Origin of the sequence: Rhizobium sp. BT-226 (assembly GCF_025847085.2) — a bacterium.
Lineage (GTDB): Bacteria > Pseudomonadota > Alphaproteobacteria > Rhizobiales > Rhizobiaceae > Rhizobium > Rhizobium sophorae.
Genome location: NZ_JAOYTI010000007.1, coordinates 55,666 through 279,499 on the forward strand (window position 1 = coordinate 55,666; position 223,834 = coordinate 279,499).

Genomic DNA, 223,834 nt, shown 5'->3' on the forward strand with positions numbered 1-223,834 from the left:
GGCCCGCTCTTTTGAGGGTTGCCGGCGGGTGTCGCGGCTTTGCAACTAAAGGTCTTCCGAACCGTGAGGCTCGGGGGCACGCCGCTCGCTTGAGCATCGGCGCTCATTCTTCGCTGGAAGTGAGCCACGCGCGAGCAAGGCAGGTGAAGGCAAAGTCCCCACCGCTCTAACCTTGAATGTAAGGAAAAATTCCATTACTTTTGTATTGGTATGAGATAGGAGATTTTTCCATGCCTTCCCTTGCCGTCACAATGAAAGGGCAAATCACGCTGAGACGGGATTTGCTGACCCACCTTGGGGTCAAACCCGGGGAGCGGATCGAATTCGACAAGCTCCCCGGAGGCGAACTGCGGGTCAAGGCTGCTCGTCCAACGGGGACGATCGACGATTTTATCGGTCGGCATGCCGGCAAGACGAAGAAGCCGTTGACCATCGAAGAGATGAACGAAATCGCAGCTTCGGGCTGGGCCGGCGAGGAATGAAAGTCACAGTCGATACCAACATTCTTGCTCGGGCAGTCCTGCAGGATGATGCCGAGCAGGGAAGGGCAGCGGCAAAGCTCCTCAGGCAAGCATCGCTGATCGCGGTTTCCCTGCCGAGCTTATGTGAACTGGTCTGGATATTGCGTCGAGGAGCCAGGCTGTCAAAGGAAGATGTTTCACAGACGATCCACGACCTGCTCAACGCGGGCAATGTGGCGATGAACCGCCCTGCGGTCGAAGCAGGACTGGCCATGCTGGAGGCGGGCGGGGATTTCGCGGATGGTGTGATTGCCCATGAAGGAGCATGGCTTGGCGGCGAGAGCTTCGTATCTTTCGACAGGCAGGCGGTGGAACTGCTAATCCGCCAAGGCCAATCCGCGCATCTTCTCGCCTGAAATTCCGCCGGCTCATGAGCGAGACGGCGCGGACGTTAGCTTCAGAACCGATGTTCCGCTCCTTCGACCGGATTTGCCCAGACCGTCATTCCGGGCGCATACGGCGTCTCGCCTTCGGCGCGCACCACCATCTCGCCGAGTTCGGGAACATCGAGGTAGAGGATCGCGTCGGCGCCAAGCCGCTCGAGATGCCGGATCCTGCCCTGCCACTGTCCGGCGCCTTCCGAAAGCCTGATATGTTCCGGGCGGATGCCGTAGGTCGTGCAGTTCAATCGCCGTGCGGTCTCTCCGCCATAGAGGTTCATCTTCGGGCTGCCGATGAAGCCGGCGACGAATGGTGTTGCGGGATTGCGGTAGAGTTCCATCGGGCTGCCGATCTGTTCCACCACCCCGCCATTCAGGACGACGATCTTGTCCGCCATCGTCATGGCTTCGACCTGGTCGTGGGTGACATAGATCATCGTCGATTTCAGGCGGGCGTGCAGATCTGATATCTCGAGGCGCATCTGGGCTCTGAGCGAAGCGTCGAGATTGGAGAGCGGCTCGTCGAACAGGAAGACCTTGGGATCGCGGATGATCGCCCGGCCGATGGCAACGCGCTGCCTCTGGCCACCGGAGAGTGCTTTCGGCTTTCTCTCCAGCAGCTGGGTGAGCTGCAGCGTTTCCGCTGTCGCCGCCACCTTAGCGGCGATTTCCGCCTTCGGGCGGCGGGCGAGCGAAAGGCCGAAGCCGATGTTCTCGGCGACGGTCATGTGCGGATAGAGCGCATAGCTCTGGAACACCATGGCAATGCCGCGCTCGGAGGGCTCGGCATAGGTCACATCCTTGCCGCCGATGGTCAGCGTGCCCGAGGTCGTTTCTTCCAGGCCGGCGATGATGCGCAGCAGCGTCGACTTTCCGCATCCGGACGGGCCAACGAAAACGACGAACTCGCCGGAGACAACCTCCAGATCGATCCCTTTGATGACTTCGAGGGCGCCAAAGCTCTTGCGAACCTGTTTGAGAGTGAGCTCAGCCATTTTGCTACCCCTTTACGCCGCCAGCCGTCATGCCCGCGACAATCTGCCGGTTGAAGAAGATGAAGACGATCAGCGGCGGGATCGTCACGAGGAGGATGTTCATGAAGAGGAGATTGTATTGGCTCGAATACATGCTCTGGAAATTATAGAGCGTCAGCTGCACGGTCACGTTCTCCCGGCCAGGAAGGTAATAGAGCGGATTGGTGAAGTCGTTGAAGATCGCGATCGACTGCACGACGATATTGGTCACGGTCACCGGTTTCAGAAGCGGCAGGATCACCCGGAAGAAGATCTGCCGGGGCTTGGCGCCGTCGATCAGCGCTGCCTCATCGAGATCGCGCGGTATGGTCGAGATGAACGACCTATAGAGCAATATCGAAAAGGAGAGATTATAGGCGACCTGGATCAGGATCATCCCGGTCATGGTCTTGAAGAGCCCGATCTCCTGCAAGAGGCCGATGGTGGGCACGACGGCCGGCGGCATCATCAGGCCCATGAAAAGCGCAATGGAGGCCACCCTGTTCCAGATGGTCTTGCGGCGCTGCATGACATATCCGACCATCGCCGACAGCAGTATGAGGATCGTGACAGAGATGACGGTGATCACGGTGGAGTTGAAATAGGCGAGCACGAGCTGATAGTCGCGCGCCTTGAAGACGGCCACCAGATTATCCCAGAGCAGCCAATGCTCGGGCAATTCGAAATCCAGGCGAGACGCTTCGGATTTCGATTTGACTGCCTGGAGAGCGACGAAAACGAACGGCATCACGAAGATGACGGCCGCCACTGCAAGCGCTATCGCGCCCGTCACATAAGGGCGGCTGCTTCTCATTCTTCGACCCCGCGCCGGTTGAACCAAAGGGTGAATGGCAGGATGATCACGGCGATCAGCGCAAACAGGATGACGTTGCCGGCCGTCGACAGGCCGTAGAAACCGGCCTGGTACTGTTTGTAGATGACCGATGCGATCACATCGGAGGAGAAACCAGGCCCGCCGCGGGTCATTGCCCATATCAGGTCGAATGACCGAAGCCCGCCGATCAGCGACAACGTCACGACGATGACGGTGGCGGGACGCACGAGCGGCAGGGTGATCCGGAAAAATTGCTGAAGGCGCGTGGCGCCGTCAATTCTCGACGCCTCATAATAATCGGGGCTGATGGCGGCAAGGCCGGCGATGAAGATCAGCGTAGCGAGCCCGACACCCTTCCAGACATCGACCAGGGCCACTGAAAAAAGCGCCAGTGCCGGATTGGTCAGCCATCCAGGTCCCGGAATGCCGAGCGTCTCGAGCGCGACGTTGATGATGCCCTTCGTGGGATGCATCATCACGGCGAAGGTGATGCCGATGCCGATTGTCGACACCAGGACGGGGAAGAAGACCAGCGTTCGCAGGAAACCACGGGCAAAAATATTACTGGTCAGAAGCACGGCCAGCAACAGCCCGCAGACCGTCTTCAGGCCGGATGTCGTCACAGCGTAGATCAGCGTGTTGACGAGCCCCTGGATCAGGAACGGTTCCGAAAAGAACTGCTGGAAGTTCTCAAGCCCGATGAATTCGGCGGTCGACAGATCCCAGCGCGTCAGGCTGAACCAGAGAGATGAAATCGTCGGAACCAGAAACAGCACGCCGTAGATGATTGCGGCCGGAATGAAAAACCACAGTGGGTAGGGCGATTTTCGCGAGCGGGGGGGTGTCTCGATCATGACTACCTCTTCGATCGGGTGGAACCTCGCTCCTTCGGGAGCGAGGTTGCCCGCAATTCAAAGTGTTACAGCCTCCTTTGCGCGTCTGAAAGGACGCGCGGCGCTGTAGCCCGAAGGATCGCTACCAGTTCGGCAGGCCGAGCTGCTTGGCCTGCTTGCGCACGTCGTCGTCATAGAGCTTTGCCGCGTCGGCCGGCTGGCGAATGCCGGAGCCGACTTCGACGGTAATCTGCTCGAGGGACGGTCCCTTGATCGGCGAAACGAATTCCAGTGCCGGTGTCGTCATGCCTTTGGTTTCGAAATAGGGGAGCATGTCCTTGACCACAGGCGGCACGTCGGCCGGCAGGTCGCAGCCATCGACGAGCGAAGGTCCCTGAACGGTGTTGATTTCCATCATGATCTTGCAGCCCTCGACGCTTCCGGCAAAATCCACGAATTTCTTCGCTTCTTCGATATGCGCGCTGGCGGCGGGAATATAGAGGGCCGGCGGCATCCAGACGGTCAGGCCGTTGGTTGCGGCGTCGTCGCTCGGCTGGGCGAAGAAGCCGACATCGCTAAGGCTTTCGGGATAATTCTGCTTGAGCACGCCGACTGCAAAGGTCAGCATCGGATAATGCGCTGCCTCGCCCGTCGAAACCATTCTCAGGCCATCATCATAACTTGCCGCGCCGAAGTCCTCATTCATCAGACCGGCGTCGTGAACATCCTTCAGCCGTTCGAAGCCTTTCATGGCCGCAGGCGTCTCGGCATATTTCGCCTTGTTGGCGGTGTAGTCGGCGGCGAAGTTCGGCACGGCGGCATGCAGGTTGTAATAGTCAGCCAGAACGAACAGCTGCGAGGTCCAGGTATCGCGGTAGGTCTGCACCACTGCGACCTTGCCCGATGCCTTAACCTTTTCGTTGTTCGCCATGAAGTCCGCCCATGTCTTCGGGACGGTGAGGCCGAGGTCCTGGTAGATTTTCCTATTATAGAGGATTCCGCCCGCCATCGCCGTGCCGAAGGGAACGCCGTAGAGTTTGTCGTCGGCGCGGACGACTGACTTGAAACCGTCGTCCACCTTCGCTTGCGACGAGAGGCCACTCAGATCGACAAGCGTCTGTGTCGGCTTCAGCGCCTGCAGCAGCGAACCGGAATTATAGAGGAACACATCGGGCATTTCACCGGTCGCCAGGCGCGTCTTGACGATGTTGTCGCCTTCGCCGCCACCGGGCCGCTGCTCGATTTCGATCGTTACGTCAGGCGCCTTGGCCTGGTAGCCAGCAACCAGCGCTTCGGCGGCCGCGACTGTGTCCGGGCTGTTGTCGATTAGCAAAGACAGCGTGGTGTCTGCATGCGACGGGCCAGCCGCGACCAATGCCAAAAGCGCGGAGGCGCCCGCAAGAACGAGTTTAATCCGATGTGTCATGACGTTCCTCCTCTGAACGATGTGACGTGTATGCTCCTCAAGAATTGGGTAGGGAAAAGACGAGCCGGTGCGTCCCCGAGGGAAGAATGGCTTCCTCGACGACAGGCTCTCCGTTGAGCGACGGGTTTTGATGCCGTTTTCCGGGCCGGAACCGGCCGATGCAGCCCTCCGGAAGCGTCAGCACGTAGGTGACCTCGTTGCCGGCGCAATGCCAGCCGGCCTCGATGCGTCCCTGGCTGATATCGTGATAAGCCGAAACCGGCGAAAGGGATGGAATCGGCGCGGGATCGACGATCACCTCGATAAATCCCGGCGCGCTCGGGCTTGGCGAAATTCCGGCGACGCTTTCGAACAGCCACTGGCAGACGGCGCCATAGGCATAGTGGTTGTAGCTGTTCATGTCGGGTTCGTAGATGGTGCCGTCGGGCGCCATGGAATCCCAGCGCTCCCAGATCGTCGTCGCTCCCTTCGAGACCTGATAGAGCCAGCCCGGTACATCCTCCTGTAGGAAGACCTTTTCGGCCAGATCGTCCATCCCTAGTTTCGTCAGCGCCGGCAGCAGGGCAGGCGTGCCGATGAAGCCGGTGCCGATTTTGTAGTCGGCATCGATGATCACCTGTCGGAAATGCTGCTGTGCGGCTTGCCTATGCTCGGCCGGTATCAACTCGTGCAGGAAGGCCAGCGCATAGGACGTCTGGTCGTTGTGTGCGAGCCGTCCCGATGGCGTGATGAACTCGTTGGTGAATGCCAGCCGGATTTCGTTGGCGCGCTGTTTCATTCGCTCTTCAAGCGCATGCTCGCCTAGCGTGGCTGCGATCCTTGCCAGAAGGTCGGTCGAGATGAAATGGTAGAGTGTGGCCGCGCAGTCGTCGGCGATCGTCGGGCGAGGCTTCCGGTTGTCGCCGACCGGCTGCAGCCAGTCGCCGAAGGTAAAGCCGCGGTCGCCCCAGCGCGACGGTGGGCGCACCAGCGGACCATCCGAGATCGACCAGACGAAATCGACCCAGCGCACCATCGAATCCAGACATTCCGCCAGGACAGCCCGATCGCCGTAATGGGTGTAGAGAACCCAGGGGATGACGACGATCGCATCGCCCCAGCCGGTCGAGCCGGCATAGCCCGGGAAATTGGCCGGATGCAGACGTGTCGGATCCGGTGAAAAATGCGAGACGGCGCCGTCCTCGCGCTGGTCGGCCATCACGTCGCGCAGATATTTCCTGAGGAAGGATTGGCTGTCGCTCAGCCAGCAGGCGGTTGCGGCAAACACCTGGGCGTCGCCCGTCCAGCCCAAGCGCTCGTCGCGCTGCGGGCAATCGGTCGGCACTTCGACGAAATTGGCGCGCTGCGACCAGATGGTATTCTCGACGAGGCGATTGACCAGCGCATTGCCCGAGGTGAAACCGCCGGCCGGCTCGGGCACCGACGAAATCGGGACGGATGCGATCGCCAGGATCTTCGCGTCGCCCTTGACCGTCACCCTGGCATAGCGGAAGCCGTGGAAGGTGAAATGCGGCGCGTAAGTCTCCTCACCGTCGCCGCGCAGCGTGTAGACTGTATGTGCGGCGGCCGTGCGATAGTTGCGATTGTCGAAGTGACGATCAGGGCCGAGAACTTCCGAATGCTCTACCCGCACTTCGGCGCCGGCAATGCCGCGGACCGTGTATCTGATATAGCCGCCAGCATTTTGGCCGAAATCGTAGACCGTCCTGCCGTCATCGTCGGTCCAGCTTTCCACAGGGGCGAGTGGCCGCAACTCGCGCACCGCAGCAGTTTCATGCGCGACGAGCAATTCCCTGTCGAACGGCAATCTCTCGGTGCCGTGGGTTTCGACGCGGTTTTCCTGCCGGGCATCGTAGACTTCGCCGAAATAGATCCCCGACTTCAGGATCGGCAGAAGACCGCTTCGCCATGTGGTGTCGGTCGAAAGAATGGTGCCATCAGGTCCGATCAGATCGGCGATAGCGCCGATTCTGTCGCCCCAGCAGTTCGGGATCGCTTTAGCGCCCCACATCAATGGCGACCGATACCACCCGTCGGCAAGCCAGATCTCGATCCGGTTCTGGCCCGGCTTGAGCAGATTCGAGACATCATATCGCTGATAGGCAAGGCGATCGTCGTAGTTCGTCCAGCCTGGGGTCAACAGGTCGTCGCCGACGCGAATGCCGTTGATGAAGCAGCGATAGAGGCCAAGGGCGGAGATGAAGAGTTCGACCGGAAGCCCCGCGCCATCATGATCGAAGGTGCTGGAGACGAAGCTTGCGACCGTTCCCTGGCCGCCGTCCGACAGCGGCGCGATCATATCCCCGGACCAGGCGCGCGAAACGAGATTGCCGCTGACGGCTGCCGGCTGAAAGTTCATAAAGTCCTCCCGACAATTTGTAGAACGTTCTCCATATAACGTTCTACATTTTCTTCGGAAGCGCAATAGAAATTTCGTTGCCAGTCTGCCATGGTGGTTCCGCGGGCGCTGTTGACGACTCGCAGCCGCAAGCCAGAGATTTCATGCCCATCGAAGACAAGCAAAAGCCGCAACGAAACGATCGCGTGACGATCCGGACCGTGGCAACCCATGCAGGCGTATCGGTCGCAGCGGTTTCCAAGGTGATGCGCAACGCCTACGGCGTCAGTGACGCGTTGCGCGCAAGGGTGACGGATGCCATCGAGGTGCTCGCATATCGCCCATCGCGGGCAGCCAGGGGGCTGCGCGGTCGAAGCTTCACCATCGGCGTGCTCCTGATCGACATTCGCAATCCCTTCCTTCCTGAGGTGATTGCCGGCGTGAACGGGGTGCTGGCGCCCTCGCATTATCAGGCGATGATCGGCGTCAGCGATGCGCGCGTGCAACTGGAGACGTCGTTGATCGAGTCGATGATCGACTACAAGATGGACGGCCTGATCCTCGTTGCGCCGCGCTTGCCCTCGGAGATCCTCGCAAAGTTCGCAGTCCAGATACCGATCGTCGCGGTCGGTTACCACGATGCCGGCGCGACGGCCTTCGACACCGTCAACACCGACGATCAGCGCGGCGCGGAGATCGCCGTGGAAGCGCTTCTTGCCTGCGGCTATCGCGACATCGAGATGCTCAGCCTTGGCGAGCGCGAGGGACACGCGGTCTCAGTCGTCCGCCAGCGTGAAATCGGGTTTCGCCGGGCGATGCAACGCAGCGGGCTCGGCTCGTCTGCAGTGATCGGAAAAATTCCGATAGCCTCGCCAAAGCGGGAAGAGGCGATACGAAAATTCCTATCGAGGAAGGACAGGCCGCACGCCGTGTTCTGCTGGAGCGATCTCGACGCGATCATCCTTCTGAGCCTGGCCATGGAGATGGGTGTGCGCGTGCCCGAAGACCTCGCCGTCATCGGATACGACAACTCGTCGACCGCGGCACTTGGCCTCGTCAATCTCGCAAGCATCGATCAGTCGGGCAGGGAGCTCGGCCAGGTCGCCACCAGGGCCCTGATTTCCAGAATAGAAGGCCGCACCAGCGCCGAGCATATTCTCCAGATACCGTCGCTGGTCAGCCGCAACAGCCTGATCCGTTCCGGCAATGCCACGGACAAATAATAGCGACGGCGCCGCCTTGTCTCTGTTCTTGCCGTCGTTTTCAGTCGGATCGAAAGGGGCTGCCGCAGGATTGCCGCACGACCAGGCGGCACGGCAATCTGGTGATGCCGGTGGGGACCGGCTCGTCCTTGGAGAGGCTGAGGATTGCCAGGCCGGCGCGATGGCCCAGTTCCTTCAACTCCATGTCGATGGTGGTCAGCGGCGGGCGCGTTTGACGTGCGACGACCTCCCAATTGTCGAAGCCGACCACGGCGACATCCGTGGGAATCTCCACATTAAGGTCGCGTAGCGCATCGATGACGCCACGGGCGATCTCGTCGCTGCCGCAGAAGATGGCGTCGGGTTTTGCGCCGGGCCGGGCAAACACCGTCTGAACGGCCTCGTGACCCCATTCCTCCGACCAGTCGCCGAACATCGCTTCGGCCCCGTCGCCGCAGGCGTCGAGATAGGATTGGGCACGGATGCGAGCGGCCAGATAATCCCGCGGCCCGGTGATGTGGAGGATCCGCGAGCGACCGAGCTCTTTCAGGTGATCGACGGCGAGGCGGGCGCCCTGTTCGTCATCCGGAAAGAAGGTGACGCTGTCAGCCGGCCCCTCCGCAAAGACGTAGACGACGGGTATCGGCAGGCGGGACAGCTGGACCGGCGGCGTGAGGTCGAGGCGCGTCGCGGTGAATATGATGCCGTCGACCTGCCGGTCGAGAAGCGCCTCCAGGTGCAGCTGGGCGAGCCTTGGATCATTGTTCGTGGCGCAGAGGAAGACGGACACGCCGTGATCGACCAGCACCTCCGATACCCCGGCCGCCATCGGCAGCGTCAGTCGCCCATAGGTATCGTTCGTCAGCATGCCGATCGCATGGCTTCGCTTGCTTAGCAACCCACGAGCGAGTGCATTGGGTCGAAATCCGATCTCCTCCGCCACGCGCCGAACCCGCTCGCGCGTCTCGGCGTTCGTCCGACCCGTGCCGTTCAGTGCGTTTGACGCCGTCGAAATGCTGACGCCCGCAGCCTTTGCCACGTCATAAATCGTCCGTCTCCGATCACCCGTATTCTTCAAGATCTGCCTCGTGTTCGATCCCTGATAAAAGCTTTTAGCAGAAAAAAATGAGCTGTTAAAAGGTTTTATCAATCGGACATCAGATTTATGCACACAGACTGTCGACATCAAAAAATTTCTGATCTAACGTTCATTTCGTCCGATGGCCTTGGGCCTGAACGAGAAAAAGGGGAACAAGCATGCTTCGACTGAAAACGACGATCACCGCTCTTGCACTGCTGGCAAGCTCTTCTCTCGCCGGCGCCGAAGAAATCACCCTATGGGTGCGCACGTCGTCCGGCGCCGTCCTTCAGGGATTGGCCGACAAATACAACGCCTCGCACTCCGACAAGGTCAACGTCACCCAGATCACGGCGGAGCAGATGGTGCCGAAGCTGGGTGCGGCGATTGCCGGCAGCGCGGCTCCTGACGGTGCCGTGCTCGACCTGATCTATCTCCCGACCTTTGCTGCCGCGGACGGTCTCGAGGATATCTCCGACTTCGTGAAGGGCCTGCCTTATTCCGCGGCCATGAGCCCGTCCCACATCCGCCTTGCCACCTATGACGGCAAGATCTACGGCGTGCCGGCCCTGCCGGATGCCTCGATCATTGCTTATAACACCGATCTGTTCACCAAGGCCGGCCTTGATCCGAACAAGGCGCCGGCATCGATGGAGGAGATTGCCGCCGACGCCAAGAAGATCGCCGCGCTCGGCAACGAGACCTATGGCTTCTATTTCGTCGCCAATTCGGGGAGCTGGCTGATCTACGACTTCCTGCCGCATCTCTGGGCCGCCAATGCCGATGTGCTGAGCGATGACGGCCGCAGCGCCACGGTCGACACGCCGGCGCTGAGGGAGACCATCGCTGCCTATCGCGATATGTGGAAGACCGGTGCGATCCATCCGACATCGCGTTCCGGCAACGGCAACAATGCCGTCGAAGCCTTCGCCTCGGGCAAGGTCGGTATCCTGATGACCGGCTCTTACATCGTCAATCTGCTGACCAGCAAATATCCCGACGTGAAATTCGCCGTCGCACCGATCCCCGGGCCTAAGGGCGGTGAATCGAGCTTTGCCGGCGGCGATACGCTTTCCCTGATCAAGGGCATCAGCGAAGAGAAGAAGAAAGTCGCGCTCGACTTCGTCAATTTTTACATGCAGCCCGAGCAGCAGGTCTACATCACCCAGGAATCGGGGATGCCGTCGCGTACCGACCTCGCAGCGGAAGCCTATGCGAAGTTCGATCCGCGCAATCTCGTCGCCTACAATATCCTCGCCAAGGCGCGCACGCCCTACACATTTTCGTCCGACGAACTCTTCGTCAGCCGCACCGGACCCTTCCTCAATCTGATCCAGGGCACGATCTTCGGCGACGACGTCGACGCAACGATCGCCAAGACGCAGGCCGACTTCACCCGTATCCTCGAACGCACCAATCCGAACTAAGCCGACGCGTTTCGGCAGGGTATCCGCGGATGCCCTGCCGTCTCTTTCACATCTCGACTTTCAAACGGAAGGAGGAGTTGCGGTGATATCCTCGACACTTCGCAGCAGGAGGCGCGCGGTCGCGGCCGGAGAACCGGAGCCAAAGGGTTGGCTTGGCCTTGCCTTCATCCTGCCGGGCTTGCTGTTCATCGTCGTGCTTTTCCTCGTGCCGCTTGTCATGACGGTCTGGATGAGTTTCTACAACTGGCCGCTTCTTGGCCGGACCAAATTCATCGGCCTCGCCAACTATGCCGAGCTGATCGGCGATACCCAGCTCTGGCATTCCCTGGGTTTCACGCTGCTCTATACGGTGCTCGTCACGGCTGCGATCTTCCTGGTGGCCTTTCCTCTGGCGCTGCTCGTCGACCGGCCGCTGCGCATCGCCGGCTTTTTCCGCACGATCTATTTCATGCCGGTCGTCATCGGCTTCGGGGCGGCCTCGACATTGTGGATGTGGCTGCTCAATCCCGATAGCGGCGTCTTTGCGCAGTTGCTGCGCGGAGCAGGCATCATCGACAGCGCCCCGAGGCCGCTCGAAAGTTTCTGGCCGGCACTCGGCGTCGTCATTCTGATGGTCGTCTGGAAAACAGCGGGCTTCACGATGATCATCCTTCTGACCGGCCTGCAGAGCATATCCAACGACGTCATCGAAGCGGCCAGGATCGACGGAGCCAGCGTCTGGAGCCGGTTTCGGCGCATCACGCTGCCCTTGATGAGGAACTCGGTCGTGCTGGCGCTCGTCCTCAACGTCACCTCGTCGATGCTGGCCTTCGACCAGTTCTTCATCATTACCCAGGGCGGCCCTGAGAACAGCACGATCTCCGCGGTCTTCTCGATCTATCTCGCCTCGTTCTCATCCTACCGTCTCGGTTATGGCTCGGCGATCTCCTTTGCCCTGCTCGTCGTCCTGGTGGCGATCAGCGCGATCCAGTTCGTCCTGCTGCGCCAGCGGCCGGAGGAGGGTTGATGGAACGGCTCAACCACAATCTCGCAGCCAAGCCGGCGAGCGAGCGGCTCGGTTATCTCGCCTTCGTTCTGACGGCATGCGTCTTTGCCGTCTTCTTCGTGATGCCGATCGTCTGGTCCTTCGCCAATTCCTTCAAGCCCGCGGCCGCAGCACTTGCCGACCCGGCAGCGCTTTTCTCGAAAGCCTTCTCGCTTGAAAATTACCGCCGCCTCGAACATGTCGGTGCAGGCTGGTACGTCTATGCCGGCAATTCGGTGCTGATCGCCGCCGGAACGGTGATCCTGACGGTGCTCGTCTCGGTGCCGGCGGGATACGGATTTTCGAAATTCCGTTTTCCCGGTCAGTCGCTGCTCTTCGTGCTGATCATGGCGACGATGATGATCCCGTTCCAGTCGATCCTGACGCCGCTTTTCCTGATCCTGAAGGTCTTCCGGCTGCAGAACAGCCTTTTCGGACTGGTGCTGATCTACGTGACCTTCCAGCTTCCTTTTTCCGTTTTCATGATGCGCAACGCCTTCGATGCGGTGCCGAAGGCGCTGATCGAAGCGGCCCGGATAGACGGTGCATCGCAGGCGACGATCCTGCGCCGGATCATGCTGCCGATCGCGCTTCCCGGTGTCGCCACCGTTGCGATGTTCGCCTTCCTGAATTCCTGGAACGAGTTCCTCGCTGCCCTCATTTTCCTGTCCGACCAGAACAAGTTCACGCTGCCGATCATGCTGGTGAATGTTTCGTCGGGCATCTACGGCATCATCGACTGGGGTGCGCTGCAGGCCGGCATAGCCGTGACCATGGTCCCCTGCATCCTGCTTTTCCTTCTCTTGCAACGATATTACGTGCGCGGCCTGACGGCCGGCGCCGTGAAGTGACAGCGCTCGTTCCGCACAGGAGTCCTCATGACCAGCTCACCTCGTTTTCAACCGGCACGCGCTGCGGGACGGCGGCGATACAGGCCCGCCGATCATTCCAGTGTCGTATTCCATGGCGGTTTCTGGCAGAGCTGGACGGAGACGGTCCGCAACGTCACCATCCCGACGCAGCACAAGCGGTTGGAAGAGGAGGGCTTCCTCGAGGTGCTCGATTTTGACAAGCCGGCCGGGCCGCTGGTGCGCCCAATCCAGCCGAGCGGACTGTCGATGCAGCATTTCTTCGATTCCGATTTCGGCAAATGGATCGAGGCCGCAAGTTACACGCTGAAGGCTCACCCGAATGCGGCGCTCGAAACGAAGATCGATGCTATCGTCGAAAAGCTCGAAAAAGGGCAGATGGCGGATGGCTACCTCAACAGCTGGTTCATTCGCCGCGAGCCGGACAGGCGCTGGACCAATCTGCGCGACCTGCACGAGATGTATTCGATGGGTCACTTGCTGGAAGGGGCCGTGGCCTATTACGAGGCGACGGGAAAGCGTCGGTTCCTCGATGTGATGGTCCGCGCCGTCGACCATATCATCGCCACCTTCGGCGCGGAGCCCGGAAAGCTCAGAGGTTACGACGCCCATGAGGAAATCGAGCTGGCGCTGGTCAAGCTCTATCGCGTGACGCGCGATCCGCGGCACCTGAAGCTTGCGACCTACTTCGTCGACGAACGTGGCCGGATGCCCTCATATTACGACGAAGAGGCCCGCAAACGCGGCGAGAGCCCTGATGATTACGTCTACAAGACGTATGCCTATAGCCAGGCTCATATGCCGGTGCGCGACCAGCACCAGGTCGTCGGCCATGCGGTCCGCGCCATGTACCTGTTTTCTGCGATGGCGGATCTCTCCCATGAAAACGACGATCCGACATTGAAGGAAGCCTGCGACCGGCTTTTCGACAATCTGGTCAGCCGCCAGCTCTACGTGACCGGCGGCCTTGGCCCGTCGGCATCCAATGAAGGGTTCACCCGGGAATTCGACCTGCCGAACGAGACGGCCTATGCCGAGACATGCGCAGCCGTCGCGCTCGGCTTCTGGAGCCATCGCATGGCGCAGGTCGATCTCGACAGCAAGTTCACCGACAGGCTGGAAACGGTGCTCTACAACGGCGCGCTTTCCGGCATCTCGCGCGACGGCGAGCATTATTTCTATGAGAACGTCCTTGAAAGCCACGGGCAGCACCGCCGGTGGAAATGGCACTACTGCCCCTGCTGCCCGACCAACATTGCCCGTTTCATCACGTCACTCGGCCAATATTTCTATTCGACTGATGATCATGAGCTCGCTGTTCATCTCTACGGCACCAATTCGGCTGAGCTGACAGTCGGCAAGAATTTCGTGCGCCTGATCCAGGAGACGCAATATCCCTGGGACGGCGACATCAGCCTGCGGTTCGCCGTCGAGCGGCCAAGCCGGTTTCAGCTTCGTCTTCGCATCCCCGGATGGTGCAGGCAGGCGCAGATCTCGGTTAACGGCGTTGCCGTCGATCTCGATCAATGCGTGACGAAGGGTTATGCGGCAATATCAAGGGAATGGCGCAATGGCGACGAGGTCCGCATCGGCTTCTCGATGCCCGTCGAGCGCATCTACGCGCATCCTGCCGTCTCCGAAGACGGTGGACGCGTCGCGCTGCGGCGCGGGCCTGTCGTCTATTGCATCGAGGAGACGGACCTCGGCGGCGAGCCGCAGCGGCTCCGCCTGCCGGCATCTGAGGAAATTTCCGCACGCTACGATGCCGTGCTTCTCGGCGGAGCGACCGTCCTCGAAGGCTCTGCGCTCGAAGCCGATATATCCGATTGGCAGAATGCGCTCTATCGCACCGCGCCTCCCTCGCTGAAGGAGCGGCCCTTCACGGCGATCCCCTATCACCTCTGGGCCAATCGCGAGCCCGGAGCGATGGCGATCTGGTTGCAGGAGGTCTAGGAGAAAACCATGGCACGGCTGGAACTCAAAAGCATCGTCAAATCCTATGGCATCTACGAGGCCGTGCGCGGCATCAGCCTTGACATCGAAGACAATGAATTCGTCGTTTTCGTGGGCCCGTCGGGATGCGGAAAATCGACGACATTGCGCATGATCGCGGGTCTCGAACACATCACCGGCGGTGAGATCGTGATCGGCGATCAGGTCGTCAACCGGCTTGGCCCGGGCAAACGCGATATCGCCATGGTCTTTCAGAACTATGCGCTCTATCCACACATGACGGTGCGGGAGAATATTTCGTTCTGCCTGGAGCAGCAGAAGCTTGCCAAGAGCGAGATTGACGCGCGTATCATCAGGGCGGCGGAAACCCTGCATATCAGCGAGCTGCTCGGCCGGCGTCCGGGCCAGCTTTCGGGCGGCCAGCGCCAGCGCGTCGCGATGGGACGCGCCATCGTGCGGAACCCGAAAGTCTTTCTCTTCGACGAGCCGCTGTCCAACCTTGATGCCAAGCTTCGCGTGCAGATGCGCACGGAGATCAAGCGGTTGCACCAGCTGTTGCCGACGACCACCGTCTACGTCACGCACGACCAGGTTGAGGCGATGACCATGGCGGATCGTGTCGTGGTGATGAATGGTGGCATCATCGAACAGGCGGGGCCGCCACAGGCACTCTATCATCGGCCCGTCAGCCAGTTCGTCGCCGGCTTCATCGGCTCACCGTCGATGAATTTCCTGTCCGCGACGCTGCTATCACGAGAGAAGGGTCTCGTCGTCAAGCTGACCGACGGCAGCGAGCTTCCAGTGCCGGAGATGCGCGCCGGCGACTATGCCAGCCACGCCGGTAAATCAGTGGTGTTCGGGATCAGGCCGGAATCGATCACCGACCGCCAGACCCGCCCTGGTTATGCCAACATCGAAGCGAAGATCGATCTTGTGGAACCACTCGGACCGGAGACCATGGTCTATTTCGGCATCGGCGAGGCAAGCCTTTGCGCCTGCATCGATCCAGAGAGCGGGCCGAGGCCGTTGTCGACGATGCCGCTCTCGTTCAACATGAACCAGATGCATCTGTTCGATCCGGCGAGCGGCCGGTCGCTGGCCCTTGCCTGAAGAGCAAACACGGAAAGGCCGGCAACCGCGGGGTCGCCGGCCTCGTTGATCAGGCAGCCTGGCGGATCTTCGAGGGACGCGTGGCAGCGGCCTTCTCGACCATCGCGGTGACTTCGGCGCGGCGGGCGCCCGAAAGCGGCAGGCGCGGCATGCGAACGCGTTCGGAGCCGCGGCCCATGATCTGCTCGGCGAGCTTGATCGACTGGACGAGGTCGTGCTCGGCATCGAGGTGCAGAAGCGGCATGAACCAGCGATAGATCTTGCGGGCCTCTTCCCAGTCACCGCGTTCGGCGGCGGCGACGAGCTGCACGGATTCCTGCGGGAAGGCGCTGGTCAGGCCGGAGACCCAGCCCTTGGCGCCGAGCATCAGGCCTTCAAGCGCTACGTCGTCGAGACCCGCGAAGATATCGAAACGATCGCCGAATTCATTGATGAGATCGGTGAAGCGGCGTGGATCCGGCGCACTTTCCTTGACCGCCTTGATGTTCGGCACGTCGGCAAGCACCTTCAGCACATCGGCGCCGATATTGACGCGGTAGGCCGGTGGATTGTTGTAGAGCATGATCGGCAGTGAGGTCGCTTCGGCGACGGTGCGGAAATGTGCAATCAGCTCTTCGGGCTTCGGCACATAAACCATGGCCGGCAGCAGCATCAGCCCGTCGGCGCCGAGCTTTTCGGCGTCGCGAGCATAGGCGACGGCACGGCGCGTGTCGAATTCGGAAACGCCGGTGACCACGGGAACGCGGCCGTTGACGACCTCGACGGCCGCTTTCAGGATCGTGCGCTTCTCCTCGGGGTCCAGCGAATTGTTTTCGCCGCATGTGCCCATGACGATCAGTCCGTTGACCCCGTCGCTCACAAGCGCGTCCTGGACACGCTGGGTCGAGGGCAAGTCAACGGAAAGATCTTCGTTGAACTGCGTCGTTACGGCGGGAAATACGCCCTTCCATCCTGTAGTCATCGATCGAGCCTCGTTGAAACTGGTTGCCTTATATACAAACTGTCGACAAGATTCAATGATGAGATCTTACAAATTTGAACCCCGAAGACCGACATTGCGAGAATCGGCCGAAACGAAATACAAGGCTCTAACGAAAGAGGGGCAGACGGATGCGGAACGACGCGGAAAATGTGCGGGTGCGCGGCTCTGGCACGCAGAGCGTCTATGTGACGCTCAGGCAGGAAATCCTTTCGATGGCGCTGGAACCCGGCAGTCCGCTCGACGAAGTGCGGCTGTCGGAGCGTTTCCGGATGTCGCGGACTCCCATTCGTGAGGCGCTGTTGCGGCTCGCCGCCGACGGGCTCGTCACGACGCTGCCGAACAGGAACACGATCGTCGCGACGATCGATTTCGCAAGCCTGCCCACCTATTTCGAAGCGCTGACGCTGATGTACCGGGTGACGACCCGCGGCGCGGCGCAACGGCGAAACGGCGAGATCATGAAGACCGTCCGCCGGCATCAGAAGGACTTCGCCGAAGCCGTTGCGGCGCGCGATGCCTATGCGATGATCGAGGCTAACCGCGAATTTCACGTCGCGATTGCCGAACTTGCCGGCAATTCCTATTACACGGCCTTCTTCGCCAGGCTGCTCGACGAAGGCCGCCGCATCCTGCGCCTTTACTACTCGACATTCGACGACCGCCTGCCGCGCCAGTATGTCGACGAACATGAGGAGATCATCGCCGCGATTGAGGCCGGTGACGTCGAGCGGGCGGACCGCCTGGCGATCGCCCATGCCGGGCAGATCGTTCGCCAGATCCAGGAATATATCGCCCGCGATCTGGACCGGCCGGTAGCGATCAGCATGTCCTGATGCGACGAGAGCAATGAACCATTCGAGCCTCAGGAGGCGAGGGGGCCGCCCTGTTCCCTGACCAAGGTCATCAGCCTGCGCAGGACAGCCGCCGATTGGCGAACACCGTCGTGCTCGAATTCGTTGGTCACCCATGCCTGCACGTTGGCGACGTGGCGCGCTGTTTCGAGTGAAAGCCCGGCATCCACATACATGTCGTCATGATAGATGACGGCGGCGACCGGCACCTCGTTTGCAGCGAGACGTGCCGGGGCATAGAGCGGCAGGTACCGCTCATGCGTGGCCAGCGCCTCGACACCCGCCCTGAAGGCCCTGAGCGAGCGAATTTCTTCGAACATCCAGGGATACATCATCTCCCCCGTCAACAACAGCGGCCGCCGGTCGCCGGCAAAGGCTGGATGCTCGGCGCGGATGCGTTCGGCCGCCCAGGCAGTCGGCGTCCCGGCCTGGCCATAGATGCTTTCCTGCAGAACGGCGAAGAGCGGATTGTCGTCATAGGAGGTCAGGGACATCACCGACGCGAGGAAGCGATCGGAGAGACGGTCTTCATTGGGACCGGAGAAAGCCTCATCGATCAACCAGTGGATGTTCTCGTAGCCCGGCGCCATACCGAAATCGATGCCGATAGTCTGAAAGCGGCGAACGGAGAGGCGATCGCCATCGGGCAACCGCACCTCATTGGTCTCGATATAGTCGGCAATCCGGCCGATGCGCTCGGCATCCCCGGGGTAGCGGCGGTAATAGGCGGTGTTCTTTTCGGTGACGCGCGGGTAGGTGCGCCGATAGACATCATCGGCCGTCGCCCCAAGGCCGGCAAGGCCGCCGGTGACATAACAGGCGGAAAGTCCCTCCGGCGCCTTCGAGAGATAGGTAAGGGTCAGGAAGCCGCCATAGCTCTGGCCGAGCGTCTGCCAGCGCCCGCCGCCGAAGACGGTTTTCCGCAGATGTTCGCAATCGGCAACGATGCTGTCGGCGCGAAAGAGGGTGAGATAGTCGGCTGCGGCCCTGCCGTCCGCAAAACGCTCCATCGTCGCACTTTCGATCCGGCTGCTGCGCCCGGTGCCGCGCTGGTCGATCAGGATAACGCGGTGCGTCTTCAGGGCTTCGGCAAGCCATGGCGGCCCGCCGTTGCTCGGCCGCGGCGATTTTCCGCCAGGACCGCCTTGAAGGAAAGCCAGCAACGGCAGTGTTTCGCGACGGCGGGCGGGATCGCACACTTCACGTGCGAAAATCCGGATCGTCTCCCCCTCCGGCTTGGACCAATCAAGGGGAACGTCGACCATGTGATCGCGTATCAGGATGCCCGGTATGGTGTATTCCACTGCCATCGCCATAACCTCATTTTTCATGTCGACATATTGCCTACAGCGGCATTAGTGTCGGTTCAAGATCCTGGCTGCAAGGCCAGGGCTTCATCGATCCGGAAGCGCAGGAAAAGCAGGAAAACAACATGTCATGGCAGCACCCCGTACCCCGCATCACTGAGGACGAACGGCAGACCCGCCTCGCCAGGCTTCGGCAAGTGATCGACGCCGAAGGGCTGGTCGGCCTGCTTCTTGGGCCGACCGAAAGCCTGCGTTACTTCACCGGGCTCGTCTGGCATCAGAGCGAAAGGTTCCTCGGCGCGCTCGTCACGCCCACGACCATTTCCTATATCGTTCCGGGGTTCGAGCGCAGCCGTGTCGAAACGCTGCCGCATCTGCCGGGCGAAATCCTGGCCTGGGAAGAGGAGGAGAGCAGCGCCGCTCTCATCGCCCGCCTTGTTGCCCAGGGCGGCAGACTTGGCCTCGACGATGGTTTGCCGCTTTTCTTCTATCATGCATTGGCAGCGGAGATGGGCGTGGCAAGGTTTGCCGATGGCGGGCGGCTGATCCGCGACCTGCGTCGGATCAAATCGGCCGCGGAGATTGCCCTCATTCAGTATGCGATGGACCTGACGCTTGACGTCCACAGGCAAGTGCACGGGCTTTTGAAGCCGGGTATCAAATCATCCGAGGTGGTCAATTTCATTGACCGGCAGCATCGCCAGGCCGGGGCCGATGCCGGCTCGACATTCTGCATCGTCTCCTTCGGCGCCGCGACCTCGCTTCCGCATGGCGCCGACGGCGATCAGGTCCTTGGTCGCGACGACGTCATTCTCATCGATACCGGCTGCCGGATCGACGGTTATCATTCCGATATCACCAGGACCTATATGTTGGAGGGCGGCGAAAGCGCGTTCGAACGGGCCTGGTGGATCGAGCGCGAGGCACAGCAGGCCGTCTTCGACGTAGCCCGGATCGGCGCCGCCTGCGCGAGTCTCGACGATGCGGCCCGCAAGGTGCTTGCCAAACACTCCCTCGGCCCCGACTATCGCCTGCCAGGTTTGCCGCATCGCGCCGGTCATGGCCTCGGGCTCGAGATCCACGAGGAACCCTACATCGTTCGCCGCAACGACACGCCGCTTGCCGCCGGCATGTGTTTTTCCAACGAACCGATGATCGTCTTCCCCGGGAAATTCGGGATCCGGCTCGAAGATCATATGTACATGACCGCCGAGGGACCATGCTGGCTGACCAATCCGGCGGCGGGACCGACCGAGCCATTCTCCTGAGCAGGCCCGATCTCCTGCCCGCTCAGACAGCGTCGGTTTTCAACTACTGTCAGGCTGGACGAGCATGAGGAGATCATCGCCGCGATCAAGGCGCCGAGCAGGCCGACCGGCTGACGAACGCTCACGCCGCGCAGATCGTCCGACAGATACAGGAATATATTGCCCGCGATCTCGACCTGGCCGCTGGCGATCAGCATAGCCTGAAGCGACCGGATTGAAGAGGCGGAGGCTGCCCCGGCCCGCACATTGGCCAGGGTAGCCGGTAATTCGGTCCGTAAAGTATTACCTCGCAAACGTTACTTGCTTTCTGACGTGGTAAAAGGTTGACTATGGTTAACCCTATAGTCTCGAGGATAGGATGATGGATTTGTTCAGAAAGGAGGGGAATGACCGCGCTCAACTGCAGAAAATGACACTGACTGGCAGATATAGAAATATAGCGGCGATGCTTTCGATAGCAGTGGTTGCCCTGTCTATATTCTTGATATCGATTGGTGCTTTAATTGAATTTTTTCAACCTGAGTTTTTGTCAAACGTCATTCTCGATGACGTCCCTTTGCGCTACATCGCCTGGTTCATGATTACCTTCGGGATCACTATCGCCGTCATCAACGTGGTTTTGGCGGCAAGGCGGGAGATCGAGCAGGAGACGGCCGAAAGCATGCTTCCCTCGGACGCAGCCGAGATCAAAAGGCAGGCTTTGCGTGACCTTCGAATACATCGAAATGGCTATGCGCGCTCCTCCAAGGTCAATCAATATCTCTGGAATTTTCTCACATTGGGGATCATCGTTTTGAGCGGTCTCTCATCGTTGTTTTCCGCCTATGGCCCGGTTGTCCCCAATTGGCTGCCAATGGCCGCTTCCGCGCTCGTGGCACTTTTCGGCGTGATAATGGTTCAATTTCGCGTCAGGGATGTCTGGCAATTGAGAGAGCAGGGAAGGATTGAAGCGGAGATGCTCGTCGCCGATGCTCACCTCATCGAGACAACAGACAATCTTGCAACACTCAAACAGGCAGCCGCCCTCAGAAAGCGCGCCCATGCGCTCGAGATGAAACAACTCAACCAGCTCTTCGTGGAGACCACCGAAGCCAATCCTTGAGCCACTGTCGGTGTATGGCGGGGCCGACGGAGCCGTTTATCTGAGCGCACATATGCCCGCTCAGGCAATCTATCTCAACTGCGCAATCATCCGCCGCCCTTTAATCCTGAACGCCGGAGGTGCTTCCCGCCTTGAGCTTAACTTCGATGACCGGGACCACGATCTGAGGCCGGCGCACCGGTAGGACGAATGTCATTTGATCTTCACCGACGGGGAACTGAGTGTTCGCCCACAAGGTATTGGAGGACGGGCGTAGCCAGGTGACCTCGCTGCCATCATGCAGGAACTGCGCGTATACGACTTTTCCTGCCAGCGCATCGAAATGCAGATGGCGATAGGGCCAGTTGAAGAGGTGGATATAGAGGCGATCGCCATTCTGGGTCAGGCGGCAGTCGGCCGGCGCGGCGAAGTCGGACTGGGTGCAGCCGACGATGCTGCGCTCGTGCAGTGTCATCCACTCCTCGTAAGCGGCAAGGGCTGCAATCGCGCGGTGGTCGAGCGTGCCGCGCGCCGTCGGCCCGACATTCATCAGCAGATTGCCGCCCATGGCAACGGTGCCGACCAGCATCTGCACCAGTTGTTCCGTGCTCTTCCAGGTGTCCTCGTCGCGGTGATAGCCCCAGGAACCGCTGAGCGTATGGCACGCTTCCCAGACGACTCGCCTGCCATCGCGGAGCGGCCGGGCGCGCGGCATATATTGCTCCGGCGTGACGATGTCGGGCTGCAGGCCGGCGAGATCGAGCCGGTTGTTGATGATGATATCGGGGGCGAGTTCACGCACCAGGCGCACGAGTTTCTCGCTTTCCCAATCCTGATGGCCCTTTCCGACCAGCTCCCCAAGCTTCCATTGCGGATAGCTGAAATCGAACCACATGATGTCGATCTGGCCGAAGTCTGTTAGCAACTCGCGGACCTGCTCACGCATGAAGGCGGCGTAACGCTGCATGTCCCGGCCTTCGTTGATTTTCAGCGCATCGGGATGATTGCGCTGCGGGTGGCGCGGATCGACCGTGAAGTCCGGATGATGCCAGTCGATCAGTGAATAGTAGAATCCTATCCTCAGGCCCTCGGCGCGGAAGGCGTCGACGAATGGGCCTAGCAGATCCCGCCCATAAGGCGTGTTGGTCACCTTGAAGTCGGTGGCCTTGGTATCCCAGAGGCAGAAGCCTTCATGGTGTTTGGTCGTCAGCACGACATATTTCATGCCGGCAGCCTTTGCGCGTCTGGCCCATTCACTGGGGTCGTAGAGATCGGGATCGAAATGATCGAAATATTTCTGGTAGTCGGCGTCGTTCAGTTCTTCGCGGCTCTTGACCCATTCATGGCGTGCCGGCAACGCATAAAGCCCCCAGTGCACGAACATGCCGAAGCGGTCGTGGACGAACCAGGCCTTCTTCTCCTCAGGCAGGGCCAGTGACTGCAGATTGTTGATATCCATCGGACATTCCTCCTGTTGATGGGGGAGTTCAGGTTGTTTCGCGGATAATGAGCTCGGGCACGATGACGATGCCGTGCTGGCGGTTTCTGATGGCGATGCGGCTGAGCAGCAGACGCACGGCTTCCTCACCCATTTCCCGCTTCTGCACCCGCAAGGTGGTGAGTGCCGGAGACAGCAGTTCGGCAGTCGGAATGTCGTCGAAACCGATCAGGGCGATTTGCCCGGGGATCGAAACGCCGGCAGCCCGGCAGGCCTTCATGGCGCCGATCGCATTGAGGTCGTTGTAGCAGACGAGGGCATCGATGCCGGGTGTCTCCGCCAGCAATTGCGCCGCCGCCGTCTGGCCGCCCGCTGCGGTCGGATCGCAATAAACGATGCCCTGTGCCTTGAGCCCGTGGACCGCCAGGGTCTTGCGAAAGCCGACAAGACGGCCCTTGCCACCAAACGAACTGCGCGGCCCGGCGATGATCGCTATACTGCGGCGCCCGCGCTCGACCAGATGGTCGATGGCACGCGACGCTCCCGTTTCGTAATCGGTGACAATCGTCCCGGCGACCTCGTTGGGCGCCTCGCGATTGATGAGCACCACGGCACGGTGGGGCGCAAGCGCCTTATGCAGTGCGGCATCGGGCAGCCGCGGGCTGCAGACGATGATCCCGTCGACCCGGTGCCGCAGCAGCGTCTCGATGAGCTCTTCCTCCCGCTTGCTGTTTTCGACGACATTGGACAGAAGCAGGTTGTAGCCGGCAGCGCTCGCGGCATCCTCGGCTCCCCTGATGACTTCGGGAAAGAACGGATTGGTGATGTCGGGAACGAGAAGGCCGATGGCCTTCGATCGATCGGACCGCAATCCGCGCGCAAAGGGATTGGGCCGGTAATTGAGTTCGCTCGCCGCCAAAATAATCCGCTGACTGGTCTCCGCGCTGGCTCCGCCGCGATCATTGAGCACGCGCGATACCGTCATCGGCGACACCCCAGCAGCACGGGCGACATCGGCGATGGTTATTTTGGATTCTGGCTCTTTGGGGCGGCTCAACTGGATCGTCTCATCAAAAATGGGCAGGAATTTACGATAACGATAACTAACACAATTTCCGGGAAAGCCAAGGCTGATATGGGCAAGGATACGGCGTCGAGAATCTCTTTGACAAGGCTGAACGGTAACGATAACGTTAGCAAAAGAGGAGAGTACGTTAACGATAACCTAGAGCGGGATATTGGGAGGAAAGAATGCAACACGTCAGAATCTTAAGACGGCAGGTTGTTTCGACTGTTGCCGCGGCGATCCTCATGGGCGCCGGCTGGGCCGGTGCCGCATTCGGCTTTGAGGAGTCGCCGGAACTGAAGGCGCTCGTCGACGCCGGTAAGCTGCCGCCGGTCGAAAAGCGGCTGCCCAAGGAGCCGCTGGTACTCACTCCGCTTGAATCGGTCGGTAGCTATGGCGGCACCTGGCGTACGGCCACCTTTGGTGGTGGCGATAGTGAGATCGAGCGTTCGATAGGTTATACAAGACTGGTCCGCTGGAATCCGGAATGGACCGAGGTGATCCCCGATCTCGCCAAGAGCGTCGAGGTCAATGCCGATGCCACCGAATATACGTTCACTTTGCGGGAAGGCACACGCTGGTCGGACGGCGAGCCCTTTACCGCGGACGATCTTGTATGGTGGAACGAGAACGTGCTGCGCAACACCAAGATCACGCCTGCCGCACCCAGCTGGCTGACCGCGGGCGGAGAGACCGTCAAGGTCGAAAAGCTCGCCGACGACAAGGTCGTCTTCAAGTTTGCCGCGCCGAACGGCCTGTTCCTGATGAACATGGCCACCGTGCGCGGCTCCGATATTCTGGCAGCCGCACCGGCGCATTACCTCAAGCAATTCCATAAGGATTTCAATCCCGACGGTATCGACGTCCTGGTGAAGGCAGCCGGCGCAACCGACTGGGTTCAGCTCTTCAACAACAAGATCGGCTTTCCCGGCCGCTGGCGCGATCTCGGCCGTCCAACGCTCGATGCCTGGGTGTTGACCGCGCCTTATAACGGCACCACCCAGGTCGTTGGAGAACGCAATCCATACTATGCCAAGGTGGATACCGCAGGAAACCAGCTGCCTTACTTCGATCGGATCACCATCGATGTGATGCAGGATACCCAGGCGATTATCCTGAAGGCGATCAGCGGCGAAATCGACATGCAGAACCGCTTCATCGAGACGACGGACGCCCGTACGGTGATCGTGCAGAACCAGCAGAAGGGCGGCTACGGCCTGTTCATCGCCCGGCCGGCATGGTCGAACGCCCTGCTGATCACGCTCAACCAGACCCATAAGAATCCGGCGCTGCGCGCTGTCTTCTCCAACAAGGATTTCCGCATCGGCCTCAGCTACGCCATCAACCGCGAAGAGCTCAACCAGCTGATCTATGCCGGACAAGCCAAGCCTTATCAGGCAGCGCCGCGTGAAGGCACTGCGCTCTACGACGAGAAGATGGCGACGCAGTATCTGGAGTATAATGTCGATCTCGCCAATCAGTATCTCGACAAGGCCGGTCTCACCAAACATGACGCCGAAGGTTATCGTCTCGGTCAGGACGGCAAGCGGATCACCTTTGCGATCGACGCCTTGACCGGAAGCCCGATCCAGGTGGACGCCCTTGAGATGATCCAGCGCTACTGGCGGGCTGTCGGCATCGACATGCAGCCCCGCCCGGCTGAACGTTCGCTGATTTTCTCCCGCCTGCAGAACAATGAGAATGACGGCCTTGGATGGGTTGGCGGCGGTGGCTACGACTTCCTCGGCCTACTCGATCCCAAATGGTATTTCCCGCACGAATACGAGTCGAGCTTCGCGACGGCCTGGGGCCTCTATTACCAGAATCCCAAGGATCCGAACGCGCAAGAACCGAGCCCCGCTGCCAAGAAGCAGATGGATCTCTACCGGCAGGTGAAGGAAGCGCCGACGCTCGAAAAGCAGTTGGCCGCGATGAGGGAACTGCTGGCGATCACTCGCGACGAATTCTACGTCATCGGCACCAACCTGGAGCCGGACCGCGTCGGAATCGTCAAGACCAATATGCGCAATGTCCCGAAAGTCATTCCCAGCACATCGTTCTACATGACGCCGGGACCGGCAAAGCCCGAGACCTTCTACTACCAGCGATAATGGAACGCGACCGACAGGAATGGCGCCCGCGGGCGCCATTCCATCGACACCAGCCCAGTCCCAATCATCCAATCCGATCGGCGATCGCCGATTGAAGGAGCTTGACCATGGCCGGCTTCATCATCAGACGTCTGCTTTATATGATCCCGATGATGTTTGCGATTTCCGTCGTGACCTTCATCATCATCCAGCTGCCGCCCGGCGACTTCCTGACCGCGCTGACCGCGCGTCTTGCCTCCCAGAACGAAACGATCGATCCCAGCGTCATCGCCGGGCTGCGTGAACGTTATGGGCTCGATCAGCCCTGGGCGGTGCAATACTGGAAATGGATCAGCGGCATCCTAATGCGCGGCGATTTCGGCCAGTCCCTCGATTGGAACAAGCCGGTCAGCGAGCTGATCTGGGCCCGCATGGGCCTGACGATGGTGGTCTCGGTCACCACGCTGCTCTTCGTATGGGCGGTGGCCTTTCCGATCGGCATCTATTCGGCCGTGCGGCAATATTCGGTGGGAGATTACTTCGCCACCTTCTTTGGCTTTCTCGGCCTTGCCATCCCGAACTTCCTGCTGGCGCTGGTGCTGATGTATGTTTCGGCACAGTATTTCGGCCAAAGTACCGGCGGGCTGTTTTCGCCTGCCTATATCAACGCCGTCTGGAGCTGGGCCAAGCTCGGCGATCTCATGTCGCATATGTGGATACCGGTCGTCGTGCTGGGCACGGGTGCCACCGCGGCGCTGATCCGGATCATGCGCGCCAACCTCCTCGACGAGCTCAACAAGCCTTATGTCGACATGGCCCGCGCCCGGGGTTTAAGCGAAATCCGGCTGCTGTTGAAATATCCGGTGCGGGTGGCGCTCAACCCGTTCATCTCGACCGTCGGCTGGGTGCTGCCGCACCTCGTCTCCGGCTCGGTGGTGGTCTCCATCGTTCTCAGCCTGCCGATCACCGGGCCACTGCTGCTCAACGCCCTCTTTGCCCAGGACATGTATCTGGCCGGCACGTTCATCCTGCTGATGAGCATGCTGACGCTGATCGGCACGCTGATTTCGGATCTGCTGCTCGCCTGGCTCGATCCACGCATTCGCAACGGCTGAAGGACGAGACCAATGACCGATCAAGCCATCGCGCTATCACCTGAACTGATCCAGAATCCCGACGCGGTCGCCGGGCAGTGGAAACTCATCTGGCGGCGCTTCCGTCGCCATCGGCTGGCGCTGGCGGCAGGCGTCGTCATCTTTTTGATCTACCTGGTCGCCCTGTTTGCCGAGGTTCTCGCCCCGGTTTCATCGCAGACCTACGATTCCCGCTACACCTATGCGCCGCCCCAGCAGATCAGGTTCGCCGGCTACGACGCGGCCGGGCAGTTTCATCCGCTCTACGTCAACGGTTATTCGATGAAGGTTGATCCGATCGCGCTCAGCCGCAATTACGTGCCCGATCCGGCCGTCGTCATCCCCCTCGGCTTCTTCGTCAAGGGCGAACCCTATCGGCTTTGGGGTCTGTTCGATCTGGACCGGCACCTGATCGGCCCGATCGAGATGGGCAAACCATTCTACCTGTTCGGCGCCGACCGGCTCGGTCGCGACGTCTTCAGCCGGACGGTCCACGGCACGCGCGTTTCGATGTCCGTCGGACTGATCGGGGTGGCAATCAGCCTCATCCTCGGCATCATCCTGGGCGGCATCTCGGGGCTCTACGGCGGCTGGGTGGACGATGTGATCCAGCGTTCCATCGAACTCATCAACTCTATCCCGACCATTCCGCTGTGGATGGGCCTTGCGGCTGCCGTTCCGATCAGCGCCGATCCGATCCTGGTCTATCTCTGGATCACCATCATCCTGTCGCTGATCGGCTGGACCGACCTGGCGCGGGTGGTGCGCGGGCGCTTCCTGTCGCTCAAGACGGAAGACTTCGTCATCGCCGCCCGTCTCGACGGCTGTTCGCAGATGCGCATCATCTGGCGGCACATGGTGCCGTCCTTCATGAGCCACATCATCGCCTCGGTGACGCTCGCCATCCCGACGATGATCCTCGCAGAAACCGCGCTCTCCTTCCTCGGCATCGGCCTGCGCCCGCCGGTGGTGAGCTGGGGCGTGCTGCTTCAGGAGGCGCAGAACATTCTCGCCGTCACGAGCGCCCCCTGGCTGTTTCTTCCCGGCCTCGCGGTGATCGTCACCGTGCTCGCCCTCAATTTCCTCGGTGATGGATTACGCGATGCTGCAGATCCCTATGAATACTGACTCCCATTTCGCCGCCGGCGGGCGCAGCGCCGATCGCGACGCGCTGATCGAGGTCGACGACCTCAGAACCCATTTCTTCGGCGGTGCGGGCACGGTGCGGGCGGTTGACGGCGTCTCCTTTAGCATCCCGCGCGGCAAGACGGTCTGCGTCGTCGGCGAATCCGGTTCGGGCAAGAGCATTACCGGCCGCTCGATTCTCAACCAGGTTCCGCGGGGCGGCCGCATCGTCTCGGGTGCGATCCGCTATAGGCCCGATCCGGCGGCACCCGCCATCGATCTGGCGAGGCTCGATCCGCGCGGCCGCGACATGCGAGCGATCCGCGGCGCCCAGATCGGCCTGATCAGCCAGGAGCCGATGGCCGCCCTTTCGCCCGTCCATACGATCGGCAACCAGATGGTGGAGGTGATCCGCCTGCATCTGAAGATGGGAAAGAGGGAGGCGCGCGAACACGCGATCGAGACCCTGGCTCTGGTCGGCATTCCCCGGCCGGCCGAACGCATGGAAAGTTACGCCTTCCAGTTTTCCGGCGGCATGCGCCAGCGCGTCTGCATCGCGCTCGCGCTCGCCTGTCGCCCGAAGCTCTTGATCGCCGACGAGCCGACCACGGCGCTCGATGTGACCACCCAGGCCAATATCCTCGATCTGCTGGCCTCGCTGCAGGCCGAATTCGGGCTCTCGGTCCTGTTCGTGACCCATGATCTCGGTGTGGTGGCCGAAATCGCCGACGAGGTCGTCGTCATGTATGTCGGCCGGGTCGTGGAGGCGGGCGATGTCGACACGATCTTCCACGCACCTGTTCATCCCTACACCAAGGCGCTGCTGCAATCGGTGCCGCGCATGCATGGGCAACCGACCGAACGGCTTGCCATCATCGACGGCATGGTGCCCTCGCGTTTCAACCGGCCCCAGGGCTGCAGCTTTCATCCCCGATGCAAAGAGGCGAGGGGGGGCCTGTGCGACCAAAAGGATCCGCAGCCCGTCGCCATCGGCGACGGGCATGTCGCCAGCTGTCTGCTTTACGAAGGAAGACAATGATGGCCGATCCCATAACCCAACCAAGCCCGCTGCTCGAGCTGACCGATCTCAGGATGCATTTCCCCATTCGCAAGGGCGCATTCCGGCGTGTGGTCGGACACGTCAAGGCGGTCGACGGCGTTTCGCTTCGTGTCGAGGATGGCGAAACACTCGGCATTGTCGGGGAATCCGGTTGCGGCAAGTCCACGCTTGCCCGCACGGTCCTGCGCATCTACCAGCCGACGAGTGGCGAAGTCCGCTATCGCAATCGCAGCGGCGGCACGGTCGATCTCGCGGCTTTGTCGGGGTCTGCCCTCGACGAAATCCATCGCGACCTGCGCATCGTGTTTCAGGATCCGCAATCCTCGCTCAATCCGCGCCTTCCGGTGATCGACATCATCGGCGAGGTGCTGAGCGTCAACGGCATCGCCAAGGGCCGGGAGCTCGAGCACCGGGTCGCCGAGCTGATGCAGAGCGTCGGCCTGCGGCCCGAATACATGCACCGCTATCCCCATGCTTTCTCCGGCGGTGAACGCCAGCGCATCGGCATCGCCCGGGCGCTGGCGTCCAATCCGCGGCTGGTGATCGCCGATGAGGCCGTCTCGGCGCTCGATGTCAGCGTGCAGGCACAAACCATCAACCTCCTGCAGGATCTGCAGGAGCAGTTCGGCCTGACCTATCTCTTCGTCGCCCACGATCTCTCGGTCGTCCGGCACATCTCGGACAATATCGCCGTCATGTATGTCGGCCGGGTCGTCGAAAAGGCGCCGACGGAGCAGATCTTCTCACGCCCGCTTCACCCCTATACCGAAGCGCTGCTCTCGGCTGTGCCGATCGCCGATCCGCGGATGCGCCGCCACGGCCAGCGCATCCGGCTGGCGGGTGAAGTCGCCGATCCCGCTCATCCGCCTCCCGGCTGCGCATTTCATCCGCGCTGCCGCTACGCCACCGAGCTTTGCAAGCAGGAGGTGCCGGGCTTACGCAGCGTCACGGCCGAGGGGCACGCAGTGGCCTGCCATCATGCCGAATCCTTGTCGCTTAATCCCTTCGCCGACCGTACCGTTCCGGAGTTCAATTGATGCCCGAATTCATTCCACGCTCCGAGCAGCGTCCTATTGTGGATACCTCCTCCACGACGCTCGATCTCATCTACTTCGATCTCGTCACGCTCGCCTCCAACGAGCAGGACATCCGGCGGCTGCCCGCGCACGAAAGCCTCTACGTCGTGCTGTCGGGTCAGGTGGATATCGAGGTGGATGGTATCCTGTTCGAAGCTGTGGGCCGGCGAGCCGATATCTGGGAAGGCGATGCGGATTCGGTTTACGTGCCGGTCGGCGCCAATGTCCGGATATCGGCTCACGGCGGACCTGCGGAAGTCGCGATCGCGGGCGGTCTCTGCGACACGCGCTACGCCCCGTTCCGAGTGACGCCCGATGAGGTTGACGCGGTCAATGTCGGCTCGTCTGACACCCACAGCCAGCGACGGATCGTCCACCTGCTCGGCCAACGGCAGAACGGACGCTGCGGCAACCTGCTGGTGAGCGAACTCTATGCCGGCGAAGGCTGCTGGTCCGGCTATCCCCCTCACAAACACGATACCGAAGACGGCGATGTCGAGACCCGGCATGAAGAACTCTATCACTACCGCTTCCAGCCCGAGACCGGCTTCGGCAGCCAGATCACCTATGACGAAGACGGTCCGGTGAAGATCCTCATGACCCGCAACGGTGATACTGTCCTGGTCGATCGGGGTTACCACCCGACGGTCACCTCGCCGGGGCACCGGGGCTATATCTTTACCATTCTCGTCGGCAAGCATCGTCGGGGGCTGATCCAGCGCTTCGATCCCGCCCATCAGCATCTGACCAAAACCATCCCCGGCATCGATGCGATGCGCGACAAGTTCAAATAATCCGGCTCCTGGCCTCGTGCGCCGGCATTGCGGCGCACTGCCAAACGTCCGCCCAAGGAGAGACGACCCATGCGTGACCGTACGCGAATAAACGTCGATGCCAGTGAAGCGGTGCGCCCGTTCAACCGCTTCTGGCGGGGCACCGGCTTTTCACCCGCCGAGCTTCTGCTCGAGCCCGAGATGCGGCAGATGCTTGCCTATATTGGCGGCCTGCCGAATGAAGGCATCCGGTTCCTGCGCGTGCATTATCTCTACAACCTGCTGAGCGCGAAGGGCGAGGCCGGCTACGACTGGTCGCTGCTCGACCGCGCGCTCGACGTGATGATCGAACACCGCCTGAAGCCGTTCTTCGAGCTGATGGGCAACCCGTCGGGCCTGTTCACCGATTATGAGGACATGGATCAGGTCAGGCGCTGGCGGGATCTTGTGACGGCAACAGTCGACCGTTATGGCGCGCGCTACGGCATGGACGAATTGCGCACATGGTATTTCGAAACGACGAATGAGGCCGACTCGGGCTGGTGGACCTACGGGATCAAGGGTTACACCAACTACTACGACGCCTGCGTCGCGGGGCTCGATGCCATCGATCCAAGCCTGCCGATGGGCGGGCCTGGCACCGCCCGCACGCTGTCGCCGATCTTTCGCGCCCTCATGGCCCATTGCGACAGCGGCATGAGCTGCCTGACCGGCGATGGCCCGCCGCGGATCGACTACATTTCGATCCACGAAAAGGGCGTCAACGGCAGCAAGGAAGATCTGACCCCGAAAACCAACGGTATCGTCGACCGCACGCTTCTCGTCGTCGACTACCTCAAGGAGCATCACCCGCGCCTTGCGGGCCTGCCCATCATCAATGATGAATGCGATCCGCAGCTTGGGTGGAGCGATCACCATAGCTGGCATGGCAAAGCCTATTACGCCGGCATCATCGCCCGCATCATCGAACAGCACGACCGGCGCATCATCGCCCCGAAAGCGGCGAATTTCACTTTCCTCAGCAATGACCACGCCTTTATCGGCGGCTGGAGCCAGCGCACGATTTTTGCCTATTTCGGTTCGCGCAATTTCACCAAGGCACAATGGGAGCACAAGACCAATCTGGATATGCTGGTGACGGATGTCGACAGGGCGCCGCCCTTCGACATCATCAAGAAGCCCGGCCTGACATCGATGGAACTGCTGGCAACGCTCGGCGATACGGTTTGCAAGGTGACGGCCGAACCGCCGCTTGCGCCCGACCAGGATGGCCTGGCGATCCTGCCGACGCGGCTGCCGGGCGGCGGTGTTTCCATCAGCCTCATCCATAGCGTCGATGCCATCAACCGTTCGGGCCGGACTGCCGTCCGTCTCGAGGTGGGCGGCTTGGTTCCCGGCCGCCACGCGCTTTGCCTGCTGCGCATCGACGAGGAATTCACCAATCCGATGGAGGTTTGGGAGGCCCAGCGCGACGAAAGCAACCCGCGTGGGCTCTTCGAGCCGGTCGGCGCACCGCCCGCACCGACCGAAGCGCAGTTTGCCGAACTGCGCCGGGCGCAGGAGCCGGCCCTGCTGCATCCGATCAGCATCGTCGACTGCGACGACGGCCGGATCAGCGTCGACCTCGATGTGCCATTGCCGTCGCTGACGCAGGTGCTTGTCGTTCCCGATATCGGTGCGCCCCCGGCAGTACCGACCGGCCTCGTCGTCGAACGCTATCTCGGTCTCGGCGGCCGGGAAGAACGCATGCTGTTCTGGGCTGCCGGCGATATCAGACCTGCCATCTTCTACGATGTCCTAGCCAGCGCCGACGGCAAGGCCTTTGAAAAAGTCAGCACGGCGCCGCTGATCTCGACGGCATTCCTGCACATGTCGCCGCCACAGGGCGTGCGTTATGCGGTGTGCGCCCGCGATGCATTCGGCCGCCGCAGCGAGTTTTGTATCGCCCGCTCATGAACAGCGCCTTTCTCTCTGGGATCTGATCCATGGATATCGCCTATTTCACCAAGACCCTGGAGGACCTGCCGCTCGCGAGGGCGGCCGAGATCACTGCGGGCTTGGGGTTCGACTGCGCCGATCTTCTCGTCCGCGACGGCCACGCCGTTTCCCCTGACAGGCCGGAGGAGATCGTCAATGCGGTAAAGCTCTTTGCCGCGGCGGGCCTGCGCACCCCGATGGCGACCATCGATTCCACACAGCCCGACGATGCCACATCCCGGCTTCTCGGCTATTGCGGCGAGGCTGGCATCGGGCAGGTCCGGCTTGGCTTCTGGCGCTACGACCCGTCGCGGCGCTGGCAGGTTCAGCTCGACGAGGCGCGGCGTGATCTCGACGGCTTCGAGCGCCTGGCCGAACGTTTCGCCGTCACGCTGACCATCCAGCTTCACGGCGGGACCCTGCACAGCTCCGGCGCGCTGGCGGTGCAATTGCTGGCCGGGCGCGATCCCACCAAGATCGGCGCCTATGCCGATCCGGCCAATCAGATCATTCGCGAGGGAAGCGAGGACTGGCGTTTGACCCTCGATATCCTCGATCCGTGGTTCTGCTGCATTGGCGTCAAGAACAGCGGTTGGTTCCCCGGCGCCTACGGATCCCACGGCCAACGCGCTTGGCATTCGGACTGGTACGGGCTCGATGAAGGCATGGTGCCCTGGAACGAAATCGTCTCGCATCTGGTGGCCACCGGCTTTGCCGGCGTGCTGTCGATGCATTCCCAATACCGGGTTCCCCGGGAACAGGCGCTCGACAAGGTCCGCGCTGATCTTGCCCATTTCCGGCGCCTGGTCGCCGCAGCGAAAGAGTAGAACCATGAATGAACAGGCTCCCGTTATCGCCGTACTGCTGACCGAAAAGACCCGCCGGATGATGCTGGACGACGCGGCGATTGCCCAGTTGAACGCCCTTGGCGAGGTGCGTTGGCCGACCGCCGCCACGATCGACGCCACCGATGTCGACCGCCTGCTGCAGGGCGCTGTCGCGTGCCTCACCGGATGGGGCACGCCGCCCTTCGATCCCGCCGCGCGCCAGCGCCATCCGCAACTCGCCCTTGTCGCCCATTCGGCAGGCAGCGTCCGCACACTGGTCCCGGCGCGTCTGTTCGACGATGGCCTTCGCGTCACCCATGCCGCCTCGAAAATTGCCACCTCGGTTGCCGAATTCGTCGTCGCCGAAGCGCTGCTCGCCATGCGCGGCATTCACTGGCTGCATCATCACTTGCGCAATGGTGGCGAATGGCTCGACGTCCGCGCCGCCGTGCCGCAGAAATTGCTGGGCGCCAGAACGGTCGGCATCGTCGGCGCCGGATATGTCGGCCGGGCGGTCATGCGCCTGCTCGTGCCGTTCGGCTGCCGCGTGCTGGTCGTCGATCCCTTCCTTGACGACAGCGAGGCCGCAGCCCTCGGCGTTTTCAGAGCCGGGCTAAACGATGTGCTGGCTCAGGCAGATGTGGTCTCTCTGCATGCGCCTGTCCTGCCCGAAACGCGCCGCATGATCGGCGCCCGCGAACTGGCGCTGCTGCGCCCCGGCACGCTGTTCATCAACACGGCGCGCGCGGAGCTGGTCGATGAGGCCGCACTGCTTGCCGAAATCCGCTCCGGCCGCATCGAAGCGGCTCTTGATGTCTTCGACAACGAGCCGCTGCGTCAGGACAGTCCCTTTCGCGACCCTGCACTGGCCAATGTCACGATTTCACCGCATGCCGCCGGTCACACTGAAGAGGCGCATCTCGCCCAAGGCCAGGCCATGGTGGACGAGATCGGCCGGCTGCTTCGCCGCGAACCGCTCCATCACGAAGTGTCCCGCGCCATGCTCGACCGCATGGCATGATCATGAAAACAAACATTGGAGGTTCCGTGACGGCGCCGCGCATCAGAATGATCGAGATCGACGGCTTCGAGCGCGATATCAAGCTGCGCCTGCCATTCCGCTTTGGCGCGGCAACTCTTGAAAAGGCACCGCAAGCCTTTCTCAGGGTCCGTATCGAGGATGAAGAGGGGCGAACCGCCATTGGCGCGGCCGCCGAGATGATGGTGCCGAAATGGTTCGACAAAAATCCGGCGCTGACGCCGGCGCAAAATGTCGATCAGTTGCGCACCTCGATCCGCACCGCTGCGGCTGCTTCGCTCGAATCCTCGGCGCTAACGACATTGTTTGCGGCCGCCCGCCTGAACGAGATGGAGACAGTGCGGCGCCTGCCTGGAAATCAGCTGGCCGCCGGGTTCGGCCCGTCGCTCATCGCCCGCGCCGCGCTCGATGCCTATTGCCGCCTTGCCGGCATTTCCTTCTTCGACGCGGTGCGTCAGAACCGGATCGGCATCGGCGGCCCCATGCTGCCCGGCGATATCGATGCGGACGCCGCCTCAGCGATGCTTGCCAGCCTTCGCCCGGCCGGCGCGATCTCGGCCCGGCATACGATCGGGCTTGTCGACCCGATCACCGAGGGCGATATCGTCCATCCCGTCGGTGACGGCCTGCCGGAAAGCCTCGAGGCGGTGATTGCCCGCTATGGCAACCGCTGGTTCAAGATCAAGCTTTCGGGCGCGATCGATGCCGATATCGACCGCCTGACGCGGATCGCCGCCGTGCTGGACCGCATGCCCGACTATCGGGTGACGGTCGATGGCAACGAACAGTTTGGCGGCGCCGAACAGCTCGCCGCCTTGCTGGCGCAAATCGAGGCGACGCCCCGGCTCGCCCGGCTGCGTTCGGCGATTGCCTTTGTCGAACAGCCGTTCTCGCGCGTGATCACCATGGAAACGCCGCTGGGGGATCTGGCGGCGCAATTGCCCTTCCTGATCGATGAGAGCGACGACGGCGACGGCGCCTTTGCCGGCGCCAAGCGGCTTGGTTATACCGGCGTCTCCTCGAAAACCTGCAAGGGCATCTACCGTTCGCTCATGAAGGCGATCCGTATCAGAACCGGAACCGTGCCGGGACTGTTCCTCTCGGGCGAGGATCTGACCTGCCAGGCGGGGCTTGCCGTGCAGCAGGATCTGGCGCTGGTCTCCCTGCTCGGCCTCTCCCATGTCGAGCGCAACGGCCATCATTATGTGGCCGGCATGCAGGGAGCACCGCAGGCGGAGAAGGCGCGCTTTGCCGCGGCCCATCCCGATCTCTACGAGCAGGGTGCCAAGGGACCGCTGCTGTCGATCCGCGACGGCCGGATCGCCATCACGTCGCTCGGGGCAGTCGGCTACGCGAGCGGCGCCTTGCCCGATTTCGAAGCCATGACGCCATTGTCATGACGCTCGGCAATGTTCGGCATGAGACAGGGCGTGCTGCCCTGTTGAACTGTTCGATCTGTCCGGCAAACACGCCCTGATCACCCGGAGCATCGATCACCCCGTTCCTCCAATTGAAATGTCTTCCAGTAGAGCATGACGCTCTATTCGAACGGTTTCTGCGCGAGATTGGATCCCGGGACTTAAGAAAGCAGCAATTGAGATATTCTTTGAATCAAGCTTCAGCAACCACCGCCAAATCTCGGCAAATATGACTTTCCGCTCCGCGAAGCGGCAACGCAGAATATTTCGATGTGCCTTGGACATACGACACTCCGGATTGAACTGAGGTCGAACTCTAATAGCTGTGTGGAGGTTAAGCGCGGTTAAGGAAGTGTAAAGTTCGGTAAAGGTTCATTCTGCGACGCGGGCGAGGTAGGCTGTTGGCAGAGAAGATGCAGGACGCGCAGGCGGCGCGAGGCCGCCTGCGGGGGAATACGTCCCGCGGTCTCGTTCCGGGGGAGGGAATTCGACCGAAGAGGTTGTCATGAAAGTCGCCAGCGTCGCCCGTATCGGGCGCGGCCATCTTGCGAATAACGTGCCAAAAGCAGTCATCTCTGACCTTGCCCTCGCTTCGAAAGCCCGGGCTTGAAGGTGATCGCCGCGCGATCATTGGATGCCTGCGGTTCCGAGTCGGCGGTATTAGGCCCGGTCGGGCGCACGAGGCGCTTGATTGCCTCGTTGAGGTCGTCGACGAAGGTGAAGATGACAGGGATGACGATGAGGCTGAGCAACGTCGACATCATCACCCCGCCGATCACCACGATCGCCATCGGCTGGCGGAAGCTGGAATCGCCGCCTGTCAGGCTCAGAGCGACCGGAAGCATGCCGAATGCCATGGCGATGGTGGTCATGATGATGGGTCGCGCGCGCTTGTGGCAGGCATCTACAAGGGCGTCGAACCGCGACATGCCCTGGCGACGCGACATGATCGCGTATTCGATGAGAAGGATGGAGTTCTTCGTCACCACGCCCATGAGCATGAGCAGCCCGATGACGGCGGACATCGAGAAGCTGGTTCCGGTCACCACCAGCGGCACCAGCGCACCGCCGAGCGAGAGCGGCAGAGCCATCAAAAGGGTGAGTGGCTGCAGGAAGTCGTGGAAGAGTAGGACGAGGACTGCGTAGATGCAGAACACACCGATCGCCATTGCAAGGCCAAAACTCTGGAACAACTCCGAACTGCGCTGAAGTTCGCCCTGTTCGACGAGGGTGACACCTGGCGGCAGACGCTGGAGTGCCGGCAGAGCCTGCGCCTCGCGGTTGACGTCGCCCAGGATGCGGCCGTTGAGCTCGACGGAAAGGGTGACATTGCGCATCCGGTCGATGCGGTCGATCTCCGACGGGCTGCCGCCGATCCGGATATCGGCGATCGATCCGAGATCGACATTGCCGTTCGTTCCTGACACGCGCATGTTCTTGATGTCGTCGAGCTTCGTGCGCGTCTCGGGGCTGAAGCGGACGACGATCGGAACCTGGCGCTGCGGAAGGTTGAGCTTCGGCAGGTCGGCGGAATATTCGCCATTCGTCGCCACGCGCACGGCCTCGGCGATGGCGCTCGAGGTCACCCCGAGCGCTGCTGCGCGGGCGAAGTCGGGCGTAATCTGAATCTCCGGCGCCTGCCTGGCCGCGGTCGATGTCACCGCGCCGATGCCCTGCAGCGTGCGGAGCTGTTCTTCGAGCGCCGTGCTTGCGCCGTCAAGCGCGTCGGCATCGTCACTGGCAAGGGTGATCTCCAGCTTCGTGCCGTTGCCGCCGCCGCCGACCGCGACCCGCACGCCGGGAAGGACCGAGAGCGCCTGCCGGATGTCGTTTTCGATTTCCGACTGTTTGCGATCACGCTCGCCGATGGGCGGCAGCACAGCGACGATCGTGGCGGATCCGACGCTGCTCGTGGTGCTGGAGTCGGGGCCGCCGCCCGAGGATGCGGAACCGACCGCGGAAAAGACATGCGTCACGTCCTGGAGCTTGCCGACGATATCGGCGGCTTGCTTGGTCGCGGCGTCCGTCTGCTCGATGGTGGCGCCCGGCTGCATGGTCAGCGTGATCTGGGCCCGTGCGTCGTCGGAAGCGGGTAGGAAGCCGGATTTGAGGAGCGGGATGGTGGCAAGCGAAAGCGCGACGACGACGGCGGTCAGGGCCACCGTGGTCTTCCTGTGGTTCATCGCGGCCTTCACGATTGCCATATAGGCGCGCATGATGCGGCCGTCCTTTTCCTCGGTCGGATGGGCCTTCATGAAATAGGCGGCCATCATGGGCGTCAGCAGCCGTGCGACGACGAGCGAGACGAGGACCGCCACCGCGGCGGTGATGCCGAACTGGCGGAATATAAGTCCCGGTATGCCGCTCATGAAGGCTGTCGGCAGGAAGACCGCGACCAACGTGAAGGTGGTGGCGATGACGGCGAGCCCGATCTCGTTGGCCGCCTCCAGAGCGGCGTCGATCGGCCGCTTGCCCATCTGCAGGTGGCGGGCGATGTTCTCGACTTCGACGATGGCGTCGTCGACGAGGATGCCGACGACGAGCGACAGCGCAAGCAGGGTGACGATGTTCAGGCTGAAGCCGGCCAGGTACATGACGAGGAAGGTCGGTATAACCGACAATGGCAGCGCTACGGCCGACAGGATCGTCGCACGCCAGTCCCGAAGGAAGAGCCAGACGACGACAATCGCCAGGATCGCTCCTTCGTACAGCATGTGCATCGAGCCGTCGTAATTGTCGAGGATCGGCCCGATGGTGCTGTAGGCTTCCTCGATCTGGACGTTGGAATGCTTGGCTGTGAACTCTTTCATTGCCGTGTCGACATCGGTCGAGACACCGCTGTCGGAAAACCCATTCGAGCGCTTGATCTCGACGGCGATCACCGGTTTGCCGTCGAGATAGGCCATCGAGGATCGCTCGGCGAAGCTGTCGGTGACGGATGCGACGTCATCGAGGCGAACCTGCTGTCCGTTTGCCAGGGGAATTCGCAATTCCTTCAGGGCATCGACCGAGGCCACGGCGCCGAGCGTGCGTAATGTCTGCCGGGTGCCGCCGATTTCTCCGAGGCCGCCCGACGTATCGGCCTGAACCGATTTCAACTGCGCCGACACAGTGGTCGCCGTGACGCCGAAGGCGGCCATCGTCGTCGGATCGAGATCGACGTGAACCTCGCGGTCGACGCCGCCGATGCGGTTGACCTGCCCGACACCCGGCACCGACAGCAGCGCCTTGGTCAGATCATTGTCGATGAACCAGGAGAGTTCGGTTTCATTGAGGGTGGCAGACTGGACGGCATAGGTGACCAGCGCCGAATTCTGCACGGTAACCTTGGTGACGCTCGGCGTCTGCATCTGCGCCGGCAGATCGGCCTTGGCGCTGTCCACGGCATTGCGGACTTCGTTCAAGGCGGTTTCGCTGTCCTTCTCCAGTTTGAAGGAGACGCTGATCGACACCGTGCCGTCGGTGATCGTCGTGGTGATGTGATCGAGATAGCTCAGCGAGGCAAGATTGTCCTCGATCGTGCGGGCGACCTCCGTCTCCAGCTGCGAAGGTGCTGCGCCGTCGAGCGTCGCGGTCACTTTGATGGTCGGGAGGTCCATATCGGGGAAATTCTGGATCGGCAGGTGTTTGAAAGCCAGCAAACCGCCGACGGCAAGCATCGCAAAGAGCAGGATCGCCGGGACGGGATTGCGGATCGAAAATGCGGAAAAGTTCATCAGCCTTCTCCCGCAATCTTCACGAGATCGTTGTCCGACAGAAATGCTCCGCCCGAGGTCACCACCCGCGCCGACTTATCGATGCCCGAGACGATTTCGACTTCGCCGTCGTTGCGGCGGCCGGTCTCCACCCGCACCCGTCTTACCCGCTTGTCCTCGCCGGCCGCAAAGACGTAGTTGATCCCGTCGCGGAACACGATCGCCGTCTCCGGAACCGTCAGCGCCGGCGTGGTCCTGAGTTCGATCGTGCCGGTCACGTAAAGGCCGGTGCGCGGGTGAACGTCCTGGGGAAGCGCGACATAGACGATCGCCCGGCTCGTATTGGTGTCGACCGACGGTCCGACGAGCCTCACCTTGCCCTGAACGGGACGTCCGTCCGGCCCGTCGATGTCGACGCTCAATCCCTCCGAGATGCGTGAGAGGTAACGAGCCGAAACCTCGGCCTGCCATTCGACCCGCTGCTGGCGGACCAGGCGAAACAGTTCGGTGCCCGACGAGACGACCGCGCCGAGTTCGGCCGATCGCGAGGTTATCAGGCCGTCGTCGACGGCCGTGACGGTTGTCTGGTCGAGCTTGATCTTCTGGCTGTCGAGCGCCGCCTCTTCAGACGCAAGACTTGCCGTCGCCGTCTGTTCGTCAGCGAGATATTCGACGATCTTTTCATCCGAGAGGGCGCCCGAAGAGCGTAGCTGCCGAGCCCGATCCGCATTGGCCTTCGCCTTTGTCAGGTTTGCCTGAGCGGTGACGACGGCCGCCTCCTGCTTGCGAAGGTCGGCCTGCACGCTGTCCTGCGACAGCCGCACGAGGATCTGCCCCTTCTTAACCACGGAGCCGACGTCGGCCAGGATTTCGGTTACGCGCAGACCGCTCGTCTCGGAAGCGATGATGGCTTCCTGCCAGGGTTTCAGCCAGCCGCTTGCGGGAACGGTTTCCGGCCAGTCTCGCTCAGCCGGGGTCACCAGCGACACGGTAAGGGCGGGTGCGGCGGATTGATCCGCCATGGCATTGCGCAGGGGAAGCAGGAGCGCTGCCGCAACAAGAGCGACAGCGAGTATTCTGGGCGGTTTTCTCAACGATGCACTCCTTGTGGGCAAAGGCATGGGGGCCCTTTCCCGATGCGTGCCAACTCGACGCAGGATTGCGGCTCATGATGAGGCAACCCGATCCTGGCCCGCGTGATGTCATGGAATGATAAGTAACGGGGTGAACGTTAAGTGCGGTCAAGTTAGTGTTAAGTTAGGTAAAACTCGGTCGCGCGACTGCGTTTGTGCTGTATGGCTGCCTGGGATTAATGACGGACGAAGTGAATGAACAAGGTTCTCCTCATCGACGACGATGCCGAGCTGACGACGCTACTGCAGGAATATCTGGTCGAAGAAGGATATGAGGTCGTCACCGATACGGACGGTCGCGCCGCGATTGCCGCTGCTGCCGGCAATACGGTCGATATTATCGTGCTCGACATCATGATGCCCCGGATGAACGGGATCGAGGTTCTGCAGAGGATCAGGAAGCTCAGCCAGGTCCCGGTCCTGATGCTGACCGCAAGGGGCGATGACGTCGACAGGATATCGGGACTCAATCTCGGCGCCGACGACTATGTGCCGAAGCCATGCTCGCCGGGCGAACTTGCGGCGAGGTTGCGCGCCATCCTCCGTCGGGCAGGTCAGCCTGCGGCCGGCGCGACGACCGACACAATAAGGGCGGGAAAACTCGTGATTCATCCGAGCAGCAGGATCGCCGAATGGCGCGGCGAAACCTTGGAACTGACGGGCACGGAATTCAGCCTGCTCGAGGTCCTCGCTCGCAGTGCCGGCCAGCTCGTATCGAAGCAGGACATTTCGAAGCGGGCCTTCGGCAAGCCGCTGACCCCGTTCGATCGGCGTATCGACGTCCATATCAGCAGCGTTCGTCAGAAGCTCGGACTGAGGGAGGATGGACAATCCTGGATCCAGTCCGTTCGCGGTCAGGGCTATCAACTTCTCGTGGACTGACCATGCCTCGGCTTTTCTGGAAATTCTTCACGACGATCTGGCTGACGATGGCGGCGACAGTCGGCGTGATCTTCCTGCTCGTCAATTTTCTCCAGGGGGTTCCTTTTGCGCGCGAACTGGAGGAAGAGCGGCGAGCGATCACCCTGAATCTCACCGCAAACGTGCTCGCAAGAGATGGCGAAGATGCCGCCACGTATTTCATCAGCACAAGCGAAGAGACGTTGCCGCCTGGTCTGACGATTTCCAAAACTGCGAAAGCCGATGCCTGCGCGGTTCCAAAGACCGTCGATACAAGATCCGTCCTGAAGGACGGGATTTGCTATCAGATTTCCCTGCCGGTTCGGGCCACTTCCACCTTCGACAACCTTGGTCCATTCATACCTTGGCTCGCGATCCTGATTTCGAGCACGATATCGGCAGGCGCACTTGCCCGGTACCTCATTCGTCCCGTCGTGCATCTGCGCGATGGCTTGAGCGCGCTCGCCCATGGCCGCTTCGACTTCCGTATCGGGGACAAAATGGCCGGCCGAAAGGACGAGGTCACCGCGCTTGCGCACGACTTCGATTCCAGCGCCGCGCGGCTTCAGGAGCTTCAGGATGCGCAGCAACGGCTGTTCCACGACGTGTCCCATGAACTGCGTTCGCCCTTGTCCCGTCTGCAGGCCGCCGTCGGCGTCCTTCGGCAGAGCCCTGCCAAACTCGGTGCCATGCTGGACCGGATGGACCGGGAGGTCGAACGGCTCGATGCGCTGGTCGGCGAAGTTCTGACGCTTGCCAGGCTGACTGCTGGATCCGGCCTGTCGCTGAAAACGCACACTCTTGATGTCATCGAGCTGTTGAACGAAATCCTCGGCGATGCGGCATTCGAAGCCCAGGCGCGGGACGTCTCGATCACAACCAGTGTCGATGGCGTCTTCCGCGCCGAAGTCGAAGGCGAACTCATCTACAGGGCGCTCGAAAACGTCGTCCGCAACGCCGTCAAGTACACGGCCGAGCATTCGCGCATATCAGTGGCTTGCGAGGCGACGACCGACCGCCTCAAAATCTGCGTGACGGATCAGGGGCCGGGCGTCAGGCGGGACGAACTCGAACGGATCTTCCAGCCGTTCTCGCGCGGGAACGAGGCGGTGCCGAGAGGCGGATACGGCCTGGGTCTCGCCATCACCCGGCAGGCCATCGAGCGCCATGGCGGACGCGTGCATGCGTCATTGCCTGACGCCGGAGGCCTGGCGATCACCCTGGAGCTTCCGAGGCGGCCGACGCCCTATGGTTCGGCTGACGATCAGGCATCCCGGGATTTTACCTAACTTTACAGTTTCTTTACCGCCATTAACGCTGGCCTCGCTAAGCCTGAATCTCCGATCCCGGTTCAGAAAGCTTGCCAGTGAGTCCGTCGCTCCGCACCAGAATATCATCCCTCCGCTACGCCACATCCGCCCTTGCGCTCCTGCTCACGGGCTGCGTCAGTGGCCCGGATCACACTCCCCCGCAGATGCCGCTGCCTGTCAAATTTGAGGAGGGCGGTAACAAGAGCAACGGCGATGTCGTGACGGCGCGGTGGTGGACGGCCTATCGCGACAAGCGGCTCGACGGCCTGGTGGCCCATGGCCTCGACCAGAACCTCGATGTGCTGCAGGCGCTCGAGAGCATCAACTCGGCTGCCGCCAATGTCACGGTTGCCGGCGCCGGCGGTCTGCCGAACCTCAGTGTCGACGCATCGCACACGGTATCCGGCGAGAAGGGGCCGCTCCGCACGACGGTCGGCACCACCAACACGACAGCCGGCGGGGCCAGCCTTTCCTGGCTGCTCGACGTCTTCGGCCAGTACCGTCGCTCGAAGGAGAGTGCGATTGCCTCGCTGGGGGCCGCCTATGCGACGGCCGACAATGCAAAGCTCACCTTCCTGAAAGACCTGGTCGAGAGCTATATCGACGCCCGCTATTACCAGGAGCGCATCGCGCTTTCGCAGGCGAGCTTGAAATCCCGCCAGCAGACTTACGAACTCACGCAGCTGCAGCTCAAGGCAGGTGCGGCCTCCCGCCTCGACGTCGTTCAGGCCGAGGGCCTGGTACAGTCGACAAAATCCGACATTCCCGGCCTCGAACAGAGCTTCACCGAATCGGCCCATCACATTGCCACTCTGCTCGGGATGCCGGCGGCCTCGCTGATGGGCGAAATGCAGAAAAGCGCCGGCCAGCCGGTTTTCCGCGGCGACATTCGGGCCGGCATCCCGGCCGATCTCATCCGCAACCGTCCCGATATCCGCAAGGCCGAACGCGAGCTGGCGGCGGCCGTCGCCGATATCGGCGCCGCCGAAGCCCAGCTCTACCCGTCGATCTCGCTCTCCGGTTCGATTTCGCCGAGCTGGGTCAAATCATCGGGTGCCAGCGGCGGAACCCTGACCAGTTGGTCTTTCGGACCGACGCTCAACCTGCCGATCTTCGATGGCGGCAAATTGCGGGCGAATGTCGATATCGAAAAATTCGATGCCAGGACCCAGTATCTCGCCTGGAAAGCGGCGGTGCTGAACGGGGTCGAAGAGGTGGAAAACGCGCTGTCGGCCGTTCGCCGCGACACGCAGACGCTCGAACCGTTGCGCAGACAGGTGCAGACGGCGCAGGAGTCGCTCGCGCTTTCGACCACGAGCTACAAGGATGGCGCCTCGTCATTGCTCGATGTCCTGGACGCGCAGCGGTCGGTCTCCGATGCCCAGGCAAGCCTTGCAGCCACCGTGCAACAGGTTGCCAAGGACTATGTGGATCTCTACGTCGCCATTGGTGCCGGCTACCTCACCCGAGAGAACGCCGCCTCCAAGCAAACCGCAAAGGCGGGCTAATTGGCGGCGCATTTGCTCTATCGCCCGGCCACATCGAGAATGCGGGTCGCAAGCTTGAGATGCGGCAAATCCAGCATGCGCCCGTCAAGCTGGACGACGCCTGCGTCCGGCCTGGCGGCGAAGGCGGCGGCGACTTTCTCGGCCCAGGCGATCTCGGACGGATCCGGGGTGAAGGCGTGATTGATCACTTCGACCTGGCTTGGATGGATGGCCATCATGCCGGAAAAGCCGTCGCGCCGGGCGCGGCCGACATAGGCCCTGAGACCGCCCAGATCGCGGAAATCGGGATAGACGGTGTCGATGGCCGGAACGGCGGCGGCATGGGCTGCGAATAGCGTGAGCGAACGGGCAAGCTCGTAAGGCGGCGTATAACGGCCATCCGTTCGCCGCGCGGTCGCAGCCCCCATCGCGGCCGGCAGATCCTCAGCCCCCCAGGTCAGGCCGCAGAGGCTGGTCGCGACATCCCGGTAGCTGCCGATCTCGAAGATCGCGGATGGCGTCTCGGTCGCGATCGGCAGGATGGGGATAGCAGATGGAAGAGAGCCTGCGAGTTTCAGCACGGAAGCGGCCCCTTCGGCCTTCGGCAACATGAGCGCGAAAGGATGAAGGCCGCTCAAAGCGGCAAGGTCGTCTTCGAATTCTTGCGAGGCGAGGGGATTGATTCGGATCAGGAGAGGGGTCTCGCCGGCATGATGCAGGACGAACTCGTGCACGCTCTCGCGTGCTCTCGGTTTGTTTCCCGGCGCAACTGAATCCTCCAGGTCGAGAATGACGGCATCGGCGCCTGAGGCGAGCGCTTTTTCGAAACGCCCCGGCCGGTCACCGGGCGCAAAGAGCAGCGAGCGCAGCCTCATGACGGTTTCACCTTGAGCATTGCCGTGCGCAGGCATTGGCAGACGATCTCGCCGCGCTGGTTCAGGGTGATATGCCGGAAGGTGACGATGCCGGCATCGGGGCGGGAGTTCGAGCGACGCAGCTCCATCACCTCGGTTTCCACCCGCAGCGTATCACCGATGAAGACCGGCTTCGGCATCGTCACCTTGTCATAGCCGAGATTGGCGATGAGCGTGCCGAGCGTGGTGTCGCCGACCGAAAGGCCAACGGTGAGCGCGAAGGTGAAGGTGCCGTTGACGACGATCCGGCCGAATTCGGTGCCGGCAGCATAGTCGGCATCGAGATGCAGCGGCTGCGGATTATGGGAGAGCGTCGTGAACAGCAGATTGTCGGTCTCTGTGACCGTGCGGCGGATCTCGTGGGCGATGCGGTCGCTGACCGTCCATTCGTCGAAATAGCGGCCGGCCATCAATCCTGCTCCTTCACAATGCTGACGACCAGCTGGTTTTCCGAGACCCTGATCCCCGAGGAAACCTGCAGTTTTTCAACAATCCCGTCGAAGGGCGCACGCAGAGAATGTTCCATTTTCATCGCTTCGACCGTCAGCAGGCGGTCCCCCTTGGCGACACGATCTCCGTCGGCGACATCCACCGAAATGACGAGGCCGGGCATGGGCGAAAGGATCGCGCCATCGCCGGCACCCTGACTTGCTTCGACTTCACTTGCGACGGGCAGGCTGATCGGCCAGGCGTTGCCGGCGTCGAAAAGCACCGTGGTTTCACCGATCGTGACGGTATTTGCCTCAAGCTCCGGACGTGATTGCCCCCAATGGAGGTGATCGCCGATACGGATGCGCACCCTCTTGTCATCCTTGCCTGCGATGCGGAACCCGGTCAGCGCGGTCCAGGGATCACCATCGGTGTTCCTTAAAAGCGCCGTGGCCGCGGTGTGGATTGCGGTGTCGCTCGGCTCCGTCGCCACAAGCCTGTCGTCATGGCGGTCGAGAAAGCCGGTGTCGATCCGAGCTGCGCAAAAATCTGGATCGACGGCGATGCGGGAAAGAAGGCCGGCATTGGATTTGACCGGCCAGACCTCGATACCGGCGCAGGCGGCTGCGAGCTTCGAAAGTGCCGCCTCGCGGTTCGGCCCATGGGCGATGATCTTGGCAATCATCGGGTCATAGAAGGCGGTGATTTCATCGCCTTGTTCGACGCCGCTATCGACGCGGATTGTGTCTGGCAGGCGCAGATGTTCGAGCCGGCCTGTCGAGGGCAGATAGCCGGCGGCAGGATTTTCGGCATAGAGCCGGGCTTCGAAGGCCCAGCCGTTCATGGCGATCTCGTCCTGCATTTTCGGCAAAGGTTCGCCGCAAGCGACCTTCAGCTGCCAGAGCACCAGATCCTCGCCAGTAATTGCCTCGGTGACCGGGTGTTCCACCTGCAGCCGCGTATTCATCTCCATGAACCAGATGCGATCTTCGCGAAGGCCCTCGGAGGCATCGGCGATGAATTCGATGGTGCCGGCGCCGACATAATTCACCGCTCTTGCGGCTTTCACCGCCGCATCGCAGATCGTCGCACGGGTAGCGGCATCGAGGCCGGGGGCAGGGGCCTCCTCGATGACCTTCTGGTGACGGCGCTGCAGCGAACAATCGCGCTCGAAGAGATGAACGCAATTTCCAAGCTTGTCGGCGAAAACCTGCACCTCGATATGGCGCGGATTGGCGATATAACGTTCGATCAGTACGCGGTCGTCGCCGAAGGCGGCGGCCGCTTCGCGACGGCAGGAGGCGAGAAGTTCGGCGAAATCCTGCGGGCGCTCGACGCGGCGCATGCCCTTGCCGCCGCCGCCGGCAACGGCCTTGATGAGTACGGGATAACCGATGGTCTCGGCTTCCGCCGCCAACCTCTCTTGGCTCTGGTCCGGCCCGAGATAACCGGGGGTCACAGGCACCCCGGCCGCCTGCATCAATTCCTTGGCGGCATCCTTGAGGCCCATCGCCCGGATGGCAGCCGGGGGCGCTCCGACCCAGAGGATGCCGGCCTTTTCCACCGCTTCGGCAAACCCGGCATTTTCCGAAAGGAAACCATAGCCGGGATGGATCGCGGCAGCGCCGGTTTTCCGGGCGGCCTCCAGGATGCGTTCCTGCGAGAGATAGCTTTCGCGGGCCGGCGAGGGACCGATGGTAATCGCCTCGTCCGCCTCGCTTACGAAGGGTAGGCCGGCATCGGCCTCGGAATAGACGGCGATGGTGCGGATGCCGAGTATCTTGGCGGTGCGGATGATGCGGCGGGCGATTTCGCCCCTATTGGCAATGAGAAGACTTTCCATCATCGGCGCCTCACATCCTGAACAGGCCGAAGCGCGGCCCCTTCGGGATCGGCGCGTTCAGGCAGGCGGAAAAGGCAAGGCCCAGCACATCCCGCGTCTGGCGCGGATCGATGATGCCGTCATCCCAGAGGCGGGCGGTGGCATAATAGGGGTTGCCCTCGGCCTCGTAGCCCGAACGGATCGGCGCCTTGAAGGCTTCCTCCTCTTCAATAGGCCAATTCTCCCCACGCGCTTCCATGGAGTCTCGGCGGATGGTGGCAAGCACGGAGGCCGCCTGTTCGCCGCCCATCACGCTGATGCGGCTGTTCGGCCAGGTGAAGAGGAAGCGCGGGCGATAGGCGCGGCCGCACATGCCGTAATTGCCGGCGCCGAAGCTGCCGCCGATGATGACGCTGACCTTCGGCACGGTGGCGGTCGCAACCGCCGTCACCAGCTTTGCCCCATCCTTGGCGATGCCGCCGGCCTCATAGCGGCCGCCGACCATGAAGCCGGAGATATTCTGCAGGAAAAGCAAAGGCACGCGGCGCTGGCAGGCGAGCTCGATGAAATGCGCCCCCTTCAGCGCGCTTTCGGAAAACAACACGCCGTTATTGGCGATGACGGCGACGGGCATGCCCCAGATGCGGGCGAAGCCGCAGACCAGCGTGGTGCCGTAGAGCGGCTTGAACTCATGCAGTTCGGAACCATCGACGATCCGGCCGATGACCTCGCGCACATCATAGGGCGAGCGCACATCCTCCGGAATGAGGCCGCAGAGATCCTGGGGATCGAGTTTCGGCGGTCGTGGCGGCTGGAGGTCGATATCGACTGATTTCACGCTGTTGAGGGTGGCTGCGATATCGCGGACGAGCAGCAGTGCATGTTCGTCGTTTTCGGCGACATGATCAACGACGCCGGAGCGGCGGCCATGGGTCTCGGCGCCGCCGAGTTCTTCGGCCGAAATGATCTCGCCGGTCGCGGCCTTCACCAGCGGCGGGCCGGCCAGGAAGATCGTGCCCTGATTGCGCACGATCACCGTTTCGTCGGACATGGCGGGCACATAGGCGCCGCCGGCAGTGCAGCTTCCCATGACGCAGGCGATCTGTGGGATTCCCTCGGCCGACATCTGCGCCTGGTTGTAAAAGATCGCGCCGAAATGGTCGCGGTCGGGAAAGACTTCGGCCTGATGCGGAAGATTGGCGCCGCCGCTATCGACCAGATAGAGGCAGGGCAGCCGGTTCTGCAGGGCGATCTCCTGCGCCCGCAGATGTTTCTTCACCGTCATCGGGAAATAGGCGCCGCCCTTCACCGTCGCATCATTGGCGACGATCATCACCTCGCGGCCGGACACACGGCCGATGCCGGCGATGATGCCGGCGCCGGGCGCCTCGTCATCATACATGCCGTTGGCCGCCAGCGTCCCGATCTCCAGGAACGGGCTGCCGGCATCGAGCAAAAGCTGGATGCGGTCGCGCGGCAGCAGCTTGCCCTTGCCGGTATGGCGCTCGCGCGCTGCCTGCGATCCACCTTCGCGCGCTTTCGCCGAGCGGTCATGGAGCTCGCCGATAAGCGCCTTGTTCTTGCTGGCATTGGCCTTGAAGCTGTCGCTGTCGCGGGCGATCGCAGTCGAAATCACCGTCATGACGCAATGAGCTCCCGGCCGATCAGGTAGCGGCGGATCTCGTTGGTGCCGGCGCCGATATCGTAGAGCTTGGCGTCGCGCAAGTAGCGTTCGACCGGCCATTCCTTGGTATAGCCGGCGCCGCCGAGCGCCTGGATCGCTTCCAGCGAGACCTTTACGGCATTTTCGCTGGCAAAGAGGATCGCAGCAGCTGCATCCGTGCGCGTCGCGCGGCCGGCATCGCAGGCCCGGGCGACGGAATAGACATAGGCACGCGCCGAATTCAGCGCGACATACATATCGGCGATCTTGCCCTGCATCAGCTGGAAATCGCCGATCGCTTTGCCGAATTGTTTGCGATCGCGCACATAGGGCAGCACGACGTCGAGGCAGGCCTGCATGATGCCGAGCGGTCCGGCGGCAAGCACGGCGCGCTCGTAATCGAGGCCGGACATCAGGATCTTCACGCCTTCTCCCTCCCGGCCCATCAGCGCCTCGGCCGGCACAGCACAATCCTCGAAGACCAGTTCGGCCGTGTCGCTGCCGCGCATGCCGAGCTTGGAGAGCTTCTTGGAGACGCTGAAACCGGGCAGGCCCTTTTCGATGATGAAGGTGGAAATGCCTTTCGGGCCGGCTGCGGGATCGGTCTTGGCATAGACAACAAGCACGTCGGCATGCGGCGCGTTGGTGATCCAGAACTTGGTGCCGTTCAGAATATAGCGGTCGCCCTTTTTCTCGGCACGCAACCGCATGGAGACGACATCGGAACCGGCGCCGACCTCCGACATGGCAAGCGAACCGACATGTTCGCCGGAGATCAGCTTCGGCAGATAGCGGCGCTTTTGTTCCGGCGAGGCCCAGCGGCGGATCTGGTTGACGCAGAGATTGGAATGGGCGCCGTAACTGAGCCCCACGGAGGCCGAGGCGCGTGAGACTTCCTCCATGGCGACGACATGATCGAGATAGCCGAGACCGGCGCCGCCGAATTCTTCTTCGACGGTGATCCCATGCAGGCCGAGCGCACCCATCTCGGGCCAGAGCCGGCGTGGAAACGTGTTGCTTTCGTCGATCTCCGCGGCCAGCGGAGCAATATGATCGGCGGCAAACCGCGCCGTCGTTTCACGGATCGCGTCCGCGGTTTCGCCGAGCGAAAAATCAAACATGGCACTCCTCCCGCTAAAATATGTAGCGCGGGTTGCGGCGGGGTCAAAGTGCCCTTGAATGATACGGCCGAAGAGCCTTGCGAATTCTTGTCGAGCCTGTCCAGTCGGTTGCTCGCGCACCCGGAACTGAGGCCCTCCCGGCTGCATGTCTGCTGCCGCCCCATGACATCGCCGGCCAGGCCGGCCAAGCGGCCCGTGAAGCTGGAAGATCTTCCGCGCCAGTCCGCGAGCAGACCCGAGAAGATCCCCCACCTTCCGCGCCACGCCACTTGACAGTCCCGCCCGCCGCCGTGCGCTTTGGTGTAGTTGTCAGTGGGTAATCCGAGTCCGAAAGATGCCCGGCTGATAAGGCTTACCGTTGCAAGTCAGCCACGGGCGGACTGCCGAACATGCTCTTGTACTCCCGACTGAATTGCGACGGGCTAACGTAGCCGACCTCATAAGCAACACGCGACACGTTGGCGGAACCGGAGGCGAGGAGCTTTCGAGCTTCCAAAAGACGGATATGGCGTTGAAAAGCAAGCGGGCTGAATCCCGTCACACCCTTGAAGTGTCGATGAAACGAAGTGACACTCATTCCCGCGGACGCTGCCAAATCGGGGATATTGACGGGCTCGTTGTGGTTGGAAGCAAGCCAATCGGCCGCCGCCTTGAGTTGCTGGAACCGCTCGTTTCGCTGACCGATCTGACGTAGCGTATCTCCCATCGTACTCTGGAAAAGGCGGTAGTAGAGTTCAGTCTCATAGTGCGGCGCAAGCATGCCGATATCGTCCGGAGAGTTCAAAAGCCCAACAAGCCGAGCCAGTGGCTCGCCGACCAGGCCGTTCAGTTCTCCCGCCGCTACCGCGCAGGTCCAGCGGTCGTCGCGTTTGGGCATATTGAGCATGACGCGCGTAAGCATAGTCGTATCAAGATGAAGGCTGATCGCGACGTAAGGCAGATCGGGCGTGGCGTCGGTGAACTGATGGATAAAGGGCAGACCAAAGGATGATGCCGCGCACATGCCAGCCGACAGTTCGAAGCGATTGGCGCCCATGATTAATACCTTTGTCCCACGCAGGACTGCGTAAAACATGGGTTCGAACACGGCTGGCGTCGGTAAAGTCGGGACCGTACTCGTCCAGACCGTCAGACGTGGGACAGGTGTCGCAATCCCGACAGTTCCCGTACGGCCGGCAACAACAGGAGCGACGTCGTCCAGCAGGCGACCTGTCACGTTCTCGGAGATGTTCATTCACGACGATATGACAAATTTGGAAGGATCAGGCAAGCATGAGGTGGGATCGGAGATGTTGATTTTCTCGTGACCGCTTATCTAAAGGCCGGAGGGGAGCGGAAATGACGACCTTCCCGGGCCCGAAAGTGGGCCTCCGAAACATGAAGCAAAAGGATGTAAAATGGCTGATCTTATGGGGAAGCGCGCTCTTGTTACCGGAGGGTCTCGGGGGATCGGCGCCGCGATCGCGCTGGTGTTGGCCGAGAAGGGCGCAGACGTGGCAATTACATACAACAAGTCGCCGGAGCGAGCGGACGGCGTCGTGTCTTCGATCGAAAAGCTGGGGCGCCGTGCGCTGGCCGTGCAGGCCGACAGTGCCGATCCGGACGCTGCCAAGCGGGCCGTGACTGAGACTGTCGAAAAGCTCGGTGGCCTCGACATTTTGGTGAATAGTGCGGCCATCGGACTGGCCGGACCAATCGCCGACCTCGATCTGACGCAATTTCAGGCCCTCATGGATATCAACGTGCGCGCGCCTGTCGCTTTTTCAAAAGCGGCTATTCCGCACTTTTCCAAGGGCGGGCGTATCATCTCGATCGGATCCGCTCTCGGCGACCGCGTTCCTTTTCCGGGTGTGACAGCCTACGCGATGTCGAAATCGGCATTGCACTCGTTCACACGCGGCCTGTCGCGAGAACTTGGGCCACAAGGCATTACGGTCAACCTGATCTCGCCCGGATCGACCGATACCGAGGCAAATCCGGCAGACGGCGCGACCGCTGATTTCCAACGGAGCCTGTCATCAATCGGGCGCTTTGCGGACCCCCGCGAAATCGCGGGTGTTGTTGCATTTCTGGCAAGCCCCGGCGCAAATATGATCACCGGTACAACCGTTACCGTAGACGGAGGCGCAAATGCTTAAGTCAGGCCGCGACTCAATTCGCTGACCACTTGATGGGGTGCAAGCCCTGGCAACAGAACCTGCCGCCTCGGGGTCAGTCAATGTAGCCTGGTTGTTTCCCGCTTTCGCTCCGCGCGTCCGGTCGGACCGCGCGGAGCGATTTCAGCTTTCACGCGACCATTCTGCGGGGGGCTGACCCGCTGATCGAGATCATCCCTGCGGATCTGGACGACGAACGCGGACGATCTCCGATAATTTAACTTCTGCGGGCGCCCAGCCGAGATGGATGACGTCTGCTGCGGCATCTGTGAAGATTGCCTTTGTGTGTTAGCGAACGGTCTCCTCACGCCACGACCGCCGGTACCATTCTATCCACACAGTCTCGCTTGCTGGGGCGTGCGACTGCCGGCCAGGGAATGCGGGTGCGCAAGCTCGGCGGCAACCGGGCTCCTATCCGCCTGGGTCTGCGCCCGCCTCGGCGGGTGGACCGGCTACTACGGCAAGCCAGGCCCGATCGTCATGCTCGACGGCTGGCAACAGTTCCAGGCCGCCAAGCGCGGCGTATCCCTCCTCCTCAACGCTTTCGATGATGTGTGAATCTGATAGCCCCGCTGGGAAAAGAGGGAGCAAGCTTGGCCTACCTAGCGTCGCCCAGCGACCCTGCTTCCTCCCGGCGAAAGGCTTCGGGGCTCTTGCCCATCCATTTCCGGAAGGCCCGGAAGAAGGCGCTCGGCTCGGAATAGCCGAGCTGCACGGCAATCTCGCCGATGGTCTTCGGCGTGTTCAGCAGCAGTTCGACGGCGAGGTCGCGACGGATGTCATCCTTGATGGCGGCATAGCTTTGTCCCTCGTCGCGCAGGCGGTGGCGTAGCGTGGAGGGCGGCATGCGCATATCGGCGGCGAGCTCGGCGAAGCTCCGCCACATGGCAGGTGTTGCCTGGCTCAAGCGCCGGCGCACAGTGGCGGCGACGCCGGCATCATAGCGATAGCGCACCAGAATATTGGCGGGCGCGCCGCGCAGGAACTGTTTGAGCGCCTGTTCGCTGCGTGTAATCGGCAGGTCGAGCAGGGCACTGTCAAAGCCGAGCCGGCTGATGGTTTGCGAGAAACGCACCGGCGCACCGAAGAAAAGCCGGTAGTCGGCCCCTTGTTTGGGCTCGGCGCAACGGAAATCGACGAGCCGGATCGGAATGCGCCGGCCGACCAGCCAGCAGGTGATGCCGTGCAGGATGATCCAATAGGTGCGATAAGCGAAGGCTGAACGCGGGCCGCCGGCATCCGTGAGCTCGACCTCGGCCAGACCGTCGCGGATGACGAGCCGTCCCCGGGGATCGTCGAGCACGACATCGAGGAAGCGTAGCGCCCGGCGGAGCGCATGACCCAGTGTCGGCGCATGCAGCACAGAGTGGCACAGCAGCGTGAAGCTGCCGCTGCGCATCGGCCGTGCGCCCATACCGAAGAATTCATCGTCGAGCTCGGCGGCGATCGCCAGCCAGAGCGCGCCATAGGTCTCTGCCGAAACCGGCTGATCGACGGGGGATGCCAGACCGACGCGGGAAAGGATCGGCGCCGAAGGCTTGCCGAGCCGCCGCAGGCTGTCGAGTGCCTCCTCCACGAAGCCCGGCGCGATCATGCGTCGCTCGATCTCGGCCATTCTATCCTCGCTATGGCAAAACTGGCTGAAATAATGGGGCAGTTCTGTCATCGCTTGCAATAGGTGGAGCGAATAGAATCGTATCCGTCGGTTGCGCTTGGAGGGGGTGCGGTCGACAGGAGGAAGAGATTCATGCTGATCCGTGGAGCAAGTTTCATCGTGACCGGCGGCGGCTCCGGCTTGGGTGCGGCAACAGTGCGCGCGCTTGTAGAAGCCGGCGGGCGCGTCACGATCGCCGATCTCAATACGCAAGCGGGCGAAGAAATCGCCCGGGAATTCGGACGCGATGCCTGCTTCGTCAAGGCCGATGTGACCGATGCCGAGCAGGGGGCGGCGGTGGTTGCCGCTGCTGTCGAAGCCTTCGGCGGCTTGCGCGGATTGGTGAATTGCGCGGGCGTGGCGCCGGCCGAAAAGGTGATCGGCCGCGACGGGCCGCACCGGCTGGAGAGTTTTGACCGTACGGTGAGCATCAATCTCATCGGCACATTCAACATGATCCGGCTTGCCGCCGCCGCAATCCAGAAGACCGAGCCGGATGCGGAAGGCGAACGCGGCGTCATCGTCAATACGGCCTCGGTTGCCGCCTTCGATGGCCAGATCGGTCAGGCAGCCTATGCCGCCTCCAAGGGCGGGGTGGCGGCGATGACCTTGCCGATCGCCCGCGAGCTTGCCCGTCACGGCATTCGCGTCGTCGCGATCGCGCCCGGCATTTTCGAGACACCGATGATGGCTGATATGCCGGCCGAGGTTCAGGCAGCACTCGGCAAGAGCGTGCCCTTTCCACCGCGGCTCGGTCGGCCGGCGGAATTTGCCGGGCTGGTACGCCATATCTTCGAAAACAACATGCTGAACGGCGAGGTCATCCGCCTCGACGGCGCATTGCGGATGGGCGCGCGCTGAGCGCTTCGCCCGAAGGAGGAAAGATGGTTTTGCAGGATCCCATCGTGATCGTTGGTGCGGCGCGCACCCCGATCGGCAGCTTTCAGGGAGAGCTGAAGGAGGCGACAGCGCCGGAGCTGGGAGCAACGGCGATCCGCGCGGCACTGCAGCGGAGCCGCGTCGAAGCCGAGGCGATCGAGGAGGTCGTCTTCGGCTGCGTGCTGCCGGCGGGACAGGGGCAGGCGCCGGCGCGCCAGGCGGCGATCCATGCCGGCCTGCCCTTCGCCACCGCGGCAAGCACCGTCAACAAGATGTGCGGCTCAGGCATGAAGGCCGTCATGATGGCGCATGACCTGATCGCCGCCGGCAGCGCCTCGGTGGCGGTTGCAGGTGGCATGGAAAGCATGACCAATGCGCCCTATCTCCTTGACAAGGCCCGTGGCGGCTACAGGCTCGGCCATGGGCGTGTCGTGGATCACATGTTCCTCGACGGGTTGGAGGATGCTTATGACAAGGGGCGCTTGATGGGCAGCTTCGCGGAGGATTGCGCCGAGGCCTATCAGTTCACGCGCGAGGCGCAGGATGCCTACGCCATCGCCTCGCTGACGCGGGCGCAGAAGGCGATTGCTGAGGGCTGTTTCGAAAGCGAGATCGTGCCGGTCACGGTGAAATCCGGCAAGACCGAGGAGGTGGCGAGCCGCGACGAACAGCCCGGAAAGGCGAAGCTCGACAAGATCCCGACGCTGAAGCCCGCCTTCCGCGACGGTGGTACGGTGACCGCCGCCAATTCCAGCTCGATCTCCGATGGTGCGGCAGCCCTGGTGCTGATGCGCCGCACCGAGGCGGAGCATCGCGGCCTGAAGCCGCTTGCCACCATCCTTGGCCATGCCACGCATTCACAGGCGCCCAATCTTTTCGCCACTGCACCGATCGGTGCGCTGCAGAAACTGTCCGATCGCACCGGCTTATCGTTGTCGGAGGTCGATCTGTTCGAAATCAACGAGGCTTTCGCCGTTGTCGCCATGGCGGCGATGCGCGATCTCAACCTGCCGCATGAAAAAGTGAACGTGCATGGCGGCGCCTGCGCGCTCGGCCATCCGATCGGCGCCTCGGGAGCCCGGATCCTGGTGACGTTGCTTGCAGCACTGGAGCGACACGGTCTGAAGCGCGGCATGGCCGCGCTCTGCATCGGCGGCGGCGAGGCGACCGCCGTTGCCATCGAACGGCAATAGGAGAGGGGAGAACAGATGATCCTTTCCGACCTCCAGCAGCAGATCTCAGATCTCGCCCGCGATTTTGCCCGCGACCGGCTGGCGCCGGGGGCAGCCAAACGCGACCGGGAGCATCTCTTCCCGCGCGAGGAATTGAAGGAAATGGGTGAACTCGGGCTGCTCGGCATGCTGGTGCCGGAAGCCTATGGCGGCTCGGATACCGGTGTTGTCGCTTATGCTGCCGCACTGGAGGAGATTGCCGCCGGCGACGGACCCTGTTCGACGATTATGAGCGTACACAGTTCCGTCGGCTGCGTGCCGATCCTGAAATTCGGCACCGAGGAGCAGCGGCAGCGCTTCCTGCCGAAACTTGCGAGCGGCGAATGGATTGGCGGCTTTGCGCTGACCGAGCCGCAGGCCGGATCCGATGCCTCGAACCTGAAGACCCGGGCGCGGCGTGACGGTGACCACTATGTGCTCGACGGCTCCAAGCAATTCATCACCTCGGGAAAAAACGGCGATGTCATCATCGTCTTTGCCGTCACCGATCCGGACGCTGGCAAGAAAGGCATTACCGCCTTCATCGTTCCGACGAATACGCCGGGCTATGAAGTGATCCGCGTCGAGGAAAAGCTCGGACTGCATTCCACCGATACCTGTCAGATCGCCTTCAACAACATGCGCATCCCGGCCGAGCTGAGGCTCGGTGCGGAAGGCGAAGGTTACCGCATCGCCCTCGCCAATCTCGAGGGCGGGCGGATCGGCATAGCGGCGCAGGCGGTCGGCATGGCGCGGGCGGCATTCGAGGCGGCGCGCGACTACGCCCGCGAGCGTACGGCCTTCGGCAAGCCGATTTTTGAACATCAGGCCGTTGCCTTCCGCCTTGCCGATATGGCGGTGCGGATCGAGGCGGCGCGGCAGCTCGTCTTTCACGCCGCCTCGCTCAGAGAGGCCGGGCTGCCCTGCCTGTCGGAAGCCTCGATGGCGAAGCTCTTTGCCTCCGAGATGGCCGAGCGCGTCTGCTCCGACGCGATCCAGGTCCATGGAGGTTATGGCTACATGGCCGACTATCCGGTCGAGCGCATCTACCGCGACGTGCGCATCTGCCAGATCTATGAAGGAACGAGCGACGTGCAGCGCATGGTGATTGCCCGCAATCTATAAGAACCACATCCGGCCCTGCTTCCGGAGGAGAGGAGCAAGGCCGGCAAAGGGAGGAAAGAAAAGATATGGTGGATTCCGCTCGTTTGAGCCTGCATGTCCCCGAACCCGCCGTTCGCCCCGGCGGTCAGCCTGATTTTTCCAATGTCAAGATTGCCAAGGCCGGCTCGGTGCCGCGGCCGGAGGTGGATGTCGCATCCGAAGATATCCGTGATCTCGCCTATTCGATCATCCGCGTTTTGAACCGCGACGGCGAGGCGGTCGGCCCCTGGGCAGGCTCGCTTTCCGATGAGGAATTGCTGACCGGGCTTCGCAACATGATGAAGCTGCGGGCCTTCGACGCCCGCATGCTGATGGCGCAGCGGCAGGGCAAGACCTCCTTCTACATGCAGCATCTCGGCGAGGAAGCCGTCAGTTGCGCCTTTCGCAAGGCGCTCGAGAAGGGAGACATGAATTTCCCGACCTATCGCCAGGCGGGCCTTTTGATTGCCGACGACTATCCGATGGTCGAGATGATGAACCAGATCTACTCGAACGAGAGTGATCCCTTACGCGGCCGGCAATTGCCGATCATGTATTCCTCGAAGGAGCATGGCTTCTTCACCATCTCGGGCAATCTCGCCACCCAATATGTGCAGGCCGTCGGCTGGGCGATGGCCTCGGCGATCAAGAACGACAGCCGCATTGCCGCGGCCTGGATCGGCGACGGATCGACGGCGGAATCGGATTTCCACTCGGCGCTCGTTTTCGCCTCGACCTATAAGGCGCCCGTGATCCTCAACATCGTCAACAATCAGTGGGCGATCTCGACCTTCCAGGGCATTGCCCGGGGCGGCTCCGGCACTTTCGCGGCGCGGGGCCTCGGCTTCGGCATTCCGGCGCTGCGTGTCGACGGAAACGACTACCTCGCCGTCCATGCCGTCGCCCGCTGGGCGGCCGAGCGCGCGCGGCGCAATCTCGGGCCGACGCTGATCGAATATGTGACCTATCGCGTCGGCGCGCATTCGACCTCCGACGATCCGAGCGCCTATCGGCCCAAGACGGAATCGGAGGCCTGGCCGCTCGGCGATCCCGTGCTGCGGCTGAAGAAACATCTGATCGTCAAGGGCGCTTGGTCGGAGGAGCGGCATGTGCAGGCCGAAGCCGAAATCATGGACGAGGTGATCGAGGCGCAGCGCCAGGCAGAGGCTCATGGCACGCTGCATGCCGGCGGCAGGCCTTCGGTGCGCGACATTTTCGAGGGCGTCTATGCCGAGATGCCGCCGCATATCCGCCGCCAACGGCAGCAGGCGGGGTACTGACATGGCCAGGATGACGATGATCGAGGCCGTGCGCAGCGCCATGGACGTCTCGATGGCGAAGGACGACAATGTTGTCGTTTTCGGTGAGGATGTCGGCTATTTCGGCGGCGTCTTTCGCAGCACACAGGGCCTGCAGGCAAAATACGGCAGAACGCGCTGCTTCGATACGCCAATCAGCGAATCCGGCATCGTCGGCACGGCGATCGGCATGGCGGCCTATGGGCTGAAGCCCTGCGTCGAAATCCAGTTCGCCGATTACATGTATCCGGCCTATGACCAGCTGACGCAGGAGGCGGCGCGCATCCGCTACCGTTCCAACGGCGATTTCACCTGCCCGATCGTCGTGCGCATGCCGACCGGCGGCGGTATCTTCGGCGGCCAGACGCACAGCCAGAGCCCGGAGGCGCTTTTTACCCATGTCTGCGGGCTGAAGGTGATCGTGCCTTCCAATCCCTATGATGCCAAAGGCCTGCTGATCGCGGCGATCGAGGATCCCGACCCGGTCATGTTCCTGGAGCCGAAGCGCCTCTATAATGGCCCCTTCGACGGCCATCACGAGCGGCCAGTGACGCCCTGGTCGAAACACGACCTCGGAGAGGTGCCGGACGGCCACTACACGATCCCGATCGGCAAGGCCGAAGTGCGGCGCGCGGGATCGGCAGTGACGGTCGTTGCCTATGGCACCATGGTGCATGTGGCGCTTGCCGCGGCCGAGGATGCCGGGATTGATGCCGAGGTGATCGATTTGAGAAGTCTGCTGCCACTCGATCTCGATGCCATCGTCAAATCGGTGTCCAAGACCGGCCGCTGCGTCGTCGTGCATGAGGCGACCCTGACATCCGGCTTCGGCGCCGAGGTCACAGCACTGGTGCAGGAACATTGCTTCTATCATCTCGAAGCGCCGGTCGTGCGTGTCGCCGGCTGGGACACGCCCTATCCGCATGCGCAGGAGTGGGATTATTTCCCCGGTCCCGGCCGTGTCGGGCGGGCGCTTGCCGAAGTCGTGGAGGCCTGAGCCATGGGCGAATTCATCGTCAAGATGCCCGATGTCGGGGAGGGGGTCGCCGAGGCCGAGATCGTGGAATGGCTCGTGAAGACGGGAGATCCCGTCCGCGAGGACATGGTGATCGCCGCCGTCATGACCGACAAGGCCACCGTCGAAATTCCGTCGCCCGTCCATGGCACCGTCATTTGGCTTGCCGGCGAGGTCGGAGACCGCATCGCGGTCAAGGCCCCGCTGGTGCGGATCGAGACCGCGGGAGATGTCGGCGAGACGCAGCCTGTGGTGATTGGGCAGGCGCCGATTGCCGAAACCCCCAGGGCCGAAATTGTAAAACCTGCCCCGGCAGCAACTCCTGCGCCGGTACCAGTGCCGGCGGCTGTATCGGCGGAAAAGCCGCTTGCCGCTCCCTCGGTGCGGCTCTTCGCCAGGGAAAGCGGTGTCGATCTCAGGCAGGTGCAGGGGACAGGACCGGCCGGGCGTATCCTGCGCGAGGATATCGAGCAATTCCTGACCCCTGGAGCCGCTCCCGCTGCGGTGAAGAACGGTTTTGCCAGGAAGACGGCGACCGAGGAGATCAAGCTGACCGGCCTGCGCCGCCGCATCGCCGAGAAGATGGTGCTTTCCACCTCGCGCATCCCTCACATCACTTATGTGGAGGAGGTAGATATGACTGCACTCGAGGAGCTGCGCGCCACGATGAACGGCGATCGCAGGCCTGATCATCCGAAGCTGACGGTTCTGCCCTTCCTGATGCGGGCGCTGGTCAAGGCGATTTCCGAGCAGCCTGACGTCAACGCCACTTTCGACGACGATGCCGGCATCATCACGCGCTACGGTGCCGTGCATATCGGCATCGCCACGCAGACGCCGGCCGGCCTGACCGTGCCGGTGTTACGGCATGCGGAAGCCCGCGGCATCTGGGATTGCGCCGCGGAGATGAACCGGCTGGCGGATGCGGCGCGATCCGGGACGGCGACGCGCGATGAGCTTTCCGGCTCGACTATCACCATCAGTTCGCTCGGCGCGCTCGGCGGCATCGTCTCGACACCCATCATCAACCGTCCCGAGGTGGCGATCATCGGCGTCAACAAGATCGCCACGCGACCGGTCTGGGACGGCGCGCAGTTCGTGCCGCGCAAGATGATGAACCTCTCCTCCAGTTTCGATCATCGCATCATCGACGGCTGGGATGCGGCAAACTTTGTGCAGCGCATCCGCACGCTGCTCGAAACGCCGGCGCTCATTTTCATCGAAGGTTGATCCATGAAAGAGATTGTCTGCAAGCTCCTCGTCATCGGCGCCGGCCCGGGCGGTTATGTCTGCGCCATCCGCGCCGGACAGCTCGGCATCGATACCGTCATCGTCGAGGCCGGCAAACCGGGTGGCACCTGCCTGACGGTCGGCTGCATTCCCTCCAAGGCGCTGATCCACGCGGCGGAGGAATTCGACGCGACGCAAAAGATGCTTGCCGGCAAAAACCCGATGGGCATCCGCGTCGAAGGCGCCTCGATCGATCTCGGCAGAACGATTGCCTGGAAGGACGGGATCGTCGGCCGGCTGACCAGCGGGGTCTCGGGGCTGCTGCAGAAGGCGCGCGTCAAGATCGTCCACGGCCGGGCGCGCTTCCGCGACGGCAAGACGGTGGAGGTGGAGACCGAAACCGGCCAGCAGATCATCCGCGCCGAGACCGTGGTGATCGCCACCGGTTCCGATCCGGTGGAGCTTGCCAACCTGCCCTTCGGCGGTCGCGTCATTTCCTCGACGGAGGCGCTGTCGCTGACGGAGCTGCCGAACAAACTCGTCGTGGTCGGCGGCGGTTATATCGGGCTGGAGCTCGGGACGGCCTTTGCCAAGATGGGATCGGATGTGACGGTCGTCGAGGCGACGCCGCAGGTGCTGCCGCAATATGATGCCGAACTCGTGCGGCCCGTCATGCGCAAGCTGACCGAAGGCGGTATCCGGGTGTTGACCGGTGCCAAGGCGATCGGCCTTGCCGACGATGGCGAGGCATTGATCGTCGAAACGCCGGATGGCCGGCAGCAGAGCCTGCCGGCGGACCGCATCCTCGTCACCGTTGGCCGCCGCCTGAGAACCGCAGGATCGGGTCTCGAAGAGCTCGATCTCGATCGTGCCGGCCCTTATCTGAGGATCGACGACCGTTGCCGCACCTCGATGCGCGGCATCTATGCGATCGGCGACGTCACCGGCGAGCCGATGCTTGCCCATCGGGCCATGGCGCAAGGGGAGATGGTGGCGGAGATCATCGCCGGAAAGAAGCGCGCCTGGGACAAAAGATGCATTCCCGCCATCTGCTTTACCGATCCGGAGATCGTCAGCGCCGGCCTGTCGCCGGCCGACGCGAAGGCGCAAGGCTATGAAATCCGCACCGGCCAGTTTCCGTTCAGCGCCAACGGACGGGCGATGACGATGCTGTCCGAAGAGGGTTTCGTGCGCGTTGTGGCCCGCGCCGACACCAACCTCGTGCTCGGCCTGCAGGCGGTGGGCGCCGGGGTCTCCGAGCTCTCGGCGGCCTTTGCGCTGGCCATCGAGATGGGTGCACGTCTCGAAGATATCGCCGGCACTATCCACGCGCACCCGACCCGCAGCGAAGCGGTGATGGAGGCGGCGCTGAAAGCTTTGGGAAGTGCTCTGCATATCTGAGATCAAGTCCGGATCGGACATCGCGGTTCGATCCGCCTGATCACTTGCATACCGGATCGCTCGCCGGGCATGTTGCCGATCACTGGTTTCGCTCAACTGTTGTTCGGTCGGGCTCTCAAGTATATCGCCATTCAGCGTTCCGCTTCAGTATTTCCAGATGTTCGGAGCACACTTTCATGACCAGCTCGAGCAGCAAGGCGGTCCGGTCTCCCAGCCAAACAAGCGCTTCATCGGCAGGGCGGTCTGCAGTTGGTTTCAAGAGGAACATCCAACCCTGATGTCATTGCACCAACGGAAGGTCAATCGTTGGTGCCGGGCCTCTACTCTGCCCAGCGTCGGTTGAGCGCCTGGCAAGTGTAGCCAGCCAACCCGCCGATTGATGTCGCAACGGTGAGGTGGAGGAAAGACACGGCTGTCATGTCGAATTCGGCCGCAAACCATGTCACCATACCAAGGAACCAAGCGAGCATATTGCCGGTGACGTGCTGCGTTCGCAATCCGACGATCAAAAGGGCGACCAGGAAGACGACCAGCGGCAGGGCCAGATGTCCCAGCGAAGGAATAAGCATCCCGGTCAGAACTCCCGATACGGCGCCGATGGCAAGACCTAGCCACAGGCACAGCATGGCGGCAAGGCTGTTGGTCAGCGTGGTCGGTCGAGTGAACCACGCGATAAAACCGGCGAACATGACCCAGACTTCCAACGCGAGTGCCGCGCTAAGCCACGCGGCGAAGGCCGCGACGACGGAAGCGATGACGGTCCAAAGAATGAATTTTCCACGCGTCTGACGGTGAACAGCGGTGGGCTGATTTTGAACATTGCTCATGCTGACATTCCTTCTTTTCTGTCTTATGAAGAAGTGGGAGAAAGTTCGCTCGCTCGCTCGCGCATGTGCAATGAGCGCCATGACTTCGCCTGCCAATCCCCGACCTCCGATCTTTAGCTATTGCGATGACGCTCCTTGAACGGCGCCACGGCCTAACGCCCATTAAGGAGCGCAAAGCGCTGCGCGTAGTCGCCATCCCGTTCGGCAAAGCGCTCTCCTCTGACACGATCGACAAGGATTTCTCCGCCAGGCGGATTGGGATCGGCAAGGAGTTGCATCACTTCGGTGATGTAGGCGGCAAGCGGCATGGCGTGGGGATCGCTCAGCTGATGCGGGCCGCTTAGTTCCGTCTGAACATAAGGCGGGGCCAGTTCGAGTACCTCGATCGACGAGCCGCGAAGTTGGACGCGCAGCGATTGCAGCCAGGAATGCAGGAACGCCTTGCTGGCGCAGTAGGTCGGGAAGTTGTTGCGCGGCACGAAGGCAAGGCCGGATGTCGTGGTGATGATCGCGGAATTCGGTTTCGTCTTGAGTGCCGGCAGTAAAGCCGCCGTCATGTGCAGCACACCCATGACGTTGGTCTCGACGATGTCGCGTGCGACGGAGAGATCGGGCTCGGCCGTCAGGCTCTCGGGCCACGAGATGCCTGCATTGTTCACGAGGACATTCAGTTCCGGGACCTTATCGCGGATGCGACCAGTGAAGGCGTCGATCGCGGCCGGGTCCTGCACGTCGAGTTGAAAGGCGAGCATTCCAGGATTGGCCGCCATGATTTCATCGAGGCGGCCTTGGCGACGGCCGGCGATCAGGACCTGGTTGCCGAGCCTGTGAAAGGCTTCGGCAAGTCCCCGGCCGATGCCGCTGGTGCCGCCGATGATGAGGATGGTATTGCCTGTCATCTGCATAATGTCGTTTTCCTTGAAGGTCAGTCGCGGAGTGCCGGTCGCAGGACGTCTTCGCACCATTGGCGGAAGCTGGTCGGGGTGGTGTTCTCGGGCGTTCTTTCGATGCCGAGGTCGAGACCCTGGTTCTTCGCATCGGCCATGTCGGTCATCCCCTGCGCCATCGCTTCGGAGAAGCCGAACTGCAGGAAGCGAGCCTTGTAGGCTTCGAAAGAAATTCGTTGGTACCGGACCGGATTGTCCAGAACGTCCGATATGATCGCCGCCATGTCGTTGAAGGAGATGTTCTCTGGCCCAAGAACCGCGACTTCTTCCTGGCCGCTCCAGCTGGCGTCCAGCAGCAAGCGGCTCGCCACGGCGGCGATGTCGCGGGTGGCGCAACTTGGCAATTTCAAATCACCGGAAATCGGCGAGAAGAACACGCCCTGGTTCTTGATCGACGCGGCCTGCATGAGAAGATTGTCCATGAAGGACGGCATGGTCAGTGCCCGAAAGTCGATGCCGGTGCTGGCGATCAGGTCGTCCATCGCGAGCGAGCCCGTGACATAGCCGGCAGCGCCGGCGAGCGGCGTGGTCCGGCCAAGTGCAGTGATGCCGACGACGCGTTTTACCCCCTTGGCCTTCAGGGCGGCCGCGGCCGAACGTGAGAAATCCACATAGGCGGCATTGACGCTTTGCGCTTTCGAATCCGCGGGCGCCAGCCAGAACACGGCCTCTGCATCTTCGAATGCGCGCTTCACGATACCATCGTCCGCATGAGAGCCCTGGACAACCTCGACCGTGTCACGGATGGCGGCTGGCAACTTGCTAGGATCGCGCACGATAAGGCGGACCGAAGCGGCGTGCTCGAGCAGGTTTTCGACGACCTGGTGGCCGATATCTCCCGTGGGGGCAGTGACGACGATCATGATATGCTCCTTGGTGGCTGCGCGAGGGACGATGTGGCTTTATTGCCAAGCCTCATCTCGTCTCGAAACCCATGCCTAGATACGTAAGGTATTGTTAGCGGACGCTCCATGCTCTATAGTCGCTACTATCGTCGCGATCGTCCGGAAATGTCATGGACCCCCTCTCTGAGTTCCTCAGCCTGCTGAAGCCCACGAGTACAATCTCGTCTGGCTTCGAAGCCACGGGAGACTGGTCGATCCAGTTCGGCGACCAGCAACGCCAGATCAAATGCTACGTGATCCTGTCCGGTGGCTGCTGGTTGGCCGTTGACGGTATTGGCGAGGTGGTGCGCCTCGAAGCAGGCGACTGCTTCGTCCTGCCGCGTGGCCTGCCTTTTCGGCTCGCGAGCGATCTGGACCTGCCGTCGGTCACGGCCTCAACAATCTTTCCGCCCGCCCGTGCCGGCGGTATGGTGACCGTCAATGGAGGCGGCAGTTTTTCCCTTGTGGGTGCGCGTTTTGCGGTCGGCGGCAATCATGCCGACATGCTGCTGGAAATGCTGCCGCCCATTGTCCATCTTCGCCAGGAAGCGGAGCGGGAGGCCTTGCGATGGGCGATCGAACGCATGATGCAGGAGGTCCGTTCGCATCTGCCAGGCGGCTACCTCATGGCGCAATATCTCGCGCATATGATGCTGCTTCAGGCGCTTCGCATTCATCTGGCCAAAGATCATCAGGGCACAGGATGGTTCTACGCTTTGGCTGACAAGCATTTGAGCAGCGCAATTCGAGCCATACACGCCGAGCCTGCAAAAAACTGGACATTGGCGGAACTCGGTGAGACCGCCGGCATGTCAAGATCGGTGTTTGCGGAGCGCTTCAAGGCCGCCGTCGGCGAAACACCGATCGAATATTTATCCCGATGGCGTATGCTGCTTGCCTGCGACCGCCTCGAGAAGGGCGACGATCCGATTTCGATTGTCGCGCCGGCGTTGGGCTACCAGTCCGAGAGCGCCTTCAGCAAGGCGTTCAAGCGCGTCGTTGGATGCTCGCCGCGCCAGTATCGCGGACAGGGAAACCTTTCTTCTGAAACGCGACCGGCAGACTGAACGGCTCGGCCCGTTCGTGACGCCCTTAGGACGTTTGTCGAACCCTTCCCCGGCCCTTTCATTGAGACGGCAGTGGGCCGACACGTCGCCGGATGGTGCTTCGAGATATGCTTCAAAGCAACCATCACAAGCATTATGACGGCCTCGGCGCTGACGAGCGCGGCAAATAGACCGAATCCGATTTCCGAACCGGACCAACCTTTGAGATGCAAGGTATAGCCGGCACCCGCCAGAACACTGACCCAGACCAACGCGCCGAGCGCCGTTGCAAGCAAAAATGACCTCAGCTCCTGAGGGCTGATGGCAGCTTTTATCAGTTCACCTATGGGCTGCGTTGCCCGATCCACGAACAGGTGCTGGACCGTGTCGGTCTCGTCTCTCAAAGCATCGGATGGGTGTTCAACAACTTTCCCCCGGCTCAGGTTTTCCGCCTTACCCGTCGCTGAATGAGATCCGCTAGTTGCCGTTTTCGAAGCCCGCGGGGCGTCGCACCGGAGCGTTCTCTGGTCAATGCGTTTCACCTCAAGGAGAATATCTTGCAACATCTGATCTCCAATCCTTTCGTCGGCGTTTGGGCGCCTCGCGCGCTGTCAGTTCTAAGATTCATCGCCGGACTGATCTTCTTCCCGCATGGAACCCAGAAGCTCCTGAATTTTCCACCACGCGAGGGCGGGGCGGTTGAGTTCCTCTCGTTCATGGGGTTCGCAGGGACGTTGGAGGTAGTTGGCGGAGCCCTGATCATGCTTGGGCTGATTACCCGCCCGACGGCTTTTATCCTCTCCGGCATGATGGCCGTGGCTTATTTCATGTTCCACTTTCTTCGCAGTTTCTATCCGACACTCAATGGTGGCGATGCAGCCATCCTCTTCTGTTTCCTGTTTCTCTATATCAGCGTCGCTGGCGGAGGCTCATGGGCTCTTGACACATTTCGCACGAGAAAAGCCCGCTCAACGCATTGAATATCGAGTTTCTCCTCGCTGGCACAGCCGGCCGTAGGTCCGATTCCCATCAAGGTGACGTATTTGGCTCTTATAAGAACAGCACTTATAATCTTCAGTCGGGTCGAGGTGTCGTGACGCCCGCATGGCGATGTTTGGCGGCAGAAGAGCAGAAGCGACGAGACCGTGCAATTGTTCTGCGGCGGGGCTTAGGGGCCGCGGGACTGTGCGTAGACAGGGCGATAAAGCTGAAGTATGGCGGACGCAGGAGTCTTATGAGCCGCGAAGGAAAGACATGACAGACCTGAACCAAGCGTTGCCCAACCGGAAAATTCGTATCCGGAAGACGGGGGTTTGGCCGGGGGTATTGTTCTATCTAGGGGGCTGATGCTGCTGGCGGTGGCGGGTTCATCGGGGTGTGGCAGGCGCCGGGCATGGTCAATGACTGGCTGGTGGCGAGCGATCCGGTGGCGGTGCCCGACGCGACGATCACAGATGGGGAATGCCATGCGCGGCGGCTGGTGTTCGTCGATTGCTCGGCCCATATCATCCATGAAATCAAGGGCAAGAGCGTGGAGCACGATATCGAATTGATGTTCGTGGATTTCAACACGGGCGATTATGAGGTCGACGTGGTGCGTTCGGCATCGCAGCCCACGTGATTGCTATGATGCGCTTTCGTAGAGGCCAGGATATCAGCAAAGAGTTGCACCACCTTGGAAAGCTTCGAAACCTGCCGGTGAACCGCACCCACAGCAATTTCCCTTCCCCTATCCTCCCAACCATCAGAAAATTTTCTCATGACCAATCCTATCAGTGTCTATTCGATGCCCGGAACGTGTTTTTTTGATCTGGCTCCTGCTTCGGGCGGCGAGCCCTATCGCATATTCCTTTCCATTCCGGCGGAGAAACCGCCGGCGGGTGGATGGCCGCTTCTCGTCATGACCGACGGTAACGCCACGTTCCCCTTCGCGGTTGCCAGCTTGGTCACGCAGGCACCTTACCCCACGGGAACGAATGTCGGTTGGGGGGTGATCGCGGCGATCGGCTACCCCTCCGACGAGCCCTATGATCCGCTCCGCCGGTCTTGGGACCTCGGGCCTCCGCCGGTCAAATCCTATCCGCCGTTCGTCGAGGGCGGTCCCCCGGTTGTCATCGGAGGGACCGGTAAGCTGCTGGGTTTCATCGAGAACGAGCTTATACCGCGGATTGCAGAGATGGTGATCCTGGATCCGATGCGCCGATCGCTTTTCGGACATTCCTTCGGCGGCCTCTTTACTCTCTATGCGCTGTTCGAGCGTCCAGGTCTGTTTGCCAATTGGATTGCGGCCAGCCCAACCATCTATTGGGAGAACAGCGAAATCCTCAAGAATGAAGCGCAACGTCAAGAGGCACCGGGGAATGCACCTTTCCTGCATTTGTCCGCCGGAGAATACGAAGGCGATGCTCTGGCACCCTTCCAGTACCGGAACGAGGATGCCACTGCACGTCTGGAGAAGAGGAAGATGGAGCGGACCGTCCTCCTGGCGCAGGAAATGGCGGAGCGATTAAACGGCACTGCCGACGGATTGCGCTCCGAATTCGCGCTTTATGCCGGTGAGACCCACATGTCCGTTCTTGCGGCGGCCGTGAATCGCGCGGTTAGCATCGCGTTCGCCGTCCAGAGTTTGACCGACATGTGACGCTCTCCGACGTTAATGGTCCGGCCGGCCGTGCTCCCCACCCGTATTGGCCCACCTCGGAGCAAGAGGCAGGGCCAACCTGCCGGCGAATGAGACAACGCCATAGTGAGATCGTTGATGGTGTTGCATGGACGAACCCTCAGCTGACACCGCGCTTCCGCATCATCAGCATCAAGAACGGCGCTCCGATGAGTGCGGAAACAAGACCGGCCGGGATCTGGTAGGGCGATACGATCGTGCGGCCGACGAAATCAGCCGCAACCATAAGCCCCCCTCCGATCAGAGCGGCACCAACCATTTGCGGCAGCGCGCGCGCCAATCCCGCCTCGCGCGCAAGGTGAGGTCCCATGAGGCCGATGAATGACAACGGGCCAACCGTGAGCGTCGCGGCAGCCGTCAACAATCCTGCGAGGCCAAAGAGCGCAAATCGCGATTTTGCCAAGGGTATGCCGACCGCCGCCGAAGGCGATGGCCCAAGAGGTAGGATGTCAAGCCAGCGGCGAGCGGCGAGAGAGACGGCAATCAGCACGGCGCCGAGCGCCACCTCCATTGCGGCGGTCGACCCCTCGATAAGATAGGTGGACCCGCTCATCCACCGCATCAGCAGAACTGCTCTCGGATCTCCCGTCGAGCTCAACACGCCGACGACAGCATCGACCATCGCGCTTAAGGCAATGCCCGCCAGCAGGACTCGTTCAGGCGCGAACGCCGATCGCCGGGAACTGGCGAAGATGACAAAAAGAACGCTGATCGCACCGGCCACGGCAAATGCAAATTGTCCGGAAAATCCTGGAGCGACGGCAAACAGGGCAATAGCAACACCGAAGGTCGCACCGGCACTGATTCCCAGAACTTCGGGACTTGCCATTTCGTTTCCGGTCAGTCGCTGAAGGATCGAGCCCGCGACCGCAAGCATGGCGCCCGATGTCAGGGCGGCGAGGATTTTAGGTATCCTGATAGCAAGGACATCGTACGAAAATTCGCCGGACGTAAAAGCCCAGCCGCCATTGACGTCGCGTCCGAGAAAAGCGCTGACCATCAACAGGACGAGCAGGCCGGCGGCCGCGATGATGACCGGCCGAGTTCCATCCCATCGACGTGGCCGTCTGAACGCCGGCGATTGCTGTAGTCTATGACGGAGCTTCAGCCGCGGCAGGAGCGCGAGAAGCAGCGGCGAACCGAAGATGGCTGTTACCGCCCCCGTCGGCAAAAAATCACCAAGTCCGCCGGCGACGAGTTGCAGGATGGAGTCGGCGAAAAGCAGCAGTCCGGCGCCGATCAGGGGAGACCAGAGAATGAGCTGCGCGGGACGCCGTGCTCCGGACAATCGCGCAATCGTCGGCGCGACCAGTCCAATGAAACCAATCACCCCAACGGCGCTCGTGACAAATCCAGCAAGCGCGACGGCAAGGGCGACGACAACGAAACGCAGGCGGACCAATCTGACGCCGAGTGCCGTGGAACTGCTCTCGCCAAGATCGAGCAGCGAAAGCGGTCTCATCACGAAAGCGCAGCCGATGGCGATGACGGCTAACTTCCAAAGAAGCGACAGGGGAATGACCCAGCTTTGCTGTGCCAGCGAGCCGGCGCCCCAGATGAACAGGCTCGAGAGGTAGCGCTGGTTCAAATAGGTCAGGATGGCGGCGAGGCCGCCGCACCAAAGACTGAGAACCAGCCCCGACAGAACAAGCGAATAAGGCGAAAAACCGCGGCGCGCGCCCAGGCTGACGACGATCACAGCAGCGGTCGTACTGCCGATCAGAGCGACAAGATCGCGGCCGGCGCCAAGCAGGTCGGGGAGAAACAGCGATGTTACCACCAGCGCCAGGTTTGCTCCGGCCGATATGCCAAGGGTGGTAGGATCGGCGAGCGGGTTTCGCAAAACTTGCTGAAACAGCGCACCGGACAAGGCAAGCGCGGCTCCGGCAATCAGCGCCGTCGCAAGACGGGGGAGCGTCGAATAGGTGAACACCATTCGCGTGACATCGTAATCCGGTCGAGCCATTTCTGACATCGCAGGAGCGGCAAGAAACCACGATGCCACGCCTCCACCGCACATCAGGAGGAGGAAGACAATTGCTGGCCCGATATTGTTGCGGCGGGAAACCATCAAGCCTCCTTTTCCAGAAGATCCGTCAAAAGACCCGCAAAGCGCATGGCCTCGTTCACCATGCCAAACATCAGGGCTGACGGCAGAATCGACAGATGGCCTGGACGCGCAAACGAAAGCCTGTTCCACAGCGGGCTCTGAGTGAGTTTCGGAAGAACGTCCGGAGGAATGGGGTCAAAGGCGATCAGACGCGCGTCCGGATCGGTGACTTTGGAGAGGTCTTCAATCCCGATCGTTTCAAAGCCCCAATAATTCGACTCTCTCGTCCAGGCGTTCCGGACACCGATGCGCTCGAGCACATTGTGGAACAGTCCGGGACTCGAGTAGATGCGGGCATGGCGGGCATCCATGAAATTCACCAGCGCGACCGGCGGCAGGTTCTTGCCCACAAGGCGACTGCGGCATTGCTCGAAGAAGACATCGGCGCGCGCAAGGAACTGCTCTGCTTCATTCTCACGGCCAAGCTCAACAGCCAATTTCCGCGTCGCCGCGATGGCAGCGGGAAGAATAGATCCAATGCCCGGCGTAAAGACTTCCAGCCGAACGACTCTCGCCACCGACTGCAGCTTGGGCAACAGCTCATCCAGGTAGGGTGTGGTCAGGATAACGTCAGGCTTCAGCGTGACGAGAATTTCAAAATTGACCTCGAACGCACTGCCGATATCGACGACGGATTTCGGCATCGGCGGCTCGACAACCCATCTGTCCCAATCGGCGAGGTCCGAAATCCCGACCGGAGGCAATCCGAGGGATAAAAGAGTGGACGCAAGCCCGTAGTCGAGACTGACGATCCTTAGGCCCATCGACTGTCCAAACAGCGGAGCTGGAATGGCCGAGACCGCCGCGAACTGCAAAAAGGAGCGCCGCGAAACCTCCATTGAACGCAGAGCCTCAGCAAACATAGGCGAGCGGATAGGGCAGGTTGGGCGCGGAGATCACATCCATGTCGATCCCATAGATCTCTTGCAGCGTGTCCGGCGCGAGAATCGCGCTCGGTGTTCCGCTGGCAACCACGCGACCGCGTTTCAATGCATGGATCCGATCGCAGAAGCGAGCGGCCATGTTGATGTCGTGGAGAACGATGACGACACTCCTTCCACCTTCATGCGCCAAGCGTCGCACAAGTGAGAGCACCTCGACCTGATGCGCAACGTCGAGTGCCGCAGTCGGTTCGTCGAGCAACAGGCAGCGAGCATCCTGAGCGATCAGCATCGCAATCCAGGCTCGCTGCCGCTCACCGCCCGATAGTGTTCCCATGATACGGTCGGCGAACGTCTCGATATGCGTGGCGCGAAGGGCTTCCTCGACTTTCTCTTCATCGCTCTTGGTGAACCGGCCGAGCGCTCCGTGCCAGGGATAACGACCGCATCCCACAAGCTCGCGGACCGTCATTTCCGATCCGGTCGTGATATCCTGGGGCAGATATGCGACCGAACGCGCAAAGGCGCGGTCGCTATACATCCTCAGATCCTGGTTCCCGTAAGAGATCGATCCAGTGCTCGGCGCAAGCTGGCGAGCTAACATTTTGAGAAGACTTGATTTTCCGGAGCCGTTGTGGCCGACCAGCGCGACAACTTCTCCTGCCGGAAATTTAAGACTGACGTCGCAGAGAATTTCGTTCCGCTCTATCAGAAGACCTAAATTTTCGGCGACAAAAGTTTCAGCCGTGCGAGGCGGATCTTGCATCGGGAGTATAGCCACGTGACATCCTTTAACCGGGTGATAGGTCGGTACTAAAGATGAGAGCGGCAATCAACTATTTTCGTTGGTCCTCCGCCTAAGTCCTCGTCATCCTCTTGCAAGCGGACAACCTTTCGGCCAACGACGCTGGCTTCTGTGCCACCCTGCGTTAAAAACGATTGAGGAAATGAGGAAGCAAGAATCCTCTCCGGCGTGCATCTTTTCTGAAGAAATTTCGTAATTATCATTATTTATCAGTATGTTGCAAGATTTTTCGCGAGGCGTCTGCAAGAGGGTATGCAACTCCAGATGGCGCAATGTGGCATAAGCTGAATTATGGAACTACGCTGGAGTGTTAGGCTCATGTCGATCGCGCGACGTCACTTACGGCCATTTGTAAATGAATTTCGCCGATTGCTTAGCTCAACCCCACTGCCGCATCCGGGCGGTCCTCGTCGGGAGCCGACACGCCGGCGAACAAGAGCTTCATCGACCGCTTCAGGACCTTCGTCAACGCTTGGCCGCCCGATCCATTCAGACGGATCAACCCTGAAACGCTGATCACACCACCGGACGCTTACTGAATAGGCCAGACTCCGATCAATCCTGTAGGAATTTGCCGAAGGGCTGGCGAGCTTGCATCCTTCAACGAAGGAGCTCTTACCCTGTGAAAGGTAACAGCTAGTAGCCGGTCATCTCAAGATATCCGACGCCTGACGTAGAGCCCGTGAAGTTGATCGGCCCCTCCCAATAAGGCGTCGAGGTCGCCATCCAGGACTGGTCGTTCAACGGTTTGGTCGTGATATCGAGCGACTTACCCGGCACACGTATACGCCACTCTACCGGCATTTGGCGGCCATCGACGGTTGCGTTCCGAGCTGGCTGCAGCTGGATGTCGTCTTTCGACAGAGGTGTCGTTCGCCCGTCCGCGGATATCCAGTTCGCGGAGATGAACCCGTCCTTGTCGTCACGAAGGCGGAAAGCCATCAGTTTCTCGCCGGAATTCAGGTGCAGTGAGAACCAGTCCCAGCCCGTCTGATTGGACGCAAGCGGCTGCGACGACCACTCCCGGTCCAGCCAAGCTTTGCCGGTGACCTTAACCGGCGATCCGGACGTCGTGATCGTCCCCGCCACCTCATAGAAAGGCTGCGAGTAGTAGTAGCTCGCCTGTCCGTTCGCCGATTTTACCGAAAAGCCTTTGTCACCTTGGAGAACGAGTGGCCCATCGGCCTTGAGGTCTAAGGTATAGCTGAAGTCCGGCCCGCCGGCGAAGGCTGAAAGGTTGCCAAAGGAGTCCGAGTCGCTTTGCTCGCTGTCCTCCATCCGCCAGTCGTCTATCCACGCGCGAAATGGCGTTGCCTGAACGCCCGCCTGCCCGACGCCTCCCCGGCCCAAGCGCTCCGCTACATAGTGATGGCCCCGGGTGGTGATCGCTGCATGCCCGATCCAGACTTGCGGATCTGCGAAACCTGTCTTGTTTCCCGGAGCCAGCGCGGAGCGAAACAGCGTCCACTGCGCCCCATATTGTTTGCCATCATCACCGTTGAGATTGGCGGTCACATACCACCACTCAATGCGGTAATCAGGATGAGCGCCATGGTCGGCGGGGAAAGAAAGACCATTGCCACGCTCCGGGATCGCAAAACCTTGCGCATCCGATCCCAATCCGGCGAAGCCTTGTGCGAACGCCTGACCGCTTACGCAAATCATGGCGGTCCCCATCAGGAGGGACGCCAACTTTCTAACGTTCATTGGCGAAAATCCTCATCAGGTCCGCAGGATTAATCGAGGCCAGACGCCGAACCGGCACCAGCACCGACAGCGATGCCGCTATGAAGGCGATTGCTCCCAACCAAAGCCAATCCATCGGAAACACCGTCATTGGCAATCGCCAACCGAAGGCCTCCACGTTCACAATCGCAAGCAAGACCCACGCCAGGGCAAGACCGACCGGGACGGCCGCCACAAATGTTATGAACCAGAGCGCAAGTGTCCGGGCAACTTCATAAAGCGCCAGATCCCGTCGCCGTACACCCATGGCCCACACCGGCGCGAGTTGAGGAAGCCGAATACCAGACAGTGTCAGAAGACTTGAGAACATGGCAAATCCTGCCACAGCAAGAGTGAGGACGTTTAACGCGCCCGTCACCTTGAATGTCTGGTCGAAGATCGCTCTCGATTGTCGCTTGAGCGAAGCCTGGTCAACGATCGCGGTATCCGACAGACCAAACTCCTCGACCAACTGGCGCTTGAGATCCTGAGCTCGCTCGGGAGCCACTCGGACGCCGTAGCGGAGTTTCGGGACATCGGGGTAATGATCGACCAGGGTATTGATCCCGACGATCACTTGCCCGTTCGGGTTCCCATAGTCAGAGTACACGCCGGCCACGGTTACACTCCAACCTCCAGGCATGACCAATGGCTGGCCGATCTTACTTGCGCCGCGACGCCACATCTGTTCGTTGACGAGAGCGCCCTGACCGGCAGCGATCTTATCCCAAACGTCATTGTCGGACGCGATCAGGGGCCAGTGCTCTCGGTAAGTTGGATCGTCCGCGACACCAAAGATCTGGATTTGTTCGCCACGTACCTCGCCATCCACGGTCCAGATAGGCAGGACTGCCGTCGAGCGTTGCGGAAGCCAAGCACGGAGCCGTGCCGCTTCCTCCTCATCCTTCGCCGTCACGTAAAGCTCGGCGGCCAGCCGTTGATCCAGCCAGCCGATGAACGTCAACCGGAAACTGGATACCATCGTACCGACGCCGATGTTCGCCGACAATGCCAGTAGCAGAGCCATCAAAGCCAGCGACAGGCCGGGAAGCTGCATGCGGGTGTCTGCCCAGAACCACTCCATGAGGGCGCTCCGCGCCGTTCGCTGCGCTGCGGTCAGGATGACCGCAAGAAGTCCGGGCAGCATCAGTGCTGTTCCCAGAAGTAGGCAGCCAAGAACCGCAAAGCCCGCTACCAGCCCGGACGCAGTAATCGCCAGCATAGCCCCCAGGATCAGCAGAAGCGCCCCGCCTCCCCCCTGATAGGCAAGGGATCCGGCGGATTGTCTCGCCCACGCTCGCGGCTGGGCGGCAGCCAAAACCGGCAGCTTCCAAACCCGCCACAGGCTCTGAGCTGACGAGACAGCGGTTCCTCCGAGAGCAATTGCCAGTCCAGCCAACCACCATTCCGGCCGAATGGATAGCGAGCCTGACACATTCGCGCCGTAGAGGCCCCTGAGGGTCGCGGCGACACCCGGCATCAGAAGCCACGCGATGACGTAGCCGAGTATGACCCCGATCAACCCCGACATTAGCGCCAGCATCGAAAGCTCGATCAGGAGCATCGTGGTCAATGCTCGAAGGGAGACACCAAGCGATCGAAGTGTACGAAAAGTGCCTCGACGCTGCTCGAAGCTCAGGCCCGTGGCCGAATACACGATGAAGAGCCCGACGATGAACGAAAGGAAGCCGAAGGCGGTCAAGTTGAGGTGAAAGCTGTCTGTGAGGCGTGCGACGTCTGGTTGTTCCGCCGATTCGCGCATCGTCAATCTCGCCTGATCGATTGCTTCGGGGGTGATCTTTTGATCGGCTGCGACCACCAGTCGGTCGATCTTCCCGTGCTTCTCGAGCAATCGATCGGCGACCGCTATATCGACGAAGGCGGCGCCGTCGGGAACGTTGCCATTGATTTTGATGCTCATGTTCGTGGCGCCACGAAGCCGCTCGGCAGTGGCGCTCGACACGAGCAACTGTCCGCTGGCTGAAAAGAAGCCGGATAGATCTGAACCGCTGGCGATCGTCGCATTCTGGGTGTCCCTTGGCATCGTCAGAGGCTCGATGCCGACCAAACGGATCCTTATGCTTCCGAAGCGGTAGCTGCCCTCAATCACGGGCGAAACATTCAGGCCCGCTCGACGCAGGCTGCCATAGACCTCAGTCGCTATGCCGTCACCATCCTTGGCGACGATCTGCCGGAGGTCGCCTTGCTCCAGAACCGATGCCGCCCGGGCATAGCTCGCTCTCGCCTCGGCGTTGATTGCCTGAACGCCGGACCAGAGCGCTGTCGCAAGCGCAACCCCCGTGACCAGCGTCAGAAGCTGGAGAGGTCTCCGACGCCAGTGTGACAGCAGGGCTGCGAATGCAACGAAGTTCATTCGGCGATCTTCCCACCGCGAAGGACCACCGTTCGGTCCAGACGAACTGCGAGCCTGGTGGAGTGAGTGACGAGAAGCAGAGCCGATCCCACTGTCCGGGCGAGATTGAGCATCAGATCGAGGACGGCATCGCCGGTTTGCTCATCCAGGTTGCCCGTCGGCTCGTCCGCAAGGATGAGAGGAGGTCGAGCAGCCAAGGTCCGCCCGATTGCAACGCGCTGCTGTTGCCCTCCGGAAAGCTGCTCGGGATATCGGGCGGTGTGTTCGCGCAGCCCCAGTTCTTCGATCAACTGCCTTTCCCAAGCGTGATCGTACCGGTCTGCAAGCTTGGCGTGAAATGAAATGTTGGCTGCGACGCTCAGGGATGGGATGAGGTTAAACTGTTGAAAAACCAGGCCGACCTTCGTTCTCCGGTATCGGGCCCGATCGGTTTCTGCAGATTGCGCGAGATCGCTGCCATCCATCACGACCGAGCCGCTGTCTGCACGGTCGAGCCCGCCTGCCAGATGCAGCAATGTGCTTTTGCCGCTGCCGGACTCTCCGGTGAGCGCAACAGTTTCGCCCGCGGCGACTTCCAGATCGACGCCCTTCAGGATTTCGATCGGGCCATCGGCAGTGGCATAGGATTTTCTGACACCTGCGAGGGTGAGGATCATGTCGGTCTCTCGAGCACGGAGTTTGCAGAATGCAAAGACCTCGGGTGACCTAAGAACTTTCGAGAGGGATCGCAAGATCCGCGCGACAGCACAAAAACAGGAGATCCCTTGTCATTGCTGGATCACTAGCCACTACAAGCGGTCAAGTTCAGCCTGAAACGTGGACCTTGCGAGAACCGAACTACCGCTCAACGCGGGCTGCCGCCTCGTATGTCCTGGCGTTCGAGGGTGCCGCCGGACAATATGACTGCCGCTACTCCAACGCATGATGTCGCTCGTGCGGGCCGGCTGCAATCGTGATCGGATCATCCCTCGCCCAGTGCCTGCGAGCCAACAGCATGATGGAGGCGGACAGCAGATCCGACAATCGGCACTTTCCATCGGGCCGGCAAGAGTGCGGGGGCGAGCTCGTATCAACGGCCTCACGACTCACGGATGCCTTGCCTCATCGCGGCAATGTCAGCGAGCACCGAAAGAGCGAGGGAGGTCGAGTCGCGCGCCGGGCCGAACAGCCCGATCGGTGCCTTGATCCGATCGATGTCGGTCCTGGCAAAACCAGATCTCGTCAGCAATTCGACACGCTTGCTGTGCGTTTTCATGCTGCCCAGGGCACCGATGTAGAATGCCGGCGAGCTGAGCGCCAGTCCGAGAAGCGGCGCTTCAGCCTCGAGATCATGATGCAAAAGTACCACGGCCGTGAAGGCGTCGATCATTTTCGCGACATAGTGGGTGCCGTTCTCGATCCGGATCACATCGTAGCCCAGGATATTTGCACAGCGGGCCGTGGCCCGCGCCTCGAGCGAACGACCCGAGATCAGGATGCGGGTTCGCGGAAGGAATACCGACAGAAACTCGTCTTCAAACCAACCAGATTGAACAGGCGGATCCACTGCCGCGAGAGACTGATGGGACGGCACATAACGAAGGCCAACCGGCTGCCTCCGTTCCAGGCGTTCGAGGACAAGCCGGAGCGCCGAAATGTCGCGCAAGACATGGATTGCAACGGTGATGCCGCCGCCGCACGGCAGGGCTATGTCGAAGAAGGGAGAGCCTTGGCCGAACATCATAGTCCGATCCCGGCCCTCGGCAATCGCAAGGAGTGCGTCGAAAGCAACCGCAGCCTCCACGCAGCCGCCGGAGACATAGCCGCAGTAGCTGCCGTCAACAGCGACCGCAACCAACGAACCCAGAGAACGAGCTGCCCCTCCTCGAATGTCGACGAGTGTTGCGATCGCGACCTCTCCTCGATCGAAGCACTCAACGGCAAAGCGCAAAATCTCTGACGGATCGTCCGACATCCTCGCTTGGACAGGTGCAGGAAGCGGAGTGATGGCTACCATCTCGTTCATATCAGATCCTCTCGAGGTCCGGAGCAACGGCAGGTTTTCTTCGTCGTGAAGGGGGCATCGGCAACCGTGGGGTCAGGCTGCCGATGCGGGGGATCCCGGTCCTTGGTTGTGGGGGATGAAGGAACCGGTCCGACCGAAATCTAGCGCGAACTTGTCTGATGGATTTGTCAGTGATCGCGCACTTTGTATCAATCTGTCGCACTTCCGCGGAGGGCGCGCTCGCCCGTGGAGAATCTCAGCGGACCGTCGATGACATAAATCAAGCGCCACCTCGCCCGCAAAAGTCAGTTAGACGGACCTGCCTGCTGCACGGGTGGTGCCTTCGAAGCCACGTCGTCGAGGCTCCATGGTCCTGGGCCGGCGGCGGCGATGTAGAGGAGGAGGAAGCAGAACAACATCGCGGTCTCGCCTCCATTGAGGGCGGGAAAGAAGCCCTGTGAAGCGTGTCCAATAAAATAAGCAAAGGCCATCTGGCCGGAGAGCAGGAAAGCGACTTGGCGAGAAAACAGACCAATCACCAGAAGCACACCACCGATGACTTCAAGAAAGCCGGCCGCCAGAAACAGCGCATTCAGCGGATATTCGAACGGTGCCGGCCAACCGAACAATTTCATCATTCCATGCGTGAAGAATGATGTCGCGGCGATGATGCGCAAAACGCTGAGCAGCTGCGGTGCCGCGCCGTGGAGATATGCCATCTGCATGTTCGTGACCCTCATCTGGCGAAGCGTATTCAAGAAAGTCGATGAGTGCGGCTTCGCGGTCGCCGCTCGCCGACGGTCGATATGCACTCCTATTCGGCGGGAGCGCTTACTCCCGCATCCGCGTAAGGCTTGGGATGCGGTCCGCGGCTGAACAATCGCCGGGTCACGATGAAGAGCATGGGGATGAAGAATATGCCGAGAACTGTCGCCGATATCATGCCGCCCATGACCCCTATACCGATCGAGTTTTGGGCACCGGAACCCGCGCCGTCGGCGATGGCGAGCGGGAGGACGCCAAGGATGAAAGCGAAGGATGTCATCAGGATCGGCCGCAACCGCTGGCGCGCGGCCTCAAGCGTCGCCTCCACCAATCCCTTCCCGCCGGCTTCCTCGGTAATGGCAAATTCCACGATCAGGATGGCGTTCTTCGCTGCAAGACCGATCGTCGTCAAAAGCCCGACCTTGAAATAGACGTCATTGGACTGTCCGAAAGTGCTTGCCGCAACCAGTGCCCCGAAGACTCCGACGGGAATGGCAAGCATGACGGAGAACGGCACCGTCCAGCTCTCGTAGAGCGCCGCAAGCGCCAGGAAGACGACCACGACGGAAATGGCGTAGAGGTATGCGGCCTGATTGCCGGAAAGCCGTTCCTGAGCCGAAAGGCTCGTCCATTGGTGCGAAAAACCCGCAGGCAGCTCTCCCACCATACGTTCGACCTCCGCCATCGCCTGACCGGAGCTTACTCCGGCCGCGGCCGCGCCCTGAACCTGCACCGCCGACACGCCATTGTATCGCTCGAGCCGTGGCGAGCCATAATCCCACCGTCCCGTCGAGAAGACCGAAATCGGCACCATCTCCCCGCGATCGTTGCGGACATGCCAGCGGTCGAAATCGGCAGGCTGCATGCGAAAAGACGCATCTGACTGGACATAGACACGTTTGACCCGCCCGCGGTCGACGAAGTCGTTCACATAGCTGCCTCCCCAAGCCGTCGACAGCGTCGCATCGATATCCGAAAGCGTAATGCCGAGCGCGCTCGCCCGCCCGCGATCGATCGAAACGGAATATTGCGGCGTATCCTCCTGGCCGTTCGGCCTGGTGCCCGACAACCTCTCATTCGCCGCAGCTGTCCTGAGAAATTGGTTACGAGCCGCCATCAGCGCCTCATGCCCGGCGCTACCGGTGTCACGCAGGAAGAAATCGAAGCCGCTATTGTTTCCGAAGCCCGGCAGGGCGGGTGGCGACAAGGCAATGACACGCGCATCGTGAATGGCGCTGAACGCTGCCATCGCACGTCCGGCAATCGCCTGCGCAGAGGCTTCGGGTGCCGAGCGCTGATCGAAATCCTTCAAAGCGACGAACACTGTCGCAACATTTTGCCCTTGGCCACCGAAGCTGAAGCCGGTAGCGCCGAATACGCCGTCGACGTAGCTTGCCTCGCTGGTCAGGTAGTATTCGAGCACCTGGTCCAGCACCCGCCGCGTCCGGTCAGCCGTCGCTCCCGGCGGAAGCTGGATCGAGGTCATCAGTCTGCCCTGGTCCTCCTCCGGCAGAAAAGCGGTCGGCAACCTCGCGAAAAGCAGGACGGTCGCGCCCGATAGCGCCGCAAACAGGACGAGCGCCACGCCGATCCGGCGGACGATCGAAAGCGTGGCGCGCTGGTAAAGTGCGGTGAACCTCCGGAAGCCGGCATTGAACCAGCGAAACGGCGCGGCCTTTTCGGATCCGGGCGGTCTGAGGATCGTGGCGCAAAGCGCCGGCGTGAAAACCAGGGCCACCAGAACGGAGAGCACCATTGCCGAGACGATAGTGATCGAGAACTGCCGGTAGATGATTCCAACAGAGCCAGAGAAGAAGGCCATGGGGATGAAAACCGCCGACAGCACGGTCGTGATACCGATCAGGGCGCCGCTGATTTCACCCATGGACTTCAAGGTCGCCTCGCGCGGCCCGAGCCCCTCTTCTTCCATGACCCGCTCGACATTCTCGACGACGACGATCGCGTCATCAACGAGAAGGCCGATCGCAAGAACGATGCCGAACATGGTGAGTGTGTTGATCGAGTATCCGAACACAGCCATGACGGCAAAGGTCCCCAACAGCACCACAGGTACCGCAAGCGTCGGGATGATCGTCGCGCGCAGGTTCTGCAGGAAAACGAACATGACGATGAAGACGAGGATGACAGCCTCGATCAATGTCACCACGACGCTCTCGATCGACAGGCGCACGAAAGGAGACGTGTCGAGGGGATATTTGACCTCTACGCCTGGAGGGAAGCTACCTCTGTAGCTTTCGATCTCGGCGCGCACCGCCTCCGCAGCTTCAAGCGCATTTGCGCCGGCCGCCAGGCGGAAGCCGACGCCTGCGGAGGGATGACCGCTATAGGTTCCGCTCGTGGTATAACTCTCGGAGCCAAGTTCGACCTCAGCAACGTCATTCAATGTCACGACCGAGCCATCGGAAGCGCGCGCGAGGATGATTGCCTCGAACTGCTCCTTGCTCTGGAGACGGCTTCCCGCAGTCACGGTGGCATTGAGCTGTTGGCCCCGCCGCTGCGGCAGAGCCCCGAATTGACCGGCGGACACCTGCGTGTTTTGCGCTCTGATCGCTTGCGTCACATCAGTGACCATAAGCCCATGCTGGGCGAGCCGGTCGGGGTCAAGCCAGATGCGCATGGCATAGCGGGAGGAGCCAAGCAGTTGCACCTCGCCAATGCCTGGTACGCGCCGCAACGAGTCCATGAGGGAGCTGTCGACAAAGTCGGCGATATCCGTTCCGGACAGACTGTCGTCCTCAGACAGGAAGGAGGCGATCAGGAAGAAACTGGACGTCGACTTCGATACCGTCAGCCCCGTGTCCTGGACCGCACTCGGCAAACGTGCCTGGACGAGCTGGAGATTGTTCTGGACCTGCATCTGTGCCACATCGGGATCGGCGGCGCTCGTAAAGGTCAATGTGATCGACGCCTCGCCGGTGGAGGACGAGTTCGAGGACACATAGTCCAGATTTTCGATGCCCGTCATGCCCTGCTCGATCACCTTAGTCACCGAGTCCTCGACGGTCTTCGCGTCGGCGCCCGGATAATTGGCGGTGATGCGAACCGACGTGGGAGCAATCTGCGGATACTGCGATATGGACAAGGTGGTGATTGCGATCGCGCCTGTCATCATGACGGCGATTGCAAGCACCCATGCGAAGATCGGGCGGCTGATGAAGAAACGCGACATGGCGCCGCCTCACCGCGTTACGGCGTCAGGCAACCGCACGGAAACCTCTGCGGGTTTTCCTGCAGATGGCCGATCCGCCTCGGCGACGGCAACGAACTCCCCCGTCTCGTTATCGACGGTCACTGCGGTGACTTGGACCTCTTCGCCGATCGCCGCCCTCTGGAGGCCCTCGACGACGACACGATCACCCTCCCCGACGCCAGCGGTCACCAACCAATTGTTGCCGATACCGCGCTCGACGGCCAGAACACGTTCCTCGACCTTCCCGTCGGCGCTGATGAAACGCGCCGTGGCCTCTCCGCGGCTATTGCGCGAGACCGCGCGCTGCGGAATGAGCACGCCATCTTCGACATAGCCGTCTTCAACGAGTGCCCGCACATACATCCCGGGCAGGAGCGCGCCTTCCGGATTGGGGAAGACGGCGCGCATCAGAACCATGCCGGTCGTTTGCGATACGGCACCGTTGCGGAACTGCAACTTTCCGGGATGGCCGTATTTGCTGCCGTCCTCGAGCCGGAGTTCGACGGTCACCGAGCCTTCCTGTGCCTTGATATCCTGCGACGCGAGCGCCTTGTTAAGCGCGAGCAGGCTGGCGCTCGAGCGCACAAGGTCGACATTGATGATGTCCGTCTGGCGGATCGTCGTCATTGGCGACGCCTGATCTTCGGTAACCAGCGCACCCTCGGTGACATTTGAAGCGTCCACACGCCCGCTGATCGGGGCGCGGACCTTGGCATATTCGAGTTCGATGCGGGCGGTTTCAAGAGCTGCCCTGGCAGCGGCGACGTCCGCCTCGGCCTGCAGCATCTGTGTTCGTGCCTCATCGAAATCCTGGCGGCTGACGACACTGCTCGCACTCAGGCTCTCATAGCGCTGCGAGCGCGCTCGGGCGCTCGGAAGGGCACTTTCGGCCCGCTGCACAGCAGCCTCGGCATTGCGGTAGGAGGCCTCAAACGGCATGGGGTCAAGTTCGTAAAGGACGTCTCCGGCTTTTACCAAGCCGCCCTCATCGAAACTTTGCCTGAGTATGATGCCGGACACGCGAGGGCGGACCTCCGAAACCATTTGTGCACCGGTACGGCCCGCCAATTCTGTCGTCAGTGTCACTGCCTGGCGATGCAAGGTCTGCGCGCTGACTTCAGGTTTCGAACGAGCTGGCCGCTCCTGTGCCACCACGTCAGCGTTGCAACTTGAAAGCAAGGCTGGGAGGCAAAAAATCATGGCAACATAGACGGTCGAAAAGCATTTGGCTGGCATCGTCGAACACCTTTGCGCGGCTATGAACGGTCTTCACGCGAGGTGGGCGTCCTTGCGCCCACCAGGATCGCGATCGGCGGGAAAGTAAGTCGGCTCTGTCGCACGGGTGTGCCGAAGGCGAGCAAAACTGTAACCAGTTGTATCAACCACCATCAATTACCCGCCAGGCTGATGACGGCCGTCAGTGAGATGAGGGAGGCAAACAGAATGATGTCGGCCAACACTCCTCTGGCGATCGCTGAAATGCTGTGTTGTTCAAGCCTGTAGCTGTTGTTCTGATCTGCCATGACCTTTCCTTTCCATATTGATCGCGCGTCGGTCGACTGGCCCGTGGTCCCATCGGGGGGCTGGAAGCGCAGGGCGGCCAGCCGACGATCGCCGAAGCGACGATTGAAAGACGCGCGTCTGGTTCGCGCCTTGTGCTTGATGAGGGGAAGGTTAGTTCGGCCTTGTCGCAGAGCTTTGCCGAAGACGAGTCAAAATGTAATCAAGTGTCGCGGCATAAGCGGTGAGGCTGCGACACCGCTACAAGCACGTCTTTCGAGGTGCACTTTCGATCGCTATGCATGAGCCTGAGGATAAGACTTTGCGCGCAACGGCGCCGGGGTTAATGTTGCGTCCGCGGCTTTGACGGCTTCTCGGCCAGGTTCGGCGCACGGAGCCCGATCGACCCGCGCAGGGATTTCCAATCACGCCCCTTCGGGACCGCTGGCGGTTCCACCCGGCCGTCGCGTGGCAAGGAAAGAACGGCTTGCATGCCGCCGCCGCCTGTTACGAAGGAAATGTCACCGCCATGCTGCCTTGCTGCAGCACGCGCAATCGACAGTCCAAGTCCAATCCCGCCGGTGTCGCGGTTGCGCGAAGCCTCGAGCCGGAAAAACGGCGTGAACACCTTTTCCTTCATAAGGTCGGGAATGCCTGGACCGCGGTCCTCGACGACGATGTCGATGGTCGCAGCCGTGTGCCGGATGAAGACCCGCGCCTCTCCGCCATAGCGTACGGCATTTTCTATGAGATTTCTCACAGCGCGCCTGAGACCATCCGACCGGCAGCGATAGGTCAACTTCGCGCCTTCGACGAAATTGACGGGCTTGCCCAGATCGGACTGGTCGTCGCAGATGCTTCCAACCAGCGCTTCCAGATCGATGTCGCGCGTTTCCTCTTCCGTCGATTCGCCACGCGCAAAAGAAATGGCGGCCTCGGTCATGCCCTGAAGTTCATCGATCGTCGACAGCATTTTTCGCTGGATCTCCTGATCCTGCACGAATTCGGTCCTCAGTCTCAAGGTCGTCAGGGGCGTTCGCAGATCGTGACCGATCGCGGCCAGCATCTTTGTTCTGTCTTCAAGGAAACGGTGCAGCCGACCTTGCATCTTGTTGAAGGCTTCGGCAGTGCGCCGGACCTCTTCCGGTCCTTCTTCCGAAAGCGGCGGCAGGTTTTCTCCCCGCCCCAAGGCTTCGGCCGAGGTCGCAAGATGCCGCAACGGCCTTGATATGCGGCTGGCGAAGAACACGCCGAGCAAAGCCAGGATGAGTGCCGTCAGGCTGAGCGAGGCGAGCGACGTGGAGGTCCACCAGCCTCCGGTCTGTCGCATATAGAATGCGGCGTTCAGCCACGTCCTATCGTCGACCTTGATGACAAGGCCATAGCCCCGCGAGCCGTCGAAATAGACATATTTGATCGGCTGCGGGAGCGCCCAGAGGCTCTGCATTGGAACGCGCCACCCCTCCCCGCCGTTTGACGCTGCGACCCTCTTCGCATCTGGGATCTGCGTCTTGGCTGAACCGTCTTGAAAGATCCTGACGAGGTCCACGAAGTTTTCCAGAGGTCGGGAAAACTCGGCTGCAGCCGTCAGGCGCCATGTGGCAGGGTCCTCCGCTTCACGATCCGTCACCCAGAAACGCGAATCCCTCGTCTCGCTCGCCAGCAGGGCCTGCTTTTGATATTCGGCAGGAATAGTTTCTACAAGACGCGTCATCGTGCGTGCCCGACTAAGAAACTCGCTCTTGGCTGCAGCGTCGAGCGCTTTGGAATGCTCCTTCCAGGAAATCAGAAACGTCAGCGCCTGGGAAATGATCAAGGCCGCAAGGGTAAAGGCAATGAGTTGCGTCGCGAGGCTTCTGTTCCAGACGTGGTTCATTCGAATGCTACCTCAGCGGCCAGGCTGTAGCCGCCACCCCAATGCGTTTTGATGATCGATGGGCATTTGGGATTCTCTTCGATTTTCTTGCGCAGCCGGCTCACCTGATTGTCGATGCTGCGATCGAAGATGTCCGCCGTCCTGCCGACTGTCAGATCAAGCAGCTGCTCGCGGCTCAGGATCAGGCCAGGCCTTTCGATGAAGACTTTCAGCAGGCGGAATTCGGCAGTGCTTAACGGAATACCGACGCCATCGTCGCCAGATATTTCCTGACGCCCCATGTTCACGCGCCAATTGCCGATGCGCACCGTCCTTTGCTGTTGCGTCATGCGCTGCTGTGTCAGCGGGTTAGTGGCACGCCGAAGGACGGCTCTGATGCGGGCGAGAAGCTCCCGTGGATTGAAGGGTTTCACGACGTAGTCGTCGGCGCCAAGTTCCAGTCCGATGATACGATCGGTATCTTCGACCAATGCGGTCAGGAAAATGATCGGAATGTCAGTCGCGGCCCGCACCTGGCGGCACACGCTCAACCCATCCTCGCCCGGCATCATGACGTCGAGAATGATCAGGTCCACCACCTGGCGCTCGCGCTCGAGCAGGCGTCGAAGGGCCGCGCCGCTTTCGGCGACGCTCACTCTATATCCTTGCTGCTCCAGATACTGTCGAACCAGATCCCGGATATCGCCGTGATCGTCGACGACCACGACGTGCGACGTGTTCTGCATTTGCATAACCTCTGAGGCTATTGTTGCAGAAGAGTTCTGTTCGCGCATCGAAAAAAATGTAACAAAGTTTCACAGCAAGTTCGGCCACACCCATTTTCCCACACGACTTGGGAGGGCCTCTTATAGTCGCCTTGAGATCGAGCCTCCCCTCTTTTGCTTGCCCAGATTATGATGGGGCCAAGGAAGCCGCCATTGGCGATTGGCGCGAGAGCTTTACATAGGGATACCGCATAACGCGACGCGACGATCTGGCAATCAGGATTTCGAGATGTTGGACCTCGAATATTGATGGTGCAATCATCTTCAATCCTGAAGAGGTTTGCCATGGGACAAATTCTACGTGGGAGCGCCACAACGACAGTGGCGATCCGTCGAGCAATACAGAACTGCCATTTGAACTCGCATGACGCGGTGCTTGGCGGCGAAGTCCTTCAAAGGACATCTTCGATGCGGATCGGCAGCTTGCGGACGCGTTTGCCCGTTGCATGGTAGATCGCATTGGCGATCGCAGGAGCGGTGCCAAGCATGACGAGTTCGCCCATGCCCTTGACGCCGACCGAATTGACCATCGTGTCCGGTTTGTCGATGAAGCCAACGTCGATGTCACCGATGTCGGCGTTAACCGCCATGAGGTAGTCGGCCAAATCAGCGTTGAGGTAGCCGGCAAACCGCGGATCGACGTCTGTCTCCTCGCGGAGCGCCGTGCTAAAACCCCAGACAACGCCGCCATACATCTGTCCACGAGCGGTCACCGGACTGACGACCCGGCCGACGTCGGCAATGCTGACCACCCGCGGCATGCGGATGCGGCCCGTTCTGGGTTCGATATGAATTTCGACGAACTGGGCAATGTAACTCATTGATGTAAAGCCCGGGTATTCAGGGCCGGCACCTGCGCGACCCCCGGTTCGAAAGGCTTCAAGAGCGGAGGCGTCCTGCCCGGGCGCGACCTCCGAAACCACCACTTCGATCTGGGGACGTTTCAGGCGCGCCAGTTGCTCATGCAAATTGCCCGCCGGCGGGTTCGGACCTGCAAGCTCATCGAAGCGGGCGCGCAACGCCCTGACAGCCTTCGCCGTGACAGGGATGATGCTGGCCGTGCCGCGCTCGCCAACGGTCATCATCTGCGGACCGACAGTCGTATCCCCAAGCAAAATCTCTAGACGATCGGGGTTGATGTCGAGTCCTTGGAGGATCGTGTTTGCGACCGCAGTCCGGATACCCTGGCCCATTTCATGCCCGGACGAAATCACCCGTGTCGTGCCGTCCGCACGTACCCGCAATGTCGTCTCGGCAGCTGACCCCGACGCCCCGAAGATCCCGCATGCGACCCCGTATCCGACCATCGTGCCGTCGTCTAGTCGCATCGATCCCGGTTCAGGTGTTCGCCGGCTCCAGCCGAAGCGCCTTGCACCTTCCAGCAGGCAGTCATTCAAGAAATGCGGCGACAGCGACTGACCAGCGATAATGTCGTTCTTTGCTTCATGCTCGAGACGAAGTTGAACCGGATCTTTGCCGAGCTTGTAAGCCATCTCGTCGATCAGGCTCTCCAGCGCAAACCCGGCAGGGAACGGATGCGTCCCGCGGGTGTGTCGCGGCATCTGGCGGTCGATATGGATATCGCCTGCCGTCGCTCGAAAATTCTCGATGGCATAAAGACGCGCGATATCCTCATGGTAACCGCTTGAGCGGAATCCGCCGTCAGGGATATTTTCTTGCACCACATCATAGAGGATGGCGTCCAATCGCCCCTGCGCGTCGGCGGCGAGACGGATATTGTGAACACTGCGCGGCCGGTAATTGGCGATATGGAACAGCTGCCCACGCGGTGTGACCAGCTTAACCGGCCGCCCCGTCAACCTGGCAGCCTGGGCAACCAACGCGGTTTGAAGCTTGGGAGGAGATTTCTGCCCGAACCCGCCTCCGACATGTTCGGATTTGACCGCAACCTGGTCTGGAGCAAGTCCTAAGGCTTTAACGAGTGCGCCCTTGGCCGCCTCAATATTCTGGCAGCCCTCATGGACCGTCAGTCGCCCGTTAGACCATTCTGCGACGGTCCCGAACAATTCCATGGCGTTATGGTGCTGGGTTGGCGTCTCGAAAGTGCCCTCGACAATGACGCCCGCATTTTGAAACGCTTTGTCGACGTCGCCTGTACTGAACCCCTCTGCCGGGACGCGTTGTGCACCAGGACTGGTCATCACGGGCAGAAATGGCGCCGCTTCGTAGTCAGCTGACACGGCTTCGGCACCTTCGATCGCGGCCTCGATCGTCTCAGCGACAACCAACGCGATTGGCTGCCCACGAAACGATATTTGTGGACGAAGTGAGGGGAAATCGCCGATGGACAGGACATGAACGACACCGGGGATTTTGGTCGCCGCGGTGACGTCAACTTTTGTGACTTTGCCTTTCGCAATGGTGGCAGGGACCAGCATCGCATGCAGCATGCCGGGCAGCCTCATGTCGGCTGCGTACGTCGTGCGGCCCTGTACCTTATCCCTGGCGTCGACGCGGGCGATTTCTGAGAAGGTTTGTGACGGCATCACGCTCTCCTTTCTGCGGCAATCATCAAGGCATCGGCAACAACCCGGGCTCCCAGGTCGGACTTGAAGGCGTTGTGCTGGCCCGGGCGCGCATCCTTGAATGCGGCCCGACCAGCTTCAAGGGCGAGCTCGGGCGTTAATTGCTTGCCACGCAACGTCTCTTCGGCACTCTGCGCTCGCCATGGGATCGTTGCGACTCCACCAAGTGCAATGCGGGCCGTTCGGACATCGGCTCCTTCCATTTCGACTACGACTGCGGCGGATGCCACCGCGAACGCAAAACTCTCCCGGTCGCGAATCTTGTGATAAGTCGAGGAACGGCTTGGCGCTTTCGGGACGGTAATGGCCGTGATCAATTCGGCTGGGGCTATATTGAATTCGAGATGGGGCGTATCGCCGGGCAGCCGGTAGAAGTCCGAAATGGGCACGGTGCGCGTTCCTGTGGGTCCATGAATTTCGACCGATGCACCCAGGGCCGTCAACGCCACAGGCCAGTCGCCCGGTGAGACCGCGATGCAAGCGTCACTCACGCCAAGGATCGCATGGCCTCGGTCCAACCCGCCGATTGCCGCGCAACCGGAACCGGGCACACGTTTGTTGCAGGGGTACACGCCGACTGTAGACAGCGACCCGGCGCCGTTGCGGAAATAGGGACAGCGGGTTCGCTGAAGCAGGTTGCCGCCAACTGTGGCCATATTGCGCAGCTGCTGCGAGGCTGCTTTCAGCAAGCTCTCAGACAGGATGGGATATCCTTCCTGCACTGCCGGCGCGTAAGCAACGTCGCTCATCAGCGCCAAGGCACCGAACCGCAGTACGTCGCCGTCGGTGTCGATCGTATCGAGGCCCATGATGCCGGTAACGTCGATAAGATGCGCTGGCCGCTCCACGCCGAGCTTCATCAGATCATAGAGCGTTGTGCCGCCGGCGATGTAGCGCGCGTCCAGGCCGACCGCAGCAAAGGCTTCGACGGCTGCTTCGAGGCTGTCCGCCCGGGTGTAATCGATAGCTCGCATCTTCAGCCCTCCTTCGAATTGGCTGCCACATCTTCGATGGCAGCGACAATCCCGGCATACGCGCCGCAGCGACAGATGTTTCCACTCATAAATTGGCGGATCGAGGCTTTGTCCGTTGCATGACCATGTCGAACGCATGCGACGGCGGACATGATCTGGCCCGGCGTGCAGTATCCGCACTGCAATGCGTCGTGATCGATGAAGGCGGTCTGCATCGGATGAAGTGTATCGCCGTCGGCCAGCCCTTCGATGGTGGTCACCTGACGCCCCGCCACTTTCGCCGCAAGCGTCAGACAGGACACTACGGTTCGGCCGTCGAGGTGCACCGTGCATGCACCGCACTGGCCATGATCGCAGCCTTTTTTTGTTCCTGAGAAGCCAAGGCGCTCGCGCAGCAGGTCAAGAAGCGATGCGCGTGAGTCAATATCGAGAGCGACGGTCTGTCCATTCACTGTCGTCGAAACGAAGAGTGTCGTGCCCGTTTCATTCGGAACGGAAATCTCCTGGGCGGCAGCGGATTGCAGTGGAAGCATCGTAGCGACTGCAACACCGGCACCGGTGCCAAGGACCGCTCGACGCGTCACACAAACGCCTTGAGAATCTGCGGGACTTTGCTCTGCCATTTGTGCTCTCCTCCTGGACTTTCAAACCAATGTCTGGACGCGGCGGTTACTCGCCAGGAATAGCTCATCGCTGTCGCACAACTGTGCCGCGGCATGGGGAATTTGTCGCAAACTGTCGCAAATTCGCGCGGGCAGCAGAGCGAGACTCCGCGGGCGTAAGGAGATATCTGCAGTCGAGAAGCTTACTTGAATCGCCGGGTCGGCGGCGGCCCATTTCCTCGCCTTGACGATAACTTCTTCCGCAAGTTCAATCAGGCGCTATGGTGTGGCAAGGCAAGGTCGAACATCTTATGACAGAAAAAGATACAAACCACCTTCTGGAGCGGATGGCGATTGTCGGTGATCTGGAGGCGGCCTCCTTCGTTCCCTGGATCCGGCGCCACGCTGCCAAGCTTGGGCTCTCGCACACCATTTCTCATACGAGTCCCATGCGGATCGAACTTGAGGTTGCTGGGCCGGAAGAGCTGATCGACATGATGGAGATGGGATGCTCTCTCGGGCCTATCGACGTATGGGTCGAGAGGATAGAACGCACAGCGCTCAGCGCGAAAAGACCGAGTGCCGGGCTGTAGGATATTTCCTCCGTGCATATTATTTACTCAATGTTGCCAATGCGAAATAATTATGCAAACCTGATGGGGTTGCGGCCGAATTGCCTCGACGCCGACGCGGGACTCGATCGGCAAGCATTTGGTTTTGTTTGGGAATTCTAGTCATGCCTTCCGATACGACGGGCTTTTGGACGCCAGTCGCCCTTTCCCGGGATTTGCCGGCCGGAACCGTCATGCCGGCTTGGACGGCGGCCGGATCGATTGCCCTGTGGCGCAGCGCTTCGGGGCGTATATCGGCATCGTCGGATCGCTGTCCGCATCGCGGCATGCGCCTGTCTCACGGCTTCGTGCGCGGCGAGGCGCTCTCCTGCATCTATCACGGCTGGAGCTATGGCCAGGCCGGAAATTGTCTGCGCATTCCCGCCCATCCGGGGCTGACGCCACCGGAAACCATCCGCGTCGCCACCCATGACGTCGAGGAAGCGGACAGTGTGATCTGGGTGGCCGTGGGCACGCCCGTATCGAAGCCGCCGAGGCTCGAGGGCCTCATTCCCCTGCGCTCCCTGACGGCGTTCGCCGGCATCGCCGCAATCGAGGCGGCGGCCGGCAGCAAGGCGAGCCCTGATGGTCTTGTCGAGATCGGGGCACCCACCGGGAGCATCTGTCTGCTATTATCCGCCCAAGAAGACGGACAGACGCTGATCCATGTACTGCTGAAGGGTGATACCGGCCTTGCCGCGGGCATCGACGCTTCACGGGTCGCCGAAAGCCTGCGGCGCCGGGCTGAGGGTCTTCAGAAAAAGGAGATCGCGCAATGACCATGCAGGCGATGATCGACGAATGGTATCCGGTCGGGCTTTTCAGCCAGCTCGACAGCGCCGGCCGTAAAACGGCGCTGATGGGCGAGCCGATCGACGTGGCGCGCGATGCCGATGGCAATGCGCAGGTGTCGGGCGTGGATGGGCGTGTTCTGCCGGTGCGCGTCCGTTACGGTCATGTCTGGTCGTCCCTCGGCCAGCCGCAGAAGGAGCTTTTCCCCATTCCCGAGGCCGATCAGCCAGGCCGCCGCTTCGTCGATGTCGGCGTGGTGCGGGTGCGCTGCTCGCCTCTGCGTGCCGTCGAGAACTTCCTCGACATCGCCCATTTCCCCTTTGTCCACACCGACATTCTCGGCGCAGAGCCGCATACCGAGGTCCAGAATTACAAGGTCGAGATCCGCGAGGAAGAAGACGAGGTCTGGGCGACGCAGGTGAAATTCTACCAGCCGCAGGCCGCCAAGTCGGCAAGTGGCGGGATCACGACGGAATACATGTACCGCGTGCCGGCGCCCACCTGCTCCGTGCTTTACAAGACCTGCCCGCCGTGCCCGAGCGAATGGGATGTCATCACGCTCTTCGTGCAGCCGCTGGCCGAGGACCTCTGCGACGTCTGGCCGTGGATGGCGCTCTTCGACGACGAGACCGCGATGACCGACCTCATTCATTTCCAGCAGACGATCTTCCTGCAGGACCGTTCGATCCTCGAAAACCAGATCCCGCGGCTGCTGCCGCTCGACCCCGGCATGGAAATTCCGACGCGGGCCGATCTGACATCGATCGCTTACCGGCGCTGGCTGAAGCGTCACAACTATACCTACGGCGCACAGCTGGTGGCGCAATGAAGCTCTACGACTATATTCTCTCGCCCAGTTGCTACAAGGTGCGCCTGATGGCGGCGCTGACCGGCGTGAAGCTTGACTTGCGACCGGTGGATTTCCATCCGGGCGGCGAGCATCGCGGCCCGGAGCTGCTTGCGCTCAACCCGGCAGGCTCCATTCCGATACTGGAGGATGGCGACCTGATCCTGACCGAGTCGTCGGCGATCCTTGTCTATCTCGCCGCCAAGGCAGCACCCGAATGGCTCGGCAGCGGTAAGGCCGAGGAAGCGGCGCGGGTGCAGCAATGGCTGTCGTTCTCCGGCCGGCTGACGGCAAGCCTCGGGGCAGCACGGCTCCATGAAATGCTGCTCCGGCCGGGCGATATCGATGCACTGCAGGCCCAGGGCATCGCCGCCCTTCGCGAGCTTGAAGCCGGGCTTGTCGAGCAGGGCCTTCGCGGCATACGTTTCCTCGCCGCCGACCGGCCGACAATTGCCGACATCGCCTGCTTTCCCTATGTCGCGCTGGCGCCTGATGGCGGCGTCACGCTGGATGCCTATCCTGCGATCCGGCTCTGGTCCCGCGCGCTACGCGCCCTCGACAAGTTTATCGAGATGCCAGGCATTCACCGGCTGCACGAATTGAAGCCCGAACCCCAGATCGAGCCGGGTGAGGCGTGAGATGGCCGGCTATCTCCTGAAGAACTGCGCAGCCGTGATTGTCGACGAGGGCAAGGGGCCGGTCGCCCATCGCAATGTCGATCTCCTGACCAACGGTCCGGCAATCGTGGCGATCGGCGAAAATCTGCGGGCGGACGCATTGCCTGCCGGCACGGCCGTTCAGGATGCTGCCGGCTGGTTCGTCTATCCGGGCCTCGTCAACACCCATCATCACTTCTTCCAGTGCTTCGTGCGCAACCGCGCCGATCTCGACTGGACGAAGCTCTTGGTGATCGAGTGGCTGGACCGCATCTACCCGATCTTTTCGCAGCTCAACGAGGAATGCTTTTACCACGCCTCCGTCACGGCGATGGCCGAGATGATCAAGCACGGCTGCACCACGGCCTTGGATCACCAATATAATTTCCCCCGGCACGCCGGAAAGCGGTTGATCGACCGCCAGTTCGAAGCAGCCGATCTGCTCGGCATGCGCTTCCATGCCGGCCGCGGTGGCAATACTCTGCCAAAGTCGGAAGGCTCGACCATTCCCGACGAGATGCTGGAAACGACCGACGAATTTATCGCCGACTGCGCCCGGCTGATCGACGCCTATCACGATACCAGCCCCTTCAGCATGCGCCAGGTTGTGGTTGCGCCCTGCCAGCCGGTCAATTGCTACCGCGAGACCTTTGTCGAATCCGTGGCACTGGCGCGCGATCGCGGCGTCATGATGCATACCCATGTCGGCGAAGGCGAAAGCCTGGTCATTCAGGCTCGCCATGGCATGCGCACGGTCGATTATCTGGAAGAACTCGGCTTTGCCGGGCCTGACACCTTCTATGCCCATTGCTGGGAGCTGACCCACGACGAACTCAGGAAGATGGCGGCCAGCGGCACTGGTGTCGCGCATTGCCCGGAACCGGTCTATCTGGTCGGCGCTGAGGTCACCGACACTCCCGCCATGGCAGCCTTCGGCCTGCGCGTCGGCCTCGGCTGCGACGGGGCTGCCTCCAACGACAATTCCAACCTGATGCACTGCCTGCACTCCGCCTACATGCTGCAATGCCTCGTCTCCTCCAGCCGTGCCCATCCCGTGCCGCTGCCGGTCGATTTCCTCGGCTACGGCACCACCGGGGGTGCCAGCCTGCTCGGCCGGCACGATATCGGCCGGCTTGCGCCCGGCATGGCCGCCGACCTGTTTGCGATCGACACTCGGCGCATGGATTATGTCGGCACGCGCCACGATCCGCTGAGCCTGATTGCCCGCGTCGGCATCGGCATGGCGACGGATATGACCATGATCAATGGCCGCATCGTCTGGCAGAAGGGCGAATTTCCTGGGCTCGACGAAGCCAAGCTGTCAGCTGACGCCGAGGCCGCACTATCCACCGTGGAATTTTAAAAATACCAAAAGAGGGAACTGAGACCATGACCAAACTGACCCGCAGAAATCTCATGACGGCCGCTGCCGCCACCGGCCTTGCCGGTGTGCTCGGCAGCCGCCTTGCTTTTGCCGCCGACGAGCCCCTCGGCATTACGCTGGTAATCCCCTCGCCCGTCGGCGACGTTGGCTGGGGGCACGCACTTGCCGCCGGCCTCGAGCCGATCAAGGCCGCTTACGGCGACAAGGTGAAGGTCACCGTGCTCGAGAATATCGCCGAAGGCCCGGACGCCGACCGCATCATGAACAAGACCGTCGCCGACGGAAACAAGTTCCTGGTCGCCGGCTCTTTCGGCTATCAGAACGGCGCCTTGCAGATCGCCCGTCGCGATCCGAGCGTGACCGTTCTGCACGCCTCCGGCTTCCAGGTCGCTCCGAACTTTTCGCCTTTCGCCGCCAAATATTTCCAGGGCACCTACCTGCTCGGCATGGCTGCGGCAGCACTTTCCAAGAGCGGCAAACTCGGCTCTGTCTCCGCCTTTGCCATCCCCGAGCTCATTACCTCGATCAACGCCTTTACGCTCGGCGCCCAGGCCGTCAAGCCCGATATCGAGGTCTCGGTGGTCTGGGTGAACTCATGGTTCGACCCGGCCAAGGAGCAGGAAGCCGCCAAGGCGCTGATTGCGCAGAAGTGCGACGTGATCTTCTCCAACGCCCAGGACACGCCTTCCGTCATCTCGGCCTGCGAGGAAGCCGGCGTCTATGCCTTCAACCTCAATTCTTCGATGAAGAAATATGCGCCGAAGACCTATCTTGGCTGCGTCGCGACGGATTGGTCACCGTTCTTCAAGGCTTCGGTCGATGCCCATCTCGCCGGTACGTTCAAGGGCGCCAATGCCTTCCTCGGCGTTGCCGACAAGGTCGTCGAGGTGGTCGACTGGAATCCTGATATTCCGGCGGACGTGATGACCAAGATCAAGGAGATCGAGGCAAAGATCGCCGATGGCAGCTTCTCGCCCTTCACCGGGCCGATCGCCAAGGCTGACGGCAGCGAAGCTGTCGCATCGGGTGCGACCATGGCCGACCCCGAGATCATCGCCATGAACTGGCACGTCAAGGGCGTGTCCACGCCGCTGCCGAAATAAGTCATGACCACCCCGCTCCTGTCGCTGCGCGGCATTTCGAAGAGCTACGGCCAGATCCATGCCAATCAGGCCATCGATCTGGACGTGGCGCCGCAATCGATTCATGCGATCCTCGGGGAAAACGGGGCGGGAAAATCGACGCTGATGAAACTGATCTACGGCGTCGAGCAACCGGACGACGGAGAGGTCATCTGGGAAGGAAACCCTTTGCGCCTCGCCTCCCCCGCCGAGGCGAGGCGCCACGGCATCGGCATGGTCTTCCAGCATTTCTCGCTGTTCGAGACCCTGACCGTCCTGGAAAATATTCGGCTGGTCGTGCCGGGCCGCAAGGCTGAGCTCAAGGAACGTATTCGGACGCTTGGACGGGAATTCGGCCTCGAAGTCGACCCGCTTGCCCATGTGCATGCGCTGTCCGTCGGCGAACGGCAACGGGTGGAGATCATCCGAAGCCTGATGACCAACCCGAAACTGCTGATCCTCGACGAGCCCACCTCCGTCCTGCCACCGCAACTGGTGGAGAGGCTCTTCGACACGCTGCGACGACTGCGTGACGGCGGCGTTTCCATCCTTTTGATCTCCCACAAGCTCGAAGAAATCCGCGCTATCTGCGACCGGGCGACGATCCTGCGCGGCGGACGCGTGACCGGGGATGTCGACCCGCGTGAACATGATGCCCATGACCTCGCCCGCATGATGATCGGCCATGACATGCCGGCGCCGATGTCGGCGCTGCCACTGTCTGGAGGGGAAAAGCGGCTGGAGATCATCGGATTGGACTATCAGCCCGACGATCCCTTCGCGGTGCCGCTCTCCGGCATCAGCCTCGAAGTTCGTGCCGGCGAAATCCTCGGGATAGCCGGTATTTCGGGCAACGGCCAAAGCGAGCTTGCTGCGCTGATTTCAGGTGAGACGGTACTGGCACGCGACCAACGCGACCGGATCTACATGATGGGAATGGATGTCGGCAGGCTCGATGCCGCCGCGCGGCGGACGCTCGGATTTGCCTTCGTTCCGGAAGACCGGCTCGGACGCGGCGCCGTGCCCGAAATGTCGCTCGTTCTCAACAGCCTGCTGACGGCCCATCCGCTCAAGCTTTTGCGCCACGGTCTCGTCGACAGGGCGCGGGCGTTGGCGTTCACCGATGATTGTATCCGTCAGTATGATGTTCGCACGCCCGGCCCGGATGCCGAAGCCGGCACTCTATCGGGCGGCAATCTGCAGAAGTTCATCGTTGGCCGCGAAATCATGCTGTCTCCCAAATTGCTTTTCCTGGCGCAGCCGACCTGGGGTGTGGATATCGGCGCCGCATCCGCCATCCGCAGCCGTCTGGTCGCATTGCGCAATCAGGGCATGGCGATCCTCGTCATTTCCGAGGAGCTCGAAGAACTGTTCGAACTCTGCGATTCCATCCAGGTGCTGCATCACGGCCGGCTCAGCCCGCCGCTCGCAACGCGGGACACGAAACCCGAGGAGATCGGCCGATACATGATCGGGGCACAGGCCTCGCCTGAGAAAGTCCAGTAATGCGTGCTTGGTCCCTTGCTTTCGTTCCCACTCTGGTCCGCCGGGAGCGCGCCTCGCTTACCGCGGCCCTGTGCGCGCCTGTCATAGCGCTGGGGGGCGCGATCGCACTTAATCTCGGCCTCTACATCTTGATGGGCCGCGACCCTGTCGCGGTTGTCTATGCGATGCTTTTCGAGCCCTTCCTTTCCTGGGCGTCATTTTCGGAAGTGCTCCTCAAGGCAGGACCGCTCCTTCTGATCGCGCAGGGGCTGGCGATCGGCTTTCGTGCCAAGGTCTTCAACATCGGCGCCGAAGGCCAGTTCATTCTTGGCGCGATCTTCGCCTCTGCCATTCCGGTCTGGTTTCCGCAAGCGACGGGCCAGTGGATCTGGCCGGCAATGCTGCTGCTCGGCGCCATCGGCGGCGCTCTCTGGGCTTCTCTCACCGCCTTCTGGCGCGTGCGCCTCAACGCCAACGAGATCCTCGTTTCGCTGATGCTGAGCCTCGTTGCGGCGCAGTTGCTGAACTATCTGCTGCTCGGCCCATGGAAGGATCCGAATGGCTTCAACTTCCCCCAGTCGGTGATGTTTCAGTATGATGCGATGGTGCCAACCCTGATTGCCGGTACCCGCGTCAATGTCTCGTTCCTCATCACGCTTGCTTTGTCGGTTGCGGCCTGGATCTTCATGCAGAGAAGCTTCATCGGTTACAAGCTGCAGGTCGGCGGTCTGGCGCCGCGGGCTGCCGGCTATGCCGGCTTCAAGGAAGGTTGGGCGATCTGGCTTTCTCTGCTGATCGGCGGTTTTGCCGCCGGTCTTGCCGGAGCCGCCGAAGTCGCTGGGCCGCTCGGTCAGCTGCAGCGTTCGGTCGCGAGCGGCTATGGCTATGCGGCCATCATCGTCGCCTATCTCGGCGGCCTGCATCCGATCGGCATCGTGATCTCGGCGCTGGTCATGGCGGTCATCTATATCGGTGGCGACAATGCCATGGTCTCGGCTAACCTGCCGATCGCCGCCGTCCGTGTCTTCCAGGGCAGTCTGCTACTCGCCTACCTCATCGCCGTCACCTTCGTGCGCTATCGCCTTGAATGGCGCCGCGCCGCCCATCGGAGCCCGTCATGAACGCGATCGAGTTCATTCTTGCCGGCATGCTTGCGGCTGCGACCCCGTTTCTTCTCGCAGCCCTCGGCGAACTGGTGGCCGAGCGCGCCGGTGTCCTCAACCTCGGGGTCGAGGGATTGATGGCTTTCGGTGCCGTGCTCGCCTTCATTATCGTCTACCAAGGCGGCGGGCATCTCCTGGGCTTCGTCGCCGCGGGGCTCGGCAGCGCTGCTCTTTCCCTGCTCTTCGCCTTCGTCACGTTGGGATTCCGGGCAAACCAGGTGGCGGCGGGCCTTGCCATCGGCATTCTCGGCCAGGGCCTCTCCGCGCTTTTCGGCAAGACCTATGAAAGCCTCACGGTCAGAGGACTTCCGAAGCTTGCCCTTCCCGGGCTTTCGGACCTGCCGGTTATCGGCCGCCTTTTCGTCCAGGACATCGTCGTGTGGATTTCGCTTGCCGCGACCCTCGCTCTCTGGGCCATATTTGCCTACAGCAAGCTTGGTCTTGTCGTCCGCGCCGTCGGCGAGAATCCCAAGGCCGCTCACGCCATCGGCTATTCGGTGATATCGGTCCGCGTCCTCGCCATCGCCTTCGGCGGTGCGATGGCCGGCTTCGCCGGCGCTTATGCATCGGTAGTCTATACACCACTCTGGGCCGACGGGATGATCGCTGGGCGCGGTTGGATCGCGATTGCCCTCGTCGTCTTCGGGACCTGGCTCACCGGCCGTATCTTCCTCGGCGCCTGCCTCTTCGGCGCGGTCTCGCTAATGGGGCTTGCGGCCCAGGCAACCGGGCTGGACGTTCCCTCGCAACTGCTCTCAAGCCTGCCATATCTCGTCACCATCATCGTGCTCGGCATCATCTCCGCTGACCGCCGCCTGCTGAAACTGAACGGCGTCGCTTCGCTCGGCGAACCATTCGAGCGATAATCTCGGCTTTGCGCTGCCAGCGCGGCGACCGAGCGGCGCGCGTGCGCTGCACAAATAATTGCTCTCGCGACTGCGACCATAGCAGCAATCGCACAAAAGGTTGGCACAAAGCAAGGATGCCCAAAGTATAGGCAGCTATAGAATCTTCGCATTTCTCCTTTTGCTTCATACCGTTACCATCTCCTCTCGAAATTGGCACGCTGCTTGCAGGTTCTGAGAAGCATCGGTCAATGGCGACCGGCGCAGATAGGCGCGGCATAAGCGCCTACAATAGACACCGACGTCGCAAGGTCTTTGCTCCGGGATTCTCCCATCCCCTGGACGCAATTTCCGGCGGCGTTTTTTTGTGTCCAAATTCAGCCAGCAGAGGGAACCTGCGCATGACAAAGAATTTGCAGACTGGGATTTCGACAACCGGCATTACCCGCCGCAGCATGCTCAAGACGACGGCAGCGGCTGCCCTCATCGGCGCCGTCAAGGCTGCCTTTCCGTCCGGCGCCTTCGCAGCCGGAGCCGGCCCTGAGGTAAAAGGTGCCAAGCTGGGCTTTATCGCTCTCACCGATTCCGCACCGTTGATCATCGCCAAGGAAAAGGGCTTTTTCGACAAGCATGGCCTTCCAGAAACGGATGTGGCCAAACAGGCATCCTGGGGTGCGACCCGCGACAATCTGGTGCTGGGCGGTGCAGCAAACGGCATCGACGGTGCCCATATCCTCTCGCCGCTCCCCTATCTCATGCATACTGGCAAGGTGACGCAGAACAATAAGCCGGTGCCGATGGCGATCCTCGCCCGGCTCAACCTCGACAGCCAGGGCATTTCCGTCGCCAAGGAATATGCCGACACCGGCGTGCAGCTGGATTCCTCCAAGCTGAAGGCGGCATTCGAGAAAAAGAAGGCCGAGGGCAAGGAGATCAAGGCCGCCATGACCTTCCCGGGCGGCACCCATGACCTCTGGATCCGCTACTGGCTCGCCGCCGGCGGCATCGATCCGAACAAGGACGTTTCGACCATCGTCGTGCCGCCGCCGCAGATGGTTGCCAACATGAAGGTCGGCAACATGGACGTCTTCTGTGTGGGCGAACCGTGGAATGAGCAGCTCGTCAACCAGGGCATCGGCTTTACCGCAGCCACAACCGGCGAGCTCTGGAAGGGTCATCCTGAAAAAGCGCTCGGGCTGCGCGCCGAATGGATCGAAAAGAATCCCAATGCTGCCAAGGCCCTGCTGATGGCTGTCATGGAGGCTCAGCAGTGGTGTGAAAGCATGGACAACAAGGCGGAGATGGCTGACATTCTCGGCAAGCGCCAATGGTTCAACGTTCCGACGAAGGACGTGCTCGGCCGCCTCAAGGGCGACATCAATTATGGCAACGGCCGCGAGGTCAAGGCCACCGACCTCTATATGAAGTTCTGGAAAGACGGCGCCTCCTACCCGTTCAAGAGCCACGATACCTGGTTCATGACGGAGAACATCCGCTGGGGAAATCTGCCGGCGAGCACCGACATCAAGGCACTGGTCAACCAGGTAAACCGCGAAGACGTCTGGCGTGAAGCCGCCAAGGATCTCGGCGTCGCGGCAGCCGATATTCCCGCATCGTCTTCTCGCGGCAAGGAGACTTTCTTCGACGGCAAGGTCTTCGACCCCGAAAATCCTTCCGCTTATCTCGACAGCCTTTCGATCAAGGCTGTCTCGTGACCCGCTCCGGCGCGCAACGGCGCGCCGGCCTTTCATTCACGTGAGGAGCGCGTTGATGTCCGCCCTGGCAAATAAAGAAAATCCCTCCACGGCCGCCGCTGCCAAGCCGGCGGCAAAGGTTCTGCCGTTTTCCGGCAAGCACGGATCGCGGATCGATTTTCGTCGAGCGGCACTGGCCGCACTTCGCAACGTCGTTCCGCCGATCGTCGTGCTGGCACTTATCCTGCTCGTCTGGCAGGTGCTCTGTTCATCGGCGGATGCGTCTTTGCCCTCGCCGCATCGGGTCTGGCAGGATAGCTATGACCTGATCGCCTATCCGTTTTTCAACTACGGCTCCCAGGATATCGGACTCGGCTGGCGCGTGCTCGTTTCGCTGCAGCGCGTTCTCTATGGCTTCGGACTTGCTGCGGTCGCTGGCGTCATCATCGGTGCGATCATCGGCCAGTCGGTCTGGGCGATGCGGGGCCTCGATCCGATCTTTCAGGTGCTGCGTACGGTTCCGCCGCTCGCCTGGTTGCCGCTGTCGCTCGCAGCCTTCCAGGATTCCAACCCCTCGGCAATCTTCGTGATCTTCATCACCTCGATCTGGCCGGTGATCATCAACACCGCCGTCGGCGTCCGCAATATCCCGCAGGACTACCGCAATGTCGCCGAGGTGCTGCGCCTCAACCAGTTCGAGTTTTTCTGGAAGATCATGCTGCCTTCGGCAGCGCCTTACATCTTCACAGGCCTCAGGATCGGGGTCGGCCTCTCCTGGCTCGCCATAGTCGCGGCCGAAATGCTGACGGGCGGCGTCGGCATCGGCTTCTTCATCTGGGACGCGTGGAACTCCTCGCGCCTTTCGGACATCATCGTCGCGCTCGTCTATATCGGCATCGTCGGCTTCGCTCTCGACAAGCTGGTGGCAGCACTCGGCAAACTCATCACCCGCGGCGCCATGGCCAACTGAGGAGCGCACCTATGAACGCCTATCTGAAGCTTGATCATATCGACAAACATTTCGATCGCGGCGGCGTGCGCGCCGAGGTGCTGAAGGACATTAACCTGACGATTTCCAAGGGCGAATTCGTCTCGATCATCGGCCATTCCGGCTGTGGCAAGTCCACCCTGCTCAACCTTATTGCCGGCCTGACGCCCGTTTCGGCAGGCGCCGTGCTCCTGGAAAACCGCGAAGTCAATGGACCCGGTCCGGAGCGCGCCGTCGTCTTCCAGAACCACTCGCTGCTGCCCTGGCTAACGGTCTACGAGAACGTCAATCTCGCCGTCTCCAAACTCTTCAACCGAACGAAGACCAAGGCCGAGCGGCATGAGTGGGTCATGGCCAACCTCGACCTCGTGCAGATGGCGCATGCGAGAGATAAGCGGCCTTCGGAAATTTCAGGCGGCATGAAACAGCGCGTCGGCATTGCCCGCGCGCTTGCAATGGAACCGAAGATCCTGCTGCTCGACGAACCCTTTGGCGCGCTCGATGCGCTGACCCGCGCCCATCTTCAGGATGCGGTGATGGAAATCCATGCACGGCTTGGCAATACGATGGTGATGATCACGCATGATGTCGATGAAGCGGTGCTGCTGTCCGATCGCATCGTGATGATGACCAACGGCCCGGCAGCCCGCATCGGCGAAGTGCTCGATGTGACGATGCCCCGTCCCCGCAATCGCATCGAACTCGCCTCCGACCGGACATATCTCAAATGCCGTGAAGCCGTGCTGAAGTTCCTCTATGAACGCCACCGCTTCATCGAAGCCGCAGAGTAGACACTGCCAAGCAAAGACCGACCGAAAAGTGGTGGCATTGACGTGACGCCGAGGTGAACGGCGATCCGATAAAAACGGCAAGCCCGGCGAGAAACGTCGCCGGGCGAGCGCGGGCTGCCCCAGCGCTCTATCCAACGACCCTCAAAAACTCTTCGGTGTCCATGAGCTCGAGCTGCACGGAAAACCGATCGTGCAGAAGTTCCAGTGACGCGTCATGCGTATCATCGGCGCCGCTGCAAACGGCGTCCTTGAGCACGATGACACGATAGGCGAGATCGATCGCGCCGAGCGTCGTTGCCAGCACGCAGACATCCGTTTCACCGCCTGATATAACCAGCGTATCGACCCGCTCCGACTGAAGGATCGGATGCAGGCGGCCGTCGATCCAAGGGGAATAGGTGCGTTTGTCGAAGTGCCTTGCCGGCGGAACCAGCGATGCCAGCGATGGGGCGAGATCGATGAAGCCGCGCGGAAGATGTTCGCCCGTCATCATCCACCATTTATGGTAATAATCCCGCCATTTCCCCGGCATGTCGTCCGCACGCTCGGGCGGCAGAAAGCGGGTAAAGATCGTTCGCGACGGATGTCGCCCGGCCAGTTCTTCGATCTGGGGAGAGATCCGTACCATCCAGGGAACGTGCCATGGCGTGTCTTCGGCAAACATCCGCTGCATGTCGACGCAAAGGTGCCGCCATTCGCCCACCTCGCCCATCATATCCTCCACTCGGTCTTTGGGCGTCAACCGCCGCGTGAGGCGAAAGTTCCTGGCGGAAGATCGAAAGCCTCTCAGGCGACGGCGCTTTCAGCTTTCCGGAAACTATCAAGGTCGCGAAGAGGAACCGGTTTGGAGAAGAAGTAACCTTGAAGGTCGGTGCAGCCGAGGGCGGCCAGAAAGTCGCGTTGGTATTCGGTTTCGACCCCTTCAGCCGTCGTCGAGATACCGAGGTTGCGGCTGAGCGCGACGATGGCGCCAATGATTGCCGCCCCGTTGGCTTTTGTGCCGAGCTGCGAGACGAACGAACGATCGATCTTGATGCGGTCGATATCGAAGCGGACCAGATGGCTGAGGCATGAAAAGCCGGTTCCGAAATCATCGAGCGAAACCTGAACACCCCGGCTGCGCAGCGACTTCAGCACCGTATAGACGTCCGTGTTGTCCTCGATGAGCGAGGACTCGGTGAGCTCGAGCTCGAGCCGGGACGGCTGCAGGCCGCTCTCCTCAAGCACGGCGAAGACTTCCTCGGCAAAATTCGGTCTCCTCAACTGGGCGGGAGACACGTTGACCGCAACAAATGTGCCTTCCGGCCATTTGCAGGCGGCTCTGCAGGCTTCGCGCAAGACCCAGAAACCGAGAGCGTCGATGAGACCGCCCTCCTCTGCGACAGGGATGAAGCTGGCAGGCGTCAATAGTCCGCGCTGACTGTGACGCCAACGCACGAGAGCCTCGGCGCCCGACGCCGAGTATCCTGCCTCAGCGCGATGTACCGTTTGGTAATAGACCTCGAGCGATCCGAAATCCGGCCTGTTTACAATCGGATCGGATTGCGGACCGTCAGCGGATGAGGCCGTACCTTTGGCCAGAACTTCCCGCAATTCGTTCTTGAGAATGTCGCGTGCGTTCCTGCCGCCGTCCATGGACGGTGAATAGAGACGCCACTGGCCCCTTCCCCCCATCTTTGCCTCGTACAGCGCGACGTCGGCGTAGCGCATGACGTCATCGGCATTCCGCCCGGCATCCGGCACGACGGTCACACCGATCGAGCCGCCGACCCGTGCAATGGCCTCGCCCCTCAAAAGCGGGAAGGGTTTGCCAAGTTCGGCAACGATCGCTTCGCATATTGCCGGCAAAACGTGGTCATGGTCTTTGATGTCCCGGAGAAGCAGGGCGAATTCGTCCCCTCCGAGCCGGGCAAGCGTGTCACCCGGACGAAGCAGGGAGCGGATCCGCTCCGCAGCCATCCTGATGAGTTCATCGCCGGCGGCATGGCCGAACGTGTCGTTCACCGCTTTGAAGCGGTCGAGGTCGAGAAGCGCTACCGCCGAGCGCTCGGTCGAATTCTGCGTCTCGGCCAGGCACTCGTCGAACCTCATCGCGAACAAAGCGCGGTTGGGAAGATCGGTCAGCACATCATGCAAGGCAAGCTGCCTTGCATGCAACTCGCTTCTCTTCAACTCGCCGAGACTGCTTCGCAGGCGCACCAGCAAGACCGAGAACAGGATCGCGATCACCAAGGCGGCAATTGAAAGTGCCGGCATCAATCGGCCGATCACCCTCGAACCTGGAAGATCGGGCCGCCATACGATGAAACCGATCGGTTCGCCGTTTGCCGTGGCGTCAATCTGGAACGCAACCTCATTTTCGTCGGCATCGGCCGTGCGCGCGAAGCGCGCCCCATTGAGGCCCTGTTCCCGGCTCAATTCGTCCAGCGCCGCGCCATCGATAAACCGCACGACGATCAGGAATTGCCGCATCGGCTGCTGCTGCCTCTCAGAGGCCTCGTTGATGGCGACGACGCCGACGATCGTCGGTCGACCTTCCAGCCGCATCAGATTGGCCAGCGCCCGGTTGGAACGGGCGGCACTCGCAAGGCGGCTTTCCATTGAGGACGGTGTTCGCTCGTTTGAAACCGTGCCGCGTCTCACCCCAAGCCGGGCATCCTGAAGGAGGGGCAAGAAGAGAGGCTTCATCCAGCGATAACGCTTTTCCGTTCGGGCATCGGCCAGCATGAGCAGTTGCGCCTTCTCGTCGACTACAAACGCCTGATCGTAGCCGAAGGCGGACATTGCGGTCTGGCTGATCGCACTACCGGCAGCCGCAGTCAGAACCGCATCGAGGCTGGAGGAGCCTCCGGTTGACCGGGCAGCCGGATAAACACGTGTGAGATAGCCGTTGCCGAACTGCCCGATAACATGCGCGACTTGATCGACCTGCTCCCGCAAGCGGGCATTCACAAGCTGGCGCTGTCGATCAAGGGCGGCAGCATCGCTCTCGGTTCCCGCCCACAGTGCCGACAGCACGACCAGTCCGATCGCTCCAAGCCCGCTGACGGCAATCAGAAACAGAATTCTCCCCGAAGCAATCCAGGACTGCTGAAACGCGTTGGAGCTGGAAGGAAGAACGATGTGCAAGCCTAGACCCCTGAACACCACGACACGGGCGCATTGGCCGAGGCTAACAAAGAAGCGTTCACGTAGAATTAAAAGCTGGGGCGCACTATGGGCGAGATCGATACGCCCCAAGGAGCTCGCGACGATGCGCATATCCATTCAGACTATCGTGCACGGCGCGCTGATGACGGGCGCGGTGGGTGTTTTTCTGGCGATCTCGCCACTCCAGGTGGCTGCGCAAGATCGCATGCCTATGAGAATTGCCGTCGAAGGTGCATTTCCGCCCTTCAACTATCTCGATGCGAATAACAAGCTTCAGGGCTTCGACATCGATATTGCCAATGCCCTTTGCGAGGTCGGTAAGTTCGAATGCCAGTTCATCATCGAGAAGTGGGACGACATCATCCCCAATCTCGTCGCCGGAAAATACGATTCGATCATCTCATCCATGTCGATGAGCCTTGAGCGGCGTCAAAAGGTTGCCTTCACTGAAAAATACTACAACAGTCCGTCGGTGTTCATCGCCCGGAAGGATTCCTCGATCACCGATGTCAGCCCGGCCGCCCTCAGCGATAAAATTCTTGGGGTGACATCGTCGACAGCGCAGGAATCCTATGCCAGCCATCTTTATCCGCAAATGAAAAAGACGGTGTTTCGGTCTTCGCCTGAATTGTACAAAGGCCTGGCGGATGGGAGCGTGGACATTATCCTCGAGGATAAACTCGCCATCTACGACTGGATTGCCAACACGAAAGCGGGAAGCTGCTGCGAATTCAAGGGGCCGGATCTGGTCGATATCACTCATTTTGGTGAAGGTGCCGGGATCGCACTGCGCCTCGATGACAAGGAGCGTCTTGCGCGCCTGAACGAAGCGTTGAAGAGCATCAAGGCGGACGGGACCTACGACATGATCAACGCAAAATATTTCCCGTTCAGCATTCAGTAGTTCGTCACTCAAATTGTCATGTGACAAATGCGAAATGGCCGGTTTTCCGCCGGCCATCCCTATCAGGTAAAGTTCCTCGGTCGTAATCGCTAGGCGGCTTTCGCCACCTCTCCGTGCGGATCGAGGACATATTTCGTCGCCGCTCCCTGGTCGAAGCTCTCGTATCCATTGGCGGCATCGTCGAGCGGGATGACCTTGGCGTTGACGATATCGGCAATTGGCAGCCGGTCGTGGAGGATCGCCTGCATGAGTTGGCGATTGTATTTGATCACCGGAGTCTGGCCGGTGTGGAAGGACTGTGCCTTGGCCCATCCGAGACCGAAACGAAGCGAAAGATTGCCGTGTTTGGCGGCGTTGTCGACGGCGCCCGGATCTTCGGTGACGTAGAGGCCGGGAATACCGATCGAACCTGCGGCGCGGGTAATCTCCATCATCTGATTGAGCACGATCGCCGGCTGCTCTCCACCCGAGTGGCCGCGTGCCTCGAAGCCGACCGCATCGATGGCGCTGTCCACCTCGTTGCTGCCGACGACCTGCGCGATCATGTCGCCAAGACGGTCGCTCTTCGACAGGTCGATCGGTTCGAAACCGACCTTTGCCGCATGCGCCAGACGGTCCTTGTTGAAATCGCCGATCATCACGACTGCTGCGCCGAGAATGCGGGCCGAAGCCGCAGCCGCAAGGCCGACCGGGCCGGCACCGGCGACATAGACGGTCGAGCCGACCCCGACGCCTGCACGCACCGCGCCATGGAAGCCGGTGGGCAAAATGTCGGAGAGCATGGTGAGATCGCGGATCTTCGCCATCGCCTTGTCCCGATCAGGGATTTTCAGCAGGTTGAAATCTGCGTAGGGAATGGTGACGTAGCGCGCCTGTCCGCCGATCCAGCCGCCCATGTCGACATAACCGTAAGCACCGCCGGCCCGGGCCGGGTTTACCGTCAGGCAGACACCGGTATCCTGAGACTTGCAGCAGCGGCAACGGCCGCAGGCGACATTGAAAGGCACCGAGACGATATCGCCGATGTCGAGCATCTCGACGTCGATGCCTTTCTCGATGATCTCGCCAGTGATTTCATGACCGAGGATTAGGCCCGGCATCGCCGTCGTGCGGCCGCGGACCATATGTTGATCGGAGCCGCAGATATTGGTCGATATCACCTTCAGGATGACGCCGTGTTCGATGCGGCGGCCGTCGGGCGCTTCCAGCTTCGGATCGTCGATGTCGCGCACTTCGACCTTGCCGGGACGGAGATAGACGACGCCTCTATTTTTGCTCATGGATTCCTCCCACGTGTTTGAAATGCCTCGATCCGCAACCAATGCAGCCGACGGCAAGCTTTCCTCCGGCCTGCCTCCTCTGCAGTCCGGCATGTCAATACCGCCGCATCGGGCGATATTCGAATTCTGCAAATAGGCGGGGACGGATTGAATGGAAGGGAGGAGCGAACGCTGAAGCTTCAGCCTGTCGTGTTCGTGATCGCCTGCCGCAATCTGTCGATCTGCTGCGCAAAGAGCTGGTTTCCGGGCTCCAGAACCTCCTTTCGGTCGATCTAGGTGTCTTTCCGAATTGTCATCCGGCGATGTCCTTGAGGATCTCGGTTCCTCTGCCGCTTACACCTTCAGCAAATCACGCCGCGCGCAAAACAGCGCTCATGAAAACGACAGGGCGCAACTCAAAGACGACAGTCGGCAAAGACAGGACAATCTGCCTGCGCGACGCTGTTCAGGAACGCTGCCGTTGGCCGCGCTTGAAGTCCATAACCGTGTGCCAGAACACGGCGCCTAGGATGATCGCGCCGCCGAAAAAGGTGGCGATAGGCGGCTCTTCGGAAAACAGCAGCCAGACCCAGAAGGGCGTCAGCACGATTTCCATCGTGCCGATCAGCGCCGCCTCCGCCGGCGGCATTCGCTTTGCTCCAGCCAGGAAAAGCACCAGCGCGAGGGAGAAATTGGTCGCGCCGAAGGCGGCGAGAACGATCCAATTATGCAGGTCAAGCGAGCCGACCGAACCGAACGGGGCAAAGATAGCAAGCGTCAGGAAGGCGCTGACGACGGTCGGTGGCAGGCTCGGCACGCCGGGATTGACGCGCGGAATGATGATGACGAGCGCGAAGGACGCGGTCATGCCGAGCGCCAGCAGATCGCCGAGACCAGTGCCGCCGCCGATCGACGAGGCGACGATGACCGCTACGCCGAAGAGCGAAATGCCGCCGGCAATCAGCGTCCGCCTGGAGACCCTCTCCCTGAGGATGATCCAGCCGAGCAACGCTGCGATGAAAGGCGCGGTCGCATAGATCATCGTCACATTGGCGACGGTGGTCATGTATAGCGCACCGATGAAGCATACCTGACTGAAGGTCTGGCATGCGATCATGGCAAGACCGGACGGATGGAAGACGGATCGCCATTGCTGCCGTGAGATGCCCCCTTCGAGGAAAAGGCAGGGGATCAGCAGAAACAGGCCGCCGAACAAAGACCGCCAGGCGATCGCCGTCCATACGTCAGTCGTCAGGAGCCGCGAATAGACGCCACTCGCGCTCCAGGCAAGCGTCGCGGCAATGATGAGAAGCACACCCTTCTCGTGCTCGCTGCCTGCGAGGCGTCTGGCCGGATTTTCAATGGTCACGCAGATATTCTCAAAGAAGGAAGTCGAACGCGGCTCTTTTCTGCGCCTAGAATTGACATCAGACAAACGAATAGTAGAGATGGCTATCATCGATTTTTTCTATGGCTTCCCCATGCACGAGCCGATTGAGAGCGACCTGCTGAGAACCTTCCTGGTCGTTGCCGAGACGTCGAATTTCTCCGCGGCTGCCCAGCGCATCGGGCGGACGCAGTCGGCTGTCAGCAGCCAGATCAAGCGGCTCGAGGAGACGATCGGCGAAACTCTATTCGAGCGGGGCGCTCGCGGCGTGCTGCTCACGCGTCCGGGCCTACAGCTCGTTCCCTATGCCCGCCGGATCATCGATCTGTTGAGCGAGGCCGCCGCGACGATCCGCAGCAAACCGCTGGATGGGCCGGTGCGCATCGGAATTCCCGAGGAATACAGCCAGACGGTGCTGCCGGCGGCTCTTGCGGCTTTCGCCGTACGCCATCCGGCCGTCGAGGTTACCGTGTCCTGCGACTATACGGTCCGCAACCTCGCTGCCCTGGAGCGGGACGAACTCGATCTGGCTGTCGTTTTCGACTGGAGCGATCAAACGAAAGGCGAGGTCCTCTGTATCGACCCGACCGTCTGGGTGACATCGATGGTGCACCGGCTGCACGACATCAATCCCCTGCCGATTGCGACCTATCGCAACTCCACCTGGTCACGCGATTATGCGCTCCGGTCGCTGGAGCAGATCGGCCGCAATTACCGGATCGCATTCATCGCCGATACCGGCTCGGGGCTGAAGAATGCCGTGACTGCGGGCCTTGCCGTCACCACGCTGTGCCGCAGCAACATTCCGCCCGGCTGCCGGGAACTGACTGCCGAAGACGGGTTCCCACCAGTCGATTCCTCGAAAGTCGTGCTCCGGCGCAATCCCTACCGATCCAGTGAGGCAGTTCGCGAACTCGCCGATATGTTACGAGACGCCTTCCAGCCTACGTCGGTGTGATGCGGCGGCGAAGACGGCGCCGGGTCTCCGACGGGCTTTCTGAAAAACTCGCGCGGTAGCTTCTCGCAAAGGCCGAGGCCGAGTTGAAGCCGGTCGCCGCCGCGATGTCGGCAAAGGAGGCTGTCGTCTCGATCACCTTGCGGCGGGCCGCGTTCAGGCGCAGCGCGAGATAGTGCACATGCGGCGCCGCGCCGATGCTCTGCTGGAAGAGATCCTGCAGATGCCTTGCGCTGATGCCCACCCTGCGGGCGAGCCGCGCCAGGACCAGAGGTTGCTCGATATGCTCCTCCATCAGCCGCACTGCCTGCGTCACGCGGGGATCGTGCATGCGCAGTCCCGCCGAGGCGGCGGAAAGCGGCTCATCGGCATGGAAGGACGGCTGCTCGTAACGGAACAGCCGGCTGACCTCGAGCGCCAGCGAATAACCCTGCCGCTGTCGGATCACCTCCAGCATCAGGTCGACGGTCGGAAGCGAGCCCGAGGTCGTCAGTCGCTTGCCATCGATGACGAAGCGATCCTTGACAGCCCGCACTTGCGGATAGGCCAGCGCAAAATCCTCGTAGTCCTCCCAGTGGACGGTCGCCGGCAGTCCGTCGAGCAGGCTTGCTTCCGCCAGCAGCCATGTGCCGGATTCGATGCCGGCAATCACCGTGCGATAGCGGGCGGCCTGGGAGAGTTGCATCTTCAGCGCCGGCGTCGCACTTCGGCGCCAGTTGTAGCTGGCAAGCACGAACAGCGGCGTATCCTCGGTCGTGGCCTTGAAAGCGCCTTGGGCGGGCACGGCGATATCGCTGGTGGTCGGGACCGGTGCTCCGTCCAGCGTCAGCAGCCGCCAGCGGTAGAGTTCGCTACCGGAAATGCGGTTGGCGCCGCGCAACGGCTCGATGACCGAGGCAATCAGGATCAGGTTCGCGTCCGGCAGGACGAGAAGATCGATATCGAGCCGTTCCGTCGATCGCTGCAGCAAGGCTATCTCCCTCGAGTTCCGATAATGTATCGATTGCTTCCGAAAGTGCAACGCATCGCCATCCATCCTGTCGCGTAATGCGGACAAGACGAGGGAGAACAAAAACATGCCTCTTGCGATGAACCGCGATGTTTTCATCACCTGTGCCGTCACCGGCGCCGGCGATACGGTTTCCAAATCCAGCCACGTGCCGATCACGCCCAAGCAGATCGCCGAGTCCGCCATCGACGCGGCAAAGGCTGGTGCTGCGGTCGTTCACTGCCACGTCCGCGATCCGGAAACGGGTGCCGCCAGCCGGCGCAACGATCTCTACAGGGAAGTCACCGACCGCATCCGCTCGGCGGATATCGACGTCGTGCTCAATCTCACCGCCGGCATGGGTGGGGACCTGATCTTCGGCGATGTCGAAAGCCCCCTTCCCCTCAATCCCAAGGGCACCGATATGGCAGGCGCCACCGAGCGCGTCAGCCATGTCGCCGAATGCCTGCCCGAGATCTGCACGCTCGACTGCGGCACGATGAACTTCAATCTCGGCGACTACGTCATGACCAACACGCCGGCCATGCTGCGGGCGATGGCGAAGAAGATGACCGATCTCGGCGTGCGGCCGGAGATCGAGGCCTTCGACACCGGCCATCTCTGGTTTGCCAAGCAGCTTGCCGAGGAAGGCCTGATCGAAGACCCGGTGCTGATCCAGCTCTGCATGGGCATTCCATGGGGCGCGCCCGACGATCTGAATACCTTCATGGCGATGGTCAACAACGTGCCCGAAAGCTGGACTTTTTCGGCCTTTTCGATCGGCCGTAACGCCATGGCCTATCCGGCGGCGGCGGTTCTGGCCGGCGGCAACGTGCGTGTCGGCCTGGAGGACAACCTCTTCGTCGGCAAGGGCCAGCTCGCCACCAATGCGCAGCTTGTCGAAAAGGCCGTGCAGGTGGTCGAGGGCATGGGTGCCCGGATCATCGGCCCGGAAGATGTTCGCAAGAAACTCAAACTGACGAAGCGCTGAGGACGGCATGACAGGGATCAACAAGGCGGCTTGTATCGGCGGCGGCGTCATTGGCGGGGGATGGATCGCGCGTTTTCTGCTCGCCGGCATCGACGTCAATGTGTTCGACCCGCATCCGGAGGCGAGCCGCATCGTCGGCGAAGTCATCGCCAACGCCGAAAAAGCCTATGCCATGCTGACCGGCGCGCCCCTGCCGCCGCGCGGCAGGCTGACCTTCTGCACGACGCTCGCGGAAGCCGTCGCCGGCGCCGACTGGATTCAGGAAAGCGTGCCGGAAAGGCTCGACCTCAAGCGCGGCGTCCTGACCGAGATCGATGCCGCGGCGCGCCCGGACGCCCTGATCGGCTCTTCCACCTCGGGCCTGCTGCCGACCGATCTGCAGCGCGACATGAAACATCCCGAACGCCTCTTCGTCGCCCATCCCTATAATCCCGTCTATCTCTTGCCGCTCGTCGAAATCGTCGGCGGCGAGCAGAGCTCGGCGGCGACCATCCAGGCGGCGATGGAACGACTGGCGCCGATCGGCATGAAGGGCGTCCACATCGCCAAGGAGATCGAGGCCTTTGTCGGCGACCGGCTGCTCGAAGCGCTCTGGCGCGAGGCCTTGTGGCTGATTCACGACGATATCTGCACCGTCGAGACGCTTGATGACGTCATCCGCTACTCTTTCGGCCTGCGCTGGGCGCAGATGGGCCTGTTCCAGACCTACCGCATTGCCGGCGGGGAGGCCGGCATGCGCCACTTCCTTGCCCAGTTCGGTCCATGCCTGGCCTGGCCCTGGACCAAGCTCACCGATGTCGTCGATCTCGACGATGCGCTGATCGAAAAGATCGGCCGGCAATCTGACGAACAGGCGGCTGGCCTGTCGATCCGCGAGCTCGAACGCATCCGCGACGAAAATCTCGTTGGCATTCTCCAGGCCCTCAAGGGCGGTCACGACGGCAAGGGCTGGGGCGCCGGCAAGCTGCTGAAGGACTTCGAGCAATCGCTGTGGGCAAAAGGCGGCGGCGCGACCACCTCTTTTGACCCGTCGAAGCCGCTGAAGCTCGTCGAGACGAAGGTCGGCCCTGCTTGGGTCGACTATAACGGCCATATGACCGAGCACCGCTACCTGCAGGTTTTCGGCGATACATCAGACGCATTGCTGCGCCTCATCGGCGTCGATCTCGCCTATGTCGAAGCGGGGCACAGCTACTATACGGTGGAGACCCACATCCGCCATCTCGGCGAGGCGAAGCTCGGGCAGGCAATCCATTCGACCTGCCAGGTCCTCTCCGTCGACGAGAAGCGGCTGCATGTCTTCCATACGCTTCACGATACGGCGACAGGCGAGGCTATTGCCACCGCCGAGCATATGCTGCTGCATGTCGACAGCAAGGCCGGCAAGGCCGCACCGGCGCCGGCTGGCATCATCGACAAGGCGAAAGCGATTGCGGAAGCCCATGCGAATTTGGCCGCGCCTGACGGTGTCGGCCGCTACGTTGGCCAGAGACGGTAGGAGGATCGGCATGCATTTCGGATTGAGCGAAGAACAGGAAATGATCGTCGAGACGGTCCGCGCCTTCGTCGAAACCGAAATCTATCCGCATGAGAACGAAGTCGAGCGGACGGGCATCGTCCCGCCGGAGCTCGGACGCGAGATCCAGCGCAAATGTATCGATCTCGGCTTCTATGCCTGCAATTTCCCGGAAGAGGTCGGCGGCGCCGGCCTCGACCATGTCACCTTCACGCTGGTCGAGCGGGAGCTCGGGCGCGGCTCCCTGGGGCTGACGGTTTTCTTCGGCCGGCCTTCCGGCATCCTGATGGCCTGCGAGGGTGAGCAGCGCGAGCGCTATCTCCTGCCTGCGGTGCGCGGCGAGAAGATCGATGCGCTTGCGATTACCGAGCCGGATGCCGGTTCCGATATGCGCGGCATGAAATGCGCCGCCCGCCGCGATGGCAGCGACTTCGTGCTGAACGGCACGAAACACTTCATTTCGCATGCCGATGTCGCCGATTTCGTCATCGTCTTTGCCGCGACGGGCGAGGAGGAGACACCGAAAGGCATCAAGAAGAAGATCACCGCATTCCTGGTGGATCGCGGCACGCCGGGCTTCGAAATCCTCAAAGGCTATGATTCCGTTTCGCATCGCGGCTACCACAACTGCACGCTCAGCTTCGAAGATTGCCGCATTCCCGAAGCCCAAGTTCTGGGCGAGGTGCATCGCGGTTTCGATATTGCCAATCAATGGCTCTACGGCACGCGGCTGACCGTTGCCGCCACCTGCGTCGGCCGGGCGCGACGTGTCTTCGACCTGGCCCTGCCCTACGCCGCCGAGCGCAAGCAGTTCGGCAAGCCGATCGGCGCCAATCAGGGTGTGTCGTTCAAGCTCGCCGACATGATCACCGAGATCGACGCGGCCGACTGGCTGACCCTTGCCGCCGCCTGGCAGGTCGATGCCGGTCGCCCTGCGGACCGGCAGATCGCATCGGCCAAGCTCTACGCCTCCGAAATGCTCGCCCGCGTCACGGATGAGGCGATTCAGATCTTCGGCGGCATGGGACTGATGGACGATCTTCCGCTCGCCCGCTTCTGGCGTGATGCGCGCGTCGAGCGCATCTGGGACGGCACCTCGGAAATCCAGCGGCATATCATCAGCCGCGACCTGCTCAGACCCCTGGGAGCGTGAGCCGATGACGCCTCGCCCGCTCGACCGCCTGCTCAGACCGCAATCGATCGCCGTCTTCGGCGGCCGCGAGGCGCGCAGGGTGATCGAGCAATGCGACCGCATGGGTTTTGCGGGCGAGATCTGGCCTGTTCATCCGAAGCTCGACGAGGTGCTCGGGCGGCCCTGCTATCGCTCCGTCTCCGATCTGCCTTCGGCGCCGGACGCCGCCTTCATCGGCGTCAACAGGACGCTGACCGTCGAGATCGTCCGCGGCCTTTCTGAAGCCGGTGCCGGCGGGGCGGTCTGTTATGCATCGGGTTTCAGCGAGGCGACGGGTGAACTTGAGGATGGCGCCGAGCTGCAGCACGCGCTGCTGGAGGCAGCCGGCGACATGCCGATCCTCGGCCCGAACTGCTACGGGCTGATCAACGGTCTCGACGGCGCGCTGCTCTGGCCCGATCAGCATGGCATGCAGCGCATCGAGCGTGGCGTCGCGATCCTCACGCAGTCCTCCAATATCGCCCTCAACCTGACCATGCAGACACGCGGCGTGCCGATCGCCTATTTGGTCACCCTCGGCAACCAGGCGCAGACATCGCTTTCCGATGTCGCCTGCGCGCTGATCGACGACCCGCGCGTCACGGCGGTCGGCCTTCATGTCGAAGGTTTCGGGGATCTCGCTTCACTCGAACGCCTTGCCGGCATCGCCCGCCGGTCCAGGAAGCCGGTGGTGGTGCTGAAGGTCGGCAGGTCCGACCAGGCACAACGAGCGGCAGTCTCGCACACCGCCTCGCTTGCCGGCAGCGTTGCCGTCGCGGATGCCGTGCTCGCCCGCCTCGGTCTTGGCCGTGTCCAGACCTTGCCGGCACTGCTCGAAACCCTGAAGCTGCTGCATGTCGCCGGCCCGCTCGCAAGCCATTCGATCTCGTCGATGAGCTGTTCTGGGGGCGAAGCTTCGCTGATGGCGGATGCCGCCGTCGGTCGCAATGTGGAATTCCCGGCGCTGCAGCCGCAACAATTGCCCCGTCTGCGGGGGAGCCTCGGCGAGATGGTGACGCTTTCCAATCCGCTCGATTACCACACCTTTGTCTGGGGGGATCTCGCACGCCAGACCGAAGCCTTCAGCGCTATGTTCGAGGGCGGCTATGCCCTCAATCTCGTCGTCTTAGACTTCCCCCGCGGCGACCGCTGCGATGCGTCTGAATGGGCGATGACGGCAGACGCTGTCATGACGGCCGCCGCTGCAACCGGTGCGCTGGCCGGGGTTCTGGCGACCCTTCCGGAAAACATGCCGGAGCCGATCGCCGATCGGCTGATGGCAAATGGCATCATTGCCTTCTGCGGTATCGACGAAGCCATCACGGCTGCGGAAGTCGCCGCCGGCATCGGCCATGCGTGGGATCGCCCGCCGCCCCTGCCGCTGCTCGATGTGTCCTCTATCGATGGCGAGATCGAGACGCTGACGGAAGCCGATGCGAAGGCTGAGCTTGCCGCCTTCGGCCTTCCGGTTCCGCAAGGACTGGTGGCCTCCTCTCCCGGTCAAGCGGCCGAGCAGGCTGAGCGGCTCGGTTTCCCCGTCGTGCTGAAAGCGCTCGGGATCGCGCACAAGACCGAGGCCGGGGCCGTTGTACTCAACCTGGAGGATAGTAAGGCTGTGTCGAATGCGGCGGCGGCAATGCCGCCGAATGCCGGCTATCTCGTCGAGAAAATGATCGATCCACCGGTGGCCGAGCTCATTGTCGGCGCCATTCGCGACCCTGTCTTCGGATTGTCGCTGACGCTTGGAGCGGGCGGAATCTTCGTTGAATTGCTTGAGGATTCCGTCATCCTGCCGCTTCCGGCGACGAAAACCGACATTCACGCGGCGATTTCACGCCTCAAGCTGGCAAAATTGCTCTCCGGCTATCGCGGGCGGCCGAAAGGCGACCTCGAAGCGGCTGTCGGCGCTGTCTCAGCAGCGGCAGATTATGTCGTAAAGAACGCGGCATCCCTAGAGGAACTGGACATTAATCCATTGATGGTTCTTCCCGAAGGGCGTGGCGTTACTGTAGTCGATGCTCTGATACGGCGGAGGAGGTAGCATAGGTTGAGCGATCCCATTCGCACACGACAGGACGGCGGCGTGCTCGAAGTCGTCATCGACCGGCCGAAGGCGAATGCCATCGACCTAGCGACCAGTCGTTCCTTGGGGATGATCTTCCGGGACTTCCGCGACGATCCGGTCCTGCGTGTCGCCATCGTGTCGGGCGCGGGCGAGAAGTTTTTCTGTGCCGGCTGGGATCTCAAGGCGGCGGCATCAGGCGATGCGGTCGACGGAGATTACGGCGTGGGCGGCTTCGGCGGGCTGCAGGAACTGCGCGACCTCAACAAGCCCATCATTTGTGCGGTCAACGGTATCTGTTGCGGCGGCGGACTGGAGATTGCGCTGTCGACCGACCTGATCCTCGCCGCCGAACATGCGACCTTTGCCCTGCCGGAAATCCGCTCGGGCACGGTTGCCGATGCAGCTTCGATCAAGCTGCCGAAGCGCATTCCCTACCACATCGCCATGGACATGCTTTTGACCGGTCGTTGGCTCGACGTTCACGAGGCGCATCGCTGGGGTTTCGTCAACGAGGTTCTGCCGGCCGACCGGCTGATGGGGAGGGCATGGGAGCTTGCCCGCTTGCTCGAAAGCGGGCCGCCGCTTGTCTATGCGGCCATCAAGGAAATCGTGCGCGAAGCAGAGGGTTCGACGTTTCAGACTGCCATGAACAAGATCACCAAGCGGCAGTTTGCGACGGTCGACACGCTCTATTCGAGCGAGGACCAATTGGAAGGCGCGCGGGCCTTCGCCGAGAAGCGAAGCCCTATTTGGAAAGGAAAGTAACAGGCGGCGACAACCGCAACATCTTCCCGCATGATTGCGGGCACCGGAGGGGGAGAGGAAACCGCCTGCGGACCAGCCCGGAAGTTCTGTCAACGCACCATAAAGAAGGAACTGGGGAATGAACGACTACACCAAATATCTCGCAAGCCGTGTCACCGCCGGCGGGCTCAGCCGCCGCGAATTCATGGGACGCGCCATGGCAGCCGGCATCACACTTGCCGTCGCAGACAAGCTCTTCACCGAAAGTGCTGAAGCCGCCGAGCCGAAGCGCGGCGGCCACCTGAAACTCGGCCTTGAAGGCGGTGCAGCAACCGATTCCAAGGACCCGGCAAAATTCCTGTCGCAGGTCATGTTCTGCGTCGGCCGCTGCTGGGGCGACATGCTGGTCGAATCCGATCCGCTGACGGGTGCCGCTGTGCCCTCACTCGCCGAATCCTGGGAGCCTTCGAAGGATGCTGTCACCTGGACCTTCAAGATCCGCAAGGGCGTCAAGTTCCACGATGGCAAGGAACTGACGATCGACGACGTCGTTGCGACACTGAAGCGTCATACCGATGCGATGTCGGAGTCCGGCGCGCTCGGTGTTCTCGGCTCGATCAAGGAGATCAAGGCCGACGGCGGCAATCTCGTGCTGACGCTCAGCGAAGGCAATGCCGACATGCCGCTGCTGCTGTCCGACTACCATCTGGTCATCCAGCCGAACGGCGGCGTCGACGATCCTCTCGCCTCGATCGGCACCGGCCCCTACAAGATGACGAGCTTCGAGCCCGGCGTCCGCGCCACCTTCGAAAGGAACAAGGACGACTGGCGCACCGACCGAGGCTATGTCGATTCGATCGAAATCATCGGCATGAACGACGCCACCGCCCGCATCGCGGCACTTTCGTCCGGCCAGGTCCACTACATCAACCGCGTCGACCCGAAGACGGTCAACCTGCTGAAACGCGCGCCGAATGTCGAGATCCTCTCGACTGCCGGCCGCGGCCACTACGTCTTCATCATGCATTGCGACAAGGCGCCGTTCGACAATAACGACCTGCGCCTGGCGCTCAAATACGCCATGGACCGCGAGACCATGGTGGAGAAGATCCTCGGCGGTTACGGCAAGGTCGGCAACGACTTCCCGATCAACAGCACCTATGCGCTGTTTCCCGAGGGCATCGAGCAGCGCGTTTACGATCCCGACAAGGCCGCCTTCCACTACAAGAAATCAGGCCATAGCGGCTCGGTTCTCTTGCGCACCTCCGAAGTCGCCTTCCCCGGCGGCGTCGATGCGGCCGTCCTCTATCAGGAAAGCTGCAAAAAGGCCGGCATCGAGATCGAGGTCAAGCGCGAGCCGGGCGACGGCTACTGGACCAATGTCTGGAACGTCCAACCCTTCTCGACTTCCTACTGGGGTGGCCGTCCGACCCAGGACCAGATGTATTCCACCGCCTATCTCTCGACGGCGGACTGGAACGACACCAAGTTCAAGCGTCCTGACTTCGACAAGCTGCTGCTGGAGGCCCGCTCCGAACTTGATGAGGCCAAACGCAAGGACATGTATCGCACCATGGCGATGACGGTGCGTGACGAAGGTGGGGTAATCCTGCCGATGTTCAACGATTTCGTGAATGCCTCCACCAAGCAGGTGAAGGGTTATGTCCATGACATCGGCAACGACATGTCGAACGGTTACGTCGCGACCCGCGTCTGGCTGGACGCCTGAGGGCATGGGGGCGTTTGCCCTCCGATCTCCAACGAAGCCTGGACCGTGGGATGAAAACCCGCGGTCCTCCCGACGTTTTAGCGCGAGGTCCTCGCCATGACCAATCCTGCCCCAAGCAATATCTTGCCCGGCCTCGGGTTTCGGCAGCGTTTTCCGCTGCTTGCCCTTATCCTTGAGCGCTTCTTGCTCAGCATCGTCCTGCTCTTTGCCGTTTCCATCGTGATTTTCGGCGGCCTGGAAGCCCTGCCCGGCGATTTTGCGACCACCTATCTCGGCCAGTCGGCGACACCGCAGGCCGTTGCCAATATTCGCCAGGACCTCGGGCTGAACCGCCCGATCACCACGCGTTACGTCGAATGGCTCGGCAACGCCGTCCAGGGTGACTTCGGCACCTCCTGGGCCAGCAAGAATTCGGTGAGCGAACAGATCGGCAAGCGCCTTGGCAATTCGCTCTTCCTGGCGGGTTTCGCAGCCGTGATATCGGTGCCGCTCGCCGTCGGGCTCGGCATGCTGTCGGTGCATTTCCGCAATCGCCTGCCGGATAAGATCATCAACGTCATCTCGCTTGCGGCGATCTCGCTGCCGGAATTCTTCGTCGGCTACCTGCTGATCCTCTTCTTCGCGGTGAAATTCGGTGTGGCCACCTTTCCGGCGACGGTCTATGACAGCATGGGTTTTGTCGAGCGATTGAAAGCAATCGCGCTACCGACGGCGACCCTCGTGCTCGTCGTACTCGCGCATATGATGCGCATGACGCGGGCGGCAATCCTCTCCGTCATGTCGTCGGCCTATATGGAAACCGCAGAGCTGAAGGGACTCAGTGCCTTCCGCTCGATCGTCAAGCATGCCGCTCCCAATGCGCTTGCGCCGATCATCAACGTCATCGCATTGACGCTTGCCTATCTCGTGGTCGGCGTCGTCGTTGTCGAAGTGGTCTTCGTCTATCCCGGCATGGGGCAGTACATGGTCGATGCGGTCACCGTGCGCGACATGCCTGTCGTGCAGGCCTGCGGCCTGATCTTCGCGGCCGTCTATATCTTCCTCAACATGACGGCCGATATTCTCGCGATTATCGCCAATCCCAGGCTGAGGCATCCGCGATGAGATTGAGAGACATTCCCATCACCGCCTGGATCGGCATGGCCGGTATCGTCATCGCCTTCATCTTCGCGATATTCGCACCCTGGATCGCTCCTTATGGCGAGACACAGGTCGTCGGCGACGTCTGGCAGATGCCGGATGATCAATATATCTTCGGCCTCGACAATCTCGGCCGCGACATCTTCTCGCGGCTGATCTACGGCGCACGCACGACGCTGGTGGTCGCGTCCGCCGCCACCGTCATCTCCTTCTCGCTCGGCATTATCCTGAGCTTCACCGCTGCCGTCTCGCGCGGCGTGGTCGACACCGTCCTCTCACGCTTCAACGATCTGATGATGTCGATCCCGACGCTGATCTTCGCACTGGTGGTACTGGCGGTGCTGCCGCAAAACATGGTCGTGCTGATCCTTGTCATGGCGATCCTCGATTCCACCCGCGTCTATCGTCTCGGCCGTGCCGTGGCGCTTGATGTCGCGGTGATGGAATTCGTCGAGGCGGCGACGCTGCGCGGCGAAGGCAAGCTCTGGATTATCTTCCGCGAAATCCTGCCGAACACGCTGTCGCCTCTGCTGGCCGAATTCGGCCTGCGCTTCGCCTTCTCGATCCTGTTCCTCTCGACGCTTTCCTTCCTCGGCCTCGGCATTCAGCCACCAGCGGCCGATTGGGGCGGCATGGTCAAGGACAACAAGGACGGCATCATCTTCGGTATCTCGGCAGCGCTGGTGCCGGGCACCGCGATCGCGACACTTGCGGTCTGCGTCAACCTCGTCGTTGACTGGCTCCTGAAACGCACATCCAGCCTCAAGGGAGGGCGCGGCGATGCCTGAGCTTCTTTCCGTTCGCAATCTGAAGATCGAAGCGACCAGCTATCCGCCGGGCGAGCCGCCGAAGCGGGTGACGATCGTCGACGGCGTTTCCTTCGACCTGCAGAAGGGCAAGGTTCTCGGCCTGATCGGGGAATCGGGCGCCGGCAAATCGACGATCGGCCTTTCGGCGCTTGCCTATGGCAGAGGCGGCGCCGAAATCACCGGCGGTGAGGTGCGGCTCGACGGCGCCGATATCCTGGCGCTCGGCAAGAACGGCATCCGAAAAATTCGCGGCGCGCGGGTCTGCTACGTCGCGCAATCGGCCGCTGCCGCCTTCAATCCGGCCCACAGGCTCGGCGATCAGGTGATCGAAGCCTCGGTCAAACATGGTTTGATGACGAAGGACGAGGCGCGCAAACGGGCGCTTTATCTGTTCAGCGTCCTTGGCCTGCCCAATCCCGAAACCTTCGGCGAGCGCTTTCCCCATCAGGTCTCCGGCGGCCAGCTGCAGCGGGCGATGACGGCGATGGCGCTCTGCTCCAACCCTGAGCTCATCGTCTTCGACGAACCGACCACGGCGCTCGACGTCACCACGCAGATCGACGTGCTGGCGGCGATCAAGCATGCGATCGAGGAAACGCACACCGCCGCCCTCTACATCACCCATGACCTTGCCGTCGTCGCCCAGATTTCGGACGACATCATGGTCCTGCGTTATGGCAAGCAAGTCGAGTATGGCAGTGTCCAGCAGATCATCGAGGCGCCGCAACAGGACTATACGCGCGCCCTCGTCAATGTGAGGCAGGCCTATCGTGAGGAGGCGATCGACCAGTCCACGGCACTTCTCAGGGTGGAAAATGTCAGCGCCGAATATTCCAACGGCTTCAAGGTGCTGCACGACGTCACGCTGCATGTGCCCAAGGGCCAGACACTCGCCGTCGTCGGTGAATCCGGCTCGGGCAAATCGACCCTGGCGCGCGTCATCACCGGCCTCTTGCCGCCGAGCAGCGGGCGTATCGTCTTTGACGGCAAGCCGCTGATGCCGGGTCTGAAGAGCCGGCCGAACGACGACCTCAGGCGAATCCAGTTGATCTACCAGATGGCCGATACGGCGATGAACCCGCGCCAGACGGTTCGCGACATCATCGGCCGCCCGCTGACCTTCTATTATGGCCTCAGAGGTGCCGAGAAGACCGCCCGGGTGAAGGAACTGCTCGATCAGATTGAAATGGGCAAGGGCTTTGTCGATCGCTACCCGGCCGAACTCTCCGGCGGCCAGAAGCAGCGCGTGGCGATCGCCAGGGCGCTTGCCGCCAAGCCCGAACTGATCCTCTGCGACGAGCCGACCTCGGCGCTTGATCCGCTGGTTGCCGAAGGCATTCTGAAACTGCTGCTGAAGCTGCAGGAAGAGGAACAGCTCTCCTACGTCTTCATCACCCATGACATCGCTATCGTGCGCGCCATCGCCGACAGCGTCGCGGTGATGCATCGCGGCAAGCTCGTCCGCTTCGGTCCCAAATCCCAAGCGCTATCGCCGCCCTTCGACGATTACACCGACCTGCTGCTGAAATCCGTGCCCGAGATGGAGATCGGCTGGCTGGAGCGGGTACTGACGACGCGGAAGATGGCAAGCGCTGGAAATTGAAGGCTCCAAATCTTCCGGCTGTCATCCGGATCTGATGGCTTAGTCGCAAATCGGTGTCTTCAATACTCTGCCGGCACGGCATATACTTCCGCGGATGGATCTGCGAGGAACGAGCGCACCGTCGGTGGCAGCTGGCGTGAAGCCAGCGGCAGTGGTCCGCAGCGCGACAGAAGCTCGCGCAGGTCGGGCTCGGCGCCGACATGCCGCCAGATCATCCGCGACGCATAGGGGAGATTTTCCCTTCGCCAGGAAACCCCCATTGTCGTCCCGCGCAGATAGACGCGCTGGTACTCGTCGAATGGCAGGAGGATCGTCTGCGACAGTATCGGATTCGAGCCGACCACCCGCTCCGTAATGAAAATCCGGTTTCGATAGAAGGCAGCAAGGCCGACATATTTAGAAAACTGCTGGATGCCGTTTCCGGGGTCCCGCAGACGCTCCATTGATTTGACATGCGCAAGCCCACCCTTCTCCAAAATGCGGCTGCAAGAACAGACAACCATTCCCGGCCAGGACGGTGAACGATGATAGGTTTGGAAATAGCCGATATGGCGCCGGAGCGCGGTCAGATCTCCTGGGAACGCCTTTAACAGTTCGGAACTTTGATTGAGGTCCAGAGTCGGTTTGCGAAGCCGTTCGCGAAAGAGCCTGGGAGCGAGACCAAAGTCGGCTGCGTCGAGATCGAAATACTTGGCTATGCGCGCGAGATTATGGGCAGACGGGCTCGTCTGGCCGTTGATATATCGATTGAATTGCTGCCGATTGATATCGATCGCGCGGCACAGATGCGAAATGGAACGCTGCGTGGCACAGGCAATCTTGAGGTTCTCGACCAGGTGACGCATCGGCGGCTCCGTCTTAAATGTTAGTAGCGTAAACTCGCTTAAAGATGCGTCAAGTCGCGAAATTGCGTGGAGCAGCCTGACCTCTACGTTCCCTTCTAATAAAATTGAAAAAGGGAACTGCAAATGACACGTGAAAAGGATCAATCTTCGCCTCTGAGTATCGGCCGCCGCCACTTCCTGGGCGGTGCCGTCGCGCTGGGCGCTTTGCCTGCTCTCACCTCCGGCCTGCTGGTGCCGCGCGATGCCCACGCGCAGGAAGCGAAACGCGGTGGTCATCTGAAACTCGGCCTCAAGGGCGGCGCCACCAGTGATGCGCTCGACCCTGCGACCTATAGCGCCTCCGTGTTGTTCGTCATTGGCCGTCTCTGGGGCGACACACTTGTCGAATCCGACCCCAAGACCGGTGCGCCCTTGCCGTCGCTGGCGACTTCCTGGACGCCATCAGCGGACGCATCCGTCTGGACTTTCAAGATCAGGAACGACGTGCAGTTTCACGACGGCAGCAAGATGACCGTCGCGGACATCGTTGCGACACTGAAGCGACATGCGGACAAGAATTCGCAGTCGGGTGCTCTGGGGCTCATGGCCTCGATCACCGGTATCGAAGAAAAAGCGGGCGACCTTATCCTGACGCTTTCGGAAGGCAATGCGGACCTGCCTTTGCTTTTGACCGACTACCACCTGATCATCCAGGCGAAGGGCGGCGTCGACAAGCCTGCGGCGGCCATCGGTACAGGTCCTTACATTCTGAAAAGCTTCGAACCGGGCGTTCGCGCAGCCTTCGAGAAAAACCCGAAGGATTGGCGCTCCGACCGCGGCTTTGTCGACAGCGTCGAAATCCTCGTCATCAACGACAACACCGCCCGCATTGCCGCACTTGCCTCCGGCCAGGTCCATTTCGTCAACAACGTCGACCCCAAGACCGTCCCGATGCTGCAGCGAGCACCGACCGTCGACATCCTCCGGAATGCCGGTAAGGGCTTCTATTGTTTCCTGATGCATTGCGACACCGCTCCCTTCGAGAACGCCGATCTTCGGCTTGCGCTGAAATATGCCATCGATCGTCAGGCGATCCTCGACAAGGTTCTGGGTGGCTACGGAACGATCGGCAACGACTATCCGGTCAATTCCAACTACGCCCTCGCCCCGACCGATATCGAGCAGCGCCCTTATGATCCGGACAAGGCCGCCTTCCACTTCAAAAAATCGGGTCTCGATCGCTCCATTCAGCTGCTCACATCAGACGCGGCCTTTCCGGGCGCCGTGGATGCGGCGATCCTGTTCCAGCAAAGCGCGCGCAAGGCCGGCATCACGATCGACGTCAAGCGCGAACCGGAAGACGGCTACTGGACCAATGTCTGGAACAAGCAGCCCTTCTGCGCCTCGTTCTGGGGCGGCCGTCCGACTCAGGATTCGCGCTATTCCACCTCCTACCTGTCGACCGCAGAATGGAACGACACGCGTTTCAAGCGCGCTGACTTCGACAAATTCGTTCTGCAAGCAAGGTCTGAACTTGATGAGGCCAAGCGAAAAGTGCTTTATCGGCAATTGGCGCTGATGGTGCGAGACGATGGCGGTCTGATCTTGCCCGTCTTCAACGACTATATCATGGCCTCTTCGAAAACGCTGAAGGGATATGTCGACGATATCGGCAACGATATGTCCAACGGCTACATCGGCAGCCGTGTGTGGCTTAATGCCTAAAGCTCTTCTGGATATATGACCATGTCAGACCGCAGCTTCACGACCATCGAAAATCAGTGGATCACCTTGAAGGACGGCACGCGGCTTGCCGCACGCATCTGGATGCCCGACGGCACGGAGAAGGATCCCGTGCCGGCGGTCTTCGAGTTCCTGCCCTATCGTAAACGCGACGGGACAAGCCCGCGTGATGAATCCACCTACCCCGTCTTCGCTGCAGCCGGGATTGCCGGTGTGCGCGTCGATATCCGCGGATCGGGAGAATCCGACGGCGTCATCGATGGCGAATATACCGAGCGTGAGCTTGCCGATGCCTGCGAGCTCATTGCCTGGATTGCCGCGCAGCCCTGGTCGAACGGCGCGGTCGGCATGATGGGCATCTCATGGGGCGGGTTCAACAGCCTGCAGGTCGCAGCACTGCGTCCGCCGGGGCTGAAGGCCGTCATCTCGATCGCATCGACCGTTGACCGCTACAATGACGACATCCACTACAAGAACGGCTGCCATCTCTCCGCCCAGCTGTCATGGGCGGCGACAATGCTCGGTTACCAGTCGCGCCCGCCGGATCCTGCCCTTGTCGGTGAACGCTGGAAGCAGATGTGGTTGGAACGCCTGGCCGGTGAGCCCTTCTTCCTGGAGGAATGGCTGAGCCACCAGCGTCGTGACGATTTCTGGCGTCATGGCTCGATCTCGGAGGATTTTTCGAAGGTGGAGATCCCGGCGCTCGTCATCGCCGGGTGGGCAGACGGCTACCGCAATACGCCACTGATGGCCGTCGAAGGCCTCGGTAAAAAAGCAAAGGCGCTGATCGGTCCCTGGGTCCACAAATATCCGCATTTCGCCTGGCCGAAGCCGCGCACGGATTTCCACGGCGAGGCGATCGCCTGGTGGAACAAATGGCTGCGTGGCGAGGACAATGGCATCGACGGCCTGCCGCAGGCCCGCGCTTATATTCTCGACGCCATCCGCCCTGCCCCGCGACGCGACAGCGATCCCGGCTTCTGGGTCGCCAAAGACGCCTGGTCGCCGCCACAGATGCAGTGTTTTTACGTCGAGCAATTCGGCAGGTTGACGGAAGGCATGCCGATCCCGCATGCCCCCGAGCATCCCATCTATCTGCATTCTCCGCTCGACACCGGGACGGCCTCCGGCGAATATTTCACGTTGAAGCCCGACGCCGAAATGGCGATCGATCAACGCTCGGACGATGCCGGCTCGCTGGTCTTCGATACGATGCCGCTTGCCGGCGATCATGACTATCTCGGCCGGCCCGTGCTGACGCTTGCGCTGCGCCCCCGGGCGGCTGGCGGCAATCTCTGCGCCCGGCTCATCGACGTCCATCCGGATGGCACGGCAACGCGTGTCGCCTTCGGCGTCGTCAATCTCACCCACCGCGACGGCAATGCAGATCCCAAGCCGCTGGCGCCAGGCGAAAGGGTGTCGATCCGGCTCGTGCTCGATGCCTGTGGTTATCGCTTCCGCAAGGGACATCGCATCCGCCTTTCGCTTTCCACGTCCTATTGGCCGATGATCCTGCCGCCGCCTGATGACGGCGGCATCGAGGTCGATATCGCGGCACTCGGCCTGGGGCTGCCGATGCTCGGCGAGCACCAGCGGATCGACATCAAGGAACCGGCCAATCCCGATCCGCTGCCGAAATACATCGAGCACGCGGCGGCCGCGACGAAACGGCAGATCGTCCGCGATCTCTCGGCCAACCGAACGGAATACCACATCCACGAGGATACCGGGCTCACCGAACACCCTGATACCGGCCTGTCGACCCGGCAGTTGCGGGAGGAGGTCTGGTCGATTTCACCCGATAATCCGCTGTCGATGACCGGGACGTCGACCTGGACCTGCGACATGCGCCGCCCCGGCTCGTTCGCCCGCACAGTCGCGACCGCGCGCATTGCCTGCACCCGGACTGACTGGATCATCAGCGCCGTCGTTACCGCTTTTGAGGACGACGTGCAGATCTTCGAAAAAGTCTTTGCGGAAAAACGGATCGCGCGCGACCTGATGTGATCGTTAGAGCCTCTCCGGGTTAGATTTCAGCATTCTGCCGGAGCAGGTTTTCGTCAGGGCAGAGGCGATTGGCGAAGGGCATACCTCTTGGTACGTCCGAGCCGATCGCCTCTGATCCTGGCGGAAAGATGCCCGGCCCTTCGGGTTGGCTGAAACGGGCCGGCTGATCGACCGGCCGGCTTGGCCGTAGAGCTTGGCTACGACGCGCGCCGACCGGTCGACCATCCGACTCCGTTTGAGCCAACAGAATGCTGCAATCTAACCCGGAAAGGCTCTAAGCCGCCGCAAAATGACTGATGGCCTCGCAGACGGCGCGGAAGCCGTCGCGGGCGCCATCGCTCATGTGGCGGGCGCGCAGCCACGCATGCACCATCTGCGGCTCCTCCCGGAACCAGACTTCAACGCCCTCTGCGGTGAGCCGGGCGGCATATTGCCGGCCGTCGTCCCGGAGCGGATCGAAATGCGCGACCGTGATGAAGACCGGCGGCAGTCCGGCAAGCGAAGCGGCCTGCAACGGCTCGGCGATCTCATTGCCTGCCGGTGCCTGCAGCATCTCGCGGTAGTAGGCGACATCCGCCGTCGTCAGGCCGGGCGCCGCAGCCATTTCGACATAGGAGCCTGCGGCAAGGTCACCGCCGAGCGCCGGATAGATCAGCACTTGGCCGACGACGCCGGACAGGCCTTCGTCGCGCGCCCGCAATGCGAGGCCCGCCGCCAGATTGGCGCCGGCGCTGTCGCCGATCAGCACGACCTTGCCGTTGGCGGAAAGCAGATGCTTCAACACGGCAAAGCCGTCATCCGTCTGGGCCGGCCAGCGATATTCAGGGGCTAGCCGATAATCGACGGAAACGAGTTCCGCGCCGGCAAAATCGGCAATTTCGGCGCAGATGGTATGGTGGCTCTCGAGCGAACCGACAACGAAGCCGCCGCCATGAAGATAGAGCAGAATGGTCCGCGTGCTGATTTTGCGCGGACGGTAACGCCGGATCGGTATGCGCTGGAACATGCCGTCCGCAAAGATCATCTCCGGGGGCAGCGGGTGGTCGAAACGCGCGCAAAGAGCATCGTACCAATGCCGCTGCTGCTCGATCGACGCTTGAACGGCGTCTGGCGGATAGAAGGAATCGCAAATAGCCAGAAACTGCAGGATGCCTTTTTCGGTGGGGACGGGCGGTTGAGCGGACATGGAGGTCCTTTCGCGATTTGGGACATGACAGATCATGTCCCGGCCGACTCTGTCCTCATCATGCGCCTTTGTGACGGAGCCGATCTGTCTGGCCGCGACCCATGAATGTCGCGGCTTTCAAAATTCCAAATAATTTTTTCATCGCCGACCCAAGGAAAGCCATCCGAGAAACGTCTCAATCTCGAAATAGCATCTTGCTGGTCGGTTTGGGGTAGGTGCGGAATTGGACGCGGAGCTCATAGAACGAGCGCAGGGCGGCGACCGGGAGGCCTTCGGGCAACTGGTTTCGCGCCATTATGATTTCGTCCACGCGACGGCGTGGCGGTGGTCTGGCAGTTCCACCGATGCCGACGACATCGCCCAGGAAGTCTGCGTCAAGCTCGGCGCGGCCATCCGCAGCTTTCGCGGCGCCAGCCGCTTCAGGACATGGCTCTATACTCTGACGCTCAACGCCGCCCGCGACCATAGACGCAAGCTTGCACGAGAGGAGCAGACATTCCGTGCCTACGCCGCCGAACCGCAGCAGGATGCGCCGGCCGGAAACGACGACGAGATATCGAGCGAATTATGGGCCGCCGTGCGCGCCTTGCCGGAACGGCAATGCGACGCCGTGCTGCTCGTTTACGGCGAAGGTCTCAGCCATTCGGCTGCCGCCGATGTCATGGGCTGTTCGGAGGCGACCGTGTCCTGGCAGGTCCATGAGGCGCGCAAGAGGCTGAAGGCCGTGCTCGGCAAGGAAGAGGTATGACCGTGGACAAGGAACTCGAAAAACTCTCCCGCCTGACACCGCCAGCACCCGATCCGGAGGCGCGCGCGCGTGCGCTTGCTGCGGCGATGCAGGCCTTCGACACCGCAGAAAATAATGCGCCGGCAGCCCAAGGAAATGCGAAAGGCTGGCGTCAAAGCTCCATCATCAACTGGATATGGAGCCCTGCCATGAACAAGAAATTCCTCGCCGGTTCAGCCCTTGCGACGCTGCTGGTCATTCCGGCCGCAGGTTATCTCACAATCGAGCTGACCCGCAACGGATCGCCGATCGTTGACCAGACCGAGATCGCCGGCAACCTTTCGAAAAGTGAGGCGTCGAAACAACCGCCCGTAACCGCCGGTCAGCCGGTCGCGGTAGCGCCGCAAGCACCGGCCGGGAACGGCAGCCTACCTGAGCAATCTGTCGCTGACGTGCAAGCCCCGCAGGACAAGGAGGCGCCGGCACTCGCGAAACCCGATTCGTCGCAGACATCCGAATTCGATGCCGACGACATTGCCGCCCTTACGAACAAGCCGGAGGGTACTGCCGCAGCACTCGGGGCCGCCAAACGCGCTGCGCCGGCCGCGCCCGGTATCGTTCCCCAGCGGCAATTTGCCGAACCGATGTCTGTCATCGCCCCTTCGCCTGCCCCGCCTGCGGAGGGACGTGTCCAGATTCAACTCGATCCCAATCGTGAGCGGTTTGCCAATGCGGCGGCAAATCCGATCAAGAGCGTCGCGACGGATCCGGTCTCGACCTTCTCCGCCGATGTCGACAGCGCTTCCTATGCCTTCGTCCGCCGATCGTTGACCGGCGGGGCACTGCCCGATCCGCAATCGGTTCGCGTCGAGGAGATGATCAACTATTTCCCCTATGACTGGCCGGGTCCTGATACTGCCGACCAGCCTTTCAAGGCGACGGTGACGGTGATGCCGACCCCGTGGAACCACGACACGGAATTGATGCATGTGGCGATCAAGGGCTATGACATCGCGCCAGCGACCGCGCCGCATGCCAATCTGGTCTTCCTGATCGATGTGTCGGGCTCGATGGACGAGCCGGACAAGCTGCCACTGCTGAAGAGCGCCTTCCGGCTGCTGGTCAACAGGCTGAAGGCCGACGATACCGTCTCGATCGTCACCTATGCCGGCAATGCCGGCACCGTGCTGTCCCCGACACGCGTGGCGGAGAAATCGAAGATCCTGTCGGCAATCGACAGGCTGGAGCCCGGCGGCTCGACCGGCGGCGCTGAAGGCATCGAGGCAGCCTACGATCTTGCCAAACAGGCCTTCGTCAAGGACGGCGTCAACCGCGTGATGCTGGCGACGGATGGCGATTTCAATGTCGGCCCGTCGAGCGACGAGGATTTGAAGCGCATCATCGAGGAGAGGCGCAAGGACGGCATCTTTCTCACCGTTCTCGGCTTCGGACGGGGCAATCTCAACGATTCCCTGATGCAGACGCTCGCCCAGAACGGCAATGGCGGCGCCGCCTATATCGACACCCTGGCGGAGGCGCAAAAGACGCTGGTCGAAGAGGCCGGATCGACGCTGTTTCCGATCGCCAGCGACGTCAAGTTCCAGGTCGAGTTCAACCCGGAACGGATCGCCGAATACCGGCTGATCGGCTACGAGACGCGGGCGCTGAACCGCGAAGATTTCAACAATGACCGCGTCGATGCCGGCGATATCGGCTCCGGCCACAGCGTCACGGCGATTTACGAGATTACGCCAAAGGGAAGTCCGGCAGTGATGAATGATGACCTGCGGTATGGTGCAGCCGATAAGGTGCCCGCCGAGGCCGCCGGCAGCGCCCATCAAGGCGAGCTTGCCTTCGTCAAGATGCGCTACAAGCGGCCGGGCGAGGACAAGAGCGCCCTCATCACCACGCCTGTCAACGACGGCAACGCGGTCGCCACCGTCGACGCCGCGCCGCAGGATGTCCGTTTCTCGGTGGCCGTCGCTGCCTTCGGCCAGAAACTGAGCCGTATCGCCGCCGTCGATTCCTATTCTTACCAGGCGATCGCCGATCTCGCAGCGGCATCGCGGGGAACAGACACCTTCGGCTACCGATCGGATTTCCTCGGCCTCATCAGGCTGGCGGACGGCCTCAGCCAACGATGAAGAGAGAAGCACTGCAAAGCAGAGGCCGCCTGGGAAAGCGGCTTCTGCTGGGCGTTTGAAAATCAAGAGTTGGGTTCTCAGTGGAAGGAGGAGCCTCGCGTTCAGCTGCGGGCAAATTCGAGAACAAGACATTTAAATCAGCCTATAGCATGAGTAACATGCGCATTGATCAGGCTGTGGACTGATATTGTTGGAGCGGATAAAGAGGGAAGAAGAGCGAACTCAGGAATGGCCAGCCACAGCCCACTCGCGGCCCTTCCGATTCCGGTATTATCAGGAATCAACCGAGACCGGAACGCCAGCACGCTCTACCCCAGTCTTGACCCGTTGGCCGTGAGATAGGCAGCGTAGAGGGACGTGGTCGCGGTGATGAAGAGGCGGTTCAGTTTCTCGCCGCCGAAAGCGACATTGGAGACGATCTCCGGAATATGGATCTTACCGAGCAGGGTGCCATCCGGGTCATAGGCGTGCACGCCATCACCGGCGCTCGCCCAGATTCTTCCCTTCCGGTCGACGCGAAAGCCATCGAAAAAGCCTGAGGTGCATTCGGCGAAAACGCCGAGATCGATCAGCTTTCCATCGCCTGATACTGCGAGCTTTCTTATATGGCGCGGACCGCCCGGCAGGTGCGAGGCCCCGGTGTCGGCAGTGTAGAGAACGGTCTCGTCGGGTGAGAAAGCCAGCCCGTTCGGCTTGATGAAATCGGAGGTCATCTGCTCGGTCGCGCCTGTTGCCGGATCATGCCGGTAGACGTGGCATCCGCCGATTTCCTCTTCGCCGTAGTCGCCCTCATAATCGTGAAGAATGCCGTAGCTCGGGTCGGTGAACCAGATGGTCCCGTCGGATTTGACGGCGACGTCGTTCGGAGAATTGAGCCGTTTGCCTGCAATTCGATCGGCCAGAACGGTAATCCTGCCGTCGAATTCGGTTCGCGTGACACGGCGCGTCAGATGCTCGCAGGTGATGAGCCGGCCCTGATTGTCGACAGTGTTGCCATTCGAGTTGTTGCTGGGCGCGCGGAATACCGACGTCTGCCCGCTGGTGTCGTCGTAGCGCATCATTCGGTTGTTGGGGATATCGGAGAAGACGAGATACCGTCCAGGAGCAAACCAGGCCGGTCCCTCCAGCCAGCGGCCGCCGGTCCAAAGCCGCTCGACGCGGGCGTGACCGACGAAGCAGCTTTCGAAACGCGGGTCGAGAACCTCAAACCCCGTACCGTCAATTTGCCCGAACATGATGCTCCTCCATTTCCGAAATTGTTATCGATATCATCTTGACGCGTTCTGATGGCTTCGTACAGATACTGAGCTGCCGACCTTTGCGAAAATACTGCATGAATCTTGGTTTTTGGACTGTGGAACGGCGCATTCCCGCAATAATATCGATTGTGCCATGATAGCGATAACTTTATCGTGTCTTGAGCCGTCCAGTTCGGACTTCTGTTTTGAAAGCGGAGACCAGTGAAAAACGAGGATGAGCCGAAAGACAAGCGTCTCAAGCCGGGAGACGCTCAAAAGCTGACGATGGCGGAGGTCGCCAAATATGTCGGCGTATCCGCCATGACCGTTTCGCGTGCCTTTCGCCAGGATGCGAGCGTTTCCGAGGAGACCCGGAAGCGTATCATGGAAGCCGTCGACGCGCTCGGCTATGTGCTCGACCTGTCGGCCGGCAGTCTTTCGTCGCGGCGGAGCGGCTTCATCGCCGCCCTGGTGCCCTCCATCAACAATTCGAATTTTTCCGACACCGCGCGGGGCATGACCGATGCGCTGCAGAATACCGGCCTTCAACTCCTTCTCGGCTATACCGACTATTCGGCGGAGAAAGAGGAAGAGCTGATCGAGGCGATGCTGCGCCGCCGCCCGGAAGGCATCATCCTCACCGGTGGTTCGCACACGGCGCGCGCACGGCGCATGCTTGCAAAAGCCGGCATTCCCGTTGTCGAGACCTGGGAACTTCCGGAAGATCCGATCAATCAGGTCGTCGGCTTCTCCAACAGCGAGGCGATGTCCTTGCTGGTGCGGACGCTTGCCGGCCAGGGATATCGGAAGTTCGGCTATATCGGCGGAACGACGGCGCGCGATACGCGCGGCAGCCAGCGGCGAAGCGGTTTCCAGAAGACTGTCGAAGAACTCGGCCTCGGACCGGGACGGATGATTTCCTTCGGCGTCCCGCCCATCACCATGGAACAGGGTGGCCAGGCAATCGTCAGCCTGCTGGAGCGCTGGCCGGACACGGAAGTGGTTCTCTGCGTCTCCGACCTTTCGGCCTTCGGCGCCATCATGGAATGCACGCGCAGGGGAATGAAGGTTCCGCGGGACATCGCCGTTGCCGGTTTCGGCGACTATGAGATCTCGTCCATCTGTCATCCGCGCATCACCACCATCAATGTGGACTGTTACGGCATCGGCCGCCAAGCGGCCGCCCGCCTGCTGGATGCCCTCCATACCGGCGACTCGACCGGCGATGAGATCACATTGACGGGCTATAAGGTTGTCTTGCGCGAAAGCACGGATCGTAACGGCGCGCCGACCGCTTGAGGCTAAAGCGCCGCGCGTCTTTTCAGATGTGCGGCGCTGTAACACTTTGAATGGCTGCAGGGATCTGCAGTCGGTCAGAAGGCGATCTGCACTTTCATGGACTTGCTGCGGTCGCCTGCCAATTCGAAGGCGGCAACGGCCTCTTCGATCCCGAAAACACCTGTCAGCAGCGGCTTCAGATCGACGCGACGCGCGTTGATCAGTTCGACGGCAAGCGCAAATTCCTCGTGAAAACGGAATGTCCCGCGCATCTCGATTTCCTTCGCCACGATCATGTTCTGCGGGATAGAGACATCGCCGCCAAGGCCAAGCTGCACGAGAATGGCGCGGGGTTTAAGCGTCTCCAGGCCCGCGCGCACCGCCCGCTCATTGCCTGACGCCTCGAACATGACATCGAAGTATCCCTTTTCGGCGCTGTAAGCTGCAAGGTCGGAAGCATGCGTGGCAACATTGATCGTTCGATCGGCGCCGCTGGTGCGGGCAATGGCCAGAACGCTGTCCGTCACGTCAGTTGCGATGATCTCACGGGCGCCGAGGACGCGCGCCGCGACGATCGCCAGCATCCCAATGGGGCCGCACCCGGTGACGAGCACCCGTTTGCCCAGCAGCGACCCGGCGCGGTTTGCCGCATGCAGCGTCACGGCAAAGGGTTCGGCAAAGGCGGCCTCATGGATGGAAATACCGTCCGCGACCTTGTGGCATTGCCAACGCTCTGCCACCAGCCGCTGGCGAAAACCGCCCTGAATATGCGGCATCGGCATAGCGCTGCCGTAAAACCGCATGTTGAGGCAGTGGTTTTGCTGCCCCTTCAGGCAATATTGGCAATGGTTGCACGGCCGGCTCGGAGAAACTGCAACGCGGTCTCCAACGGCAAGGTCGGCGACGCCGGAACCCAACGCCTTCACCGTGCCGGCGATCTCATGACCAAGGATCATCGGTTCGCGCAGGCGAACCGTGCCGAAACCGCCATGATTGTAATAATGCAGGTCGGAACCGCAGATGCCGCCGGCCTCGATGGCAATCTCCACCTGCCCGGCGCCCGCAATCTCCGGCTCGCGTTCTTCGATTCTCAGATCCTTGGCGGCATGAATGACGATGGCTTTCATATCGGGACCCTCACACGACGGGAGTTGGAAGCGGGCTACCGGCAAAATGCGCAGCAAGATTGTCTCTGACCAGTTGGCCCATGGCCTTGCGGGTCTCGACGGTACCGGAGCCGTGATGGGGCTGCAACACCACGTTTTGGAGCGTCAGGAAACGGGCATCGATCTTGGGTTCGTTCAGGAAGACATCAAGGCCCGCGGCCTGTATGGTGCGGTCTTGAAGGGCTGCGATCAACGCCTCTTCGTCGACGGTGGTCCCGCGCGAAACATTGATCAAGATGCCGTTCGGACCTAGGGCCTTGAGCACCTCGGCGTTGATGATCTTCACGGTCGCCTCCCCGCCGGGGACGATGACGATCAGAAAATCGGCCCAATCCGCAAGCGCGACAAGATCGGGCTCGTAGGCATAAGCAACATCCTCGTGATCGTGGCGGGCGAAATAGGAGATGTCGCAGCCGAATGCGGCCGCCCTCCTGGCGATTGCCTTGCCGATCCGGCCCATGCCGGCGATCCCCACCTTCTTGCCCGAGACGCGCGTCACCAGCGGCATGGCGACGCTGCCCCACTGGCCGGAGCGGACGAGAACATCGGCCTGAGGGACCTGCCTCGCCGTGGCAAGCAGCAGTCCGATGGCGATATCGGCGACATCCTCGGTCAGCACATCAGGCGTGTTCGTGACGCGAATGCCGTTGGCGCGGGCATAGGACAGGTCGATTGCGTCGGTGCCGACGCCGTAACAGGAGACGATTTCCAGTTTCGGCAATTGCGCCATCAGCTCTGCGGAGGCTCCGAGTTCACCACGGGTCGCTATGGCGCGGATATCCTTGCCGACTCTCGCGATCAGCTCCTGCCGGTCTGCCGCTTCCCAGAGGCGATGGACGCGGTAGTTCGCCTCCAGATCCACCATATCCCATTCCGGATAAGCTCCGGCCATCAAGATTTCTACCTCAGGCATTCCGTTTCCATCCCGCATTTTGACAGTTGATTATGTTATCGATAACATATAATTCGGAAAAGGGATGTCAAGTGAGTTTCACCGTCAGCGGCAGTTGAAGCCGTCGCCTGCGGCGAGACCGGAGGAGTGATTTACATGAAGAACTTGTTTGATCTTACCGGACGGCGTGCCCTGATCACCGGCTCGAGCCAGGGGATCGGTTATGCCTTGGCCGAAGGCCTGGCGCAGCACGGCGCTGAGGTCATCATCAACGGCCGCACGCCCGAAAGCGTCAAACGCGCGGTCGCGAGCCTCAAGGATCAAGGCCTGTCTGCCCATGCGGCGATCTTCGACGTGACCAGCAAGGATGCTGCCAAAGAAGGCATAGACGCGATCGAAGCCGATATCGGGCCGCTCGACATCCTGATCAACAATGCCGGCATGCAGTTTCGCACGCCGCTGGAAGATTTCCCGGCGGACAAATGGGAGCTGCTGCTGACCACCAATATTTCGAGCGTGTTCTACGTCGGCCAGGCAGCGGCCAAACCCATGATCGCCCGCGGACAGGGTAAGATCATCAACATCGCCTCCGTTCAAAGCGAACTGGCGCGCCCCGGCATTGCTCCCTACACGGCGACGAAGGGCGCGGTACGCAATCTGACCCGCGGCATGTGCGCCGACTGGGCCAAGTACGGTCTGCAGATCAACGCGATTGCGCCGGGCTATTTCAAGACGCCGCTCAACCAGGCGCTCGTCGACAATCCCGAGTTCTCGTCCTGGCTCGAGAAGCGGACGCCGGCCGGACGCTGGGGCAATGTCGAGGAGCTGGTGGGTGCCGCCGTTTTCCTGTCAGGCCGCGGCTCGTCCTTCATCAACGGCCACACGCTTTATGTCGATGGCGGCATCACGACCTGCCTCTGATAGAAATGAGACCGTGGACTTCGAGAAAAAGGCACCGCCTCTGGCCGTTGTCGTCATGGGTGTCAGCGGCTGCGGCAAATCCTCGGTTGGAGAACGTGTCGCCGCTCAAAACGGCGTGCTGTTTCTGGAGGGCGACCAACTCCACCCGGCTCAAAATGTCGAGAAGATGGTGCAGGGCATACCGCTTACTGACGACGACCGCCTGCCCTGGCTCGACCGGATCGGCGCGGAAATAAGGACCGCGCAAGAAACGTCGCAAGGATTGGTGATTTCCTGTTCGGCGCTGAAGAGAAGCTATCGGGACAGGCTAAGACAGGCGGCGGGCGGGCGCCTGGCCTTTGTTTTCCTCGAAGGATCCCGCGACCTGTTGCTGTCGCGCATGCAGGCTCGTCAGGGCCATTTCATGCCGGCGTCGCTGCTCGACAGCCAGCTGCAGACGCTGGAGCTGCCGACCGGTGAAGCTGGTGTGGTGACGGTGGCGATCGATAATGCGTTGGATGATATCGTGGCGTTGGCTTGCAAGGGACTGAGCGGCGTGGCCGTTAAGGGAGGAGATTATCATGCAGGATGACTACAGAGCAGATGTCGCCGTCATCGGTGCCGGCATCATGGGAACGGCGATCGTCACCCGATTGATCGAGACCGGGCATAAGGTCTCCGTCTTCGATCTGGATACCGAAAAAGTCGCGGCTTTGGAGGCCAAGGGCGCACGCGCGGCTGGCTCCGTGGAGGAAGCGGTCTCACGGTCGGCGTTTTGTGTGCTGAGCCTCAATCACGCAAATATTGTCCGCGCTGTCGTCTTCGGCGAAAAGGGTGTTGCGGCGGCTGCAAATGCCGACAAGGTGCTGATCGACATGTCGTCGATCGACCCCGCCGAGACGGCTGACATGGCGATGCGGCTCCGTCGGGAAACGGGCATGGCATGGGTGGATTGCCCGCTCTCCGGTGGCGTGCCCGGTGCGCTGAGTGGACGCCTGACGATCATGGCGGGCGGCAGCCCTGAGGATTTCGAACGGGCGCGCGTGGTGATGCGGCATCTTGCCGCCAATTACACGCTGATGGGTGCATCGGGCGCCGGGCAGACGACGAAGCTGATCAATCAGCTGTTTTGCGCCGTGCTGTTTCAGGCCGTCGCCGAGGCGGTTAAGCTCGCTGAAGCCGGCGGCGTCGATCCGGCCGCCATTCCGGCCGCCCTTGCCGGCGGCAGGGCGGACAACAGGATAATGCAGGAATTCATGACAAAATTCGCTGCCCGGGATTTCTCGCCGACAGGCAGAATCGACAACATGTTGAAGGACCTGGATTCGCTTCAGGCCTTTGCGCTGAAGACCAAGACGCCATTGCCGATGACCGGCTCTGTGGTCGAGATTCACCGACTGCTCTGCGCTGCCGGGCTTGGAGCAAGAGACTCGGCTGAGATGATGCGTCTTCTCGACGGATTTCAGGCCGGCTGACGTCAATTTCCTGGGAAATTTGGGATCCTCATCTTTCCGCTTGACCATCGATAAATGTTATCGATAACATACGGTCAATGACAACCGCAGCTTTGGGAGGAGCCACAGTGGAAGCCAAGAGACTGTTGGAGTTCCAGTCGATCACCAAGAGCTTCGGCGGCACGCAAGCGCTGCGCGACGTCTCGATCGACCTTCGCGAGGGGGAAATCCTCGCGCTGCTGGGGGAAAACGGCGCCGGCAAATCGACGCTCATCAAGACGCTTGCGGGCATTTACAAGCCCGATAGCGGCGACATCCTTTTTCGCGGCCAGAGCTACCATCATCGTCCCCCGAAGCCGAACGAGCGGCAACCGGTTGCGTTCATCCACCAGGATCTCGGTTTGATCGAGTGGATGACCGTCGGCGAGAACATGGGCCTGTCGCAGGGTTTCTCGATGCGTCGCGGCCTGATCGATTGGAACAGGACGCAGGCACGCGCCAAGGAAGCCTTGAAGCTGGTCGGCTGCGATTTTGATCCCACCACCCGGGTCTCGGCGCTGTCGCGCACCGAAAAGTCGCTTGTCGCCATTGCCCGTGCGCTTGCCGTCGAAGCCGACGTTCTGGTGCTCGACGAGCCGACGGCGAGCCTTCCTGCCGATGAAGTCGATCGGCTGTTCAATGCGATCCGCCCCCTAAAGGATCGCGGCGTCGGCATGATTTACGTCTCCCACCGGCTGGACGAGATTTTCCGGATTGCCGATCGGGTCGCCGTTCTGCGCGACGGATGCATGGTGGGACAGAAGCCCGTCAGCGAGACCACCCCCGACGAGCTGGTGACGATGATCATCGGCCGCAGCGGTGACGGCCTCTTTTCCAAGACACCGATCACCCCCGGCAAGGCGATCGTCAAAGTCCGCGATCTCGTTTGCGCCGGCACAGGCGCGATATCCTTCGACATCCGCGAGGGCGAGCTTCTGGGCCTGGCTGGATTGCGCGGCGCCGGTCAGGAACGGATCGGCCGCGCCCTGTTCGGTTGCGAGCCCTTCAACGGCTCGGTTCTGCTGCATGACGAGGCCCCCGACCTTTCGAGCCCGCTGCGGGCCATGGCGTCGGGCATCGGCTTGATCGCCCGTGACCGGACGGAGGAATCAGTGGCGCTCTCGCTTTCCATTCGGGAAAATACCTATCTCAATCCGGGCGCCGTCGGGCGTGGGCTATTGTCCTTCCTGTCGCCGCGCGGCGAAGCCGATCTTGCCCATAAGATCGGCCATTCCGTCGGTCTGCGGCCCAACGACCCGGATCTGCCGGTGGAGGCCCTGTCGGGCGGCAATCAGCAGAAAGTGGTTGTCGGCCGCTGGCTGGCGACCGGCCGCAAGCTGCTGATCGCCGAAGATCCGACCGCCGGCGTCGACATCGGCGCGCGTGCGGAGATCTACCGTCTGATTACCCGGGCGCTCGAGGCCGGTCTCGCGGTTGTCGTGGTTTCGACGGATTTCGAGGAAATCGCCCATATCTGCCACCGCGCGCTGGTTTTCTCGCGCGGGAAAATCGTCAGCGAACTGACTGGAAGCGCTCTGACGACGGAGGCGGTCATCACGGCCGCATCCGCATCGGAAGCCGCTTGAGCCATCGGGAGAACAGCCATGCAATCCATTGAATCCACGGCTCTGGAGCCGACCAAGAGCGAAATGGCCGGCCTGTCCACGGGACAGAAGATCGGACGCCTGATCCCGGTTTACGGGCTGGTGATCCTCACCGTCGGCCTGATCGTGCTCTTCTCGATCCTGCTGCCCGATACGTTCCCGACCCTGTTGAACGTCCGCTCGATCGTGTCCGACAAGGCCATCATCGCGCTTCTGTCGCTCGCCGCGATGATCCCGATGGCATCGGGTCGCATCGATCTCACCGTCGGCTATGGCATCGTGCTCTGGCACATTCTCGCCATCAGCCTGCAGACGGCCTACGGCCTGCCCTGGCCGGTCGCGGTGCTGATTGTTCTCGCACTCGGCGTCTTCACCGGCTTCATAAACGGCCTGCTGGTCGAGGTTGCGCAGATCGACAGTTTCATCGCGACGCTCGGCACCGGAACGGTCCTCTATGCGCTTGCGCTCTGGCACACCGGCGGACGGCAGGTGGTCGGCGTCCTGCCGGAAGGTTTCTATGCGCTGAACGGCACCATGCTGTTCGGCCTACCGATCACCGGCTTCTACGTGCTCCTGATCGCCATCTGCATGTGGATCGTGCTCGAATACCTGCCGATCGGCCGTTACCTCTACGCCATTGGCGCCAATCCGAAGGCGGCGGCCCTCAATGGCATTCCGGTCCGCAAATTTGTGATCGGCGCCTTCGTCACCTCGGGGTTGCTCGCGGCTCTGACCGGGGTCCTGCTCGCCTCGAAGCTGCGTATCGGCCAGGCGAGCGTCGGCCTCGAATATCTCCTGCCGGCGCTTGTCGGCGCGTTCCTCGGATCGACGACGATCAAGCCGGGACGGGTGAACGTCTGGGGCACCTTGATCGGCGTCATCATCCTGGCGGTCGGAATATCAGGAATTCAGCAATTCGGCGGGTCGTTCTTCGTCGAACCGCTGTTCAACGGTGTTACCCTGCTGATTGCCATCGGCATAGCAGGTTACGCCCAGCGCAAGCGCGGAGCTGTGAGGAGGATCACACCCGCATCCAAATGAGGATGCCGGCTCGTCCCGGCATTTCACAACAAACAAAATGGAGGAGTGAACATGAAGCGTAGAACGTTATTGCAGGCAACGGTCGCAACCGTCGCCGTTATGCTGAGCATGCCGGCATTGGCCGATTCCATGGCCGACGCCAAGGCCGTGGTCGAAAAGTATGCTTCCAAGGTGAGCGCCTGGGATGGCCCGACGAGCGGCCCCAAGGGCGCCACTGGAAAGAACATCGTCATTCTTGCCGCCGATATGAAGAACGGCGGCATCCTCGGCGTAGTCAATGGCGTTCAGGAAGCGGCAGGCGCGCTCGGCTGGACGGTGAAGGCGCTTGACGGTGCCGGTTCGATCGGCGGCCGGACCGCGGCGTTCGGACAGGCGATGGCGCTGAAGCCGGATGGCATCATTATCAACGGCTTTGACGCGGTCGAGCAGAAGCCGGCGATGGAAGCGGCCAAGGCTGCCGGCATTCCGATGGTTTCCTGGCACGCCGCCTCGGCGGTCGGTCCGGTTCCCGAAGTCGGTGTCTTCGCAAACGTGACCACCGATGCGATGGAAGTGTCGAAGTCTGCGGCGGATTGGGCCTTCGCCGATGCCGGCGGCAAGCCGGGCGTCATCATCTTTACCGATTCCACCTATGCGATCGCGATTGCCAAGGCCGATCGCATGAAGAAGGAGATCGAGGATCTCGGCGGTATGGTGCTCGAATACGTCGACACGCCGATCGCCGAAACCTCCCAGCGCATGCCGCAGCTGACCACGTCGCTTCTGCAGAAATATGGTGCGAAGTGGACGCATTCTCTGGCGATCAATGACCTCTATTACGACTTCATGGGACCTTCGCTCGCCTCGGCCGGCATTGCAGGCGACGGAAAACCGGTGAACGTTGCAGCCGGCGACGGTTCGGAGAGCGCCTATCAGCGTATCCGCGCCAAGCAGTTCCAGGCCGTTACGGTCGCCGAACCGCTCAACCTCCAGGGTTGGCAGCTCGTCGACGAACTGAACCGAGCCTTCGCGGGCGCTCCGTGGTCTGGCTATGTGTCGCCGCTGCATGTGGTGACCAGTGCGAATGTCGAATTCGACGGCGGACCGAAGAACAGCTTCGATCCCGATAACGGCTATCGCGATCAATATAAGAAAATCTGGGGCAAATAACCCTCCCAGCCGAGGGCGTATCGATCGATACGCCCTCACTTCCTGACATCACTGCAACATCCATCCAGCGCCGGCGAGTTTTGGAAAAGAGAACCTATGATCATTCGTTATGCTTTGTTTGAAGGCGAAATCCATCCCGGCAGAGAAGCGGAATTCCGCGAATTCGTGCGGCAGCGGCTCGTCCCTCTCTGGACGAAATTTCCGGGCGCCGAGGAAATCCGGGTGCTGGACGGGATGGAGCGCGACGCAGGCGCCCCGATTTATGCCATGGCGCTCGCCATTCGTTATCCCGATATGGACGCGGTGAACGCAGCACTTCTCTCCGATGTGCGGTCGCAGAGCCGCGAGGTGACCGGCGAACTCCTGCAGCTCTTTACCGGCAAGGTGCATCATCACGTATTCGCGGCCAGCGAATACGCGCCGCATATCGCCTGACGGCAGTCGATCCCGACGTCCGCGACGGCTTGGATGACTGCTCCGGTCCGCTGCCCGGCTAAAACAAAAGTAAGGGTTTGAACAACGACCCAGAAAGCGCCCGCGGACGAGCCTCCCGGGCGCTTTTTCACGTCTGGTGCGCCGAGCATCCTCGACGCGACGGATGCGATCGTTTCTGTTGCCCGACTTTTGAGGACAATTTTCCCTCAGCGCCACTTTCATTAAACTAAATAGTCTATCGATTTAGTAGATTATGTTCCATCTTACCGTGCATCGCTCCTGCAAACAACAATCCGAAACGGGAAGATCGACGATGACATTGGCAAGGACATTCAAAATTGCGTTGTTCAGTCTGCTTGGTCTCAGTGCCATTCACGGTCCGGCGGAAGCCGAGACAGAGGCTCCGCTGCTTTCCAAAGTGCCGCCAGGCACGGTGCTGACGATCGGCGATCCTGTCACCCAGAAAGCGCTCGAAGTGTCCGGTCTCGGCAAGGAGCTCAGTTTCGAGGTCAAATGGGCCAATATCAGCGGCGGGCCGCAGACTTCGGAAGCTTTCCGCGCCCATGCGCTCGATGTCGGGTCGGTGGCCGAGATCCCCTCGATCTTCGCCAACTGGAACAACCTGCCCGTCCGCAACATCGCCTATCGCGAACGCCGTGACCCGATCGCCAATCCGATCTACCGCTTCGGCATCGCGCCGGGTGCCGACGTCAAGACGCTGGCAGATTTCCGCGGCAAACGCATCGCCTTCAGCCCGGGACAGGCCCAGGGCACGCTCGTTCTACGTGCCCTCCATGCCGCAGGCTTGAAGAGCGGCGACGTCACTCTGGTGGAACTGCCAAGCACCAGCGACGTCTATCCGAAGGCATTGGCGAGCAAACAGGTCGACATCGCACCGCTCGGCGGCGTCTACATCAGGCGCTACATCACACAATACGGACCCGATGGCGCGACCCTCGTGGAACATGGCCTGCGGGATGATCCGAGCCATCTTTATGCGCCGCAATGGGTTCTGGATGATCCCGCCAAGGCGGCAGCTCTCGCCGAATATGTCGGTCTGTGGGCACGCGCCACCGAATGGGTGAACCGGAACCCGGACCTCTGGATCAAGGAATATTACGTCGGTCAGCAGGGACTGAGCCAGGAAGACGGGGAATATCTCGTCAAGCTGACTGGCGAACAGGTCGTTCCCAGCGACTGGAGCGAAGTGAAGAAGCGCCACCAGGAAACCATCGACCTGCTGGCAGACGAGCTCGGCTACAGGCCCCTCAATGTGGAGCAGATTTTCGACAATCGCTTCGAAAAGCTCGGCGCCGCGGCTTTGGCCAAGAGCCAGTAATGTTCGACACCCCTTCGGAGAGGAGATCTGAAGCATGGCAACCACTTGGGATGCAGATGAGGCGAAACTATCCCTGACAGCAAGCGGGAGAATTGCGCACGCAGGTTCACGCGTGGCAAAGCCGATTGGCTCTGCTGGCCTGGCTGGCTCCGCCAGTCCTCGCGCCCGGCGCAGGCTAGGCCCCGGACCTGCGATACCTTTCGGATTGCAGATCGGGCCTGCATTGCTCGTCTTGACCTGGGTCGTCGGCTCGGCGCTCGGATGGATCGACCCGCGTATCCTGTCGGCGCCGTGGACGGTGGTCGAGGCTTTCGTAAGGCTGATAGAGCAGGGTCGCCTGCAGGACAACTTCGTGACGTCAGCGACGCGTGCCCTGCTCGGCCTCAGCATCGGATTGCTGATTGGCACGATCCTGGCGGTTATCGCCGGTCTTTCCCGGATCGGAGAAGCCCTGATCGACGGGCCGGTGCAGATCAAGCGCGCGATACCGACGCTGGCCCTGATCCCTTTGTTGATCCTATGGTTCGGCATCGGCGAGAGCATGAAGGTTACGACCATCGCGCTTGCCGTGATCGTGCCGATTTATATCCACACCCACAATGCGCTCCGCAGCATCGACAGCCGCTATGTCGAACTGGCCGAGACCCTGCGGATGAGCCAGAAGGACTTCATCCTTCAGGTGGTGCTGCCCGGCGCCTTGCCCGGTTTCCTTCTGGGTCTGCGGTTTGCCGTCACCCTCTGCTGGGTTTCTCTCGTCGTGGTCGAGCAGATCAACGCCACCAGCGGGCTCGGTTACATGATCGATCTTGCCCGAAATTACGGGCAGACCGACGTCATTCTCGTCGGCCTGGTGGTCTATGTGCTGCTGGGTCTCGTCTCGGACGGTCTCGTCCGCCTGCTTGAACGGAGGGCCCTCTCATGGCGCCGCACGCTGGCAAACTGAAGCCCGCAACCAAGGCCGTCCACGTGCGAGATCTCGAACGGCGGTTTGCGACGAAGACGATCCTCGACGGCGTCGATCTCGATATCGAGGAAGGCGAGTTCGTCGCCCTGCTTGGCCGCAGCGGCTCCGGCAAAAGCACGTTCCTCAGGGCTCTGGCCGGTCTCGATCACGGTGTCGAGGGAACCGGCACCCTCGAGACGCCGGAGAGCCTTTCGGTGGTTTTCCAGGACGCCCGCCTGCTGCCGTGGCGCACCGTCATCCAGAACGTCACGCTCGGCTTGACCGGCGCCTCCGGCCAGGAAGCCGGGCGGAAGGCTTTGGCGGAGGTCGGACTCGCAGGCCGGGAAACGGCGTGGCCGAACCAGCTTTCGGGTGGCGAGCAGCAGAGGGTGGCGCTTGCCCGTTCGCTGGTGCGCGAACCGGCCCTGCTTCTCGCCGATGAGCCGTTCGGCGCGCTCGATGCGCTGACCCGGCTGAAAATGCACGATCTGCTGCGGGAGTTGTGTGCAAGACACCGTCCTGCCGTGCTGCTCGTCACCCACGACGTCGACGAGGCGATTTCGCTGGCCGACCGCATACTGGTTCTCGACGAAGGGCGCCTCATCGAGGATCTCAAGATCGATCTGCCGACGCCGCGCGACCACGGCGATCCGCGCTTTGCGCAATTCCGAATCCATCTTCTCCGCCGGCTCGGGGTCGAGCTTCCGGGCCGCAAGGCCGCCTGACATCAGCAACAGCTTAATTTGATCTGGAGATAAGCCAATGAGCACATCGAAACGGCAAATGCGGCTTGGCGCGTTCATCATGGCGACGGGCCATCATATCGCCGCTTGGCGTCATCCGGAGGCGCAGGCCGATGCCGGTCTCAATATCGATCACTACCGCGAGCTCGCCCAGACCGCCGAACGCGGCAAATTCGATCTCGTCTTCGTCGCCGACAGCCCCGCGGGTTGGGACCGCGCCAAAGACCCGGAAGCGCTTCGCCGCACGGCCCAGGGCGCTCATTTCGAGCCGCTGACCCTCTGGGCTGCCCTCTCGCAGGTGACCAAACATATCGGCTTCGTTGCCACGGCATCGACGACCTATGAGGACCCCTACCTGCTGGCCCGCAGGTTCGCCTCGCTCGACTATATCTCCAAGGGTCGTGCGGCATGGAACGTCGTCACGACAGGTGCGGATGTTTCGAAGAATTTTTCAATCGCGGGCCATCCCGCCCATGCCGATCGTTATGAGCGAGCCGAGGAATTCGTCGACCTGGTGAAGGGCCTATGGGACTCCTACGAGGACGATGCCTTCATCCGCGACAAGGAAAGCGGCGTCTATCTCGATCCCGACAAGGTGCATCTCGTCGATCACAAGGGCAAGTTCTTCTCGGTGGCCGGTCCGCTCAACGTCGGCCGTCCGGTTCAGGGCTATCCTGTCATCGTGCAGGCCGGCGCATCGGAACCGGGGCGCGAACTTGCCGCCCGCACGGCCGAAATGATCTTTACCGCCAACCAGACCTTCGAGGATGCGCAGGAATTCTATTCCGACGTCAAGGGGCGGCTGGACCGCTACGGGCGCCGGCCGGACGAACTGCTGATCAGTCCCGGCATATTCCCGGTTCTCGGCGGGACGGAAGCGGAAGCCCAGGCGAATTACGACCATATTCAATCGCTGGTTCATCCCTCCATCGCCTGGAATATCCTCGCCCGCCACTACAAGGGCGTCGACCTTTCCGGCTACTCGCTGGATGATCCTGCCCCTCCCCTGCCAGAAAATACCGAACTCAACAAAAGCCGCCTCAAGCTGGTTTCCGATCTGGTATCGCGCAACAATCTGACGCTGCGCCAGTTCTATCTGGCGGTTGCCACCGCTCGCGGCCATCGGACGGTTGTGGGAACGCCGGAGCAGATCGCCGATGCGATGCAGACCTGGTTCGAGAACGGTGCTGCCGACGCCTTCAACATCATGCCGCCGATCCTGCCCACCGCCTTGGCCGATTTCGTCGATCAGGTCGTCCCGATCCTGCGCAAGCGCGGCCTGTTCCGGCACGAATACGAAGGCACGACGCTGCGGGAGAACCTTGGCCTTCAACGCCCGCCAAATGGCTTTGTGGTTCGGGCGAGGCAGCAGCAGGTGCAGGCGGCCGTATGATCTATTGAGGGGGCTTCCCTCCCCCTTGCTTTGCTCCAATTACAGACAGAACCGCAGCATCGCATGAGCAATAAATCCGAATTTCTCTGGTACATTCCCAATGACGTCAAAGCCGGCCATCGCGGCGATTCCGCCGTCGAGAACCACAACAGCCTGGATACGCTGACCAGCCACGCAAGGGCGCTGGAGGAGCATGGCTGGAAGGGGGCGCTCATCGGCACAGGTTGGGGCCGCCCCGACACGTTTACCGTCGCGGCCTCGCTCGCTGCCCGGACGACCACCTTCGAACCGCTCATTGCGATCCGCCCAGGCTATTGGCGACCGGCGAACTTCGCTTCCGCGGCGGCGACGCTGGACCACCTGACCGGCGGTAGGGTGCGGATCAACATCGTGTCGGGCAAGGACAACCTCTCTGCCTACGGCGACAGCGAGGGCGATCAGGCACATCGCTATGGCCGCACCAGGGAGTTCATGCGGCTGGTCCGCAGACTGTGGACCGAAGACAACGTCACCTCTGCCGGCGAGCACTTCCGGGTCGCCGACTCCACCGTGGTGCCGCGCATCCAGGTCCGCGGCGACCGTCGGCACCCCAAATTCTATTTTGGCGGTGCCTCGGAGGCGGCCGAACGGGTCGCCGCGACCGAGGCCGATGTCCAGCTTTTCTGGGGCGAGCCGCTCGACGGTGTTCGCGAACGGATCGCGCGGCTCAAGGCGTTGAGCAGGGAACTGGACCGCGACCTCCCGCCGCTGGAATTCGGCCTGCGGATAACGACGCTGGTCCGCGATACCACCGAACAGGCCTGGACCGACGCCGAGGCAAAGGTCGCCGAGATGGCCAGAAGCAAGGGTACCGGCTGGCACGATCACCAGGGCGTGCTCGCTGTCGGTCAGCAGCGGTTGCTCGAACTGCATGAGCGCGGCGATGTCCTCGACGACAACCTCTATACCGCGCCCGGCAAGTTCGGCGGCGGCGGTGCCGGCACCACGTGGCTGGTCGGTTCGGCGGAAGACGTCGCCCGCTCGCTGCGCAAATATCAGGATCTCGGCATCACCCACTTCGTGCTGTCCGACACGCCTTATCTCTCCGAAATCAAGCGGCAGGGCGCTCAGCTTCTTCCGCTGCTACGTGGCTGAAGCCGGAAGCGCCAGCGCTTCGGCACCGCAGCTGCAATTCATGCCGATTCCCGAGACCTTTCAGCAAATCACTAGCCGATTCCAGGACGGCGTCGCGTAGACGCAGGCACGCCGCAAAGCCTTGTTGCGCAGGGGAGTCCGAGGATTTCGCAACCACCGGGAGAGCGTCCCTCAAATAGTCCGTCCGAAAAGCGCAAATGCTATCCAGATATGGCGATATAGCATGCTCCATCGGCTCCGTTTACACTCTCTAAAATATATTCCTCTAAATTTTTTTAGATATCGGGACGACGTTCTTGAGGACTGTCACCTCCGCCATGATGGCGGGTCGGGCACCCGAATTTTGCATGAAATCGGCTTTTATTGCTTTGACGGATGTCCCGTATCTCAAGCGCGATTCCGGGCACAGGGGTGCCTGTCGGATCGCTCGAGACACACCGAGGCTCTGCATTCGAACGAGATATGACGAGCAATCCTGACTGCCGAGACATCCTTCCAACAAACCTCACCGCGAGGGGAGAGTGCATATGAAGAATATCATGAGTTTCGGAGTTGTGGCCCGCCTGGCGCTTGGCTTCAGCGTTCTCCTTTTGCTGATGGTCGGCTTGACCATCTATTCGACGGAAAAAGTTGCGCAGATCAACGATAAGCTTGGAACCATCAACGACGTCAACAGCGTGAAGCAGCGGTTTGCCATCAACTATCGCGGCAGCGTGCATGATCGGGCGATCGCCATCCGCGACGTCACTCTGGTGACGTCTGACGATGAGCGGAAGACCGCCGAGGCATTGATCGAGAAGCTGGCAGCTTCTTACGCCGAGAATGAAAAGCGCATGGCGGATATGGTTGCATCTCCGGCCGGTGCGACGGAACAGGAAAAGACCATTCTCAGCGAGATCGCCGACATCCAAGCGAAAACCAATCCGCTGGTTGCCCAGATCATTGCGCTGCAGGAGAAGGGCGACGGCGAGGCCGCCCGCAAGATCCTGCTCGAACAGGCTCGACCGGCCTTCGTTGCCTGGCTTGGCGCCATCAACAAATTCATCGACTACCAGGAAGCGCTGAACAAATCGATTGGCGGCGAGGTTCGCAGCACGGCAAGCGGCTTCAAGCCATTGGCCCTGACCGCGCTTGGCATTGCGGCTGTTCTTTCACTCGTTGCCGCCGCCGTGACCGCACGCACGATCGTCGGCCCACTGGCAAAACTTCAGCTTTCGCTGAAAGCGATGGCGGAGGGTAATCTTGACGGCGACCGCCGCCTCGAAGCGCGCGGCGATGAGATCGGCACGCTCGCACGGGCAGTGGCAGGGCTGCGCGACGCAATTTCGGCAAAGGCGGAACGGGAAGCCGACGCCGAGGCGAAGCGAGCCGTGTCGGAGCGGCATCGGCTGGAGCAGGATGCCGAGGAGCGCCGCACCCTTGCCGAGCAGACGGACAAGGCTGTCGGCCAGCTTGGTGATGCGCTGCAGGCGCTGGCTGATGGCGACCTGACACAGCAGATCGGCACTCCGTTCATTCCGTCCTTGGAAAAGCTCAGAGCCGACTTCAATTCTGCGGTCGAAAAGCTCCGTGCCGCCATGCAGAAGGTTGCGCAGAACGCCAGCGCCATCGCGGCCGGTGCACAGGAGATCCGCTCCGCCTCGGACGATCTCGCCAAGCGGACCGAACAGCAGGCAGCCTCGGTCGAGGAAACCGCCGCTGCCCTGGAAGAGATTACGACCACCGTTGCCGACTCGAGCAACAAGGCTCAGGAAGCCGGCCAGCTCGTTCGCAAGACGAAGGACAGTGCCGAGCGCTCGGGCAGCGTCGTTCGGGACGCGGTCGACGCCATGGGCAAGATCGAATCCTCCGCCACCGAAATCGGCAGCATCATCGGCGTCATCGATGAAATCGCCTTCCAGACCAACCTGCTGGCGCTCAATGCCGGCGTCGAAGCCGCCCGCGCCGGCGAGGCAGGCAAGGGCTTTGCCGTCGTCGCTCAGGAAGTGCGCGAACTGGCGCAACGCTCCGCCAAGGCGGCCAAGGAAATCAAGGAACTCATCAACGCCTCGAACGGCCACGTCAAAAGCGGTGTGGCCCTGGTTGGCGAGACCGGAAAGGCGCTGAAGGAGATTGCCGAGCAGGTGCAGCAGGTCGACGGCAATGTGGGGGCCATCGTCGGCGCTTCGCAAGAGCAGGCGACAGGACTGAAAGAGATCAACACCGCCGTCAACAGGATGGATCAGGGCACGCAGCAGAACGCCGCCATGGTGGAAGAAGCCACAGCGGCCGCCCACAACCTCGCCAAGGAAGCCGACGCGCTGTTCCAGCTTCTGGGCCAGTTCAACATTGGCGGAGTGGTGGCACCGAAGCGCGCATCGCAGCCCGCCGCTGCGCCGCCGCATGCTCAACCGGCGCCCTCGCCTGCGCGTCAGATGATTGCCAAAGTGGGCAAATCGTTCCAGACGAACGGGAATGCAGCAGTGGCCGGCGATTGGGAAGAGTTTTAAGTCGCTCTGATCTCTCTGCAGCTTATGCTGGACCGCCAAAGCGGCATAATTTCGCGAAGGGCAGCGTTTGCTGCCCTTCGCATTTTCGGATCAAAGAGGGTGAGCGTGATGTCGTTCGAAAACCGCTCACACATTTCGGCATCGTGCTCTAGGCCCGGGCCGGAGCCTTGGCCGGAAGCAGGGCGTTGACCACGACCGCAACGGCGATGTTGGCCGCAAGCGCCAGCAGTCCCGTGTAGACGGTGAAGGGTTCGCCGCCGAGGCTGATCAAATGCAGGGGCTTCCAACCGGCATCCCAGACGAGGAAAGTGCCGCCGCCGAAGCCGACGAACCAGCCGGCAAGCAGACCGGGTGCACGGAACCAGTTGGTGTACAGGCCGAAGACCAGGGCCGGAAGCGTCTGCAGGATCCAGATGCCACCGAGCAGTTGCAGGTCGAGTGCGAATTGCGTCGGCAGGAAGATGATGACGAGAAGCGCGCCGACCTTCACCACCAGTGAGGTGATCTTTGCGACCTTGGCCTCGCCCGCATCGCTGACATCAGGATCGACATAGGCTTTCCAGAAGTTGCGGGTGAAGAGGTTGGCTGCGCCGATGCTCATCACCGCTGCCGGCACCAGTGCGCCGATGGCGATCGCCGCAAAGGCGAAGCCGGAGAACCAGCCCGAAAACAGCGTCTTGAACAGCGTGGGAACAACGTCATTGGCGCTGTCGAGCTTCAGGTTGGCGGCATGCCCCATATAGCCGAGCAGCGCCAGAAGGCCGAGCAGCAGCGTATAGGCGGGCAGCATGATCGCATTCTTGCGGATCGTCTTGCCGCTGTTGGAGGCAAAGATGCCGGTCAGCGTATGCGGATACATGAAGGCTGCAAGTGCCGAACCCAAAGCCAGCGTGGCATAGGCGACATATTGGTTGCCGCCGAGCAGCAGGTTGCCGGAACCCTTTGCCTGGAAGGCCGCATCGGCCGAGGCGAAGACATTGGCGTAGCCTCCGAGTTTCGACGGGATCAGTGCGACGGCGGCGATCACGACGATATAGATCATGATGTCCTTGACGAAGGCGATTAGAGCCGGGGCGCGCAGGCCCGCGGAGTAGGTGTAGAGCGCCAGCACGATGAAAGCGATCGCCAGCGGCAATTCGCCATGCAGCCCGAGCGCCTTGAGCACCGCCGTCATGCCGACGAGCTGCAGGGCAATATAGGGCATGGTGGCGATGACGCCGGTTGCCGCCACGGCGAGTTCGAGACCGCGCGATCCGTATTGACCGTGGACAACGTCGCCAGCCGTCACATAGCCGAAATCCTTGGCGCGTTTCCACAGCACAGGCATGACCATGAAGACGAAGGGATAGACGACAATGGTGTAGGGCAGCGCAAAGAAGCCGTAGGCTCCCACGGTATAGACCAGCGCCGGGACGGCGATCACGGTGTAGGCGGTATAGAAATCGCCGCCGACGAGGAACCAGGTGATCCAGGTGCCGAAGTTGCGTCCGCCGAGGCCCCATTCATCGATATGGGCCAGTGTCTCGGGCTTGCGCCAGCGGCTGGCGACGAAGCCCATAACCGTGACCAAAACGAAAAAGAAGATGAAGACGGCAAGCGCCGTGCCGTTGATGTCAGTCGTCATGGCGAGTGCTCCGATAGGCGATCCAGGTCAGTGCTGCGGTGATCGGCACCCAGAGAAGCTGATACCAATAGAAGAAGGGAAAGCCGAAAAGAGATGGCTCGCGGACATTGTAGAATGGCGGCCAGAGCAGACCTAGATAGGGAATGACAAGCAGCCAGAGCGCTGCCTTGCTACGTGGTTTTTCCATGTCGGGATACCTTTCAGGCGCCGCGGGCGGCGGTCGCCATGTTCCAGTTGTCGGCGTGGAAGGCAGGTCTGTCAGCGGGCGGCCGCGGCAGGCCCGGCTCGGGTCGCTCGAGGTTTTCCGACCGATCGGAAGCTGATGTAACGCATGTGAATTCCTCCCATCGGCTCGCACTTGGCCAGCCGTGGATGGAGTCCTATGGCGGTGGTTTTGTTCTCACAAGATGGGCGCGGCGCTGAAATGCCGGGGCCTACCCAGAAGTGGGTAGACGCGATTTACCCGCCTTTCGAGACGATGCCGTGATCGAGCGCATAGCGGATGAGGCCCGCTGTGGTGGCGATACCGAGCTTCTTCTTGAGGTTCTTGCGATGGGTTTCCGCCGTGGCGGAGGTGATCCCGAGCACGTCGGCCATTTCTCGGTTGCTCCTGCCGGCAACGATCAGCCCGAGAATGTCGTGTTCGCGCGGTGTCAGGGGGTCGTTGCCCTCCTCCGCCCGTTCGCCCATCAGCGCGTCGAAGACGCCGGACGAGAAATATGTCCCCCCGCCTGCCACGGTCTCGATGGCCGAGACGATCTCGTCGGTCGAAACGTCCTTCAGGATGTAACCGGCAGCGCCATGCATGACCGAGGAGGAAATATACTCGCGGCTGTCATGCATGGAGAGCATCACGACCCGCGCCTGGGGAAGTTCGTTCCTGAACAATTCGATCGCATCGATGCCGCTCAGCTTCGGCATGTTGATGTCCATCAGCACGACCTGCGGCAGGACTTGCCGGCCGATCTCCAGCCCCGTTTGCGCGAGCCCGGCCGTGCCGGCAACTTCGATATGGTCGAACGTTTCGAGCACGGCCTTCAACCCGTCCAGCACCAGCGGGTGGTTGTCGATCAAGAGCACCCTGATTTTCGGGCGTTCCGTCATGCAGCTTCTGCCTGCCGATCGGCGGGACGATTGGCCGATTTCGGCAGCATTGCCTTGAGCGTCGTGCCGGTCTCGCTGCTGTTGATCAGCAACAAGCCGCGGAAGTGGGCCATTCGCTCCTGCATGTTGCGCAGGCCGAGACCGGATCTGCCGGAGACGCCGTCCTTGCTGCCGTCGAAGCCGGTGCCGTTGTCGGTGACCGTCATGCGGGCCCGGCCGCCGTCGCTCCAAAGTTTGACCGCAAGCTCGGAGGCGCCGGAGTGCCGCTCGACATTATTGAAAGCTTCCTGGGCAACGCGATAAAGCGCGGTATTGGCTTCGGGTTTCAGCGTGTCGGTGAAGCCTGATGCATCGATCTTTGTCTCGATCCCCGTCCGCTCGGCAAAATGATAACACAGCGCCTCGAGGGCAGCCGTCAGGCCGAGGTCATCGAGCACGCGCGGGCGCAGATCGTGGGACAGGCGCCTGATTTCCTTGATGGCGCCGTTCAGCGCCTCGACACCGCGGTCGATGGTGACAGCCGCATCGTCGACATTGGTCCTGACCTTGCGGCCGGCAAGATCCATCGCATAGCGCACGCCGACGAGATTTTGGGAAATGCCGTCATGCAATTCGCGTGCAAGCCGCGCGCGCTCTTCTTCCTGGGTATCGATGACCCGCTGTGTCAGCGCCTTGAGCCGGCTGTCGGCCATGCGGCGCTCGTGAAACGTCAGCAGCATGCAGGTCGTGAAAACGACGAGCACCGAAGGTACGGCGATCAGCGCGACGATGATGAAGGTCCGTCTGATGTTGGCCCGCATTCCGGCGTTGGCGGCGGCACTTTGGGCAAAGACGTCGTCCAGGTAAACGCCGGTGCCGACGACCCAGTGCCATTTGTCGAGGCTGACGACGAAAGAGAGCTTGTCGGCGATCTGTCCGGTCGATGGTTTCTGCCATTTGTATTGATGCAGGCCCCCGCCCGCTTTTGCCGTGGCGATCAGTTCGGCAATGACCTTGTCGCCATCCGGGTCGGTAAGGTCGAGCCAGTTATGCCCATGGCGGAAAGTCTGGCGCGGATGGACGATGTTGTTGCCGTCGTAATCGTAGACAAAGAAATATCCGTCCTTGCCGTAATCGAGCGACGTCAGGATCGCTGCCACCTGCTGCTTGGCGGCTTCGTCGTCGGCGCCGGCTTTGTCATAGATCGTCTGGATGGCGGACAGGGCAAGGTTGGTCAGATTGAGGATCTCGGCTTCCTTGGTCTTCAGCATGTTCTGCTCGAACGTGTCGATGCTGTTCTTGGCGAGGTTTGCCGATTGCCAGGTGATGAAGGTGGTGATCGCAAGGATCGAAATGACGAGCGGAACGATCGCCAATGCGATGATCTGGTGTCGTAGCGTCAACGATCATTCCTCCCGAGAATATGCGCCGGGAATTATGCCCTTTGCCGAATGCGAGTCCAGCGGCTTGTCGGAGCCCGATCTATGGCAGCCGGAACCACTGCCGGCGGGGCATCGCGCGTACGCTAGTCCAGGGGCACGAACAGGCCGAGCTTGACGTCCCGCAGCACCACATTCGTGTGCATGCGGCGGATCTGCGGGTTTTCTGCCATGATCAGCGCAGCGATATCGTCATAATGCTCGACGTCGCGGGCGGTGACGATCGCGATCAGATCGACCGCGCCTGTGACGTAATAGACCTGCTGGATGTGATCCTGCTTTTCCGCCCAGAGGCGGAACTTCGCCAGCGCGTCGTAATTGTCCCGCTCGATCTCCATCCCGACGATGAACACCATCGCTGTTCCCGTGGCCTTCCGGTCGACGACGGCTACCTCCGCCTTGATGATCCCTTCCTCGCGCAGCCGTTTCAACCGCCGCTGCACGGCCGAGACCGACAGCCCGATCCGTTCGGCGATCGTTTCGGCCTTCAGCTGGCAGTCGCGCTGAACGATATCGAGAATGTCGCGGTCAAAACGATCCAGTTGTTCCATTGTTCAGTCCAATTCTCGCTGCGGCACTTCACGGTTTCTGCCGCATTCACCGCGTGAGGAAGATTATTTTGCACAAATTATGCAGAAGAGATGAAAATTGCGCGAAAAAACCGCGTTATTTTGTCATTATCCTTCGCAAATTCAGTTCAGCCGGAACCATGCATGTCGGATCAACCCTTTCCTGCTCTTCGCGTCGAAGATCTTCATAAAAGCTTCGGCTCGCAAGAGGTTCTCAAGGGTATTTCGGCTAAGGCCCACAAGTCTGATGTGATTTCGATCATCGGCTCGTCGGGTTCCGGCAAGAGCACCTTTCTCAGATGCATCAATTTCCTGGAAGCGCCGGATCGTGGTCGCATCGCCGTGAACGGCGAGGAGATCGCGCTGAAGATGGGCCGGGACGGCCGGCTGCAGCCGCGCAGCTGGCGGCAGATCGAACGGCTGCGGACGGGGCTCGGGATGGTCTTCCAGAGTTTCAATCTCTGGGCTCATCGGACGGTGCTGGAAAACGTCATCGAGGCGCCGGTGCATGTCATGGGCATTCCCCGGCGCGAGGCCGTCGAGAAGGCCGAGGCCCTGCTCCACAAGGTTGGGCTCTTCGACAAACGCCATGCCTATCCCGCCTTCCTCTCCGGCGGCCAGCAGCAGCGCGCGGCGATTGCCAGAGCCCTCTGCGTCGATCCCGATGTCATGCTGTTCGACGAACCGACATCGGCGCTTGACCCGGAGTTGGTCGGCGAGGTCCTGAAAGTCATCCGCGATCTGGCGGAAGAAGGCCGGACCATGCTGATCGTCACGCATGAAATGCGCTTCGCCCGCGATGTCTCGAGCCGCGTTCTCTTCCTGCATCAGGGACGGATCGAGGAAGAAGGCCCGCCGGAGCAGATATTCGGGGCGCCCGTCAGCGCCCGTTGCCGGGAATTCACCGGTCTCAGCACCCACTGATGCCCACATCGCTAAACCAAACCAGGAGAATCCTGCGAATGAAACTGCTCCCCATGCTTTTTGCCGGCGCGGCACTTGCGCTTTCGGCCGTTACCGCACAGGCCGAAGTCCGCTTCGGCGTCATGAACGAATCCTATCCGCCCTTCTTCGCCAAGGACGCTTCCGGTCAGTGGCAGGGATGGGAGATCGATCTCATGAATGCCGTCTGCGCTGAGATGAAGGAGAAATGCTCGATCGTCGACATTTCCTGGGATGGTCTCATTCCGGCTCTGCAGAGCAAGAAGTTCGACGTGATCTGGTCGTCGATGTCGAACACTGCGGAACGCTCGAAGGTGATCGACTTCACCGACAAATATTACAACACGCCGAGCACCCTGATCGGTCCCAAGGACCAGAAGCCGGGCGCTACCGCCGAGGATGTGAAGGGCAAGACCATCGGCATCCAAGTGTCGACGATCCAGTCGGAATATTACAAGAAATATTTCGCCGCCACTGCTGAGGAAAAGACCTACCAGACGCTGGACGAGGCTTTTCAGGACCTCGCCTCCGGCCGTATCGACTATGTTTTTGGCGATTCACTGGCGCTTGACGCTTTCCTGAAAAGCGATGGCGGCAAGGATTGCTGCGCCAAGATGGGCGACGTTGCCGATGACAAGGAAATTCTCGGCGCCGGCGTTTCGGGCGGCCTGCGCAAGGAAGACACTGAGCTGAAGGCCAAGCTGAATGGGGCGATCGCTGCGGTTCGCGCCAACGGCCAGTATGACGCCATCACCAAGAAATACTTCGATTTCGACATCTACGGCGCAAAGTAAGCAGCCGGAACGATGGCGACCGCGCAACAAGGTATTCTGGACCTGCTGTCTCCCTATCCTCCGGGATGGGGCGGCGTTCTTTTGGCAGGTGCGGTCTCTACGGTTGCCATCTCGGCTTGCGCTTTCGCGATCGGCTTGCTGCTCGGCACGGGCGGCGCGCTGGGAAAGCTTTCGGGCAATCGCATACTGCGCCTGCTGCTCGATCTCTATACCACGCTGATCCGCGCTGTTCCCGAGCTGATCCTGATCGTCGGGCTCTATTATGCCGGCACCGACGGCCTCAACCGGCTGCTCGCCGCGTTGGAGCTGCCGCCGGTCAATGTGAACGGCTTCGTCGCGGCCGTCGCCGTGCTCGGCTTCGTCCAGGGTGCCTACATGACGGAGGTGCTGCGCGGCGCGATCCTTGCCATTCCGGTCGGTCAGATCGAGGCCGCCAAGGCCTTCGGCATGGGGCCGGTGCTGAGGTTCCGCCGGGTCCTGCTGCCGGCGCTCCTGCCGAACGCGCTGCCGGGTCTTGCCAATCTGTGGATGTCGGTCACCAAGGACAGCGCGCTGGTGGCAGTCGTCGGCTACCAGGAACTGGCGCTCGCCACCCGTCTTGCCGGGGCAAGCACCAAGCATTACTTCGTCTTTTTCCTTGCTTCGGCCCTTCTCTATCTCGCCATCACGCTTGTTTCCAACGTTGTCTTCAAGCTGATCGAGGGACGGGTACGGCGGGGGCAGCCGCGCCTTGCCTGAAGAAAGCGCCCCATGAGTTTCACCTGGATCTCTTCCTATTGGCCGCTGCTTCTGACGGGCGCCTGGCAGACGGTGTCGCTGCTTGTCATTTCCGTTGTGTTCGGCTTCATCATCGCCATCGGTCTCGCCTTCGCGCAGGTGAGCGGCGGCAGGCTGACGCGGCTACTCGCCCGCGGCTACTGCACCTTCTTCCGCGGCACGCCGCTGCTGATACAGCTTTGGCTTCTCTACTACGGCGTCGGCTCGCTGCTGCCCCTGATCCCCGGCATCCGCCAGAGCCTGTTCTGGCCGATCCTGCGCGAGGGCTTCTTCTTTGCCGCCGTCAGTTTCACCCTGAACTACGCAGCCTATGAGGCCGAGGTGTTGCGCGGCGCGCTGCTTGCTGTTCCCAAGGGCGAGCTCGAAGCCGGCCGGGCCTTCGGCCTGTCGCCCTGGAAGTTGACCCGCCGCATCTGGCTGCCGCGGGCCATCCGCATCGCTCTGCCGACCATCGCCGGAGAGATCGTCATGCAGCTGAAGGCGACGCCGCTCGCCTTCACGGTGACGGTGATGGATCTCTACGCCGTGGCCAACAAGGTTCAGCAGGACACGCTGCTCGTCTATGAACCGCTGCTCGTCGTAACCGTCTTCTATCTCGTCCTGACCGCCGTGATCGCCCGCGTCTTTCGAGGTCTCGAAGCGCAGGTGCCGGTTCGCCGCTAGGCCGACGGAAAGGGAATGGCCATGAACTCGCTGGCGCGCCGACGCGAACCACACACATCTCGCCCACTTTGTTATGAAAAGCCCGCCGCCGGTGACGGCGCGACGGCCTGAATGGAGACCTCTTCATGAGCACGACGCGAATTCTCGATGGCGGCATGAGCCGCGAGCTGCTGCGGCTGGGCGCTGAGCTGAAACAACCAGAATGGTCGGCGTTGGCGCTGATCAACGCGCCGGATATTGTCCGTAAGGTACACCAGGAATTCATCGCCGCCGGCTCTGAGGTCGTTACGACAAACAGCTATGCGCTGGTGCCCTTTCACATTGGCGAGGATAGATTCCGGAAGGAAGGGCCGGCGCTGATCCGTCTCGCCGGTCGCTTGGCGCGCGAGGCGGCCGATGCCGCCACCGATCGCAAGGTCCTGGTTGCCGGCTCGCTGCCGCCGATCTTCGGCTCATACGAGCCGCAGAACTTTCAGCCGTCGCGAGTGCAGGACTATCTCGAGGTGCTTGTCGAAAACCTTTCTCCCTTCGTCGATATATGGCTCGGCGAGACATTGAGCCTGATCGCTGAGGCAGAGGCTGTCCGCAAGGCGGTGGTAACGTCAGGCAAGCCGTTCTGGATTTCCTTCACATTGGCGGACGACGAGGCAGCAATCAGCGGCGGCGAACCGAAGCTTCGCTCCGAAGAACGGGTCGTGGACGCGGCATCCTGGGTGGCTTCATCGGGCGCTGAGGCACTCTTGTTCAACTGCAGCAAGCCCGAAGTCATGCAGGCCGCCGTGGAGACGGCAGCGCGCGTCTTCCGGAAGATGGACGCTCATATCGAAGTCGGCGTCTATGCCAATGCCTTTGAAGGGGAAACAGGCGAAGCGGCCGCCAATGAAGGCCTGCATGAAACCCGCAACGATCTGAATGACGATGCCTATTCGCGTTACGCCTGCTCCTGGGCCGAAGCCGGCGCGACCATCATCGGCGGCTGCTGCGGGATCGGCGCCGCCCATATTCACCGCTTGAGGAAGACGCTTTTGGATTGAAGCGGCACGTCGGGAACTCGGCTATGTCGCAATTGTCATTTGGTGTTTGACGCCGTCTTCTGGAGTTCAAGAAGAAACTCGATCAGCTTCGGCGCCATCACCCTGATTTCTGAATGATGCAGGGCGCTCAGCCTCGTTTTGGCCGAGCTGGGGCATGCTCCAGGCCGGCGGCGGCCTTCTTCAGGCAGTCGAGGTAGCGGTCGCGGTTGGCGATGCCGTCGTCGCGCGGCGTGACGAGACAGAGCGTTGCGGCGGCATGACCTTCCACGCCGCGCACCGGTACGGCAAAACAGTGGGTGAAGCTGTCGACGATGCTGTTGAAGGTAAAGAGACCTTCACGCTCGGCCTGGCGCACCTCGGCGATGAAGGTTTGCGGCTCGAGCCATTCGCCGTTCGGCAGACGGAAATCCTGCGGCGGAATGAAGTTCAGGATCTCTTGATCCGATAGATGCGCGACGAGCAGGCGGCCGGACGCCGTCCACGGGATCGGCACCGACTGTCCGACATCCGTCGAAATGCGGAAGGGGCGTGCGCCTTCGCGCATGCGAACGACCGTGTATCTGTTTCCGTCCAGCATGCAGAACTGCGCCGTCTCCCGCGTCTCGTCGGCAAGCTGTTCCAGCGCGGCCTCGCATTCGCGGGTGAAGTCGAAATGGTTCTCATAGGCTGCACCGAGGAAATACAGTTTGCGGCCGAGATAGACACGCCCCTCGCCGCCGGTGAATTCCAGGATGCCATTCTGTAGCAGCAGGTTGACGAGCTCGTAGACCGATGAGCGCGGCGCGCCGATATGCGCGGCGATTTCATTCGGCTTCAGGGCCTGGCGTTTCTGGCGCAGGAAATCGAGGATCTCGAAGGCGCGGTCGAGCCCGCGGGCGCGCTTGCCGGCTGCTTCGTCCTGAACTGCATCCATTGCTATCGATCCCTTTTTGTCCGGCCAAGCTTTTCAAGCCGACTGCCGCATCTGTCAATCGATCCCGCATTCGTCGCGAATGAAATTTTCCCAGCCCTCTTGCGAGGTAGAAAAATCGGCATAAGATCAGGTCGTCCAGTATATAGATCACATGTACGATATATTGGACATAGATGGCAAGCCGTCAACGCTGCCGCACACAAAAAAGGGGATCGACATGAAGAATCTTGAAAACGGCATTTCCGCCTCGCTACGCCGCGGCCTTCTCGCGGGTGCTGCCGCCGCCGCGGCGCTCCTGGTCTTTTCGGCCGGCACGGCCTCGGCCGCCGCCAATTGCATCAAGGGTGACAGGAAGGCGCCCTATACGATCGGCTGGGCAAACATTTATTCGGTGCCGACCTGGATGAAGCAGACCGAAGGCACCATCACAGCTGAAGTGGAGGAGCTGAAGAAGGCGGGCCTGGTCAAGGACCTGATGATCACGGACGCGCAGGGCAACGCCCAGACGCAGATCCAGCATATCCAGTCGATGATCGACGCCAATGTCGACGCCATCGTCGTGATCGCCGGTTCCTCCAACGCGCTCGACCGCGTCATTTCAGATGCCTGCGACAAGGGCATCGCCGTCGTGAATTTCGACAGTCTGGTCAATACAGACAAGGTGACGGCGAAGATCAACACCGATTCCAACGAATGGGGCACGACCGCTGCCAAGTGGATGGTCAGCCAGCTCGGCGGCAAGGGCAAGATCATCATCATGAACGGACCGGCCGGCATTTCGGTGAGCGACGACCGCCGCAAGGGCGCCCAGCCGGTCCTCGATGCCAATCCCGGTCTCCAGGTGATCACCGAGACGAACACGGAATATAACGTCGCCCCAGCACAGGAAGCGATGACCAGCCTGCTCTTCGCCAATCCCGAAATCGACGGCGTGCTGTCGCTCGGCGGCGCGCTATCGGCCGGCTCCGTCCTCGCTTTCGAGCGCCAGGGCCGCGACCAGGTGCCGACAACCGGCGAAAACGCCAGGCAGTTCCTGGAGCTCTGGAAGGAGAAGGGCCTGAAGGGCTGGGCCACCATGCAGCCCAACTGGCTCGGTGCACTTTCCGTTTACACCGCCGTGCAGGCGCTGGAAGGCAAGGATGTTCCGGCCTTCGTCAAGGTGCCGCTGCCTGTCATCGACGACAGCACAATCGGCAGCTACCTTGCACGGGCCGACAAGTTCCCGGCTGACGGCTATATCTACTCGGACTACGACAAGGCGCTCTTCGACAAGCTGCTTGCCACCAAGTAGTCCCCGGGTTGAGGAAAGCCGTCATGACGGAAGAAAGACCCCTGCTGGAAGCCCGGCAGGTGTTCAGGGGATTTTTCGGCAATCCCGTTTTGAAGGGCGTTGATATCGCCCTTCTGCCGGGCAGGGTTCACGCCCTGCTCGGCGAAAACGGCGCCGGCAAGTCCACGCTGATCAACCTCCTGTCCGGCGCTCTCCAGCCGGACGGCGGTTCCATCCTCGTCGACGGCAAGCCGGTCGAGCGCTTCAGCCCGGCGGCTGCGCGCGGTGCGGGTATTGCCGTCGTTCAGCAGGAACTGAGCCTCACGGCCAGTCTCTCGATAGCCGAAAACATCGGGCTCGGCGCCTTTCCGCGCCGGTTCGGTCTCATCGATTACAAAGCGCTTCGTCGCGGCGTACGAGACGTCTGCGATATGGTCGGGCTCACCGAGCCGCTCGACATGCCGGTTGCCGATCTGGCACTCGGCCGTCGTCAGATGGTGGAGATCGCCAAGGCTCTATTCCGCAGGCCGCGTGTGCTGATCCTGGACGAGCCGACCTCATCGCTTTCGGCGCACGAAGCCGGCATCCTTGCCCGGCTGATCGAGACGCTGAGAGACCGCGGCACGGCGCTTCTCTATATTTCCCACCGCCTCAACGAGGTGCAGGCGCTCTGCTCGCATGTCACAGTGCTGAAGGACGGCTTGGTCACCGCCGACCAGTCGCTGTCCGGCATCGACGGCGAGGGCCTGGTGCGCCTGATGGTCGGCCGCGAGACCGGCGACCTGTTCCCGCCGCGCTCCGTCACAGCACCCGGCGCGATGCGCATCAGCGTCGAAGGTTTTTCCGCCGGCATGGTGCGTGACATCGGCTTCTCCGCCCGCGCCGGCGAGATCGTCGGCATCGGCGGGCTCGTCGGACAAGGGCAGGAAGACCTGCTGCTCGGCCTTTACGGCGCGATTCCGGCCGCGGCTGCCCGGGCGGAGGTATCCGGCAAGCCCGGCTTGCCCGCCCATGTCGGCGAGGCGAATGCCGCGGGCATCGTCTATGTCCCGGCCGACCGCAAGCACGAGGGCCTGGTGCTGCCCCATTCGATCGCATCCAATCTCATCCTGCCCTCGCTCGGACGCCTCGCCCGCAAGGGGCTGCGCGACCGGCCGGCGGAAAACGGCCTGGTCGCCGATCTCGCGCGCCGGCTGACGATCAAGGGCGACACGGCCCGCCCGGTCCAGGCGCTTTCCGGCGGCAACCAGCAGAAGGTGGCGCTCGCCAAATGGCTGCCGCTCGATCCCTCCGTTCTGCTCCTCAACGATCCGACGCGCGGCGTCGACATCGAGACCAAGCGGGAAATCTACCTCATGCTCCGCGCTTTCGCCGCCGAGGGGCGGCTCGTCATCCTGGCCAGTTCCGATACGCCGGAGCTGGTGCATCTCTGCGACCGTGTCGTGGTTCTGCGCGAGGGGCGCGTCGCGGCGGCGCTGTCGCAAGATGAAATCAGCGAAGGGGCGATCGTCGGCGCGGCCATGGGCATTACGACCACGACGCAGGGAGAGGCGGCATGAGCACGAGTTCGTCATCCCGGCTCTACGGCTCGATCCAGCTCCGCCGCAACCGCGGCCTTGCCGGCCTTTATCTGGTTGTCGCCGCCTTTCTCGTCCTCTATGCGCTGCTCTTTCCCGGCATCCTTTCGATCGGCGGTTTTTCGAAGTTCACGCAGAACTGGTTCCCGCTCGCGCTCGTCACCATGGCGCAGGCGCTGCTCATGCTGAACGGCGGCATTACGCTGGCGATCGGCCCGCTCGTCAGCCTTGGAGCGGTGATTGCCGCGACGACGATGGAAGGGGCGCTCGGCGTGCCGGGCGGCATTCTTGCGGTCTCCCTCGCCGGTCTTTCGATTGGCGCCGTCATCGGCGCCATCGTCACCTATCTGAGGCTTCCCGCAATCATCGTCACGCTTGCCGGCTCCTTCATCATCGGCGGGGTCGCGCTCATCCTGCTGCCGCGGCCGGGCGGGTTCATTCCCGATTGGCTGTCGACGGCGCTGGCCGGCCACACGCCCGTCGCCTCCCTGCTGCTCGTCGTGATCCTCGTACTCTGGAAGGTCTTTCTCGCAACGCCGCTCGGCCTCGGCATCTACGCGGCCGGCGACAATCCGGTCGGTGCATTCCGCTCCGGCGTTCCGGTCGAACGGGTGAAGGTCGCAGCCTTCGCGCTGTCCGGTCTTCTTGCAACGCTGACCGGTTTGTTTGTCGCGGCGCAGACCGGTTCGGGTGATCCCGTGATCGGCACGCCCTTCACGCTGAACTCGATTGCCGCTGCCGTGCTCGGCGGCGTGGGTTTCCTCGGCGGCAAGGGCACGATGCGGGGCGCGATCTGCGGCAGCCTGCTGCTCTCGGTGATGATCAACGTCATGTTCTTCCTGGGCTTCCCGCCGGTCGCCCAATATGTCGCGCAAGGGTTGATCATCGTCGGCGCAGTCGCCGTTCCGGAACTTCTCGGCCAATGGAGGGCAAGGCGATGAATATCATCAGGTCGGCGTTCCGCAATCCGCCGCTGCTGACCTTCCTTCTGGTCGCGCTCGTCTGGATCGTCGCAAGTTTCACGTTGCGGGGTTTCGGCGCCTATGGCCACCTGCGCTACCTGCTCGAACTCGCCGCGGTGATCGGCATTGCCGCCGCCGGCCAGACGCTCGTCATCCTGATGGGCGGCATCGATCTCTCCGTCGGCGCGGTCATCACCGTCACGGCGATCCTGCTGCCGCTGATTTCGCCCGCCTGGGACCCGACCGGTCTCGCCGGCATCGCGGCAGCCCTTGCCATCGCCACCGGCATCGGCCTGATGAACGGCGCCGGGGCTGCCTATCTTCGCGTGCCACCGATCATCATGACGCTGGCCATGGCGACCTTCCTGCAGGGCCTGCTCGTCATCGTCGCCGGCGGCAGCGCGGTCACCGTCAGCAACCCGGCGGTCATTCTGCTCGGGCAGGCGCGGCCGCTCGGCATTCCCTCGGGCATCATTCTGTGGCTCGTCGTCTCGATCGTCGTCCTGCTGCTCGTCCACCGCATGCCGATCGGCGCACGTTTCCTGGCGCTTGGGGCAAACCCCCTGGCGGCCCGGCTTTCCGGCGTCAGCGTCACGCGCAACACGCTGATCGTCCACACTCTGTCGGGCTTTTTCGCAGGCCTCGCCGGCATTCTCGTGCTCGGCATGAACCGGCAAGGCTATGTCGGCATCGGCGACCCCTATCTGCTGACCTCGATCGCCGCCGTCGTGCTCGGCGGCACCTCCATCCTCGGCGGCCGCGGCACCTACGCCGGGACTATTCCGGGGGCAATCCTGCTCGTCACGACGACGGCGCTGATCACTGTCGTCAACGCCTCGCCGGGCTGGCGATCGATCATGTTCGGCACCTTGATCCTTGCCCTTCTGCTCGTTTCCGGCCGGGAGGCGCGCAGATGACGGAGCTCTATGACGGGCCGGTGATCGACCCGCACCATCACCTCTGGGACCTTAAGCTGGAACGTCATCCCTGGCTGCAGAAGGCGCGGGCTTCCGGCGAGGAGATGGTTTTCGGCAGTTTAGCGCCGATTCTGCGCGACTACGGCATCGACGACTATCGCGCCGATGCCGCGCGCCAGAATATCGTGGCAACCGTCCATGTGGAGGCCGGCTGGTCCGTTGCATACCCGCTGGAAGAGAGCCGTTGGCTGGATGGCCTCGACCGCAGCTCCGGCGTGGCGCATCGTTATATCGCGCGCGTGCCTCTCGACGGGCCGGACGCCATGCGCCTGCTCGAGGCGGAAGCGGCAAACCCGAATGTCGTCGGCATCCGTGATATTTTGAGCTGGCATCCGGACGCGGCGAAGAGTTTTGCGCCGCGCCCGAACCGTATGGGCGATCCAGCCTGGCAGGCGGGGCTTGCCGACGCCACGCGGCTCGGATTGATCTTCGATCTGATGCTCTATCCCTGGCAGATGAGTGAGGCGCTCGAACTGGTGCGCGCTTTTCCGCAAACGCTGTTTGTGCTCAACCACGGCGGCAGCCCGGCGGATCGGACGGAGGACGGCATGGCGCTCTGGCGCCGCGGCCTGCGGGCGCTCGGCCGCGAGCCGAATGTGCGCCTGAAGATCTCCGACCTTGTCGCCTACGACAATGACTGGACGCTCGAAAGCCTGCAGCCGGTGATCGAGCATTGCCTCGATTGTTTCGGTCCGGCGCGCGCCATGTTCGCGAGCGACTTTCCGGTCGCGGGCTTGCACGCCTCTTTCGACGAGGTCTATCAGGTTTTCCGCACGGTCGCCTCACAGCTCTCTTACGACGAGCAGCGCGCTTTGTTCTTTGCCACCGCCAATGACACATACCGGCTCGGCATCGCCGACTCGGCCGACATCAGCAGGGGTCGCCATGTCTGATCTTCATACCGCGACGGAAAACGTGCTGATCGACGAGCGGGTGCGCGGCTTTCCGCCGGGCAATCCGCCGCTCCCGCTGGATGCAATCGGCAAGCAGGGGTGGAAGCCCTATGACGGCAGGATGGCCCTGCCGCTGATCTCGCTCGACCGACAGGCCTTCTCCCATAATGTCGAACTGATGATGGCCTATATGAAGAGCCACGGCGCCGACATCGCCCCACATGCCAAGACACCGATGTCGACGGCGCTGTCGGAGGCACTTCTAGCGGCAGGCGCCTGGGGCACGACCGTCGCCGACATCCGCCAGGCCGCCGTCCTGCTCAAGGCGGGACAACCCCGGCTGATCCTCGCCAATGAGATCGGCGGGGCCGCCGCTGCCCGCCGGCTCGCGGCCCTGCTTGGCCACTATCCCGATGCGGAACTTCATATCTTCGTGGATTCGACAGCGCTCGTCGATGCTCTTCGCTCTGCCTGGCAGCAGCGGGTCGATCTGCCGCCGCTTGGCCTGCTGGTGGAGTTCGGCGCCGGCCGCGCCGGTGCCCGCAGCGCCGCCGCCGCCGAGGCAATTCTCCAGGCGATCCTTGCCGCGGAGACGCCGGCCTTCAGGCTGACCGGCATCGCCGCCTATGAGGGTGCGGCGGCGACCGCCAATGCGGAGGAGACGATGCGTCGCATCGACGCGCTGATGGCGGTGACATCCGATTTCCTGCCGAAGCTGCGCGCTCGCATCGGTGACGAACGGCCGCTCCTCGTCACATCAGGCGGCTCGATGTTTTTCGACCTTGTGGTTGCCAGGCTTTCAGCCGCCGTTGCGGCCGATCCCGCCTGCCGGCTGGTGCTGCGCAGCGGCGCAATCTTCTTCCACGATCATGGCATCTACGAGCGCGGCCTTGCCGGCCTCGATGCACGCGGCGGCTTGCGCATCGGCGGCGAGATGATTTCCGCGGCTGCGGGTTTCCGTCCGGCGCTGCGGGTCTGGGCCGAGGTGCTGTCGCGGCCGGAGCCGCGGCTTGCGATCTCAGGCATGGGCATGCGCGACGTGGCGATGGACCAGGGCCTGCCGCGGCCGCTGGCGCTTTATCGCAATGGTGCGCATCTTGCCGACCTCGAAGGCGCCGAAGTGTTTCGTCTCAACGATCAGCACGCCTTCGTGGCACTTGCCGACGGCAGCGACGTTTCGGTGGGTGACGTCATCGAGTACGGCATCTCGCATCCCTGCACCTGCCTTGACCGGCATGCCATCCTTTACGGCCTCGATCCGGACCATTCGGTGACGGCGGCCTATCTGACCAGCTTCGGCTGAACTCTCCCTGCAAAAGCAAGAAAAGGAAAACCCGATTATGATCCAGCGTTATCAGAAAGGCTCGCGTATGAGCCAAGCCGTCAGCTACGGCGGCCTCGTCTATATTGCCGGCCAGGTCGCGGAAAATCGCAAGGCGGGCATTGAGGATCAGACCCGCGACGTGCTCGGCAAGATCGACGCCCTTTTGAAAGAAGCTGGCATCGACCGTTCGCGCCTCATCGCCGTCAACGTCTTTCTGCCGGCGATCGTCGATTTCGAGGCGATGAACAGCGTCTATGATGACTGGATCGACATCGAAAACCCGCCGGCCCGCGCCTGCACCGAAGCTCGTCTCGCCGATCCGGATCTGCGCGTCGAAATGACTGCCGTCGCCGCTCTCTAGCGCATCGGCCCGAAAATCGGATTCGATTTTCGGAAAGCACGATGCGTAGGTTCAAAGTGTTACAGCGTCCTTTGCGCGTCTCAAAAGACGCGCGGCGCTGTAACGGCATCGCAACCGCAAGCACTGGAGACTTCATGCATAGCGGTCTCGTCAATCCGATCGACTTTTCGCGCGAGGGCCGGCAGGCCGGCCACCTCGCCATTCCCTATTCGATCGACCGGTCGCCCTATTATCAGATCCGCATTCCGGTCCTTCGCCTGAAGAATGGCGAGGGGCCGTCCTTGCTGCTGATAGCGGGCAATCATGGCGACGAGTATGAGGGCGAACTCCAGCTCGGCCGGCTGATGCGGCTGCTTGAGGTCACCGACATCCGCGGCGCCGTCACCATCCTGCCGATGGCGAACCTGCCGGCGGCGATGGCGGCCAGGCGCTGCTCGCCCTTCGACGGCGGCAACCTCAATCGGGCGTTTCCCGGCGATCCCACCGGCTCGCCGACGGCGCGGATGGCGTATTTCCTCGAGCACGAACTTTTTCCGCGCCATGACATCGTGCTCGACCTGCATTCGGGCGGGACGTCCATGGCGCACCTGCCCTGCACGCTGATCGAGCGGCAGACCGATGCCGCCCGCTTCGAACGGTCCGTTTCGCTGATGCGCGCCATGGGTGCGGCGCATGCCTTCATCGCCGACAACGGGCCGACCGCACCGACATCGATGGGGGCTGCGGCAAGGGCCGGGACCGTCGGGCTTTCCGGCGAGTTCGGCGGCGGCGGCACCGTGACGCCTGAGACCATGACCTTCACGGCGGCGGCAATCGACCGGCTGCTCGTCACACTCGGTATCGTCGAGCGTCCGGTCCTGTCGCGCGCGCCGCTCGCCGAGCCGGGACCGTTGCAACTGCTTTCACTATCCCGGCACGGCCAGGGCATCTATGCGAACAGCAGAGGCTGGTTCGAGCCGGCCGTTGCCCTCGGCGCAACCGTTTCCGCCGGCGACCTTGCCGGATGGTATCATGACCTCGAACGCCTGGAGCAGCCGGAGGAAGAGCTGCGGTTTGCCGAAAGCGGCATTGTCATTTCCCACAGGCTGCATTGCGACAGCCAGGCCGGCGACTGCCTGATCCAGGTCGCCGAACCCATCGCATCCTGAGGAGCGCTGATCTGCTCAAGCGATTGCGTCGACTGCTGCCTTGACCCAGTCGAGACGCTTTGCCGGTATCAGGCCGTAATTGTAGAAGTTCACGCCGACAGCGCCGGCATCGACGGCGGCCTTGGCGCGTGCGGCGAGCACCGCCGGCCCGCTGACCTCAGGATAGAAGACGCGCAGGCCCACCCCAAGGAACTTGCCCGGTCCAATTGCCGCCCTGCCGGTCCGGATGACATCGCCGACGGCATCCGGCTCCATGTCGTAGCAGCAGAGGATCGCCCCGTCGCAGAGCTTGCCGGCGGCTGCAAGATCGACGCCGCCGAGCCAGCCGTCCTTCAGGTCGATGAGCACGATGCGTGTCGCCTGATCGGCGGCTGCCTTGATCTCGCCGATCAGGCTGGTCACCGGTTCGCTGCGCCAGGTGAGATAGGCATGCAGATCAGGCTGGTCGCGGAAGGCATCGATGCCGGCTGCCGGGAAGTCGGGGAATTGCCGTTCCGGGACAGCTCGTTCGCAAAGTTCGGCGATGAAGCGCGCGACCGTTCCGCGCGCGCCTTCGACCGGCGCGCCGGCCTTTTCGGCGCGCGCCGTGCAATGGTCGCAGAAGCAGAGCGACAGCAGAAAATCGTCTTCGGCGCTCAGGCCGACGCCGTCCTTCTCGTGATGGTATTCGTGCGCGAATCCCATGAAGTTCGGGCTCTCGAGTTCCACCATATCGGGCCGGTAGTTGGTCGTGATGTCGCGAACAAGGGTGACGGCATAGGCCCGCGCCGCCGGGCTGGAGGGGCAAAGATTGTAATAGTTGGGATTGCCGAAGGCGTTCCGCGTCACGTGATCGGGATGCAGCATGCCGAGGCGGGTATTGTGCAGGCAGACCGTCCAGCAGGAGACTTTGAGACCCGTCGCCTCGCGTCCCTTGACGAGCGCTTCCAGCATGTCGCCGCGCTCAGTGACATTCTCAGCCATCAGGGGCCGGATCAGCTTGTCCTGCCATAGGCTTTCATCCGGCCGGAAGTAGACCGTCCCATCCTCGGGGAAATAGGCCTTCTGCTGCGGGCTCCGGGGCTGCAGGAACCGGCCCGCGTGATAGGAGGTCGCCAAGCTGACCGTCGTCAGGCCCGCACGGCCGTGAAGGTCGGCGGTGAGTGCCGTGAGCCCTTGGTCCTGGATATCCCAAGGGTAAGTCCACATGGAAAGATGCATGGCGTGCTCCCGTCAAATCTGTCCATTTTATAGAACACGTGTCCATAATAGTGTCTAGACTGATCTTTGAGCGCGGGCGTCCGCAGACGCCCGCCGGGAGCACCTGTCCTTCAGTCAAACGCACGTTGATTGGCGGCATGCTCGTTGTAACGCGCGCGGGCCTGCTCGAGCCGCTCCGGGCCGCCGACCTGCGGGACGGCAACGTCCCACCAATGGCCACCTGAGTCGGTTCCGGGAACCGCATCGGTGTCGATCACCAGAACGCTCGGAATGTTTCGTTCCCGCGCCGCGATGATACGTGCCTCGAGTTCGGCGATGGACCCAATCTTCTCGGCATGGGCGCCCATCGAGGCGGCATGCGCGACAAAATCGATCTCGGGCTGCACGTCGACATTGCAGTCCTTGTACATGTTGTTGAACTCGGCGCCGCCGCACTCGATCTGCAGACGGTTGATGCAGCCGTAACCGCGGTTGTCGGTCAACACGACGGTGAACGGCACCCGCCGCATGACGGCGGTTGCGAGTTCCGAATTGGCCATCATGTAGGAGCCGTCGCCGACGAAGCAGATGACCTCCTTGTCAGGGCGGGCGAGCTTGATGCCCATGGCGCCCGCCACTTCGTAACCCATGCAGGAGAAGCCATATTCCATGTGGTATCCGCCCCTGGCAGATTGCCACAGCACCTGCAGTGCGCCCGGCATGGTGCCGGCCGCGCACATGACCACGGAGTTTTCCGTCGCCACCCGCTGTACGGCGCCGATGACCTGCGCATCGGTGGGCAGGTTTCCAGGCTCGTCCACTTCCGGCGCCGCCGTCACGCGCTCGACCGTTCTATGCCAATCGGTCCTGCTCCCGGCATCGACGTCAGGCCCGCGATAGGCCTCGAGTGCTGCTGAAAGGCGCGTGAGCGTGATCCTGGCATCGCCGACGCAGGGCAGCGCCGAATGTTTGGTCGCATCGTATCCCGCAAGGTTGATCGAGGCGAGCCGGCGCGAGGGATTGCGGAAAAGCGCCCAGCTGCCTGTGGTGAAATCCTGGAAGCGCGTGCCGATGCCGATCACGAGGTCCGCCTCTGCGCAAAGCGCATTGGCCGACGCCGATCCGGTCACACCCGGCGACCCGAAATTCAGCGGGTGCTCCCAGCTGTTGGCGCCCTTCCCGGCTTGCGTTTCGACAAATGGGATATGGTGCTTCTCCGCGAATGCGGCGAGTTCGGCCTCGGCCTGCGAATAGATGACGCCGCCACCGGAAATGATCACTGGCTTGCGCGCAGCGCGGATGGCATCGGCAAGATATGCGACCTCCCGCGGATCCGGTTCGGGACGGCGGATGCGCCACACCTTCGGTTCGAAAAATGCCTGGGGGTAGTCGTAGAATTCTGCTTGCACATCCTGGCAGAAGGCGAGCGTAACGGGACCGCAGCTGCCGGGATCGGTCATAACGGCCAAGGCGCGCGGCAGGCAAGTCAGGAGATGCTCGGGACGGGCGATCCGGTCGAAATAGGCCGAGACCGTCCGGAAGCAGTCATTGGCACTGACGGTCCCGTCATTCATATCCTCGATCTGCTGCAACACCGGCTCGGGGCGGCGATTGGCGAACACATCGCCGGGTATGAAAAGCACGGGCAATCTGTTGACATGGGCAAGCGCGCAAGCCGTTACCATATTGGTGGCGCCGGGGCCGATCGAGGATGTCACGGCCTGGGCGCGCCGGCGCTTCAGTGTCTTTGCATAAGCGATCGCCGCATGCGCCATGGTCTGTTCGTTCTGGCCGCGCCATGTGGGAAGGGCGTCGCCAATTCCATGCAGCGCCTCCCCGATGCCGGCGACGTTGCCGTGACCGAAGATCGCCCAGACGCCTTCGATGAAGCGTTCGCCATCCTCGGTCATCTGGACCGAGAGCCATTTCATCATGGCCTGTGCGGCGGTCAGTCGTATCGTTGTCATTCTGCTGCCTCCTGCACGCGCGCCCGCGCGCCGTCCCAGACCGTGCAAAGCCGGGAATATCGTTTCGCCATCTCTTCGACGGCCTCTTCATCACTGATCGAGCCCTCGAACCAGCCGCGGGCGACGGAGCCGAAGATTGTCCGGCCGACGGCAAATCCCTTGACGAGCGGGAAGCTCGCGGCAACTTCGAAGCTCGCCTTCAACACGTCCTCCGGCGCATCCAGGCCGAGGACCACGATCCCTCTTGTATGACGATCGTTTTCCTCGATGGCGGCACAGACCTGCGTCCAAGCTTCGGGCTCGTCCATCGGTTCCAGCTTCCACCAGTCAGGATAAATGCCTTCGGCATAGAAGCGGCGGATCAGCGTCGCGGTCGTGTCCGTGGTGATGCTTGCGACCTTGGAAGGGATGACCTCAAGCAGGAATTCCAGCCTGTTGCGCCGCGAGGCCACGTAAAGCCGCTGCACTTCCGCCAGTTGCCGGGCCCAGGTCGCATCGTCGTCATCGGGGTGGCAGAAGCAGAGCACCTTGACGACGTTCTCGCGCGCCCATTCCGAAAGCCCCCCGCAATCGGGACCGAGTGACGGCTCCAGGCTAAGCGGCCGAGACCCCGGCCATTCGCAGGGTCTGCCGATCCAAAGGCCGCTCCCGGAGGCAGCGTGGAGTGCGCGTCGGCCGATCCGGTCGTCGCAGAGGATTCCGTAGCCGGAACGCCCGTTCTGCACCTTGAGTGCCGCTTCAAGGCAAAGCTCCTTGAAGGCGCCGCCCTTCGACGGTGTGTAGCCCGCCATGTTTTCGAGCTGCATCCGGTGATCGAAGGCGAAGACTCGCATCTCAGACCAGTCGCCATGCCGGTTGGTCGACCAATGTATCTGCTCCAGCTCGGGATCATTGCGCAGATCGGGGCGCGTCATGCCGCGCTCGAGGAAGAAATTCAGCTCCTGAAGTGACGGATAGGCCGGTGTGCAGCCGTGACGAGAGACTGCAAAAGCGCCACAGGCATTGGCGTATCTGAGTGCGGTCGGCCAATCCTCGCCATCAAGCCAGCCCTTCAGCAGCCCGGCGAAAAAGCCGTCTCCGGCGCCGAGAACGTTGAAGACTTCGACCGGGAAACCTTCGCCCGAAATGCCCTCGTCCAGATTATCCGGTATCGCATCTTCGAATGCGACCGCTCCCTTGGCGCCGCGTTTGCAGACGAGCGTCGCCGCAGTCACGGCGCGCACGGCCCGCAGCGCCGCCACGGTATCGGTCGTCCCGCCGGCGATGTGGAATTCTTCCTCTGTCCCGACGATCAAATCGAACAGATGAAGCGTGGTCTGGAGCTTTTCGGTCACCTGCCCGCTTGCCACATAGCGGCTTTCCCCTTCGCCATGGCCGGCCACCCCCCAAAGATTTGGACGATAGTCGATGTCGAGAGCCGTCTTGGCGCCATGCTTGCGGGCAAAGCCGAGCGCCTTGAGCCCGGCCGCTTCCGTGCGCGGATGGGAGAGGTGTGTTCCCGTCACCAGCACCGAACGGGCGCTGGAAACGAAAGCCTCATCGATATCATTCTCGCAAAGCGCCATGTCGGCGCAATTTTCCCGGTAGAATATCAACGGGAAACGTTCTTCGTCCCGGATCCCGAGAATGACGAGTGCCGTCAGCCGCTCGGGATCCGTCACGACGCCCCTGCCATCGACGCCATGCCGGGCAAGCTCCTCGCGAATGAATCGGCCCATATGCTCATCGCCCACCCGGGAGATCAGTGCCGACTTGAGGCCCAGTCGCGCCGTGCCGCAGGCAATGTTGGTCGGACTGCCGCCGATATATTTTTCGAAGGATCCCATATCCTCCAGCCGTCCTCCGACCTGTGCCCCATAGAGGTCGACGCCGGCTCGCCCGATCGTGATCACGTCCAATGTCTTGGTCATGTCGGTTTCCTCGCAATAGTATTGAATTCGGTCATGGTGATCGGGTTGGGCATCGTCGGCCTCTTCACAGGAAGCTACGAATGCAAGAGAGCGCGGGCGAACATCGCCCGCGCCTTTCCATCAGCGGCTGATTGTTGCCTGCAGCGCATCGATAGAGGATTGGATGCCGGCATCCGTCGACATGGTGAAGTCTTCCATCTCGAGGCTGACCCAATCGTTGTAGCCGACCATCCGCACCACGGAGAAGAACTCCTTCCACCATTGCAGGTCATGGCCGGCGCCGACCGCGACATAGTTCCAGCTGCGGTTGGCGACGTCGGTTACGTCCTTGAGCTCTAGCAAGCCGTTGACGTCGGCGAGGCCGCGCTCGATGCGGGTATCCTTGCCATGGCAATGATGGATGGCATCGCCCAGAGCACGGGCGGAGGCGATCGGGTCGGCGCCCATCCACATCAGATGCGACGGATCGAGGTTCATGCCGACTTTCGGACCGACTTCGTTGCGCAGGCGGAAGAGGGTCTCCGGGTTCCATACGAGCATGGCCGAGAAGTTTTCCAGCGCATATTTTTCGACGCCGACTTCATCGGCGAGCTTGACCAGGCCGTGCCAGAGCGGGAAGGCCCGATCTTCCCACTGATATCGGTCGCGCTCAGGCATCTCATTCGGCCAGCTCTTGGTGTAGACGAGCCAGTTCGGCACCGTGTCGCCGGGGGCGGCTTCTGGCAGGCCGGACATGGTGACGATCTTCTTCACGCCGATTTCGCCAGCGAGCCGGATGGTGTCTTCCATTTCCTTGTGGTGGCGCTTGCCCATGTCACCCGGATCGAGCGGGTTTGCCGAGCAATTCAGCGCGGCGATTTCCAGGCCGCGGGCTTCGATTTCCTTCAGCTTGGTCTTGAGCAGGCCCCTATCGGCCAGCAGCTCGTCCGCACGGAAGTGCGGCCCGCGCGACCAGCCGCCGCCAGTCATCTCGATACCCTCGACACCAAGTTTGACGCATTTGTCGAGCATATCCGTGAAGGAAAGGTCGCCCATCACGTCGGTGCAGATCGAAAGTTTCATGTCGTTGTCTTTCTAAAAGAGGGTGTCGGGGACGCGCCTTGGGAGGAGGATGGAGGAGATCCGGCGCGCCCCCTGGTGGATCACTTGAACTCGACCCAGGCCGAACCTGCGTCCGCCGAACGGACGCAGTTTTCCAGCCAGCGCACGCCTTCGGTGCCGGCTTCGATGCCGGGATAATGATGACCCTTGAGGAAGGCCTCGTCGCCGCGGCGTTTTGCGTCGACCGCCTGGGCGATCCAGAGGTAGATGTTCGCCCAGCTGTCGCCCAGGCCTTCGGTGTGCAGCGCGCCCATGCGATCGTAGGCGAGGCTTTCCTCTTCGAGGTAGGGCATGCCGTGATGCAAGGTTCGGTTCGGTTCACCCTGCACTTCGTAAATCAACTGGTCGGGATGGGAGTCGGACCATTCGACGGAGGCCTTGGAGCCGACGAAACGGTAGCGCTGCGAACCCATATTGCCGGCATCCACGGAGGACACCCAGAGACGGCCGCGGGCGCCGTTGTCGTAATGCATGAGAACGGTCGCGTGGTCTTCGAGTGGCGCACGGGTCGGAATGAAGGCCTTGCGGTCGCAGAGCAGCTTTTCGATCTTCATATGCGGCAGCACCACTTCGGAGAGATAGTAGAGGTGCGTGCCGATATCGCCGAGAACGAAGGTCGGGCCAGCCGTCTTCGGATTGGTGCGCCACTTCACGGCTTCGCCGGCGCCGATATCGTCGCCCGCGTTGAACCCGTGGCTATATTGCATGTCGACGATGCGGATATCGCCGAGCATGCCCTTCTTGACCATCGCCGCCATTTGATGAACCAGCGGATGGCCGGTGAAGCCGTAGGTGACGCCGACGATCAGGCCCTTCTCTTCCGCCAGCCTCGCGACCTCGTCGCATTCGGCGACGGTGAAGAACAGCGGCTTTTCGCAGATCACGTGAAGACCGGCTTCCAGGCACGCCTTGGTGATCTCGTAGTGGGTGAAGTTCGGCGTGGCGATCGAGACGACCTCGACTCCGTCCTCACGCCCGGCCTCCTTGGCGATCAGCTCCTTATAATCGCCATAGCATCTGTCCGCAGCGACGCCGATCTTCGTGCCGAAGTCGCGTCCGCGCTCGGCGTCGAGATCGAAGGCTCCGCAGATGAGCCGGTAGGTGCCATCCCGCTGGGCGCCGGTTCTATGCTTGTAGCCCACCTGCCCGGTGCGGCCGCCGCCGACCATGCCCCAGCGCAGGGGGCGCTCGATGGATCTTTCTCCGTTGATCATCTTCTGTCCTTCCAGGAATGATGTCTGTGATGTTTAAGCGTTCCGGGCAGAACCCGGTCCCGGTCGCTTGCGCCAATCGCCTGGCTGCATCGCGAACCGCTAGAGGGGCATCGCGCGTTATTTCGCGGTCCAGTACTTGTCGACGAAGCGCTGCATTTCGGCGCGCATGAACTTGCCGGAGTGGTCGGCCTTGTCCTCCCAGGCGAATACGCATGCGGTCATGATGCCGTCGAACCCGATCTCCGCCAGCGTGCTGAAGAAATCTTCCCAGGGAACCTCGCCCTGGCCGATGTTCAGGTGCTGATGCACCCTGGCCTGCGTGCCCGGAGGGTTGAGGATGTAGCGGAGCCCCGAGGAGGCCTTGTGATTGAAGGTGTCGCCGACATGCACATGGGCGAGCACGTCCTTTGCTTCCCGGAGCATCGCCTTGGTGTCATCGCCGAAGTAGAAGGTGTGCGGCGCGCAATAGAGGAACTTGACGTTCTTCGAGTTAACCGTCCTGATGATATCGAGCGCCGGCTGCAGGGTTTCGCACCAATCCTCGGGATGCGGTTCGACGTGCAGGTTGATGCCTTCCTTTTCAAAGATCGGCACCAGTTCTTCCATCGAGCGCCACCAGGCGTCTTCGCAGGCCTCGATCATGGAACCGGTATGGCAGCAGTAGCACGAACCCTTGTCCGGGTGGGGGCCGCGGCCGAATTCCGAGTTCATCGTGTCGACGCCGAGTTCGACACTGATCTCGATGGCGCGCTTCCAGTGCTTGACGGCAGCTTGCCGCTCATTTTCATCGTTCGAGGCCCACCGATACATCGGCAGGAGCGAGGCAATGCCGACATTGGCATCGGAAAGCGCTTTCTTGAATGCCTTGGCGCGGGCCGGAAACACGCGCGGCGCCTTGAACCACTCGAGGAAATCGGCCCGCGGGCTGAGCTCTATCCACTCGTATCCGAGTTCAGCCACTTTCGAGGGCAATTCTTCGAGTGAGAGGTGGCGATGCATAAAGGGGTCGATGGCAATCTTCATGGCTGTTACCCGTCCGATGATTGTGCTGGGCCATCCCGCCGGGGTAGGCGAGCTCTTTAGAGTTTCTGGAGTTCATCCGCGGCGGCGGTCGATCAGACCGGCGGGGGATGTCCGCTATGCGCCGTCGAGTACGCCTCGATCTCGGCTTCGAGTTCGGCCATGGCCTCGCCTCCTGCCATCAGGTCGGTAATCTCTTCGCGCGTCTTTTCGCCCTTGCGGAAATCGGCCGCCTTCGCACCCTTGATGAGCACTGCGAAGTGGTCTCCCACCGTCATGGCGTGAATGACGTTGTGAGTGATGAAAATGACGGCGAGTCCGCGCCGGCGCGCTTCCAGGACGATACGCAGCACGTGCGCCGCCTCCTTGACGCCGAGAGCGGCGGTCGGCTCGTCGAGGATCAGCACCCGGGCGCCAAAGTGGACGGCTCGGGCGATTGCCAGGGATTGCCGCTCCCCGCCCGACAGACCGCCGATTAGACGATCGCCATCGTCGATGCGGGTGATGCCGAACTCGCGCACGGCCTTGACCGCGATTTCATTTGCGGCTTTGCGGTCGTAGATTTTGAACGGGCCGAAGCCCTTGGTCAGTTCCCGCCCAACGAAGAACGAACGGCCGATGCTCATCAGCGGAAAGGTGCCGCCGAACTGATGGACCGTTGCGATGCCGAGATCTGCGGCTTCGCGCGGATTCTGGAAGACGATCGGCCGACCTTCGAACTTCACCGTGCCGCTTGTCGGCTTGTAGACACCGGCAAAGGTCTTGATCAGGGTGGACTTTCCCGCGCCGTTGTCACCCAGCAGGCAAAGTACTTCACCGGGATGAACGCTCAATGTGATGTCGTAGAGCACATCGATCGGGCCGAAGGACTTGTTGACGTTTTCAAGTTCAAGAATTGGGCCAGCCATGTCTCAGCTCTCACTTCTTCTTCTTGGGTGAATAGGTCAGCGCCATCTGCCGGAACGTATTGTTCATCAGGACGGCCACGAGCAGCATCACGCCGATGATCAGGCTCGACCAATTGCGGTCGAAGGTCGTGAAATAGATGCCTTGGTTGACGACGGCGAAGGTGATCGTGCCGAAGAAGATCCCGATCACCGACCCGAACCCTCCGGTCAGCAGCACACCTCCGACGACGACCGAGATGATCGAGTTGAAGATGAATGTCATTCCGCCCGAAACCTGCGCGGAATTGAACAGGATGGCCTGACACATGCCGACGAAGGAGGCGCTCATCGCCGAGAGGACGAAGAGGACCATCGTCAGACGGGTCGTCGGAATGCCGGCGTTGCGGGCACTGACCTTGTCTCCGCCCATCGCGAAAATCCAGTTCCCGTAAGGCGAAAAATGAATGAAGAAGATGAAGATCGCGGTGATGGCCACCCACCACAGAATGATCACCTGAAACGATCCGGCCAGGAATTGCCCGAAAAGGAACTTTGCCCAGGGGGCGGCAGTCAGCGCCACGCTCGTGGTGCCGGTTACGAGAACCGAAGTGCCAAGCATCAGGCCCTGGACAGCAAAGAGGGTGCCGAGCGTTACGATCAGCGAAGGCACGGCCGTGTGCACGACGAGGTAGCCGTTGACCAGCCCGACGATGAGGCCGAAGGCAAGCGCACCGAGCATTCCGAGCCATATGGGAAGATCGTAGTAGCCCGAGAGGACCGCGACCGTCATGGAGCCGGCGGGGATCATCGCGCCAATCGAAATGTCGAGATCGCCTGCGATCATCAAAAGTCCGATGGGAAGAGCGATAATGCCGAGATTGGCGGCGACGTTGAGCCAGCTTGCGGCGCCGGCGGGCTCCAGGAACTTGGTGCTGCCGAATACGACGAAGAACACGAGGACGCCGACAAGTCCGAGGAATGCGCCCGCCTCGGGACGGCGCAACAGGTTGCCGAATGAAAGATTGTTCATATGCCTATCCCAGTTTGGGCGTGAATCTCCAGGCGTGCGGACGCGGTGGTCCGCACGCTCGATAAACTTCGACCCGCGGATATCCCGCGGGCCGGAGCCCGTTTTGAACGATCAGCGAGCGCCTTCCTTGACGCCGGCCAGGGTGGCGTCGATGTTCGCGGCATCGACGATGCCCGGGCCGGTCAGCACGGGTGCGGTCGGCAGGTTGGTGCCGTAGTCGATATGCGCGGCGAGAAGCGAAACCCCCAGCAGCGACTGCAGGTAAGGCTGCTGGTCGATCGCAAAGGTCTGCGAACCGTCCTTGATGCGGGCAAGCCCCGAGGCATTCAGGTCGAAGGTGCCATGCGCGACCTTGCCGACTTTATTCGCCTGAGCGATCCCGCTTGCAGCTGCATCAGCGTCAGAAGCCCCAACATTGAGGACGCCGTCGATGGTGTCGTCCTGGAGCAGTGTCGCCTTGACGGCCTCGGCGATTGCCGTCTGATCGCCGAAGCTGGTCGCCGGCAATGGCAGCTGCTTGCCAGTGCCGCCCTTTCCGGTGATGCCGTCGATGACACCCTTGCAACGGGCCTCCTGGTTTGCCGCACCCGGGAGCGTATTGACGCAAATGACATTTTTCGCACCCTTGGACGCGAAATATTCGCCGCCTGCCTTGCCGGCCGTGTATTCATCCGAGCCGACATAGTTGATCGCGCCAAGCTCGCGAGCTTTGTCGATGTTGCCGGCATTCATGAGGATGACTTTGATGCCCGCAGCGACGGCAGCCTTGATGGCCTCGTCTTCCGCCTCGGGCACCCAGTCGGGCACCACGATGCCGGTCACGCCCTGGCTGATGGCCGTGCGGACGAGCTGGGCGGCGTCAGGTCCGAGATTGTCGTAGGTCTGCAGCTGCAGATAGCTGACGGAGCCGCCGTTCTTCTCGACGACGAGCCGGGCGTCATCGACTCCCTTCTTGATACGGCTCCAGAATTCGTCGTCGGTCTTGCCGCCGACGACAGCAATATTCGCGGCCATGACAGAAGAAGCGCCAAGAACGAAAACAGCGCCAGCCAGCAGCCCGCGTACGGCGCGCATTGAAAAACTCATGTGATTTCCTCCCAAAAAGGCGGTCGAGAGTAACAATTCCTCAAAGCAAGGCTCCCAACTCGCTGGAATATTTGTATCAACGGACCGCCGAAAATGGAATGCCTATTGCGTTTTGATGAAATTAATGTATCATTTCATTTCATCCAAAAATGGAATGAAATATATCATGAAGAGACCGACCATTGCCGATCTTGCCCAGGCGTCCGGCGTCAGCATCGCCACGGTCAATCGCATCCTCGGAGGTACCGGCGCAGTGCGTGCGGAAACGATCGAGAGGGTGCAAAATGCCGCGGAAGAGATTGGATTTTATGGCCGCGGCGTGATCGAGGACCGCAGGCAGCGGCTCCTGCCGAATTATCGTTTCGGCTTTCTTCTCCAGCAGTCGAGCCGTGAGCTCTACCGGCTGTTCGGCTCCAAGATCACGGAGGCGGCCGCGAGACGCCAGCACGAGAAAGTCGTGGCTGTGGTCGATTTCGTCGATGTCCTCGAGCCACAAAATATTGCAGATCGTCTCGAAGCGCTTGGCAAACGCTGTGATGCCGTTGCTGTCATTGCGGGTGACCACCCGTTGATCGGGCAGACCATCCAGTCCCTCAAGGAGAGGGGAAAGCCAGTCGTTGCATACATAACCGATCAGTCTGCCCGGGATCGCGCCGGCTTCGTCGGCACGGACAATTGGAAACTCGGGCGGACCGCCGCATGGTTTCTCGCTCAGACCACGCCGATGCCCGGCCGGATCGCCGTCTTCATCGGCAATCATCGCTATCAGTGCCAGGATGTCTCCGATGCGAGCTTTCGATCCTATATGCGCGAGCACGCGCCCCATCTTCAGGTGGATGACAGCAGACCGACACATGAGGAGCCACAGGAAGCCTACCGGATCGTCAGCCAGCTGCTTTCCGAACTCGATGACCTCAGAGGTATCTTCATCGTCGGAGGGGGAATTTCCGGTGTGCTGCGCGCTCTTCGCGAAGCACCCGTCGAAAAGCGGGATAAGGTCAGGGTCGTCTGCCGCGACATCGGCCCGGAAACGCGCAAGGGCTTGACGGAAGGCCTGATCATGGCGGCATTGTGCCATCCGCTGGATCAGATATCAGACGAATTGATCGCGACGATGATCGCCGCGTTGGAACACCGCGACAGCACGACCATCCTTCAGCGCGTGGTGCCTTTCGAAACGATTACGCCCGAAAGCGTTTGAGCCGCCCGGTTTGCATAAGGCGGCTGGCCGAAAGGGCCAGCCGCCTTATAAAGTGGCAGGGCTGATAGCTATTGCGGTGTCGTGTCAGATGTCGACGACAAGGCCCTTGGCTTTCAGCACCGGTTCGAGATTGCTGACCTCGATGACCGATTTGCCCTGCTTATATGCCGCGATATAGCCGGCCTCGGCATCTTCGCGGGCCTGTGACAGCCTGGCGACTTCCTGCGCTTCCTGGCGGCGCACGATCACCAAGCCGTCCGCATCGCCGGCGATGATGTCGCCGGGATGGATGATTTCACCGCCGACGATGATCGTGTCGTTCACCGCCGCAATGGTTTCTTTCACCGTCCCCTTGATGCAGACGCTGAGCGAGAAGACGGGAAAGCCAAGTTCCCTGAGCTGAAGCGTGTCACGCACGCCGGTGTCGGTCACGAGACCGCCGATGCCCTTTGCCAGGCAGGCATTGGCAAGCACATCGCCGAAGGATCCGGCCTCTTCGTATTCGCCCGCCGATACGACGATGATATCGCCCGGCTTTGCGTAGTTGATAGCGAGTTGCAGCATGATGTTGTCACGTGGCGCGCACTTCACCGTAAAGGCCGGTCCGCAGAGTTTCATGCGGTAGTCGACGGGCTTCAGGCGGGAGGACAGGGCTCCGCGGCGCCCTTGGGCTTCGTGGATCGTCGCGGGCGAAAATTTGGAAACGGCGTCGATATCGGCTTTGCTTGGCCGTTCGGCAATATCTTTAATATGGATCATGGATGCCTCCCATTTTTGGCCGACGGCGGGCATGTCCCGCCGTCTGATTTCGTTCGGATTCTCATCGGATGCCCCGAAGTCCTACGGGATCGGGTCGAACTTCAGCTCCGAGAGCGATACGACCTTGTCGGTCCGCGTCATCTTGTATTCGGTATCCGGGCCGAGCCACTTGTCCCAGATCTTGTTGATCTCGCCCGATGTGTCGAGCTTGCGGAGGATCTCGTTGACCTTGGCGGTCAGCGCCGGCTGATCCTTGGCCATGCCGATGCCGATCGGCTGATACAGCATCGGCTCGTCGATCATCCGCATCGCCTTGCCCTTGCTCTTCGATTCATTGACGAACTTGGTCGTCGTCATGGTGTTGGCCACCATGCCGCGCGCCTTGCCCTGCTGGACGGCGAGATAGGCAGAGGCGGTATCCTGGAAGGTCAGCGGGTCGGACTTGTTGAGCTTGATCGACATTTCTGAGGTCGAGCCCTTGGTCGAGGCGATGCGCTGGCCGGCGTAATCTGCCTTCGTCTTGCCGGCATCGTCCGCGGGCACGATCAGCATTTCCTTAGCGAGATAATAGGGATCGCTGAACTGGATCTGCTCGGCGCGGCTGAGCGTATAGGCAAGGTTGGCAACGGTGATGTCGACGCGGCCGAGCTTGACCTCGGGGACACGCGCCTCGACCGAAACCGGCTTGATCTCAGCCTTGACGCCCAGTTCCTTGGCGATGGCGCCGCAGAGATCGACGTCGAAACCGGCCATTTCGCGGGTCTTCGGATCGGGCGAAGCGAAGGGGGGAACGTCGGCGAACGTCGCGCAGCGCAGGGTTTTCGCCGACATGATGGTGTCGAGCTGATCGGCTTGTGCGGGCAAGGCGGCCGCCATGCCGGCAAATGCGGCGGTGAGGGTTAGGCATTTCCAGTTCATTGCTGTTCTCCTTTGTTTTTGGTGATTGGTATCAATGCCTGAGATCAGCGAGGAAACGCTGAGCCCGGGGATGGCGCGGATTGCTGAAGAATTCCTCGGGGGTCGCCATTTCTAGGATCTGGCCGGCATCGATGAACCAGACACGATCCGCGACGTCGCGCGCGAAACCCATTTCGTGGGTGACGCAGAGCATGGTCATGCCTTCGGACGCCAGGCTCTTCATGACGGCCAGCACTTCGCCGACCATTTCAGGATCGAGCGCGCTGGTCGGCTCGTCGAACAGCATGACCGGCGGTTCCATGGCCAGGGCGCGGGCGATTGCCACCCGCTGCTGCTGGCCACCCGAGAGTTGACCGGGATAGGCCCGCGCCTTGTCGGCAAGGCCGACCCGATCGAGAAGCTTGAGGGCCTTGTCTTCTGCGACATCCGGCGCCACGCCTTTCACCCGGATCGGCGACATCGAGACGTTTTCGACCACCGAAAGGTGCGGAAACAGGTTGAAGTTCTGAAATACGAAGCCGATCCGGCTGCGCAGCGCATTGAGTTCCTTCGCCCGCATGGCGGCGTGGATGTTTTGCCCGTCGAGCGTGATTGATCCGCTGTTGATCTCCTCGAGGCGATTGATCGTGCGGATCAGCGTCGATTTTCCCGAACCGGACGGCCCGCAGATGACCACGACTTCGCCGCGTGTCACCTGCGCATCAATGTCCTTCAGGACCGCATAGTCGCCGTAGCTCTTGCAGACTTGCGAAAGCCGGATCGTCTGCAATTCCTGTGCTGAAACTGACATGGTCATGGCTGCTCCGATATGATTTTCGATGGCGCGACCAAGGCGGCGGCAGGAAGGTTGGAAAGTCCCGCACGCCGCCGCGTGATGCTCCGCTCGAGGCGATTTGCGAAGTAGGTGAGCGTCCAGCAGATGGCGAAGTAGACGATCGCCAGGATGAGGAAGACCTGGAAAGGCTGTGTCAGGAGTTGGTTGTTGACCTGGCTTGCTGCAAAGGTCAGGTCCGGAACGTTGATCACGTAGCCGAGCGTCGTGTCCTTGATCGTCGAGACGAAGGTGGAGATGATGCTGGGGATCATGTTGTAGAGTGCCTGCGGCAGGATGATGAAGCGCATCGCACCGATATAGCTGTGGCCGAGCGCACGCCCCGCATCCATCTGGCCCGGTCCGAGCGCGACGATGCCGGCACGCACGACTTCGCTCAGAAATGCGCTCTGATAGACCACGAGCGTCGTCAGCATCGTCACGAAGCTCGGCACATCGGCGCCGGTCAAGAGCGGAACGAGGAAATAGCTCCACAGGATGAGCATCAAGAGCGGCACGCCCCGGGTGAAATAGACGAGTGCGGTGACCGGCCAGCGCAGCAGCGGCGACTTGGAGAGCCGCGCCAATGCGAACAGGATGCTGACCGGAAAGGCGAGAGCGATGCTGAGCGCCGAAAGGATCAGCGTGTTGGCGAGCCCGCCGAGCGGCCCGTTCGGATATTGGCCGATCAAGAGCAGCAGCCAGTAGTCTCGGACGATGGCGATCATGTCGTGGATCACGCGCGCGCACTCCTGGCGGGATCGGCGCGCATCGACAGATAGGCGCCGATGCTCATGATCACGAGCGAGAAGAAAAGGTAGAGAACCGTGCCGATCAGGTAGATCTCGAAGGTCCGGAAGCTGAGGTTCTCGATTTCCTTGACGGCATGGGTCAGCTCCGAGGCTCCGATGACGACGGCGAGACTGCTATTCTTGAACAGGGAAACGCTGTGATTGATGAGCGGCGGCAGTGCATTGCGCACGCCCTGCGGGATGATGACGAAACGCATCGCCGAGATATAACCGTGGCCGAGCGCACGGGCTGCCTGCATCTGGCCGGGGCTGACCGAGCGTACGCCGGAGCGAAGATCTTCGCTGAAATAGGCCGCCTGGCAAAGCCCGAGCCCGATCACCGCGAAGATGGCCTCGGCATTATGGACGGCCAGCCATTCGGCTACCCCGCTCGGCATCAGGGTGAAAATCCCGAAATACCACAGCATCAGCTGAACCAGGGTGGGGACATTCCGGTGGTAGGAGACGTAAGCGGCGACTAACGGATCGCCGAAGCGAAAGGGCGACAAACGCAAAGCCAGCAGCAGAAGCGCCAGCGCCATCGCCATCGACCAGGAGCCGGCATAGATGATGAAGGTCATCTCGATGCCATGCAGCAGCATGGCGGTATATTCCGGATTTCCCAGGATTGCAGAAAGGTCGAAACCGCTCACGGGTTTGGCTCCCCGGATTGATCCGGCTTCGCCACAGACTGGGGCTTTGCCGTCTGCAGGCCACCCATGACCTGCAGCGTCGGCGTGATCTCCATGTGCCCGATGTTGACGGCGATGGGGGCTGCGATGGCGAAGGCAATCGCGTCGGCAATATCGGCCGCCTGCGGCAGTTCGAAGCCGTCGATGAATCGTTCGCGGATGCTGGGGTCATCGCCATGGACGTGATTGAAAATGTCCGTGGCGACCCGGCCGGGGCAGATTTCCGTGACCCGCACCCGCTTGCCGAAAGCGTCGATGCGCAACTGGTTGGACAGCATGCTCACGCCTGCCTTGGTGGCGTGATAGGATGAGTTGCCGCCGAAATTATAGGCGCCGGCGATCGACGAGATGTTGATGACATGCCCGCGGTCGCGCGCCACCATGCCGGGCACGACCAGCCGGCAGATGTGCAGGACCGCCCGGAGATTGACGTCGACGATGAGATCGATATCGCCCTCGTCGGCTTCCAGGAACTTCTTCGGCCGGTCGACGCCCGCATTGTTGACGAGAATGTCGAATTCCACCCGACGCGCGAGCTCGGCCATGGCCGGCCGATCGGTCACATCGATAGCGTGGGCGATGCAGCCCGTACGCCCGGCCAGCTGCTGCAGCGCTTCGGCACTGCGGGCAACGGCATGGACCTCGATGTTCTCCCGGCGGAGCCGCTCAACCACGGCTGCGCCGATACCGGATGATGCGCCGGTTACCAGTGCGGTCTTGTAGTCGGAGAATGGCATTGTCGTTCCCTTGTTGTTGATTGAGACAGTAGCGAAGCTTTAACCCCTTGCCTAAGACCGATTATCTCTGGAGCAATAAGCAACGGTTATGGAGCCGAGACGGCTGCTGAAGAAGAGAATGAGCTGCTGTCCGCATCGCGTTGCGGAGTCTGTGCCCCAGGCAGTCCCCGGTCCGGGCGACCGCGTCGCGTTGCAAAAGCAATGCGCGTCTGCAAACATGTAAGCCGCGCAGATCAGAACGGTACCCCGATCCTCATGGACATCAGACGCCTCAAATCTTTCATCGTGATCGTCGACAGCGGCAGCATCACGCGAGCGGCGGACCTTTTGCACATCGCCCAGCCGGCTCTCAGCCAGCAGCTTGCGGCACTGGAGGAGCATTTCGGCCACAAGCTGCTGATCCGCAGCCAGCAGGGCGTCAGCATGACCGATGCGGGGCATGCGGTGTATCGCCATGCTCAGATCATCCTTCGGCAGATGGAGCAGGCGCAAGCGGATGCATCGGCAGCTGGCAATTCGCTTGCCGGCCGCGTGTCCGTCGGGCTCGTGCCGTTCAGCAGTGCCGCCACGCTATCGGTTGACCTCCTGGCGGAGACCCGTAAACGCCATCCCGGTATTCTGCTGCACCTGACCGAAAGCGTGGGCCAGACCTATAGCCAGATGATCATGAACGGCCGGCTGGAGATGGCACTTCTCCACGGAACCGGACCGATCAAGGGCGTCCGATTCGAACCGATCCTCAGCGAGGAGTTTTTCGTTGTGGCGCATCGCGACTTTGCCATCGAAGCGGATGCGAAACCCGTTCCGATCAATGCGCTCGACGGAATACCGCTGCTGTTGCCGCCGGCCTACAATTTCGTCCGCCGTGCAGTCGACACCGCCTTCACGCGCACCCGCACCAATTTGAAAGTCGTGGCGGAAGTCGAAATCGTCCGGACGCTGGCCCGCGCGGTGGGCAGCGGCCTCGGCGCGACGATCATGCCGAAAGCCATCGCCGATCGCATCGTATCGGAATCGAGCGAGCCGCTGATCTGCCGGCTCGTCTCGCCGCGGATCGAAGAAACCCTGTCACTGTGCGTTTCCGACCAGAATCCTCTATCAGAGCCGGCCCTTGCCGTCCGGGACATCCTTCTCGAGCTGACGGCGCGCTTGAAAAACTAATCGGGCGCTTTGCGGACCCCGCGAAATTGCGGACGTTGTTGCATTTCTGGCAAGCCCCGACGCCAATATGATCACCGGCACCACCTTACGGTAGACGGCCGCGCAAATGCTTAAGCCAGGCGGCCCGTTAACCCTGTTGCCGCGGACGAGATGCAATCAGCGTCTCAGTCCGCGTTCCCCAAACAGTAACACAGTGTGGCTCTTAACGACACTAGCGTGTCTGAGATCGGGATGAGAGTGTTGCTGCAGGCAGCGCCACTGTGCCCGCCACCAGAAGTCAGCCCCATTCAACAACGTCAAAGGTTTAAAATGAGCTTTCGCAACGGCCTAAACTCGCTTCTTCGTCCCGAAGATTCGGTACTCGTCCTGATCGACCATCAGCCTTTCCAGCTTGCGAACCTCCACAGCCACACCGGTCAGGTTGTGGTCAACAATGCGGCTGGACTGACGAAAGCCGCAAAAGCCTTTCGTGTCCCGACCATTCTTACCAGCGTTGTGGCCGATCGCGGCGGTCTAATCTTCCCACAGATCACCAATGTATTCCCCGACCAGGAAGTGATCGATCGTACCACCCTCAACACCTGGGAGGACAAGAAGGTCGTCGATGCGGTGAAGGCGACGGGCCGCAAGCAACTGATCATCGCGGGCCTCTACACCGAGATCTGCGTCGCAATGCCGGTGATCCACGCCCTTGGCGAAGGCTGGGGCGTTACGGTGATCACCGATGCATGCGGCGGAGTTTCCGTCGAGGCTCATGAGGTAGCCATTCAGCGCATGATCGCCGCCGGCGCCAATGTGATGACCTGGCTGGCTCTTGCGTCCGAATGGCAGCGCGACCACGCTCGAACCGAGCATGTCGCCGAGTTCGTGGAGGTGCTCAAGGACCATGAACCCGGCAGTGGGATCGCGTTCCTGTGGGAACAGCAGCTGCTCAACACTCCCGTGGAAAAGTTGGAAAACTCCGGCTTCTAATTGGCACGGGGTGACGCGCCGCAAGCAGCGATTTACGGATCTTCGTCACCCTACCGACTGCCGCTGATGATCGCAATCATCGACGGCACCTTCGAGCGGTTCCGTCCGCTCGTTGACCTCTATCGGGGAGCGGGAGCGCGCGCCGGCCACGATCCCGCCACGCTGAAGGTGGCCGTTCATGCCGTGGGCTTCGTGGCGGACAGCGATGACGACGCACGCGATATCTTCTTCCCCGGCTGGGCGCAGATGATCGGTAAATACGCGCGCGAGCGCGGCTGGTCGCAGCCGACCCGCGCGCAGTTCGACGAAATGGTCAGCCCACAAGGCGCGTTCCTCATCGGCGATCCCGCAACAGTCGCTGCGAAGATCCACCACGCCAGCGAGGTGCTCGGCGGCATATCGCGCATCGCTTTCCAGATGACGTCCGCAGCCTTCGAAACGGCCGCGATGATCCGGTCGATCGAGCTTCTGGGCGCGGAGGTCGCACCCGCGATGCGGGCGCTCCATTCGAATCCATGGGCCCGCTCCGCAGAAAGTCGCTGATGTTCCGCCTATGCGAAGTTAGGGCGACAAGCCATGGTTGAAGCTTCCTTTCATGTGTACGATCGGGGCAGCAGCTTTGCGTGGTGTTCCTTGTGAACGGGTAGCTGAGCGAGCTCATAAATCATGGTTGCACCTTTAAAGTGAATTGTAGCGGTTATGAGCTCGCACGCGCAGAGTCAGCCGACGGGTCGACTGCAATCACGATTTTACCCCGGACACCGTTGTTCGGGCTCTCAAGCCGCGCGTGGGCGAGAGGGATGTCAGCGAGCGAATAGACAGCGCCAACGTGCGGTCGTAGCTGACCACGCTCTACCAACGTGCTCAGCTCATCAAGTTTGCCGCGGTTTTGTCTTGTGAAAACGAAGTGAAAACTTGCGTTCTTGCCCCACGCTTCGATGAGGTTCTGTGGCTGTGCGATATCCACGATCGTGACAACTCGGCCAAGTTGTGCGAGCGCGTCCGGGCTGCGGGACAGTGTGTCGCCACCAAGGGTGTCAAACACAACGTCGACGCCGCGGCCACCCGTTTCCCGCATTATAACGCTGACATAGTCTTCTTTCCTGTAGTCGATGACTACGTCCGCGCCAACACTTCGTGCAAATTCGAAGTTATCCTCCCGTACGGTCGTGAACACCTTCGCTCCTATGGCTTTCGCGAGCTGGATCGCAACATGACCGACCCCTCCCGCGCCGCCGTGGATCAGAATGCTTTCCCCGACTCTCAAAGCGGCACGCGCGACCAGGGCCTCCCACGCCGTCCCCCCAACCAGGCTCAGGCTTGCTGCTTCGAGATGACTTAGCGAGGAGGGTTTCCTTCCGATGATGTTTTCGTTCGCAACGTGGTATTCGGCATAACTTCCCGGCCCGTCAAATATTTGCGGGGTGTACCAGACTTCGTCTCCTGGAGAGAATGTCGTCACGCCTGGTCCGACTGCTTCGACAACCCCGGATACGTCATGACCAGTAATGGCCGGAAGTGGTACCAAGTCGCGATAGTCGCCGCGCCGAACCTGGTAATCCAACGGATTGATCGACGTTGCATGTACGCGCACCAGGACTTGTCCCGCATGCGGAACAGGCTTTGGCACGTCGCAAAGCTCGAACGATTCAGGGCCACCAAAAGAGTTAAGTGTCATCGCTTTCATTGCGGATCCTCGCTTCGGAAAAAAGGAATATAGGGAATTCTCGATATATCACGATAAAAGATCACAGTTCTTTCCCTATGATCTCGGCAAGTGCACTGATAGTCGCCTCGTTCCGCTTGTAGTAAGTCCATTGACCGATGCGTCTGACTTCCACCAGGCCAGCCCGTTGCAGCGTTGCAAGATAATCGGACACTGTCGACTGCGACAGTCCGACACCTTCCTGTATACTACTAACGCACACCCCCACCGTATGAACGTCACCTTCATCCTGCGGAGGGAAGTTCTTCGCGGGATCCTTCAAACCCTGCACGATTTCAAGACGTGTCCGATTTGAGAGGGCTTTGAATATATCGAGCAATTCCATACCCTAATAATATCGAGATTTACCGATATGTCAATGCAATAAAAGACGGCCATGTCTGCGGCTTCGGTGACGGGTTACCGGATGGCAGCGCAGCGAAGGGCCGGCGTGTCTGTAGTCCTCTATGACCTGGCGTCCGGCTGCCATCGGCCGGAAGGCAATGAAGGGCTCATCAATCTCCGCAACGGTCGCGTTCTAATGCCTCAACCGCTTCACGAGACGGCGTCATTGCGCCGCTAACCGATTTTCGCAGGAGAGGCACGGCGAAGTCTATGAATGCGCGTAAGGCGCCACCTTCGAATCGTCGCGATTGGAAGACCAGATGCGCGGGGATCGGATTCGGGCTCGTATTCAGAGAGAAGGGCAACACCAGCATCCAATCAGTCAGGAGCCTCAGTCAAAGTCAGCCCAATCGCTGCGACAGCGGCTTAGTCCAATCCTGAATGTCGATCCGACCTAGCCTTCCGAGGTCGCGCCATGGTCGAAACACTCGATCAACATTTCAGTCAGCACGCGTACCTTTCTGGCGGGATACTGAGCGGGCGGGCGCACAACGTAAATGCCTGCCGGGGGTGGCGGGTGGCGTGGCATAAGGTTCAAAAGCGCGCCTGAGGCAATATATTCATCGGTGATCCCATCAGGGAGCCATGCTATTCCGAGACCCGCTATCGCCGCCGCCACGAGAGCCACGGCATTGTCAGCCTTGAAGCGCCCTCGCGGATTAACATTGACGATTTTCTCGCCATCCAAGAACTGCCACGCCTCAGTCCCCTGCATGAGCGCTTGATGAGCAACGATATCGTCCAGCTTCTCAGGAGCGCCAAACCGTTCTACATAGTCGGGGCTCGCAACCAGCTTTCCATAAAGCGGCCCGACGCGTTTTGCGATCAGATTGGAGTCTTGAAGGTAACCAAGTCGTATGGCGCAGTCATAGCCTTCCGCGACGAGGTCGACGACCCGATCGCTATAACAGGTCTGGATGTGCAGAAGCGGGTGGCGCCTCGCCATTTCCGCTATCACAGGGGCCAGGTGGGTTGGGCCGAATGACAGAGGCGCGGCAATCCGAAAGCGCCCGCGCAGCTCGCCTTCGGGCAGGAGCGTTTCCCTGGCCACGTCAATCTCGGCAGAGACTCTGGCTGCATAATCCCGGAACGTGGTCCCTGCCTCTGTAAGAGAGGCTCCCCGGGTGGTCCTTACCAGCAGCTGGACACCAAGCTCCTCCTCCAGCCGAACAAGCCGTCGACTCACCATGGACTTCGACACACCAAGCCGCTGCGCCGCGGCTGAAACGCCTCCGGCATCAGCAACTTCGACGAAAGTCCGCAGGTCATCAATGTCCAATTTGCGTTCCTCATTTCGCGACACAGCTTAGCAGGAACGAGGACTACCGCATCATGACCTGAAATGACAGTCTCGGCGGGGTCTGTAGCGGTGCTGTCGCGCGCGCCTGTAGATCCCCGGAGTAGGAATCTTGAAAGCAAAAACTATGCCCCCAACCCCGACTGGCGGGAGATCGGTATAGAGCTCGTCTTTTATCTGTTTTGGCCGCCGGCGGCGGCCTGGTTCTGGTTCGGCTGGAAATTCACCCTATAGCTGCCTGATTCTCACTGCGCTTTAGGCGTTGGTGACATGGCTGGTTTCTTCGCGGCTTCCTTGCTCCGAACAGTTCAGCCGTATTGCTCGCGCCATAGCGACCTTGCAGCGTCGGTCGCAGGCAATCGCCCCACAAACTTCTAGGGATCTCATAATGGAAATCGGTATCGACAGTTTTGCGGCCATCCTCCCGGATCCGACCACAGGCAGGCTTCCTTCGGCGACCGAGCGTATGGCCGAACTCATCGAGGAGGTCGTCGTCGCGGACCGCGTCGGGCTCGATATCTTCGGCGTAGGCGAGCATCATCGCGGCGAGTTTCTCGACTCCGCCCCGACTGTCATTCTGGCCGCGGCGGCGGCTCGGACCAGCCGGATCAGGTTGACGAGCGCGGTGACCGTTCTAAGTGCCGCCGACCCGGTGCGGGTTTTTCAGGAGTTTGCGACTCTCGATCTGATTTCCAAAGGTCGTGCCGAAGTCGTTGTCGGGCGAGGTTCTTTCGTCGAGGCTTATCCGCTATTCGGCCTCGACACACGGGACTATGACGACCTCTTTGCGGAGAAGCTCGACCTGTTGCTCAGGCTTGGCGAGACGACCAACGTCACTTGGGAAGGTCGCTTTCGCCCGCCGCTTCAGGGGCAAGGTGTCTTTCCGCGTCCGCATCAGCCACAGCTCCCGATATGGATCGGCGTAGGTGGCACGCCGCAATCCTTCGCCCGCGCCGGTACGCTTGGCCTTCCCTTGATGGTCGCGATCATCGGCGGGAGCTTCGAGCGCTTCCGACCGCTTGTGGATCTCTATCGCGAAGCTGGCAAGCTCGCGGGGCACGGTGCCGAGACTCTCAAAGTCGGCGTTCACGCGATGGGGTTCGTGGGGGAGACCGAAGCTGTAGCGAGGGATGCCTTCTTCCCTGGCTGGGCGCATCTGACAACGAATATAGGTCGTGAGCGTGGCTGGTCGCCGCCGACGCGGCAGCAGTTCGAAGCCATGGCAGGTCCAGAGGGCGCATTCCTGATCGGTGACCCGAAGACCGTTGCAGCCAAGATGTTGCAGGCCAGCGAGACACTTGGCGGCGTTTCACGCATCACCTTCCAAATGAGCACGGCCTCTCTCGACACCGCAGCGATGAAGACATCGATCGACCTTCTGGGCACGGAGGTTGCGCCAATCGTCAGGGCAACACGACGGGCATAGATCCCAAGCTGTGCCGCAAACGGGAACTCCGAGTAGACATCAAAGATCTGCGGACTTTTGTCGAAGTTGCCGATGCCGCGGGCGTTTCTCCAGCAGCACGTCGACTGGGTATCATTAAGTCAATGGGCCGGCTTGCGGGGCACCGCTCTGCCTTGCTCGTGTCGCCAAAGAAACTGGCAACGCTCATTCCTCAAGGAGATCAACAGAATGCTTCAACGCTCTTCCGTCGAACACCATCGCACCGCGGTAAGCGTCTTCTCCATAGCCCTCCTTGGCATCGCTTTATCAGGATGCGTGTCGGCTGAAGAGCGGCGGTACGCGGACGCAAATACCTGTCAGAGCTTTGGGGCGCCCTATGGCTCACCCGCCTATACCAATTGCATGCTCGAACAGCAGCGTCGGCGCGACAATGAGGAACTGGAGTCGCTCGAGCGGACCCGGCTGACGACCGAGATTGCGAGAGACGCTCAAATTATGGCCGATCGCGCGCGCAGGGAGCGTTGCCATCGGGATCCTGATCGGCGCGAGTGCCGTCGATAAGGAGCAACCGTCCGTTGATGCAACTATATGCCAGCATCGCGTCAGCTATTATAGCCGCCGACTTTGCCTGTCGGGGGCCGTCGGCGGACCGCAGCTCCATCAATGAGGTTGATGCTTAGTCGGACGATGCGCGGTCGCGCGGTGGGATTTGGGCGGCGCCGTGTTCCGTTTATTGCGACACAGCTCACCGCGCCGCGCAGCTAGTCGTGACAGCGGCCACCCTTTAGTGGTCTCGCTTGAGATCCGTCGAGACAATGCAGTGGCTTCTGCGCACTACGCGGGTCCCGGATTGCAAGCAGACAGGAGAGGTAAACACGCATGAGCTGGAACCCCGCAATTGAACCAGGTTGTCCCGATGAGGTCAGCATCGATGCGATCGAAACCCTTATATTGCCGAGGTCGCGCGACATTGGCGGTTTCGAGGTTCGGCGCGCTTTGCCCGCACCGAAGCGGCAGATGGTCGGGCCGTTCATCTTCTTCGACCAGGCCGGGCCGGCCGAGCTGTTGACCGGGCAGGGCATCGACGTTCGGCCGCACCCGCATATCGGCCTCGGCACGGTCACCTACCTTTATCGCGGTGACTTTCACCACCGCGACAGCACCGGGGCCGACCAGATCATCCGTCCCGGCGAGTTGAACTGGATGGTTGCCGGCCGCGGGGTGTCTCATTCGGAGCGCACGACGGCAGCGGCCCGAACCGGGCCGAACAGCTTGTTCGGGATCCAGACGTGGCTTGCTCTGCCGGAAAGCCACGAAGACATGGATCCCACCTTTGAGCACCACGGCAAAGAGGTATTGCCGGTCATCGAGGACCAGGGCGCTTCTGTCCGCCTTATCCTCGGAAACGCCTACGGCGAGATCGCGCCCGCCACCATGTTCTCCGAGACATTTTACGCCGACGTGACCTTGGAACCAGGAAGCCGCCTGCCGTTGCCGGACAATCACGAGGACAGAGGCATCTACATCGTCGAAGGTTCGATCTTGATCGCCGGCCGGGATTACGAGGCACCGCAGATGATGGTGTTCCGCCCCGGCGACAAGATCACAGTCGCAGCGGGTAGCCGAGGCGCGCGTCTCATGATCCTCGGCGGTGCAACGCTTGCAGGGCCACGATACATCTGGTGGAATTTCGTAGCCTCTTCGAAGGAGCGTATCGAAGAAGCCAAAGACGAATGGCGTGCGCAGAACTGGGGCAAGGGACGTTTTGACCTCCCGATCAACGACCGGGATGAGCACATTCCTCTTCCGGAGTGACAGCGCGGTACCGCATTCGCTCAAGCGAACTTGATTGATCCAGTGCGGCAAGCACAACCTCGCATTTTAAATTCAACGAGATGGAGAAAGCGAATGAACAACGAATGGCCACGCCTCGATTATCTTAGCTGGCGCGAAACCTGTTCCGCCCTGCATCTCTACCTGCAGGTTGTCGGCAAGTATCGGCTGGCTCATACGCCGTGGCTCAACCATTCCTGGAACGCGACCTTCTATGTGACGCCTTCCGGCCTGATATCGTCCCCGATTCTGGATGGCCCTGGCATCGAGATCCTGTTTGACTTTCATGATCATGCGGTCATGGGTACGAGCGGTGCCGGGCGCAAGGCCTCTTTTGCGCTGGGGACATCCACGGTCGCGGAGTTTCATGCCAATTTCGCTCAGCTGATCTCCAAGCTCGGAGGTACCCCGGACTTCCACGGCCAACCCAACGAGGTGCCAGATCCTGTCCCGTTCGACGAGGACCATCGTGACCGCCCCTATGACCCTGATGCCGTTCGACGTTTTCATCAGGCGTTGATGGCAGTGGACGCGGTTTTCAGGACGTTTCGGACGTCCTTTCTCGGGAAATCCAGCCCCGTGCACCTTTTCTGGGGAAGTTTCGATCTGGCCGTCACACGTTTTTCTGGACGGCGGGCTCCCATCCATCCCGGCGGCATTCCGGCATTGCCGGACAGCGTGACGCAGGAAGCTTATGATCGGGAGGTTTCCTCGGCGGGCTTCTGGCCCGGCGGCGGCATCGATTATCCCGCATTCTATGCCTATGCCTATCCGGCACCAAACGGCTTTCGGGCCGCGTCCGTCCAGCCCGATGCTGCTTTCTGGCATGAAGGCATGTCGGAGTTTATCCTGCCCTATGATGCGGTTCAATCTGCCGCCGAGCCTGATATAGCCTTGATGTCCTTTCTCGTTTCGACCTACGAAGCTGCCGCCAATCTGGGAGGGTGGGACCGCGAACTGCTCGAGTGCACCCATGGACAGCGCGGCAAGGTCCGATTGCCGGACGCTGAGCGTCCGCAGAAGGCTGCCCCATCGGCCAGCGAGGCGGTTGAACGGGAGGATGGGCCATCGAAGGGGCGATACCGCATCGTCGTCGATGGCGTCGAAGCGGAGATGACCTACAGTCGCGCTGGTAAAGAACTGATCATTATCGACCATACCGACGTTCCTGCCGCTTTGCGGGGCCGGAAGGTCGGTGAACGCCTTGTGCGCCAAGCGGTCGAGGATGCCCGGCGCGAAAGGGTCGCGATCATTCCCCTTTGCCCATTTGCCAAAGCCCAGATCGAGCGTCATCCTGCGTGGCAGGATGTTCTTAGAAAGTGACCAACCTGCCGAGCAGCGCTGCACCGGCATTTGAGGATAGCATGCAGAAAGACACCTACCGTTTTCAGGAGGCAGATAAGGCCCTGTTGGCCGCTGTCGATGAAGCAATTGAGCGCGCCGTTGAGACTGCAGGGCATGAACTTCAGTCGCTCGGTGTGGGCAGATCACCATATGATTACTTTGCGGACGCCGCACTTCGTCACCTGTTCCTGCGTCTGTGCGGCGCCAATCCGGAAACCAATACGGGAGGAGATCCCGAAACAGCATGGAAAATTCTCTATGCGGGGCGCAATGCCGCGCGTCATTGGGAGAGGGAGCGCGGCGGTCAACCAGCGCTTCGGAAGAAAAAGGAACGCCGGGAGGATACCGAGAAAGATGCGAGTGAACGCCAGCAGCTGGCACTCTCCGCACAGAACTTCGCGTTGAGAACTGTTATTCGCGCATTAGTCGACCACGCGCGCGCCTCGGATCCGCAGATCAACGACCGCCTACACGCGGCGATCGACGCTCGCCATGCGGGTCTTGGGAACGTATCTGACACCGACCGCGAGTTCACGCAGACAGCAAAAAACTATCTGTCGCTTCTCACCACCCCGCCAGAGTAGACGCAGTGGCAGCTCAACCGGACACCTTCAAAGATTACGGAGTTAGTAGTGACAGAAAATTGCCCTGTTCTTACACCGGCTGAAAGACAGATCGCCGATGTCATTAAGCGTGCAGACAGGACGTTGGCTTCTGCGGTCTCTCTGGCTTTGGAAGAGGCGGCCAAACAGGCTGCCGAGAACATGCGAGCAATCGGTCAGGACGACGCCACGCCGGTTCTACAATATTTTGCAAGCGTCGTTCATCAGCGAATGTACTGCCTAATGTGCGGTGCAGACCCGGACACTTTTGAAGGAGGCAATCCGGGTATCGCCTACCATGTCATCCGCAACAGTCAGAACATCGCCAAGAACTACTGGTCTGCGGATATCGAGCCCTACCCACTCAAGTAGTAGTGGGCTGTCTCGTGGCAGCCCGGCGCAGGCTGTTCAAGGGGCGCTAGTTCTGAATGAGCAAGGCGGGCAATGATGAGCGAGGGACAAGTTGCGCACCGAACTGCGGACGGAATAGCGCTGATGCTTCGAGCTCAAGTTTCCTAAATAGGCGTTATACCTCGAGGTTCGATTTATCAAGCACGTGACTCACCTGAGTAAGGCGTCGCCGGTTCAGATCCTTTCTAAAAGCTCGCTGCCGATCAGCGCATATCCTTACAAAACTGGGCTATACGCGCGCATCCTTCGCCGAGTTTCTCCATGCTCGTGGCGTAGGAAATACGGAAGAACGGGCTCATTCCGTAAGCCGCCCCTTGCACGGTCGCGACATGATGCTCTTCGACGAGTGCCATGACGAAATCGACATCGGTCTCGATCTTTCGACCGCCCTTGCTGGTCTTGCCGATCAGCCCTGAGATATTCGGGTAGATGTAGAAGGCGCCTTCGGGCCTGTGGCAGCGCAGCCCTTCCACCTCCGACAGTTTGGCGAGGACGAAGTCGCGTCTTTCCTTGTAGATAGCGGCACGTTCCTTCAAGAGATCCTGAGGACCGTCCAGGGCTGCGGTCGCCGCAGCCTGCGTCAGCGTCGCGATTCCGCCGCCATTCTGTCCGTTGACGTTGCTGACAGCGGCGATCAAGTCTTTCGGCCCGGCACAAAAGCCGAGCCGCCAGCCTGTCATTGCGTAAGCCTTGGAAACGCCGTTCATTGTGAGGACGCGATCATAGAGCCTGGGCTCGACTTCCGCGATCGTGCAGAACTGAAAATCGTCATAGACCAGGTGTTCGTAGATGTCGTCGGTCATGATCCAGACATTGGGATGTCGCAGCATAACCTCGGCGATGGCAGCCATCTCCGCCCGGGAGCAGGCGGCGCCGGTCGGATTGTTCGGGAAATTCAGGAAGAGCCACTTTGTGCGCGGCGTGATCGCCGCCTCCAGATCCTCGGGACGCAGCTTGAAGCCGGCCTGCTCGTGGCAGGGGACAGCGACCGGGACGCCGCCGGCGAATTTGACGATGTCGGCGTAGCTGACCCAGGAGGGTGTCGGAATGACGACCTCGTCGCCGGGATTGCAGGTTGCCAGCATGGCATTGAAGATCACCTGCTTGCCGCCGCCCGAGACGACGATCTGGCTGGCATCATAGTCGAGATTGTTGTCCCGTTTGAACTTCCTGATGATGGCGGACTTCAGCGCCGGTGTCCCATCCATCGGAGGATATTTCGTATCGCCTGCAAGAGCAGCCGCATGAGCGGCCTCGATCGCGTGTGCCGGGGTGGGGAAATCCGGCTCGCCGGAGGAGAGGCTGACGACCTTGATCCCCTTTGCGGCCAGTTCCCTGGCGCGCTGGGTCATGGCGGCGGATGCGGAGATGGAGACGTTTTTCAGGCGGTCAGCGATGACGGACATCGACATGGTCCTTCGATGAGAGATGGGAACGGGAAACCGCCCGCGGGCGGTCGGGATTGTGTCAGTCGGCGAGTTCGGCGGCAGGCGCGAGCGCAGCACCCGTGGCTTCGATCTCGCCGCGCACGATGCCGGCAAGCTCCAGGGCGCCGGGTGTGTCGCTGTGGACGAGAATGGAGCGGGCCGGCATCGCGATCACGGCCCCGTCGATTGTCTTAACGGTTCCTTCGACGAGGAATTGCCGGACACGCGCACGCACCGAGGCTTCGTCCTTGATGACGGCGCCAGCGAGGCCGCGCGCGACAAGTCTGCCCTCAGCGTCATAGGCCCGGTCGGCCAGGTAAAGCGCCAGCGTCTTCAAACGTGCGCGTCTGGCCGCCTGTTGAATCTCGCTGCCTGAAGTGACGAAGACGACGAGGCCGGCATCCACGGTGGCGATCGCATCCATCATCAGATCGGCCAGCACAGGATCGCGGTTGACCATATTGCCCATGGCCGCGTGGAAGCTGATGTGGGACACAGTGACACGCTCGCTTCTGGCGATCGCCATCAGGGCGCCGAGCTGATAGAGCATCTGCTGGCGAAGCTCATCTGCCGTAAACGGTATTTCGCGCCGGCCGAAGCCGAGCCGATCAGGCAAACCGGGATGCGCGCCGATGCCGACGCCGTTCAGCTTCGCAAGCCGGACCATGCGTCCCATCGTATCCGGGTCGCCGCCATGGAAACCGCAGGCGATGTTGGCCGACGAGACGAGTTGCATCATCGCCTCGTCGTCGCATAGCCGGTAGGGACCGAATCCTTCGCCCATGTCGGAATTCAGATCGATCTTCATCAGTTCCTCCTTTTGACGGCCTTTTGGACGACACGCATTAGGTCATCGCCTTCAAGGCGCGCTTGACCATTCGGGATGTCTGCCTGACATCCTCGACATAGCGGGCGACAGCCTGTTCCACCCTGCGCGCCTCCGCATGCGTCGAGCGAACGAACTTCAGACGGGCGCCGATGCGGGCTTGGCCGAGCCGCCAGAGGTCGCATTCGATCACGCCGGCGATCTTCGGATAGCCGCCGGCGGTGTTCGCATCACTCATCTGCACGATCGGTTCGCCGCCGGGCGGAACCTGGATCACGCCGGGCACGACGCCGTGAGAGCGCATCTCGATGGACGCCGTCGGCTTGATCGGTTCGCCGGACAGGCGATAGCCCGTCCGGTCGCTGCGGGAGGAAATCCTCCAGGTCTGGCTCCAGAAGGCTTCGCCATCTCCGGCGAAAAGATCATGCTCGCCGGCCGGCAGGGCGCGGATCTGCAGCGTGCCATCGACCGGAGTTCCGAAAACATCGCGCAATGCCACGGACGGTTCGACGACGGCGAGACCAGAGGCCGGCAGCATGGCGATCTCGGCGTCCTCGCCGACCGCGATCCGATCGCCCTTCGCCAGAGGCCGGCCGGCATTGCCACCGAAACCGCCGCGGAGCGACGTACTTCGCGAACCCATGACAACGGGAATATCCAGCCCGCCTCCGAGCGCAATATAGGAGCGCGCGAGCCGCGGCGGCTGCTTCAGTTCGAGAACCTGTCCGGGCTCTGCGAGATAGGCGCACCAGGGAAGCAGTTCCGATCCGTTGAGATGAGGATTGCCGTCGGCACCAGTCACGGCAAAGACGACGCGCTGCTCGAAACGGAGGCTGAACGGGAAGGTCTGCACCTCTATCGCGGCGGCATTTTCATCATTGCCGACGAGAATGTTGCCGATCCGGACCGCCAGCGGATCCATCGCGCCGCTTGCCGATACGCCGATGTCGCGGTAGCCGGGTCGGCCAAGATCCTGCACCGTGTTGAAGGGGCCGCTTTCCAAGATCTCGATCATAGCTCGATTCCTGCTGGCAGGAACCGGACGGTATCTCCCGGCGCCATCATGGCGGGGCTCGGTGACGCGGGGTCGAACATCTCAAGTGTCGCATAGCCGATGGAATTCCAGCCATTCGGACCTGTGAGCATGGCGACGCCGGTCTGCATGCCGCCGATGGTCACGCAGCCCTTCGGCATCTTCAGCGACGGCACGGTCTTTCGCGGCATGTAGATACGTGGATCGAGGCCATGCAGATAACCGAAACCCGGTGCGCTGCCCAAGGCGAAGACACGATAGGTGGCCTCATGATGGATGCGGACGACCTCGCGGTCGCTCAAGCCCGAGAGATCGCAAAGGGCCGGAAGATCCGTTGCATATTCGCCGCCATAATGGACGGGGATCTCGATGGTCTTGCCGTTGAGATCGATGCTGCGGGCATTCTCCCATGCCTCCAGCAGCCGGGCGACCACCGTATCGGGATCCTCGGGCGTCTCCTTGAAGATCACCAGCAGATTGGTCATGCCGGGGATGTTTTCCGCAAGGTCCGGCCAGCCCTTCACGGTCTGGGACAGAGCCCAGATCCGCCGCTGCGCGACGAGGTCGAAATCACCTGGCGCCTCGAGCAGGAAGGATCTGGCGCCGATCGAGGAAACCCGCGCCAGGCTTTTGGTGGCCGGAACGATTTCGCGTTGCGATGCATGTCTGTTCGTCGTGACGATCATGATGGGAGCCTGATTTCGAACAGAGGATCGCCGAAGCCGACCAGTGCGCCGGGCTCGGCGAGCAGCCTGGTCAAAACACCGGAAAGACCGGCGCGAAGGGGGAGCAGGATGTGCCCTACCCCGACAAAGCCGACGATATCCGCATCGGATACGGAGCGCGGCAGATTCTGCGGCGCGGCGGAGGCGGCCGGGTGCTCGACACAGAAGCGGCCGGCCATCGGCGCCTTCACGACGGCCGACGCGGAGCCGGGAGCCAAACCGGGAGCAGGAGGCGTCGCTTCGGTCGAACTGATCCGGGCGCCGTCTTTTCCGGCGACGACGATGCGAAGCTGTCCGCCCGGCCGGGAGATTTCAAGACCGTCCACACCGGCGGCCGTCAACGCTTCGGTGAGCAATGCGATGGTCGCCGGATCGCTGAAATCGATCGCGCTCATGCCGCCCTCCGCAGCTTCAGCCATTGTTCGAGATAGTGAATGTCCGTCTCGCCGTGCGCGAATGCGCCATCTTCGAACAGGGTACGCAGGAAGGGGATATTGGTGGAAATCCCCTCGACCTCGGTGCCGGCAAGTGCCTCGCGCATTCTTGCCATCGCTTCGGCCCGCGTCGGCGCATGGACGATCAGCTTGGCGATCAGCGAATCGTAATAGGGCGAGACCTTATAGCCGGCATGAATATGCGTATCGACGCGGATGCCTGACCCTGCAGGCAAAGCCAGATGGGTGACGACACCCGCCGACGGCAGGAAGGTTTCCGGATCTTCGGCGTTGATGCGGCATTCGAAGGAATGGCCTTTGCATGTCACATCGCCTTGGGTGAGATCCAGAACGTGACCCTGAGCGGCTTTTATCTGCGCCTGGACGATATCGACACTGCTCGTCATCTCGGTGACGGGATGTTCGACCTGAAGTCGGGTGTTCATCTCGATGAAATAGAAGGCGCCGTCCTCATAGAGGAATTCGAAAGTTCCGACGCCTCGGTAACCGATCTGAAGGCAGGCCTGCACGCAGGCCAGACCGACCGGCTGGATGATGTCGGGTGCGATCCCCGGCGCCGGCGCCTCCTCAACCACTTTCTGATGGCGGCGCTGCATCGAGCAATCTCGGTGTCCGAGCCACACGGCATTGCCGTGATCGTCGCAAATAACCTGTATCTCGATGTGGCGCGGATGCTGGAGGAATTTCTCCATGTAGAGCGAGGGTGAACCGAAGGCTTTGCGGGCCTCTTCCCGCGTCAGTGTGATTGCCTCATGGAGCAAATCGGCGCTTGGCACGACGCGCATGCCGCGTCCGCCGCCGCCGCCGGCTGCCTTGATGATGACAGGATATCCGATTTCCAGCGCTGTGCGCTCGATCGTGGCAGGGTCGTCGGGCAGCGCGCTGTCCGGACCGGGAACGCAGGGGACGCCGGCCGTCATCATCGCGCGTTTTGCCGAGATCTTGTCGCCCATGGTCGCAATCGAGGAGGTGGTCGGGCCAATGAAGATCAGCCCTACCTTTTCGACGGCGTCTGCGAAGGCGGCATTTTCAGACAGAAAACCGTAACCCGGATGAATGGCGCCCGCGCCAGCGAGACGCGCAGCCAGAAGGATGGCATCCTGATTGAGATAGCTCTTGGCGGCAGTCGACGGGCCGATACAGAGAAAACTGTCTGCGGTCTTGCCGTAAGGCGCTTGCCTGTCGGCGTCGGAGCAGATGGCGACCGTCTTCAGGCCGAGCTCGCGGCAGGCGCGCTGGATTCGGGCTGCGATCTCGCCGCGATTGGCGATGAGGACGGTATCGAAGCGGCTGGTCGCAGATTGTTCAGTCGTTTCCGGCATCAGCCAATCTCCGCCAGCAGATCGCCGGTCTCGACCTCGCCGTCGTCGATTTCGGTGAGGTGTGTAATGCGCCCTGCCCGCGGCGCGGCGATCGTGTTGAAGACCTTCATTGCCTCGATGATGAAAAGGGTTTGCCCCTCCTCCACCTCGTCACCGATTGCGACGAATGGAGGTTCCCCGGGCGCCGGGGTCCGGTGCAGAACGCCGAAGACGGGTGCCTTCACCGCATAAGAGGTTTTCCCATCGCTTGAAGGCGTATCGAAGCCGTCATCATAGGCAAGGCTTGCGGGCGACCCTGCCTTTTGCGGGGGCTCGGCAGCAGCCTCCTGACCCTGCGACGTGCGGAAAATCCGAACCGTCACGTCCTTTTCAGTCACAATCAGCTCGGTAATGTTCGATCGTCCGACAAAGTCGATCAGCGTCTTGATCTTCGAGAGGTCCATGTGCGTGCTCGGAATTTCATATTCCACCGCGCATAGCTGAAGTTTCAGATCGCCCGGCGTTGTGATTTTCGTAGCACGACGCGCCGACTGATGGGGTCAGACGAAGTTTTGATGGAGCGCAATCGGCTTGCGGGAACCTATCGTCGGCGATGGCGTCCGTGTCAGAACCCTGCTTCCTTTTGATGCCGTACGGCGAGGATCGTCAAAATGTCGCCATCAATACGATAACGGGCGACGTATCCACTATCTCCAAAATCGATGAGCAACTCCCGGTATTGCTCAGGCAAGTCCTCGATGAGGCGTCCAATATGGGGATGTGCGCCGAGGACTCTCAAGCCGTTGAGGATAGTTTCGGCTGCGCGCTTCGCGGCCGATGGGTTTTTCAGCCGTAAGAACTCCCGGAGCCGCTCAAGGTCGCGGATTGCGGCGGGGGAGAACACTACTTGTGGCATTCGGGTGCGGACAACTCGTCGTCAGTTCCCCAAGTCGAAAGCCATTTTTCGACCTCGGCGCCCGTGACATGCAGTCCTGTCGCTTTAAATTCATTCCAGGCGTCAAGCGTCTCCTGTCGCAGTGCCTCACGCTTCTCTTCGCGCTCAACATACTGCGCAATAGCTTCACGCATGATCCAGTGGGACGAGCGGCGGCGAGCTTCGGCCAGTTGCTGAACGCGGCCCTTTAGCTCATCATTGAGCTTGAGCGAGGTTGGCGATGCCATCAGACCTCCTTAGTTAAAGGTATTACCTAGCGCTAACTTAAGCTTACCCGCGGTGTTTGTCTATGAATGCGTTCAACGAACGCACAATGCTTTTCTGACGGATCATGGCCGTTACGAGGCTTTCCGACCGTGAACTAAAGGGTCGGTGACATCATTGACCGCGGCAAGTGTTCCCATGTCCCCCTATGCGTAGCCGGTTCCGGCATCGTCAATTCTTCGGAGCAGCGATGCTCTCCCGCAAGATCAGGCTGCTGCGGATGACGGTGCGAACCGCCGCCGTATTCTGCCTCTGGCCAATGGCGTCGAGCAGGAGATCCACCGCCGCGCGCCCCATCTCTTCCACCGGCTGCTTAATAGTCGAGAGCGGCGGAGAGCAGAATTCGCAGACGGGGGAGCCGTCGAAGGAGACGACGGACAAGTCACCGGGAATGCTGAGGCCCGTCCGCTGGATACGGCTGACAAAAGAAATGGCCATGTCATCGCTGGTCGCGATGACGGCTGTCGGTTTCTCAGTCAACTCGGCGAAATCATCCGCCGCCTGGACACCAATGTCGAAGCCGTGCTGATAATCGAGATGACCACCCGAGCGATGCACCGAGCCCTCGGACAATCCTGCCGCCTCAAGCGCCTCGAGCACGCCGCCATAACGCTCGACATCGTGATAATTGCCTTCAGGCCCCGCAAGATAGAAGAACCGCCGATGACCCAATCGGATCAGTTCGGCCGTGACGTCGCGCACGGCTTCGCGGTCGTTGGTCACGACGCTTTGCAGGCCGGCATCGCTCATGTCGAGCAGCATCGACACGATCGGCAGGCCGGAATTTGCCAGCGAGCGCCCGTCGACCTCCGGAAGCTTTGACGACAGGATGATGGCTCCGCGCACGCTGCCGCCGAAGGCGAGGTCGAGAATGTGCCGTTCGGAAATCTCGTCGCGATCGAGGTTGGCGATCATCAGGTTGTAGCCGCCCTGGATCAGCGATTTATTGATACTCTGCAGCACCTGCGGAATGACCTGGGAAGCACCATAGTAGAGCGATCCCGGCAGGATGATCATGATGATGTTGGATTTGCCGACCCTGAGGCCGCGCGCCATGGCGTTCGGCGTGTAGCCCAGTTGCCTGGCCGCGGCATTGATCTTGGCGCGCGTCTTCTCGTTGACCCGTCTGGGATTGGCGAGCGCCCGGCTGACTGTTGATATCGCAACGCCAGCGAGCCGCGCCACATCGGCCATCAACGCGCCCGATGGCTCCTCTCCGACCACATCCTTGTTTTTGTTCATGTTTACTTCATTCTCCCGGATGTTTCGAATTGCAACTCTAAGGCAGGCGGCGATTTATAGCAAACGTTTGCCAAAAACCGCTTGCTTAAAAAACCGGCTTGGCTATTATCTAGCCATGGCAAACGATTGCCATTTCTTAATGCATTGAAAATCCATGGCTTATTGGATGCGGAACGGCTCTTCCGCACGCGGGTAGGTCATGCCTCGAGAAATGGACAGGTTATGGCTACTGGCGACAGGCTGCGCTTCGGCGTCGATCTCGTGACATTCTTCCATCCCGGCTTTTGGGGCGTCGACAGCCATGATGCGATCGTCGGTTATGCCCGTGCCGAGCCCCGCGCCTTCTGGGACAAGATTCTCGACAGCGTCCAGGCCTCCGGCGTGACCGGCGTCGAGCTGACCTTCTCTCCCTTCAACTGGCAGGACGCGATCAAGACCTACGGTTCCGTCGACGCCTTCGCAGCCGAGCTGACAAGACGCGGCCTGACGCTGTGCAGCGGCTTCTTCGCGGAACTGGAGGCGGCCGGCGACTTCGCCGAGCCCGAGGCCCAGCGCGCGCTGATCGACAAGGCGGAACGCTATGCCGACTTCCTGAAAGCCTGCGGCAGCGACATCATGGTGATCGGCGCGCCCTTGCGCCAGACGCTCGGCGCCCAGCCGGTGCAGTTCCATGATTTCGACCGCGCCAAGGTGATCGCCGATTTCCTGAACCGGCTCGGCGCGACCCTCTATGCCAGGGGCGTGCGGCTTGCGCTGCACACCGAGGCGCACTCGACCTTTGCCGCCGCGCGCGACGTCGATCTGATGATGCTGCTCACTGATCCGGCCTATGTGCACATGTGCCCGGACACGGCCCATATTATCGTTGCCGGCTCCGATCCCGTCCAGCTCGTCGATCGCCATCACGAGCGCATGATCATCGCCCACTGGAAGGATGCGATCGGCCCCATGCCCGCCGACACGCCGATCGACAAACATATCCATGAACGTCACCAGCCCTATTTCTGCAGCTTCGGCCTCGGACGGGTCGATTGGCCGGCCTGGATCCGGCTGCTGCGCGACCGGGCCTTTGAAGGCTGGGCGATCCTCGAACTCGATGCCGCGCCCGATCCCGTCCGCGACATCGCCAACGGGCTCACGCTCGTCCGGCAGGCGCTCCTGCCAATCTATCGCTGACTGTCATTCCTAAGACAACAAAAACGCCCCGCAAAGAGGGCATTTTCAAGAGGTGGAACAATGAAGAACATGATGAAGCTTTTTCTTGCCGGCGCAGCAATCGTCGGCCTATCCGCTTCGGCGCATGCTGAGGACAAGCCGACGATCGAGATCATGTCGTCCTGGACGTCGGGCGGCGAAGCGGCGGCCCTCAACGTCATCAAGACCGAGTTCGAAAAGCGCGGCGGCGTCTGGAAGGATTCCTCGATCGCCGGCTTCGGTGCGGCCGATGCCGCCTTCCAGAACCGTATCGTCGCCGGTGACGCGCCCGGCGCCAAGCAGGGCGTCATCGGCCTTGGTGCCGCCGATTTCATCAACCAGGGCCTGTTCAATCCGATCGACGACGTGGCCGCCGCCGGCAAATGGGCCGACGCCCTGCCGAAATCGATCCATGATCTCATCTCCTATGACGGCAAGGTCTATCTCGCGCCGACCGGCGCCCATGGCGAAAGCTGGCTCTTCTATTCGAAGGAAGCCTTCGAGAAGGCCGGCATTTCGCAAGAGCCCCAGACCTGGGACGAACTCTTTGCCGATCTCGACAAGCTGAAGGCTGCCGGCATGGTTCCGGTCGCCTGGGGTGGCCAGCCCTGGCAGCAGACCAAGGTCTTCAACATGATCCTGCTCTCGCAGGTCGGGATCGACGGCTTCCTGAAGATCTATGTCGATAAGGACAAGAGCCAGGCATCCGTCGAGGGTGTGAAGAAGACCCTGGAAATCCTCGGCAAGCTGCGCGGTTATGTCGATGCCGGTGCCGCCGGCCGCAACTGGAACGATGCGACCGCCATGCTGATCACCGCCAAGGCCGGCGTGCAGTTCATGGGCGACTGGGCCAAGGGCGAATTCACCGTTGCCGGCAAGGAGCCGGGCAAGGACTATGGTTGCATGATCGTTCCGGAGTCGAAGGGCATGGTCTACATCGCCGATGCCCTCTGGTTCCCCAAGACCGGCAAGGCCGAGACCGACAAGGCCCAGAAACTTCTCGCCGAAGTCGTCATGGATCCGGCTATCCAGGTCGAATTCGCCCTCAAGAAGGGCTCGGTTCCGATGCGCGCCGACCTCGACAAGTCCAAGCTGGACGCCTGCGCCCAGAAGGGTGTCGAGCTGATGGCCGCGGGTGCGATCGTGCCGGATCAGGCGATCGTGCTGACGCCCCAGCAGGTCGGCGCACTCGACGACTTCGTCGACGAGTACTGGAGCGGCGGCTCGAATGATGCGGCCCCCGCGGCCGAGAATTTCTTCGCCATCTTCGAGTAGCATAGTACCCTTGGCGTCGGCCTGATGTCGACGCCACGGCTGCCGGCTGCCGCCTCGTGCGGCGGCGCGCGCCCTGCTTCCACTCCGTCAACGAGCTGGCCGATGTCCATCAAACGCAAGCCCAATCTCTCTGCCACCATCGCGCTGCTGCCGACATGGTTCGTCGCGGTCGTGGTCTTCATCGGCACCATGGCTTGGTCGATCCGCCTGTCCTTCACCAATTCGACGCTTTTTCCGTCCTCGACCTATGTCGGCTTCGCGCAATATTCGAAACTCTTCTCTTCCGCCAAGTGGCTGGCCTCGCTGCAAAACGTGTTGATCTTTGGCGTCCTCTACGTCGCAGGTTGTTTGCTGCTGGGCTCTCTGCTGGCGGCGGCGCTGGATCGTAAGATCCGCTTCGAAAGCGCCTTCAGGACCATATTCCTCTATCCCTACGCCATGTCCTTCGTGGTGACCGGGCTGATCTGGCAATGGATGCTCAATCCGACGCTCGGCATCCAGGCAAGCGTGCGTTCGCTCGGCTGGGAAAGCTTCGTCCTCGACTGGGTGGTCAATCGCGACATGGCGATCTATGCACTGGTGCTTGCCGGCGTGTGGCAGGGCGCGGGGCTCGTCATGGTCATTGCGCTTGCCGGCATGCGCGGCATCGAGGCCGAGCAATGGAAGGCGGCGCGGATCGACGGCATTCCCGTCTGGCGCATCTATGTCTCGATCATCCTGCCCCAGCTCGGGCCGGCGCTGGCCGCGGCCGGCATGCTGCTCGCCATGGGCGTGATCAAGACCTATGACATCGTCGTCGCCATGACCAATGGCGGTCCCGGCAATGCGACAGAGGTGCCGGCGAAATTCATCATGGACAATCTGTTCGGGCGCCAGAACCTCGGCCTCGCGACAGCAGGTGCGACGGTGCTTGTCCTCGGCGTGATCATCGCAGTAGCGCCGTTCCGTTACGCCCTGCACATGCGCGACAGAGCAAAGGGAGCCGCGTGATGGCCCGTCCGCATCCAAACGGCCCGAAGCCGGCACAGATCACCGCCGGACGCATCGGCCTCTATGCCTTCCTTGTCGTCGCCGCACTTTTCTTCCTTCTGCCGCTCTACACCATGGTCGTCACCTCGCTGAAGTCCATGGACGAAATCCGGCTCGGACAGATCTTTGCCCTGCCGGCCACGTTCGATTTTTCTGCCTGGGCGACCGCCTGGTCGGGCGCCTGCATGGGAACCGTCTGCGTCGGCATTCGCAGCGGCTTCTGGAATTCGGTGGCGATCACCCTTCCCTCGGTCGCGCTGTCGGTCTTCATCGGCGCCGTCAATGGCTATGCGTTGTCGCTCTGGCGGCCGCGCGGGGCAAACCTGCTCTTCGGCCTGCTGATGGCCGGCGGCCTCATCCCCTACCAGATCTTCCTCTATCCGATGGTCCGGGCGATGGCGAATATCGATCTCTATAATTCGCTCGCCGGTATCATTCTCGTGCATGTCATCTTCGGCCTGCCGCTGGTGACGCTGCTCTTCCGCAACTATTTCGTCAGCGTGCCGGAGGAGCTGTGCAAAGCGGCGCGCGTCGACGGCGCGGGCTTCTGGCGCATCTTTTTCGAGATCATGCTGCCGATTGCCGTGCCGATGGTCGTGGTGGTCGCCATGCTGCAGTTCACCGGCATCTGGAACGACTTCCTGCTCGGTCTCGTCTTTGCCGGGCGCGACAACCTGCCAATGACCGTGCAGCTCAACAATATCGTCAACACCACGATGGGCGAGCGAACCTACAACGTGAACATGGCGGCGACGATCCTGACCGCCATCGTTCCGCTTGCCATCTATTTCCTGTCCGGCCGCTGGTTCGTGCGCGGCATCGCGGCCGGCGCAGTCAAGGGGTAACGCTTCCATGCAATCTGCCGTCTCCGTCAAGGACCTGAAGATCGCCTATGGTGACCATACGGTGATCGAGAAGATGTCGATCGACATCGCGCCGCGAGAGTTCCTGGTGCTGCTCGGCCCTTCCGGCTGCGGCAAGTCCACGCTTTTGAACGCCATTGCCGGTCTCCAGGATATCACCGCCGGCGAGGTCTGGATCTCGGGCAAGAACGTCAGCTGGGAGGAGCCGAAGGACCGCGGCATCGGCATGGTCTTCCAATCCTACGCGCTCTATCCGCGTATGTCGGTCCGCAGGAACCTCTCCTTCGGACTTCGCGTCGCCGGTCTGCCGAAGGCCGAAATCGAGGCCCGTGTCGCCCGCACCGCCGCGCTCCTCCAGCTCGACAAGCTGCTCGACCGGCGTCCTGCCGAATTATCGGGCGGCCAGCGCCAGCGCGTCGCCATCGGCCGGGCGCTGGTGCGCGAAGTGGATGTCTTCCTGTTCGACGAACCGCTGTCGAACCTCGATGCCAAGCTGCGCAACGAATTGCGCGTCGAGATCAAGAAGCTGCACCAGCGCCTCGGCAATACGATGATCTACGTCACCCACGACCAGGTCGAGGCCCTGACCCTTGCCGACCGCATCGCCATCATGCGCGACGGCGTGATCCAGCAGCTTGCCTCGCCGGCCGAGATCTACCGCCGCCCGGCCAATCTCTTCGTTGCCGGCTTCATCGGCGCTCCGGCGATGAATTTCATCGAGGGCCGGATCGAGCGCGGCAACGGCGCGCTGGTCTTCCGGAGCAAGGAGCTCACTGTCGATCTCTCCGGTTATTCCTTCCGGGCGGACGCAGCGGAAGGACCGGCAACGCTCGGCTTTCGCCCGGAACACCTTGTGCTCGATGGCGCCACCAGCGGCCTGCCCACCATTCCCGGTCGCGTTTCCGTCGTCGAGCCGATGGGTTCGGACGCGGTCGTCTGGTTCGACTGGGCAGACCAGAGCCTTTCGCTCCGGCTCATGGGCGATGTCACCCTGCAGCCTGGCGATGCTCTGGCTCCCGGGCTCGATATCGCCAGGGCGTCCCTCTTCGGCGCTGACGGATCGCGGCTGTGACGCACCATCCCTTTGTTTTCCCGCAATTCCGGGTGCGTTTCGCGCCGTTTTGAGGATTGCTCCAGGACAGGATTTGAAAAGACATGTCTGAGATCGTCTATGATGCGCTGGTGATCGGCTCCGGCGCGGCGGGTTCCTTTGCGGTCAAAGAACTGACAGCCCAAGGGCTGTCGGTGCTGCTGCTCGAGGCCGGGCCCGCCGTCGGGCCGAAGGATTTCGATCCCGCGCGCAAGAAGGCGCCGGCAAGCAGCATCAATATCTGGGAGCGCGCGCGGGCCACCCTCAAGGGTCAACCGATCCAGGCGCGCGCGGCGTTTTTCACCGAGCGCTTCAGCCACTTCTTCGTCAACGATCGCAAGAACCCCTATACGACGCCGAAGGGCGAGCCCTTCCTCTGGATCCGAGGCCGCCAGGGCGGTGGGCGCCTCCACAGTTTCGGCCGGGTGCTGCTGCGCTGGACCGACGACGATTTCAAGATCCGCTCACGCGCCGGAAAGGGTGTGGACTGGCCGGTCTGCTATGAAGAACTGGCGCCGTTCTACGACGAAGTCGAGACCTATCTCGGGCTCTACGGCAACAAGGACAACGTGGCCACGTTGCCGGACGGCGTCTATGCGAAGCCGGCAAGCCTGACGCCCGCCGAACAGATCTTCAAGCAGGCGGTCGAAAACCGCTGGCCGGAAAGGCACGTCGTCTCCTGGCGCTACATCGCGCCGGACGCCGACCGCATGCCGCGACCGCTACGAGACGCTCAGGCGACCGGCCAGCTGACAGTCCGTTACGACGCCGTCGTTCGTCGTATCACCACGGATGAGAAAACCGGCCGCGCCACCGGCGCTGAGTTCATCGATCGCAACACGGGCGAGGTATCGACCGCGCGCGCCGCGACAGTGGTGCTTTCGGCCTCGCCGATAGAGAGCGTGCGGCTGCTCTTGAATTCGGCTTCGGCGAAACATCCTGATGGGCTCGGCAACAGCTCGGGCGTTCTCGGCCGATATTTCATGGACCAGCTGCCGTGCCTCGCCTTCGGCTCCTTTTCCAAGGCGAAGGGCTGGGCGGCGGACGATTCCGCGCCGACCGATCCGTTTTACAATCCGTCGGGCGGGGTCTTCATTCCCCGCTTCGGCGAGGGCGACGCCGCCCGCGGTGATTTCGACTACCAGGGAAGCGTCGGCCGGGCGCCGGTCTCCGGGGAGACCGATGCGCGTCTCGCCTTCTTCGGTTTCGGCCGCATGCTGCCCTATGCCGACAACCGCATCACGCTCGATGTCAGGCGTAGGGATGCCTGGAACATTCCCGTGCCGCATATCCGCTGCGTCATGCAGGAGGAGGAGCAGGCGCTGCTCAGAAGGCAGGAGGAGACGTTGATCGCCATGATCAAGGAGATTGGCGGCGACCTCGAATTTATCGGGTCGCCCACCGGGCTCAAGGAAATGGGCAAAGGCGCCTTTCCCGAAGCCGACGCCTTCAGCCGCTTTATGTTCCGTAAATGGTTCCGCAAGACCATGTGCATGGGCGCGGCAATCCACGAGACGGGCGGCGCGCGCATGGGCGAAACCCCTGAGGCTTCGGTGCTCAACCCCTACAACCAGGTCTGGGATGTCCCGAACCTCATCGTTACCGACGCCAGCGCCTTCCCCGGCAGCGGCATCGCCGGCACCACGCTCACCGTCATGGCTCTGACGATCCGCGCCTGCCGGAATCTTGTCGACCAATACCGGACGGGACGGCTGTAGCCTCGCTTGGAACGCGAGACCTGGGTAAACCGTTTCAGCCTTCGATCAGTGGTCGTCATATAAACTTCGCACTGACATGCTCCTGTCAACGAAAGCAGGAAGGGAAACCCATGTCGCGAACACCTCAGGACCAACTCAGCCGCATAAAGGCCGAAATCGCTGACAGCTTCGATGAAGAGCTGGAAATGCAGATGGAGGAGGACCGGCTGGACGATCTGGTCGCCGAAGGAATGTCGGAACCGGCGGAGCAGACGCTCGAGCGAAAGATCTACTTCCGGGAGCTTTTCCGCTTGCAGCACGAACTGGTGCGGCTGCAGGATTGGGTCCAGCATAAGAAGCTGAAGGTGGTGGTGCTATTCGAAGGCCGGGATTCGGCGGGCAAGGGAGGCGCGATCAAGCGCGTGACCCAGCGGCTCAATCCGCGCGTCTGCCGGACGGTCGCGCTGCCCGCCCCTACCGAGCGGGAACGCCATCAATGGTATTTTCAGCGTTATGTCCCGCATCTTCCGACCGGTGGCGAGATCGTGCTCTTCGACCGAAGCTGGTATAATCGCGCCGGTGTCGAGCGCGTGATGGGGTTCTGCACCCCCGATGAACTCGAGGAGTTCTTTCGCTCGGTGCCTGAATTCGAACGCATGCTGGTCCGCTCCGGAATCGTGCTGATCAAATACTGGTTTTCGATCACCGACGAGGAGCAGGAGTTCCGCTTCAATATGCGTATCCACGATCCGCTGAAGCAATGGAAGCTGTCACCGATGGATATGGAAAGCCGTATCCATTGGGAGGAGTACACCAAAGCCAAGGAAGAAATGCTGGCGCGTACCCACACGGAGGAGGCACCCTGGTGGGTGGTACAGGCCGTAGACAAGAAACGGGCGCGTTTGAATTGCATCGCCCATCTTCTGGAGCAGATCCCTTACGAGGATGTTCCCAAACCGGAGATCCAGTTGCCGGACCGCATCCGTAACGCCGATTACAACAGGGCGCCGGTTCCGCCTGAAATGTATGTGCCGGAGCGCTATTGAATTATAGCATGCATCGTCGTCGCTCACCGGCAGGAAACCATCGCCGCCGCCGACAGGGTTCTTTACATGGACGGCGAAGGCCTGCGACCTCTCGGTCCGCCAAAGGAAGTCATCAGCCTGCAGCTGGGCGAAAGCCTGAGCACGCGTTGACGGCATGACGTCGCGCCGGCGATTTCGGATTACCTCAGGCGGCGCTGCCAGCCACGCCGTCCAACCGCTTGAGAGCCTCATCCGGCAGCACCAGCCGGGTGGCGGCGAGATTTTCCCTGAGATGGCCGACGGAAGAGGTGCCGGGGATCAGCAGGATATTTTCCGCGCGATGCAGCAGCCAGGCGAGCGCCACCTGCATGGGCGTGGCACCAAGGCGTGCGGCGACATCGGAGAGGGTGGATGACTGCAGCGGGGTGAACCCGCCGAGCGGAAAGAACGGGACATAGGCGGTGCCGTCGCGCGCGAGGTCATCGATCAGCCTGTCGTCGGCCCGGTGCGCCAGATTGTACTGGTTCTGCACGCAGACGATCTCGGTGATCCCACGCCCCTCAGTGATCTGTTTGGATGTGACGTTGCTCAGCCCGATGTGACGGACCAGGCCTTGCCGCTGGAGATCGGCGAGCACCGTCAGGGGCGCTTCGATCGACCCTTCGGCCGGGCCGTGCACGTCGAACATGATCCTGAGATTGACGACATCAAGCACATCGAGGCCGAGATTGCGGAGATTGTCGTGCACTGCCGCGGTCAGTTCTTCACGCGAGAAGGCCGGCATCCACGATCCGTCCGTGCCGCGCCGGGCGCCGATCTTGGTGACGATGACGAGATCGTCGCGATAGGGATGCAGCGCTTCGCGGATGATCTGGTTGGTGACGTGCGGGCCATAGAAGTCGCTGGTGTCGATGTGGTTTACGCCGCTCGAGACCGCCTCTCGCAGCACGGCCAAAGCCGCGCCATGATCTTTGGGCGGGCCAAACACGCCGGGCCCGGCAAGCTGCATGGCGCCATAGCCAAGCCGCTTCACGCTGCGGCCGCCGAGGTTGAACGTCCCGGACTGATCGATAGTGGGCATGACCTAATTCCTTTCAAGAGATGACGCCAAGATAGGCCCAAGATAAGCATTGTCGGCACGCGTGAAAATTGGATACAATCCGCACAGGCTGTGCGGAGTGGCGAACAGTGAAAGCGGATCTGGGTGATCTCAATGCCTTCGTTGCCGTGGCGCGTGCCGGCGGTTTTCGCGAAGGCGCGCGCGTCAGTGGCAGCAGCGCCTCCTTCCTCAGCGAAGCGGTGCGTCGCCTGGAGGGCCAGCTCGGCGTCAGGCTGCTCAACCGGACGACACGCAGCGTCGTCCCGACCGAAGCGGGCAAGGGCCTGCTGGAGCGGCTCGGCCCTGCTTTGAGCGAGGTGGAGTCTGCCCTCGACGTCGTCAACGGATTTCGCGACAGGCCGGCCGGCGCCTTGCGCCTCAATGTGCCGGTCAGCGCGGCGCGGCTGGTTCTGCCCGCCATCGTTCCACCATTCCTCGCCGCCTATCCCGATATTCGGCTGGAGGTGGTCACCGACGAGAGCTTTGTCGACGTGATCGCGGCGGGCTGCGACGCCGGAATCCGCTATGACGAGCGGTTGGAGCAGGATATGATCGCAATACCGATCGGGCCACGCGTCCAGCGCTTTGCCATCGCAGCCTCCCCCGACTACCTCGATCGCCGTGGCCGGCCGCAACATCCGAGCGAGCTGCTCGGCCATGCCTGTCTGTTGGGTCGCTTTGCCAGCGGTGCGATGACGGCGCCGTGGGAGTTCGAGCGCGATGGCGAGATCGTGCGGGTCGATCCGACGGGGCCGCTGATCGTGCGGGTCGGCGGAGCGACCGATTTGGCCGTCGATGCAGCGATATCAGGAACAGGGATCGTCTGCCTCTTCGAGGACTGGCTGCGCCCGCATATCGACAGTGGCGCGCTCGAGCCCATCCTCGAACCGTGGTGGCAACGCTTCTCCGGGCCGTTCCTCTACTATCCCGGGCGTCGGCTGGTGCCGGCGCCGCTCCGTGCATTCATCGACTTTGTCAAGGCATCGGCTACTGCATAATTCCTTAGGCGGAATCGATAAGCTAAAATGATGCAGCAATTCAAAGTGTTACAACATCCTTTGAACGTCTAAAAGATGCGGCGCAGTAAGCGGCCTTAATGGCTGACGATGCGTTAAAGCTTGACCTCGGCATTGTCGCCCATATCCGGTTTGGTGTTCGAGACTGCTGCCGCCGCCATCTTGATATAGCTGATGATCGTGCCCGGGCTGTCCCAATATTCGGCTGAGGCCGGCGTCATCTTGAGGATGCGGATGGAAGGATCGTCGGGATTGTCCCACCACGCCTTTGCCGGCGTCGCCCATAATTCCCTGATTCTCTCCCGGTCGTTTTGCACCTCGGCCGTCCCTGATACGGAAACATATTTCTGTCCCTTGGTGTCGGCAAAGGCGAGGCACACGTTTGGCCAGCAAGTGATTTCATCGTCCTTGTGACTGCTGACATCCGTCAGAAAATAGATCGCATTCTCGAGCTGCGCGGTATAGGCGGACATCGGGCGGGCTCGCAGATCGTCGCCGCTGCGGGTCGTCAGCATGCAAAACCCGATCTTGTCGATCAACTCCCATACCCGTGTCGCGTCGTCTTGATTGGCCATCGTCATCTCCATCTGTGCAAGAGACGAAGTAACCGTCTACCGACGCCGATGTTCCCAGTCGGCCGGTCTAATGAGCCGATTCCTAAGATGATCGAGGCAGGCGTCGATCAATGGACGCTTGGGGTTTTCATGACCATTGCGAAGTCCTCGGCGACCAGTTCGCTGACGGCGATGAGAACCTCCTCCCGGGAAAAGCCCGATGTCAGAGCGCGTTGAATCAGATCCTGCAGATCCGGCTCCACGATATCGCGGCAATCCTCGAGGCGTTCTTCCGAAACGGTGAGGCTATTGAGTTCGTCCATTGTCTGTCCTTTCAGGGGAATGTAACCGTCAAAGCCCGGGAAGGCTGGTGAGGATAAAGCTGCTAACGGGCGGCCACCGCCCGCTTCGGACCGGGCAGCAGGCCTTCACGCTGCATCTGCTTGCGTGCAGCCTTGCGACGGCTGATCGCCTGCGCCTTTTCCCTGACGCGCCGTTCGGACGGCTTCTCATAGGCGCGCCGTTCCTTCATTTCGCGGAACAGCCCTTCGCGCTGCATTTTCTTTTTCAAGACTCTGAGCGCTTGGTCGACATTGTTGTCTCTGACGAGTACCTGCATTTAGAGTTCTCCTTGTTTGGGACGGTGGCCCGATCGCCGCTCAGCCGAGCTGCTCGGCGATCAGAGCCTGCAATTCGCGGCGGGTGAGAAGGCATGGAAACGGCTTCCAGTTCCTGGGAGCATTGCGGACAGCCTCGCCATCCTCACGCGGATTCGCCGCCGCAACCGCGGTGGCTGTATGTGTGTTGTTCAAAAAGAAATCCTTTGCCGACCTTGGCCGGCGTTATCGATTGTTTGTGGGATTGCCCATCACGCAGCCTTAAGGCGCGCGCCGATGCATAAGCGTGTCAATCAGCAGCCGGCAACGGCTTAGATTTCCGCTTGGATCGGGTACATCAGCAACATAAGGCTCGGCGAGCACAATTGCAACGTGATAGCCCGGACGTGGCTCGGGCATCGCCAATCGCCTTCAGATATACTCCGCGCCATTTTATTCAAGTTATCCGGGTATAGTTTTTCCAAAATTTTCTTCAATTTTGCGCGAGTGTGACATTATTCCGCCGGAATGGAAGCAACGCGAAGACCGCCACCGAAATTAACCTTCTGTTAAATAGACCATTGACTTGTAGTATTAATAGGTTGTTAAAGGAGCCGCTCGCTGAGGTCGAAATTGACCCGCCAATAAACATTTAGGAGAGAGCCAATGGCTTCGCTGATACATGCAACTGATGATAGTGCAACATTTAAAGAAACCGACGTTATTTCCGGAAATCTGCTTTCCAACGATTCCTCCGACAACGGCCACCTGTTCCTGCGCGCATTTGACCAGCAGAGCGTTGGTGCCAAGCAGGGCAACAGCCAGGTTACCGAAATCCAGGGCGATTACGGCACCTTCTTCGTCAAGCCGGACGGCAGCTACACCTATGTCCTGAGCGACGCCGCCAAGATCGGTTTCGCCAACGGTGAATCGTTCCAGGAGAAGGTTTCCTACAAGATCTCCGACGGCAGCGGTCACACCGACGTCGGCCTGTTCACCCTGAACATCCAGGGCGTAACCCAGGTAAAGCCGATCGCTGTTGACGACCACTACAGCTTCACCGAAGGCGACGCTATCGGCGGCAACGTTCTGGACAATGACATTGCCGGCGACAATGGTCACCTCTTCCTTCGCCAGTTCGACGGCACGAATGTCAGCGCCAAGAGCGGCCCCGACGCTGTTACCGACATCGTCGGCGACTATGGCGTCTTCCACGTCAAGCCGAATGGCGAATTCACCTATGAGCTGACGGATGACCTGGCCGCTGGCCAGACCGTCACGGAAACCGTCCAGTACTACAAGATCTCCGACGGCGAAGGCCACACCGATGTTGGCGTTCTGACGCTCAATATCACCGGCAGCACCGACGCTCTTGTTTGATCAGCAGTTATAGATCAATGAGACACTACGCCCGCCGCGCAATCGGCGGGCGTCTTCGTATATCCGCCTGATTGACGCAAGTCCGCCGGGAGCCGATGATATTCCGATGGTCTGCAAAGCAGTATAATACTTTTTAGCTAGTTCTTATAAATGCCGGCGTGGCGTAGTCTTGATCTTCGGAGGACACGCCGTGACCGAACACATCGAAGCCAGGCAAGTCGAAACAGACGATCTGACGAAAGTCTGGTCCGTGACGGAGTTCTGCGCTCGTCACCGCATAGATGCCGAGGAACAAGCGCTGCTGCTCAAACTCTTCGGGCCGTTCGCGACCGCTTCCGAATTGCTTCACAATGCCAAGCGCGCGCCAAGGTTCAGATGAGGCCGCCTCCATTTCTTCAACGATGTTCTGACAAATCCCGGTAAGTCATTCGGTGAACGAACGGCGCAAGATATCGCCTGATCGGGTGACGCTCGCTATCTTGCCTCTCACACATTTAGGCAGTAATCGAAAGGGTGCGATCGTTGCATTTGGCGGAACCATCATCGTGAAAACGAGCGGCGCTGATATGGATCATGTCGATATCGTTGATGCTGTCTATCAGGCGGCGGTCCGTTCAGAATTATGGCCGGATACGCTGTGCGCGATCGTTGATTATGTCGGCGCGGTCGCCGGAAATATTGTCTATCAGGCGCCCGATGGCCGCGGCAGCTTTTTGATCCCCGGCCGCATGCGTGAAGATTTGAATGCGCTCTATCTTCAGCATTACACGGGCAACCCCTATGCCCGCGCCTTCGAGAAGGTAAAGCCGGGCGAGATTGCTGTCGGCAACAGGTTGATAGATGCAAAGGCCGTAAGGCATTCCGCGTTCTACGCCGATATCTGCGAGCCTCAAAACATCTTCAATCAGCTTTTCCTGCCGCATGCGAGCCTGCACGAGCGTGGAGGTATCGGCGGTGTCGCTCTGTTCCTGTCTCGTCAGCAAGACGAGCACGCCGCGGAGGCGGCAGCGCGGTTAGAGCGGCTGAGCCCGCATATGGCGCGGGCGATCGATCTTTCCTTTCAGGTAAATCGGATCGCCCGCGCACCCGAATTGCCGCAACAGCTGATCGATGCAATCGCGGATGCGGCCGTGCTGATCGATAGTCGGGGTGCCGTCCTTCTCTTGAATGCGGCAGCCGAAACACTGCTCAAGCAAGCCGACGGCATTTTTCTCAGCCGATCCGAGAGGCCCTCGCTTGCCGCCCATATTTCGAAGACATCCACCCGCCTAGTGAACGCCATTCGTCAGGCTTTGCTGATAGCCGATGGCGAAGACACGCCCTTCGACGGGACATTGTCGATCTCTCGGCCATCGGGTTTGCCGCCTTATCTGGTGATGATCACGCCGCTTGCACCGACAGCGGTTTCGATATGGGATGCGGTTGATAGCGGAGCGCGCGTGCTCATTCATATCGTCGATCCGGGAGCGAAGACGCGTCGGCAAGCGCAGCAACTGCAACACATCTTTGGCCTGACCGAAGCCGAAACCCGGGTCGCCGCACTGATCGGCAGCGGAATGAATCTGCCCGAGATTGCCCGGGTTCTTGGAATTTCGTCCAACACGGTAAAAACCCACACCGGCCGATGCTTTGGCAAAACGGGGGTGCGATCCCAGGCGGCTCTCGCCAGGCTGATTGCCTCGATCCCGATCGCCGGAAACAGGCCGGTGACGCCGTCCCGCACGAATGGAAAGAGCCGTCCGCGGCAATCGTAAATTTCTACAGCGCCGCGCGTCTTTTCGAGAGCCGCAAAGGACGCCAAGCGGCTGCGAGCCACCCTCCCCCCAATCTGGTGTTCGCGTCTCACCGCGTCGTATAACCGCCGTCGATCACCAGCACTTCGCCGGTGACATAACTCGCCGCCGCGGAGCAGAGGAACAATGCGGCACCCGCCACTTCCTCCGGCTGCCCGACGCGTCCCATCGGGGTCATGTTGCGCCAGGTCGGGAACCAGTCGGGATTGTCGATGCCGCCGCGCGACAGATCGGTCTCGATATAGCCCGGCGCGATGGCGTTGACGCGGATATTCTCGGCGGCAACTTCGCTGGCGAGGCTTTTCGTCATCATGTGGACCGCCGCCTTGGAGGTATTATAGGCGACCTGGTTCTGGGGAATGTTGGACACGATGCCCGATATCGAGCCGATATTGAGGATGGCGCCGCCGCCTTGGCGCCGCATCGGTGCTAATGCGGCGCGGCAGGCACAAAAGACGGCGTCGACATTGACGGTCATGATCTCGCGCCAGATGGCATCGGAAAACTCGCCGCTGTCGCCATGAATGGCGATGCCGGCATTGTTGACGAGGATGTCGAGCCGTCCTGCTCGTGAAAGGGTCTCAGTGACGAGTTCGTCGGCAGAGCTTTCCTTCATCAGGTCGGCGGCGATGAAATCACAATCGACGCCGGCCTTGGAAAGTCGGTCTTCCGCCGCTGTATTACGGCTTCGTCCGGTGATGATGATCTTGGCGCCCGCCTCGCCGAGCGCCTCGGCGATGGCAAGCCCGATGCCGCGCGTGCCGCCGGTGATCAACGCCACCTGTCCGTTCAGGCGAAATCTGTCGAAGATCATGTCCGTTTCCTCCCGGCGGTTGTTGAAGGCGATCGCACTTTCGTCAGATGTCGGCACTCTGCGGCAGGATAACGAGATCGCGGATAGTAATGTTGCGTGGGCGCGTCAGCATGAAAAGCACGGCTTCGGCCACTTCGTTCGCCTCCATCAGGCCGCCCGCGGCGAGCGCGTCATCCAGCTTCTCCTGCGGCCAGTCGCTGAGAAGGGCGGTGACCACGGGGCCGGGAGCGACGGCGCCGACGCGCAATCCATGCTTGGCCACCTGCCGCCTCAGCGTATGGACGAATGCCTGGACCGCATGTTTCGAGGCGGTGTAGATCGGCTCCCAGACGACCGGGATCATGCCGGCAACGGAACTCGTCAGGATGATATCGCCGGTCTTGCGCTCGACCATATGCGGCAGAACGGCATGCACCGAACGGAATGCGGCGTTGATGTTCAGATTGAGCATCCGGTCCCAGGCATCGGGGTCGCCACCCAATACCTCACCGCCGATGTAAGAGCCGGCATTGGCGTGGAAGATATCCAGCTGGCCCGCTTTTTCGAGAATTTGCGGCATCATCCCTTCAACGCTTTTCGGATCGGTGAGATCGATGACCAAGGGAATGGCTTTGGCGTCGAGTGTCGAGCAGATTTCCTTCAAGGCGTCTTCATTTCGGTCGACCAGCACGACCCGAGCGCCCGCGGCAAGCATGGTCTTGGCGCATTCAAGGCCGATACCCGACGCCGCCCCGGTGACGGCCGCGACTTTTCCAGACAGATCCTGTCCCATTTTCTTCCTCTACTTTCGGTTGCTTTAGGCTCGGCCGTGCGAAATCCGCGATCGGCGTGCCAGCGAGTCGACGATGACGGCGACGGCAAGGACAGCGCCGGTGATCATGTATCGAAGCGATGACGACAGATCGAGAAGCGTCAGCCCGCTGGCGATCGACTGGATGACGATGATGCCGAGAAGGGCTGAATAGGCACTGCCGCGCCCGCCGAAGAGGCTCGTACCGCCGATGACAGCCGCCGCAATAGCGTTGAGATTGACGTCGCCCGTACCGGCCTGCTGACTTGCCGTCGCCAGACGCGCGGCCGAGAGCACTCCGCCGGTTGCCGCAAGCAGGGCACACATGACGAAGGCGCTCGTATAGATGCGCGAGACGTTGATGCCGGAGCGGCGGGCAGCCTCCCTGTTGCCGCCGACGGCATGCATGGAGCGCCCCCATTTCGTGCGCGTCAGCGCATAGTTCATGGCGGCGACGAGCCCGAC

199 protein-coding genes and 3 pseudogenes are annotated in these 223,834 nt (G+C 61.4%); 111 read left to right on the forward strand and 91 right to left on the reverse strand.

Annotated features, from left to right (window positions below):
• Positions 1-230 precede the first annotated feature (230 nt).
• Positions 231-482, forward strand: a complete 252-nt coding sequence (locus OIU37_RS31250; RefSeq protein ID WP_168311861.1) for an AbrB/MazE/SpoVT family DNA-binding domain-containing protein — start codon at positions 231-233, stop codon at positions 480-482.
• Entirely contained in the window at positions 479-877 is a 399-nt protein-coding gene (locus tag OIU37_RS31255; protein WP_171378073.1) for a type II toxin-antitoxin system VapC family toxin, read from the forward strand. Before OIU37_RS31250 ends, OIU37_RS31255 begins: the two co-directional genes overlap by 4 nt.
• Positions 878-918: 41 nt before the next feature.
• Here OIU37_RS31255 and OIU37_RS31260 read toward each other — a convergent pair whose 3' ends face one another.
• From OIU37_RS31260 to OIU37_RS31280, 5 genes are all read right to left on the reverse strand, one after another.
• Positions 919-1,896: an ABC transporter ATP-binding protein gene (locus OIU37_RS31260; RefSeq protein ID WP_264259735.1), complete on the reverse strand. Its 978-nt coding sequence runs from the start codon at positions 1,894-1,896 to the stop codon at positions 919-921.
• A gap of 4 nt (positions 1,897-1,900) precedes the next feature.
• Positions 1,901-2,728, reverse strand: coding sequence for a carbohydrate ABC transporter permease (locus tag OIU37_RS31265; RefSeq protein ID WP_264259736.1), 828 nt, complete (start codon positions 2,726-2,728; stop codon positions 1,901-1,903).
• Entirely contained in the window at positions 2,725-3,603 is an 879-nt protein-coding gene (locus tag OIU37_RS31270) for a carbohydrate ABC transporter permease (RefSeq protein ID WP_264259737.1), read from the reverse strand. Before OIU37_RS31270 ends, OIU37_RS31265 begins: the two co-directional genes overlap by 4 nt.
• Positions 3,604-3,724: 121 nt before the next feature.
• On the reverse strand, positions 3,725-5,008 hold the full coding sequence (locus tag OIU37_RS31275) for an ABC transporter substrate-binding protein (RefSeq protein ID WP_264259738.1): 1,284 nt from the start codon (positions 5,006-5,008) through the stop codon (positions 3,725-3,727).
• A 37-nt stretch (positions 5,009-5,045) separates the two neighbouring features.
• Entirely contained in the window at positions 5,046-7,367 is a 2,322-nt protein-coding gene (locus OIU37_RS31280) for an alpha-L-rhamnosidase (protein WP_168316475.1), read from the reverse strand.
• Positions 7,368-7,510: 143 nt separating this feature from the next.
• Between OIU37_RS31280 and OIU37_RS31285 the strand changes: the two genes are divergently transcribed.
• Positions 7,511-8,569, forward strand: coding sequence for a LacI family DNA-binding transcriptional regulator (locus tag OIU37_RS31285; RefSeq protein WP_264259739.1), 1,059 nt, complete (start codon positions 7,511-7,513; stop codon positions 8,567-8,569).
• A gap of 40 nt (positions 8,570-8,609) precedes the next feature.
• On the opposite strand, the gene OIU37_RS31290 is transcribed toward OIU37_RS31285, so the two are convergent.
• Positions 8,610-9,626, reverse strand: coding sequence for a LacI family DNA-binding transcriptional regulator (locus OIU37_RS31290; RefSeq protein WP_264259740.1), 1,017 nt, complete (start codon positions 9,624-9,626; stop codon positions 8,610-8,612).
• A gap of 179 nt (positions 9,627-9,805) precedes the next feature.
• On the opposite strand from OIU37_RS31290, the gene OIU37_RS31295 reads away from it, so the two are divergent.
• From OIU37_RS31295 to OIU37_RS31315, 5 genes are all read left to right on the forward strand, one after another.
• Positions 9,806-11,053, forward strand: coding sequence for a sugar ABC transporter substrate-binding protein (locus tag OIU37_RS31295; protein ID WP_264259741.1), 1,248 nt, complete (start codon positions 9,806-9,808; stop codon positions 11,051-11,053).
• An 82-nt stretch (positions 11,054-11,135) separates the two neighbouring features.
• On the forward strand, positions 11,136-12,059 hold the full coding sequence (locus tag OIU37_RS31300) for a carbohydrate ABC transporter permease (RefSeq protein ID WP_264259742.1): 924 nt from the start codon (positions 11,136-11,138) through the stop codon (positions 12,057-12,059).
• A complete protein-coding gene (locus OIU37_RS31305; protein ID WP_064654375.1) occupies positions 12,059-12,928 on the forward strand; it encodes a carbohydrate ABC transporter permease in 870 nt (289 codons plus the stop codon). Before OIU37_RS31300 ends, OIU37_RS31305 begins: the two co-directional genes overlap by 1 nt.
• Positions 12,929-12,955: 27 nt before the next feature.
• Positions 12,956-14,899, forward strand: a complete 1,944-nt coding sequence (locus tag OIU37_RS31310) for a glycoside hydrolase family 127 protein (protein WP_264259743.1) — start codon at positions 12,956-12,958, stop codon at positions 14,897-14,899.
• A 9-nt stretch (positions 14,900-14,908) separates the two neighbouring features.
• Positions 14,909-16,009 (forward strand): ABC transporter ATP-binding protein, encoded by a 1,101-nt coding sequence (locus tag OIU37_RS31315; RefSeq protein WP_264259744.1) that lies wholly within the window; start codon positions 14,909-14,911, stop codon positions 16,007-16,009.
• A 49-nt stretch (positions 16,010-16,058) separates the two neighbouring features.
• On the opposite strand, the gene OIU37_RS31320 is transcribed toward OIU37_RS31315, so the two are convergent.
• On the reverse strand, positions 16,059-16,970 hold the full coding sequence (locus OIU37_RS31320) for a dihydrodipicolinate synthase family protein (protein ID WP_168311811.1): 912 nt from the start codon (positions 16,968-16,970) through the stop codon (positions 16,059-16,061).
• Between the two features lie 149 nt (positions 16,971-17,119).
• Here OIU37_RS31320 and OIU37_RS31325 point away from each other — a divergent pair, with 149 nt between their 5' ends.
• Entirely contained in the window at positions 17,120-17,824 is a 705-nt protein-coding gene (locus tag OIU37_RS31325; protein ID WP_017968568.1) for a GntR family transcriptional regulator, read from the forward strand.
• A gap of 29 nt (positions 17,825-17,853) precedes the next feature.
• On the opposite strand, the gene OIU37_RS31330 is transcribed toward OIU37_RS31325, so the two are convergent.
• Positions 17,854-19,152: an alpha/beta hydrolase gene (locus OIU37_RS31330; RefSeq protein WP_264259851.1), complete on the reverse strand. Its 1,299-nt coding sequence runs from the start codon at positions 19,150-19,152 to the stop codon at positions 17,854-17,856.
• A 122-nt stretch (positions 19,153-19,274) separates the two neighbouring features.
• On the opposite strand from OIU37_RS31330, the gene OIU37_RS31335 reads away from it, so the two are divergent.
• Positions 19,275-20,417 carry a Xaa-Pro peptidase family protein gene (locus OIU37_RS31335; protein WP_264259745.1) on the forward strand — a complete coding sequence of 381 codons (1,143 nt, stop codon included), beginning with the start codon at positions 19,275-19,277 and terminating at the stop codon, positions 20,415-20,417.
• A gap of 361 nt (positions 20,418-20,778) precedes the next feature.
• A complete protein-coding gene (locus OIU37_RS31340) occupies positions 20,779-21,519 on the forward strand; it encodes a hypothetical protein (protein WP_168311859.1) in 741 nt (246 codons plus the stop codon).
• 100 nt (positions 21,520-21,619) lie between these two features.
• On the opposite strand, the gene OIU37_RS31345 is transcribed toward OIU37_RS31340, so the two are convergent.
• Together OIU37_RS31345 and OIU37_RS31350 are read right to left on the reverse strand one after the other, a co-directional pair.
• Positions 21,620-22,957, reverse strand: coding sequence for an alpha-L-fucosidase (locus tag OIU37_RS31345; RefSeq protein WP_264259746.1), 1,338 nt, complete (start codon positions 22,955-22,957; stop codon positions 21,620-21,622).
• Positions 22,958-22,985: 28 nt separating this feature from the next.
• Complete coding sequence (locus OIU37_RS31350) at positions 22,986-23,993, reverse strand: LacI family DNA-binding transcriptional regulator (RefSeq protein ID WP_264259747.1); 1,008 nt, start codon at positions 23,991-23,993, stop codon at positions 22,986-22,988.
• A 194-nt stretch (positions 23,994-24,187) separates the two neighbouring features.
• Between OIU37_RS31350 and OIU37_RS31355 the strand changes: the two genes are divergently transcribed.
• The 10 genes from OIU37_RS31355 (at position 24,188) to OIU37_RS31400 (ending at position 36,502) form a co-directional block, all read left to right on the forward strand.
• Positions 24,188-26,113: an ABC transporter substrate-binding protein gene (locus tag OIU37_RS31355; protein ID WP_264259748.1), complete on the forward strand. Its 1,926-nt coding sequence runs from the start codon at positions 24,188-24,190 to the stop codon at positions 26,111-26,113.
• 107 nt (positions 26,114-26,220) lie between these two features.
• Positions 26,221-27,207: an ABC transporter permease gene (locus OIU37_RS31360; protein WP_264259749.1), complete on the forward strand. Its 987-nt coding sequence runs from the start codon at positions 26,221-26,223 to the stop codon at positions 27,205-27,207.
• Between the two features lie 12 nt (positions 27,208-27,219).
• Positions 27,220-28,353 (forward strand): ABC transporter permease, encoded by a 1,134-nt coding sequence (locus OIU37_RS31365; RefSeq protein WP_264259750.1) that lies wholly within the window; start codon positions 27,220-27,222, stop codon positions 28,351-28,353.
• On the forward strand, positions 28,343-29,389 hold the full coding sequence (locus OIU37_RS31370; protein WP_264259751.1) for an ABC transporter ATP-binding protein: 1,047 nt from the start codon (positions 28,343-28,345) through the stop codon (positions 29,387-29,389). The genes OIU37_RS31365 and OIU37_RS31370 overlap by 11 nt, the downstream gene beginning before the upstream one ends.
• On the forward strand, positions 29,389-30,447 hold the full coding sequence (locus tag OIU37_RS31375) for an ABC transporter ATP-binding protein (RefSeq protein WP_264259752.1): 1,059 nt from the start codon (positions 29,389-29,391) through the stop codon (positions 30,445-30,447). Before OIU37_RS31370 ends, OIU37_RS31375 begins: the two co-directional genes overlap by 1 nt.
• Positions 30,447-31,280, forward strand: coding sequence for a 5-deoxy-glucuronate isomerase (locus tag OIU37_RS31380; RefSeq protein ID WP_264259753.1), 834 nt, complete (start codon positions 30,447-30,449; stop codon positions 31,278-31,280). The genes OIU37_RS31375 and OIU37_RS31380 overlap by 1 nt, the downstream gene beginning before the upstream one ends.
• Positions 31,281-31,349: 69 nt before the next feature.
• Positions 31,350-33,215, forward strand: coding sequence for a glycosyl hydrolase (locus OIU37_RS31385; protein ID WP_264259754.1), 1,866 nt, complete (start codon positions 31,350-31,352; stop codon positions 33,213-33,215).
• Positions 33,216-33,244: 29 nt separating this feature from the next.
• Positions 33,245-34,063 (forward strand): sugar phosphate isomerase/epimerase, encoded by an 819-nt coding sequence (locus tag OIU37_RS31390; protein WP_264259755.1) that lies wholly within the window; start codon positions 33,245-33,247, stop codon positions 34,061-34,063.
• Positions 34,064-34,067: 4 nt separating this feature from the next.
• On the forward strand, positions 34,068-35,084 hold the full coding sequence (locus tag OIU37_RS31395) for a hydroxyacid dehydrogenase (protein ID WP_168311800.1): 1,017 nt from the start codon (positions 34,068-34,070) through the stop codon (positions 35,082-35,084).
• Positions 35,081-36,502, forward strand: a complete 1,422-nt coding sequence (locus tag OIU37_RS31400) for a mandelate racemase (RefSeq protein WP_264259756.1) — start codon at positions 35,081-35,083, stop codon at positions 36,500-36,502. Before OIU37_RS31395 ends, OIU37_RS31400 begins: the two co-directional genes overlap by 4 nt.
• 587 nt (positions 36,503-37,089) lie before the next feature.
• Here the strand turns inward: OIU37_RS31400 and OIU37_RS31405 are convergent.
• On the reverse strand, positions 37,090-40,236 hold the full coding sequence (locus tag OIU37_RS31405; RefSeq protein ID WP_264259757.1) for an efflux RND transporter permease subunit: 3,147 nt from the start codon (positions 40,234-40,236) through the stop codon (positions 37,090-37,092).
• Entirely contained in the window at positions 40,236-41,336 is a 1,101-nt protein-coding gene (locus tag OIU37_RS31410) for an efflux RND transporter periplasmic adaptor subunit (protein ID WP_264259758.1), read from the reverse strand. Before OIU37_RS31410 ends, OIU37_RS31405 begins: the two co-directional genes overlap by 1 nt.
• Before the next feature lie 207 nt (positions 41,337-41,543).
• On the opposite strand from OIU37_RS31410, the gene OIU37_RS31415 reads away from it, so the two are divergent.
• The 3 genes from OIU37_RS31415 (at position 41,544) to OIU37_RS31425 (ending at position 45,066) form a co-directional block, all read left to right on the forward strand.
• Positions 41,544-42,230, forward strand: a complete 687-nt coding sequence (locus OIU37_RS31415; protein ID WP_168311796.1) for a response regulator — start codon at positions 41,544-41,546, stop codon at positions 42,228-42,230.
• A 2-nt stretch (positions 42,231-42,232) separates the two neighbouring features.
• Positions 42,233-43,537, forward strand: a complete 1,305-nt coding sequence (locus OIU37_RS31420; protein WP_264259759.1) for an ATP-binding protein — start codon at positions 42,233-42,235, stop codon at positions 43,535-43,537.
• A 77-nt stretch (positions 43,538-43,614) separates the two neighbouring features.
• Complete coding sequence (locus OIU37_RS31425) at positions 43,615-45,066, forward strand: efflux transporter outer membrane subunit (protein WP_264259760.1); 1,452 nt, start codon at positions 43,615-43,617, stop codon at positions 45,064-45,066.
• A gap of 17 nt (positions 45,067-45,083) precedes the next feature.
• On the opposite strand, the gene OIU37_RS31430 is transcribed toward OIU37_RS31425, so the two are convergent.
• From OIU37_RS31430 to OIU37_RS31455, 6 genes are all read right to left on the reverse strand, one after another.
• On the reverse strand, positions 45,084-45,920 hold the full coding sequence (locus tag OIU37_RS31430) for a CoA ester lyase (RefSeq protein WP_264259761.1): 837 nt from the start codon (positions 45,918-45,920) through the stop codon (positions 45,084-45,086).
• Positions 45,917-46,369, reverse strand: a complete 453-nt coding sequence (locus OIU37_RS31435; RefSeq protein ID WP_168311792.1) for a MaoC family dehydratase — start codon at positions 46,367-46,369, stop codon at positions 45,917-45,919. The genes OIU37_RS31430 and OIU37_RS31435 overlap by 4 nt, the downstream gene beginning before the upstream one ends.
• The gene (locus OIU37_RS31440) at positions 46,369-48,234 is read right to left on the reverse strand and encodes an acetyl/propionyl/methylcrotonyl-CoA carboxylase subunit alpha (protein WP_264259762.1); all 1,866 of its coding nucleotides are present in this window, start codon (positions 48,232-48,234) and stop codon (positions 46,369-46,371) included. Before OIU37_RS31440 ends, OIU37_RS31435 begins: the two co-directional genes overlap by 1 nt.
• Before the next feature lie 7 nt (positions 48,235-48,241).
• Positions 48,242-49,852: a carboxyl transferase domain-containing protein gene (locus OIU37_RS31445; protein ID WP_264259763.1), complete on the reverse strand. Its 1,611-nt coding sequence runs from the start codon at positions 49,850-49,852 to the stop codon at positions 48,242-48,244.
• A complete protein-coding gene (locus OIU37_RS31450) occupies positions 49,849-50,994 on the reverse strand; it encodes an isovaleryl-CoA dehydrogenase (protein ID WP_264259764.1) in 1,146 nt (381 codons plus the stop codon). The genes OIU37_RS31445 and OIU37_RS31450 overlap by 4 nt, the downstream gene beginning before the upstream one ends.
• A 352-nt stretch (positions 50,995-51,346) precedes the next feature.
• Positions 51,347-52,228 (reverse strand): AraC family transcriptional regulator, encoded by an 882-nt coding sequence (locus OIU37_RS31455; RefSeq protein WP_180697062.1) that lies wholly within the window; start codon positions 52,226-52,228, stop codon positions 51,347-51,349.
• Between the two features lie 163 nt (positions 52,229-52,391).
• On the opposite strand from OIU37_RS31455, the gene OIU37_RS31460 reads away from it, so the two are divergent.
• Positions 52,392-53,132: an SDR family NAD(P)-dependent oxidoreductase gene (locus tag OIU37_RS31460; protein WP_180697063.1), complete on the forward strand. Its 741-nt coding sequence runs from the start codon at positions 52,392-52,394 to the stop codon at positions 53,130-53,132.
• A gap of 616 nt (positions 53,133-53,748) precedes the next feature.
• On the opposite strand, the gene OIU37_RS31465 is transcribed toward OIU37_RS31460, so the two are convergent.
• Complete coding sequence (locus tag OIU37_RS31465; RefSeq protein ID WP_264259765.1) at positions 53,749-54,816, reverse strand: AraC family transcriptional regulator; 1,068 nt, start codon at positions 54,814-54,816, stop codon at positions 53,749-53,751.
• 81 nt (positions 54,817-54,897) lie between these two features.
• On the opposite strand from OIU37_RS31465, the gene OIU37_RS31470 reads away from it, so the two are divergent.
• The 7 genes from OIU37_RS31470 to lpdA all read left to right on the forward strand — a co-directional run bounded on the left by OIU37_RS31470 (position 54,898) and on the right by lpdA (position 62,981).
• The gene (locus tag OIU37_RS31470; RefSeq protein WP_168311785.1) at positions 54,898-55,665 is read left to right on the forward strand and encodes a 3-hydroxyacyl-CoA dehydrogenase; all 768 of its coding nucleotides are present in this window, start codon (positions 54,898-54,900) and stop codon (positions 55,663-55,665) included.
• Positions 55,666-55,688: 23 nt separating this feature from the next.
• Positions 55,689-56,876, forward strand: coding sequence for an acetyl-CoA C-acyltransferase (locus OIU37_RS31475; RefSeq protein WP_264259766.1), 1,188 nt, complete (start codon positions 55,689-55,691; stop codon positions 56,874-56,876).
• Positions 56,877-56,891: 15 nt separating this feature from the next.
• On the forward strand, positions 56,892-58,019 hold the full coding sequence (locus OIU37_RS31480; RefSeq protein WP_168316445.1) for an acyl-CoA dehydrogenase family protein: 1,128 nt from the start codon (positions 56,892-56,894) through the stop codon (positions 58,017-58,019).
• Between the two features lie 65 nt (positions 58,020-58,084).
• On the forward strand, positions 58,085-59,317 hold the full coding sequence (locus OIU37_RS31485) for a 3-methyl-2-oxobutanoate dehydrogenase (2-methylpropanoyl-transferring) subunit alpha (protein ID WP_168311782.1): 1,233 nt from the start codon (positions 58,085-58,087) through the stop codon (positions 59,315-59,317).
• A 1-nt stretch (position 59,318) separates the two neighbouring features.
• Complete coding sequence (locus OIU37_RS31490) at positions 59,319-60,332, forward strand: alpha-ketoacid dehydrogenase subunit beta (RefSeq protein WP_168311781.1); 1,014 nt, start codon at positions 59,319-59,321, stop codon at positions 60,330-60,332.
• Positions 60,333-60,335: 3 nt separating this feature from the next.
• Positions 60,336-61,580 carry a dihydrolipoamide acetyltransferase family protein gene (locus OIU37_RS31495; RefSeq protein ID WP_264259767.1) on the forward strand — a complete coding sequence of 415 codons (1,245 nt, stop codon included), beginning with the start codon at positions 60,336-60,338 and terminating at the stop codon, positions 61,578-61,580.
• Positions 61,581-61,583: 3 nt separating this feature from the next.
• Positions 61,584-62,981: a dihydrolipoyl dehydrogenase gene (lpdA, locus tag OIU37_RS31500; RefSeq protein ID WP_264259768.1), complete on the forward strand. Its 1,398-nt coding sequence runs from the start codon at positions 61,584-61,586 to the stop codon at positions 62,979-62,981.
• 320 nt (positions 62,982-63,301) lie between these two features.
• Here the strand turns inward: lpdA and OIU37_RS31505 are convergent, their stop codons facing one another.
• The 3 genes from OIU37_RS31505 to OIU37_RS31515 form a co-directional block, all read right to left on the reverse strand.
• The gene (locus OIU37_RS31505; RefSeq protein ID WP_264259769.1) at positions 63,302-63,808 is read right to left on the reverse strand and encodes a DUF1097 domain-containing protein; all 507 of its coding nucleotides are present in this window, start codon (positions 63,806-63,808) and stop codon (positions 63,302-63,304) included.
• Between the two features lie 152 nt (positions 63,809-63,960).
• Positions 63,961-64,713: an SDR family oxidoreductase gene (locus OIU37_RS31510; RefSeq protein ID WP_264259770.1), complete on the reverse strand. Its 753-nt coding sequence runs from the start codon at positions 64,711-64,713 to the stop codon at positions 63,961-63,963.
• Between the two features lie 20 nt (positions 64,714-64,733).
• A complete protein-coding gene (locus tag OIU37_RS31515; protein WP_240604963.1) occupies positions 64,734-65,618 on the reverse strand; it encodes an NAD(P)H-binding protein in 885 nt (294 codons plus the stop codon).
• A 152-nt stretch (positions 65,619-65,770) separates the two neighbouring features.
• Between OIU37_RS31515 and OIU37_RS31520 the strand changes: the two genes are divergently transcribed.
• From OIU37_RS31520 to OIU37_RS31535, 4 genes are all read left to right on the forward strand, one after another.
• Entirely contained in the window at positions 65,771-66,706 is a 936-nt protein-coding gene (locus tag OIU37_RS31520) for an AraC family transcriptional regulator (RefSeq protein ID WP_264259771.1), read from the forward strand.
• 545 nt (positions 66,707-67,251) lie between these two features.
• On the forward strand, positions 67,252-67,665 hold the full coding sequence (locus tag OIU37_RS31525) for a DoxX family protein (protein ID WP_372353397.1): 414 nt from the start codon (positions 67,252-67,254) through the stop codon (positions 67,663-67,665).
• Between the two features lie 413 nt (positions 67,666-68,078).
• Positions 68,079-68,306 (forward strand): hypothetical protein, encoded by a 228-nt coding sequence (locus tag OIU37_RS31530; protein WP_240604964.1) that lies wholly within the window; start codon positions 68,079-68,081, stop codon positions 68,304-68,306.
• Between the two features lie 138 nt (positions 68,307-68,444).
• Positions 68,445-69,326, forward strand: a complete 882-nt coding sequence (locus OIU37_RS31535; protein ID WP_264259773.1) for an alpha/beta hydrolase — start codon at positions 68,445-68,447, stop codon at positions 69,324-69,326.
• A 139-nt stretch (positions 69,327-69,465) separates the two neighbouring features.
• Here OIU37_RS31535 and fhuB read toward each other — a convergent pair whose 3' ends face one another.
• From fhuB to OIU37_RS31615, 16 genes are all read right to left on the reverse strand, one after another.
• Positions 69,466-71,436, reverse strand: coding sequence for a Fe(3+)-hydroxamate ABC transporter permease FhuB (fhuB, locus tag OIU37_RS31540; protein WP_264259774.1), 1,971 nt, complete (start codon positions 71,434-71,436; stop codon positions 69,466-69,468).
• Positions 71,436-72,314 (reverse strand): iron-siderophore ABC transporter substrate-binding protein, encoded by an 879-nt coding sequence (locus tag OIU37_RS31545; protein WP_264259775.1) that lies wholly within the window; start codon positions 72,312-72,314, stop codon positions 71,436-71,438. Before OIU37_RS31545 ends, fhuB begins: the two co-directional genes overlap by 1 nt.
• 13 nt (positions 72,315-72,327) lie before the next feature.
• Positions 72,328-73,122 (reverse strand): ABC transporter ATP-binding protein, encoded by a 795-nt coding sequence (locus tag OIU37_RS31550; RefSeq protein ID WP_180697184.1) that lies wholly within the window; start codon positions 73,120-73,122, stop codon positions 72,328-72,330.
• Between the two features lie 675 nt (positions 73,123-73,797).
• Positions 73,798-74,868 (reverse strand): lipocalin-like domain-containing protein, encoded by a 1,071-nt coding sequence (locus tag OIU37_RS31555; protein WP_264259776.1) that lies wholly within the window; start codon positions 74,866-74,868, stop codon positions 73,798-73,800.
• A complete protein-coding gene (locus OIU37_RS31560) occupies positions 74,858-77,260 on the reverse strand; it encodes an ABC transporter permease (RefSeq protein WP_264259777.1) in 2,403 nt (800 codons plus the stop codon). The genes OIU37_RS31555 and OIU37_RS31560 overlap by 11 nt, the downstream gene beginning before the upstream one ends.
• A complete protein-coding gene (locus tag OIU37_RS31565; protein WP_180697073.1) occupies positions 77,257-77,916 on the reverse strand; it encodes an ABC transporter ATP-binding protein in 660 nt (219 codons plus the stop codon). Before OIU37_RS31565 ends, OIU37_RS31560 begins: the two co-directional genes overlap by 4 nt.
• Positions 77,917-78,338: 422 nt before the next feature.
• On the reverse strand, positions 78,339-79,265 hold the full coding sequence (locus OIU37_RS31570; RefSeq protein WP_264259778.1) for an XdhC family protein: 927 nt from the start codon (positions 79,263-79,265) through the stop codon (positions 78,339-78,341).
• 284 nt (positions 79,266-79,549) lie between these two features.
• On the reverse strand, positions 79,550-79,969 hold the full coding sequence (locus OIU37_RS31575) for a DoxX family protein (RefSeq protein ID WP_264259779.1): 420 nt from the start codon (positions 79,967-79,969) through the stop codon (positions 79,550-79,552).
• Positions 79,970-80,058: 89 nt separating this feature from the next.
• Complete coding sequence (locus OIU37_RS31580) at positions 80,059-83,199, reverse strand: efflux RND transporter permease subunit (RefSeq protein ID WP_180697075.1); 3,141 nt, start codon at positions 83,197-83,199, stop codon at positions 80,059-80,061.
• Positions 83,200-83,208: 9 nt separating this feature from the next.
• A complete protein-coding gene (locus tag OIU37_RS31585) occupies positions 83,209-84,456 on the reverse strand; it encodes an efflux RND transporter periplasmic adaptor subunit (RefSeq protein ID WP_180697076.1) in 1,248 nt (415 codons plus the stop codon).
• Between the two features lie 152 nt (positions 84,457-84,608).
• Complete coding sequence (locus tag OIU37_RS31590) at positions 84,609-84,743, reverse strand: hypothetical protein (protein ID WP_017961896.1); 135 nt, start codon at positions 84,741-84,743, stop codon at positions 84,609-84,611.
• Between the two features lie 320 nt (positions 84,744-85,063).
• The gene (locus OIU37_RS31595) at positions 85,064-86,596 is read right to left on the reverse strand and encodes an ATP-binding protein (RefSeq protein ID WP_180697077.1); all 1,533 of its coding nucleotides are present in this window, start codon (positions 86,594-86,596) and stop codon (positions 85,064-85,066) included.
• A complete protein-coding gene (locus OIU37_RS31600) occupies positions 86,593-87,321 on the reverse strand; it encodes a response regulator (protein WP_180697078.1) in 729 nt (242 codons plus the stop codon). The genes OIU37_RS31595 and OIU37_RS31600 overlap by 4 nt, the downstream gene beginning before the upstream one ends.
• A gap of 431 nt (positions 87,322-87,752) precedes the next feature.
• The gene (locus OIU37_RS31605; RefSeq protein WP_264259780.1) at positions 87,753-89,867 is read right to left on the reverse strand and encodes a xanthine dehydrogenase family protein molybdopterin-binding subunit; all 2,115 of its coding nucleotides are present in this window, start codon (positions 89,865-89,867) and stop codon (positions 87,753-87,755) included.
• A complete protein-coding gene (locus tag OIU37_RS31610) occupies positions 89,867-90,880 on the reverse strand; it encodes a xanthine dehydrogenase family protein subunit M (RefSeq protein WP_264259781.1) in 1,014 nt (337 codons plus the stop codon). Before OIU37_RS31610 ends, OIU37_RS31605 begins: the two co-directional genes overlap by 1 nt.
• A gap of 2 nt (positions 90,881-90,882) precedes the next feature.
• The gene (locus tag OIU37_RS31615; protein ID WP_264259782.1) at positions 90,883-91,503 is read right to left on the reverse strand and encodes a (2Fe-2S)-binding protein; all 621 of its coding nucleotides are present in this window, start codon (positions 91,501-91,503) and stop codon (positions 90,883-90,885) included.
• A gap of 290 nt (positions 91,504-91,793) precedes the next feature.
• On the opposite strand from OIU37_RS31615, the gene OIU37_RS31620 reads away from it, so the two are divergent.
• The 12 genes from OIU37_RS31620 (at position 91,794) to OIU37_RS31675 (ending at position 103,859) form a co-directional block, all read left to right on the forward strand.
• Entirely contained in the window at positions 91,794-92,075 is a 282-nt protein-coding gene (locus tag OIU37_RS31620; RefSeq protein ID WP_264259783.1) for an acylphosphatase, read from the forward strand.
• A gap of 143 nt (positions 92,076-92,218) precedes the next feature.
• Complete coding sequence (locus OIU37_RS31625) at positions 92,219-92,872, forward strand: Rieske (2Fe-2S) protein (RefSeq protein WP_264259784.1); 654 nt, start codon at positions 92,219-92,221, stop codon at positions 92,870-92,872.
• On the forward strand, positions 92,869-93,714 hold the full coding sequence (locus OIU37_RS31630) for an aromatic ring-hydroxylating dioxygenase subunit alpha (RefSeq protein ID WP_264259785.1): 846 nt from the start codon (positions 92,869-92,871) through the stop codon (positions 93,712-93,714). The genes OIU37_RS31625 and OIU37_RS31630 overlap by 4 nt, the downstream gene beginning before the upstream one ends.
• Positions 93,711-94,370: a glutathione S-transferase family protein gene (locus tag OIU37_RS31635; RefSeq protein ID WP_180697085.1), complete on the forward strand. Its 660-nt coding sequence runs from the start codon at positions 93,711-93,713 to the stop codon at positions 94,368-94,370. The genes OIU37_RS31630 and OIU37_RS31635 overlap by 4 nt, the downstream gene beginning before the upstream one ends.
• Before the next feature lies 1 nt (position 94,371).
• Positions 94,372-95,751, forward strand: a complete 1,380-nt coding sequence (locus tag OIU37_RS31640) for an amidohydrolase (RefSeq protein WP_264259786.1) — start codon at positions 94,372-94,374, stop codon at positions 95,749-95,751.
• A 26-nt stretch (positions 95,752-95,777) separates the two neighbouring features.
• Complete coding sequence (locus OIU37_RS31645; RefSeq protein ID WP_264259787.1) at positions 95,778-96,875, forward strand: BMP family ABC transporter substrate-binding protein; 1,098 nt, start codon at positions 95,778-95,780, stop codon at positions 96,873-96,875.
• Between the two features lie 3 nt (positions 96,876-96,878).
• Positions 96,879-98,399 (forward strand): ABC transporter ATP-binding protein, encoded by a 1,521-nt coding sequence (locus tag OIU37_RS31650; protein ID WP_264259788.1) that lies wholly within the window; start codon positions 96,879-96,881, stop codon positions 98,397-98,399.
• Entirely contained in the window at positions 98,399-99,499 is a 1,101-nt protein-coding gene (locus tag OIU37_RS31655) for an ABC transporter permease (protein WP_240604990.1), read from the forward strand. Before OIU37_RS31650 ends, OIU37_RS31655 begins: the two co-directional genes overlap by 1 nt.
• Positions 99,496-100,407 carry an ABC transporter permease gene (locus OIU37_RS31660; RefSeq protein ID WP_180697090.1) on the forward strand — a complete coding sequence of 304 codons (912 nt, stop codon included), beginning with the start codon at positions 99,496-99,498 and terminating at the stop codon, positions 100,405-100,407. The genes OIU37_RS31655 and OIU37_RS31660 overlap by 4 nt, the downstream gene beginning before the upstream one ends.
• A gap of 380 nt (positions 100,408-100,787) precedes the next feature.
• Positions 100,788-102,101, forward strand: a complete 1,314-nt coding sequence (locus OIU37_RS31665; protein ID WP_180697091.1) for a CmpA/NrtA family ABC transporter substrate-binding protein — start codon at positions 100,788-100,790, stop codon at positions 102,099-102,101.
• Positions 102,102-102,156: 55 nt separating this feature from the next.
• A complete protein-coding gene (ntrB, locus tag OIU37_RS31670) occupies positions 102,157-103,050 on the forward strand; it encodes a nitrate ABC transporter permease (protein ID WP_180697092.1) in 894 nt (297 codons plus the stop codon).
• Between the two features lie 11 nt (positions 103,051-103,061).
• Entirely contained in the window at positions 103,062-103,859 is a 798-nt protein-coding gene (locus tag OIU37_RS31675) for an ABC transporter ATP-binding protein (RefSeq protein ID WP_180697093.1), read from the forward strand.
• A 127-nt stretch (positions 103,860-103,986) separates the two neighbouring features.
• On the opposite strand, the gene OIU37_RS31680 is transcribed toward OIU37_RS31675, so the two are convergent.
• On the reverse strand, positions 103,987-104,571 hold the full coding sequence (locus OIU37_RS31680; RefSeq protein WP_180697094.1) for a cysteine hydrolase family protein: 585 nt from the start codon (positions 104,569-104,571) through the stop codon (positions 103,987-103,989).
• Between the two features lie 74 nt (positions 104,572-104,645).
• On the reverse strand, positions 104,646-107,009 hold the full coding sequence (locus OIU37_RS31685; protein WP_180697185.1) for a bifunctional diguanylate cyclase/phosphodiesterase: 2,364 nt from the start codon (positions 107,007-107,009) through the stop codon (positions 104,646-104,648).
• 103 nt (positions 107,010-107,112) lie between these two features.
• On the opposite strand from OIU37_RS31685, the gene OIU37_RS31690 reads away from it, so the two are divergent.
• A complete protein-coding gene (locus OIU37_RS31690; protein ID WP_240605130.1) occupies positions 107,113-107,913 on the forward strand; it encodes a transporter substrate-binding domain-containing protein in 801 nt (266 codons plus the stop codon).
• Positions 107,914-108,002: 89 nt separating this feature from the next.
• Here OIU37_RS31690 and fdhA read toward each other — a convergent pair whose 3' ends face one another.
• Together fdhA and OIU37_RS31700 are read right to left on the reverse strand one after the other, a co-directional pair.
• Entirely contained in the window at positions 108,003-109,193 is a 1,191-nt protein-coding gene (gene fdhA / locus OIU37_RS31695) for a formaldehyde dehydrogenase, glutathione-independent (RefSeq protein WP_168317513.1), read from the reverse strand.
• A gap of 445 nt (positions 109,194-109,638) precedes the next feature.
• Complete coding sequence (locus tag OIU37_RS31700; protein ID WP_264259789.1) at positions 109,639-110,541, reverse strand: DMT family transporter; 903 nt, start codon at positions 110,539-110,541, stop codon at positions 109,639-109,641.
• Between the two features lie 112 nt (positions 110,542-110,653).
• Between OIU37_RS31700 and OIU37_RS31705 the strand changes: the two genes are divergently transcribed.
• Positions 110,654-111,517: a LysR substrate-binding domain-containing protein gene (locus tag OIU37_RS31705; protein WP_180697186.1), complete on the forward strand. Its 864-nt coding sequence runs from the start codon at positions 110,654-110,656 to the stop codon at positions 111,515-111,517.
• Here the strand turns inward: OIU37_RS31705 and OIU37_RS31710 are convergent.
• Positions 111,504-112,550 carry a GlxA family transcriptional regulator gene (locus tag OIU37_RS31710; RefSeq protein ID WP_180697187.1) on the reverse strand — a complete coding sequence of 349 codons (1,047 nt, stop codon included), beginning with the start codon at positions 112,548-112,550 and terminating at the stop codon, positions 111,504-111,506. The genes OIU37_RS31705 and OIU37_RS31710 overlap by 14 nt on opposite strands.
• 40 nt (positions 112,551-112,590) lie before the next feature.
• Between OIU37_RS31710 and OIU37_RS31715 the strand changes: the two genes are divergently transcribed.
• The 9 genes from OIU37_RS31715 (at position 112,591) to OIU37_RS31755 (ending at position 124,270) form a co-directional block, all read left to right on the forward strand.
• A complete protein-coding gene (locus OIU37_RS31715; protein WP_180697097.1) occupies positions 112,591-113,493 on the forward strand; it encodes a 3-keto-5-aminohexanoate cleavage protein in 903 nt (300 codons plus the stop codon).
• Between the two features lie 7 nt (positions 113,494-113,500).
• The gene (locus tag OIU37_RS31720) at positions 113,501-114,991 is read left to right on the forward strand and encodes a carnitine 3-dehydrogenase (RefSeq protein ID WP_240604993.1); all 1,491 of its coding nucleotides are present in this window, start codon (positions 113,501-113,503) and stop codon (positions 114,989-114,991) included.
• A gap of 10 nt (positions 114,992-115,001) precedes the next feature.
• A complete protein-coding gene (locus tag OIU37_RS31725; protein ID WP_240604995.1) occupies positions 115,002-116,162 on the forward strand; it encodes an acyl-CoA dehydrogenase family protein in 1,161 nt (386 codons plus the stop codon).
• A 4-nt stretch (positions 116,163-116,166) separates the two neighbouring features.
• Positions 116,167-118,221, forward strand: a complete 2,055-nt coding sequence (locus tag OIU37_RS31730) for an acetate--CoA ligase family protein (protein WP_240604996.1) — start codon at positions 116,167-116,169, stop codon at positions 118,219-118,221.
• Positions 118,222-118,227: 6 nt separating this feature from the next.
• Entirely contained in the window at positions 118,228-119,010 is a 783-nt protein-coding gene (locus OIU37_RS31735; RefSeq protein ID WP_240604998.1) for a carnitinyl-CoA dehydratase, read from the forward strand.
• Between the two features lie 118 nt (positions 119,011-119,128).
• Positions 119,129-120,718 carry an ABC transporter substrate-binding protein gene (locus tag OIU37_RS31740; protein ID WP_264259790.1) on the forward strand — a complete coding sequence of 530 codons (1,590 nt, stop codon included), beginning with the start codon at positions 119,129-119,131 and terminating at the stop codon, positions 120,716-120,718.
• A 96-nt stretch (positions 120,719-120,814) separates the two neighbouring features.
• Positions 120,815-121,822 (forward strand): ABC transporter permease, encoded by a 1,008-nt coding sequence (locus OIU37_RS31745; RefSeq protein WP_163879149.1) that lies wholly within the window; start codon positions 120,815-120,817, stop codon positions 121,820-121,822.
• A complete protein-coding gene (locus OIU37_RS31750; protein ID WP_017958187.1) occupies positions 121,819-122,646 on the forward strand; it encodes an ABC transporter permease in 828 nt (275 codons plus the stop codon). Before OIU37_RS31745 ends, OIU37_RS31750 begins: the two co-directional genes overlap by 4 nt.
• A complete protein-coding gene (locus tag OIU37_RS31755) occupies positions 122,639-124,270 on the forward strand; it encodes an ABC transporter ATP-binding protein (RefSeq protein ID WP_180697103.1) in 1,632 nt (543 codons plus the stop codon). The genes OIU37_RS31750 and OIU37_RS31755 overlap by 8 nt, the downstream gene beginning before the upstream one ends.
• A 59-nt stretch (positions 124,271-124,329) precedes the next feature.
• Here the strand turns inward: OIU37_RS31755 and OIU37_RS31760 are convergent, their stop codons facing one another.
• Positions 124,330-125,115: a helix-turn-helix transcriptional regulator gene (locus OIU37_RS31760; RefSeq protein WP_180697104.1), complete on the reverse strand. Its 786-nt coding sequence runs from the start codon at positions 125,113-125,115 to the stop codon at positions 124,330-124,332.
• Between the two features lie 123 nt (positions 125,116-125,238).
• Here OIU37_RS31760 and OIU37_RS31765 point away from each other — a divergent pair, with 123 nt between their 5' ends.
• On the forward strand, positions 125,239-126,819 hold the full coding sequence (locus tag OIU37_RS31765) for an ABC transporter substrate-binding protein (protein WP_168317521.1): 1,581 nt from the start codon (positions 125,239-125,241) through the stop codon (positions 126,817-126,819).
• A 21-nt stretch (positions 126,820-126,840) separates the two neighbouring features.
• Positions 126,841-128,844, forward strand: coding sequence for a CocE/NonD family hydrolase (locus tag OIU37_RS31770; RefSeq protein ID WP_264259791.1), 2,004 nt, complete (start codon positions 126,841-126,843; stop codon positions 128,842-128,844).
• A gap of 274 nt (positions 128,845-129,118) precedes the next feature.
• Here the strand turns inward: OIU37_RS31770 and OIU37_RS31775 are convergent, their stop codons facing one another.
• Positions 129,119-130,030, reverse strand: a complete 912-nt coding sequence (locus OIU37_RS31775) for an alpha/beta hydrolase (protein WP_264259792.1) — start codon at positions 130,028-130,030, stop codon at positions 129,119-129,121.
• 223 nt (positions 130,031-130,253) lie between these two features.
• On the opposite strand from OIU37_RS31775, the gene OIU37_RS31780 reads away from it, so the two are divergent.
• Positions 130,254-130,778 carry an RNA polymerase sigma factor gene (locus OIU37_RS31780; protein ID WP_240605009.1) on the forward strand — a complete coding sequence of 175 codons (525 nt, stop codon included), beginning with the start codon at positions 130,254-130,256 and terminating at the stop codon, positions 130,776-130,778.
• Positions 130,775-132,901, forward strand: coding sequence for a von Willebrand factor type A domain-containing protein (locus OIU37_RS31785; RefSeq protein WP_264259793.1), 2,127 nt, complete (start codon positions 130,775-130,777; stop codon positions 132,899-132,901). Before OIU37_RS31780 ends, OIU37_RS31785 begins: the two co-directional genes overlap by 4 nt.
• A 308-nt stretch (positions 132,902-133,209) precedes the next feature.
• Here the strand turns inward: OIU37_RS31785 and OIU37_RS31790 are convergent, their stop codons facing one another.
• Entirely contained in the window at positions 133,210-134,136 is a 927-nt protein-coding gene (locus OIU37_RS31790) for an SMP-30/gluconolactonase/LRE family protein (RefSeq protein WP_264259794.1), read from the reverse strand.
• Between the two features lie 225 nt (positions 134,137-134,361).
• On the opposite strand from OIU37_RS31790, the gene OIU37_RS31795 reads away from it, so the two are divergent.
• A complete protein-coding gene (locus OIU37_RS31795) occupies positions 134,362-135,438 on the forward strand; it encodes a LacI family DNA-binding transcriptional regulator (RefSeq protein WP_264259795.1) in 1,077 nt (358 codons plus the stop codon).
• 74 nt (positions 135,439-135,512) lie between these two features.
• Here OIU37_RS31795 and OIU37_RS31800 read toward each other — a convergent pair whose 3' ends face one another.
• Both OIU37_RS31800 and OIU37_RS31805 read right to left on the reverse strand, forming a co-directional pair.
• Entirely contained in the window at positions 135,513-136,544 is a 1,032-nt protein-coding gene (locus OIU37_RS31800) for an L-idonate 5-dehydrogenase (protein WP_240605017.1), read from the reverse strand.
• A 10-nt stretch (positions 136,545-136,554) separates the two neighbouring features.
• Entirely contained in the window at positions 136,555-137,496 is a 942-nt protein-coding gene (locus tag OIU37_RS31805; protein ID WP_180697111.1) for a 2-hydroxyacid dehydrogenase, read from the reverse strand.
• Between the two features lie 135 nt (positions 137,497-137,631).
• Here OIU37_RS31805 and OIU37_RS31810 point away from each other — a divergent pair, with 135 nt between their 5' ends.
• The 13 genes from OIU37_RS31810 to OIU37_RS31870 all read left to right on the forward strand — a co-directional run bounded on the left by OIU37_RS31810 (position 137,632) and on the right by OIU37_RS31870 (position 152,138).
• A complete protein-coding gene (locus OIU37_RS31810) occupies positions 137,632-138,396 on the forward strand; it encodes an SDR family oxidoreductase (protein ID WP_131709567.1) in 765 nt (254 codons plus the stop codon).
• A 13-nt stretch (positions 138,397-138,409) separates the two neighbouring features.
• Positions 138,410-138,967, forward strand: a complete 558-nt coding sequence (locus tag OIU37_RS31815; RefSeq protein ID WP_264259796.1) for a gluconokinase — start codon at positions 138,410-138,412, stop codon at positions 138,965-138,967.
• The gene (locus OIU37_RS31820) at positions 138,957-139,850 is read left to right on the forward strand and encodes an NAD(P)-dependent oxidoreductase (protein ID WP_240605019.1); all 894 of its coding nucleotides are present in this window, start codon (positions 138,957-138,959) and stop codon (positions 139,848-139,850) included. Before OIU37_RS31815 ends, OIU37_RS31820 begins: the two co-directional genes overlap by 11 nt.
• A 107-nt stretch (positions 139,851-139,957) precedes the next feature.
• On the forward strand, positions 139,958-141,454 hold the full coding sequence (locus tag OIU37_RS31825; RefSeq protein ID WP_264259797.1) for a sugar ABC transporter ATP-binding protein: 1,497 nt from the start codon (positions 139,958-139,960) through the stop codon (positions 141,452-141,454).
• A gap of 18 nt (positions 141,455-141,472) precedes the next feature.
• Positions 141,473-142,513, forward strand: coding sequence for an ABC transporter permease (locus OIU37_RS31830; protein ID WP_264259798.1), 1,041 nt, complete (start codon positions 141,473-141,475; stop codon positions 142,511-142,513).
• Between the two features lie 51 nt (positions 142,514-142,564).
• Positions 142,565-143,662 (forward strand): substrate-binding domain-containing protein, encoded by a 1,098-nt coding sequence (locus OIU37_RS31835; protein WP_264259799.1) that lies wholly within the window; start codon positions 142,565-142,567, stop codon positions 143,660-143,662.
• A 96-nt stretch (positions 143,663-143,758) separates the two neighbouring features.
• Complete coding sequence (locus OIU37_RS31840) at positions 143,759-144,097, forward strand: hypothetical protein (RefSeq protein WP_264259800.1); 339 nt, start codon at positions 143,759-143,761, stop codon at positions 144,095-144,097.
• Positions 144,098-144,410: 313 nt separating this feature from the next.
• The gene (locus tag OIU37_RS31845; protein WP_264259801.1) at positions 144,411-145,436 is read left to right on the forward strand and encodes an ABC transporter substrate-binding protein; all 1,026 of its coding nucleotides are present in this window, start codon (positions 144,411-144,413) and stop codon (positions 145,434-145,436) included.
• Between the two features lie 34 nt (positions 145,437-145,470).
• Positions 145,471-146,379 (forward strand): ABC transporter permease, encoded by a 909-nt coding sequence (locus tag OIU37_RS31850; protein ID WP_171377813.1) that lies wholly within the window; start codon positions 145,471-145,473, stop codon positions 146,377-146,379.
• Entirely contained in the window at positions 146,355-147,104 is a 750-nt protein-coding gene (locus OIU37_RS31855; protein WP_264259802.1) for an ABC transporter ATP-binding protein, read from the forward strand. Before OIU37_RS31850 ends, OIU37_RS31855 begins: the two co-directional genes overlap by 25 nt.
• Positions 147,105-147,141: 37 nt before the next feature.
• A complete protein-coding gene (locus tag OIU37_RS31860) occupies positions 147,142-148,515 on the forward strand; it encodes an LLM class flavin-dependent oxidoreductase (protein WP_264259803.1) in 1,374 nt (457 codons plus the stop codon).
• Positions 148,516-148,578: 63 nt separating this feature from the next.
• Positions 148,579-149,649 carry an LLM class flavin-dependent oxidoreductase gene (locus tag OIU37_RS31865; RefSeq protein ID WP_264259804.1) on the forward strand — a complete coding sequence of 357 codons (1,071 nt, stop codon included), beginning with the start codon at positions 148,579-148,581 and terminating at the stop codon, positions 149,647-149,649.
• 527 nt (positions 149,650-150,176) lie between these two features.
• Positions 150,177-152,138 carry a methyl-accepting chemotaxis protein gene (locus tag OIU37_RS31870; RefSeq protein WP_240605037.1) on the forward strand — a complete coding sequence of 654 codons (1,962 nt, stop codon included), beginning with the start codon at positions 150,177-150,179 and terminating at the stop codon, positions 152,136-152,138.
• 148 nt (positions 152,139-152,286) lie between these two features.
• Here the strand turns inward: OIU37_RS31870 and mctP are convergent, their stop codons facing one another.
• From mctP to OIU37_RS31895, 5 genes are all read right to left on the reverse strand, one after another.
• On the reverse strand, positions 152,287-153,762 hold the full coding sequence (gene mctP, locus OIU37_RS31875) for a sodium:solute symporter family monocarboxylate transporter (protein ID WP_138334699.1): 1,476 nt from the start codon (positions 153,760-153,762) through the stop codon (positions 152,287-152,289).
• A complete protein-coding gene (locus OIU37_RS31880; RefSeq protein WP_003555492.1) occupies positions 153,752-153,949 on the reverse strand; it encodes a DUF3311 domain-containing protein in 198 nt (65 codons plus the stop codon). The genes mctP and OIU37_RS31880 overlap by 11 nt, the downstream gene beginning before the upstream one ends.
• A 272-nt stretch (positions 153,950-154,221) precedes the next feature.
• Positions 154,222-154,866: a two-component system response regulator MctR gene (gene mctR / locus OIU37_RS31885; RefSeq protein ID WP_264259805.1), complete on the reverse strand. Its 645-nt coding sequence runs from the start codon at positions 154,864-154,866 to the stop codon at positions 154,222-154,224.
• A complete protein-coding gene (mctS, locus tag OIU37_RS31890; RefSeq protein WP_264259806.1) occupies positions 154,863-156,248 on the reverse strand; it encodes a sensor histidine kinase MctS in 1,386 nt (461 codons plus the stop codon). The genes mctR and mctS overlap by 4 nt, the downstream gene beginning before the upstream one ends.
• 122 nt (positions 156,249-156,370) lie before the next feature.
• A complete protein-coding gene (locus OIU37_RS31895; RefSeq protein ID WP_168309671.1) occupies positions 156,371-156,835 on the reverse strand; it encodes an Lrp/AsnC family transcriptional regulator in 465 nt (154 codons plus the stop codon).
• A 162-nt stretch (positions 156,836-156,997) separates the two neighbouring features.
• Between OIU37_RS31895 and OIU37_RS31900 the strand changes: the two genes are divergently transcribed.
• The 5 genes from OIU37_RS31900 to OIU37_RS31920 all read left to right on the forward strand — a co-directional run bounded on the left by OIU37_RS31900 (position 156,998) and on the right by OIU37_RS31920 (position 161,063).
• Positions 156,998-157,777, forward strand: coding sequence for an ABC transporter ATP-binding protein (locus tag OIU37_RS31900; protein ID WP_264259807.1), 780 nt, complete (start codon positions 156,998-157,000; stop codon positions 157,775-157,777).
• A 38-nt stretch (positions 157,778-157,815) separates the two neighbouring features.
• The gene (locus OIU37_RS31905) at positions 157,816-158,589 is read left to right on the forward strand and encodes a transporter substrate-binding domain-containing protein (RefSeq protein WP_168309673.1); all 774 of its coding nucleotides are present in this window, start codon (positions 157,816-157,818) and stop codon (positions 158,587-158,589) included.
• A 12-nt stretch (positions 158,590-158,601) separates the two neighbouring features.
• Positions 158,602-159,327 (forward strand): ABC transporter permease, encoded by a 726-nt coding sequence (locus OIU37_RS31910; RefSeq protein WP_264259808.1) that lies wholly within the window; start codon positions 158,602-158,604, stop codon positions 159,325-159,327.
• A 12-nt stretch (positions 159,328-159,339) separates the two neighbouring features.
• Positions 159,340-160,029, forward strand: coding sequence for an ABC transporter permease (locus OIU37_RS31915; protein ID WP_264259809.1), 690 nt, complete (start codon positions 159,340-159,342; stop codon positions 160,027-160,029).
• A gap of 125 nt (positions 160,030-160,154) precedes the next feature.
• Complete coding sequence (locus tag OIU37_RS31920; RefSeq protein ID WP_264259810.1) at positions 160,155-161,063, forward strand: homocysteine S-methyltransferase family protein; 909 nt, start codon at positions 160,155-160,157, stop codon at positions 161,061-161,063.
• 35 nt (positions 161,064-161,098) lie between these two features.
• Here the strand turns inward: OIU37_RS31920 and OIU37_RS31925 are convergent.
• Both OIU37_RS31925 and OIU37_RS31930 read right to left on the reverse strand, forming a co-directional pair.
• A pseudogene (locus tag OIU37_RS31925) lies at positions 161,099-161,200 on the reverse strand (MarR family transcriptional regulator); the annotation flags it as partial.
• On the reverse strand, positions 161,191-161,976 hold the full coding sequence (locus OIU37_RS31930; protein WP_264259811.1) for an IclR family transcriptional regulator: 786 nt from the start codon (positions 161,974-161,976) through the stop codon (positions 161,191-161,193). The gene OIU37_RS31930 and the pseudogene OIU37_RS31925, both read right to left, overlap by 10 nt.
• Positions 161,977-162,193: 217 nt before the next feature.
• Between OIU37_RS31930 and OIU37_RS31935 the strand changes: the two genes are divergently transcribed.
• The 8 genes from OIU37_RS31935 (at position 162,194) to OIU37_RS31970 (ending at position 170,488) form a co-directional block, all read left to right on the forward strand.
• Positions 162,194-163,267 (forward strand): ABC transporter substrate-binding protein, encoded by a 1,074-nt coding sequence (locus OIU37_RS31935; RefSeq protein ID WP_264259812.1) that lies wholly within the window; start codon positions 162,194-162,196, stop codon positions 163,265-163,267.
• 23 nt (positions 163,268-163,290) lie between these two features.
• Positions 163,291-164,805 (forward strand): sugar ABC transporter ATP-binding protein, encoded by a 1,515-nt coding sequence (locus OIU37_RS31940; protein WP_264259813.1) that lies wholly within the window; start codon positions 163,291-163,293, stop codon positions 164,803-164,805.
• Entirely contained in the window at positions 164,802-165,764 is a 963-nt protein-coding gene (locus OIU37_RS31945) for an ABC transporter permease (protein WP_264259814.1), read from the forward strand. Before OIU37_RS31940 ends, OIU37_RS31945 begins: the two co-directional genes overlap by 4 nt.
• Positions 165,761-166,702 (forward strand): ABC transporter permease, encoded by a 942-nt coding sequence (locus tag OIU37_RS31950; protein WP_168269270.1) that lies wholly within the window; start codon positions 165,761-165,763, stop codon positions 166,700-166,702. Before OIU37_RS31945 ends, OIU37_RS31950 begins: the two co-directional genes overlap by 4 nt.
• Entirely contained in the window at positions 166,699-167,655 is a 957-nt protein-coding gene (locus OIU37_RS31955) for an amidohydrolase (RefSeq protein WP_264259815.1), read from the forward strand. The genes OIU37_RS31950 and OIU37_RS31955 overlap by 4 nt, the downstream gene beginning before the upstream one ends.
• Complete coding sequence (locus OIU37_RS31960; RefSeq protein ID WP_264259816.1) at positions 167,648-168,958, forward strand: alanine racemase; 1,311 nt, start codon at positions 167,648-167,650, stop codon at positions 168,956-168,958. Before OIU37_RS31955 ends, OIU37_RS31960 begins: the two co-directional genes overlap by 8 nt.
• A gap of 37 nt (positions 168,959-168,995) precedes the next feature.
• The gene (locus OIU37_RS31965) at positions 168,996-169,340 is read left to right on the forward strand and encodes a RidA family protein (RefSeq protein ID WP_240605052.1); all 345 of its coding nucleotides are present in this window, start codon (positions 168,996-168,998) and stop codon (positions 169,338-169,340) included.
• Positions 169,341-169,474: 134 nt separating this feature from the next.
• Entirely contained in the window at positions 169,475-170,488 is a 1,014-nt protein-coding gene (locus OIU37_RS31970; protein WP_264259817.1) for a succinylglutamate desuccinylase/aspartoacylase family protein, read from the forward strand.
• A gap of 15 nt (positions 170,489-170,503) precedes the next feature.
• On the opposite strand, the gene OIU37_RS31975 is transcribed toward OIU37_RS31970, so the two are convergent.
• The 9 genes from OIU37_RS31975 to OIU37_RS32015 form a co-directional block, all read right to left on the reverse strand.
• On the reverse strand, positions 170,504-171,688 hold the full coding sequence (locus tag OIU37_RS31975; protein ID WP_240605054.1) for a hypothetical protein: 1,185 nt from the start codon (positions 171,686-171,688) through the stop codon (positions 170,504-170,506).
• Positions 171,689-171,798: 110 nt separating this feature from the next.
• Positions 171,799-173,634: a 3D-(3,5/4)-trihydroxycyclohexane-1,2-dione acylhydrolase (decyclizing) gene (iolD, locus tag OIU37_RS31980; RefSeq protein ID WP_240605055.1), complete on the reverse strand. Its 1,836-nt coding sequence runs from the start codon at positions 173,632-173,634 to the stop codon at positions 171,799-171,801.
• Positions 173,631-175,544 carry a 5-dehydro-2-deoxygluconokinase gene (gene iolC / locus OIU37_RS31985; protein WP_264259818.1) on the reverse strand — a complete coding sequence of 638 codons (1,914 nt, stop codon included), beginning with the start codon at positions 175,542-175,544 and terminating at the stop codon, positions 173,631-173,633. The genes iolD and iolC overlap by 4 nt, the downstream gene beginning before the upstream one ends.
• Positions 175,545-175,664: 120 nt before the next feature.
• On the reverse strand, positions 175,665-176,606 hold the full coding sequence (locus OIU37_RS31990) for a sugar phosphate isomerase/epimerase (protein WP_264259819.1): 942 nt from the start codon (positions 176,604-176,606) through the stop codon (positions 175,665-175,667).
• A gap of 80 nt (positions 176,607-176,686) precedes the next feature.
• A complete protein-coding gene (locus OIU37_RS31995; RefSeq protein WP_240605058.1) occupies positions 176,687-177,859 on the reverse strand; it encodes a Gfo/Idh/MocA family protein in 1,173 nt (390 codons plus the stop codon).
• A gap of 117 nt (positions 177,860-177,976) precedes the next feature.
• Positions 177,977-178,882, reverse strand: a complete 906-nt coding sequence (locus OIU37_RS32000; RefSeq protein ID WP_264259820.1) for a sugar phosphate isomerase/epimerase family protein — start codon at positions 178,880-178,882, stop codon at positions 177,977-177,979.
• 92 nt (positions 178,883-178,974) lie between these two features.
• Positions 178,975-179,787 (reverse strand): ATP-binding cassette domain-containing protein, encoded by an 813-nt coding sequence (locus OIU37_RS32005; protein WP_028755778.1) that lies wholly within the window; start codon positions 179,785-179,787, stop codon positions 178,975-178,977.
• Positions 179,788-179,797: 10 nt separating this feature from the next.
• On the reverse strand, positions 179,798-180,796 hold the full coding sequence (locus tag OIU37_RS32010; RefSeq protein ID WP_264259821.1) for an ABC transporter permease: 999 nt from the start codon (positions 180,794-180,796) through the stop codon (positions 179,798-179,800).
• Between the two features lie 111 nt (positions 180,797-180,907).
• Positions 180,908-181,882, reverse strand: a complete 975-nt coding sequence (locus OIU37_RS32015; RefSeq protein ID WP_105010468.1) for a substrate-binding domain-containing protein — start codon at positions 181,880-181,882, stop codon at positions 180,908-180,910.
• A 163-nt stretch (positions 181,883-182,045) separates the two neighbouring features.
• Here OIU37_RS32015 and OIU37_RS32020 point away from each other — a divergent pair, with 163 nt between their 5' ends.
• Positions 182,046-183,083 carry a LacI family DNA-binding transcriptional regulator gene (locus tag OIU37_RS32020; protein WP_081250661.1) on the forward strand — a complete coding sequence of 346 codons (1,038 nt, stop codon included), beginning with the start codon at positions 182,046-182,048 and terminating at the stop codon, positions 183,081-183,083.
• 84 nt (positions 183,084-183,167) lie between these two features.
• Here the strand turns inward: OIU37_RS32020 and OIU37_RS32025 are convergent, their stop codons facing one another.
• The 6 genes from OIU37_RS32025 to OIU37_RS32050 form a co-directional block, all read right to left on the reverse strand.
• Entirely contained in the window at positions 183,168-183,842 is a 675-nt protein-coding gene (locus OIU37_RS32025) for a 4-carboxy-4-hydroxy-2-oxoadipate aldolase/oxaloacetate decarboxylase (protein WP_028755774.1), read from the reverse strand.
• Between the two features lie 81 nt (positions 183,843-183,923).
• On the reverse strand, positions 183,924-184,760 hold the full coding sequence (locus tag OIU37_RS32030; protein WP_168313380.1) for an ABC transporter substrate-binding protein: 837 nt from the start codon (positions 184,758-184,760) through the stop codon (positions 183,924-183,926).
• Between the two features lie 31 nt (positions 184,761-184,791).
• Positions 184,792-185,556: an amino acid ABC transporter ATP-binding protein gene (locus OIU37_RS32035; RefSeq protein ID WP_264259822.1), complete on the reverse strand. Its 765-nt coding sequence runs from the start codon at positions 185,554-185,556 to the stop codon at positions 184,792-184,794.
• On the reverse strand, positions 185,553-186,311 hold the full coding sequence (locus OIU37_RS32040; protein ID WP_180697148.1) for an amino acid ABC transporter permease: 759 nt from the start codon (positions 186,309-186,311) through the stop codon (positions 185,553-185,555). The genes OIU37_RS32035 and OIU37_RS32040 overlap by 4 nt, the downstream gene beginning before the upstream one ends.
• The gene (locus OIU37_RS32045) at positions 186,308-187,015 is read right to left on the reverse strand and encodes an amino acid ABC transporter permease (protein WP_264259823.1); all 708 of its coding nucleotides are present in this window, start codon (positions 187,013-187,015) and stop codon (positions 186,308-186,310) included. The genes OIU37_RS32040 and OIU37_RS32045 overlap by 4 nt, the downstream gene beginning before the upstream one ends.
• Complete coding sequence (locus OIU37_RS32050; protein WP_168313381.1) at positions 187,012-187,791, reverse strand: SDR family oxidoreductase; 780 nt, start codon at positions 187,789-187,791, stop codon at positions 187,012-187,014. The genes OIU37_RS32045 and OIU37_RS32050 overlap by 4 nt, the downstream gene beginning before the upstream one ends.
• A 201-nt stretch (positions 187,792-187,992) precedes the next feature.
• Between OIU37_RS32050 and nac the strand changes: the two genes are divergently transcribed.
• From nac to OIU37_RS32065, 3 genes are all read left to right on the forward strand, one after another.
• Entirely contained in the window at positions 187,993-188,952 is a 960-nt protein-coding gene (gene nac, locus OIU37_RS32055) for a nitrogen assimilation transcriptional regulator NAC (RefSeq protein WP_264259824.1), read from the forward strand.
• Between the two features lie 309 nt (positions 188,953-189,261).
• Positions 189,262-189,924 carry a hydrolase gene (locus tag OIU37_RS32060; RefSeq protein WP_264259825.1) on the forward strand — a complete coding sequence of 221 codons (663 nt, stop codon included), beginning with the start codon at positions 189,262-189,264 and terminating at the stop codon, positions 189,922-189,924.
• 66 nt (positions 189,925-189,990) lie between these two features.
• On the forward strand, positions 189,991-190,467 hold the full coding sequence (locus OIU37_RS32065) for an LLM class flavin-dependent oxidoreductase (RefSeq protein ID WP_168317389.1): 477 nt from the start codon (positions 189,991-189,993) through the stop codon (positions 190,465-190,467).
• A gap of 154 nt (positions 190,468-190,621) precedes the next feature.
• Here OIU37_RS32065 and OIU37_RS32070 read toward each other — a convergent pair whose 3' ends face one another.
• From OIU37_RS32070 to OIU37_RS32080, 3 genes are all read right to left on the reverse strand, one after another.
• Positions 190,622-191,611 carry a zinc-dependent alcohol dehydrogenase family protein gene (locus tag OIU37_RS32070; protein ID WP_180697152.1) on the reverse strand — a complete coding sequence of 330 codons (990 nt, stop codon included), beginning with the start codon at positions 191,609-191,611 and terminating at the stop codon, positions 190,622-190,624.
• Positions 191,612-191,672: 61 nt separating this feature from the next.
• Positions 191,673-191,975 carry a helix-turn-helix transcriptional regulator gene (locus OIU37_RS32075; protein ID WP_264259826.1) on the reverse strand — a complete coding sequence of 101 codons (303 nt, stop codon included), beginning with the start codon at positions 191,973-191,975 and terminating at the stop codon, positions 191,673-191,675.
• A gap of 453 nt (positions 191,976-192,428) precedes the next feature.
• Positions 192,429-193,313 carry a LysR family transcriptional regulator gene (locus OIU37_RS32080; protein ID WP_264259827.1) on the reverse strand — a complete coding sequence of 295 codons (885 nt, stop codon included), beginning with the start codon at positions 193,311-193,313 and terminating at the stop codon, positions 192,429-192,431.
• A gap of 406 nt (positions 193,314-193,719) precedes the next feature.
• Here OIU37_RS32080 and OIU37_RS32085 point away from each other — a divergent pair, with 406 nt between their 5' ends.
• The 6 genes and pseudogenes from OIU37_RS32085 (at position 193,720) to OIU37_RS32110 (ending at position 198,887) form a co-directional block, all read left to right on the forward strand.
• Positions 193,720-194,757: an LLM class flavin-dependent oxidoreductase gene (locus OIU37_RS32085; protein WP_264259828.1), complete on the forward strand. Its 1,038-nt coding sequence runs from the start codon at positions 193,720-193,722 to the stop codon at positions 194,755-194,757.
• A gap of 8 nt (positions 194,758-194,765) precedes the next feature.
• A pseudogene (locus tag OIU37_RS32090) lies at positions 194,766-194,882 on the forward strand (LysR family transcriptional regulator); the annotation flags it as partial.
• A gap of 733 nt (positions 194,883-195,615) precedes the next feature.
• Complete coding sequence (locus OIU37_RS32095) at positions 195,616-196,551, forward strand: pirin family protein (RefSeq protein ID WP_264259829.1); 936 nt, start codon at positions 195,616-195,618, stop codon at positions 196,549-196,551.
• Positions 196,552-196,644: 93 nt separating this feature from the next.
• A complete protein-coding gene (locus tag OIU37_RS32100; protein WP_264259853.1) occupies positions 196,645-197,892 on the forward strand; it encodes an N-acetyltransferase in 1,248 nt (415 codons plus the stop codon).
• Positions 197,889-198,497 carry a hypothetical protein gene (locus OIU37_RS32105; protein WP_264259830.1) on the forward strand — a complete coding sequence of 203 codons (609 nt, stop codon included), beginning with the start codon at positions 197,889-197,891 and terminating at the stop codon, positions 198,495-198,497. Before OIU37_RS32100 ends, OIU37_RS32105 begins: the two co-directional genes overlap by 4 nt.
• 48 nt (positions 198,498-198,545) lie before the next feature.
• On the forward strand, positions 198,546-198,887 hold the full coding sequence (locus OIU37_RS32110; RefSeq protein WP_264259831.1) for a hypothetical protein: 342 nt from the start codon (positions 198,546-198,548) through the stop codon (positions 198,885-198,887).
• A gap of 242 nt (positions 198,888-199,129) precedes the next feature.
• On the opposite strand, the gene OIU37_RS32115 is transcribed toward OIU37_RS32110, so the two are convergent.
• The 10 genes from OIU37_RS32115 to OIU37_RS32160 all read right to left on the reverse strand — a co-directional run bounded on the left by OIU37_RS32115 (position 199,130) and on the right by OIU37_RS32160 (position 207,154).
• On the reverse strand, positions 199,130-200,332 hold the full coding sequence (locus OIU37_RS32115; RefSeq protein WP_180697158.1) for a pyridoxal phosphate-dependent aminotransferase: 1,203 nt from the start codon (positions 200,330-200,332) through the stop codon (positions 199,130-199,132).
• Between the two features lie 61 nt (positions 200,333-200,393).
• Positions 200,394-201,161 carry a 5-oxoprolinase subunit PxpA gene (locus OIU37_RS32120; RefSeq protein ID WP_264259832.1) on the reverse strand — a complete coding sequence of 256 codons (768 nt, stop codon included), beginning with the start codon at positions 201,159-201,161 and terminating at the stop codon, positions 200,394-200,396.
• Positions 201,162-201,198: 37 nt separating this feature from the next.
• The gene (locus tag OIU37_RS32125) at positions 201,199-202,194 is read right to left on the reverse strand and encodes a biotin-dependent carboxyltransferase family protein (RefSeq protein WP_264259833.1); all 996 of its coding nucleotides are present in this window, start codon (positions 202,192-202,194) and stop codon (positions 201,199-201,201) included.
• Complete coding sequence (gene pxpB / locus OIU37_RS32130) at positions 202,191-202,898, reverse strand: 5-oxoprolinase subunit PxpB (RefSeq protein ID WP_180697161.1); 708 nt, start codon at positions 202,896-202,898, stop codon at positions 202,191-202,193. The genes OIU37_RS32125 and pxpB overlap by 4 nt, the downstream gene beginning before the upstream one ends.
• Positions 202,895-203,332: an acetyl-CoA carboxylase gene (locus tag OIU37_RS32135; protein WP_264259834.1), complete on the reverse strand. Its 438-nt coding sequence runs from the start codon at positions 203,330-203,332 to the stop codon at positions 202,895-202,897. The genes pxpB and OIU37_RS32135 overlap by 4 nt, the downstream gene beginning before the upstream one ends.
• On the reverse strand, positions 203,329-204,714 hold the full coding sequence (gene accC, locus OIU37_RS32140) for an acetyl-CoA carboxylase biotin carboxylase subunit (RefSeq protein WP_264259835.1): 1,386 nt from the start codon (positions 204,712-204,714) through the stop codon (positions 203,329-203,331). The genes OIU37_RS32135 and accC overlap by 4 nt, the downstream gene beginning before the upstream one ends.
• Positions 204,714-205,157 (reverse strand): acetyl-CoA carboxylase biotin carboxyl carrier protein subunit, encoded by a 444-nt coding sequence (locus OIU37_RS32145; RefSeq protein ID WP_264259836.1) that lies wholly within the window; start codon positions 205,155-205,157, stop codon positions 204,714-204,716. The genes accC and OIU37_RS32145 overlap by 1 nt, the downstream gene beginning before the upstream one ends.
• Before the next feature lie 161 nt (positions 205,158-205,318).
• On the reverse strand, positions 205,319-205,609 hold the full coding sequence (locus OIU37_RS32150; protein WP_129421247.1) for a type II toxin-antitoxin system RelE/ParE family toxin: 291 nt from the start codon (positions 205,607-205,609) through the stop codon (positions 205,319-205,321).
• A complete protein-coding gene (locus OIU37_RS32155; RefSeq protein ID WP_264259837.1) occupies positions 205,597-205,875 on the reverse strand; it encodes a CopG family ribbon-helix-helix protein in 279 nt (92 codons plus the stop codon). Before OIU37_RS32155 ends, OIU37_RS32150 begins: the two co-directional genes overlap by 13 nt.
• A gap of 208 nt (positions 205,876-206,083) precedes the next feature.
• A complete protein-coding gene (locus OIU37_RS32160; protein ID WP_240605081.1) occupies positions 206,084-207,154 on the reverse strand; it encodes a LacI family DNA-binding transcriptional regulator in 1,071 nt (356 codons plus the stop codon).
• Between the two features lie 222 nt (positions 207,155-207,376).
• Here OIU37_RS32160 and OIU37_RS32165 point away from each other — a divergent pair, with 222 nt between their 5' ends.
• The 7 genes from OIU37_RS32165 to ppk2 all read left to right on the forward strand — a co-directional run bounded on the left by OIU37_RS32165 (position 207,377) and on the right by ppk2 (position 215,348).
• Positions 207,377-208,330: a sugar phosphate isomerase/epimerase gene (locus tag OIU37_RS32165; protein WP_264259838.1), complete on the forward strand. Its 954-nt coding sequence runs from the start codon at positions 207,377-207,379 to the stop codon at positions 208,328-208,330.
• A gap of 60 nt (positions 208,331-208,390) precedes the next feature.
• On the forward strand, positions 208,391-209,623 hold the full coding sequence (locus tag OIU37_RS32170) for an ABC transporter substrate-binding protein (protein ID WP_264259839.1): 1,233 nt from the start codon (positions 208,391-208,393) through the stop codon (positions 209,621-209,623).
• A 102-nt stretch (positions 209,624-209,725) separates the two neighbouring features.
• The gene (locus OIU37_RS32175; protein WP_264259840.1) at positions 209,726-210,613 is read left to right on the forward strand and encodes a carbohydrate ABC transporter permease; all 888 of its coding nucleotides are present in this window, start codon (positions 209,726-209,728) and stop codon (positions 210,611-210,613) included.
• Positions 210,613-211,497 (forward strand): carbohydrate ABC transporter permease, encoded by an 885-nt coding sequence (locus OIU37_RS32180; protein WP_180697168.1) that lies wholly within the window; start codon positions 210,613-210,615, stop codon positions 211,495-211,497. The genes OIU37_RS32175 and OIU37_RS32180 overlap by 1 nt, the downstream gene beginning before the upstream one ends.
• Positions 211,498-211,504: 7 nt before the next feature.
• Positions 211,505-212,587, forward strand: coding sequence for an ABC transporter ATP-binding protein (locus tag OIU37_RS32185; protein WP_264259841.1), 1,083 nt, complete (start codon positions 211,505-211,507; stop codon positions 212,585-212,587).
• A gap of 83 nt (positions 212,588-212,670) precedes the next feature.
• Entirely contained in the window at positions 212,671-214,323 is a 1,653-nt protein-coding gene (locus OIU37_RS32190; RefSeq protein ID WP_264259842.1) for a GMC oxidoreductase, read from the forward strand.
• 110 nt (positions 214,324-214,433) lie between these two features.
• Positions 214,434-215,348: a polyphosphate kinase 2 gene (gene ppk2 / locus OIU37_RS32195; protein WP_264259843.1), complete on the forward strand. Its 915-nt coding sequence runs from the start codon at positions 214,434-214,436 to the stop codon at positions 215,346-215,348.
• Positions 215,349-215,532: 184 nt separating this feature from the next.
• On the opposite strand, the gene OIU37_RS32200 is transcribed toward ppk2, so the two are convergent.
• Positions 215,533-216,408, reverse strand: coding sequence for an aldo/keto reductase family oxidoreductase (locus OIU37_RS32200; RefSeq protein WP_264259844.1), 876 nt, complete (start codon positions 216,406-216,408; stop codon positions 215,533-215,535).
• A 107-nt stretch (positions 216,409-216,515) separates the two neighbouring features.
• Between OIU37_RS32200 and OIU37_RS32205 the strand changes: the two genes are divergently transcribed.
• Positions 216,516-217,424 carry a LysR family transcriptional regulator gene (locus OIU37_RS32205; protein ID WP_264259845.1) on the forward strand — a complete coding sequence of 303 codons (909 nt, stop codon included), beginning with the start codon at positions 216,516-216,518 and terminating at the stop codon, positions 217,422-217,424.
• A gap of 113 nt (positions 217,425-217,537) precedes the next feature.
• Here the strand turns inward: OIU37_RS32205 and OIU37_RS32210 are convergent, their stop codons facing one another.
• From OIU37_RS32210 to OIU37_RS32225, 4 genes are all read right to left on the reverse strand, one after another.
• Positions 217,538-218,017 (reverse strand): pyridoxamine 5'-phosphate oxidase family protein, encoded by a 480-nt coding sequence (locus OIU37_RS32210; RefSeq protein WP_264259846.1) that lies wholly within the window; start codon positions 218,015-218,017, stop codon positions 217,538-217,540.
• A gap of 107 nt (positions 218,018-218,124) precedes the next feature.
• Positions 218,125-218,319: a hypothetical protein gene (locus tag OIU37_RS32215; protein WP_168312981.1), complete on the reverse strand. Its 195-nt coding sequence runs from the start codon at positions 218,317-218,319 to the stop codon at positions 218,125-218,127.
• 62 nt (positions 218,320-218,381) lie between these two features.
• The gene (gene rpsU / locus OIU37_RS32220; protein ID WP_264259847.1) at positions 218,382-218,615 is read right to left on the reverse strand and encodes a 30S ribosomal protein S21; all 234 of its coding nucleotides are present in this window, start codon (positions 218,613-218,615) and stop codon (positions 218,382-218,384) included.
• A gap of 40 nt (positions 218,616-218,655) precedes the next feature.
• Positions 218,656-218,808, reverse strand: coding sequence for a hypothetical protein (locus OIU37_RS32225; RefSeq protein WP_168312983.1), 153 nt, complete (start codon positions 218,806-218,808; stop codon positions 218,656-218,658).
• 450 nt (positions 218,809-219,258) lie between these two features.
• On the opposite strand from OIU37_RS32225, the gene rapA2 reads away from it, so the two are divergent.
• The 3 genes from rapA2 to OIU37_RS32240 all read left to right on the forward strand — a co-directional run bounded on the left by rapA2 (position 219,259) and on the right by OIU37_RS32240 (position 221,726).
• Positions 219,259-219,972 carry a calcium-binding lectin RapA2 gene (gene rapA2 / locus OIU37_RS32230; RefSeq protein ID WP_168312984.1) on the forward strand — a complete coding sequence of 238 codons (714 nt, stop codon included), beginning with the start codon at positions 219,259-219,261 and terminating at the stop codon, positions 219,970-219,972.
• Between the two features lie 190 nt (positions 219,973-220,162).
• Entirely contained in the window at positions 220,163-220,351 is a 189-nt protein-coding gene (locus OIU37_RS32235; protein ID WP_168312985.1) for a hypothetical protein, read from the forward strand.
• 85 nt (positions 220,352-220,436) lie between these two features.
• Positions 220,437-221,726: a helix-turn-helix transcriptional regulator gene (locus tag OIU37_RS32240; protein WP_264259854.1), complete on the forward strand. Its 1,290-nt coding sequence runs from the start codon at positions 220,437-220,439 to the stop codon at positions 221,724-221,726.
• Positions 221,727-221,814: 88 nt separating this feature from the next.
• Here OIU37_RS32240 and OIU37_RS32245 read toward each other — a convergent pair whose 3' ends face one another.
• From OIU37_RS32245 to OIU37_RS32255, 3 genes and pseudogenes are all read right to left on the reverse strand, one after another.
• Positions 221,815-222,579 (reverse strand): SDR family NAD(P)-dependent oxidoreductase, encoded by a 765-nt coding sequence (locus OIU37_RS32245; RefSeq protein WP_264259848.1) that lies wholly within the window; start codon positions 222,577-222,579, stop codon positions 221,815-221,817.
• Positions 222,580-222,622: 43 nt separating this feature from the next.
• Complete coding sequence (locus OIU37_RS32250; protein WP_264259849.1) at positions 222,623-223,351, reverse strand: SDR family oxidoreductase; 729 nt, start codon at positions 223,349-223,351, stop codon at positions 222,623-222,625.
• A gap of 24 nt (positions 223,352-223,375) precedes the next feature.
• Positions 223,376-223,834: pseudogene (locus OIU37_RS32255) on the reverse strand (sugar ABC transporter permease); the annotation flags it as partial.

Coding starts and splice junctions, on each gene's coding strand:
- OIU37_RS31280 (WP_168316475.1), bottom strand. CDS start 7,367: ATGAACTTTCAGCCGGCAGCCGTCAGCGGCAATCTCGTTTCGCGCGCC.
- OIU37_RS32185 (WP_264259841.1), top strand. CDS start 211,505: ATGCAATCTGCCGTCTCCGTCAAGGACCTGAAGATCGCCTATGGTGAC.
- OIU37_RS31625 (WP_264259784.1), top strand. CDS start 92,219: ATGCCTTCCGATACGACGGGCTTTTGGACGCCAGTCGCCCTTTCCCGG.
- OIU37_RS31655 (WP_240604990.1), top strand. CDS start 98,399: ATGCGTGCTTGGTCCCTTGCTTTCGTTCCCACTCTGGTCCGCCGGGAG.
- OIU37_RS32050 (WP_168313381.1), bottom strand. CDS start 187,791: ATGCCATTCTCCGACTACAAGACCGCACTGGTAACCGGCGCATCATCC.
- OIU37_RS31645 (WP_264259787.1), top strand. CDS start 95,778: ATGACCAAACTGACCCGCAGAAATCTCATGACGGCCGCTGCCGCCACC.
- OIU37_RS31855 (WP_264259802.1), top strand. CDS start 146,355: ATGGCGCCGCACGCTGGCAAACTGAAGCCCGCAACCAAGGCCGTCCAC.
- OIU37_RS31790 (WP_264259794.1), bottom strand. CDS start 134,136: ATGTTCGGGCAAATTGACGGTACGGGGTTTGAGGTTCTCGACCCGCGT.
- OIU37_RS31355 (WP_264259748.1), top strand. CDS start 24,188: ATGCAACACGTCAGAATCTTAAGACGGCAGGTTGTTTCGACTGTTGCC.
- OIU37_RS31385 (WP_264259754.1), top strand. CDS start 31,350: ATGCGTGACCGTACGCGAATAAACGTCGATGCCAGTGAAGCGGTGCGC.
- OIU37_RS31545 (WP_264259775.1), bottom strand. CDS start 72,314: ATGGAGGTTTCGCGGCGCTCCTTTTTGCAGTTCGCGGCGGTCTCGGCC.
- OIU37_RS31345 (WP_264259746.1), bottom strand. CDS start 22,957: ATGGATATCAACAATCTGCAGTCACTGGCCCTGCCTGAGGAGAAGAAG.
- OIU37_RS31615 (WP_264259782.1), bottom strand. CDS start 91,503: ATGGCAGAGCAAAGTCCCGCAGATTCTCAAGGCGTTTGTGTGACGCGT.
- OIU37_RS31845 (WP_264259801.1), top strand. CDS start 144,411: ATGACATTGGCAAGGACATTCAAAATTGCGTTGTTCAGTCTGCTTGGT.
- OIU37_RS32120 (WP_264259832.1), bottom strand. CDS start 201,161: ATGAAGATCGATCTGAATTCCGACATGGGCGAAGGATTCGGTCCCTAC.
- mctR (WP_264259805.1), bottom strand. CDS start 154,866: ATGACGGAACGCCCGAAAATCAGGGTGCTCTTGATCGACAACCACCCG.
- OIU37_RS31760 (WP_180697104.1), bottom strand. CDS start 125,115: ATGCGTCACCTGGTCGAGAACCTCAAGATTGCCTGTGCCACGCAGCGT.
- OIU37_RS31365 (WP_264259750.1), top strand. CDS start 27,220: ATGACCGATCAAGCCATCGCGCTATCACCTGAACTGATCCAGAATCCC.
- OIU37_RS32215 (WP_168312981.1), bottom strand. CDS start 218,319: ATGGACGAACTCAATAGCCTCACCGTTTCGGAAGAACGCCTCGAGGAT.
- OIU37_RS32085 (WP_264259828.1), top strand. CDS start 193,720: ATGGAAATCGGTATCGACAGTTTTGCGGCCATCCTCCCGGATCCGACC.
- OIU37_RS31620 (WP_264259783.1), top strand. CDS start 91,794: ATGACAGAAAAAGATACAAACCACCTTCTGGAGCGGATGGCGATTGTC.
- OIU37_RS31555 (WP_264259776.1), bottom strand. CDS start 74,868: ATGAACGTTAGAAAGTTGGCGTCCCTCCTGATGGGGACCGCCATGATT.
- OIU37_RS31600 (WP_180697078.1), bottom strand. CDS start 87,321: ATGCAGAACACGTCGCACGTCGTGGTCGTCGACGATCACGGCGATATC.
- OIU37_RS31305 (WP_064654375.1), top strand. CDS start 12,059: ATGGAACGGCTCAACCACAATCTCGCAGCCAAGCCGGCGAGCGAGCGG.
- OIU37_RS31340 (WP_168311859.1), top strand. CDS start 20,779: ATGGATTTGTTCAGAAAGGAGGGGAATGACCGCGCTCAACTGCAGAAA.
- OIU37_RS31470 (WP_168311785.1), top strand. CDS start 54,898: ATGCTGATCCGTGGAGCAAGTTTCATCGTGACCGGCGGCGGCTCCGGC.
- OIU37_RS32100 (WP_264259853.1), top strand. CDS start 196,645: ATGAACAACGAATGGCCACGCCTCGATTATCTTAGCTGGCGCGAAACC.
- OIU37_RS31915 (WP_264259809.1), top strand. CDS start 159,340: ATGAGTTTCACCTGGATCTCTTCCTATTGGCCGCTGCTTCTGACGGGC.
- OIU37_RS31965 (WP_240605052.1), top strand. CDS start 168,996: ATGATCCAGCGTTATCAGAAAGGCTCGCGTATGAGCCAAGCCGTCAGC.
- rapA2 (WP_168312984.1), top strand. CDS start 219,259: ATGGCTTCGCTGATACATGCAACTGATGATAGTGCAACATTTAAAGAA.
- OIU37_RS31830 (WP_264259798.1), top strand. CDS start 141,473: ATGCAATCCATTGAATCCACGGCTCTGGAGCCGACCAAGAGCGAAATG.
- OIU37_RS31650 (WP_264259788.1), top strand. CDS start 96,879: ATGACCACCCCGCTCCTGTCGCTGCGCGGCATTTCGAAGAGCTACGGC.
- OIU37_RS31755 (WP_180697103.1), top strand. CDS start 122,639: ATGCCTGAGCTTCTTTCCGTTCGCAATCTGAAGATCGAAGCGACCAGC.
- OIU37_RS31580 (WP_180697075.1), bottom strand. CDS start 83,199: ATGTCGCGTTTCTTCATCAGCCGCCCGATCTTCGCATGGGTGCTTGCA.
- OIU37_RS31920 (WP_264259810.1), top strand. CDS start 160,155: ATGAGCACGACGCGAATTCTCGATGGCGGCATGAGCCGCGAGCTGCTG.
- OIU37_RS31295 (WP_264259741.1), top strand. CDS start 9,806: ATGCTTCGACTGAAAACGACGATCACCGCTCTTGCACTGCTGGCAAGC.
- iolC (WP_264259818.1), bottom strand. CDS start 175,544: ATGACCAAGACATTGGACGTGATCACGATCGGGCGAGCCGGCGTCGAC.
- OIU37_RS31535 (WP_264259773.1), top strand. CDS start 68,445: ATGACCAATCCTATCAGTGTCTATTCGATGCCCGGAACGTGTTTTTTT.
- OIU37_RS31640 (WP_264259786.1), top strand. CDS start 94,372: ATGGCCGGCTATCTCCTGAAGAACTGCGCAGCCGTGATTGTCGACGAG.
- OIU37_RS31595 (WP_180697077.1), bottom strand. CDS start 86,596: ATGAACCACGTCTGGAACAGAAGCCTCGCGACGCAACTCATTGCCTTT.
- OIU37_RS32190 (WP_264259842.1), top strand. CDS start 212,671: ATGTCTGAGATCGTCTATGATGCGCTGGTGATCGGCTCCGGCGCGGCG.
- OIU37_RS32070 (WP_180697152.1), bottom strand. CDS start 191,611: ATGAAAGCGATGACACTTAACTCTTTTGGTGGCCCTGAATCGTTCGAG.
- OIU37_RS31635 (WP_180697085.1), top strand. CDS start 93,711: ATGAAGCTCTACGACTATATTCTCTCGCCCAGTTGCTACAAGGTGCGC.
- OIU37_RS31380 (WP_264259753.1), top strand. CDS start 30,447: ATGCCCGAATTCATTCCACGCTCCGAGCAGCGTCCTATTGTGGATACC.
- iolD (WP_240605055.1), bottom strand. CDS start 173,634: ATGACAACGATACGACTGACCGCCGCACAGGCCATGATGAAATGGCTC.
- OIU37_RS32150 (WP_129421247.1), bottom strand. CDS start 205,609: ATGCCACAAGTAGTGTTCTCCCCCGCCGCAATCCGCGACCTTGAGCGG.
- OIU37_RS31800 (WP_240605017.1), bottom strand. CDS start 136,544: ATGAAAGCCATCGTCATTCATGCCGCCAAGGATCTGAGAATCGAAGAA.
- OIU37_RS31710 (WP_180697187.1), bottom strand. CDS start 112,550: ATGGATGGCGATGCGTTGCACTTTCGGAAGCAATCGATACATTATCGG.
- OIU37_RS31605 (WP_264259780.1), bottom strand. CDS start 89,867: ATGCCGTCACAAACCTTCTCAGAAATCGCCCGCGTCGACGCCAGGGAT.
- OIU37_RS32145 (WP_264259836.1), bottom strand. CDS start 205,157: ATGGACCTCTCGAAGATCAAGACGCTGATCGACTTTGTCGGACGATCG.
- OIU37_RS31820 (WP_240605019.1), top strand. CDS start 138,957: ATGCAGGATGACTACAGAGCAGATGTCGCCGTCATCGGTGCCGGCATC.
- OIU37_RS32250 (WP_264259849.1), bottom strand. CDS start 223,351: ATGGGACAGGATCTGTCTGGAAAAGTCGCGGCCGTCACCGGGGCGGCG.
- OIU37_RS31990 (WP_264259819.1), bottom strand. CDS start 176,606: ATGAAACTTTCGATCTGCACCGACGTGATGGGCGACCTTTCCTTCACG.
- OIU37_RS31675 (WP_180697093.1), top strand. CDS start 103,062: ATGAACGCCTATCTGAAGCTTGATCATATCGACAAACATTTCGATCGC.
- OIU37_RS31455 (WP_180697062.1), bottom strand. CDS start 52,228: ATGAACATCTCCGAGAACGTGACAGGTCGCCTGCTGGACGACGTCGCT.
- OIU37_RS32160 (WP_240605081.1), bottom strand. CDS start 207,154: ATGAACAAAAACAAGGATGTGGTCGGAGAGGAGCCATCGGGCGCGTTG.
- OIU37_RS31415 (WP_168311796.1), top strand. CDS start 41,544: ATGAACAAGGTTCTCCTCATCGACGACGATGCCGAGCTGACGACGCTA.
- OIU37_RS31475 (WP_264259766.1), top strand. CDS start 55,689: ATGGTTTTGCAGGATCCCATCGTGATCGTTGGTGCGGCGCGCACCCCG.
- pxpB (WP_180697161.1), bottom strand. CDS start 202,898: ATGATCGTCACGACGAACAGACATGCATCGCAACGCGAAATCGTTCCG.
- OIU37_RS31400 (WP_264259756.1), top strand. CDS start 35,081: ATGATCATGAAAACAAACATTGGAGGTTCCGTGACGGCGCCGCGCATC.
- ntrB (WP_180697092.1), top strand. CDS start 102,157: ATGTCCGCCCTGGCAAATAAAGAAAATCCCTCCACGGCCGCCGCTGCC.
- OIU37_RS31785 (WP_264259793.1), top strand. CDS start 130,775: ATGACCGTGGACAAGGAACTCGAAAAACTCTCCCGCCTGACACCGCCA.
- OIU37_RS31900 (WP_264259807.1), top strand. CDS start 156,998: ATGTCGGATCAACCCTTTCCTGCTCTTCGCGTCGAAGATCTTCATAAA.
- OIU37_RS31250 (WP_168311861.1), top strand. CDS start 231: ATGCCTTCCCTTGCCGTCACAATGAAAGGGCAAATCACGCTGAGACGG.
- OIU37_RS31775 (WP_264259792.1), bottom strand. CDS start 130,030: ATGTCCGCTCAACCGCCCGTCCCCACCGAAAAAGGCATCCTGCAGTTT.
- OIU37_RS31275 (WP_264259738.1), bottom strand. CDS start 5,008: ATGACACATCGGATTAAACTCGTTCTTGCGGGCGCCTCCGCGCTTTTG.
- OIU37_RS32115 (WP_180697158.1), bottom strand. CDS start 200,332: ATGTCCGTCATCGCTGACCGCCTGAAAAACGTCTCCATCTCCGCATCC.
- OIU37_RS31930 (WP_264259811.1), bottom strand. CDS start 161,976: ATGGATGCAGTTCAGGACGAAGCAGCCGGCAAGCGCGCCCGCGGGCTC.
- OIU37_RS31485 (WP_168311782.1), top strand. CDS start 58,085: ATGGTGGATTCCGCTCGTTTGAGCCTGCATGTCCCCGAACCCGCCGTT.
- OIU37_RS31590 (WP_017961896.1), bottom strand. CDS start 84,743: ATGGCAGATCAGAACAACAGCTACAGGCTTGAACAACACAGCATTTCA.
- OIU37_RS31255 (WP_171378073.1), top strand. CDS start 479: ATGAAAGTCACAGTCGATACCAACATTCTTGCTCGGGCAGTCCTGCAG.
- rpsU (WP_264259847.1), bottom strand. CDS start 218,615: ATGCAGGTACTCGTCAGAGACAACAATGTCGACCAAGCGCTCAGAGTC.
- OIU37_RS31970 (WP_264259817.1), top strand. CDS start 169,475: ATGCATAGCGGTCTCGTCAATCCGATCGACTTTTCGCGCGAGGGCCGG.
- OIU37_RS31420 (WP_264259759.1), top strand. CDS start 42,233: ATGCCTCGGCTTTTCTGGAAATTCTTCACGACGATCTGGCTGACGATG.
- OIU37_RS31565 (WP_180697073.1), bottom strand. CDS start 77,916: ATGATCCTCACCCTCGCAGGTGTCAGAAAATCCTATGCCACTGCCGAT.
- OIU37_RS31460 (WP_180697063.1), top strand. CDS start 52,392: ATGGCTGATCTTATGGGGAAGCGCGCTCTTGTTACCGGAGGGTCTCGG.
- OIU37_RS31905 (WP_168309673.1), top strand. CDS start 157,816: ATGAAACTGCTCCCCATGCTTTTTGCCGGCGCGGCACTTGCGCTTTCG.
- OIU37_RS31330 (WP_264259851.1), bottom strand. CDS start 19,152: ATGGCAGTGGAATACACCATACCGGGCATCCTGATACGCGATCACATG.
- OIU37_RS31765 (WP_168317521.1), top strand. CDS start 125,239: ATGACACGTGAAAAGGATCAATCTTCGCCTCTGAGTATCGGCCGCCGC.
- OIU37_RS31530 (WP_240604964.1), top strand. CDS start 68,079: ATGGTCAATGACTGGCTGGTGGCGAGCGATCCGGTGGCGGTGCCCGAC.
- OIU37_RS31895 (WP_168309671.1), bottom strand. CDS start 156,835: ATGGAACAACTGGATCGTTTTGACCGCGACATTCTCGATATCGTTCAG.
- OIU37_RS31465 (WP_264259765.1), bottom strand. CDS start 54,816: ATGACAGAACTGCCCCATTATTTCAGCCAGTTTTGCCATAGCGAGGAT.
- OIU37_RS31390 (WP_264259755.1), top strand. CDS start 33,245: ATGGATATCGCCTATTTCACCAAGACCCTGGAGGACCTGCCGCTCGCG.
- nac (WP_264259824.1), top strand. CDS start 187,993: ATGCGCGTCTGCAAACATGTAAGCCGCGCAGATCAGAACGGTACCCCG.
- OIU37_RS31865 (WP_264259804.1), top strand. CDS start 148,579: ATGAGCAATAAATCCGAATTTCTCTGGTACATTCCCAATGACGTCAAA.
- OIU37_RS31515 (WP_240604963.1), bottom strand. CDS start 65,618: ATGATCGTCGTCACTGCCCCCACGGGAGATATCGGCCACCAGGTCGTC.
- OIU37_RS31860 (WP_264259803.1), top strand. CDS start 147,142: ATGAGCACATCGAAACGGCAAATGCGGCTTGGCGCGTTCATCATGGCG.
- OIU37_RS31435 (WP_168311792.1), bottom strand. CDS start 46,369: ATGGCCGGCCGCTATTTCGACGAATGGACGGTCAGCGACCGCATCGCC.
- OIU37_RS31680 (WP_180697094.1), bottom strand. CDS start 104,571: ATGGGCGAGGTGGGCGAATGGCGGCACCTTTGCGTCGACATGCAGCGG.
- OIU37_RS31520 (WP_264259771.1), top strand. CDS start 65,771: ATGGACCCCCTCTCTGAGTTCCTCAGCCTGCTGAAGCCCACGAGTACA.
- OIU37_RS31630 (WP_264259785.1), top strand. CDS start 92,869: ATGACCATGCAGGCGATGATCGACGAATGGTATCCGGTCGGGCTTTTC.
- OIU37_RS31585 (WP_180697076.1), bottom strand. CDS start 84,456: ATGCCAGCCAAATGCTTTTCGACCGTCTATGTTGCCATGATTTTTTGC.
- OIU37_RS31285 (WP_264259739.1), top strand. CDS start 7,511: ATGCCCATCGAAGACAAGCAAAAGCCGCAACGAAACGATCGCGTGACG.
- OIU37_RS31690 (WP_240605130.1), top strand. CDS start 107,113: ATGCGCATATCCATTCAGACTATCGTGCACGGCGCGCTGATGACGGGC.
- OIU37_RS31880 (WP_003555492.1), bottom strand. CDS start 153,949: ATGGAAAAACCACGTAGCAAGGCAGCGCTCTGGCTGCTTGTCATTCCC.
- OIU37_RS31910 (WP_264259808.1), top strand. CDS start 158,602: ATGGCGACCGCGCAACAAGGTATTCTGGACCTGCTGTCTCCCTATCCT.
- OIU37_RS31405 (WP_264259757.1), bottom strand. CDS start 40,236: ATGAACTTTTCCGCATTTTCGATCCGCAATCCCGTCCCGGCGATCCTG.
- OIU37_RS31315 (WP_264259744.1), top strand. CDS start 14,909: ATGGCACGGCTGGAACTCAAAAGCATCGTCAAATCCTATGGCATCTAC.
- OIU37_RS31550 (WP_180697184.1), bottom strand. CDS start 73,122: ATGCAAGATCCGCCTCGCACGGCTGAAACTTTTGTCGCCGAAAATTTA.
- OIU37_RS31265 (WP_264259736.1), bottom strand. CDS start 2,728: ATGAGAAGCAGCCGCCCTTATGTGACGGGCGCGATAGCGCTTGCAGTG.
- OIU37_RS32000 (WP_264259820.1), bottom strand. CDS start 178,882: ATGAAGATTGCCATCGACCCCTTTATGCATCGCCACCTCTCACTCGAA.
- OIU37_RS32025 (WP_028755774.1), bottom strand. CDS start 183,842: ATGATCCATATTAAAGATATTGCCGAACGGCCAAGCAAAGCCGATATC.
- OIU37_RS31395 (WP_168311800.1), top strand. CDS start 34,068: ATGAATGAACAGGCTCCCGTTATCGCCGTACTGCTGACCGAAAAGACC.
- OIU37_RS31445 (WP_264259763.1), bottom strand. CDS start 49,852: ATGACGGTGATTTCGACTGCGATCGCCCGCGACAGCGACAGCTTCAAG.
- OIU37_RS31360 (WP_264259749.1), top strand. CDS start 26,221: ATGGCCGGCTTCATCATCAGACGTCTGCTTTATATGATCCCGATGATG.
- OIU37_RS31870 (WP_240605037.1), top strand. CDS start 150,177: ATGAAGAATATCATGAGTTTCGGAGTTGTGGCCCGCCTGGCGCTTGGC.
- OIU37_RS31480 (WP_168316445.1), top strand. CDS start 56,892: ATGATCCTTTCCGACCTCCAGCAGCAGATCTCAGATCTCGCCCGCGAT.
- OIU37_RS31740 (WP_264259790.1), top strand. CDS start 119,129: ATGAACGACTACACCAAATATCTCGCAAGCCGTGTCACCGCCGGCGGG.
- OIU37_RS31850 (WP_171377813.1), top strand. CDS start 145,471: ATGGCAACCACTTGGGATGCAGATGAGGCGAAACTATCCCTGACAGCA.
- OIU37_RS31770 (WP_264259791.1), top strand. CDS start 126,841: ATGTCAGACCGCAGCTTCACGACCATCGAAAATCAGTGGATCACCTTG.
- OIU37_RS32245 (WP_264259848.1), bottom strand. CDS start 222,579: ATGATCTTCGACAGATTTCGCCTGAACGGACAGGTGGCGTTGATCACC.
- OIU37_RS31975 (WP_240605054.1), bottom strand. CDS start 171,688: ATGCATCTTTCCATGTGGACTTACCCTTGGGATATCCAGGACCAAGGG.
- OIU37_RS31840 (WP_264259800.1), top strand. CDS start 143,759: ATGATCATTCGTTATGCTTTGTTTGAAGGCGAAATCCATCCCGGCAGA.
- OIU37_RS32035 (WP_264259822.1), bottom strand. CDS start 185,556: ATGACCATGTCAGTTTCAGCACAGGAATTGCAGACGATCCGGCTTTCG.
- OIU37_RS31665 (WP_180697091.1), top strand. CDS start 100,788: ATGACAAAGAATTTGCAGACTGGGATTTCGACAACCGGCATTACCCGC.
- OIU37_RS31495 (WP_264259767.1), top strand. CDS start 60,336: ATGGGCGAATTCATCGTCAAGATGCCCGATGTCGGGGAGGGGGTCGCC.
- OIU37_RS31960 (WP_264259816.1), top strand. CDS start 167,648: ATGTCTGATCTTCATACCGCGACGGAAAACGTGCTGATCGACGAGCGG.
- OIU37_RS31410 (WP_264259758.1), bottom strand. CDS start 41,336: ATGCCTTTGCCCACAAGGAGTGCATCGTTGAGAAAACCGCCCAGAATA.
- OIU37_RS32155 (WP_264259837.1), bottom strand. CDS start 205,875: ATGGCATCGCCAACCTCGCTCAAGCTCAATGATGAGCTAAAGGGCCGC.
- OIU37_RS31950 (WP_168269270.1), top strand. CDS start 165,761: ATGAATATCATCAGGTCGGCGTTCCGCAATCCGCCGCTGCTGACCTTC.
- OIU37_RS31945 (WP_264259814.1), top strand. CDS start 164,802: ATGAGCACGAGTTCGTCATCCCGGCTCTACGGCTCGATCCAGCTCCGC.
- OIU37_RS32125 (WP_264259833.1), bottom strand. CDS start 202,194: ATGATCGAGATCTTGGAAAGCGGCCCCTTCAACACGGTGCAGGATCTT.
- OIU37_RS31750 (WP_017958187.1), top strand. CDS start 121,819: ATGAGATTGAGAGACATTCCCATCACCGCCTGGATCGGCATGGCCGGT.
- fdhA (WP_168317513.1), bottom strand. CDS start 109,193: ATGAGCAAAAATAGAGGCGTCGTCTATCTCCGTCCCGGCAAGGTCGAA.
- OIU37_RS32135 (WP_264259834.1), bottom strand. CDS start 203,332: ATGAGCGCGATCGATTTCAGCGATCCGGCGACCATCGCATTGCTCACC.
- OIU37_RS31560 (WP_264259777.1), bottom strand. CDS start 77,260: ATGAACTTCGTTGCATTCGCAGCCCTGCTGTCACACTGGCGTCGGAGA.
- OIU37_RS31375 (WP_264259752.1), top strand. CDS start 29,389: ATGGCCGATCCCATAACCCAACCAAGCCCGCTGCTCGAGCTGACCGAT.
- OIU37_RS31725 (WP_240604995.1), top strand. CDS start 115,002: ATGCATTTCGGATTGAGCGAAGAACAGGAAATGATCGTCGAGACGGTC.
- accC (WP_264259835.1), bottom strand. CDS start 204,714: ATGCCGGAAACGACTGAACAATCTGCGACCAGCCGCTTCGATACCGTC.
- OIU37_RS32065 (WP_168317389.1), top strand. CDS start 189,991: ATGATCGCAATCATCGACGGCACCTTCGAGCGGTTCCGTCCGCTCGTT.
- OIU37_RS31715 (WP_180697097.1), top strand. CDS start 112,591: ATGCCTCTTGCGATGAACCGCGATGTTTTCATCACCTGTGCCGTCACC.
- OIU37_RS31610 (WP_264259781.1), bottom strand. CDS start 90,880: ATGCGAGCTATCGATTACACCCGGGCGGACAGCCTCGAAGCAGCCGTC.
- OIU37_RS32030 (WP_168313380.1), bottom strand. CDS start 184,760: ATGAACTGGAAATGCCTAACCCTCACCGCCGCATTTGCCGGCATGGCG.
- OIU37_RS31805 (WP_180697111.1), bottom strand. CDS start 137,496: ATGCCTGAGGTAGAAATCTTGATGGCCGGAGCTTATCCGGAATGGGAT.
- lpdA (WP_264259768.1), top strand. CDS start 61,584: ATGAAAGAGATTGTCTGCAAGCTCCTCGTCATCGGCGCCGGCCCGGGC.
- fhuB (WP_264259774.1), bottom strand. CDS start 71,436: ATGGTTTCCCGCCGCAACAATATCGGGCCAGCAATTGTCTTCCTCCTC.
- OIU37_RS32095 (WP_264259829.1), top strand. CDS start 195,616: ATGAGCTGGAACCCCGCAATTGAACCAGGTTGTCCCGATGAGGTCAGC.
- OIU37_RS32010 (WP_264259821.1), bottom strand. CDS start 180,796: ATGAACAATCTTTCATTCGGCAACCTGTTGCGCCGTCCCGAGGCGGGC.
- OIU37_RS31705 (WP_180697186.1), top strand. CDS start 110,654: ATGCACGAGCCGATTGAGAGCGACCTGCTGAGAACCTTCCTGGTCGTT.
- OIU37_RS32175 (WP_264259840.1), top strand. CDS start 209,726: ATGTCCATCAAACGCAAGCCCAATCTCTCTGCCACCATCGCGCTGCTG.
- OIU37_RS31510 (WP_264259770.1), bottom strand. CDS start 64,713: ATGCAGATGACAGGCAATACCATCCTCATCATCGGCGGCACCAGCGGC.
- mctP (WP_138334699.1), bottom strand. CDS start 153,762: ATGACGACTGACATCAACGGCACGGCGCTTGCCGTCTTCATCTTCTTT.
- OIU37_RS31450 (WP_264259764.1), bottom strand. CDS start 50,994: ATGTTTGATTTTTCGCTCGGCGAAACCGCGGACGCGATCCGTGAAACG.
- OIU37_RS31745 (WP_163879149.1), top strand. CDS start 120,815: ATGACCAATCCTGCCCCAAGCAATATCTTGCCCGGCCTCGGGTTTCGG.
- OIU37_RS32210 (WP_264259846.1), bottom strand. CDS start 218,017: ATGGCCAATCAAGACGACGCGACACGGGTATGGGAGTTGATCGACAAG.
- OIU37_RS31260 (WP_264259735.1), bottom strand. CDS start 1,896: ATGGCTGAGCTCACTCTCAAACAGGTTCGCAAGAGCTTTGGCGCCCTC.
- OIU37_RS31935 (WP_264259812.1), top strand. CDS start 162,194: ATGAAGAATCTTGAAAACGGCATTTCCGCCTCGCTACGCCGCGGCCTT.
- OIU37_RS31270 (WP_264259737.1), bottom strand. CDS start 3,603: ATGATCGAGACACCCCCCCGCTCGCGAAAATCGCCCTACCCACTGTGG.
- OIU37_RS31940 (WP_264259813.1), top strand. CDS start 163,291: ATGACGGAAGAAAGACCCCTGCTGGAAGCCCGGCAGGTGTTCAGGGGA.
- OIU37_RS32180 (WP_180697168.1), top strand. CDS start 210,613: ATGGCCCGTCCGCATCCAAACGGCCCGAAGCCGGCACAGATCACCGCC.
- OIU37_RS32200 (WP_264259844.1), bottom strand. CDS start 216,408: ATGCCCACTATCGATCAGTCCGGGACGTTCAACCTCGGCGGCCGCAGC.
- OIU37_RS31720 (WP_240604993.1), top strand. CDS start 113,501: ATGACAGGGATCAACAAGGCGGCTTGTATCGGCGGCGGCGTCATTGGC.
- OIU37_RS31730 (WP_240604996.1), top strand. CDS start 116,167: ATGACGCCTCGCCCGCTCGACCGCCTGCTCAGACCGCAATCGATCGCC.
- OIU37_RS31310 (WP_264259743.1), top strand. CDS start 12,956: ATGACCAGCTCACCTCGTTTTCAACCGGCACGCGCTGCGGGACGGCGG.
- OIU37_RS31575 (WP_264259779.1), bottom strand. CDS start 79,969: ATGCAGATGGCATATCTCCACGGCGCGGCACCGCAGCTGCTCAGCGTT.
- OIU37_RS31440 (WP_264259762.1), bottom strand. CDS start 48,234: ATGATGGAAAGTCTTCTCATTGCCAATAGGGGCGAAATCGCCCGCCGC.
- OIU37_RS32165 (WP_264259838.1), top strand. CDS start 207,377: ATGGCTACTGGCGACAGGCTGCGCTTCGGCGTCGATCTCGTGACATTC.
- OIU37_RS31995 (WP_240605058.1), bottom strand. CDS start 177,859: ATGATCAACGGAGAAAGATCCATCGAGCGCCCCCTGCGCTGGGGCATG.
- OIU37_RS32075 (WP_264259826.1), bottom strand. CDS start 191,975: ATGGAATTGCTCGATATATTCAAAGCCCTCTCAAATCGGACACGTCTT.
- OIU37_RS32015 (WP_105010468.1), bottom strand. CDS start 181,882: ATGAGTTTTTCAATGCGCGCCGTACGCGGGCTGCTGGCTGGCGCTGTT.
- OIU37_RS32170 (WP_264259839.1), top strand. CDS start 208,391: ATGAAGAACATGATGAAGCTTTTTCTTGCCGGCGCAGCAATCGTCGGC.
- OIU37_RS31505 (WP_264259769.1), bottom strand. CDS start 63,808: ATGAGCAATGTTCAAAATCAGCCCACCGCTGTTCACCGTCAGACGCGT.
- OIU37_RS31490 (WP_168311781.1), top strand. CDS start 59,319: ATGGCCAGGATGACGATGATCGAGGCCGTGCGCAGCGCCATGGACGTC.
- OIU37_RS32005 (WP_028755778.1), bottom strand. CDS start 179,787: ATGGCTGGCCCAATTCTTGAACTTGAAAACGTCAACAAGTCCTTCGGC.
- OIU37_RS31810 (WP_131709567.1), top strand. CDS start 137,632: ATGAAGAACTTGTTTGATCTTACCGGACGGCGTGCCCTGATCACCGGC.
- OIU37_RS31320 (WP_168311811.1), bottom strand. CDS start 16,970: ATGACTACAGGATGGAAGGGCGTATTTCCCGCCGTAACGACGCAGTTC.
- OIU37_RS31325 (WP_017968568.1), top strand. CDS start 17,120: ATGCGGAACGACGCGGAAAATGTGCGGGTGCGCGGCTCTGGCACGCAG.
- OIU37_RS32060 (WP_264259825.1), top strand. CDS start 189,262: ATGAGCTTTCGCAACGGCCTAAACTCGCTTCTTCGTCCCGAAGATTCG.
- OIU37_RS31370 (WP_264259751.1), top strand. CDS start 28,343: ATGAATACTGACTCCCATTTCGCCGCCGGCGGGCGCAGCGCCGATCGC.
- OIU37_RS31835 (WP_264259799.1), top strand. CDS start 142,565: ATGAAGCGTAGAACGTTATTGCAGGCAACGGTCGCAACCGTCGCCGTT.
- OIU37_RS31335 (WP_264259745.1), top strand. CDS start 19,275: ATGTCATGGCAGCACCCCGTACCCCGCATCACTGAGGACGAACGGCAG.
- OIU37_RS31955 (WP_264259815.1), top strand. CDS start 166,699: ATGACGGAGCTCTATGACGGGCCGGTGATCGACCCGCACCATCACCTC.
- OIU37_RS31430 (WP_264259761.1), bottom strand. CDS start 45,920: ATGAGGCTGCGCTCGCTGCTCTTTGCGCCCGGTGACCGGCCGGGGCGT.
- ppk2 (WP_264259843.1), top strand. CDS start 214,434: ATGTCGCGAACACCTCAGGACCAACTCAGCCGCATAAAGGCCGAAATC.
- OIU37_RS31570 (WP_264259778.1), bottom strand. CDS start 79,265: ATGAACGAGATGGTAGCCATCACTCCGCTTCCTGCACCTGTCCAAGCG.
- OIU37_RS31660 (WP_180697090.1), top strand. CDS start 99,496: ATGAACGCGATCGAGTTCATTCTTGCCGGCATGCTTGCGGCTGCGACC.